Here is a 230,686-nt window from a genome sequence, read left to right as displayed (position 1 = left end):
CTGGTGATTCATTCGGCAGGGTACGGAATACTGCTGCGTGAAGCCGATGGCGGGGTGATCACGGACAATAAGATAAGCTGGTTCATCCCCAAAGGAGAAGCACCGGGAACGAGAGGCAACGGGATCGATCTCTATAGCTCTCACGGCGCTGTGATCCGTGGCAACGACATCGCTTATCTGCGGGATGGCATCTATCTGGAGAACAGCCGCAATACAGTGGTGGATCAGAACAAGCTCGCCTATCTGCGGTACGGGGTCCATTGCATGTACATTAACGGCTCGAAGGTCACTAACAACACCGGGGAATACAACATTACCGGCGCGATGGTGATGGGTGTAACGGATGTGGTCGTGTCCGGGAACTCCTTCCGCAAGCAGAGCCGGAATGTGCATTCACAGGGAATTCTGCTCTACGATGTGCAGAATTCAGAGATTATGAACAACCGGGTGGAAGGTAACCGGGTGGGGATTTACATGCAGCAGTCCTCGGATAACAAGCTGCAGCAGAACCTGGTGCTCCGCAACTATATCGGCGTGCAGTTCGAGAATGCAGAGGGCAACCGCTTTGAGCGTAACGGGTTTGTTGCGAATGTCATTGAGGCCCAGGCCACAGGCAGCAGGGACAATGAGATGAACGGGAATTACTGGGATGCCTTTGGCGGGCTGGATCTCACGGGGGATGGGGTCAGCGACCTGAAATATGCGATCAACCCCTTCTATCAGCAATTGGTTGCGGGCAATGCAGCGTATCAGTTGTTTTTCCAGTCACCGGGGATGACCTTCCTGAGCGATATGTACACCGGCGGATCGGCAGGGTGGTCCACGGATTCAGCGCCGCTCATGCAGCTTGCGGCAGGTACAGTTAGCCCGGATCAGGCGGCAGGCGGACAAGGCACGGTCATGGTAGCAGGCTCGCTGCTGCTGTTTCTGTCCGTCATTACAATAATATACTTGGGGGTATTGCGGTTATGAAACGATGGAGCCTGGTCTTGATAGTAGCAATGAGTCTGGTGATTCTAGCGGCCTGCGGGCAGAAGAAGTACGAGCCGGTAGCGGTCAATGAAGACGTCGATATCTGCGTGGTCTGCAATATGCAGGTGAAGGATGATGCCTTCGCTACTCAGCTAACGACCAAGGACGGCAAGAATTACAAGTTCGACGATATCGGCTGCATGAATGAGTGGAAGAAGAGTAACGGCACGGAGCAGATCGGTATGGATTATGTCCGCGACTATAACGACAAGAGCTGGATTGAATTCAGCAAAGCGAGCTATGTGTATGACGCTTCTCTACGTACACCCATGGCTTATGGAGTGATCAGCTTCAAGGACAAGGCGGCAGCAGAAGCGTTCGTGAAGGAGCAGGGGGTAGGCGCTGTGCTGACCGCCGGAGAGCTGGCCTCCCATGAATGGAAGCAGAACAAGGATATGATGAACATGAGCATGCAGAGCGGGGAAGGTCATATGGAGGAGCATAGCTCAGAGGAAGGCACGCATTCCGAAGAGACGGATATGTGAGTATGGCTGACATCCTGCATATTGCCCGCAGAGAGCTTAAGATGGGCTTCCGCAACCCGTGGGCCTATTCTTTCCTGGTCTTATTCTGCACCTTCAGTCTCGGGCTGCTGCTGATCCATGCGAATAACGTAGTCGAAGGCTATACTGCGGTTACGGGCTCCATGCTGAGCCTGATTCTGTATCTTTTGCCGCTGATGACGTTATTTCTGGGCTCCTTCTCACTGACCTCGGAACGGGAAGATGGAAGCTGGCAGCTCTTATCCACCTATCCCATTGGAACCTTATCCTTTGTTCTGGGAAAATACACCGGTCTAGCCGCTGTCCTGCTGACGATTGTAGCGTTTGGTTACGGGCTGATGGGGCTGGTCAGCGGCCTGCTCGGGATGGCTTTTGCGGCGGATACTTACTTCCTGTTCCTGGCCTTCTCGGCAGGTCTGGTCTTGCTGTTCCTGACGCTTGCCCTCTTCATCGGCTCGTTATCCCGCAACCGCTGGCAGGCCTTGACGATCTCGGTAGCGGTCTGGTTCTTCGCCGTAATCGGCTGGCCGACGTTCCTGATCGCAGGCCTCGGGCTGCTCCCGTATCTCTGGATCAAGCCTGCTCTGATAGTGCTGACGATTCTTAATCCGGCTGAGCTGGTGCGCCTGTTCGTGGTGGTGAAGCTGGGCGGAGGGTCCGTCCTGGGACCGGAATATTATCAGTGGGTGGAATGGATTAGCCGCCCGGGCGGCAGCCTCTTGTTCCTCGGGGTCTGCGCGGCCTGGGTGCTGCTGTCCATCTTAGCGGTATATTGGATCTGGGAGAGGGGGCGTTCCCGTGGATAACCCGTTGTTGCAGGTGAAGCAAATCTCCAAGGTCATAGGGCGGCAAACACTGGTTGAAGAGATCAGCTTCCAGGTTCCCGGCGGCAGTATACTTGCCCTGTGCGGCGGGAATGGAGCCGGCAAAAGCACGGTGCTGCGGATGGTAGCCGGCATTCTACAGCCGACTTCCGGCGAAATTACGGTAAACGGGCTGAAGTGGAAGCAATCGCGCAAGCGCTTTTCCATGCAAATCGGCTATATGCCGGATGATTATCAATTCAGCCACGGATTGTCTGCGGAAGAGCTGCTGAATTTCTGGGCGGCATTGCGCCGGATTCCCAGACGCAAACAGAGAGTAGAGGAAGTACTGGCTCTAGTCGGGCTTGCGGATAAGCGCAACAGCCTGGTGACTACCTTTTCCAAGGGGATGCGCCAGCGTGTGCTGTTCGCGCAAGCGCTGCTGGCGAAGCCGCCGCTCCTGATTATGGATGAGCCGACCAACGGGCTGGACCCGTTCTGGATGAACGAATTCGTGAAGCTGCTGCAGGACATCCGGGAAGAGGGGCATACCGTCCTCTTTTCCACCCATCAGCTGGAGATTGCGGACCGGGTGGCCGATCAGATTGTCTTCTTGAATCAGGGCAAACATGTGGGGGCAGGTACGACCGCAGAGATCCGGGCAGAATTCGGTTCGCTGTACGCCGCCTTTCACCACAGTCTGGGGCTGGGATGAAGCTGCGCCGGATCGTTACTCTGGTGATTATTGCCGCTGCCTTTGCTGCCGGAATCTGGGTGTACCTTCAGCAGTCCAGCCAGCCTCCGGCCGGGAGAATGACTGCAGGTGCTTCAGCTCCGGCGTTCGAAACGGTAACCTTGCAGGGGGAGAATGTGAGTCTCAGTGAATACAAGGGCCGGGTCGTGCTGCTTAACTTCTGGGCTACCTGGTGTAAGCCTTGTATGCGGGAAATGCCGCTCTTAAATGAACTAAGCCAATCCGCAGAGCTTCCAGTCGAGACCTTGTTCGTGAACGCTGGAGAATCTAAGGGGACGGTATCGGAGTATATGGCGGAGCAGCAATTCTCTTTTCCCGTAATTATCGATGTTACCGGAAGGATATCTGCCTCGTATAGCGTCAATGCACTGCCGACAACTTATATCATCAATAAGGCGGGCGGGATAAGCAAAATCGTGGCCGGAGAGATCGGAGATCTCGATACGCTCAAGCAATGGCTGGCTGAGGCTGGAGCTGAATAATTATATTCTATACAAAGTATAAAAACGGTAAGCTCTCCCAAAGTCATGAAATACAGATAATTATTATCTTTCAAAAAAAGCGAAACAGACGATTTAACTGTTTCGCTTTTTTTATCTCAGAAGAAAATTCCCAGAAGGGATTTTTTACTTTTTAGCAATTCTGCCCAACTTTTCAAAGCGGGTGTTGTTCTTCAGGGGCATTTGGCTTGGCGTAACGGACTGAGGTGCTCTTATCCGGGAAGAAAGTCGTCACTTGGGCGATTAACGGACTCCACAGGCCTTATCCTTTGCGCGTCAGCTCCAAAACGACTCGTAGAAGGACGATAAGGTCGCCTGAGTCCGTTACACTGCAAAAAGTGGCATTTTCGCGGGGATAAGATCTCTCCGGTCCGTTAGATTTTGGGTGGATAGGGTTTAACAAGCTTATCCATTCTTTTTAAATCTGATTTTAGAACTCAAAAAAAGAAAAATTATTTCTTTTTTTAATTTATTTTAGGAAAAATACTTCATTTAATTAAAATTTCTGCTATACTCATTGCAAAGAGGGAGCAATAAGTCAGGAATCCTGACGCGGGAAGGGCGCTCGCCTTACACTTAATCTGAGGGGGAATGTGGTGTGGGAACTAACAGAAAGGGCTTCACAGTATCGCTGCTGCTGACCATGTCTATGCTGCTTGCGGCTTGTGGAGGAAATGGCAATACCAAGGGGACACCGGATGCCGGAAGCACCGGAGCACCCGGCACGGGCGCTGAAGCTACGGCTGCGGCAGAGCCGGTGAAGCTTGAATTCTGGACGATTGCACTTCAGCCTACGTTCAATGATTACTTCAATAATCTGATCACCCAGTATGAGAGCAGTCACCCCGGGGTGACGGTGGAGTGGAAGGACTATCCCTATGATGCAATCTCACAGCGGCTGTTGACTAGTACAGCGAGCGGCAAGAGTCCCGATGTCGTGAATCTGAACACCGAATTCGCCAGCCAGTTAGGCAGTAAGGGAGCGCTGCTGAATCTGAACGAGTACCTGACGGATGAGCAGGCGAAGAGTTATTTTGAGGGGATTTATAATTCTACGGTATTGGGCGGCCAGGCTTACGCGCTTCCCTGGTACACAGGCACAGAGGTGCTGTTCATGAACAAAAAGCTGGTAGAGAAGGCCGGCCTCGACCCTGCCAGTCCGCCGCAGACCCGTGAGGAGCTGGTGGAGTGGGCCCGCCAGGTTCATGAGAAGACCGGGGCTGCGGGATATGCGCAGCAGCTGGTCTCCAAGCTGTTCCCGATTGACGGCATCCCGATTCTGAACGAGGACAAGACGGCCGCAGCCTTCAATACGCCGGAAGCCGAGGCCATGATCACCCAGATGCGCGATCTGATGAAGGAAGGCGTGGTACTCAAGGAGGATGCGGACTTCAGCAAGCAAATCCAGTATTTCTCCGGTGAGCAGGTGGCCTTCCAGCTATCCGGCCCGACGTTCATTAACTTCATTAAGACCTCCGCGCCGGATGTCTACAAGAACACCATCGCTGTCCCGCTGCCGACAGGCAAAGCGAATCTGCGTCTCTCCAACTCCATGAACCTGGTGGTGCCGCAAAAGTCGAAGAACCCGCAGCAGGCTGTCGAATTCGCCGCCTTCATTACGAACGCCGAGAACCAGACAGCCTTCTCCAAGGTCGCCAACACACTGCCGTCAAGCAAGGCGTCGATTCAAGATCCGTTCTTCACCGACTCTGACGGTTCACTCGAAGCTGAAGCGAAGGTGGCTTCCTCGCAGAGTCTCGACAAGGCTACCGATTATATGGTCGGCGTCCCAAGCGCCGCAGATATTAACTCTGCACTGGCACGGGGCCTGCAGGAGATTCTGATGAACGGCGCAGACATCAAGGAGACGCTGAACAAGGTAGAGAAGGAAGTCAATAATATTATCAGTCAGGGTTCCTAAGTTGCTGAAGCATAGCTGATAAGGGGGAGTTTCTCCCCCGATTCATATCAATTGAGGGTATTTGAAGGAGTGGGAGGTGTAGCGGGTGTACAAGGGGTTTCGGTCTGAATCTTTTACTGCATGGGCGTTTATGGCGCCGGGGCTGCTGTTTCTGGCGGTGTTTACCTTTTGGCCGATTATATACGGAGTACCGCTCTCATTGACAAATTATTCGGTCATTGCCGAGACGAATTATGTAGGTCTGGATAACTTCACCCGGGCCTTTCAGGATCATAATTTCCTGATTTCACTGTGGAATTCACTGGTATATGTGCTGATTGTGCCGGTGATTCAGATCATTTCGATCTTAATGGCGATTCTGGTCAACAGCCGGATTCCTGGAGTCAAAATGTTCCGGGCCGCCTACTATATACCTGTCGTGACCTCGATGGTTGCGGTAGCGCTGATCTGGAGCTGGCTGCTCGGCAATAACGGAGTTGTCAATTACCTGCTGCTGAAGGCAGGGATGATCAGTGAACAGGTCTCCTGGTTGTCCACGAGCAGCACGGCGCTGTATGTTCTAATGTTCATTACGATGTGGAAGGGTCTCGGCTATTATATGATGCTCTATCTGGCTGGGCTTCAGGGCATTCCGGCAGATCTGTATGAGGCTGCCAGGGTGGATGGTGCAGGGCCGCTGCGGCTGATTGTACATGTAACGCTGCCGCTGCTGCGACCGCATATTCTGTTCTGTACACTAATCTCGGTGATGGGCGCGATCCGGGTGTTCGATGAGGTCTACATTCTGACCAAGGGCGGGCCGGGAACGTCCACGCTGACCTCAAGCGTCTATATTTTTCAAAAAGGGCTGGAGCAGTTCAACTTCGGCTATGCCTCGGCGCTCGGGCTGATCGTCAGTGTGATGGTGGGAGCGCTTAGTGTACTTGTATTCAGACTGAACCGGAAAGGCGGGGTGAATTCCTATTGATGCCGCGTAGCTTACGTTATTTCATAACATACCTGCTGCTGATCCTGCTTGCCCTGTTCATGATGGGTCCGTTCCTGTGGCTGCTCAGCGTCTCGCTGATGCCGGGGCGCAACGTGTTTGCGAACCCGCCGGCGATTCTGCCCACCTTCATTGCGTTCGACAACTATGTGCAGGTGTGGAACTTCATGAATTTCCCGCGTTACATTCTGAATACGGTCATCATCACGCTGCTGGGAGTCGTGTTCAACATTATACTGTCCTGTCTGACAGCGTATCCGCTGGCAGCCTTCCGGTTCAAGGGCCGAAATCTGGTCTTCACACTGCTGATCTCGACCATGATTATTCCGTCGGCAACCGCCATGATTGTGCATTATCTGACGATTCAGGCTTTTCAGCTGGGCAATACATTCTTCGGTGTTGTTCTTCCGGCTGCGGTATCCGTGTTCAATATCTTCCTGATGCGGCAGACATTCCTGGGTATTCCGGCAGACATCCGGGATTCGGGTAAAATGGACGGAGCCTCCGAGCTGCGGATCTTCATCCAACTGGTGATGCCGCTCGTCAAGCCGGGAATTGCCGTCATCGGGCTGCTGGAGGTCATGGCCTTCTGGAACAACTTCCTGTGGCCGATTGTCGTATTGGACGACCCGGAGAAGTATCCGCTCGCGGCGGCCCTGACGTATCTGAACGGGCAATTCTCCTATAACTTCGGCTGGATTGCCGCCGGAACCATGATCTCGGTGCTGCCGATCATCCTCGTGTTCCTATTCACGCAGAAGTATTATATGGAAGGGATTGCCGGAGCTATAAAAGGCTAACTAAGGAGGCACAACTCAATGGGAATTTCGTTACGGGACTGCCAGTATCTGTTCCGCGATTATTATACGCAAGGGAAAGAGCTGGTATTAGAGGGCCCGCAGCTGCGCTGTGAATTGGCCTCGCGGTATGCCATGAATCAGGATGTCCACGGTCTGATGGAAGAAGGCGGAGACATCGTAATTCTGGAACCGGCGGGACCGGGCGTAGCCACCGCCGATAAAGGCAATGCGCAGCTGATGCTGGAGTATGACGCCGGGCTGGCTGCGGACGGATACCGCCTGGTGATTGGAGAGGACGCGAAGCTGGTCATTGCTGCGTCTAACCGGCGGGGGCTAAAATACGGGCTGGATGCGCTGACAATGCTCCTCACCGTGGAGGAGGATTGCTGCCGCCTGCCGGAGGTTACGGTGGAGGATGAGCCTTCTTTTCCGGTGCGGGGCATTATTGAAGGCTTTTATGGCGTGCCCTGGAGCTTCGCCGACCGGATGGATTCGGTCAGATATATGAGCGGGCACCGGATGAACGCCTTCATGTACGCGCCGAAGGATGATCCTTATCACCGGAAGCTGTGGCGTGAGCCCTACCCGGATGAAGTGTTTGCCAAGATTCATGACTTGAAGCGGGAATGCGACAAGCATCTGGTGGATTTCTACTATTGTATCAGCCCGGGCAATGATCTGGAATTCCGCAGCAGTGCGGATTTCTTGAAGCTGGAGGAGAAGCTTGCGGCCATGATTGCGATTGGAGTGCGGCATTTCGCACTATTAATGGATGACATAGATTATGTGCTCCAAGGTGACAACAAGCAGTTCCTGGAGCGCTCCGGGACCGCCCATGCTTATGTGACGAACCGGGTCTATGATTACTTAGCCGAATGTCTGCCGCACTTCACCCTGGCGATGTGTCCTTCGGAATACTGGTCGTATTGGAACACGGAGTACAAGAAGGATATCCTTGAGCAGCTTCATCCCGCTGTCAAGGTGTTCTGGACCGGATATTTCGTCTTCGCCCCGGAGATCGGCCGGCGGCATGCGGAGGATAACCATGGCTTTTACGGGCATGAGCTGTGGCTGTGGGACAATATTCCGGTGAATGACTGTGACAAGGACCGGCTGTTCCTCGATCCGGTGCGCGGGCGCAGCTCCCGGCTCGGCAGGTACGGGCATACAGCGGTCGTCGCCAATCCAATGAATCAGTGGGAATGCTCCAAGATCACGCTTAATACGATGGCCCACTATATGTGGAACAGCGAGCGTTACATGCCGGAGCTGTCCTGGGAGCTGTCCGTGCGTGAATTCGCCGGAGAGCTTGCGGAGGACATGATGTTCTTCTGCCGCCAAAATCTGAACAGCCGCCTGTATTCCGGCAGCTACCCGGACCTGGATGATGCGCTGGCGGAGCGCGATCTGGAGCGGCTGGACGCCTATTTCAGCCGGCTGGAGCAGACTGCCGTGCGGCTTGGCGGCTTAGAGAACGCCAAGTTCATAGAAGAAGCTGGGCCATGGCTGCGCCGGGCGATCGCGGATGCAGTGCTGTGGCGGGCTGTCCGCAGGCAACTGGAGGACCCGCTGAACCCGCAGGCACAGGCGGAAGTTTACCAGCGCCTGGAGACCTGCCGCAGCTACGGTGTACGCCTCGGCAGTGATCCGGCTGTACGTGCGGCTGAGGCGCTGGGGATCGAGCTGCCGGAGATGGAAGAGGAGATCCAGACGGAGTTGAACGAAGAGACAGAGGAGGGGGACAGACATGACTAAGCTTCATACACTGGTCTTAGTTCCGCTGGATGAGCGGCCCTGCAATTATGAATTCCCTTATCTGCTGGCTCAGGGAACAGATTATAGGGTAGAGCGTCCGCCAGCCGGGATTATGGGCCTGAAGAAACGTCCGGGTGATGTTGAACAGCTATGGTCCTGGTTCGAGGCTGCCTGTGAAGGAGCGGACGGTGCGGTGGTTGCGCTGGATACGCTGCTCTACGGAGGCATTATTCCCTCGCGGCTGCACCAGCTGGAGCTTGAAGTGCTGGCTGCGCGTCTGGAGCGGCTGCGGGAGATCCGGCGGCGTTATCCGCAGCTGAAGCTGTATGCATTCCAGCTGATTATGCGTTGTCCGCAGTATTCACTATCGGACGAGGAGCCGGATTATTATGCTGACTGGGGCCGGGAGATCTTCCGTAAGGGCTTCATAGGCCACAGGCTGGAGCTCGGGATTGCCACGGATGAGGAGATCCGTGAGCTGGCCGATATCGATCTCCGGCTCCCGGCAGAGGTGCTGCAGGATTATCTTGGCCGCAGAGCAATGAATATTGAAGCGAACAAGCAGGCGCTGGAGCTGGTGCGGGACGGGGTGATTGACTTCATGATTGTTCCGCAGGATGATTCGGCGCCGTATGGGCATACCGCCAAGGATCAGGAGAAAATGCGGGCACGGATCACGGCACTTGATCTGGAGCTTAAGGTATATATGTATCCGGGAGCAGATGAGGTAGGCTGCACGTTGCTTGCCCGGATGTTGAATATGGCCGAAGGGCGGAGGCGAATGATCTACCCGCGTTTGTCCGCTGTGCAGGGGGCGTTTGTGACGCCGCTGTTCGAGGATCGTTTTTTCTATGAGACACTGAAGTATCAGATTCTGGCCGCAGGCGGATTAATTGCATCCAGCGCTGCGGAGGCGGATCTGGTTCTGTTGGTCAGTACACCGGGCGAGACAATGGCGGAAGCGGTGTCGCAGCATCATGCTTACTTCAGCTATGATATCTACCGGAATCTGATGGAGCTGGTGGAGTATGGGGAGTATCTGCTTCGTGACCGGAAGATACCGGTGGCTGTAGCAGATGTCGGGTATGCCAATGGCGGTGACCAGAAGCTGGTTAAGATGCTGCGGCAGAAGAACCTCTTGTTCGATCTGGCCGGATACGCCGCCTGGAATACCAGCTCCAACTCGCTGGGAACCGTAATTTCGCAGGCGATGATCTATCTGATCTACGGACGTACAACAGGCCATCTGGATTTCCTGGCGCTCCGCTATGCCGAAGATGTATGCTATTGTTCAGGAGTGCGCGGAGAGCTTAGTGATGGCCCTGTGCAGGAGATGGGCTATGGCAAATATGAGCTGGACGGACCGCGCGGGCGCGTAGCTGCCCGAGTACAGGAACGGCTGAGTGAGGAGCTGGCTGTACGGATTGATAGTCCATCGGGGAGCGTGAAGATTACCGATTGCTATATGCCTTGGAACCGGATGTTTGAGGTGGGCTTATCTGCAGAGTATGTCCCCTCGTGAGGGCAAGTTGGCTCTATCCATTTTCAATGGAAGCAAACATTCAGAGATAGGTGTATTCCCAAATGGGCCAAAACACAGGCACTGCAGGCATTTTAAATGTACAAAATAAATTCTGATGTTGTACTTGTTCAATGGATATAGAATACAAGAGAGAGGGTGGGGACCCTGAGCAAAAATATACTGGAAAGCCTTCATCTGGGGCTGATTGTCTCCTGCCAGGCACTGCCGGATGAGCCGCTGCACGGGCCGGAGATTATGGCCCGGATGGCGGTGGCGGCAGCACAGGGCGGGGCCGCAGCCATCCGGGCGAACGGAGCAGCAGATGTGCGGGCGATCAAGCAGGCGGTTGCGCTGCCGGTGATCGGCATCGTGAAGCGCAATTACCCGGATTCGGACGTCTATATTACCCCTACGCTTAGAGAGATTGAGGAGCTCCTGGAAGCAGGGGCGGATATTATAGCTTTTGACGGGACCCGGCAGACCCGGCCGGAGCATTGTACGCTGGAGCAGATCATAGACCTGCTGAAGGCAAGCCCGGCCGCTTCCATGGCGGATATCTCCACACTGGAGGAAGCGTTATATGCCGAGTCGCTTGGGGTCAGCTGTGTCTCGACTACTCTGTCGGGATATACACCGTATTCCCGCCAGCAGGAAGGGCCGAATCTGGAGCTGCTGGAGCAGGCTGCACGGCAGCTGAAGATTCCGGTCATCGCCGAAGGCAGGATCAGCCAGCCCGCCCAAGTGGAGGCAGCGCTGGAGCTCGGAGCCTACGCGGTGGTGGTAGGCTCCGCAATTACCCGGCCGCAGCTGATCACCCGGCCGTTCGCAGCAGCGGCGAGAAAAGTGAGGATGAACCATAATGGAAATGAATGACCGGATTAACACGTATTACCCGTCCATGACTAAGTCAGAGCAAAAGGTAGCCCGGTGTGTGCTAGAGCACCCGGATAATCTGATCTATCTGTCTGTGACCGAGCTGGCCGATTTTGCCGGAACGGGCGAGACTACGGTGATGCGCTTCTGCCGCAAAATCGGCTTCAAGGGCTACCAGGACTTTAAGCTGATGCTGGCCCAGGGGCTGCCGAAGCGGCAGACTCTGGCGGACGGCGAACAGGGGGCTGGCGAGGGGGATTACGCTGACCATCTGTATGCCCTGATGGTTGGTGTGCTGCAATCCAGCCTGGGCATGCTGGACCGGGAGCAGCTACAGCGGGCAGTTGAGGCTCTGGATCAGGCCCGGTATATCCAGTTCTTCGGCGTAGGATCTTCAGGAATCACGGCGCTGGACGCCAAGAACCGCTTCCTGCGGATCGGGCGGCGGGTCGAGGCCAATTCCGACAGCCACATTCAGTCGATGATGGCGGTGACGATGGGGGCGGGCGATGTGGCTTTTGGCATCAGTGTATCAGGAAGCACACTGGATACGAATGACATGCTGATGAAGGCCAAGCAGAACGGGGCCAAGGTCATTGCCATGACTAACTATGCCAAGTCCCCGATTGCTTCCATTGCAGACATTGTGCTGCTGACGGCCGGGAAGGAGTCGCCGCTGGAGGGCGGCTCTGTAGGTGCCAAGGTCTCACAGCTGTTCATTATCGACCTGCTCTGCCAGGGGCTGGAGCAGCTTCATGCCGAAGAGACCAAGCGGATGAAGGAGCTGACCGCCCGGGCGGTCATTGACCGGATTTATTAGGGTGCGGGGGAAATGAAGTGGTAGGGAGAAATGAAACGACTGGGAGAAAAGAAGAAATAGTGAATGATGCATTACATTCCGGTTGAGGGAACAGCGTTGGTAGTATAGGGGGCGTTGAGCTCGTCTGTCGAGGTAGGGTATGACAAAAAGGCGTGTAGACGGAAAACCGAACACATTAGGGACGGGGGCGGCGCGTTGGCCAGATGTAGGCGGAAAACCGAACACAATGGAGCCTGGGCGGCGTGTTGCTGGATGTAATCGGATAACCGATTACAATGCGCTCGCGAGAGGGCAGATGGCCAGATGTAATCGGAAAACCGATTACAACGCGCTCGCGAGAGAGCGGATGGCTGGATGTAATCGGAAAACCGATTACAATGCGCTCGCAAGAGGGCAGATGGCCAGATGTAATCGGAAAACCGATTACAAGTGTATTGTTACTCAGGGATCATGCTCTATGCCGTCAGACAGCAGGCGAATGGAGATATATGAGGTTGTCACTTATGAGCTGAAACTTAAGCCCTAAAACGGTACCTAACCTACAAGGATGGCAGCGCCGTTTCCGTGTGGTACAGAATCAGTAGTGGAGGTGGTGCGAATGCGGCAAGTCATAGGTGTGGATATCGGGGGGACGGGCATCAAGGGGCTTGTGACCGATGAAGCGGGGGCGGTTCTGGCGGAAGCCAGGCGCGACACGGAGGCCCGGCTAGGCCGTGAGGTTATTCTCGGCCAGGTCCATAGTCTGATAGAGAAACTGCTGGCGGAGCATCCTGCCGTGGAAGCGCTGGGGATTGGTTCTGCGGGCAGGGTGAATGCGGATACGGGCGAGGTGATCTATGCCACCGATAATCTCCCCGGCTGGCAGGGCATGCAGCTTACGCAGTGGGCAGAAGCTGCCTTCGGGCGGCCTGCGGCGGCCGATAACGATGCCAACGCGGCGCTGCTCGGCGAGGCCTGGCTGGGCGCGGGACGCGGCAGGACGAGCTTGGTCATGCTGACCCTGGGCACCGGGGTCGGCGGGGCGAATCTGGCGGAAGGCCGGCTGCTGCGCGGAGCCGCCTGGAGCGGTGGCGACTGGGGGCACAGCGTGCTGGTGCCGGGAGGTCGCCCCTGTAATTGCGGCAAGCGCGGCTGCGCGGAGCAATATGTGTCCGGCCAGGCGCTGCTGCGGCTGGCACTGGAGGAGACCGGCCGGGCGTATACGCACGGGCGGGAGATTATGGCGGCGGCGGAGCAGGGCGATACGGCAGCGCTCGCGGTGCTTGGGCGCTTCACAGCGGACCTGGCGCTGGTGACAGCTAACATCGGGGCGGCGGTAGACCCCGAGCTGATTATTATCGGCGGCGGCGTCATCCAGAGCCGTGCCGTCTGGTGGCCGCTGCTTGCCGGGCAGGCGGGCGGCAGTTTGGCCGCCCGGATCGTGCCGGCGGCGCTGGGCAACCGTGCCGGCTGCTTCGGCGCGGCCCGGCTGGCTCTGGAACGGCTGCGCCAGGACGAAGGCGATGGACAGATCTAACTGCTGCGGCAGAGAGGAGATGGAGAGATGACTGGCGAACAGGAGAAGCGTTCGGATGTTGTAATTATTGGCGGCGGCCTTGGAGGAACGGCGGCGGCACTGGCTGCAGCCAAGGCGGGGCTGCGGGTACTTATGACGGAGGAGACGGACTGGCTGGGCGGGCAATTGACCTCGCAGGCGGTACCGCCGGATGAGCACCGCTGGATTGAGCAATCCGGCAGCACTGCCTCGTACCGTGAATTCCGCAGCAGGGTCAGAGACTATTACAGGCGGAATTATCCGCTTACGGAAGCTGCGAAGAGCGACCCGATACTGAATCCCGGCAACGGCTGGGTTAGCCGATTAGCACATGAGCCTAAGGTGGCACTGACTGTTCTTCAGGAGATGCTGGCTCCATATGTGAACACCGGACGGATTGAGGTGCTCTATCATACGGTGCCGGTTGCGGCCGATACTGAAGGGGATTACGTGACTGGAGTGACTGTCCGGCAGGGACCGGGCGGTGACCTTATCAGGCTGAGCGGCGACTATTATCTGGACGCCACGGAATGCGGCGATCTGCTGCCGCTGGCCGGAGTCGAGCATGTCAGCGGCGCTGAAGCCCGCAGCGAGACCGGGGAGCCGCACGCACTAGAACTCGCAGACCCGCTCGACATGCAATCGATTACCCATGTGGCGGCGGTGGACTATGTGCCGGATGGAGACTATACAATACCGCGTCCAAGAGATTATGATTACTGGCGCGAATATGTCCCATCGTTCTCACAGTATCCGATCTTAAGCTGGTACGCTTCAGATGCTGACGATACGACCAAGCTGAAGCAGTTCACGATGTTCCCGAATGAGCAAGGAATTGTCTCCCTGTGGGATTACCGGCGGATCGTAGACCCGGCCATCTGGACGGAGCCCCTGAATGACGGCGAAGTCACTCTGCTAAACTGGGCGCTGAACGATTACTATGCCGGGCCAATTATCGGCGTATCGCCGGAGGAACGGGAGCGGCATCTGGAGGGAGCACGGCAGCTCACCCTCTCACTCGTGTACTGGCTTCAGACCGAAGCGCCCCGCCTGGACGGCGGGAAGGGCTACCCGGGTGTAAGGCTGCGCGGGGATGTGCTCGGCACGGATGACGGGCTGGCCAAGGCCCCGTATATCCGGGAATCCCGGCGCATTCGCGGGCTGTACACTATTGCGGAACAGGATGTAAGCAAGGAGCTGCGCGGGCCGTCCGGGCCTAAGTGCTATGAGGACAGCGTTGGGGTAGGCAGCTATCATCTGGATCTTCATCCCACGACAGTGAGCCAGCGTACCTTTTATATCCCGAATCATCCTTATGAGATTCCTCTTGGATCATTGATCCCGGTAAGGGTTAAGAACCTGATCCCGGCCTGCAAAAACATATCCATGACCCAGATTGCGAACGGCTGCTACCGCCTGCATCCTACAGAATGGAATATCGGCGAGGCGGCAGGCACCCTCGCGGCCTATGCCATCAGACAACAGGTCGAACCATCGGCGGTCAGGGGAAATGCGGAGCATCTGGAGGCCTATCAGCAGCAATTGATTGCGCTCGGCGTCCAGCTGCACTGGACCACAGAGGAGTTGGAGGCCTAAGCGCACATGCTCCTGCAATCCAACCTAACTTAACTGGCTATAGTCACATATCCAAGGTAAGGTGCCCCGTCAGCGGGGTGCCTTTTTGGTATGGTCTACTTAGTAGATGTTACCTGGCAGCAAGCAATTGGAAAAACGTATCTTGTTTTATTGGTTTTAGCAGAAACGGAGGAAGCAAGTGGAAATTGTACAACTAAATAGCTTCAGTCACGCTCCTTAGCAGGAAATATGCAAAATTAAGTGCCTTTTTTCCAACTTCTATCGTACTATGGCCTAATCGTCCATCAGGAAGTGTAGAAATCCAACTAATTCCCTTATCCCAAAAAACAAGTTCTAATCTGGAAAACAAAGTATTAGACTTACATTGCATCTTGGAGCTAAGGGGCAGGTTAATGGATGTTGATCTAGAATTCTTTAATTAAACATACTATTTGCAGTGGGGAATGGATAACATGCAATTACTTATTGATTGGCTAAACCGCAATCGAATATGTAAATGTGAAACCTGTAAAACTGAGCTTAATGTTTATGCATATGTCTCTGATAAATCGCTGATTTTGTACTGTGTTGCATGTAATGAGTTTTTTTTCAGAGCAGATCCTAGCTCACCTGTAAATAAGTATGATGTTCCTGAAGGACTTTTAAAGCTATGGGGAATGGACCCTTATAATATTTATTATAAAGGACTTCCAATTAGCCAAGCATACGAGCCCAAGTGGATTAGATTTCTCCGGAAATTCTTAAGATAACGCTAAACGTTAGTCCAATAACAGCGGCAGTCTGAGACTTTTTGTCAAGTCTTATTCTGCCGTTGTTTTATGTTAAATTTTAAATATAAATTTATATATAAAAGTTCAGGCCTGTTATATACTCAATCTAGCTTTCCCAAGCAGCGTACACCATGAGATGAGGAGAACTGAGAGAACATGCCAATTCTGAACAGATTCAAAGGAAACACACACGCAGGTGCGCCGCCCCAAACAGACCATCAGCTGATCGGCCTATTAAGAAACTATGTGGATCGGGCTGAACGCAAGGAAGAAGAACAAGCCGATACCTATTCTGCCGCAGTCCCTGATGAACTGCAAGCATTGTTAACGCGACTAACGTCCGTGATACATAAACGCGAGGACTACTACAAGGTCAGATTAAATATGATCACCGAAGCGATAGAGATATCCCTCTGGGAAATGGATGTTTACGAGGGAGATCCGGTGAATCCGCTCAACGAGTTCAGGTGGACCGATGAGCTGCGCCGGATGATCGGCTATACGGATGAGCATGATTTCCCGAATGTACTGGAGAGTTGGTCCAACTGCCTTCACCCCGAGGATAAAGAGGGCGTACTGCAGCTGTTCGCGGATCATATGCTGGACCGGACGGGCACGATCAAATACGACATAGAGTATCGGCTGAAGACGAAAGCAGGTGAGTACAAATGGTTCCAGGCGACAGGCACAACCGTACGTGCGGCTGACGGATCGCCTATTATGGTAGCCGGAGCATTGCTGGATATTCATGACAAAAAAATCAAGCAGGATGAGCTGGGCGCACTGGTAGTCCGCTACGATCTGGTGAACCGCGCCTTGGTGGAAGCACCTTGGGATATGGTGGTTATCGCAGGCGATCCGGTCAACCCGGATAATGAGTTCTGGTGGTCAGAGCAGTTCCGCAGAACGATTGGTTTTGAAGGCGAGCATGATTTCCCGAACCTGTTAAGCAGCTGGAGCAACCAGCTACACCCCGAGGACCTTCAGCCCACGCTGGACGCCTTCGCCAATCATCTGAATGATTACACCGGGCAGACAGACTATAAAGTGAACTACCGGCTGCGCTCTAAAAATGGCGAGTACCGCTGGTACCACGCAGGCGGCGAAACTGTTCGCGATGAGCAGGGCATCCCTCTGAGAGTTGCCGGTACGATCCGGGATGTTACCCACGAAGTCACCAAAGAGGAAATTGTACGGCAGGTCAATGTACAGATGGAGGGCTTGCTCGCAGCGATTAATGAGATCGTCCGCGGCATTGTGTCGGTTACCGAGCAGGCTCAGGACATGGCTGAGGTCCAGGAACAATCGCACAAGGCAGCCATGGAAGTCAAGGTCAAGACAGGGGAGACCAAGGAGATCACCCAATTCATCAGCGAGATCTCGAACCAGACAGGCCTGCTTGGGCTGAATGCTGCAATTGAAGCTGCCCATGCGGGCGAATACGGCCGGGGATTCTCCATTGTGGCTGGTGAAGTGAGGAAGCTCGCGGAGCACAGCAAGACGGCATCGGGCAACATTGAAACCACCATGCAGCAGATGAATGAGAAGGTTGATGACATCATTACACGGATTAACAGCATGTCCAGCCTCACCGAAGCCCAGGCTGCTCTGACTCAAGAGGTCAATGCGTCGATTGAAGATGTGAGCCGGATGTCGGAGGAGTTGTTAAATATTCTGCGAACTTTGTAAGGGCTAACTGGAATGAAACACTTTAGTTGAGATCAAAGAGCGAAACGAAGCTTCAAGCGTTTCGCTTTTTTGTGTTGCAAATTTCGGAACGCGATTGGACCTTCAGGGACATTACTATCAGATGTTTAAGGTACAAGCGGATGCTTATTGACAAAGTGTTAGAATCCGGCTATATTGGGTTTCGTTAAATTATATTTCACGCAATTAATAGGAGGAGCATACTGATGTCCGAATCCAATCATGCTTTTGGTCAAGCGCTGGTGAAATCTCTGGTAGGGGAACGCGGACATATTCCGATCGCCCGGGCTTTACCGGATCTGACGCTGGAGCTTGCAGGTTATACAATAGAGGGAATTCCCTACTCCATCTACCAGTTGTTGAAGCATATGGGCTACTGGCAGGATTTCATGCTGACCCACCTGGAGGGCGGCCAGCCTCAGCGGCCTGCAAGCATACAGGAGAGCTGGCCTGCGGAGAAAGCTCCGGCAGATGAGTCCCAGCTTCAAGAGGCGATTATGCATCTGCTGGAAGGGGTAGATAAGGCGGTTGCCATTGCCCAGACCGCCCAGCTTGACGAGCCGTTGGCCCATTTTCCAGGGGAGACCAAGGGCGGGCTTTTGCGCAACATTGCTTCTCATAACTCCTATCATCTGGGGGAGATTGTTCTGCTCCGCCGTCTGCAGGGAGCGTGGCCGCCGCCGGGGGGCGGGTATCCGGCTTAAGGCTCAAAAGACCCGAATCCATTCGACATATTTTGCAAAATAAATGAAATATATGTTTTTCTATGGAAAAGTCTGCGATGTTAGGTTGCAGGCTTTTTAATTATTTCAATTCTGTGAAATTTAGCAGATTTAAGAATAAAACAGCAGGAATTTATTAAAAAAAAGTAACAAATTTAATAGTAACACTATATTATTGGCTATATCCTATTAACAAGTATAAAGTCCTATAAATGTTAATTGCATGAATTAGTATTTTGGGGTGTATGCGGCCGTGCTTTTCTGTTAAATGAGATGGACGAGAGGACGATCTGATGAAAGCTCTAATGATGGGTAATGAGGCAATTGCCAGAGGCGCTTATGAAGCAAATTGTAAAATCATTTCATCGTACCCCGGAACACCGAGCACAGAGATTGTCGAGAGCATAAGTGTCTATGAAGGCGTATATGCCGAGTGGGCACCCAACGAGAAGGTGGCGCTGGAAGTGGCGGCAGGCGCATGTATCGCCGGTATCCGCAGTCTGACTACCATGAAGCACGTAGGGGTCAACGTGGCGGCAGATCCGCTGTTCAATATGACCTATGAGGGTGTGAATGCGGGCCTAGTCATTGTCTCGGCAGATGATCCGGGCATCCATTCCTCCCAGAACGAGCAGGACAACCGTATCTATGCAAGTCATGCCAAGATGCCGTTAATAGAACCCTCCAGCTCCCAGGAATGCAAAGATATGATGCTTGAAGCCTATGAGATCAGTGAGCGCTTCAATACACCGGTCCTGTTCAGGACAACTACCCGGGTCTCCCATTCCAAAGGAATAGTAGAATTCCAGGAAGGGCTGGCGGTGGAAGAGAGGTATAAGACCTATAAGAAGAACAAACTGGACCGGCTGCTGCTTCCGGCCATCTCCAGACGACGTCATCTCGAAATTGAAGCAAATCTCCTGGATATTCAGGCCTATTCCAACTCCTCCCCTCTAAATGTACTGGAATATAGCTCCCCGGATATCGGCATTGTCACCAGCGGTATATCCTATCAATATGTCAAGGAAGTATTCGGAGATACGGTATCTGTGCTGAAGCTGGGTATGAGCTACCCGTTCCCGGATGAGAAGGCCCGCGCATTCGCTGCACAGGTCAACAGGATCTATGTAGTCGAGGAAGGCGAACCATTCATCGAGACCTCGCTAAGGGCCATGGGCATTGCCTGCACCGGCAAGGAGATCATTCCCGTCTGTGGTGAGCTGAATCCGGAGATTATCCGGAAAGCCATCACCCGCGAAGAAATGGACTGTTACGAAGCAGTCCAGGTGCCACCAAGACCACCGAGACTGTGTGCAGGCTGCGGATATCTGGGACTGTACAGCGCGGTCAAGCAGCACAGGGATATTCTAGCCGCCGGGGATATTGGCTGTTACACCTTAGGTGGAACGGAGCCGATCAAAGCCCTGGACACGGTGCTCTGTATGGGAGCATCCATCTCCATGGCCACAGGCATGCAGCGGACCCAGGATTTCAAGCCGCTGGGCAAGAAGGTATTTGCCTTCATCGGGGACTCCACCTTTTTTCACTCAGGCATGACCGGGCTGCTGAACGCCGTCTACAACAAGACCCCTATCGTCGTCTGCATTCTGGACAACCGCTCCACCTCCATGACCGGCAATCAAGAGAATCCGGGCACCGGACGCACGCTGCAAGGCAGCACATCGGAGCCTATACGGATTGAAGATATTGTGCTCGCACTGGGCATCAAACCGGATAACCTCATCATACTTGACCCCACTAACCTCCAAGAAACGCAGCAGTGTGTGGAGACCGCCAAGCTCAGCACTGAACCATTCGTCATCATCTCCAGACATCCTTGCGAACTTCTCAAAAATAAGACCGAAACCAAAAGAAAATATGTTATTGACAACATCAGCTGTGTAAACTGCAAAAAATGTACGATGCTGGGCTGCTCAGCGATCAAAATTGTGGACCGCCAAATCATCATTGATCCGCTCGAATGCAAGGGCTGCAGCATCTGCCAGCAGATATGTCCCTATGACAGCATTAAGGAGGCTTAAGCGACCGATGAACGCAGCTACAAGCATTATTTTGGCCGGTGTAGGCGGAAAAGGTGTCATTACTGTAACCAATGTGTTGTCACAGGGACTGGTGGCACTCGGGTATGACGTTAAGGTCTCCGAGGTGCACGGCATGTCGCAAAGAGGCGGAAGCGTGCATGCACAGGTCCGGTTCGGCGACAAAATATATTCCCCGCTGATTGAGATGGGTACTGCGGACTATATCGTCGGCTTCGACCAGATTGAAGCCCTGCGCTGGGGAAGCTTCCTGAAGCAGGACGGACGGATGCTCGTGAATCTTGCGGAGCTGAATGAGGATATTTACAAGGGGAAATACGATGACAGCTTCAGCCGCTACCAGCATGTCTCTTTTGTTGAAGGACGGGCCATCGCCAAGGAAACGGGTAATGTGCGGAATGAGAATTTTGTCATGCTGGGCGCGCTGCTGCAGCTGCTCGGATTCGAATTCGCCGCCTGGAAGAGCACGATGGAGAAGTATATCAAGAAGCAATACCAGGAGGACAGCATTCTCGCTCTGCTGAGAGGGATGAGGGATCAGGCTGCCGTGGAAGTAAAGGAGACTGTGTATGAGCTCTAAGGCTTCGGCAAGCAGGCTTAAGCCCCTCGGAGGGGCAGCGGTACCGGATGTGGCTATCGTCGGCATCGGCTGCAGGTTTCCGGATGCCGATCACTACACCCGTTACTGGGACAACATGGTGAACCATGTGAATTCTATCCGCCCCATCAGTCTTGAACGCTGGGAGAACGGAAGATACGGGTTGAAGAAGGGGGCGGAGCTAGGCTGGGACAATGAGCAATTCGTGAAATTCAGTGCTCCGCTGCAGGGTATAGATAAGTTCGATCATACCTTTTTTAACCTGTCGCCCAGAGAGGTAACCAGCATGGACCCACAGCAGCGCATTCTGCTGGAGGAGACCTGGCACTGCCTTGAAGATTCGGGCATTCCGCTGGAGTCGCTTCAGCAGGAAGGGACCTCGGTCTATGTCGGCGTAACCGGCAATGATTATGCGCTTCTCGCCCTGTCCGGAGGCGAACAGGTGGATCATTACGCAGGTCTGGGCAACTTCGAGTGCATTGCGGCGAACCGCATCTCCCATTATCTGGGTCTAACCGGAGAGAGCCTCTCCCTGGATACCGCCTGCTCCTCCTCATTGGTTGCGGTCCATAAGGCAAGACAGAACCTCCAGTTAGGCGAAGCGAAATACGCCATCGCAGCTGGAGTGTGCCTCGCTTACCATCCTTGGCGTTATGTGAGCTTCTCCAAGTCGAATATGATGAGCCGGGACGGGCAATGCAAGGCTTTTGACGAGAATGCGGACGGATTCGTGCAGGGGGAGGGCGTTGGTGTTCTGCTGCTGCAGAAGCTGGAGGATGCGATCCGGGACGGCAACCATATCTATGGTGTCATCCGGGGCAGTGCCGTGAACCACTGTGGTCCGTCGCAGACGATCGCCGCCCCAAGCATGACCGCACAGAAGCAAGTGATTGAAGCCGCCCTGCGTCAATCCGGAGTCGATGCTTCAACAGTCAATTATATCGAAGCACATGGTACCGGAACCGCTCTTGGCGATCCAATTGAGGTTGAAGCGCTGACACAGGTATTCAGACAGTACACCGAACAGAATCAGTTCTGCACCATCGGCTCTGTCAAGACGAATATCGGCCATCTGGCAAGTGCCGCCGGGATGGCCGGAATCATCCGGGTGCTGCTGATGATGAAGCATAAGACGATTCCGAAGCTGCTTAATCTGACCCGGCTGAATCCGCTGCTGGACTGGGAGCATACTCCGTTTAAGGTGGCCACGGATAATACCGGCTGGGTGCAAGTAGATGCACAGACTCCGCTGCGGGCAGGCATAAGCGGTTTTGGCTTCGGGGGAGTCAATGCCCATGTCATTCTGGAAGCCTATGAGCCGCCGAAGCCCGCCAGGGTAAGCAAGGAACCGGCTCCGGGGCCGCAGATCTTCGCCCTGTCTGCCTTGAATTCCGGCAGTCTGAACGAGGGGATCTCCGCCTGGAAGTCGTACTTGAACGCTGCGGAGATCAACGGGTCTGCCATCGGCGGTCTATGCAGAACGCTGCTGGCAGGCAGACGGCATTGCCGGGAATTCAGAATCGGTGCGGTTGTAAGGAACAAGGAGGAGCTGGCAGAATTCCTTGAGGGGGCTGCAACCAGCGCTGAACGGTTAGAGCCGGGCTGCAAGGCATGGTCGGTTCAATTCACCAATGTGATTTATAAAGGGTACTCGGAGATTAAGAGCATCCTGCAAGAACCGTATATCCGCCGGACTTTTGAAGAGGTTATCGCTGAGATTGCGCTGCCTGAAGGGCAGTCTTCTGTCCCCAGCGGCATCACGGTTGCCAAATGGAGCAAGGAGAAGCTGCCTGCATACTCCTTCATAGTGAATTATACACTCGCTAAGGTGCTGACCGGCCTCGGGGCCGAGATTGCTGCCGTGAGCGGCGAACAGCAAGGAACGCTGCTCGCTATGGCCGTCTGCGGCATGATAACACCCGCTCAGGCATACAGCATTCTTAGCGGCAGGACCACGTTTGAAGAGACTGTCCTGAGAAGCCCGGAACTGACGTTCATTGATCCGGTTCATCATGTGAAGCTTCAGCCCGTGAACATCAGCGCTTCATATATTGCTGACCTGCGCAGTATGCGTATCGGCGAAGCTGATGCGGCAGCGTTCAAGCACTATGTGGAGAAGGCCCGGATTCTGAGCCGGACCCAGTTCACTTACAAGAAGTACTTACGGGATTGGGATCAGGTGCCGGCCCTACAAGAGGCGGGGCTGACTGTAGACTCCATACTCAATCAGGAAGAGCTGCTGGTTGCCGGAAATGATAACCCGGATGCGGGGTGGCAGTGCGTTCTGCTGCTGTTGATCACCTACGGCTCGCTGCTGAAGCTGAATCAGAAATGGGACTTGTCGGAGCGGATCACTCTAAGGGATGAACGTCTGAATGAATGGGTTCAGCTTGTTCTGGGAGAGGTGATTTCCAAGGAAATGGCAGTGCGGCTGTTAGCTTCTCCCGAAGCGGAAGCGGCCGGGGTCATTGAAGCGGTGCGGGAACAACTGAATACACGGAACAGTCAATTAAGCTTGAACAGAGCTTACACACATCTGCATGATGCGAACTCTCTGCTGCCGGAAATTGCTGACATGGCAGGCTGGAAGCATCAGCTGCAGGAACACAGCGCCGGACAGAGTATTCTGCAGACGGAGATGATCCGGCTGTCAGCGTCAGACAAGGACTCCGAAGTATATTCACTGTCGATCCAGAATGACGGAATCCCCGGGTTCCAAGAGATCCTGCTTCAGTTATGGCTGGCCGGGACAGATCTGGACTGGAGCCGGTTGTATCCCGGGGGAAGCTTCAGGAAGCAGCCGTTGCCCGGATATGCTTTTAACCGTTCGAGACACTGGATGCCTGCTCCGCCGCCCGCTGCGGTTCCTGGCCATCCGATGCTTGATCTGGCGAAGTCCAGTCCAAGGCAGCTGCTGTTCGTAAAGACACTTCAGGTGAGCGATTTCTACGTTGGTGAGCATGTTGTCGGTGGACGGGTGATTCTGCCGGGAGTAGCTTATCTGGAGATGGTCAGAGCCGCTGGTGAGCTGGCCTTCGGGGATCAGGTGCATGCCATTAAGGATGTACTGTGGGTGAAACGGCTGGAAGTGGCCGATAAGCGGGATGTCTCCATTCAGCTTACCCGGGATTCAGGGTATTTGAGGTTCCGGGTGTATACCGGGGATATGGACCATCCGGTGATTCATTGTACGGGTAAGCTCTATGCGGGCAAACCAGAGCAGGCGGTACCGCGCAGATTCATGCTTGACGAGATACGGGCAAGAGGCGGAGCCATTGTAGGGAAGGATTTCTGTTACAACGAAGTATTCGCCGGATTCATCGGCTTTCAGTACGGGCCAAGCTTTCAGGCAACGGCTGAAGCGCTGTGCGGTGACGCGGAATCCCTGGAAAAGCTTGAACTGCCGCCGCATCTGCAGCCCGGCTTCAACGATTACCTGCTGCACCCGTCTCTCTTAGATGCCGCGCTGCGGGCCGTAACCTGGATCGGCGGAGCTGAGGCTTACAAACAGCTCAAACTACATATTCCTTTTGCGCTAGGGGAAGTGATCATTCACGGCAGGCTCACACCAAGCTGCTATTCCTATGCAGAGATTGTTCCTGAGACAGCGGATAAGGCAGCAGGCATGAAGCGGTTCAATATCTATATTCTGAATGCGCTGGGGGAAGTGCAGGTGGAAGCCAGAGACTTCACGATCCGGGCTATTCCGGGCAACTCTCCGCTGAATCCGGCAAGCCGCATTCAATTGTATACCGAACGATGGCAGAATGCTGAGTTCCCCGCTCATTCCGGGCATTCTCCTGTGATGACAAATGTGCTCTATCTGACCCGTGACCACGGGAGGAGGCATCTGCTCACAGACGCCTTCAACCGCGGGCAAGCGGTGCCGGACCACATCATCAGCGTGACTCAGGGGACAGATTACAGCACTTCGGACGAGACGTTAGAGTTCACCATCCGGCCCGGATGTGAAGCGGATATTCACAAGCTGCTGGGCGGGCTGCTGTCGAGGGGCATAAGAATTGACGCAGTTATAGATGAATGGAACGGGGCACAGACAGGGCTCCTTACCGGTTACTACACGGTTCTGAACCTGTTCAAGACGGTTACACTGCTCTACAGAGACCATCCGGTCCGCTATCTGCTGGGTGCAGTCTGCGGAGGCCAGCCGGAAGCGGGGATGCTGCAAGGGTTGTCCAAAGCATTACAGTCCATTAACCGCACCTTCATTCCGTCCGTGATGTACTGCAGTACCGTTGAAGAAATTCCATTCTATGCGGCGCAGGAGCTGCTCTATCCGCAGCGGTCTTCTTATATAGAAGTCGCCTATACTGGCGGTGCCCGGACCAGTCTTGCTATTCTGCCGCTGGCATCCTTACCGGAGGCCGCATTCAGCGGGTTCCGCAGACATGGAACTTACCTCATTACCGGCGGCATGGGCAAGCTGGGGCTTGCGGTGGCCGAATATGCCCTCCGGCATTACGAGGCTAATCTGGTGCTGACCGGAAGAGCCGGGCTGGATGCTTCAAGAAGCGCTGAGCTGCAGCGGCTGCAGCAGTGTCCGGGGCAGGTCATCTATCTGCCCGGCGATATCGCGCAGCGGGATACTGCCATACAGATTGTTGCTCAGGCCAAAGAGATGTTTCATTCTATGGATGGCATCGTTCACTGTGCCGGAGTACTTGGCGAACTGCCGCTGATGGACGCCACTCCGGAACAGATGGCGGAGGTACTCCTGCCCAAGATTCAGGGAGCCTTGAATCTGGATGAAGCTACACGACAGGAGAAGCTGGATTTCTTCGTACTGTTCTCCTCTCTTTCATCCATTATCGGTGATTTCGGCAGGGGAACCTATGCCGCAGCCAACAGCTATCTGGACCGGTTCGCCGTGCTGCGGGCGGAGCAGGTTAAGGCAGGATATCGCTCGGGAGCTTCACTGTCGGTCAATTGGCCTGTATGGAATGACGGCGCGATGCAGTTAACCGGAGAAGAAGCTGTGCAGTACAGCCGCCAGACCGGAATGGGTCAGCTGGACACCCGGGCAGGTCTTGAGCTGCTGGAGCAGCTGATCCGCACAGGGGAATCACGCATCATCGTAGCCTGCGGGGAAGCACAGCAATTGAACCGGGTGCTGGGCACAGCGGCTGAGAAGGCATGGAAGGAGCAGGTGCTGAGTGCTTCCGCTAAGGCTGCCGGGAAGCGTCCGCAGCTTCAACCTGGTGCCGCCGGGACTGTGCTGGTGAAGGAAGCGGTTCAGCAATATTTGAAAAAAGTCGTGTCCCAGGCAACCGGAGTTCCGGCAGTGCAGATTGAGGCGGACGGCAATTTCTCCAAGTACGGTATCGATTCCATCATGATTATGGAGCTGAATGGAATTCTCGATAAGGACTTCTCTGATCTGCCCAGCACATTGTTCTTTGAATACAGCTCGATCGCGGGCCTGACCGCCTTCTTCATGGAGCATCATGCCGGATTCTTTCAGCAGTCAGCGGGAGAAGCGGAACGGGAGAAGGCTACGGAAGATCGAGAGCTATTGACTGGGCCAGCACCGCAGATCATTGCAGATCAAGCGGGAAGTGAAGTGTTCCATGCACCCCTGCATGCAGCACATTCCGCTGATCCCCGGTTCCAGGCTGCGGAAGCAGCTGGCGGTGACATTGCGATTATCGGCTTAAGCGGACAGTATCCGATGGCGGAGACGCTGGAGGAATTCTGGGAGGTGCTGTGCCGGGGACAAGACTGTGTCACTGAGATTCCGCCGGAGCGCTGGGATTACCGCAAGGATTACCATCCCGAGAAGGGGAAGCAAGGCAAGGTCTATACCAAATGGGGAGCGTTCATGAAGGATGTGGAAATGTTCGATGCCAGATTCTTCCATATCTCCCCGAGGGAAGCGGAGCTGATGGACCCGCAGGAGCGGCTTATGCTCCAGACCGCGTACCACACGCTGGAGGATGCCGGAGCGGCGCCGGATACACTCTCCGGGAAGAAGGTTGGCGTATTCATTGGCGTGATGAACTCCCATTATCAGCTCCTTGGCGCGGAAGCATACACTAACGGCCGGCTGGTGGATGTACGTTCATCGTTCGCGTCCATTGCCAACCGGATCTCCTATCATTTCAACTTCAAGGGACCGAGTCTGGCGGTGGATACGATGTGCTCCTCAGCACTGGTAGCCCTGCATATGGCCTGCGAGAGTATCCGGCACGGCGAGAGCGAGCTGGCGGTAGCCGGGAGTGTCAATACCATTGTGCATCCGGCAAAATACATCTTCCTGGCCGATCAGCGCTTCGGCTCCACGGAAGGCAAGTGCAGAGCATTCGGCCAGGGTGGAGACGGTTATGTTCCCGGCGAGGGCGTAGGCGCAGTCCTGCTGAAGCCGCTTGCGGCGGCACTCAGGGACGGGGACTCGATCTATGGCCTGATCAAAGGAACGGCGGTCAATCACGGCGGCAAGGTCAGCTCATATACAGTGCCTAACCCGAACGCCCAAGCCGAGCTTATCGAAGAGGCACTGATGAAGTCGGGCGTGCATCCCAGACAGATCAGTTATATTGAAGCCCATGGCACCGGTACGGCGCTGGGAGATCCTATTGAGGTGGCCGGCTTAACGAAGGCCTTCAAGAAATCCACTTCGGATACCCAGTTCTGCGCCCTTGGTTCCGTCAAGAGTAATATCGGCCATCTGGAGTCGGCTGCCGGTATGGCTTCCTTGACCAAGGTACTGCTGCAAATGAAGTATAAACAGTTGGTTCCTTCTATTCTGGCCGAGCAGCTTAACGAGAATATCGATTTCGCAAGAACGCCGTTCTTCGTGCAGCGCTCGCTTGAGCGGTGGGAACCGCTGGCGGAGGAGACGCCGGAAGGAATCAAGATCCAGCCGCTAAGGGCTGGCATCAGCTCCTTCGGGGCAGGCGGCACGAACGCTCATATGATCATCGAGCAATATGTGCCGGAAGTCATTCCTGCTGCGCAGCAGGGAGAGCAGTTAATTCTGCTGTCCGCCAAGAGCAGGGAGAAGCTGCGGGCACAGGCCAGACAGCTTGCGGCATTCATTGCCCGGCAGCGGAAGGGCGGCTGTGTTACTTCGGGCACCGGAGAACACATTGCCGCCAGAGTGCAGGCCGTTCAGGAGCATTGTCTGAATACGGTGGCTGAGGTGCTTGGCATGAATCCCGGGCAGATCGACTTCGATGAAGACTTGGCCGGACTGTGTACAGATGCTGTGCATCAGGTCAGATTAGCCGGTGCAATTAAGGATTTACTTCATGATGCTGCCGCTCAGCCCGCACCGTGGACCAACTGGTCCCTGCGGGAGCTGACGACCGAGATAAGCCGGAGCCTCAGCGGCGAATTATCCGGCGGACGGGCGGATACGGGTGAGTATACACTGCGGCTGGAGGATGTCGCCTATACGCTGCAAGCGGGACGGGAAGCTTTTGACGAGCGGGTGGCTATTGTAGTGCGTAATCTCAGTGAGCTTGAGGGCCTATTGAGCCGCTTCGCTGACGGAGAGCATAATCTGACGGATGTATACACAGCCAGCCTGGACCCTCAGCGTGATATCGCGGCTATCCTGTTCCAGAACGGGCCCGGACACGAGTTCATCCGCAGCGCCATTACCCATAGACAATTGCCGCAGCTTGCCCAGCTCTGGCTGCTGAAGGCGGAAATTGACTGGAAGCTCCTGCATGATGAGCCGAGCTGTGCAAGGATGATTCCGCTGCCTCATTATATTTTTGACAAGCAAAGATACTGGATCGGCAATAGCTTCTCAGCAGCCCAAGCCGCAGGCCATTCCGAAGCCAGCCGCTTCGTCATTGAACCGCCGAAGATCTCTGGTGATCCCCGCCGGATGAACCGCTCCCGTCCAGTGTCACTGGTAGCATCGGCTGAAGCTGAACAGCCCAGTGCCTCTAGTGCTCATGAGGTGAAGCAATGTCTGGAACAGACACTGGAGGAAGTCATTTATAGGGAAGCGGGGACTATCAACCCCGACCTTCCGTTCTCGGAGCTGGGTGTGAACTCTGTGCTGACGCTGGAGCTGGTGGACAAGCTGAATGACAGACTTGGCCTGAGCCTGCACTCCAATGATCTGTTCAACTACAATACGCTGCGGCTGCTGACTGCCCATATTCTTAATATGTCAGGTCACACGGCAGTCCTGTCCGGGGATGCTGAACCGGCGGCGGATGATCCGGTTGATCTGAATGAACTTGAACTTTTACTGGAGGGAAGATAAGCGCCTATGTTGAGCAGAACGTATACAGCTGACCCTTCGCCAAGTCAAGGGAATGTTCGCCGGGAGGACATCGCCATTATCGGAATCTCCGGCAGATTCTCCGGCGCGGAGAATGTAGAGGAGTATTGGAACAACCTGATTGCGGAATCGGACTGCGTGCAGGAAGCGCCTGCTGAACGCAGGGAGCTCTCCAAGCTAAGCCCGGAGCAGAAGACGCATATCCGTTACGGAGGATTCATCCCCGGAGCGGATCAGTTCGATCCGTTGTTCTTCCGCCTCTCGCCGAAGGAGGCAGAGCATATGGACCCCAGGCAGCGGTTATTCCTGGAGGAATCCTGGAAGGCCATTGAAGACGCGGGATATTCGCTGGAGGAGATGTCAGGAAGCAAATGCGGCATATTCGTTGGCCTTCAGCAGGGGGAGTACCTGGAACGGTTCGCCGGTCAGCTGAACGAGTATGTTCCTACCGGCAACAGCCTGTCGGTCATTCCGGCGAGAATATCCTATCTGCTGAATCTGAAGGGGCCAAGCATCGCCCTTGATACCGCCTGCTCTTCTTCTCTGGTGGCATTGTCGCTTGCTTGCGACAGCCTGCACAGCGGCGGGAGCGATCTGGCCATTGCCGGAGGCGTGCAGATTATGCTCGAACCCTGGATCTATATGTCACTGGGCAAGCTGGGGATGCTGAACACCGACGGTATCTGTAAGCCGTTCGCCGAGGAGGCAGACGGCATTGGACTGGGCGAAGGCGCCGGCGCAGTGCTGCTCAAGAAGTATGCAGATGCCAGGCGGGACGGAGACCATATCTATGGCATTATCGCAGGTATCGGAGTGAATCAGGACGGTAAAACCAATGGCATCACCGCTCCGAACGGCCTCGCACAGACAGCCTTGGAACGGGAGATTTACGGGAAATACCAAATCAATCCTGAGCATATCACCTACGTGGAGGCGCATGGTACAGGTACCCGCCTGGGTGATCCGATTGAAGTCGCCGCCCTTACCGAGAGCTTCCGTGCCTTCACGGACCGAAAGCAGTACTGTCATCTGGGTTCAGTCAAAGGCAACATAGGACATACCTTGTCCGCTTCAGGGATCGCAGGGCTGATCAAGGTGCTGCTGAGCCTGAAGCACGGAAGAATCCCTGCCACTCTCCATACTGGCACGGAGAACAAGCTGATCGATTTCCAAAACAGCCCGTTCTACGTAGGCAAGCAGTCAGAGGAGTGGCGCAGGGAAGAAGGGCGCCCGAGGATGGCGGCGGTCAGCTCTTTTGGAATGAGCGGCACCAATGCCCATGTGGTTATTGCCGAGTATATCGAAGACATCCTTAGCGGGCCAGACGGAGAGCAGGACGGCAACATTCTTCTGTTCCCCTTGTCTGCCCAAAGTGACCGTGCGCTGGAGGCCAAGGCCCGGGATCTGCTGGACGCTCTGCGTAACGATCCAGGCTTGACGGAACTGGCCAACGTATCTTATACGCTGCTGGCAGGCAGAGATCATTACGCATACCGCAGCATGTTCGTTGCCTCAAGCAGAGAGGAGCTTGTCCGGGAGCTGGAAACGTACCTGCTCAGGGAACCTGGCTCCGGCTGGTACAGCGGCGGCGGATCGGGCAGCAGCACAGAGGTGAATCCTGCGCTCAAGGCCAAGATGGAGCGGTTGCTGGCACAGTTTCATCAGGACCGGTTCCCTCCGCAGGAGCGGGCAAAGGCAGCTCAATTAATTGCTAATTATTACATTAAAGGCTATGCCATTAGCTTCATTAGCCTGCCCCTGCCAAGGAGCTTCCGCAGAGTATCGCTGCCAGGCTATCCCTTCGACTATATGCGCTGCTGGATTGATGCAGGGGAGGAGAAAGCAAGGACTCTCCAGAGTGGAGGTGCCGCAAGCCCCATTACTGTGGATATGGGACTGCTTCATCCGCTGGTACACCGCAATATATCCACAGTTCAGGGAATCTGCTTCATCAGTGAGCCGGGGGCAGCCAGGCAAGCCATGCCCGGCAAGAAGGTATACGGGATGGCAGTCTTCAGCGAAGCTGTACTGCTCGCTATGGGCGTGCAGGCTGCTGTTCTTGGAGGCGGCGCATCGGGGATTACGGCTCTGGAGCGGGTGCAATTCTCCCATCCGGTTGCCGGCAAGCAGCCGGGGAAGCTGCATATCCGGCTCCAGGACGAAGACGGCTCCCTCAGGTTTGCTGTTCAGTGTGAAGGAGCAGAGCAGAATGTTCTGGCAGCAGGCACAGCCAGAACAGACCTGATCTCTTCGCTGGAGGAACGGGCAGTCGCGGACATCCGCAAGCTCCAGCAGGAAGCGGCGCAGGTGCGGACCGGGGAGGAAGTCTACCGTATATTGGAGAACCAGGGCATGGCTTATGAAGAACATGCCCTGGTCATTACCGGGATGTACAGCAGCTTAAGCGGACAGCTGGTAGAGATCTCCCAAGCGGTGTCCGGGCAGGCGGACGACATGCTGTCAGCCCGGTTGACCGAAGCTGTTCTGCAAAGTCTGAACGCGGACATGATCGCTTGCGGCGGCACGGCCGCAGCCGTCTATGAGATCGGTAAAATCCGGCTGGTGTCACCGGCCGCCTCAGCCAGATTTCTCTATTTTCAATCTGGAAGAATCGGCAACAGTCACAATAACAGCGGGCTTCATTATGACGTTCATGTGCTGAATGAGTGCGGTGAAGAAGTGTTGGTCTATAAGGACATTCACATGGTTCCGCTCCGGACTGACGGGCTTATCTCCGGCGGGCAATATGGACTGCTGAAGAAGGATTGGGTCAAGTCGGAGCAGACACAGCAGCAAAAACGGCTGGACGGTCAATATCTTGTGATCATCAACGAAGAGATGGACGAAGCCGCACTGGCAGCGGTGAAGGCTGCACTTGATCCGCCGCTGATCCTGTGTGACGGAATACGGCAGCAAGCCCGTGATTCTGTACTGGATGTTGATTTCACTGATACCGCAGGCAGTCAGCCATTTATTGATGCTCTGCTTGGCAAGAAGCTGACACTTCACGGAATCATCGATTTCTCAGATCTTCATGTCCAGCCGAAGTCTTGCTCCAAGCAGAGCTACGGCAAAATCATGCTGTTGCAGACCCTAGTCAAGCAGGCGGGCAAGAATTTCCGGATCATTCATTTAACCGGGGGTGTTCAGGGCCCCGGAGGAACGCATACACTGGCGGGTGCTGATGTTGCCGGTCTAATCCGCACCATCGGTGCCGAGTACAGACAGATTACCGCCCGTACGGTGGATATCGGAGCCGGGGCCATGGATATTCAGGCTCAGCTTCAAATGGTGCAGGCAGAATTATGCCAGGAATCTGCAGCAGCGGAGGCAGCTTACAAGGACGGCTGCCGCCATGAGCCGGTACTAACCGTCCTGAAGCAGGAGAATAAATGGAACAACCGAAGACCGGACAACAGGCTATCGCTGGACCCGGAGAAGGTCTATGTCATTACCGGGGGGACACGGGGAATCGGAGCCGAGTTGGCCCGACTGCTGGTCAGAAGAGGGGCGCGGAAGCTGGTGCTAATGGGAATCCAGGCATATCCTGCACGGGCAGAGTGGTCCGGAATCTTGTCTGATGCGGGCCAGAGCCCCGGGAATCAGGCGCGGATCAAGCGGATCATGGAGCTGGAAGCCTACGGTGCCTGCATTGACATCTTCTCCGGATCGTTGACCGATACCGCGCGGCTCCAGTCCTTTATCGGGAATATCCGTCAGCAACGGGGCGAAATAGGCGGCGTGATCCACTGCGCAGGCTCAAGTCTGAATAAGCATCCGGCTTTTGTTCATAAAAGCATCAGCGAGATTAAGCAGGTATTCGAGCCAAAGGTGGAAGCGATGTCTTCCCTCCAGCAGGTGTTCGCTGGGGATGAACTGGAATTCTTCGTTCTATTCTCTTCCATTTCAGCCTTGGCCCCACTGCTGGCTGCGGGTCTTAGTGATTACAGTGCCGCCAACTATTATCTGGACCTGTATGCACAGTGCCAGCACACCCTGGGCAACACGCATTATCAGTCGATTCTCTGGCCGAGCTGGTCGGAGGTAGGGATGCTGGCGGATTCAGGGTTCCTGCTCAGCCCGCTCTATACAGAAACCGGCCTCACCGCGCACAGCCTGGCCGACGGTCTCTCCATGCTGGAGGATATCCTCTGCGGCAAGGAGGAGCCCAGCGTCATTCCGGCCATTCTCAACATGGACCTGTATAGCCCGGAATTATGGCTCAGGACGAGCGCGGAGCGGTCCAGGGCGGGAGCTTCGCCGAAGACATCCCAGCCGGATCAGACGGGCAGCTCCGGCACTGCGGCTCCAGGAATCCCGGATATAGCGGTTCCCTTAGCGGAACTGCAGCAGGCATCCAATCTGATACTTGATCTGTTCTGCACAGAGCTGAAGCTGCCGAGGGAACGTATACGTGAGGATGTTCCTTTTGCCGAGATTGGTGTGGATTCCATTCTGTTGATTGAAGTCATTAAGCAGCTGGACATCGCCTTTAAGACCCGTATAGATCCTGCGCTGTTCTTCGAGCTTAGGGATATACGTGCACTGGCGGAGCATCTCTGTTCGAACCGTGCTGAGCTTGCGGAGAAACCGGAACAGCTTGATCACGGCGAACAACCGGAACGCGAAGAGCAGCACTTACAGACTGGTAATGAGATTAGATTCGCCGGGCAGTACAGCCGGGTGCCGGAATTCCAAACCGCCCGCAGCCATGAAGGCAAGGCGACAATACAGAGCACGCACCAGGTGCCGGACGATATGCACGCTTCCCCGGGTAATGCGGATGAGCGGATTGCCGTCATCGGCATGGGCTGTCATTTTCCGGGAGCGGGCGGCAAGGAGGCCTTCTGGAATAACCTGCGGGAAGGGATAGACAGTATTACCGAGGTTCCGGCCAGCCGCTGGGACAAGGATAAATGGTATGCCCCGCAGCATGCCGCCGGAAAAAGTATCAGCAAATGGGGAGGCTTCCTGGAGGATATCGAGAGCTTTGACGGCGGATATTTCGGGATTACGGAGAATATGGAGCAGATCAGCCCGCTGATGCGGCAGTGTCTGGAGGTTACGGCAGAGACCCTGCTGGATGCAGGGTATGAGCAGGCGGAAATCAGCGGGAAAAAGGTCGGTGTATTCATCGGTGCCCATCCCGGCTCCTATCCCGGCTGGGTGCAGGAGATCAATAAGAATACGATCATCGGCATCGGGCAGAACTTCATCGCGGCCTACGCCTCGCATTTCTTCAATCTCAAAGGTCCCAGCTTCACAGTGGACAGCGCCTGCTCTTCCTCGCTCCTGAGTCTGCATCTGGCCTGCCAGAGCATCCGGTTGGGTGAATCGGAGATGGCGGTAGCGGGAGGGGTGGACCTGCTGCTCGATGAGCGCCCTCACCTCGTGTTCAGTGCCTCCAGAGCGATGTCGCCGGACGGCAAATGCCATACCTTCGATGAGGAGGCGAACGGCATTGTGCCCGGAGAAGGCTGCGGGATGGTACTGCTCAAGCCGCTTACCCGGGCCCTTGCCGACGGGGACAGCATCTATGCGGTAATCGAAGCTTCGGCCGCAGGCAATGACGGACGGACCATGGGCGTAACTACTCCAAGCATGCAGGGACAGGAGGAGGTTATCGCTGAAGCCATCCAGCGTGCCGGGATCGACCCGGGGACGATTGGTTATGTGGAGACCCATGGCACAGGGACGATGATTGGCGATCCGATTGAGCTGAAGGCCCTGACTTCCGTATTTAAAAAATACACCGCCGCCACCGGCTTTTGCGGTGTAGGCAGCGTGAAGACCAATATCGGCCATTGCCTCAGTGCGGCGGGCATAGCCAGCTTCATCAAGACCGTGCTCTGTATACATCACAAGACGCTTGTACCCACGCTGAATTGCAGCCGGCCGAATCCGCGCTTTGACTTTGCGCATTCGCCTTTTTATCCGGTGCTTGCAGCTTCAGCCTGGGACAATCACGGAGAGCAACGCCGGGCAGCCGTCAGCTCCTTCGGCTTCGGCGGCACCAATGTGCACATGATTATCGGGGAATGCGGGGAGGCTGCACGAAGTGACTATATCCCCCGCAGGCGGCCGCTGCCGGAGGCGGTGTTCAACAAGCATCGGGCTTGGGTGGACCGCAGGCAACAGGCACGGGGGCAGACTCAGGAGGAGCTGGACCAGCTGTCCTTCCTGCAATTCATTGAAGAGTGAGCTTGAATACGGGAGAGCGGAGAGGTGCGGGGATGGACACTTTACACGGCACAAGGTTCAGTACAGTAATCACCAACAGCAATTACATTGTCAGAGATCATCGGGTCCATGGTGTGCGGATGATGCCGGGAGTCACACTGCTGGACATGATCTGCCGATTCCTGCAGACCAAGGGCGTGAATCTGCGTGACATTGAGCTGCGCAAGGTCCTGTTCAGCGAGCCGGTCACAACCAGTGATCAGTACGATAAGAAGATCCGGATCACTTTCACAAGGGCAGCAGACGGGTACGGGATTGTGGCACAGTCCCGGAAGGTCAAGGGGCACCGCGAGCTGGACAGTGTCTGGGATGAGAATCTGCGCTGCGAGCTGCATTTGTCTCCTCCGCGCAGCGGCGAACGGAAATCGATTGACATCGGGCAGATCAAAAGCCAGAGCCGGCGTGTGGAAGACCTGGACCATGCCTACAGCTATGTACGGCGAATTGATATCCGCCACCTTGAATTCATGAAGGGTCTGGGGAAGCTGTATTATGGCGACCAGCGGATTCTCGCGGAGATTAGTCTGGGAGAACTGGCCAGGGAGTATATGGATCACTTCTGCATGCATCCTTGTTATCTGGATGCGGCCACGCTGGTGCAGGGCTTCGTCGTCCTGCAGGAGCTGGATTTCTCCCGCGGAATTCAAGCCTCCATTCCGATGTTCATCGAATCCTTCCATGCGTATGAACCAATGAAGGAGCAGATCTACGTCTACATTAAGGATGAGGGTTACCCGGATGGCGACATCCGTGACCTGATGTATTTCGATATTGAGGTATATAACGCACAGGGGGAAGAGATAGCCTGCTTCAAGCGCTGGGGCCTCAAAAAGATCCGCTCCAAGGAGCTGATCCGCAATCCCCGGAAGCTCCTGAATCCGGTTGATCCGGCAGCGGAGACGGAGCCGGGGACGGGGACGAATACGGTACAGACTAATCCTAGCGTGCCGCTGAACCTGGCGGGGAATCCGGCTGGAGAACGTGCACGCCAGGACGCGGTTACCTCTTATCTGAAGCATCTGGTAAGCGATTTGTCCGGAAGGGACGAGGCCGGGCTTCAGACAGAGGAGGGCTTTTATAGTCTGGGGCTCAATTCACAGCATCTGCTGGACATCGTGAAGCGGCTGGAGGAGAGGCTGGGATGCCCATTGTATCCGACGCTGCTCTTCGAATATGCCACACTGGATGAGCTGAGCCGCTATATTCTCCGGGAGCACGCAGAGTCGTTCTTTCGTTCCGGTACGGTTGTGCACGCCTATACCCCAGCTTGGACAGAACGTCCGTTAAGACATCCGGGAGGGCTGGGATATCCGAGGCAACAGGAGCAGGTGCTGGTCTTATGCCGGGAACGGGATACGCTGCCGGATCTGACTGAAGCTGCGGCTGGCAACCGGTACACCTTCGTACATCCGGGAGAAGAATTCGCTGTAGAAGGGCCGGGCTTGTACCGCATCAATCTGGCCCGTGAACAGGATTACAAGCAGCTCGCGGATGCATTATCCGCGTCAAGACAGTTGCCAACGGTTCTAATCAACAGCCTGAACTGCAGCGGGGAGAGCCGGATTGATCTGACGGAGCCGTCCGGGCAGCGGGTAATGCCCATGTTCTGCATTCTTAGAGAGCTGCTGCGCAGCAGAATAGAATCGGCTGTAAAAGTATTGTATCTGTACAATCGGACAGGCTCTGCGGCTCATCCGGGTGATTCAGCCATGGAAGGATTTCTGGCCTGTCTTCAATCGGAGACAGATAAAGTAACTTATAAATGCATCGGACTAGACGCGGAGAACACACAACACTTACATACCCTTGTCCGTAACGAGCTTCATGAGGGCTGGGAAGATGGCCGAAGCATCGAATATACACAGGGGACACGTAGAATCCGGACTTACCGCAAGGCCGGTCAAACCGCTGGCGGTGAAGCGGCAGCGATCCGCAGACATCATATTTATTTAATTACCGGCGGGGCCGGCGGGATTGGACAGCAGCTGGCGGCGTATGTTCTGAAGCAAGGCGGGACAGCTCTCCTCTGCGGCAGAGCAGCGAAGCTGCCGGAACAAAACCTGGCTGCGTTAGGCGCGCATCCGCAGCTGGACTATATGGCTTGCGATGTAACCGACAGGTCATCGGTGGAGCGGCTGCATGCTTATGTGAAGGAGAAGTACGGCAGGCTGGACGGGATTTTTCACGGTGCGGGAATGACCCGGGATTCGCTGCTGGTTCATAAGGACAGTGCAGATTTCCTTGACGTACTGCGGGCGAAGACAGAAGGGACGGCGAATCTGGATGAAGTATTTCAGGAGGAGCCGCTGGCGTTCTTCGCCGGGTTCTCTTCTGTCGCGGGGGTCCTGGGCAATCCGGCTCAAAGCGATTATGCGTATGCGAACTTGTACATGGACGGCTATATGCAGCATAGGGAAATATGGAGAACGCAGGGACGGAGGAGCGGTAAATCCCTGTCTGTTAACTGGCCGCTCTGGTGCGACGGGGGGATGAAGGGCGGCGAGCACACAGAGCTTGCGCTAAAAAATAAATTCGGCATTGCGGTGTTGGATACCTCCGCAGCAATCGCGGCGCTGGAGTGGGCCTTGCAGCGCGAAGAAGCCGTACTGCTCATGGCTCCGGGGGAAGAACTCCGAATCGATGAATTCCTGATTAGAGAAGGAAGTCCAGCAAGTGAGCCTGCGGTTGCTCCGCAGCCCGAGTTCATCCAGAGCCCGTCCAGAGCCGCCGGAAGCGAAGACGGGGATCTCGCAATTATCGGCATCAGCGGAAGATTCCCGGGGGCGGACAATCTGGAAGAATATTGGGAGCTGCTCAAGTCAGGCCGGGATGCGGTAACTGAGATCGATCCGCAGCGGTGGAACCATGAAGAACAGCAGCTTACGGCACAGGAGAGCTGGGGCAAGGATAGCTCCAGATGGGGCGGCTTCCTGCGCGATGTGGACAAGTTCGATTCCCTCCTGTTCAATGTCGCCCCTTATCAAGCCGCGCTGATGGACCCGCATGAGCGGATATTCCTGGAGCTGGCCTGGGAGACATTCGAGGATGGGGGATATAACCGCTCAGCACTAAAAGGCAAGAAGGTGGGCGTATTCACTGGAGCGATGTGGATGCAATACCAGCTTTACAATACCGGCCGGCAGGTTTCCACTTCTACGATCTCCTCCATTGCTAACCGGGTATCCTACTATTTTGGACTGACCGGACCTTCTCTGGGCATTGACACGATGTGCTCTTCCTCCATGACGGCACTGCATCTGGCCTGCCAGAGCGTGAAGAATCAGGATTGTGCCATGGCGCTGGTCGGAGGCGTTAACCTCTCCGTACACCCGGATAAATATCTTCTGTTGTCCCAGGGCAACTTCGCTTCTTCAGACGGCAGATGCCGCAGCTTCGGTGAAGGCGGGGATGGGTATGTACCGGCAGAGGCGGCGGGGGCCATCCTGATTAAGCCGCTGCGGCAGGCAGAGCGGGATCATGACCGCATTTATGCAATCATCAAAGGCAGCGCCATCAACCATGGCGGCGAAGCCAGCGGATTCACCGTACCTAATCAGCGTGCACAGGAAGAAGCGGTAACGGAAGCGATCACCAGAAGCGGTGTGGATGCAGGCACGATCAATTATATTGAAGCACACGGGACAGGTACCCCACTTGGTGATCCTGTTGAGATGCAGGCGCTAATGAATGCTTTTGCCCCCTATAGGAATGCTGGCTTCAGCTGTGCCATAGGCTCGGTCAAATCCAATATCGGCCATGCTGAAGCGGCAGCCGGAATATCAGCCATCGCGAAGGTCATCCTTCAGATGCAGCATGGGCAGCTCGTACCTTCATTACATTCGGAGCCCCTTAACCCGCATCTGCGGCTTGAGGATTCGGGCTTCTATATTCAGCGGAAGCTTGAGACATGGTTACCTGTCACACGTAGGGGCCAGGAACGGACAACCGTATACCCTAGACGCGCTGGCATCAGTGCCTTCGGTGCAGGCGGTTCCAACGCTCATGTCATTCTGGAGCAATATACAGGCAGTCTAGAGGACAGCAATCAGGAACAGGAAGAGACGGATACACACGGACCTTATGTCTTTGTGTTGTCCGCCCAGACTCCTGAGCGGCTGCAAGCCTATGTCCGGCGGATGAGGGACTTCATCGGACATGAGCAGGCTGAGGACTGGGGCCATATGAAGGAAGTGCTCTCATATCTGAAGCAGCAGATGGCTCAGATGCTGGATCTTAAGATTACCGGGATTACGGAGGATCACACCCTCTCTGAGCTGGGCCTTGGTCCTGTCGAAACGATCCGGTTAAAGGAGATGCTCGCGGCAGAATTCGGCCTTGCGGCTGATGCTATCGCTGTTAGCGGTGACTTGACGCTGCTGGAGCTGGGCAATCGGCTTATACCCGGAAGAGCAAGTACGGAATTACGCGGGGCTGGCGATGAAGCGAAGACTGGTGCTGTACACGAGCTATCTCTAATGGGGCTAAGCTATACCCTTCAGGTTGCCAGAGAACCTATGAAGCACCGGGTAGCCATCGTATACAGCACTCGAAACGAGCTTCTAGCTTTGCTTACGGATTACTTGGATGAGCGGGCTTCTGGCCAGTGCTTCGCTTCACAGGTACATGGCCAATCATTACCGGAGGTCCCGGCATACAAGCTGCATGAAGCCGGAAGCCTGGCCCGGGCCTGGGCGCAAGGCGCTGCGATAGACTGGCGGGCGCTGTACGGGAATTCAACACCTGAGCTTGTATCGCTGCCGCATTACCCTTTTGCCCGCAAAAGCTATTGGATAGAGGCTGCGAATTCCTTACATCCAACGACAAGTACACAAGAGCCTGTAAAAACGGCACAGGCTTCGGAACCCGCAGTGCCCATTGCAGCCGGGACGGCGTATACCGGAGACGAAGTTGTGCTTGAACGGCTGGAAGGCGGCGTAGCATTGATCCGCATGCAGGATATCAGACATAACAACACATTCACCCATGAGGTCATACAGGGACTAACCCATTGCTTCAACCTTGCACAGCAGGACGAACAGATCAAGGCAATTGTCGTTGCCGGGGATGAGCGGATCTTCTCCATGGGCGGCACCCAGGAGCAGCTGTTGGATATTTCCGACTCGATGCTGAGCTTCACGGACGCCCCGATCCTCTATAGGGGGATGCTGGAATGCCCTATTCCGGTAATCTCCGCGATGGAAGGCCATGCTTCCGGAGGCGGTATGCTGTTCGGATTGTACGCGGATATCGTGGTGATGGCTGAAGAGAGCGTTTATTCTGCTGCTTTTGCCAAATATGGCTTCACCCCGGGAATGGGCGCCACCTTCATCCTGGAGGACAAGCTGGGCAAAAACCTCGCCATGGAAATGATGTTCACGGCCAGCATGTACACAGGAGAACAGCTCAAAGACAGAGCTGCACCGGTTCTCTTCAGGGCTAAGAATAAGGTATTGCAGGAAGCCGTGTCGATTGCCCGGCAAATTGCCGGGAAGCCCCGGACGACTGTTAGCGTGCTGAAGCAGGAGCTGTCCAGCCGGGTGCTGGAACCGCTGCTGCGCTGTGTAGAACGGGAGAATGAAATGCACCGGATTACGTTCACCACACCAGAGGTCAAGGCGAAGATCCGCCATTTATACCGGCCTCGGACGCCGGAAGCAGATGAACAGGAAAGCGGCAAGCGGGCAGCAGGCACAGCACCAGACGGAGCAGGGAATATGAAATACCCGGATACAAAGGAGAATGCGGCTGCTGATACAAATGCCGAAGCTGCGATGAGCATCAGGAGCGAACTCACCCGGATCGTTGCCGGGCGGATTCAACTGGATGAAGAGAAGCTGGATGCGGAGATGAGTTTCAAGGAGATGGGGGTGGATTCCATCAGCGGTGTGGAGATTGTCCGCGATCTGAACGAGTGCTTCGGACTCCGGCTGGATACCATCGATATTTATGATTACTACTCCATTAACCTGCTTGCAGAGCACATCGGACGTATACAGGGTGTATTGCTGGAACCCAAGGCTGCCGAGGTATCAGTGCAAGCCGTTGACGCTCCGCTTAACCCGGAGGATCACGACCTGCTGGAGCTTTTGTCCAGACTGGACGGGGATGAGCTGGATGTGGATGAGGTTGCCCAGTTCTTGGAGGTGTACTATGAGTAACGGCGGGATGATCAGAGATATTCTGCAGCAGATCAAGGAGCATAGGTTGGAGGCCCGTGAAGGCCTGAGACGTATCAATGAACTGAAGAAGCTGGACCGGACAGCCGCTGCCGCGCAGCAGGAGCATACTCAAGAATCGGTGGAGGAGCTGGTCAAGGATGTGCTGTGCCGGGTGGTCAAGCTTCAGCCGGAGGAGATAAGCGATGAGCTGTCTTTTAAGGAGATGGGAATTGATTCGATCAGCAGTGTGGAGATTGTCCGCGACCTGAATGAAGCGCTGCGGCTCCAGCTCGACGGAATTCTGCTCTATGACTATCCGACGATTCCGGAGCTGGCCCGGTATATGGTTCACGAGGTTCAGAAGAATAGTATTCCTAATATTCCGGGTCCGCTCCATAGAGAGCAGGCGGCTGCGGAGAAGGTACCGGAGAGCAGCTCTGAAGCCGAAGCGGCACGTTCTCTGCGGCTGAACCACAGATATGAATATATGAACGATCTGATCGACCAGTTCTCCCAGCACAAACCGGAAGCCGCACCATCCGCACCGATTGCAGTGACTCCAGTCAAGCAAGACGCTGGACCATCTCGTGAACCGGTAAAAGCACCGGCGGTGCAGGCTTCTCTGTCCGCAATACCGCCAGTCTCCGGGGCGCCCAAGCTTCTGCTTCAGACCGGCGCGAATTCAGTGGCACCCGCAGCTCCTGCTGCGGAAGCGGAACCAGCCGGCAAAATCAAGCTTGGCTTCTCCACCGCCGCTCGCAATGCGAAAGAACCGGCCGCAGCTGCGCCAAAAGCTGCATTCAGCAGTCCGCCGGCAGCCGCACCCGCCACAGCATCCGCCGCTGTGCCGGAAGGCATTGCCATCGTCGGATTATCAGGCCGGTTTCCCGGCGCAGCTACGGCAAGAGAGCTGTGGCGTAACCTGCGGGACGGCGTCTCCAGCACAGGTGAGGTTCCCGGCAGCAGGTTCGATATCCGTGCCTGGTATGACAAAGACCACAAGGCCGACCAGAAGACCTACTGTACCGTTGCCGGTCTGCTTGAGCAGGTGGATGAATTTGATCCGTTATTCTTCAATATCTCACCTAAAGAGGCGGAGATTATGGACCCGCAGCAGCGGATTTTTCTGCAGGAGGCCTGGAACGCGCTGGAGGATGCCGGATATTCCGACCAGGCGGTGCAGAACACCCGCTGCGGCGTATTTGTCGGATGTGCTCCAAGCGACTATACCAAGCATCTGGAAGCGAATCACTTGAGCAATACCTCAGAGGCTTTTACAGGAACCTCTTCCTCTATCCTGGCCGCCCGGATTTCGTATTTCCTGAACCTGAAGGGACCGAGTATTTCGCTGGATACCGCCTGCTCCTCCTCGCTGGTAGCTGTACATCAGGCGTGTGCCAGCCTCTGGAATGGGGAATGCGATATGGCGCTTGCCGGAGGCATCCGGCTGATGATTACGCCTGACAGTATGGTGCAGAGCAGCCAGATGGAGATTTTGTCGGCAGAGGGGGTATGCAGACCCTTCGATCAGGCCGCAGACGGGACCTTGCTGAGTGAGGGGGCCGGGGTTGTGGTCCTGAAGCCGCTTAAGCAGGCGATTGAGAACAGGGACCATATCTACGGAGTGATCCGGGGAAGCGGCGTGAATCAGGACGGCCGGACCAACGGCATTACGGCGCCGAGTGTGAATTCGCAGATTCAGCTGGAGAGAACGGTCTATGAGAGATTCGGGATCGATCCGGCTGAGATCAATTATGTGGAAGCGCATGGAACGGGCACCTCACTCGGTGATCCGATTGAAGTCAAGGCGCTGACAGAGGCCTTCCGGTCTTTTACACAGGACAGCCAGTACTGCGCGCTCGGTTCCGTCAAGGCCAATATCGGACATGCCACGATGGCCGCCGGAGTCGCCGGAATGATTAAGATTCTGCTGTCTCTGAAGCACAGGCAGATTCCGCCGCTGATCCACTATACCCGGCTTAACGAGAAGATCCGGCTGGAGGGAAGCCCTTTCTATATCAACCGTGAGCTGGTGGACTGGCCGGAGAACAAACGCGGCTCCCGGATGGCTGCCATCAGCGGCTTCGGCTTCAGCGGAACGAACTGCCATCTTGTCATTGAAGAATACCGCAACAGCGGCTGGAAGTCCAAATAAGCATTCATTAGGAAGAGAAGTGGAGGCTACACGGATGAGCAATAATGCCATACCCGGCGGCGAACGCCCATTATATCTGTTTCTCTTGTCAGCCAAGACCCGTGAGGGTCTGATGAGGAAGCTCACGGAGCTGCAAGTGTGGATCAGGGAAGAACCGGACATCCGGACGGATGCCGGGAATATCGCGTATACATTATCCATCGGCAGAAGCCATTTCAGCCGGCGGGCGGCGCTGATTGCCGCCGATCTGCAGGAGCTGGAGACGGAGCTGCTGCTCACCCTGGAGAAGCTCACCTTGAAGAGTGGCGAGGCCTCCCGCGAGCTGCTGCGTAAGCAGACTGCCCGGGAGGATCAAATCAGGCTGGACGCCATCGCTCTACCCGGGTCTGCTCAAGGGAATACCCCTGCATTATTCTCCCGGCAGACCCTGGAGCAATGTGCAGAGCTGTATCTGGAGGGCGGTGTATGCGATTGGAAGAGCCTCTACACCAACCGTCCTTACTTCAAAATACCTCTGCCCGCCTACCCGTTCGAGAAGCAAAGATATTGGCTTGAGCTGAACACAGGCCGGACATCCCCGTCTCCGGCACCGGGACAAGCTCAGATACACGCGATAGGTCCGGTGCTGGACTGCAACCGGTCTACGGTGCATGAGCAGTGCTTCGAGAAGAGGCTGACGGGCGAAGAATTCTATCTGAAGGATCATATCGTGTCCGGCCGTAAGCTGCTGCCGGGTGTGGTTCAGCTGGAGATGGCTTTGTCCGCTGCTGCTGCTTCACTGCCGGGAGCTTCAATACGCAGCATCACAGATGTGGTCTGGGCTTATCCGGTTCAACTGAGTGACGGCGAAGAGTCCAAGCTGGTGCAGGTACGTCTGTATCCGGGCGGGAGCCAGGACGAGCTGGATTATGAGATTGTCAGCCAATCTGACGGCGCTGAGGTTGTTCACAGCCAGGGAAGTATCGGATATACACAGGAAGCACCATACGGACCCCCGGAATCGATGGATATTGCCCGGCTATGCCAGGGAAAGACGGACGTCAGCGGAAGCCGGATCTATGACAGATTCAGAGAACATCAGCTGGAGCTAGGGCCGTCCTTTCAGTCGATTACCCGAATGTCCGCCGGAGCGGCAGACGCGGTAGCCTTCATTGAGTTGCCTGCCCATTTGCATGAGGGCTTCGGGGCATTTACGCTGCATCCTACGGTGACTGACGGAGTGCTGGAAGCTGTCATCGGGCTGATCAGCGGCCACGGGGAACTGGAGGGCGCGGTGGCGCTGCCGTATTCTTTTGACAAGCTGGAGATCTTCGGAAGCCTGCCGCCTAACTGCGTCTCTTACGTGACAAGGCTTGCTACCGGGGCAGATGACGGGGATCTGGCCTTCGATGTGGCGGTCTCCGACGTTCAGGGCCGGGTGCTGCTGAAGTTCACCAGATTTGTACTGAGAGTATTCCAGCAGGGAAGAACGCAGACCATGGAAGAGATGAGCTTTGTGTATGAGTGGAAGGAGCGGGAGGCGCTTCTTCCCGCACCTGACAGTGTGTCTGGCGATATCGTATGGTTCGCCGCTGAGCCGGAACTGATCAAGTCGCTTCCCCAAGACAGTGACGGGACAGCCTTTCATCCAGGCGCGTTATATATAGTAGAAGCTGCTGCGGAATATCAACAGGCAGGGGAAGCACATTACCGGATGAACCCGGAGCGCCCGGAGGATTATGTTCGCTTGCTTCGTGATCTGGCAAATAGAGGCTGCAGTCTGGAGACACTCGTCTATGAGCAGCAAGAGCACTCAGAAGAGACAGCCCCAAATGCTGCTGAAGGAGTGTATCTGCACCAGCTGTATCTGGCCCAGGCGCTGATGGCTGTCCGGGAGAACCGCCATAGCCGGGTGATTCAGCTATGCAGAAGCGGGGAGGAATTCGCTGTGCCTCCCGGACAGGGGGCCTTAAGAGGCTTCAACAAAACGCTGAAGCTGGAGTATTCCAAGCTGCATTTCAGCATGCTGTACACAGGATCTGCGGGCAGGGATGGCATCTACCGGATGATTGCGGCTGAGATCCGCTCTACGGACGATGAAGTGCTATACCGGCAGGGTACAAGATATGTTCATGCCCTGAAGGAAATCGCTTCCCCCGCGAAGGAAGCCGCTGAAGCCACTAAAAATATCCTCCGTCCACACGGCGTGTATCTCTTAACAGGCGGACTGGGCAAGCTCGGGCTGATAGTGGCCGGGCATCTGGCCCGCCACTATCAGGCTAAGCTTGCGCTGGTTGGTAGGTCGGCACTCCTGCCGGAGCAGGAACGGGAAATCGCCCGGCTTCAGAAGCTGGGTGCAGAAGTAGTGTATGTGCAGGCGGATCTGTCGCAGGCGGAGGCAGCGGCAGCAGCCGTGGCCGATGCGCGGAGCAGGCTGGGCAGCCTGAACGGCATTATTCATGCGGCAGGAGTTACCCGTGACGCGCTTATCCAGGTGAAGGATGCGGGTCAGGCAAGCGGGGTACTAGGAGTCAAAATCCAAGGGCTGACGCAGCTTGACCAGGCTACCCGAGAAGATAAGCTTGATTTCATAGCGGCCTTCTCCTCGATTGCGGCGGTCACAGGCAATGTCGGGCAGAGCGATTATGCCTATGCCAATGCCTGGATGGATGAATATCTGCTGCACCGGAAGACCCTGGTCCAGTCGGGGCACAGACATGGCAGATCCATCTCCATTAACTGGCCGTTCTGGCAGGAAGGCGGGCTGTCGGTAGAGGAGCAGACCCTGCTGTTCTTCAGGAATACCGTAGGGCTGAAGCCGCTGGAGACCTCCGCAGGACTAAGACTTCTGGAGGCGATTCTTAACGGGTCTGAAGTGCAGATCCTGCCCCTCTTGGCGAACCGCAGGAAAATATGCGGCATTCTGGGGCTGGAATCGGCAGCTTCAGGCACAACAACAACCATCATCCAACCTGGAACCGGTGCCGAGCCTGCCGAGAGCCGGTCTGCCGGTCTGCTGGAGCCAGTACAGCAGATCCTCACTGGTGCAATCAGCCGTCTGATGAAGCTGGATGCCGCCGCCATTCATCCTGATCAGGATTTGGGCGAATACGGCATGAGCTCTTTAACGTTCACTGATGCCGCAAATGCGGTCAATGCTGCCTTCCAGGTACGGATGACACCGGCAGTGTTCTTTGAATATCCTACAATTCGTGCATTAGCAGCCTATCTGTTAGAGAGCTATGCGGACGAGTTGGTTACATATTTCAGCCGTGGAGTTGCACAAGCACCGGAAGCCGCCGTTGATTACGGCTCCGTTCAAGCGTCCGCTTCCGGCCAGAAGGCCCGCCAGAGCTGGAAGCCCCTCCAGCCGGAGACTGCCGGGGCCGGTAAGCCGGAGCCGGTGGCAATTATCGGCATCAGCGGAGCGATGCCGCAATCAGAGAACCTGGATGCCTTCTGGGAGCATCTGCGGGACCAGCAGGATCTGATCACGGAGATTCCTGCAGACCGCTGGGATGCGAAAGAGCTGAACCGGCTGAAGGGCGGCGTGATGGATAAGCCCGTCTCCGGCTGGGGCGGCTTCATGCAATCTGCCGATAAGTTCGATCCAGGTTTCTTCAACATTAATCCGCGAGAAGCGGATCTGATGGACCCGCAGCAGCGGATATTCCTGGAGACTGTGTGGTCTACACTAGAGAACGCCGGGTACAAGGCCTCTGAGCTGTCAGGCCGGAAGGTCGGGCTGTTCGTCGGCGTCTCGACGAATGATTACAGCACGCTTTTACAGGATAACGACATTGAGATTGAAGCCTATTCTTCCACAGGCAGTTCCCACTGCGTGTTAGCCAACCGGATCTCTTATCTGCTCAATTTCCGCGGCCCCAGTGAACCGGTGGATACCGCCTGCTCCAGTTCACTGGTAGCTGTACACCGGGCAGTGGAGAGTATCCGCAGCGGGGACTGCGAGCAGGCGATTGCAGGGGGAGTGAATGTGATTGCCGCGCCGACCCTGCATATCTCTTTCAGCCGGGCTGGGATGCTGTCGCCGGACGGACGCTGCAAGACCTTCGATCAAAGTGCGGACGGTTATGTGCGCGGAGAAGGTACGGGGGCCGTTCTGCTCAAGCCGTTAAGCCAGGCGGAGGCAGACGGGGATTATATCTATGCAGTGATCCGGGGAACCGCGGTCAACCACGGCGGCAAGGTCAGCTCGCTGACGGTGCCGAATCCGAAGGCGCAGGCCGAGGTGCTGGTCGAAGCCTATGAGAAGGCGGACATCCCGCCCGATACCATTAGTTATATCGAAGCCCACGGCACAGGCACCTCCCTGGGGGACCCGGTGGAGATCAACGCGCTCAAAAATGCTTTTAAAGAGCTGCATCACCGGCGGGGGATACCGCTGACCCGGGAGCAGTACTGCGGAATCGGTGCGGTGAAGTCCAATATCGGCCATCTGGAGGCCGCCGCAGGCATTGCCGGCATTCTCAAGGTGGTGCTGGCGATGAAGAACAGGACCTTACCGGGGAATGTTCATTTCAAGCAGCTGAATCCTTATATTGAGCTTGCTAAGTCGCCCTTTTATATCGTGGAGCAGACGCAGGAATGGACGCCGCCTGACGGCCTGCCAAGACGGGCAGGGATCAGCTCCTTCGGCTTCGGCGGGGTGAATGCACATGTGGTCATGGAGGATTATCCATCCCGTGACACCGTTAGCTCCGTGACCCGTTCCATGCTGTCCGGGCAGGGCAACGTAATCGTCCTGTCTGCCAAATCTGCAGACCGGCTGCAGGAAAAAGCGCGGCAGCTTCTAAATTACTTGACGCTTCATGCAGCTGACGAAGAGCTTACGCTACATAACATTGCGTATACGCTCCAGACCGGACGGGAGGAGATGGCGGAGCGGATAGCTTTTACCGCTGTCAGTAAAGAGGAGTTAATAGATATTCTGCGCAGCTATGCTGCCATGCCGGAACAAGCCCATAAGGTACATTATGGACGGGTACCCGTGCAGCTTCCGGCACCTTCTTCTTCCACCGCCAATTCCGGGAAGCCGGTTGGCACTCTGAAGCTAACGGAGCTATCTGAGCTGGCGGAGCAGTGGACCGCCGGGAAGGCAGTCGATTGGAGCCGTCTGTATGCGGACAGGGAGTGCAGACGCATTCCGTTGCCTGCGTACCCTTTTGCCAGAGAGACCTGCTGGGTCCATAAAAATTCACGCCGTATCGCTCCCAAGCTGTCTTCTTCGGCAGAAGCTTCTGCGGTGCTGCATCCGATGGTTGACAGCAATGTCTCCACCATGGAAGAGGAGAAATTCCGTACTGTGCTGCGGCCGGAACAGTTCTATGTCAAGGATCATGTGGTTGGCGGCAAGGTGTTGCTGCCCGGCGTAGCCTATCTGGAGCTGGTAAGGGCCGCTGCCGTCCTGGCCGGAATCAACCCGGTAACGGGACTGAGGAATGTCAAATGGATCAAGGCAGTTGAAATGGAAGAGAAGCAGAAGGAGATCTTCACCACATTCGCGCATGTGGATCAAGGCGAAGTGGAGTACAAGGTGTTCAGTGAAGCAGAGGGACAGCGCACTCTGCATTCAACGGGGAGAATTATGCAAAAGACGCCTGCACCTGCACAGACGCTTGAGATTGCGAAGATCAAGGAGCGAAGCACCTCCAGCCTCACTCAGGCAGAGTGCTACGATCATATATTCAAGGAGGTCGGCTTCGACTATGGACCCGCTTTCCGGGTGACGAAGACAGCGTATTGCTCGCTAGAGGAGGGTTTATCCGAAATCTCCTTGCCAGAGCATCTTGACGAGAAGTATGCGGAGTATGTGCTCCATCCCTCGATCATTGACGGTGCGGTCAGATCGCTATCGTGGACGGGAAACCGCAGTGAAGAGGACTTGACGCTCAGGGTGCCTTACGCCCTGGACCGGATAGAGCTGATCGGCAAGGTTCCGCCGCAATGCTATGCCTACGCGAAGCCTGCAGAGGGAGCTTCCGGCACAGATGATGAGGGAACAAGGAAGTACGATATCCATATTACGGACCGGCAAGGTCTGGAGGCGGCACGGCTGTTCGGCTTCTCTATTAAGCAGTATGCTGCGGCCGCAGTCACTGCTTCCGCACTAACCCTGTATTCGCCAGAATGGATCGAGACAGAACTGCCGCAGGTGACCGCGCCATTGTCATCTATTGTAGTGTTCGGCTCGGCTGCCCTGGCGGAGGCTGTCCGCAGGCAAGCGGTGCAGCATGAGCTGGCAGCAGAATGCTGCATTCAGGTTGAGGCCGGAGCAGAGTATGCCCGGCTGAGCCAGGCAGCTTATGTGATTCGGCCGGAGCAGGCGGCAGATTACCTCCGGCTGCTGGAATCCCTAAGGGATCAAGGCGTGCAATTGCAGCATATCGTGCACGGCTGGAACTGGAAGGAGCAGGCCGGAGCGGAAGGACCGGATCTGGAGGAGCAGCAGGAAAGCCTGGGGAAGCAGATGGATCAGGGGCTATACTCGCTGCTGTACCTCTTGCAAGCGGCAGCTGCGGTGAAGCCCCGCTCAAGGATCAGATGCTTATATGCTTACAGCAGAGCTGCGGACATGCTGGAGCCGCTGCATGAGATGAATGCCGGATTCGCGCATTCACTGGCTGCCGATCATCCGCTGTTCCAGTTGAGTCTTGTGAACTTAGAGTCTTCGCCGCCCGTACAGGCCGCCGGGAGGCTGATCCGGGAGTTACTGCCGCCGCAGCTGGCGGGCGGAACTGAAATCAGGTATGCCGGTGATGTCCGTTCTGTGCGGAAGCTTCTTCCGCAGCCGCTGCTGCATCAGGCCGAGGCTTCGAGGTTCACCCAGGGCGGGGTGTATGTACTCACTGGCGGGACTGGAGCGCTGGGCATGCGGGTGGCGGCAGAGCTGGCCTCAGCTTGGCAGGCAAGACTGGTGCTTGCCGGAAGGCAGGCTCAGGATTCGGCCATTCAGGCGAAGCTGGAGCAGTTGACGGGGCTTGGCGCGGAAGCGGTCTATGTACAGGCTGATGTCGCTGACCCGGAAGACGCGGCAAGGATCATCGGAGCAGCCAAATCGCACTTCGGCAGAATCAACGGCATTCTTCATTGCGCCGGAACCGGAACGGTAACGAAGGCCGCCGGGAGCAGTAAAGCGGACTTTGCCGGAATCCTTGCCCCGAAGGTGGACGGGACGCTCAATCTGGACCATGCCAGCAAGAATGAGGCATTGGACCTGTTCATTCTCTTCTCGTCCACCTCTGCGCAGATCGGCGATATGGGTGCAGGCAGTTACGCTGCCGCCAATGCCTTTATGGACCGCTATGCCGTATACCGTGACTGGCTCGCGGTGCAGGGCCGGCGCCAGGGTAAGACAGTATCCGTTAACTGGCCGCTATGGAAGGACGGAAGCTACCTGCTTCCGGCAGCCCAGCAGCAGGTGCTGGCCGGGTATTACGGCATGCAACCGCTGGACAGCAGAACAGGCCTCCATATCCTGGAGACGGTGCTGAAGGAGGATGCGGTGCAAGCCTTCGTCGGTTACGGAGATTCGCGTAAGATCAGCCGGGCACTTGGTGTGGCGGAAGCCCCACTGGCAAATCAGGAAGGCGAAGCCTTACAGCCTACAGGCATCAGCGCCAATAACATGGATAGCAGGGCGCTGCTGGAGGGGACACAGACTTATCTTGTCAGCCTGCTGGCCAGAACATTGGGCGTTGCGAGAGAGCGGATCGGTCCAACTTCACCGCTGGATGCCTTTGGCCTGGATTCGATTATGATTCTGGAGCTGAATGAGTCGCTGGAGCGTGAATTCAGCGGGTTGCCGACGACACTTTTCTACGAATATAACACGGTTGAAGCACTTGCCGGTTATTTCACCGGTCATTACGGTGCACAGCTTGTAACGTTATTGAAGCTGGAGCAGCCGCATGGTAACGATGCGCCGATTGCGGCAGTGCAGATGCCGGGTGATCCGCAAGAGGCAGATCTTACAGCATCACAGAGCAGACGGTTCATCCCGAAGGCAGGGGAGGATGTGTCCTCTGTAAAGAATGCCGGGAATCCCGGTGTGATGGATATTGCTGTAATCGGCATGGATGGCCGGTTCCCGATGGCCGGCAATATTGCAGAGCTGTGGGACAACCTCAAGGAAGGCAAGGACTGCATTACCGAGATTCCAGAGAACCGCTGGGACTACACGCGCGACTACGATGCAGAGAAAGGCAAGAAGGGCAAAATCTATACCAAATACGGCGGCTTCATTGATGATGTGGACAAATTCGATCCGTTATTCTTCCAAATGACGCCGCGGGATGCCCAACTGACAGACCCGCAGGAGCGGCTGTTTCTGGAATGCGCCTATCATACCGTGGAGGATGCCGGATATACCCGCGAGCGGCTGGCACGCTCCAAAGTCGGTGTTTTTGTCGGCGTCATGTACGGTCATTACCAGCTTCTCGGAACGGAAGGCTACACTTCCGGACAACTGGCAGCGCCGAATTCTTCGTTCGCGTCCATTGCCAACAGGGTATCCTGGCTGTTCAACTTTCAGGGGCCGAGCATGGCAGTAGATACGATGTGTTCGTCTTCACTGACGGCGATTCATCTGGCCTGTGAGAGTATCCGCAGCGGAGAGAGTGAGGCCGCACTTGCCGGGGGGGTTAACGTGACGATCCACCGCAACAAATATGTGTTCCTGTGCAGTCAGCGCTTCGCCTCCAGTGAGGGCAAATGCCGGGCCTTCGGCGAGGGCGGAGACGGGTATGTTGCCAGTGAAGGCGTAGGCGCAGTGCTGCTCAAGCCGCTCAGCAAGGCCATTGAGGACGGAGATCATATTTATGGGGTTATCAAAGGCACTGCGGTGAACTCCGGCGGCAAAACCAGCGGCTACACTGTGCCGAATCCGGGTGCCCAGGCTGCTGCAATTGCCGAAGCCCTCCGTAAGTCGGGCGTTCATCCCAGAACCATCACCAGTCTTGAAGCCCATGGCACCGGCACCCCGTTAGGTGATCCGATCGAAATTGCCGGGTTGTCCAGAGCCTTCAGCCAGTACACGGACGACAAACAGTTCTGCTCGATCAGCTCGGTTAAATCCAATATCGGACACCTGGAATCGGCCGCCGGAATTGCCTCGCTGGCCAAGGTCATGCTCCAGATGAAGCACCGGATGCTGGTGCCGTCCATCCATACGGAGGAGCTGAACAGCGGCATTACATTCGAGGATACGCCATTCTATGTACAGCGCAGCCTGGAGCACTGGGAGCATGACTCCGGCAGCAGAAGCATGCGCCGGGCAGGCGTCAGCTCCTTCGGGGCAGGCGGGTCCAATGTGCATCTGATCGCCGAGGAATATGTACCGGTGCGAGCTGCCGCGGAATCCGCCGGGCGCAGGCTAATCGTATTATCCGCGAAGAACCGGGACCGGCTGAGCGGCAAAATCAGTGAACTGCACCGCTTCCTTGATATGCCGCTTGCCACAGAATATACGCTGGCGAATATCGCCTACACGCTGAGTACAGGCAGGGAAGAAATGGAGGAACGGCTGGCCGTTGCCGTCCAGACGGTCGATGAACTGAAGCAGGTCATGAAGTCCCTGGCAACGGGTGCAGTATGCGAAGGGATATACCGGGGCAATACAACCGCTGCCGCAGAGAACGGCACGGCCATTCTCGGGAATGATCCCGAGGATACCGCATATATCGCTGCGCTGGCCCGCAGGAATCAACTTGACCGGATCGGGAAGCTGTGGGTCCTTGGAACAGCGGTGGATTGGAATCTGCTCTTCGCAGATACTCAGCTGCAGAAGGTGTCCCTGCCTCTGTATCCTTTTGCCAGAGAGAGCTATTGGCTGGAGAACACAGGCGGCGGATTCTTTGGAGGGTCCGGGCACAAGGAGACGTCAGGAACAGCACACGGATTGGGACCTGCGGCGGCGGGCGGGCGACTGCCCGGAACGATTAATTCACTCCAGCCTCTGCATCCGCTGGTGGATATCAATATTTCCACACTGCGTGAGCAGCGGTTCCGCAAGCGGCTGTCTGTCGACCAGTTCTATCTGCGGGATCACATTGTTGCGGACCAGATCCTGCTGCCCGGAGTCGCTTACATTGAGATGGCCAGAGCAGCGGGTGAGATTGCCGGAGAAGCCGGGGTCCGGGCAGTGCGTAATGTGGTATGGCTGAAGCCAGTAGTGATGACAGAGGAATTCAAGGAACTTGATATCGTGCTGGAGCCTGAAGGCGAGGCCGTCCATTATGAGATCTTCAGTCAGATCATGAGCGAGCGGGTTGTACATTCGCGGGGGATTCTGGAGTTCGCGGAAGGACCTGCGGCGGCGGTAAGCCTGAACTTCGACCTCAAGGAAATCCGGAACCGGTGCCCCGGCCGCAAAGATAAACAGGAATGCTATCAGCAGATATTCAAAGCCATCGGCTTCAGTTATGGTCCGTCCTTCCAGGTGACGGAAGAAGTGCTGAGCGGGAAGGAAGAGACCTTGGCCCGTTTATCCCTGAATGAAGCCTATCGATCCGGATTGCCGGAATACGTTCTTCACCCGGCTCTACTGGACGGAGCGGTACGCTCGGTGGCAGCAGGCAGAGAGGAAGAAGGACGGGCTACGCATATTCCATTCTCACTCGGGAGTATCGAGATCTTCGCGCCTATTCCTGCGGACTGCTATGTGTATACCCGGGTGAAGGAGCAGCCTGGAGAGAACAATCTGGGGCTGAATATATTTGATATTTCCATTCTTGACCTGCACGGGCAGGAAGTGGTCCGGATTGGGGATTTCATCGTCCGGCCTTATACCGTTAAGCCGGAAGGCAATCCGGCGGCGGAGCTTCACTACTATACTCCGGTCTATGAGCACGAGGCGCTGGTCCCGGTAAGGGGAGCAGCGCAGCGGAAGGTGCTGATCCTGGGGTACGGCGGGATGAACAGCGGCCGGAATACCGCAGCTTCACCGTCCGGCAGCCTGCCGGGCGGAGCCGGTGCCTGTATCTGGATTAGGCCGGATACGGAGTACCGGTCAGGCCCGGGAGATCAAATATCCATCCATCCGCACAGGGAAGCAGATTATGTGCGGCTGCTGGAGAAATTGCGGGAGAGGGACTTCCATCCCACCCATGTTCTGCATCAGTGGGCAGGAACAGCAGAGCCGCTGTCACTGGCCGCACTGCAAGCGGAGAGGGTCCAGCCAATACTGACGCAGATGCTGGAGGACGGCATTTTCTCTGTTATCTCCCTGTTCAAGGCCTTCGTCCATGTGTTCGGACAGCAGCCGTTGAAGCTGTTGTTCGCTTACCCGCAGGAGCAGGGAGGGTTCTCGGTTCCTCATGAGCTGCTGGCCAGCTTCGCCAAATCCATTGTAACCCTGCATCACAAGTTCCAGATTACCAGCGTGGCAGCGGATTACAGCGCGATTCATGCTGCGGATTATCAGGAGAGGCTGTATCAGGAATTGTTCTCCCAGCAGAATCCGGGCCATTTGGATGTCCGCTATGCCGGAGAACTGAGAACGGTGCGGAGAATCCGGCCGCTTACGCCTGGAGAAGGTAACACAGCGGCATCCGCACCTCTGGTTATCAAAGAGAAAGGCATCTACCTGATTCCAGGCGGCACCGGCGCACTGGGAATGATTGTGGGCGGATACTTGGCACGCACCTGCGGAGCAACGCTGATCTGTACCGGCCGGCAGCCTGCAAGTGAGCGGACAGACGCTTGCATGGCCGAGCTAAGACGGCTTGGCGGAGATGGACGTTATCTTCAGGGCGATATCGCAATCGCCGGGGATGTGCTGCGGATGATGGACAGCATCAGAAACGAATTCGGCCTGCTTAACGGGATTATTCACTGTGCCGGCCAGGGAAGCACCCTGCCTGTTACTGAATCCGCTGGGATCTCCGGCCGCGAGCTGATGAGTTCCAAGGTCGAAGGTCTGATCTATCTTGATCTGTTCAGCACTGCTTTTGAGCTGGATTTCCTGATGCTCTTCTCTTCCATTGCTGTGGAGCTGGGAGATCTGGGGGTTGGGTATTATGCCATGGCCAACAGCTTCATGGACCGTTATGCCAGGCTGAGGAATGAAGCCGTAACGCTCGGGCAGCGCAAAGGCCGGACGATTTCGGTCAACTGGCCGCTATGGAAGGACGGGGGCTTCGGCATTCCCGAGAGTGAGGCGGTGTACTATTCCACTTATCTGGGCATGAGCATGTTGGAGGAAGAGAGCGGTATCCGGGCGCTGGAGGCCATTTTCCAGGCGGACTGCGGCAATATCATTGTAGCGGCGGGGAACAAGTCCAAGATTGATCAGGCGCTTAAGCTGAACCACAGCATTCCGGTTCAAGAAGTACCGCTAGAAGATAAGGAAGCCATTGTTGACCTGCTGACCCGGCTGCAGACCGGTGAGATGAGTGAAGCAGAAGTGAAGCAGTGGATGGGAGGCCTATGATGAGTGACGCCAATCTGGAGATGGGCAGGATTCTGGAGCAGATTAAGCGGGGAGCGCTGGACCCGGAGCAGGGCTACACGCTGATCAAGCAGTTGAAGAGCCAGGCCGCAGAAGAAGCAAATACCGGCACCAGACAGACAGGTGAAGGAGCGGGGCCCGGCTCAGGCGGAGACAGGAGTCTCCAGGACTACACTGTCCAGTATTTGAAAGGGCTGCTCTCACAGGTCACCGGCCTTGAGGCCGAGCGGATCAATGCGGGTCAGAGTCTGGAGGAGTACGGAGTAGACTCGGTTGCGATTATGGAGATTAACGGTCTGCTGGACAAGGATTTCCCGAATCTTCCGAAGACGCTTATGTTTGAATACGGCAATCTGGCTGAGCTGGCCGGGTATTTCGTTCAGCATCAGCGCGGGCTGCTGGAGGCGCATGCCGGATACCGGCATATTAGACAGTACCTGGAGCAGACGGAGAAGCCCGCTGTTCCCACAGCAGCTTCTGCGAGAGTACAGGACAAGCCTGTAGAGACAGTGGCGCCGAAGAAATACAGATCCTTCTCCGCACCCAGCAAGGACCGGAATAACGATGAGAAGCGAATACCTTCGCGTATCGAGCCGCAGGCCGTTCAGCAGGAACATCCGGCTAAGGACGGGGGGATTGCGGTCATCGGCATCAGCGGCGCTTTTCCCGGGGCCCGGAATCTGGATGAATTCTGGAGTAACCTGAAGCACGGGGTGGACAGCATCTCCGAGATTCCGCCGCAACGGTGGGATCACAGCCGTTATTACGACCCCGAGAGGGGCAAGAAAGGCAAGGTGTACAGTAAGTGGGGCGGGTTCATTGACGAATACAATTGCTTTGATCCGCTGTTCTTCCAATTAACGCCAAGAGATGCGGAGCAGCTTGACCCGCAGGAGCGTCTCTTCCTGGAGTGTGCACACAGCGCGATTGAAGATGGCGGATATACCCGCCAATCCTTGTGGAACAGCAAGACCGGTGTCTTCGTGGGTGTCATGTACGGCCATTATCAAATGTACGGAGCGGAGGAGACCGTCAAAGGCAATACGCTGGCACTCAGCTCGTCGTATGCGTCCATCGCCAACCGGGTGTCCTATTTCTTCAACTGGAGCGGTCCCAGTATTGCACTGGATACAATGTGCTCCTCGTCGCTGACTGCGCTGCATCTTGCCTGTGAGAGCATTTACCGGGGGGATAGCGAGATTGCGGTTGCGGGCGGAGTGAACGTAACCATTCACCCGGATAAATACCTGTTCCTGTGCAATCAGCGGTTCGCTTCGAGCGAGGGGAAATGCCGGGCCTTCGGCAGCGGCGGAGACGGCTATGTGCCGGGCGAAGGTGTCGGTGCGCTGCTGCTGAAGCCGCTGGCCAAGGCGGTGGAGGACGGAGACCATATCTACGGAGTGATCCGGGCGAGCTCCATCAATCATGGCGGCAAAACGAACGGTTATACGGTTCCGAATCCGAATGCACAGTCGGATATTATTGCCGAAGCGCTGCACAAATCAGGCATCCATCCACGGGCGATCAGCTATATAGAAGCCCATGGAACAGGTACTGCACTCGGCGATCCGATTGAAATCAGCGGCCTTACGAAGGCCTTCCGCTTACAGACAACAGAGAACCAGTACTGTGCCATCGGCTCGGTCAAAAGCAATGTCGGCCATCTGGAGTCCGCAGCCGGAGTGGTATCCATCATTAAGGTGCTGCTGCAAATGAAGCATAAACAGCTGGTACCCTCGCTCCATTCCGAGGTGCTGAATCCGAATATTAACTTTGAAGAGACCCCTTTCTATGTTCAGCGGAGCCTGGGAGAGTGGAAGCCTACAGTGTTGGAAGAGGAGGGCCAGACCAGAGAATATCCGCGTTATGCTGCGGTCAGCTCATTCGGCGCAGGCGGCACGAACGTGCATGTGATCCTGGAGGAACACCGGAAGCAGGGAAGCCTTGTATCCGCGCATTACAGTGATAACACTGGCGGGCCGCACATTTTTATTCTATCCGCCAAAAGCAAAGACCGGCTGAAAGCATACGCCAAGCACATCCTGGATTACCTGGACCGTACGATCCGGCCGGAGAGTGTGCCGGAAGAAGCAGGCAGCAGCACGCTGAAGCGATACGTAGTCGCTGATATCACCGCCGCTCTCCTGCAATCGGCCCTGCTGCCCGCACATATCAGCGCCCAGGAGGCCATTGATGAATACGGCCTGTCCAAAGAAGAGCTGATGACGGCCGCGGACACACTGTATGAAGCCTATCCGGTCCGGCTCCCAATCAGCCTCTGGACAGGCAGCACCACCATTGATGAGATTGCCGCTTATCTGCTGGAGCAGCTAGGCTCATCCGCCATTGCAGCCAGACACGGACGGAGCGCGGATTCTTCAGAAGCGCCTGAGCCTGCAGGAGGAATAATCAGCGCTGACGGTGCTGCCTCAGCCGATGGCTTCCGCCTGGAGGATCTGATCTACACGCTCCAGACCGGCCGAGTGAGCATGGAGGAACGGCTTGCAATCGTGGTATCCGGTACGCAGGAGCTGCGGGAGAAGCTGGGCCGGTTCCTGGCCGGCGACCGTAAAGTCTCCGGGGTCTATGCAGGCAACGTCAGCTCCGGCAGTGAGATCCAGGATGTCTTCACAAAGAGCGAGGAAGGAGAAGCATTCCTGGTGTCCCTGGTGCAGTCCGGCAGACTGAGCCAGCTCAGCAGATTGTGGACAAGCGGGGTGAACTTCAACTGGCAGCTGCTGTATCCGCAGAGCAAGCCTTGCAGAATCTCCTTACCCACCTATCCGTTTGACCGGACGCGCTATTGGTACAGCTCTGCGCAAGACGCAACCGCTGTATACAACAGCAGCAAGCCTGCTGTCTTGGCTGCGGTGATTGACTCCAATGAATCCGTCTTTGAGGAGCAATGCTACAAAAAAAGCTTAAGCGCAGCCGACGCCTATCTGCACGATCATGTAATCCAGGGCCGGATGGTTCTGCCGGGGGTAGTCTATCTCGAAATGGCCTGGAGAGCCGGGCTGCTCGCCAGCCGGGAGTGGCGGGTGCAGTCATTAACAGATGTGAAATGGCGCAGAAGACTGGAGCTGCCGGAGAATGCAGCCAGCTTGGACGTCTATGTCGGGCTGGCAGCTCAGGAAGAGGCAATCGAAGCCAGCATCTATTCCCTGAACGGGAACGGGCTTAGAGTACTGTATTGCACCTGTACTGTGAATTATTCAGAGCTTGAACCGGCTGAACCGTTTACCCCGGATACGGAAGCGGAAACAGCGGATATCGCACGTATGGTCCAGACTTCCAGCCGTACCACAGAAGGCGAAGACTGTTACGCGTTGTTCGCAGACCATGGAATGAACTACGGCATGAATCTGCGGCCGATTGAAGCCGTGTATACCGGAGTGTATGGTACCCTGGCGAAGCTGGTGCTGCCCGCAAGTACGCAAATGCCGCTCCATGAATATATTCTTCATCCGGCGTTTGCCGACGGAGCGATGCAGACCGCGCTGTATTCGGTGATTAGCGGCCAGCAACAGACGGGGACCTTCGTTCCTTCGGCCTTGCAGGCTGTAGAGGTCTACAGGCCACTGACCCCTGTAAGCTATTGTCTGGCAGCGCCAGCACCAGCTTCTGGGCAGGAGCAGGGGATGCAGTTCGATCTGCTGCTGCTGAACAGCTCGGGCCTGCCGGCGGTGCGCTTCTCCTGCCTTTCGGGCCGGGATTTGACCCCGGGGATGCAGAGCAATATCGCAGCTCCGGCTGAAATAACCTCTTCAGCGGCAAGTGTGCTGCTGGACGAGCTGCTGAATAAGCTGCTGGCCGGGGAAGCCGGAATAGATGAAGTTGAGAGAATACTGGAGGGAAGCTAAATGAGATCAATTATTGAAAGGATCGCCAGCGGAGCCGTCTCCAAGGAGGAAGGCCTCCGGCAGATCGCCGCGCTGAAGCATTCGGATAAGCAAGTGCTCCTGACCTACACTAAAAGCTTGGCGGAACAGCCGCTTTCAGCCGGATCAGGTGATTCTTCCGGGCATCTGCTGGTGCTGGCGGCTGACGCAAGCCTGGAACCCATGCTGTGCAGCCAGTTAGCTTCCCGCTTCCAGTCGCTTACTTTTGCCGTGGCGGAGGAAGCAGGCGGGACCGAAAACACTGGACAAGAGCGGTATTCACTGAGCACTCAGGAGGATTACACGCGCCTGTTGTCCGGGCTGGAGCAGCAGGGGCGTTATCCCGGCAGCATTCTTCATCTTCTGTCGCAGGAGGAAGGGAGCGGGACGGAAGCAGCCATGGAGAGCGGCATCTATTCAATGTTCGCACTCACCAGGTCACTGCTTACCTTCAAGAAACGTACCGGTATCAAGATCCTGTTCCAGTACAGACAATCGGATAATGATGCAGTACATGCCGCGCTGGACGGCTTCGTGAGAAGTGTCATGATCGAGAACCCCGGCCTGCTGTTCAAGACGGTGTCTACCGATCTGTGCCGTGCGGACTTTGCCCCGTTCATGCTGGAGCAGCTGCGGCTGGAGCTGGGTTCCATGTCGAACGATCACCGTGAGATCCACTACCGGGAATCCCGCCGTTATGTGCCTCACTTTGAGCAGTATACAGCTCCGGCCGTTCCCTTCATTGAGCATATGCCTGCAGACTCCCCGGTCTACATCATCACAGGGGGGCTGGGGGCAATCGGCTATACACTGGCCCGGCATTTAGCGGATACCCGGTCCGCCAGTCTGCTGATCACCGGGCGAACGGCGCTAAACCGTACACTCGAAGACAAGCTGAAAACGCTGAGCAGTAACGGTAATAAGGTGATGTATATCCAGTCTGACGTTGCCAGCTCTGCGGACGTGCAGCGGCTGCATGCCACAGCCAGAGCAAGCTTCCCCAGGGTGAACGGAATCCTGCACTGTGCCGGAATGACCAGTGATTCCTTCCTCCTGCTTAAGGAGAGGGAACAACTGGAGCAGGTGCTGGCTGCCAAAGTGTATGGAACGCAGCATTTATATGAAGCATTCGGCCATGAGCAGCTGGACTTCATGCTGCTGTTCTCTTCCATCTCTGCCGTAACCGGCAATCTGGGGCAGAGCGATTATGCCTACGCCAACAGCTTCATGGACCGTTATGCCAATAGCAAAAGCACATCGGATGGCACCAACATCCTCTCGGTCAACTGGCCATTGTGGCAAGAGGGCGGGATGACAACGACGGCGGACAGTCTGGACTTCATGCGCAAGAATCTGGGCCTCTCTGTCCTGCCTACGGCTGAAGGATTGAAGGCCTTCGATAGAATCTGCCGCGATAGGCCGGGAAATGCCTTGGTGCTCTATGGGGACGCTGCGCGGATCGGGCAGACGGTGGAGTCGATCAATGACCCTCAGCGCGGGAACCGGCACAAGCCAGTCCAGGCAGGAGCAAACAGCGAAGCAGCACCCTTGCCGGAAGAAGCAACTCCTGAAGTAGTTGATACGGAGGTGCTGAAGCTAGGCGCGGAGCGGCTTTTAAAGGATATTTTCATCAAAGTAACCAAGATTCCGCCGCATGCCCTGGGCCTGGACGACTCCTTCGAGAAAATCGGCTTCGATTCCATCATGGCGATGAGCATCAATGAGGAGCTGGAGGCAAGCTTCGGCGGGCTGTCCAAGACGCTGCTGTTTGAATACCAGACGCTGCGGGAGTTAAGTGAATATTTCACCGGACAGCATAGCGGTGTGCTGGCACGGCTCATTGAGCCTCAGATCAGTCCAGTCCCTCCGAAGGCGGCGGTGCCGCAGCTTCATCGTCCTGCTGTGCGCCATCAGCCTTCCGGCAAAAGCCCCGTCACACCAAAAGCGGGCCGGCCTTCCGCTACTGCCGGGCAAGGGCAGAACAACCCTGGACGCAGCCGGGGCACGGAGGATATTGCCATCGTCGGAGTCAGCGGGAAGTTCCCGATGTCTCCGGATCTGGAGTCCTTCTGGCAGAATCTGCTTCAGGCACAGGACTGCATTACAGAGATTCCCGCAGACCGCTGGAGCATTGACGAATTCTATACCACAGACAAGAACCAGCTTGGCAAAATGTACTGCAAATGGGGCGGCTTCCTGGATGATGTCGACCGGTTTGACGCCTTATTCTTCAATATCTCCCCCCGCGAAGCGGAGATTATGGACCCGCAGGAGCGGCTGTTCCTGGAGTGCGCCTACAGCGCCATTGAGGATGCCGGATATACACGCGATACGCTCGGCAGCCGCAAGGTCGGTGTCTTCGCAGGTGTCATGTACGGGCAATATCAGCTCCTGGACGCGGAGGTGGACGGCAGCAAAATCGCCTTATCCTCGGTCTACGCGTCCATTGCCAACCGGGTATCCTATCATCTCAATCTGAACGGACCCAGCATTGCCCTGGATACGATGTGCTCCTCATCGCTTACTTCCATCCATCTGGCCTGTGACAGCATCCGGCGGGGGGAGAGTGACCTCGCGATTGCAGGGGGGGTGAATGTGTCGATTCATCCCGATAAATACATATTCTTAAGCCAGCAGAAGTTCGCGGCCAGCGATGGACGATGCAGAAGCTTCGGCGAGGGCGGTGACGGATATGTGCCCGGGGAGGGCGTAGGTGCCCTGCTGCTGAAATCGGTGGACCGGGCGGTTCAGGATGGAGACCATATCTATGCTGTTATCAAGGCCAGCTCCATCAACCATGGCGGGAAAACAACCGGCTATACGGTGCCAAATCCGTCTATGCAAGGCGCAGCGATTCAGGAAGCCATGCAGGCTGCGGGCATACACCCGCGTACAGTCAATTACATCGAAGCCCATGGTACAGGCACCTCACTCGGTGATCCGATTGAAGTCAGCGGACTGGTCAAAGCCTTCAAGGACGGGACAGCCGACAAGCAGTTCTGTGCCATCGGCTCGGTGAAATCCAACATCGGGCACTGTGAATCGGCAGCGGGGATCGCAGCCATCACCAAAGTGCTGCTGCAAATGAAATACGGTGTGTTAGTGCCTTCGCTGCATGCGGAGGAGCTGAACAGCCACATTCATTTCGAGGATACGCCGTTTGTGGTTCAGCGGCAGGCGGGCCCGTGGGATCGTGTAACGTTGCCGGAAGGCGAAGGACAGAAGGAATATCCGCGCCGTGCGGGAGTCAGCTCCTTCGGGGCAGGCGGAGCCAACGCGCATATTATTCTGGAGGAATACATTCCGGCAGAGCGCGGGGGGAAGGACGGAGACGGCAAAGAAGGCGGTAATATCCACGGAGCTAATATCCACGGAGAACCGTATATCATCGTCTTATCCGCCAGAACAGAGGACCGGCTGAAGACCTATGCGCTGAAGCTTGCGCACTACCTGGAGCTCCCGGAGGCTGAGACAGCCAGTCTTAGGGACATAGCCTACACTCTCCAGCTGGGACGGGAAGCCTTCGCAGAACGGATGGCGATCACAGCCGGTTCTGTCCCGGAGCTTAAGGGGCTGCTGGACGAATTCAATCAGGGCAGACTGCCGGATGGCAAGGTGTTCCGGGGGAATATCAAAGGCTTCAAGGATTACATTGAGCTGTTCAATGCCGAACAGACGGGAATCTCTTATGTCGACCTGCTGCTGGGCGGTGGAAATACCAGTACCATTGCCCGGCTATGGTCCCTCGGACTGGATGTGGACTGGCAGAAGCTATACGAAGCAGGGCATTGCAGGCGTGTGCCGCTGCCTACGTATCCCTTCGCCAGGAACCGCTACTGGATCAATGAGGTGAAACGGCGGGATAACCGCTTATCGGCAGCCGTTCCTGAGCATACCGGACTTGGAGAGCTGGTGGAGTACAATCTCTCAACGATTGGCGGCTTCCGGTTCTCCTCCCGGCCGGCGGTAATCAGCGGATTCTATGAACCGGTAAGCTGGCAGGGACAGGAGTATATGAACGGGTTCGGACTGCTCGCATTCGCGCGGGAGGCTCTGAAGCTGGCCGGATATGCCCGGGAGGAGCTGAGGCTGGAGAATATGAAGTGGTCGGGTCTTCTGAACCGGCAGCAGCTCCATCCGGCGCTGGATATTCATATCTTCCCGGATCTTGAACCCGCTGCAGCAGAGATCAGGGCCGGGGAGCAGGTTGTCTTTCAGTGTACCCTGGCGGTTAAGGCTGACTGGACCGGGCCAGCCAGTTTAACAGCCGAAGAAATCCAGCCGGCAGGACAAGGGGGACTGCTCCTCAAGCAGACCCGGGAGCTGCTCCGTTCGCTATATGGTATGGAGTCCGCACTGAGGCATGTCACAGGCTTACACCAAGAGCAGAACAGCCTGCTGGCCTTCGTGGATCTCGGTGAAGCCGCGCCTGCGGATTCTCTCAGCGCCGCAGCAGTGAATTCAGCCGTGCATACACTGCTGGCCCTTTCAGCGCTGGAGCAGCCGCTGTGTCCAATGGTGCTGCATTCCATCCGGCAAATGTCTTACTCACATAAGCATTTGCAGCAATTTGCAGTTCAGGCCCGGCGTACTGCCGGTGATGAATATACACTGGCAGTGTTCACCGGGGATGGAGCAGCAGTCTGGGAGCTGCAAGGCGTGCATCTTGCCGGACTTCAGACGGAGAAACGGGAAGCCGCCCTGTATTACACCACAGAATGGACTCCCAGCCCGGTGGAAGCGGCCGGGGCACTGACCGGTGATGTGGTGCTGTTCCTGGACGATCTGGAGGCTCTGCCCCAGTTCAAACGCAGCTTCCCAGCAGGGGCAAGGCTGATCTTCGTCACTGCGGCGGAGCAATTCGCCCAGACCGGCGATAATCATTACAGCTTGCGCTTCGATGACAAGCAGCAGCTTCAGACGCTTCTGGATTCCCTGCGGGCAAGACGCGTAAGCCTTACGCAGCTGATCTATGCCGCATCGCCTGCTGCAATGGAGCCGCAGGACAAGCTGAACCACAGCATATATCCGCTGCTGCTGCTGACCCAGGCGCTGATGCAGAGCAAGGCTGCGGCTGATATCCGTCTGGTCTATGCCTTCAAGGACACAGAAGACATGGGAAGTGTGCTGGACGCCTCGCTGGGCGGGTTCATCAAGACGCTGCGCCTGGAGAATCCGGGGTATTGCTTTAAGACCGTCTCCCTGTCCGCATCGTTGCGGCAGGAGGAGCTCCCAGCGATTCTCGGACAGGAGCTGCAGCTTCGCCCTGAGGAGCAAGAGGTGCAGTACCGCGCCGCAGGCCGGTTCGTCAAGCGGCTCGTTCCAGTCCGAGATGAAGTTGAGGCTGGCACTCCGGTCAGTATTAGAACAAACGGCGTGTATATCATCACCGGGGGACTTGGCGGTCTGGGGCGTGTATTCGCCGCTTATCTGGCAGGCACGGCACAGGCGCAGCTCATCCTGACCGGCCGTTCCCGGCTTGATCAGAATAAAGAGGCGCACCTGGCAACCATTCGGGCGTATGGAGGCTCGGCAGAATACCTGGTCTCAGATGCTTCAGACAGTCAGGCTGCGCAGGAGCTGATCCGGTATGCGAAGCAGAAATACGGCAGAATTGACGGTATCCTGCATTGTGCAGGGACACACAGTGATGCCTATATTCTGAACAAGGACCGCTCTGACCTGGACGGAATCATCTCCTCGAAGATGATCAGCACACTGAATCTGGATCAGGCTGCGCAGGAGGAGAGCCTGGACTTCATCCTGCTGTTCTCTTCCATTACAGCAGAGACAGGGAATCCCGGACAAGCGGATTATGCTTACGCGAACAGCTTCATGAACGAATTCGCCCTGTACCGTGAACGGCTGGTTGCAGCAGGCAGACGCACCGGGCGCACCTTCTCGGCGGGTTGGCCGCTATGGGAAGCGGACGGCATGCAGCTGACCCCCGGGCAGCGAAGAATTCTTGAGCTTCAGACAGGGCTGACGCCGCTTCCGGTAGAGCAGGGGATCGAAGCCTTTGAATGGCTGCTCCGGCAGAGCAGTCATCCTGCGCTGCTTGTCGGATATGGACAGCCGGAGCGTGTGAGCAGCCTGCTGGACCGGATGAACCGCATGGAACAGGCAGAGCGGAAGAATATCCGTGAGGAAGCGGAGGAGGAGGCTGTGCCGGGCACTGCCCTGCTGGACAGTACTCTGCAATACCTGACAGGACTGTTCAGCGGGCTGCTTAAGCTGCAGCCGGAAGAGATTGATATCACTGCGGAATTCGAAGAGTACGGCATCGAATCGGTCATGGTCGGTTACTTCAACGGCAAGCTGGAAGAGGACCTGGGCGAGCTGTCCAAAACCCTGCTGTTTGAATACCAGACCCTGGAGAGTCTAGCTGCCCATATGGTCAGCCAATATTCCGGTCCGCTGAACAAGCTGTTCCATAGTAACGGAACAGGGAAGAAGCTTCCTGAGCATGCGCAGACCGGGAGGAAGATAGACCTGCAATCAGAGAAGGAGCCCCGGCTGCCGGAACATGAAGCCGGAGCTGCGGGATGGCCGGAGCTTATATCCTTTGCAGAACAAAGCGGACATGGAAGCAGCACCAGCAGTGCGAACGGAGGCAATGACGAGATCGCAATCATCGGGCTCAGCGGCAAATATCCGCTGGCCGCAGATCTTGATGAATTCTGGGACAATATCGCAGCCGGAAGAGACTGTATCTCCGAGATTCCGGCAGACCGCTGGGATTACAAGAAATTCCTGGGCGGAAGCTTCGAGCAGGTACAGGAAGGTAAGATGTACAGCCGCTGGGGCGGCTTCCTTGAGGATGTGGACAAGTTCGATCCGGCATTCTTCCATATTGCGCCGCGCGAGGCGGTAATCATGGACCCGCAGGAACGGATGTTTGCCGAGACGGTCTGGTCTGCGCTGGAGGATGCAGGCTATACCAAGCAGAAGCTCCAGCGCCCCGGGGAAGAGCATGGCGCGAATGTCGGTGTATTCGCAGGGACAACTACCTATTCGTATCAGCTATGGGGCCCGGAGGAATGGGCACGGGGCAATCTGGCTGCCATGCCCAATGTGTCGCCTTGGTCCATCGCCAACCGGATCTCTTATCTGTTCAACTTCAGCGGCCCGAGCCTTGCGGTGGACACCGCCTGCTCCTCATCGCTTGCGGCCATTCATGCTGCATGTGAGAGCCTGAAGAACAAAGAATGCCGCCTTGCGGTAGCGGGCGGAGTGAACCTGTATCTGCATCCTTACAAATATGTGCTGATGTGCCAGACCAAAATGCTGTCGCCGACCGGCAAATGCCACAGCTTCGGCGAAGCAGCCGACGGGTTCGTTCCGGGCGAAGGAGTAGGGGCGGTTCTGCTCAAGCCTCTGTCCGAAGCGATTCGGGATCACGACCATATCTATGGCGTGATTAAGGGGACCGGCATCAACCACGGCGGCAAGGTCAGCGGCTACACCGTTCCCAATCCCGCTGCCCAGGCCAGTCTGATCTCCAGGGTGTTGAAGCAGGCGGGAGTGCCTGCGGACAGCATCTCCTATGTTGAAGCGCACGGCACAGGAACCAAGCTGGGCGATCCCATTGAGCTCAATGCGCTGAATCAGGTGTTCAGCGAAGCGAATCCGCCCAAGCAATCCTGCGCCATCGGATCGGTGAAGTCCAACATCGGCCATCTGGAAGCGGCGGCAGGCATCGCCTCCCTTACGAAGGTGCTGCTGCAGATGAAGCACCGCCGGCTTGCCCCTTCTCTTCATGCAGAGAAGACCAACAGCAATATTGATTTTGCGAATTCATATTTCCGTGTGCAGCGTGAGGAGGGGCCTTGGACGGTTGATGGACCGGCAGGTTCAGCTGTCCGCCGGGCCGGTATCAGCTCCTTCGGGGCCGGTGGCACCAATGCCTATGTGCTGGTTGAGGAATACAATGCTGAAGTTCAGCAGGGAGCAGCGGCGGGGCAGTCTATCTCTGGAAACAGCGGCATAACCGGCAATGATGGCAGCAATAAGGAGCAGGTCATCGTGCTATCCGCCAAAACTCCCTATTCCCTGAAGCAAATGGCAGTAAAGCTGCATGCTTTCCTGGGCAAGAACCGGGATGTCAGACTTGCAGATGCCGCCTACACCCTGCAGACCGGGCGGGAAGAAATGGCCTGCCGCCTGGCCTTCGCCTGCTCCAGTCTCCAGCAATTGCTGGAGCAACTGAACAATTACATCGCCGGAGCGGGCTTGGAAGAGCACTATTCCGGTGTAGTATCCAAGCGGTCCAGAAGGGAACTATCAACGGCTGGAGAGGCTTCACAGCTGGCAGCGGAATGGGTGCAGGGGGCTGGAATCGACTGGCCGAAGCTGCATTGGGGTGAGCAGGTGCGGATTGTGCCGCTGCCGACCTATGCTTTTGAAAGAGTGCGTTATTGGATTACACGAACCGAAGCTGCCGTTCCCGCTAATCACGGGGGAGAGGAGAAGCTGCATCCGCTGGTGGACCGCAACCGTTCCAGCTTCAGCAAGCAGCAGTACGAGACGGTCCTTAAGGAATCAGAACCGGATTGCGGCTTGCCTCCTTCCGGATTCATTGAGCTGTTCCGTATCACCGCTGAGCTGTCGCTGGAAGCATCCTGCCGGGTGATTGAAGATGTGGTCTGGGGACAACAGCCGCAGCCCGGAGCTGCGGACAGCATGCTGACTTCTCTATACGAAGCAGGGACGCATGTTGAATGTGAGAGCGGCTACCAGAGCGGACAAGACGGATATGTCATCTGCGCCCAAGGCAAGGTGGCCGTCCCTGCTGGAAGTCAGTCCGCTGATCCGGTACCGCTGCGTATGAGCAGGCTGGGTGCGCCGATTCTTTTGCCGGAGGCTGATTCTGCTCTATACCGTCATCTGGAGACCATTCAAGAGCTGCACACCGGCACTGGTCAGGCACTGATCCGGCTCCGCCTTAAGGAAGCACAGGAGCCTGCGCAGCATCAGAATCAGGCACTATTCCATTATGCGGCGGTTGATGACATGCTGAATTCCCTGGTGCGGCTGACTGCAAAGGCAACCCGGCTTGAATACCGCAGGCTGGGCAGATGTACAGTGCATCATCCTTTGACCCGGGATGTCCAGCTACTCGCTAAGTGGAGTACGGGAACTGACGGGCTGACAACCTATGACCTCTGTATCTTGGACACGCAGCAGCGGGTACTGGTGAGTATGGAGAAGCTGATACTGAAGCTCAGTGAAGTATGCACCCCGCAAACGGTCAATTCAGGAATGCACGCACCGGTCTGACCGGTCAGATACCGGAACTCAGTATATCAAACATAGGTTGGTGGTCAGCACAATGGGCATGGATAACTTGGATGAACGCAAAGAATTGATCTATTTCCGGGAGCGGTGGACGGAATCCGTCCCTGCTCCAGAGCCTTCAGCTGCCCCCTCCGGGGCAGAGGCTCTGCTGGTGTACATGGCAGCAGGGGACATAGAGGCCCGTGAGGCTGCAAGAGAATTAAGCCGTAATTTCACTGTGATAAGCGTTGCAGCAGGCGGTTCCTTCCACAAACAGGCAGAACATGATTACATGATTAATCCCGAGGCTGAGCAGGACTATACCGCTGTGCTGACAGATGTGAAAGGAGCGAAGCTGAACGTTACCCATGCTGTGATGCTTTGGAGGAAATCCTCATCCACAGAGGGGCCGCTTACACCAGATACTGGCGCGATGCTCACCGTATTCCACTGGATTCAAGCCTTCCATACCCTGAAGCTGCGGTTGAACCTCCGCTGGTTATCCATAGCCAGAAGCGGTGCTGAAGCAGACCCGGCTACGGAAGCCCTGGGAGCGTACGGCAGCTCGTTACAGCGGGTATATCCGCGCCTGCGTTTCACTCACATCCGGCTTGCCGACGGGGAGTACAATCTGGCAGAGCTTATCCGCCAGGAGAGTCTGCTGGACCGTTTTGCTTTTACACATGAGGCGGAATACAGGCAGGGCCGCAGATTAGAGCGGGAGTTCAGCGAGCTTGACTTGAAGGCAGGCGGCGGACCCGTTCAGCTGAAGCAAGGCGGTGTGTATATCATCTCCGGCGGAGCCGGGGCGCTGGGCAAGATCCTGAGTACACATCTCGCACAGAAACGGCAGACGAAGCTGATTCTGCTGGGCAGGCGTCCGCTTACTGCTTCCTTAAATCATCAGCTTGACGCATTGCGCACCTTAGGCGGAGAAGCGCTGTACCTGGCCTGCGATATTGCAAATCCTGCGGAGGTGCATGCGGCAGTCCGGGAGGCGAAGCAGCGGTATGGAGCGGTTAACGGTGTGATCCATGCGGCGGGACAGGTGAGCGGACAGCTTGTTTTTCAGAAAAACACCGCCGCCTTCGCAGAGGTTCTCCGGCCGAAAATCGCCGGAATCGCCGCCCTCGATGAAGCCACGCGGCACGAGCCGCTGGATTTCTTCGCCGCCTTCTCCTCAACGTCTTCCTTGCTGGGGGATTTCGGTCAATGCGACTACGCGGTGGCGAACCGGTTCATGGACCGGTATTTGCAGCTCAGGCATCAATGGATGGAGCAGGGCAGGCGGCAGGGCAAGAGCCTAAGCGTGAATTGGCCGCTGTGGGAAGCGGGAGGCATGCACCTGGACCCGCAGGGGGAACAGCTCTATTTGCAGACCTCCGGGATGGGATATTTATCCGCTGAGCTGGGAATCAGCGCTTTTGAACAACTATTGGCAAGTGAGACCCGGCAAGCCGCAGTAGTATACGGGGAACGGGCACGGCTGGAGATGCAGCTGAAGCTGAAGCCGGAGCAGGTCGCACAGGTCAAGGGAGGAAGTGTGAGGTTGGAGGAGCATACGGAGATCAACACCGGATCATTGGAACAACAGGCGATGCAGGATGTGCTGAACCTGGCGGCGCAGATTTTGCAGACACAGCCCGGGAAGCTGAACGTGGAGGAGAACATGGGCGATTTCGGCTTTGATTCGCTGTCATTGAAGGAATTCGCCGACGAATTAAGCGGAATGTATGATATTGAACTGTCACCGGCGGTCTTCTTTGCCAAAACTACACTGGAGGAGCTGCTCGCATTCCTGCTGGAGGAGTTCGGCCAGGAGCTTCAGGCGCACTATTCCGCTGTGACTCTGGCGGCTGCGCCAGCTGCTTCACCTGAACGGGCAGAGCCGCTGCTTAAGTTCCCGGCTGCGTCCGCATTGCCTCCCGTGGGGGCTGACGCTGATCCTTATCGCTTCGCAGCAGCATCCACAGACGAAGCACAGCCGCCGGAGCTGCTGCCGCTGGCCCGCAAATTCCTGGGCCGCAGCAAGACCAGCCGCACTATCGCCGCTCCGAAACAGGCAGCGCTGCGGGATGTGGCGGTGACCGGCATGAGCTTCAAGCTGCCGGGCGCCGATACGGCAGAGGAGCTCTGGCGGATTCTGGAGAACCAGGGGAACCAGATCCGGGAGATACCGGCAGACCGCTGGGATTGGAAGGCGTACTACAGTACGGACCCGCAGGCGGAGAACCGGACGAATTCCCGCTGGGGCGGCTTTATCAGCGGCCATGATACATTTGATGCGAAGTTCTTCCAGATCTCACCACGTGAAGCAGAGCTGATGGACCCGCAGCAGAGATTGTTCATTCAGGCCGTCTGGAAGGCTGTAGAGGACAGCGGGTACCGGATGTCCGCGCTTGCCGGGCAGCCGGTGGGTGTCTTCTCAGGCGTACAATTCAATGATTATCAGCAGCTTTTGTCTGCGAACATGGATAAGATTCAGGCCCAGTCCAGCATTGGCAATGCAACTGCTCTGCTCAGCAACCGGGTATCCTATCTGTTCAATTTCAAAGGGCCGAGCGAATCCATTGACACCGCCTGCTCCAGCAGTCTCGTCGCCTTGCACCGGGCGGTGAAGTCTATCCAGCAGGGAGAGAGCAGCCTTGCTCTGGCCGGCGGGGTCAGCCTGATGCTTGATCCCAATACCTATGTAGGAGCAGGAGTAATGGGCGTATTCTCCCCGGAAGGACAATGCAGAACCTTCGACCGCAGTGCGGACGGCTACGTTAAGGGTGAAGGTGTTGGAGTCATAGTGCTGAAGCCGCTGGAGCAGGCCGTAGCAGATGGAGATCACATCTACGGCGTAATCAAGGGCACTGCCGTGAATCACGGGGGGCGTGGGCATTCGCTGACTGCCCCGAGCCCGGATGCTCAGGCGGAGCTGGTGGTGCAGGCCTTCACTGAGGCGGGTGTCGATCCGTCAGCCGTATCTTACATTGAGACGCATGGAACGGGCACAGAGCTGGGGGACCCGGTGGAGATCAACGGGCTGAAGAAGGCCTTCACTGAACTGTACCGCCGCCGGGATACCCTTCCGGGTCCCGGACCGCGGATTGGTCTTGGCGCATTCAAATCGAATATCGGCCATCTGGAGCCTGCATCCGGGATTGCCGGGGTGATTAAGGTATTGCTGTCTCTCTCCAGAGGCAAGCTGCCTGGAAACCTTCATTTCAAGGAGCTCAATCCGTATATTCAGCTGGAAGGCACCCCGTTCTATGTACTGGAGCACACGAAGAACTGGGAGGCAGGGGTGAACAGAGACGGACAGCCGCTTCCGCGCTGCGCAGGTGTCAGCTCCTTCGGCTTCGGCGGCACGAACGCCCACGCCGTTATTGAAGAGTATTTGCAGCCAGTACAACCCATACGGGCTGTGCATGAACCCGCCGTATTTCTCCTGTCGGCTAAGAATTCTGAACGGCTGTGCGAGTATGCGGCTCTCCTTCAGAGCGCACTTACCGGAGCGGCGGATATACACAGGATGGCTTATACCCTCCAGACCGGACGGGAAGAGCTGGAGGAACGGCTGGCTGTCATTGGCTCGACACCGGAGGAGCTGCGGGAGGCACTGGCCGCTTATTGCGGCGGGTATCCGTCGGATTCGCTCTTCACAGGCAGTGTCCGTAAATCACGCATAGCAGCCCAAACAGCGGACAATTCCCCTGCGGGAATCGCCGGTGCCTTATCCGCTAGGAATCATGTTTTCCTCGCCAAGGCATGGACAGAGGGCAGCACCATAGATTGGACTGTGCTATACGGCAACCGGCATCCGGTAAGAATGCCCTTGCCGGGGTACCCTTTTGCACAGACCCGTTATTGGATGCCGCTGAAGGAGTCAGGCGGTGTTCCCGCCAAGACTGAAGTTCCCGTCAATGCGCTGCATGCGCTGATTGACCGGAACAGGTCCACGCTGTATGAGCAGGTGTTCGAGAAAACCTTTGCAGGTAATGAATTCTATCTGGCCGACCATGGGCATGTCCTGCCGGGCGTTGTCTATCTGGAGATGATCCGGGCAGCCGGTGCACTGGCCGCTCCCGGGCAGACCGTTACCGGAATCCGCAATGTAGTCTGGTCAAGTCCGGTTCTGGTGGACAAGCAAGCGCTGGAGGTTAGGGCTGTATTGCAGCCTGGTGCCCAAGGAATCGGTTTTCAGATCTATTCCGGACAGGACGGACAGCGGGTGGAACACGCCCAAGGCAAGCTGGTGCTTGCTTCTTCCGCAGACAGACTGCCGGAGAGCCTGGATGTCAGTCTCCTGACCGGCCGATGCAGCGGAGGGGAGCAAGAGGCGCGCTCCTACTATGAGCTGCTGCGTAGTCTGGGTGCTGAGCTGGGCCACCGCTTCTCAGGGATACAGGCCTTGTATTTCAATCCGGCAGAGGCCATCTCCAGGCTGGCCGTGCCGGAAGATCTCCGGCCGACACTGGACAGTTACCAGCTGCATCCGACTTTAACGGACGGAGGCTTGCAGTCAGCAGTGGCTTTTGCCTACCGGACAGGACTGATCGACCGGCAGGTGCTGTTCGTGCCGTTCGTGCTGGGACAGCTCGACATTATCGATGCTTCCAGTCAGCCCGCATACGCTTATGTTAAGCGCTCGCCGGGCCAGGGACTGAAATTCGATATTGCGTTCCTGACGGAAGCCGGAAATGTGGTCTCAAGAATGAAGGAGCTTACGCTCCGCCCGTTCCAGGTGAACCCGCATGCAGAAGCTTCATCTTCCTTGCCGGAGCCGAAGTCCAGTGCAGGTGAACTGGTCTATCTGACCCCAAGCTGGGTGGAGAGTGCTATAGAACCGCTGGCAGAACCCTCCGCTTCAGGAGTCACCCTCCTGGTCATGGGGGCTCCCGTTGAACAAGAGGCCCAGCCAGGCGCTGAATTTCCTGCCGATGCCATACAGGTAAAATCCGCTTCAATCTACTGCAAGCTGACCGCAGATCAGGTTCAGCTGAATCCGTCCGATCCGCAGAGCTATGCAAGACTGGCAGAGGATTACAGCATCGCTGAGGATACGCGACTGCAGATTATCTATCTGCTTGGCAGTCCGGGCTGCCGGACAGTCAAGGAACGTGTGGACAAGGATATCTATCCCGTGTTCCACCTGTGTAAATGGCTGGCCTCCATCCGCTTCCGGCATCCGGTCCGTCTGGTCTGCATCTACCGTAATAGGCAGACAGTCGCCGAGTATAGCGCACTGTCCGGCTTCTTCCGCTCAGCCGCACTGGAGAATCCGAAGCTTCAGGGCAGCCTGATCCAGCTCAAGGATCACAGCAGATTGAAGGATGTACTGGAGCAGGAGCTTTCAGACAGCAGACCTGAATATGAGGTCAAGTATGAAGACGGCACCAGATATAGCCGGCGCTTAATTCCCTCACTGCCGCTTGCGGGCAGCACAGGCAAGCTGAAGACCGGCGGTGCTTATATGATTGTCGGCGGGCTGGGCGGGCTGGGCTACAAGGTGGCCGAGCATTTGGCGGCAAAGTATCAGGCCCGGCTGATCCTCTGCGGCAGAAGCATAAGCGCCGACCCCGCCAAGCTGGAGCGGCTGAGGGTTCTTGGCGGTGATGCAGCCTATCTCCCGCTGGATTTAGCAGACGAGAAGACCGTAGAGCTGGCGGTAACAGCAACCAAAGAAATCTATAACCGGCTGGATGGAGTCATCCACTCCGCAGGTGTCATTAAGGATTCGCTGCTGGCCAAAAAGAACATGGCGGATATAGCCGAGGTGCTGAGTGCCAAGGTATACGGAACAGTTCATCTATACCGGGCGCTGTCCCGCGACAATCCGGAGCTGCTGTTCCTGCCGTTCTCTTCATCCACCGCGCTGATCGGCAATATCGGACAGAGTGACTATGCTTATGCCAACAGCTTCTTGGATCATTATGTGGCACTTATGAATGAGAAGCGGGGCAGAAGGGATACCGCAGTGAACTGGTCCTTGTGGGACAAGGGCGGCATGCAGGTGGACAGCGGGACAAGGGAGCTATTGTGGACGAGATTCGGGATGCTGCCGCTATCCGATCAATCAGGACTGCTCGCCCTGGAAGAGAGCCTGTCCTCACCGGAAGCCCAGGTGATGGTGGTCTCCGGCGACAAGGAGAGAATTATTCAGGCATTCACCGGGACAGCGGGACAGCCGAAGCGCCAGCTAAGACAGCCGGAAGGCTGCGATAGCGCCGCGCATGCGGTTACCGGACGGAGCCGTCAACTGGAGGAGGCACTCATCGGGATTATGGCAGAGATCCTTAAGAGCGACCGGAATGAGATTCACCGGGAGTCCGACCTTGCTGAGCTCGGATTCGATTCCATCTCGTTCACCGAGCTGTCGAATGCCGTTAACCGCACGCTTGGGGTGGAAATCACACCTACGCTGTTCTTTGAGCAGTCTACACCAGCTGCAATTGCGGAAGCGGTCTACGGGGAGTTCCGGTCCGCGGTAGACCGGTATTTTGCGCCGGAGGAGGAGCTTAAGACCGGTCATCTGACGGTTCAAGCGAAGCAATCAGAGTCTGAGCAATCCGCCCTTAAGGCTCAGGCTGCCTTCAGACTGATGCACCCTGAACCGGGTACTGGGGCAGCCCAGGCTCTGCAATCAGCGAGTTCAGCCGCACAGCCGGGACAGACTACGGGTGTTCTGCCCGGTGCCAGAGAGCCTATCGCCATCGTGGGCATGAGCGGGATGATGCCCGGAGCAGACGACCTGGAGCAGTTCTGGTCCAATCTGGCGGCACAGAAGGATATGGTCACTACCATTCCCGAAGACCGCTGGAGCTGGCAGGAACGGTACGGTGATCCGCGCCGGGAGGCCGGGAGAACAGATGTTAAATACGGTGCATTCCTGAAGCGCATTGATACGTTTGATCCGTTATTCTTCGGTATTTCACCAGTGGAGGCGGAGAAAATGGACCCGCAGGAGAGACATATGCTTCAGACCGTATGGCATACGCTGGAGAATGCGGGCTACAAGCCGGAGACGCTGTCGGGTACCCGGACCTCGGTGTTCATCGGGGTATCGAACGGGGATTATCAGGAACTGCTTCTTAAGGAGGAGATAGCCACTACACTGACCCGCACGATGCTGACCAACCGTATCTCCTATTTCTTCAATTGGAGCGGACCGAGCGAGCCGGTGGATACAGCCTGCTCCAGCTCACTGGTGGCAATCCACCGTGCGGTGGAGTCCATCTGGAATGAAGGCTGCCCTTATGCGGTAGCAGGCGGAATCAACCTGATTGCCAGCCCGAACCTATTCATTGCGGGTGGAAGTCTGGGGATGCTCAGTAAGGACGGGAAATGCAAGACCTTCGACAAAGACGCCGACGGGTATGTACGGGGCGAAGGTGCGGGTGCGCTGCTGCTGAAGCCGTTGTCCGCCGCCGTCAGGGATAAGGACTATATTCACGGGGTGATCCGGGGAACTGCGGTCAATCACGGAGGGAAGTCGAATTCAATCACTTCGCCGCATGCCAAAGCCCAGGCTGAGGTAATTATCCGCGCCCATGCAGCGGCAGGGATAGACCCTTCCACGGTTACTTACATCGAGACACACGGTACAGGCACCAGCCTGGGCGATCCGATTGAGGTCGAAGGATTGAAGAAAGCCTTCAAAGCCCTTTACCAGCATTGGGGCAAGCCTGAATCCGAGCTGCCGCAATGTGTAATCGGTTCGGTTAAAACGGCGATTGGCCATCTGGAATCAGCGGCGGGCATCGCGGGTGTCAGCAAAGTGCTGCTGTCGATGAAGCACGGGAGCATTCCGGGAAACATCCATTTTGAGGAGCTGAACCCCTATATCAAGCTGGAGGGCAGCGGGCTTAGCATTGCGGAGCACACGGTTCCATGGAAGCCGCTTACCGGCAGCCGGGACAGCGTCATTCCGCGCAGGGCAGGTGTCAGCGCATTCGGCGTAGGCGGGAGCAATGCCCATATCGTGCTGGAGGAATACCGCAACCCGCCGGCGGAGGTCCCTGAACAGGGCCGCAACCCGCACATCATTATTCTCTCTGCCAAAAGCGGGACCAGCCTCAGGGAAAACAGCCGCAGGTTACAGGCCTACATTGCCCGCATGTTGACAGCTGAAGCGCCCAGTCCTGCGCTGAATAACAATATCCACAGCATCGAGACATGCCTGCTGCGGGACGTCACCGCCTTATTCAGAGAAGTGATGGCGCTTGACGGGGAGGAAATTGATCCGGGAGCGGAGCTTGAGGAATACGGGCTGGATGCGGTCAAGACACTGCAGCTTCTGGAGCTGCTGAGGGACAAATTCGGACTTGAGTTCAAGGATGCCGTCTACGGCTTCTCTTCACTTGGCAGTCTGGTGATGTTCCTGATGCAGCACGATCCTTCGGGGATCAGCAACTATTATGAGCTGCGGTACCATACAGTTCTCCCTGAAGAAAAGGTCTGCCTGCATGACAGTCTGACTCTGGAGCAGCTGGCCTACAATCTTCAGACCGGACGCGCCGAGATGACGGAGCGGCTGGCTATTGTGGCGGACAGTCTGAGCATGCTGCACGGGAAGCTGGAGGCCTACCTGTCCGGGCGTCAAGGCCAGTCCGGCATCTACGAAGGGCAGAGCAGCCAGCGCTCGGCGCTCAGCCAGCTGTTCGACGGCGAGGAGAGCCGCCTGTTCCTAAGTGAGCTGCTGCTTGCCCGGAGACTGGATAAGCTGGCGGAGCTCTGGGTGCAGGGAGTATCCATCGACTGGAGCAGCTGGTACCCGCAGCCTATGCGCAAGACACCGCTGCCCGAATATGCTTTTGACGAAGAACGTTATTGGCTGCCAAGTCCGGTGAAAGCTCCTGAAGGAGAAGCGCCTGTCCTGCCCGCCTTCACTGAAGAAGCATCCGAAGTCTTGGACGATAACCAGCTGCTGATGTGGCTGAACAAGCTGCATAACAGGGAAATAAGCGCCGAGAATCTAAATCTGTTAGTGGGGGATCTCCTGGAATGAGCACCTATTCGAGAATGCAGCTGTTGAAGCTGGTAGAGAATCAGCAAATGTCACCGGAGGAAGCGTTGAAAATCATTAGAGAGAGCAGCACGCGGCCTTCCGGTATGCCGGTACAGCCGCCGCAGAAGATGCAGGAGGAGCCGCTATATGGAGCAGCCTCGCCCCCTGCGCCAGCGGAGCGGCTGAGTTCGGCCGGATCATTGAATAAGCTGCTGGCAGAGGGGGTATCTGCGCTGCTGAAGGTACCGGCAGACAAAATCCGCCCGGATGACGACTGGAAGAGCTTCGGGTTCGATTCTATCAGCTTCACGGGCTTTCACAGCTTTTTGACCGAACGCCTGGGGTTCAGCTTTCCGCTGGACAGTTTCTTTGAATACAGCACGATCAACAGCTTAAGCGGATATTTGCTCGCTTCCTTTCCCGAAGCAGCAGTTCAGGGCCTCAGCGGAACAACCAATGTACAGGACAAGGAGCAAGTTAGCTCTCCAAATTACCAGCCTGAAGAGAGCCCGCGGGCCCCGCAGGATTCCCTGTGGCTGGTCAACAGCGCGGACCGCTTTTTCCTTGACTTCTGGAGCAAGCTTGACGGCTCTTCCGCAGCCTCGGCCAAGACAGGTTATCAAACGCTGTCTGTATCCGAGCTGGATCGTGTGCCGCACAAATATATACAAGTATTGGTCAATACCTCCGCCGGACAGAAAATAGAAGCGGTGATCTCGGGGAAGGGCAAGCCGCTGGTGATTGTCGGCGGGGTGGGGATGGCCTCGCCGATGATTCTGCATCAGCTTGATTATTTCTCCAGCCGCTGCCGGGTCATTAGCATTCATAATCCGGGCTGCGGTCTCAGTGAGGCTATTGATAATTACTCGTTGGAGCATAGGGTCCAGGTGATTGCCGAAGTATTGGACCGGCTGGGAGTGACGGAAGCGGCGGATGTGATCGGCATATCCTGGGGAGGGCTGATCGGACAAACGTTCAGTGTCATGTACCCGCAGCGGGTCTCCAGTCTTATTCTGGTCAGCTCCATCTATGAAATCGTCAATGAGAATCCGCAGATGAACGCCGACTCGGCCATGCGCAAGGATTTGGAAGCCGTCGACCACGGGCTCGATTCACTGGAACTGATGGAATACGGGAAGAGCATCGACAAGCAGATTTTCACGAAGTATATGGAATATTATCTGCCCGACAATCACCGCAGCTACTCTACTGCCGGACTGCTCGGCCGTATCCGGGTGCCGGTACTGATCGTCTGCGGCAGGAAAGACACCATTATCAATACCCGGCAATCTGCAGAAATGGCAGCTGCCATCCCTGGTGCCCATAGTCTGGAGCTGGCGGATGCTGCCCATTTCCTGTTCATGACGCATCATGGCGAACTTAACCGGGCTGTGGAAGAGTTCATCTTCCCGGCGGAACCCGCTCCCTTCCGTCTGCAGGACAACAGCGCGCTCCTGAAGGACAAGGAGGAACTGCACCTGTCGGAGCTGGATATAAAAGGAATTGAAGGCTATGCCGGTCTGGAGGATCGCCTGAATGAATTGTGCATGAGCTATGCCTACAGGTATATCAGTCAATGCGGCTTCGATACTTCGCCTGGGGCAGTCCATGACCGGACCGTCTGGGTGAAGCAGTTGAAGCTTCTCCCGGCGTATAGCCGGCTGCTGGATTGTATGATCGGCATGCTGGCAGAGGATGGGGTGGTCAGACTGCTCGGCAGCCGTCTGCAATTCATCAAGCCCGAAGCGGAGATTCCTGAACCGCAGAAGTTATACGAGGCTTGTCTGGAGGATTATCCCGAATTCCGGGGAATGCTCCGGTTCCTGGATTATTGCTGCGCCAATTATAAGGAGGCCCTCAGCGGGGCCATCCCGCCGGTCAGTGTACTTTTTCCCAAAGGCAGCGCGGATGCACTGGAGCAGAGCAACCGGGATACGGCAGAGCATGGAAGGGAGCGGGTCTATGCCAGGGTAACACATGATATTCTTGCTTCCTTAATCTCTAAAGCCCGCAGCGGCAAGCCGGTTCATATCCTCGAGATTGGCGGCGGGACCGGCTTGTTGACCCGTCAGCTGCTCGATCTGGCCGCACTGCCGAATGTGAATTACTGCTTCACGGATATAGGGGAATATTTCATTACCAAAGCGAAGGATAATCCCGACTTCCACGCGCTGCATTTCAGCACCTTCGATATCAGCAGCAATCCGGCAGATCAGGGCCTTGCACTGCACAGCTTTGATGCTGTGGTTGGGCTGAATGTAGTCCATGCAACAAGAGATATAGGCGTGACACTGGAGCACCTCCGGCAGGTGCTTGTACCGGGTGGTCTGCTGATGCTGATCGAGGCCTGCCAGCGGCGGCGCTGGGTGGATATGGTCTGGGGGCTTGCCGAAGGCTGGTGGCTGTTCGAGGACCGGAAGCTGCGCGATAGCTCTCCGATCATAGACCCGTATGCCTGGGAGCAGGCATTCGCAGATGCGGGCTACAGGGACATTCATCTCCTGCCGGGAGACGATGAACGGCGCTTTATGGCGGACTGTATTCTCATCGCGGGACACAGACGGTAAATATACTATAAATTGAAACAAAAATTAACATTATACAGCATAAACATTCATTGACAGTCAGAGAACGAGTAGATGATAATTTAGTAGATTAGTAGTGAAAATTCTGGAAAATATGACACAGCAAATCTTCAAGGAGGCGGGCATGGAAGCGACCTATGATCTGTTTACGCTTAAAACGCAGTGCATGACTTTTTTTAACTACGCTTATCTCGGTATTGACAAGACCTCCCGCAAAGCTTTTGTGGTTGATCCGTCCTGGGATGTATCGCAGATGATCCGTATTTTGGAGTCACATGACGCCTCGCTTGAGGCTGTGCTGCTGACCCACTCTCATTTTGACCACACCAATATGGTAAAGAAGCTCGAAAGGCTCTACCGTCCCACCGTCTATATCTCCAAAACAGAGGCGGACTACTATAAATACCGCTGCAACCGGCTCAGAACCGTTGAAGACATGGACCGGATTCACATTGGAGATTCAGCAATCACCTGTCTAGTGACCCCCGGGCACACCCCGGGCAGCGTCTGTTACTGGGGCGAAGACCATCTGTTCTCCGGCGATACGGTATTTATCGAAGGCTGCGGCTTATGCGACAGCGACGGCGGTTCGGCAGAGGATATGTTCTACAGCATCCACCGGCTGATCCGGCTGATTCCGCCAAGCGCACAGGTATTCCCGGGTCATTCCTTCGGTGATCCGCCGGGCAAAGAGATGAGCTATCTTTACAAGAAGAATCTGTATTTTCAGATCGATGATATCAATCATTTTGTGAAATACAGGAACCGCAAGAATAATGCCAGAGTGTTTGATTTCAAATAAGCCGCTCCACATTCGGGAGGTACGGAAAATGCACAGCGAAATGGTGTTTATGTTCTCCGGGCAAGGCTCACAGTACCACAAGATGGGGTATGAATTGTTCGAAAAGCAGCCGGTATTCCGTCAATCAATGGAGCGTCTGGACCGGATCTTTCATGAGCTGACCGGCAAAAGTGTGATTACAGAGCTGTATCTGGGCACAAAGCGCAAAGGCTCCAAGTTCGAAGATATTGTCTATTCCCATCCCGCAATCTTCATGGTTCAGTTTGCGCTGGCAGAAACATTGGCGGCAGAGGGCATCACCCCGCGCTATACACTGGGTGTCAGTCTTGGAGAGTATGTTGCGCTGGCAGTAGCTAAAGTGCTGACGCCGCAGCAGGCACTGGAGCTGATCGTGAAGCAAGTAGAGCTGCTCCGCGCAACCTGCACTACTGGTGCGATGATTGCCGTACTGGATCATGAACAGCTCTATCACGGGAACGCAGAGCTGAATACCCGCTCAGAGCTGATTGCGGTGAATTTCGACCAGCATTTCACCATTGCCTGCAGACGCGAGCAGGTTAAGGAAGTCCAGAAGTTCATCAAAGAGCGCGGCGTAGCCAGTCTGAAGCTGCCTGTGAACTATGCCTTTCACTCCTCATCCATCGACGGACTGGAGGAGCCTTACCGTACATATTTACAGAAGATAGAGTATAAGACTCCGGCCGGGGAAGTCACTTTGGTATCCTCTATGGCCGGAGGAATCGTGCAGAAGGTGGATGAATCGTTCCTGTGGGATGTGCTGAGGAAGCCGATGAACTTCCGGGGGGCACTTGAAAGTCTGGCTGCCGGAGGAGAGCGGTTCTTTCTTGATCTGGGTCCTTCCGGTACCCTGGAGAATTTCAGCAAATACATTCTGGGGAAAAAGCAGGCAGGGCAAGTCCGGTCCGTAATTACGCCGATGGGCAGTGAATGGAAGAAGCTGAATGAGCTCGTGGCTGATTGTACGCAAATGAACCTTGAGAAGGAGGCGGAGGAGCCGCTGATGAGCAAGAAAGCCTATTTATTTCCGGGGCAGGGTGCACAGTTCGTTGGCATGGGAGGCAGTCTGTTCCAAGAGTATCCCGAATATACAGCGATTGCGGACCGGGTGCTCGGTTATTCCATTGAAGAGCTGTGCCTTAGGAACAGCACTAAGCTGCTGGATACTACTGCTTATACGCAGCCTGCGCTCTATGTCGTTAATGTGCTGTCCTATCTTAAGGAATTACAGAAGGGAAGCGGAACACCGGATTTCGTAGCCGGGCATAGCCTGGGTGAGTACAGTGCGCTCTATGCGGCGGGTGTGTTCGATTTCGAGACTGGACTGAGAATTGTGCAGCAACGGGGCGCACTGATGAATTCAGCCACCGGCGGCGGCATGGCCGCAGTCATCGGGCTAACGGAGGAAGAGGTCCTGCGGATTCTAGCACAGAACAGTCTCGACCAGCTGGATGTGGCTAATCTTAATACACCTACGCAGATTGCTGTCTCCGGTCTGAAGGAGGATGTCGAAGCCGCCAAAGAAATCTTCGAGAAGAGCGGTGCTTCCGCTTATGTGATTCTGAATGTCAGCGGTGCTTTTCATTCCCGGTATATGCGCCCTTCAGCGATGCAATTCCGGGAATTCCTCAGCCAGTTCGAGTTCGCGCCGCCGTCTATTCCGGTCATTGCCAACCTGACAGCCCGGCCGTACTCGGCAGACGGCGCTCTGCACTTTATGACCGAGCAGATGATCAGCAGTGTGAAATGGTCCGAATCTGTCCGTTATCTCATGGGCAGGCACCCGGACATGGAGCTGACCCAGATCGGCCCGGGACATGTAATCGCAGGACTGGTCAGCAAAATTCAGCGCGAAGCCGGAGCGCTCATCGTCGATGATGCCGCCGAAGCGGCACTGGCCATCGCGGAAGCAGCCGCGACCGCCGAAGCAGATACGCTGCCGGATACGGATGACAAGGCTGCGGTTCCAGCCGTGGCTGTAACGCCGGAAGCTGACGAGGCTGCGGAAATCTTGGAGGCTGCAGAAGCCGTGACGCAAGAGCAGCCAGCCCTTGGAGGAGCTCTCACCGGGACCGGGCTGGGAAGCCCGGTATTCAAACACCGGTACGGATTGGACTATGCATATCTGATGGGAGGCATGAATGACGGAATATCTTCACAGGAGCTGGTTGTGCAAGCCGGGAGAGCCGGCTGTCTCGCCTTTCTGGGAGCCGGCGGCATGAAGGCAGCGGAGCTTGGGAATGCAATCCGCCATATCCGCAGGGAACTCGGGGACAGCAAGCTTCTTGGGGTGTCAGTCACCTATCACGCGATCTATCCGCAGCAGGAGGAGCAGCTGATCGATCTCCTGCTCCAGGAGAAGATCAGGCTGGTTGAAGCATCCTCTTACCTCACCTTGACGCCAGCACTGATTAAATACCGTCTGCTGGGCCTTACACGGGCGGAGGATGGTACTGTGCAGAGCAGCCACAAGATCATCGCCAAGGTCTCGCGGCCCGACATTGCCTCCATGTTCATGTCGCCCGCTCCGGCCCGCATCGTGGACAAGCTGCTGGCACAGCGGCAGATTACGGCGGAGCAGGCGGAGCTGGCCCGGCTGGTTCCAGTTGCCGATGATCTCTGCGCGGCCGGAGATTCGGCCGGGCCGACGGATCAGGCCAACCTTCTGAGCCTGCTGCCGACGCTTATCCGGCTGAAGAAAGAGCTGGCGGTCACCTTCGCTCCGGTGAGCAGGATGCATATCGGCGCTGCCGGAGGCATCGGAACACCGGAAGCCGCCGCAGGACTGTTCCTGATGGGTGCGGATTTCATCCTGACCGGGTCGATTAATCAGTGTACGGTGGAGAGCGGCACCAGCCCGGAGGTCAAGGAGCTGCTGGCGCAGGTGAGTGTGTACGACATGGCATATGTGCCTTCCCGGGAGCTGTTCGAGCTGGGCGGCAAGGCCCAGGTGGTCAAGAAAGGGCTGTTCTTCCCGGCTAGAGCCAACAAATTATATGAGCTGTACCGCAGCACCGCCTCTATTCAGCAACTGGACAGCAAGACGAAGTCCCAGCTCGAAGACAAATACTTCGGCCGGCCTTTGGCGGATGTTCTGGAGTCCAGCCGCCAGGCGATGCCTCCAGAAGAACAGGCTGCTGTCCAGGCAGATCCGAAGCAGCAGCTTGCCGCCGTCTTCAAATGGTATATGACCCGGGCAAGAACATCCGCGATCTCCGGGGATTCGGGCAACAAGGTCAATTACAGCATCATGTGCGGCCCTGCTATGGGAGCCTTCAACCAATGGGTGAAGGGAAGCCCGCTGGAAGTCTGGAGAAACCGCCGGGCCGGCGATATAGCGGTCAGGATAATGGACGGGGCAGCCCGGATTCTAAGAGGAGAGGGATACGAATGAGCAAAGATCAGGTACTGGAGATTATGAAGCTGAAGATGATCGATATCCTGCCGGACTTAACGCCCGGGCAGATCCGCAGAGAAGTGAGCATGAAAGACCTGGGGGCGAACTCCATTGACCGGTTCGATATTATCTCCGACACCATGCACGAATTGAAGCTCAGAATACCGCTGCTCCAGTTCGGAAGTTTGAAGAATATCGGAGAGGTCGTAGATTTCCTGCATGAGAATCTCTGAGCGCACCCCCGGCTACCGGTATGCTGATTACCGCCCGGTATACGTTACCGGGATGGGGATTGTCAGCGCGGCTGCAAACGGCACCGAAGCCTTCAGCCGGGCGCTGCGGCACGGACGCAGCGGAATAGGCTATCTTGAAGGGTTAACCTATGCGGACGGGCAACCGCTGATCGGCGCAGCCCTGCCGGAGGAAGGGCTTGAGCCAGCCTTCCTCTGTTACAAAGGGGATTTATCGCGGAATGCCGGCCGGTTGTTCCGTATCTCCGGCAAATCGGTTAAGGCCTCAGCACTGGCCGCTGCCCAGGCCTGGCAGCAGGCGAAGCTGAATGTAACCAAGCCTGAGGCGGAGCGGATTGGACTGATCGTAGCCGGAAGCAATATTTCACCGGCAATCAGCTATGCAGCCATGACGGAATACGGGGGGCAGCCGGAGCTGCTCCATCCCCGTTATGCTCTGAATTACATGGATACCTGCCAGCTCGGGGTACTAAGCGAAATGTTCGGCATCCGCGGAGAAGGGGCCACGGTTGGCGGGGCTTCAGCTAGCGGCAATGCGGCAGTGCTTAGAGCAGCGCAGATGATTCAGCTTGGCATAGCCGATGTCTGTATGGTTATTGGTCCCCTGGCCGATCTGTCCCCGCTGGAGCTGCAAAGCTTCCTTAATATAGGAGCCTACGGCGGCCGGAGCTTCCATTCGGCCCCTGCTCATGCCTGCCGTCCGTTCGACAGCCGGCATGAGGGCTTCATCTTCGGGCAGGCCGCCGCCTGCCTGATCCTGGAGGGAGCAGACAGCGCGGAGGCCCGGGAAGCAGAGGTACTGGCCACCATTGCGGGGGGCGCAGCTTCGCTGGATGCCCATAGCCTGTCCGATCCGAATGAGGACGGACAGGTGCGGACCATGGAGCTGGCGTTGCGTACCGCCGGACTTGGCCCCTCAGCGGTAGATTATATCAATGCGCATGGCACCTCAACACCGCTGGGGGATGTGACAGAGCTGAGATCCATCGCCCGGGTATTCGGCAGCCACACGCCTGGCCTGTGGCTGAATTCGACCAAAACACTGACCGGACATTGTCTGTATGCGGCCGGAGTAGTTGAAGCCGTGGCGACGATTCTCCAGATGCAGGGGGAATATCTTCATCCGATGCCCTGGCTGGAGGAGCCGGTTAGCCCGAATTACCGGTTCGCCGCGAGGCAGGCGGAGCCTGCAAGCATTACCTGCGGACTCAGCAATTCCTACGGCTTCGGGGGAATCAACACCGGGATTATTATCAGAAAAGGAGCAAGCTGAATGCGTGTGGGGATTGAGAGCATCAATTTTTACGGAGGACCGGCGGTAATTCCGGCCCGGACGATCTTCGAGGGCCGGGGGCTGGACCTCAGCCGGTTCGACAACCTGATGATGGACCGCAAGTCGGTGGGCGTAGCCTGCGAGGATGCTGTAACCGGCGGGGTCAATGCGGCGAAGCCGATTATTGACGCTCTGAGCGAAGCGGACAGAAACCGGATTGAGCTGGTCATTACAGCCAGCGAGTCGGGCGTCGATTTCGGTAAATCACTCAGCACCTATATCCATGACTATCTGGGCCTCGGCCGTCATTGCCGCTTATTCGAGCTGAAGCAGGCCTGCTACGGCGGCACCGCCGGACTGCATATGGCTGCGTGCTTTATCGCCTCGGGGGCGTCTCCGGGAGCCAAGGCACTAGTCATTGCTACCGATGTTGCCAGGGCGGCTGCCAAAAGCACCTATGGGGAGCCGACCCAGGCTGTCGGAGCCGTAGCGATGCTGATCAGTGCCAATCCTGAGATTCTGGAGCTGGATTTCGGCGCTACCGGCCATTACAGCTATGAGGTAATGGACACCTGCCGTCCGCTGCCGGAGATCGAGACCGGTAACCCGGATTTGTCGCTGCTGTCCTATCTGGACTGCCTGGAGAACGCCTACAAGAATTATAAGGACAAGGTGGACGGTGTCGATTTCCGTGAGACCTTCGATTACCTGGCCTTCCATACGCCGTTCGGCGGTATGGTCAAGGGCGCGCACCGCAAGCTGATCCATGATGAGCTGAAGCTGAGGGGCTCTGCGGTCCAGCAGGATTTTGAGCAGAGAGTGGCCCCGTCCCTGACCTACGGCATGCAGGTGGGGAATGTCTATTCCGCCGCCTTGTACCTCAGTCTGTGCAGCTTGATTGACCAGGCGGATATTCAGGATTACCGCAGAGTCGGGTTGTTCTCCTATGGCTCTGGCTGTTCATCTGAATTCTACAGCGGGGTAATTACACCGGAATCCGTCAGGAAGCTAAGTGCAATGAACATACAGGGGCATCTGGACAGCCGCTACGAACTGACCTTTGAGGAATACGACGATATTCTGGATCAGAACGTGGAGTGGCTGTTCGGAATCCGCGATAAGAAGGTGGATTTCTCCAGATTCAGCGGGATTTATGATCACTTCTTCAAGGGCAAGGGTTACCTTGTGCTGACAGAGGTCGATGACTTTCACCGCAAGTATGCGTGGAGTTGACCCATGGTTATGGACTATCAAGCCATTGCCGTTAGCCACCTGGGCGATGGACTGTACAGCATCCGGCTGAGCCGTCCCGGGTCCAGGAATAGCCTGTCTGCCGTTCTTGTGTCCGAGCTGCTGGCTGCCTTGGGAAGACTTGAAGGGCTGGACGGCTGCAAAGCTATTGTTCTGGAAGGCACCGGCGGTTATTTCTGCACAGGGATGAACTTCCAGGCATTCGTGGATGGGGAGGCTGCCGGAGGAAGCGCTGATTCCGATGCCCCACACTCCGCAGACTTTATGCAGCTCTTGAAGAGGCTAGGCAATCTGTCCAGGATGGTGATTGCCAAAATTGACGGGCAGGTGCTTGCCGGCGGCATCGGACTTATGGCCGCCTGCGATTATGTCATCGCCACACCGCGCTCCACCTTCGCTCTGCCGGAGGCTATCTGGGGCCTCGTTCCCGCACTGGTGAGCCCTTATCTGATCCGCCGGACAGGCTACTGGCAGGCGTATAAGATGACGCTAACCACACTGCCATTGTCTGCGGAAGAAGCGCTGGGGTGCAGACTGGCTGATGAGGTGACCGATACCCCGGATGCTGCCGTCCAGCGGCTGTACCGGAGAATCAGCCGGATCTCGCCGCAGACGGTCCGGGAAATTAAGGGTTATTTCCGGGAGATGTGGATCATCAACGAGCGGATGGAGAAGGCTGCCGTGGCGGAGATCGACAAGCTGACCGCATCACCGGAGGTGAGGGAGAACATTCAGAATTATGTACGTTATCAAAGATTTCCTTGGGAGAAAGAATAGGGGTGCAGACAGGTGCAATATACAGCGTTCGCAAGGCAATATGAACAATTTCTCTCCGAGACGGTGAGAAGATGCCATCTGAAGCTGGAAGGACCGGAGGGAAGCTACGGGCTGAAGCTCAGCGTGGTCTCCTTGCCGCCGGAGGACGGTCCGCTGGACTATCTGAATACGGCGGATTACCATTACCCATTGCGATAAGCTGGGGGCCGCGGTGGATTACGATCCGCGTCTCATGGCGGGCGTCGATATCGAGCTGGTGGACGAGAAGGCCGTGGAGGGAATCAGAAGAATTACCAGTAAGCAGGAGGAGGAGCTGATCAAGGAATCCGGGCCTCTGCTTGCCCTCCCGAACTTTTTGACTCTGCTCTGGACGGCCAAGGAAGCGATGTCCAAGGTCATCCAGACCGGCTTCACCGTTCCCACTGAGCTGTTTGAAGTCAAATCATGCAGCCGCAGCGGACGGGGAGCCATCAGCCAGTTCAAGAATTTCACGCAATTCAAGGCAATATCTGTTCTGCGGGAGGAATATGTTTTTACCATTGTGCTGCCGGCCAAGGCGATGACTGATTCCTCGGAGGCCTTGCTGCTGCAATCCCTGCAGGAGCTGCTGCCGGACTAACCGGCAGACCATAACATTTACATTTTCAGGAGGTGCTGTATGAAAAGTCTTGTCCTTTACACGAGTGTCTATGGAAGCACGAAGCAATATGCGCAGTGGATCGCGGAGGAGCTTGGAGCCGATCTGGCAGACATCGGGAGCTTCGACATGAAGCAGGCAGACCGGTATGACACAGTGATCATAGGCACGTATGTCCGGGTCCAGAAGCTGGTCATCGCCGATTATCTGAAGAAGGTGTGGAATCAGCTGCAGGATAAGAAGGTCATCCTCTTCTCCGTCTCCAAGACGCCTGTACAGAGCGAAGCCACTGTCAAAAATTATACCAAAAGCATTCCTGAGAAAATCCGTGCCGGCCTTACGTATTTCCCGCTGGAAGGACGCTTTAACTTCGAAACGCTTGCCGATAAGGATAAAACCATGATGAAAGTCGGCCAGAAAATGACCCGGCTGTTCATGGGCAAGGAAATGGCGGAAGAAATGGTCCGGAACTGCGACGATGTGCGCAAAGAGAATATTTCGCCGATTCTCCGGGAATTGCGCCAGCCTTCATGAGCAGCGGAGCAGCCTTCCAAGCTACAGATAGATGGCATATCGCCGTCTGCGTCAAGCAGGTACAGACCGCAGGCTCCGGACTGGCGCTGAATCCGGCGGACGTCTTTGCCCTCGAAGAGGCCCTCCGGATCAGACAGCGCCTGGGCGGGAGCGTGACCGCGGTCAGCATGGGTGCGGAATCCGCAGCCAAGACCCTGCGGAGCTGTATCGCACTTGGAGCGGATCGGGGCGTGCTCCTGACCGACAAGCTGTTCGCGGGCGGAGATACACTGGCAACAGCGATTGTCCTCGCCCGGGGACTTCAGCTGCTGGGCCAGCCGGATCTGGTCCTGTGCGGCACGCACTCCATTGACGGGGAGACGGGTCAGGTCGGCCCCGCGCTGGCGGAGAAGCTGGGAGTGGCCCACACCACGCATGTGCAAGAGATTCTTGCACTGGAGGAACGCTTCATCATCTGCAAGCGGATGACGGAGAATGGTTCTGAAATCGTACAATTGGCACTCCCGGCCCTGATTACGGTGCACCAGGGCATCAACCAGCCGCGAATGGCTACCGTGAAGGGCATTCTGCAAGCGGGCCGCTCTGAAATTACAAGGCTGTCCGCCGCAGAGCTTAGTCTGGACAAGGCAGCCTGCGGGCTTGCAGGTTCCCCAACCCGGGTATTAGCTGTGCGTAATGCCGTTGAAGGGCTGGTGCAGCACACCGTCAGCGGCAAGAGCCTTCAGGAGCAGATCCAGGAGGTCGCCCGGCTCGTCCTTGGCTAAGGATGCTCTAGTCGCGGAACCCCGCTGTATATCTTCGCTACATTCATTAGGATAGGAGGCAGCCATGCCGAATCAGTGCCTGCGGGCCAGAGAATACGAAGGCATCATGATTGCCTGTGAATACAATGACGGAATACTCCATCCGGCCGCTTACGAGCTGCTGGGCTGCGCCCGTGAGCTGGCTGCGAAGCTGCAGACAGATATTGCCGTGGTGCTAACCGGCAGCGGAGCCGAAGCAGATGCAGACTCCTGTATCCGCCATGGCGCAGATACCGTCTATATACTGGATCAGACCGTCCTAAGTCCGGTTAATGAGGAGCTTCATACTGCTCTGCTGTATCAGCTGGTGATGGACAGGAAGCCGGAAATTCTGTTATTCTCCTCCACCATACATAGTAAATCCATCGCGGCCACACTGGCCTCCAGATTGAACACCGGCTTAACCGCAGACTGCACCGGGCTGGATATTGATCCGGCCCAGCGCATGCTGCTGCAGATCCGTCCCGCCCGGGAAGGGACGCTGATGGCCACCATCTACTGTCCGGAGGCCAGACCGCAAATGGCTACCATCCGCCCTGGAGCCATGCTTCCCGCGCCGCCGGGTCCGCACCGGACGGGCCAGATCATCCGTCCGCAGCTCAAGCTTCCGCAGGCGCTCCGCACCTCCGTCCTTGAGGTAATCAGCAGCCGTGAAGCTGCTGATTCCTCCTCTGCTCCGGGTATCATCGTTGCCGCCGGGCGCGGCGTGTGCAGCAAGGAGGGCGTGGAGCTGGTCCGGGAACTCGCCGCATGTCTGGGTGCAGAGCTTGGTGCTACCCGGCCCGTAATTGACCAAGGCTGGCTGGACTATTCCCGGCAGATCGGCTTAACCGGCCGGAATGTCAGCGGACGGATCTATCTCGCTGTCGGCATATCAGGAGCCGTTCAGCACACCGTGGGCATCCGCAGAATGGACACGGTCATTGCCATCAACAAGGACCGGAACGCGCCGATTCTGGGACTGGCTGCCCACGGTATTGTGGCCGATCTGTTCGAGGCCGTCCCTCTCCTGATTGACCAGGTTAGACACAATATGACAACAGGCAGGTGAGCATATGCAAGAGCGGATAAGCTTTACACAGTTTCAGCAGATTTTCGCCGGGTATTTGGGAATTGAGTCCTCCAGACTGACCCCGGAGGTCAATCTGCTGCTGGAGCTGGGGATCGATTCTTTATCCTTAGTGAACGCGATGCTAAGACTCGAGAGAGAGTATCAGGTCATGTTCAATCCCGAAGACCGCGTGATGACCCGCACACTGGGCGAAGCTTACGATCGTTTCAATTACTATAGAAGCCTGGGCGGGGACCTGCAGACCGGCAGTCTATCATCTTAATGGAGAGGAATATGACCATGTTGAATCTGTCTATACGCGCCTTATCCTATTACATCCCTAAGGGGCGCATGAACAACGGGGAGATTGTAGAATGGTTCGCGGAGAATTATTGTCAGGAGCTGGCCAAGGATGATCTGGAGCAGCTCGTGTACGGCAGTAAGCGCAAGCTTGATTTCCTGGAGATCGAGACCCGCTCCTGCTCTGTGGACTACAGGGAAGACGGCTCGGTGCAGATGGCCGTGAAGGTTGCACAGGAAGCGATCGGCAAAGCGGGAATCCCGGCAAGCGAAGTGGACTTACTGCTGTTCGTGGGTGTCTGCAATCCGTTCCGTGAGCCGTCGTATGCCATGATTCTCGCACATGAGCTGGGGATGAGCCGGAGCAATTATTATGACATCAACGATACCTGTAACGGATTCCTCAAAGCGATGGAGCTGTCCAGTCTATACATATCTTCCGGCAAATACCGCAATATTCTCGTGGTGACCAGTGAGAATCCGCTGGAGCTGCTGGAGGCTTCCAATTACGCAGGCAAGGTCAGCAGCCTTGCAGACGCGGATTACAAAATGAATCTGCTGTTCGCCGGGGCAGGCGCCGCCGCGATGCTGCTGGGTGCCGATCATGGCGAACGATCCATCCGGTATTACGGGGAGCAGCGGAATCATGAGGATTGGGATCTGTCCCTCTATGTGTCGCCCAAAATCCATATGCCCGTACCAAGCTTCGCGGAGATGGATTTCATGAGCCGGTCGGACGGCCGCGGGATTGCCGCCAAGGTCATCCGCGATATGCCGGGCTTCGTTGAAGAATTCCTGGACGGGCACGGGCTGAGTAAGGACAGCATCGATTATATCTTCTCCCACCAGCTGGGCCGCAATATTACCAATTCACTGCTGAATAAGCTGGAGGTGCGGTCAGATAAGGTTTTCCCCGTCAATACGTTTCCCCTGAACGGCAACATGGGCAGCACTAATATCCCTGCGGGCCTGGCTATAGGCGAAGAGCAGGGGCTGCTGCATAAGGGAGATTCCATTCTGCTGTTGGGCAGTGCATGCGGCTTAACGTATGCAGCGGCGTATCTCACATGGTAAGGGAGGGTGGAGAACGATGAAGACTGCGAATTTCCCCGTCCCTAAGCTGATTGTAAGAGAACCGCTCGACCTGGAGATTATCCGCAAAAGAGTTGCTTACGGCAACTATTCCTGCACGGATAAGCTTGTGCCCATGATCCGGGCGCGGGGTACGAATCTCCAGAGGCAGGAGGACGGGAATCTGCGTATCATCGGCTGGCAGCGGGATATTACCCGTATGCGTAAGCAGGATGTCTCCCTGTCGTTCATGATCCATCTGACGGTAAGCCCGGAAGGGCTGATTCTGGAAGCGGCGGTGGACGAGCTTTTTAACGGCGGGAAGGGTGTATTGTGTTCCAGAGAGTATCTGGAGCGGAAGCTGAAGGCAGAGCTGGAAGGGGAGCGGTTCGACAGGAAGCTCGCCGCCAGGCTGAGGTTTGACCGGTTTAAGTGCTTTCATATTTTTGAGATTATGAGCGGGATTTACAGCTCCTACTTCATGTATAGGCAGCAGATGGAGGAAGGAGGCTCCGGTGCATTATTTTACGAAGAGGATATTGTGGATATTTATGCTGCGGACGGCAATCTGTACTTAACCGGGCTTCAGGCATTCAGCGGAAAAGAGGAGCTGTCGTACACGGTGGTCCTATATGATGTGTTCAATCATATCACCTTCGACCAGGAGGGGTATATGAAGCTGAAATCACCGGTTCTGGCCGAATTCTATCTGAATGGAGAGCTGATCCACACGGATGAGATCTATCAGAAGGAGAATGACTATATTTTCATCCGTATGCAGAAGTTCCTGTTCGTCTGTGTGGAGAAATTGAAGGCGGAGCTGTTCCCGGACTACGCGGACAAGATGATGAATACCAACCTCGCCCCCGGCGCGTTCATCGGGATTATCATGCAGGCCATCGGCATCCGTTCATTCTCGAACAATTTCAATTATATCCAGTATATTATGACGGCTATGCAGCGACCCCGCAAACGGCCGGGCTGTATCGGCGCCATTCTGAACGAGGAAGAGGCCGCGCAGCATTTCGAAGGCTTTGATCTATCCTATCTGGACTGATAAAGGAGACAGGTACACCAATGATCCATTATGAACGTTTAACCATTGATTGCGTACTGGACACGTTGCAGCGGGATTACCCCGGCAAGCCTGCCGTGGTGTTCGAGCAGGAGACTGTAACCTTCGCGCAGTTGTATGATTATGCCGCCACGATCGCCGGCAATTTGCTGGACCTCGGCATCCGGAAGAATGACAAGGTAGCCGTACTGCTGCCTAACAGTCTGGAATATCTGTATCTCTACTTCGCCCTGTTCCGGATCGGCGCATGGATCGTTCCCGTCAGCACGCGTTATGAGCCGGATGAGATCAGGCGGATTCTGGAGGATTCCGATGCGGAGACGATCATTTATCAGGACCGGCTGGGCATTTTTAATTATGAAGAGATTCTGTTGAAGGAGCTTCGTCCCCGGCTGCCGGCTATCCGCAATTATATTGTGCTGGGCGATGAGCCTCAGGCAGGCAGTCTGCCGTTCTCCGAACTGCTGAGCCCGCTGACCGTTCCGCTGAATAATAGGCCGCTTGAACCTGTTGAGCCTGACGATATTGCGATTCTGGGATACACCTCAGGAACCACCGGCCACCCCAAGGGTGTGATGATCACTCACCGCAATCTGGTGGCTACCTCTTATTACGGCGGACAATTGCTGGATATCCGGGAGGATATCGGCTTTTCGATTGCTCCCCTCTATGCGGCACAGGGCTTCAATGCCGTGCTGGTCTACTTCGTCTCCTGTATTACGATGAAATGGATCACCAACTTCAACCCCAATGATATTCTGAGCCATGTCGCCAAAAACGGAATTAACCTCTTTCACACCCAGCCGACGATGTGGAGCCTGATTCTGGCCATGCCCTACTGCAAGCCGGGGCTGTTCCGCGAGCTGCGCAAGGTCGTGGTCTCCGGTTCGTTGTGCACCCCTTATCTGGCCCGCTCCATCGAGGAGACCACCCAATGTACGCTGATTAATGCCTACGGCATTATTGAAGCTACCGGTCTGGTCACCATGACGCGCCTGGATGATCCGCCGGATGTCCGGCTGCACACCGTGGGCAGGCCGATTGAAGGCTTCGAGGCCAAGATTGTGGACCGGGACCGCAAGGAGCTGCCGAAGGGTGAGATCGGCGAGCTGGCCATCCGGGGCTATCTGATGAAGGGCTACTATAAGAATGAGGCTAAGACACGTGAGGTGATCGATGAGGAAGGATGGCTGTACACCGGGGATCTGGCTTGTTATTACAAGGATGGCGTCAACCTTTGTATTGCCGGACGGATCAAAGATATGGTCATCCGCGGCGGCTTCAATGTCTATCCGGTAGATATTGAAGAATGTGTACTGCACATGGACAAGGTGGAGGATGTGTCGGTAGTCGGGGAGCCGGATGAGATTCTGGGCGAGGCGCTTGCTGCTTTTGTCATCCCGAGGCCCGGAGTCCTGCTGACCGAAGGCGAAGTCAAGGCCTACTGCCGCGGCAAAATCGCCAACTACAAGGTACCCGACCGGGTGCACCTCGTCTCCCAGCTGCCGGTGCTGGAATCCGGCAAGGTGCAGAAGAATGTCCTCAGAAGGTGGGCCGTGGAGGGAATTCCGGCGGAAAGCCAATTTCTGCTGAATGACGTCATCGTCAGAGGCATGGGTGGAGAGAACCTGTAACATTACCTTGTATTCATTGTATGTTCATAAATCTCAGGGTTGAGGGGCGCTTAATGTGGATTTCAGCTATACCGAGGAGCAGCGGCAGATCTGCAGTCTGATGGAGGAATGCAGCGGGCGATATTTGAACGACGGAGTATATGAGGATGATGAGCATGGCACCTTCCGCAGGGATAAATGGTCCAGAATCGCCGATACCGGCTTGCTTGGACTTCCCTTCCCGGAGCGTTACGGCGGCGCAGAGCAGGGGATGCTGACTACGGCACTGGCGGTGTACTCACTGGCGCGGCACTGCCATGACGAAGGCCTGGTGTTCTCGGTATGCGCCCAGATGTCGGCGGCACAGGTGCCGCTCTGGGTGTATGGTAATGGGGAACAGCAGACAAGCTATCTGGCCCCGCTGATCGGCGGCAGATTCATCGGCAGCAGCGTCATTACAGAGCCGGGGGCCGGGTCCGACTCTTCTGCCATGACCACCTCGGTCGAGAAGCTTGCGGACGGGTATCTGCTGAATGGCGTCAAGACCTTTGCCACACTGGCCCCGGAAGCCGATATTCTGCTGGTGTACGGCAAGCATGCGAACGGATTGCCCATGCTGGATGTGTCTGCTTTTATTCTGGAGGCACAGCAGGAGGAATACAGGATAGGACAAGTCTTCGGCAAAATGGGTCTGCGGACCAGTCCGATGAGTGAGGTTCTGCTGAACCACACCCGCATTCCGGCTGACAGACTGCTGGGACGGGAGCGTCAGGGGATGGGCATCTTCTTCAAGGCAATGCTGTGGGAGCGGATTATCGTCAGTGCTTATCATGCCGGAGCCATGGAACAGCAGTATGAACAGACGTATCATTATGCAAGCAAGAGGAAGCAGTTCGGACAAGCTATTCTCTCCTTCGAAGGGGTCTATGACAAGCTGGTCCAGATGCGGCTCCGGCTGGAAACGGGCAGGCTAATGCTGTACAAGGTATGCGCCGACTTCGATCAGGGACGCTGCGGGATGCACAGTGCTTCTATGCTGAAGCTGCATACCTCCGAATCCAAGGTGCAGAACAGCCTGGCGGCTGTACAGATTTGGGGGGCTTACGGATATGTGAAGGAGAGTGCCCCGGAGAAGCAGATGCGGGATTCACTGGCCTCCAAGCTGTACTCCGGGACGAGTGAGATGCAGAAGAGAATCATGCTGGAAGGTCTGGGGGAAGGGTATGAGTGATTTCCTGCTTCAGCATTACCTGATCTGCAGCGCCGAACGCTGCCCGGAGCGGACGGCATTGTATCATGAAGGCCGGGAGCTGACCTATGGCGGTCTCTACCGTCGCAGTCTGCAGATTTCCGATGCACTGATCTCCGCGGGTATGCTGCCGGGGGAGACTGCTGCAATCTGTCTGGACAAGTCTCCGCAGGCGATATGTGCCATGTTCGGCGTGCTGTTCACCGCAGGAGCATATATTCCGCTGGATACGACCTATTCTCCTGTTCAGCGGATGCTGGCCATCCTGGAGAGCAGCGGGACACAGTACCTGATTACGGAGCGCACGAATCTGAAAAAGCTGTTGAAGGAGGCAGACTCCGGGCAAGCAGAACATTTAAGATCGCTGCATGTGCTGCTCCTGGATGAGAAGAAGGCAGAGTCAGAGGATGACAATGAAGATGGAGCGTATGACTGCAAAGCCGTTCATGTGGAGACAGGGCAGCCGCTGCGTGACCTGCAGAGCGGCAGAAGGCCGCCGATCAGCGAGGATCTGGCCTATATTCTATACACTTCAGGCTCCACTGGAGTGCCTAAGGGAGTGATGATTACCCATCTCAATGCCAGAACATTCATTGACTGGTGCTGCAGCTACTTCAAGCCGGAAGAGCAAGACCGCTTCTCAGCGGTAGCGCCTTTTCATTTCGACCTGGCGGTCTTCGATATCTTCGTGCCGGTTGCCGTGGGGGCGACTCTGATCCTGCTGGGCACTGAGGTCATTCAGCATCCGTCACGCTTCCTTGCCGCAGTCAGGCAAGAGCGGATTAGCTGGATCTACACCGTACCTTCCCTGTGGAATGCCGTAGTCAAATATGCCCGGTTCCCCGAAGGCGGTCTGCCTTCGCTGCGCGGCGTACTGTTCGCGGGAGAGGTTCTTCAGCCGAAGCTGCTGCTGCGGATGATGGAGCTGCTGCCGCGTGCAGATTTCTACAATTTATACGGACTAATAGAGACCAATGTCTGTACCTGTTATCCGCTGACGGCTCAACAGATTATACGGGATGCCCCGGTGCCGATTGGTTATCCCTGCGGGAATACCGGTGTGGTGGTAATCACCGCTGACGGCCGCCTTGCAAGCAGCGGTGAAGAGGGGGAGATCTGTGTCAGAGGCTCCATCGTTATGAAGGGATACTATCGTAATCCACAGCTTACAGAGCAGAGCTTCCGCCGGGTTCCCCCGGAGTGGGGGCTTGGGGACAGGCTCTATTGTACCGGGGATATGGCTACAGTGGACGAAGACGGCGCACTGGTCCTGATTGGACGCCGGGACGCTATGATCAAGCGCTCAGGCTTCCGGGTTGAGCTGCCGGAGATTGAGCGCGTGCTGCATGAGCTGGAGATGATCCTTCATGCCATAGTTGTTGATATCCCCGACAGCGAAGGCTATCCGCTGATCTGTGCCGCAGTGATCGTGCAGGATGCAGGCAGCTTCACTGTTCTCGGGCTGAAGCAGGCGGTCGGCAAGCGGCTGCCGGGCTATATGGTTCCCGATCTGGTTCATGTATATGACTGCTTCCCGGCCGGGGGCAGCGGCAAGGTGGACCGGCAGCAATTGAAGCTTGAATTCAGCAGGCGGCTGTGATGGACGAAGAGAGAGGAGAAGATGCAGATGCAGAACATGCTGTATGAGATTATCGCTGGCGTATGCTATTTCGATCAGGAGGAGCTGCATCCGGGCTTATCGATTGCCGACGATCTGGCCATTACCTCGGTGATGATCGTGGAGTACATCGCCATAGTAGAGAGAAGGCTTGGCATTAATCTGGAGAAGCATGTGGACGAGCTGCTGGGCTGCGAGACGCTGGGCGGACTGACCGGGCTTACGGAAGAGCTGGGCCGGGAGCAGTCTGCGCCGGACACAATGCACACGGGGAGGTAATCGTGATGACGGAATCCCGCTGCGGCCGTTCTTCTGCTAATGCTGCCACACTGCATGAATGCTTCGAGCTTCAGGCAGCCCGGCAGCCGGGACAGACTGCCATCGTTACAGCAGGAGAGTCTATGAGTTACGGGGAGCTGAACCGGCAGGCCAACCGCCTGGCGCATAATCTGATTGCCCGGGGTATCCGGCCGAATGACCATGTCGGGGTTATTGTGAACCGGAATAAGCATCTGATTGTGGCCCTCTTGGCTGTGCTAAAAAGCGGGGCCGCATATGTACCGTTAGATCCCCGTTACCCGGACAGCCGCAAAAATTATATTTTGCAGCACTCGGGGGCGGTTGCCGCGATCTGTGAAAACGGAGAACCGCTGGATGTGCCCGTTCAATTCACCCTGGGAGCTGCTGACCTTACGGCAGATTCGGCAGATTCCCCCTCTTCCGATGATAATCCCGGTCTCCCGGTTCAGGGAAGGGATCTGGCCTATATCATGTACACCTCCGGATCGACCGGTATGCCTAAGGGTGTGATGATTGAGCACCGTTCTGCCGTTAACCTGATTGGCTGGGTGAACCGTGAGCTCCATATGTCCAGCAGGGACAAGGGATTATGTGTAACCTCGGTATGCTTCGATCTGTCCGTATATGATATCTTCGGCCTCCTGGCCGCTGGCGGCATGATTGTCCTGTGTGCGGAGTCGGAAATTACCAGTCCTGCCGACCTTATCCGCATCCTGCTGGAACAGGGAATTACGTTCTGGAACTCTGTGCCTGCGACCCTGCAATATCTGATCAGGCATGCGTCGGAGCAGCTGCCGGATTTCACCCAAATGCAGCTGCAGCATATCTTCCTGAGCGGAGACTGGATTCCCCTGGAGCTGGCACGGAGCTATTCCCGTTACTTCCCCCGGGCCAAGCTGACCGCACTCGGCGGAGCTACGGAGGCTGCGGTCTGGTCCATCTATCATCATGTTGCTGAGGTCTGCGGGAACTGGACGAGCATTCCCTACGGCCTGCCGGTTGAGCAGAATGTCTGGTACATTCTCGATGATTCCGGGCAGCCGGTGGACGCGGGCGAGACCGGGGAGCTATACATCGGAGGGATCGGGGTGGCGCGCGGTTACATCAATGACCCGGACAAAAGCGCACGGGCCTTCCTGCCCGATCCCTTCGGCAACCCTGGAGCGGACCGGATATACAGGACAGGCGATCTGGGCCGGATGAGAGAAGATGGGATGATCGAATTCCTCGGCCGCCGTGACGATCAGGTGAAGATTCGCGGTTACCGCGTCGAGACGAAGGAGGTGGAGAAGCGGCTGCTGGACTATCCGGGAATCCGGGATGCAATCGTTACGGCCAGGAGCCAGGGTTCGGGGGAGAAACATCTATGCGCCTATCTGACTGCAAGCCAGCCAGACATTCAAGTCACTGCGCTCAAGCAGCATTTGGCTGAGCACCTGCCCGTCTACATGATTCCGTCCATATTCGTCCGGGTGGAGCAGCTCCCGTTGAATGCCAACGGCAAGGTGGATAAAAAACAACTGCCCGAGGTCACCCTGAATGCTATGCTCACGGACAGTGTATACATTCCCTGTACCACTCCGCTGCAGCAGTCCATCCGCCAGGCCTGGGAGACGGTGCTGGAGCTGAAGGAGCCTGGCCTGCACCATGATTTCTTCGAAATCGGCGGCAACTCGGTTGAAGCTGTCGCGCTGCACAGCGAGCTTGCTGCAAGAGGCATAACTCTTGCGTATGAAGATCTGCTGAGCAGCTCTACTATCGGAGCGCAGGCTATGCTTGTTGAGGGGGGACTTGCCGTGTATACCACGGCTGCTGCAAGCCTTAGGAGTGACGCTTACCGTAAAGAGGCAGCGGCTGGCGCCAGCTTCCCGGAGCAGAGCAACGTCCCGGGAAGCCCGATAATACCGGCACCCTCCATCCAGGTATGCCGCGCTGCCCAGCCGCAGCCTTTTAACGACCTATATTACAAAAGCTGTCTCTATAACTCACTGTTCCCTGTGCTGAACGTCTTCGGCAGAAACCTGAATACATTTCTGTGCAGCGATATATATGTATATCGCCTGGAGGGTTCTGAGGCCGGACCGTCGTCCATCTCTGCGGTCTGTCTTGAATCCGCCACACCCGAGGCGCTGCTGGAGCAGTTGCAGCTTACCGTCAGGTACGAGACCCCGCTGGAAGGGAAGGCGCTGAAGCAGAGGCTTATTGCGGGACTTGAGCGGCAGAGCCTGTTCATTCTGTGGGTGGACAGCTTCTATGAGCCGGCCCGCAGGGACACCTACCGGAAGAAGCATCTTGCCCATACGCTGCTGGTCTATGGCTTCAAAGAGTTGCAGGATCAGTTCCTTGTGCTGGAGCACAGCCATAAGGATGCGTTGAACTACAGGGAACGGATGCTTACAGCAGGCGATCTGCTGAATGGTTGCCAAGGCTATCTCCAGCATCTCATGCTGCCGGAGCAGACATACACGCAGATGGAATTCCCGCGTGACCAGCAGCCTTATCTTTATTATAAGCAGCCCGATATCTGTAAACTCCGCAGCCTGTACCGCACCTGCCAGGATGACTTAGCCGGAGGTATCGCGGCCTTGTCTGTCTTCCTTGCAGATTATGCCGCTCTACCGGGGAATCCCGAAGAGCCGCATACCCGGCGGCTGATCGCCGGTCTGAATACCATCATTGATTTCAAGCGGGCGGAGCAGTACCGGCTGGAGCGTCTGTTCACAGATCAACCCGCCGTTGTCTCCATAGCGGGCGGGATTATCCGCGCATGGCTGGATATCCGCAGCGATCTCATCCGCTGGAGTAAGGGTATTCAACTGCCGGAAGACTGGCGGATTGCCCATGAACAGCTGCTGAAGGATATCATGCACAAGGAAGAGGAGCTTATAGTGAGACTGTGCAGCCCGGCAAGAACGGGCAAGGAGGGAGCTTAGAACGTGAAATTGGCCACTGAGCATCAACTGCATTATCTGTCACAGAAGTACAACGAATATAATCTGCCGATGTATCTGAGCTATCCCGTGGACAGCCACTGGCGCCAGCCTGCGGATGAATCCGCCATCGCCCTTACCCTTAATGAACTGGAGGAGGCACAGGTCTATGTACATATCCCGTTCTGCAAATCCATCTGCTATTATTGCTGCTGTGACCGGGTGCTGGGCGGCAGAGAGGAAGATCAGGATCTCTATATCGGTGCGTTGGAGCAGGAGCTGGAACTTAAGCTGGCAGGCCGCAGCCGGAAGCTGAAGTCCGGCAATATCCACTGGGGCGGCGGAACACCGGCTTATCTGAATGAACGGCAGATCGAACGGCTGTACGGGAGTCTGAACCGGTATGTGGAGCCGCTGGAGAACGCCAGAGTGAAGCTGGAGGCCTACCCGGACAAGCAGATTGTAAGTGAAGGGAAGCTGCGGCTGCTGAAGGCGCTGGGCTTCAATTATATCAGCTTCGGTGTTCAGGATTTCGACACCCGGGTCCTGAATGCCATTCACCGGGAATGCGATCTGGAAGAGACACGGGAGATTATAGGAATTGCCCGCAGCAAGGGCTTCACGGTGAATGTGGATCTGTGCTACGGCTTGCCCTATCAGGGTCTTGGAGAGTTCGAGCGCACACTGCGGGAGATTGTCAAGATCGCTCCGGACAAAATTGTGGCCTTCCCGTACGCCCATTATCCGGCCATCTATCCGCTGCAGCGCAAAATCCCGCTGCTCAGCCTGCCCAATCCTTACATGGTAGCCCGTCTTTTCGAGCTGGCCCGGGAGGCGCTGTCGCCGGATTATACCATGATGGGCAGCGATACCTTCATCCGCAATACCGGAAGAGAACGGCATCCGGGACCGCAGGTGGTCAGGGATTTCATGGGTTCCTCGGAGATTGGCAGCCCGGAGCTGCTGGGACTGGGCAAGTCGGCCGTCAGCAAGACCGGCAGACTCTATTATAAGAACACCACGGCTATGGACCGTTACCGCTCAGCGCTGGATCAGGGCAGACTCCCTGTAGAGACCGGCAGAACCCATCAGATGTCGGAGGATGACCTGGTTCGTGCTGAGCTTATCCTGCAGCGGCTCCTCGGCGGCATGTCCATCGACAAAGAGGCGTTCACTTCCAGCTGCGGCGCGGATTTCGACACTTACTTCCAGCAGGAAATTATTCAGCTTCGTGCCATGGAGCGGGACGGGCTTCTGGAAGGGGTAGATTCTCCGCTGATTCAGGTCACACCAAGCGGTACCTATTTCATCCGGGCGATTGCCCATGTTTTTGATCCCTATTACAAATCCCCCAGTATTGGAGAAAACAGTATATGAAAATCACAGAACAAGTTACAATGATCGTAGCGGGTCTGACCCGCGTTCCTGCTGTGGAGCTGCGCCCGGACACTGATATCTTCGAGTCCCGGCTGCTGAGCTCTCTGGGTCTGCTTGACCTGGTGGACAGACTGGAGCGCGAATTCAAGATCATTATTCTGCCCGAGGAACTGATACATGAACACTTCGCAAGCATCGGCACGATCATCGGGTTTGTCGGCCATAAGCTCGCGGAGGCTTCATAACAGGGAATGATCCAGGAAACTGCGGGCTGCGGAGAGGTGAGCGAATTGTTCAAGATCATGATCGTCGAGGATGATATCAAAATCCGTACGCTGATGACTGATATCCTGCGCAAGTACAGCTATGAGGTGGTGGAGGTTGCAGATTTCCAGGCGGTGGAGAAAATCTTCGAGCAGGAAGCGCCGCAGCTGGTGCTGCTTGACCTGAACCTGCCCTACTATGACGGCTTCTATTATTGCCGCGTCTTCAGAAGAAAGACTACCGTGCCGATCATTATCATCTCCGCCAGGGATGAAGAGTCCAGCCAGGTGCTCAGCATGGAGCTGGGCGCCGATGACTACATCGTCAAGCCGCTGAATATTCAGGTGCTGCTGGCGAAGATTATGGCCATTTTGCGCCGCAATTACGGGGAGTACGCGGGCAAGTCCGAGCCGCTGCCGGAGCCGCTCCCCATTCATCTGGATGACCGCAATTTCAGCATCTCCTGCAAGGGCGCGGTGGAGGAGCTGAGCAAGAACGAATATAAGCTGCTGAAGAAGCTGATGGAGCAAAAGGATACCATCGTCACCCGGGAAGAGCTCCTGGAGGAGCTGTGGGACGATGTGCATTTCGTGGTGGACAATACGCTGACGGTCAATGTAACCCGGGTCAAGAGCAAGCTTGCGAGTCTCGGCTTTCAGGATGTCATCAGGGTCAAACGGGGCGTGGGTTATATTTTTGACACGTCGGTGATGGGAGGGACGCGTAAGTGAGTATCAGGCTGTTCCGGTCCTTTGCGCGCGACCATCTGTCCTTTACCCTTGTCTATTTCACGAGCCATGTGCTGGTCAGCGTCTACTGCTGTTTTTATGTCAGCAACAGCATTCAGCTTCTGTATCTGCTCAGCATTTATCTGTATATTTTCATCCTGTTCATGGGCTTCCGGTTCTTCCGCTACGTCTCCACCCACCGGGAGCTCCAGCGCTTGTCCGAGAATATCGAGATTGATGAGAAGGGCTTCTCGGCCGAACAGCAGTCTGCCATCCGGCTTATTCACCAGCTTCACCACAGCTATCAGGACCAGATCTATGAGGTCAAGGCACGGGCCGACAACACCCATAAGTTCATCTCCCAGTGGATACATAATCTCAAAACACCCTTGTCGGTCATCGACCTCATTCTCCAGAATTACAAAATGAATCCCACCGGCCATGCCCTGGCCCTCCAGCATATAGAAGAGGAGAAGGACAAAATTCTCAGCATGCTGAACCAGATGCTGAAGTTCTTCCGTCTGGAGCATTTCACCCGCGATTATAACCCGGGACCGGTCAAGCTGCTGGAATCGCTCCGTCATCTGATCAACAGCAAGCGGAACCAGTATATCTATAACAATGTGTACCCGGTGATTGAATGTGAGGACGAGCAGATCACGGTCATGACAGACAGCAAATGGAATACGGCGATGCTTGATCAGATTATCTCGAATGCGATCAAATACTCTGACTCCAGGGGAGAGGCCAAATCCATCTATTTCCGTCTTCAGCAGCAGGGCGAGCAGGTGGTACTGTCCATCCGGGATGAGGGGATCGGGATTGAGCCTGTAGATTTGCAGCGGGTCTTCCAGCCCTTTTTTACCGGGAAAAACGGACGTACCCATCATCAGGCTACCGGCATCGGCCTCTACGTCTGCTCGGAAATTGCCCGCAAGCTGGGCCACCGGCTCACGATTACCTCTGAAGTAGGTCAAGGCACCGAGGTGCAGATTTCGTATCTTTCAAAAATGAAAGACAATATAACTTAAATGGATGGATGTGGAAGCCCCGATTTCCTACAATAGAGCTACCGGAAAGAAATACGATGAATAGATGATTAATGGGAGATGAAGCTGTGAGCGTAGTACTGGAAGTCAAAGAGGTTAAGAAAGTATATGGTGTGCAAAACGGTGAGCATTCGACAGTGGCACTGGATTCCGTAAGCTTCAACGTAGAGAAGGGGGACTTCATCGGGATTATGGGACCCTCCGGGAGCGGCAAAACCACCTTGCTGAACATCCTCAGCGGAATCGGTAAGCCGAGCTATGGCGAGGTTCTGATCGGGGGCAAGAACATTACCTCCATGGATAAGAACCAGATGGCCCTCTTCCGCAGACAGCATCTGGGCTTCGTCTTCCAGGAATTCAACCTCATGGACAGCCTGACGCTGAAGGAAAATGTGATGCTGCCGATGATTCTCGACAAGCGCGATAAAGAGCATATGGAGTCTAAGAGCGAAGAAATCATGAAGCTGCTGGGCATCGATGAGATTGCCGGCAAATACCCTTACAACATCTCCGGCGGACAGCAGCAGAGAGTGGCGGTGAGCCGCGCGCTGATTAATGATCCGGACATTATTTTCGCTGATGAGCCTACAGGCAACCTGGATTCCAAGTCGTCGAATGCCGTGATGAAATGTATCGAGAAGATGAACCAGGAACGGGACAGCACCATTCTGATGGTTACGCATGATGCCTTCGCGGCCAGCTTCTGCAAGAAGATTATCTTCATTAAAGACGGTACGATCAGCATGGAGATTGTCAGCAGCGGGGTCCGCAAGGAGTTCTTCGATCAGATTCTCGACTGTCTGGCCATCATTGGAGGGGAAAGCAATGACCTTTAGAGACGTTACGATTAAAAATTTCAAGCGCAATGTCCGCAACTTCTTCTCCTACTTCATCTGCAGCGCCTTTGCGATCACGATTTTTTTCCTCTATGCTGCGCTCTTGTTCAATAAAAGCATCCGTGAAGGAGCGACGGAGGATGTCATCCAGATTGTCCTGATGCTAAGTCTGGTTGCGCTGACGCTCTTCTCCGTATTCTTCATCAACTATGCGCATTCCTCATTCATCAAGGCGCGAAGCAAGGAATTCGCCATCTTCATGTCACTCGGGATGCATAAAAATGATCTGCAGAAGATCATCCTGCTGGAGAATCTGATCATCAGCGTGTCCTCGCTTATCGCCGGAATCATCACGGGTGCGATCTTCTCCAGGCTGTTCCAGAACGTAGCGATCAATCTGCTGGATCTGCAAGGCGTAGCGTATTCACTCAGTGCAGCAAGCTTCATTGTTACTGCGGTTGTCTTTACGGTAATCTTCGCTGCCTCGCAGCTGATCTCAAGCGTCAAGGTCGGCAAGCTCGATATCGCAGACCTGATGAAGGATTCCCGCAAGCAGGATAATCAGGCGAAGGCAAGTGATGCCAAGCTTGGGCTGCTGGGGGTAGGGCTGGTTATAGCATCCATTCTCTTCCTGATCTTCATCTCGAACGCTGAGAGCCTGAATACCAACCCCTTCATGATTATCACCTATGTTCTGATGAGCTTCATCGGGATCTACATGGTGATCTCCCATCTCGGGAATACACTCATTACCTTCCTCAAGAACAAGAAATTCTACTACCGGCACATCCTGTCGATCACAGAAATCAGTCACAAATTCAATCAGAACAAACGGATCATGTTCATCCTGAGCATTCTTAGCGGAATGACGATCTTCCTCGTCGCATCCCCGTTCTCCTTACTGCAATTGTCAGAGAGCATCGCCGAGCGGAATAAATATGATGTGGAGTATATATCCGTTGCCGGTGTACATGTGCTGGAGAAAGAACAGCTGGAGCAGGTGCTGAAGACATCCGCTGAGCCGCTGAAGTCAATCCAGGAGACCCACTTCCTGAATCTGCGGATGAATCTGGAAGGCGATAAATACGATATCCTGAAGACGAAGCCGATCATCTCGCAGGAGATGTATAACAAGCTGACCGGGGAGAAGGTATCGGTGGGCGCAGGTGAGGCTCTTAACATTGTGACAGCCTGGGAGCCGGGTACCCACGGTATCGGAGAAGGAGAGAAGATCCAGTTCACCGACGGCAAGCAGACCTTCGATTACAAGGTGAAGGCCTCTTATCACGGCAACTGGTTTGCAACAGCCAGCTCGTATCCGACCAGCTCAGGAATCGTAGTGAGCAACGAGGATTACAAGAATATGGAGTCCAAGGTAGGTGCGGCGGCAACCGGAACTCATTATGGAATTGATTTTGCTGCCTGGAAGGGGACGGACGGGGTTATTCAAAAGCTTAAGGATACCCTGGATGCTACAGACAAGGACGGAAGCGGCAAGATGTTTGCCGTTGCATCCAAGGTGGATGCCTACAAAGCGCTGAAGAAGAACTATTCGCTCTTTGTATTCGTCACCTCATTGATCGGGGTATTATTCTTTGTTGCTGGCGGAATGGTGCTGTACTTCAAGCAGTATACCGAAATCGGGAACGCCACCATCTTTTTCAGGAAACTCTACAAAATCGGGATCAGCGACAAGGAGATCCGCTCGGTCGTCTCGGCAGAGCTGCTCATCACCTTCTTTGTCCCGCTGCTGCTTGGCAGCATCCTGGGCTATTCGGTCATCTATCTGATCACCCATGTGATGAGCGGATCGGACATCGCCCTCGAGTTCATGAAGAATACCACCATTGTTGTGGCGGTCTATATCGTGTTCCAGCTCAGCTTCTTCTTCATCACCAAACGCAAGTACAGCCAGGAGGTTGTCCGCAAGCTGACCCGTTCGGCTTAAATCCATTCGTTCGAATAGACAACTCAAAACAGCAGGCATTCCCCCCGTCATTGGAGAATACCTGCTGTTTCTTATGAAACAGAGGGATAAATCCCTTTTATCCCCTCTTCCAGCTGACTTCACGCGGAGGGGAGCTCAAGCTGTCATTCCATAGCTTTGGGGACAGCGGCTTTTCTGTTGTTGTAATTTGTGTATAATACATGTACAACCATACATGTAACGGAGGGAACGATGAAGCGGTTCATGCGATATCCATCCCTCTTGAAGAGGCTAAGGGCGGATCTGCCCTTTCTGTTCAGCGGCAGTATGCCGCTGCGGCGGAAAATTCTGCTAAGCAACCTCCTGATTGTCCTGCTGGCACTGGTGATTTTCATGGTCAGCATTCAGCGGATTGTCTTCAATCAGACCCTGGAGAGAACCACGGCAAGCTCACAGCAGGAAGTGAGACTGGTCAAGCAGTCGATGGAGACGGTGTTCCAGTCGGTCCAGAATTTCACGAAGTTCGTGCTGATCAATCAGGACACCCAGAAGCTGCTCAGCAGAGATACCGGTGACGGCAATGATGTGGCTGCACTGAAGTCGATCTACAATACACTGGCTGCAATGCTGGTGACCGAACCGAATATTGATTCTGTTATTATTGAATCCTTGAACGGCAACCTTTATTACACCTCCAATCTGACCGGAGTGACCCGGGAGAGTCTTGGAATCTATCCCCGGGCGGAGATTGATGCAGCCAGAGGCGGGGCGGTCTGGGCGGATTCGCTTACGCCTGCCTTTCTGTCCGGGATGAAGCACAAGAATATGATCAGTGTGGGCAGGGTCATTAAGAGCATGGAGAAGGGGACCCCGCTGGGCTATATCTATGTCAACATTGACGAGCGGACACTTGCCCGCCTCTATCATAATGAACAGAACCCGGAGAGCGCTACGCTGGTCATTAACCGGAACGGAAGAATCATCTCTGCGAATGAAGCCTTAAGGGTGAACCAGCCGGTCGCGGAGGCATCCCTTACGGATTGGGTCAAGTCAGTCTCACAAGGGACCCGGACCCAGGAGGTCGCCGGAGACCGTTATTTAGTATCCATGCAGAGTCTCGCTCCCTATGACTGGAAGATCGTCCAGCTGGTGACGATATCAGAGCTAACCTACGGGTACTGGAAAATAGCCCTGCTGCTGGCCGGGTTCGGCCTGATCAGCATCCTGTCAGCAGTGCTTCTGTCTATTCTGTTCGCCCGCCGGCTGACCCGGCCGCTCAGCCAGCTTAGCGAGGTGATAGTCGAGGTGGGCAGCGGGAATCTGGAGCGGCGCGCGGCCGCCGATTCCGAGGACGAGGTCGGCCGGCTGGGAGCTACCTTCAATGAAATGGTGGAGCGCATCCAGCGCCTGATGGTCCAGGTGGAGACGGAAGAGCAGACCAAAAGAATGCTGGAGCTGCGGCTGCTCTATTCGCAGATCAAGCCTCATTTCCTGTACAATACACTGGACACGATCCGTGCGATGGCAGTGATGTCGGGGGCGAAGGACATCAGCAAGATGCTGAAGGCGCTGGGTGAGTTCTACCGGATCTCGCTTAGCAACGGTCAGGAGCTGATAACGGTGGCCCAGGAGCAGAAGCATCTGGAGAGCTACCTCTATATTCAGCAGATCCGATTCCCTAAGCTGAACTACCGGATATCGTTCGGGCCTGGACTGGAGTCCTGCCTGGTGCCGACCATGCTGCTTCAGCCGCTGGTCGAGAATGCGATACACCATGGCATTAGAGGAATGGCGGACGGCGGCTGGTGTGAAATTACCTGCGCAACGGAAAGCACAGACGGACAGAATCTGCTGTGCTTCACCGTCCGTGACAACGGCAAAGGCATGAGCGAAGAACAGCAGCGGCTGATCTGGTCGGAGCATGACAGCGCGGAGAGATACAGCTTCGGACTCCGGAATATTCAGGACCGTATCCGCCTGCGGTTCGGAGCGGCTTATGGAATCCTGCTGTCTTCTGAGCCGGGCCGGGGCGTAGAAGTGAAGCTGCGCTTGCCGCTGCTTAAGCAGACGAACGAACAGGAAGAGGGGACAGTCAGACTATGAACACAGCACCGGTAGCCCGCGTCCTGATTGTGGATGACGAGTATTATTTCAGGCAGCTGCTGATCCGTCTGGTGGATTGGGAAGCCGCCGGGTTTGAGGTGGCCGCAGAAGCCGATGACGGCTCGGCCGCCTTGCAGATCATCGGGGAGCAGCATATCGATCTCATCATTACGGATATTGAGATGCCAAATATGAACGGGCTTGAATTCATCGGGGAAGTCCGTAAGCTGAATTCGGCGGCCAAGCTGATTTTCATCACCAGCTACGATAATTTCTCTTATGCACAGCAGGCCATCTCGCTTGGAGCGGACCATTATCTGCTGAAGCCCGTCGATGAGGATGCTGTCGAACAGGCTCTCCGCACGATCCGGACACAGCTGACGGAGAAATGGGAGGCAGAGCGCTATATCAACCGTCTCAGAATCAAGGCAGGTGATGTGCAGGAGTCACAGGCAGTTGATGCCCGTGCTCAGAGACGGCAGAGCAGCGGCACTGCCTTAATCAGCAAGACCATCGCCTATGTGACGGCACATTATGCCGAGGATACGTTGTCACTCCAGAGTACGGCCAGCGCCCTGTTTGTGAATCCGAGCTATTTAAGCCATGCGTTTAAGAAGGAGACCGGCGAGTCGTTTGTGGAATATGTGACGAACGTCCGTCTTGGCGAAGCCATGAAGCTGCTCAGCCAGGGGGCCTTCGAGGAAGAAGCTCCCGCACCCAAGATTGCGACGATAGCCCGGCAGGTGGGCTACAAGGACCCGTTTTATTTCAGCAAATGTTTCAAGAAACGTTACGGAATGACCCCGAATACCGTGTATAGCGGTAGCTATTCGGATACATAAAGAATAGCTATAGGCAGGGCCCGGTGTTTTACAGCCGGGCTTTTCTATGTTAAGAAATTATGATTTACCCGTCTGCGAATAGGTTTGTACGCGAATGTAATCAAAAAACCGAACACAATGGGTGCTGCTACGCCTGGAGGTGGTCCTCATTCTTCACAGCCAGTAACATTTATAGAGAAATGCTGCAAGAAGTGCAACAATGCTGCTCCTTACAAGCGGCCGAAGAGAGAAGGCACCCGCATCCTTCACCCGCTGGGTAATTTTGTTCCTGATTGCTTTTCTGTCGGTTAAAGTTAACCCTGTGTAAAGCTGCCGTTAACATGGGAACGCCCCGTAAATTGAGTGTAAACTTACCTGACACACCTAAAAATTTTACTGTTAAAACCAACATATCTCCATTCGTACACGGCGGTTCACTTGTTAAGATGATACCTGTAAGTCAAATCCCGAAATATTGAAAGGTGGTCCAACACAAATGTTCGGAAAAAAGCTTGGGGTAGTTGCAGCATCCATCGCGCTTAGCAGTGTAGTGCTTAGTGCTTGCGGAGGAGCCAACGGTAACGAAGGGGCAACTCAGAATCAGGATGCGAAAGCGGCGGAAGGCAAGGAATCTGTCTCCTTATGGATGTTCGATGCAGATCCGATGTATCAGGCTGCTGCCGAGGCTACCGCAGCGGAAGTCGGCGTGGATTTGAATTATGAGTACATACAGGACGAGACCTACAAGACCAAAATCAGTGTTGCACTGGCTGCCAATGAGCTTCCGGATGTATTCCAGCAGCATGCCGGGAAGTCCTACCGGACACCTGTACTGCAATCGAAAACGGTAGCCCCGCTGAATGATACCCTGGATTCTACAGGGCTTGGCGCGAAATTTCTGGACAACCAGCTGGTGAAAGAAGAAGACGGCAATATCTATTCCGTTCCTTCCAATATCAGCACAACCCTGGTCTTCTACTATAACAAAAAGCTGATGAGCGATCTGGGCGCTACGCCTCCTGCAACCTGGGACGATCTTCAGGCGCTGGTATCCAAAGCCGATGATAAAGGGATCATCCCTATCGCCCTCGGCGGCAAGGAAAGATGGCAGGGTGATCTGCTGTACAACCTGCTTGTAGCACGTCAGGACGTTAACGCCTTCGACAATGCGATTAAAGGCGATGCGAAGTTTACAGATGCTCCATTTGTAGATGCGGCGAAGCAGGTAGCCACCCTGGTAAGCAGCAATGCCTTCCAGAAAGGCTTCCTCGGCTCGGCTTACCTGGATGCCCAGGAGCTGTTCAAGAATGATAAGGCGCTGATCTGGATTGACGGCAGCTTCAACTTCGGCGCGCTGTCGAAGGCCATGGGCGATAATCTCGGATATATCGCTTTCCCGAAGACTGGTGCAGAGGATGTCTACAGTGCAACGATCGGCTTCCAGAACTCGGCGGCTCCTTACTCCTTGTTCGTGAACAACAGCTCCAAGCATCTCGACAAAGCCAAGGAATTCGCGATTAAGCTGTCCCTTAAGCTCAATGATGAGTTCGTACGCAAAGGCCTGCCGGGCTATGCGGCCAGCGAAGTGAAGTCGGAGTCGCAGAATGAGCAGCTCTCCGCTTATGCTACGGATATCAGCAAAACAGCCAAAACCCAGGCGATGTGGTTTGGCCTGCTGTCGGCAGATACAGGCCAGGAATACCGCGATATGACGCAGCAGCTCTATGGCGGCAATCTGACGCCTGAGGAATACACCGCCCAGCTGGAAACATTGCTTCGTTCGGCAGAGTAAGACGCGCTTTACAAATATAATAGGGGAAAGGCGATGCAGTCTCTTGGACCGCATCGCTTTTCTGCACTCTGATAGGTGGATAGTGATGGAAAGAGCGCTCTCGGATAAGAAATTAATCGCTTTGTTTCTAGTGCCAGGTTTAACCGTATTTCTGATCTTCTATTTCGTGCCAATTCTCATGACGGCGTATTACAGCTTCCAGGAGTGGGACGGAATTAACCCTATGGCCTTCGTGGGCCTGGACAATTACACCAAGATGTTCACCGCAGATAAAAGCTTCTGGAAGGCGGTATGGAACAGTGTGGCCTTCCTGTTGACAGGCGTATTCGTCCAGCTTCCGCTCTCGTTCGGCCTTGCCCTGCTGGTCTCCCGTAAAATGAAGGGACGCAAATGGTTCCGCAATATTTACTTTTTCCCGGTGGTCATGTCAACGACGATGGTCAGTCTACTGTGGGTCAAAATCTACGATCCGAACATCGGGATGCTGAACACACTGCTGGAAGCCGCCCACCTCGGCAGCTGGGCGCAGGCCTGGCTTGGAGATACCAAGACGGCTCTCTTGTCAGTCCTGATCGTAACAACCTGGCATTATGTAGGCTATAACATGCTGATCCTGTTTGCCGGTATCCAGGGCATCTCGGAGCAGTACTATGAGGCCGCGAAGCTGGACGGTGCTGTCGGCTGGAAGGCAGTCCGTTATATCACGCTTCCGCTGCTGTCTGATGTGCTGCGGATCTGTGTCGTGCTGAACGTGATTTACGCGCTCAAGACCTTTGAAAGTGTGTATGTCATGACGAACGGCGGACCGCTGCATTCCACGACAATGATTGCCCTGAAAATGTTCCAGGAAGCGTTCCTGAAGCAGAACTTCGGCTACGGCAGTGCGCTTGCCGTGTTCATGGTGCTGGAGTGTCTGATCATTGCCTGGGTACTCAATAAAGTGCTGACCCGTGAAAAAATTGAATATTAAGGAGGACCGGACATGCTGAAGACTACCAAAAACACAGGCCTCTATCTGCTGATGGGCCTCATTGCCGTCCTCCAGTTGTTCCCGCTCTACTGGCTTGTGGTAAGTGCATTTAAGGATAATTCGGAGATTATCGGCGGAGTGGTCTGGGCGCTCCCCACAGAATGGCGGTTTAGCAATTTCTCGGAGGCCTGGGTAAGCGCCAAGGTGAATCAATACTTTTTCAACAGTGTATCAGTTACGCTGATTACCCTCTTGTGCGTGCTGCTGTTCGCTTCGATGATGGCTTACGCGCTGACACGGATGAGATTCAAATATAACGGACTGATTCTGTTCATTCTGCTCATGGGAGTCATGGTGCCGATTCATGCTACGCTGATTCCGCTGTTCATGATCCTGAAGAATCTCGGTCTTCTCAGCTCGCGGCTGTCGATTATCCTGCCGTACATCGCTGTGAATCTGCCGATAGGCGTCTATATGCTGTCCGCGTTCCTGCGGAGCATGCCTAAGGAGCTGGAGGAGGCTGCATTCATCGACGGCTGCGGGGTGGTGAAATCCTTCTTCAAGGTCGTGCTGCCGCTGCTGAAGCCGCCGCTTGCCTCGGTTGCCATCTTCGTGTTCCTCGCCGTATGGAATGAGCTGCTGATGGCAGCAACCTTCATCCAGAAGGAATCGCTGCGTACGCTGCCGCTCGGGCTAATGAACTTCAGCGGCCAGTACAGCATTAGCTGGGGACCGCTGGCCGCGGCAATGGTAATCTCCACGCTGCCGATTCTGCTCGCTTATGTACTGTTCAGCGACCAGATGGAGAAGAGCTTCACCGCAGGCGCAATTCTGAAATGAAGAGACGGAAGAAGGGTGAACGAGATGATGGAACCGGCAGCAAGCCGTAACCAACGCAAGATCGTGATTATTGCTACCTCGGATGTTCATGGCAATCTGTGGGGCTACCGTTACGAAGACGGACTCGCTACCGTAAATGACGGGCTCGCCAGAGTAGCCGCTTATGTCCGGGAGCTTAGAGAGAGCGGGACGGAGATTCTGCTGATCGATAACGGTGACGTCTTCCAGGGAAATATGCTGACTGACGATGTCTACAATAAGCGGCCGGAGGACAAGCATCCAGTCGCGTTAGCACTTAATGCCATGGGCTATGCTGCGCTGACCTTGGGCAACCATGAGTTTAACTTCGGCCTTGGCCTGATTGAACGAATCAAGCAGGAGCTGAGCTTCCCGGTGCTCGCTGCGAATGTCTGGGACGCAGAAGGCAGACCCTTCGCAGAGCCATATGTGATCCTTGAGCAGCGAGGTATCCGGATTGCGGTCATCGGCCTGACGAATCCCAACGTTCCGCGCTGGGATGGAAATAAGGTTGAGGGCCTGAAGTTCGGCCATATGGCCGAGACCGCACAGGCGATAGCTGCCTCCCTACGGTCGGAAGGGAAGGCGGACCTGATTGTGATCAGCGCCCATGCGGGCATGGTTGCAGAATTCGATGAAGAGGGCGGCTCGGATGCCGCCGGACGGATTGCGGAGCTTGTTCCTGAAGCAGATGTGCTGCTGGTGGGCCATATGCATATTACCGTGAACCAGCGTATAGGCAATACCGTCATTGGAGGGCCGCGGGACCGGGGGAGGGAAGTCGTTCGCTTCGACCTGACGGTTGAGATGGACGGCGGACAGCCCAAGGTCGTGAACCGGGAGATCACGGTGGTGGATATGAGCGGCTGGGAGCCGGACCCGGAACTCTGCAGTCTGGTTGCCGGGGCGCATGAAGAGACTCTCCAGTTCATCGCCGAAGGCGGTGGTGGCTCTTCCATAGAAGGGGAGGACGGCATTCTGGGGTATGCAGCGGCCGATTTCCAGCCTGAAGAGACTGCCGGGCTGCCCGCCGGACGGGTGCAGGATACGGCGGTCATTACCCTGATCCAGCGCGCCATGCTGGAGGCCAGCGGGGCGGATGTTGCCGCTACAAGCCTATTCAACGACAACGCAGATCTGAAGCAGGGACCGCTGACGTATGCATATGTCTACCGCATTTATCCTTTTGACAATGTGCTGTATGTTGTTACCATCACCGGCAAGGAGCTGAAGGCTTATATGGAAGCCTCGGCGGCCCATTTCCGGCAGTGGCAGCCCGGGGACACGAATATCACTGCCGATCCTGAGGTGCCGAGCTACCTCTACGATATGTTCGCCGGGGTCAATTATCGGATCGACATCTCGCAGCCGGTAGGCAGGCGGATCATCCACCTGGCCTACCGGGGCAAACCGCTTGCCGATACGGACGAGCTGCAGCTTGCCGTCAACAATTACCGTTACAGCAGTCTATTGAAGGCCTCGGGACTGGTCAGCGCCGTGAAACACTGGGAGTCGGACTGCAGTGTCCGCGAGTTGCTGGTTCGCTACATCCGGGAGCGCCAGACGATTATACCGGAGGTAGATCATAACTGGTCTATTGTGGGGACGGATTAAAATAGTAAGTAGATCAGAGAGTCTGCAAGCAGGATTGCAGGCTTCTTTGTTTTCTTATAAAACAACCTTATTATCAACTTTATACAGCCTAAACATTCATTGACAGTTCATGAGCAGGTAGACGATAATTTAGTAGATTCATAGTATAAATTATGGAAGAAGCTTTAATTTCAAATAGGATAGAGCTTAGAAGGAGGCGGAGAGGATGAAGGCTTATCTATTTCCCGGGCAGGGTGCGCAGTTCGTCGGTATGGGCGGCATGCTGTTCCAGGAGTTCCCTGAATACACCGCAATTGCCGACCGGGTGCTTGGCTATTCGATTGAAGAATTGTGTCTGAGAGACAGCAGCAAGCAACTGGATAATACCGCCTATACACAGCCAGCCCTATATGTGGTCAATGTATTGTCCTGCCTGAAGGAGCTTCAGCAATCCGGGACAGCCCCTGATTTCGTAGCCGGACACAGCTTGGGTGAATACAGTGCACTGTATGCGGCGGGGGTGTTCGATTTCGAGACCGGACTAAGGATTGTTCATAAAAGAGGCGCGCTGATGAGCATGGCAACCGGCGGCGGCATGGCCGCTGTCATTGGTCTGCGGGAGGAAGACATCCTGCGGATTCTCGCGGAGCACCGCCTGGACAAGCTGGATGTAGCAAACCTGAATACGCCTACGCAGATTGCCCTGTCGGGACTTGCAGAGGATGTGGAGGCTGCCCAGGCGGCCTTTGAGCAGAACGGGGCTCTGGGTTATGTCATTCTGAATGTCAGCGGAGCCTTCCATTCGCGCTATATGCGCGCTTCGGCGTCACAATTCCGCGAGTTCCTGAGCCAGTTCCGGTTCGCGCCGCCGTCCATTCCGGTCATTGCCAATACGACTGCCCGGCCTTATCCGGTGGACAATGCCATTGATTATATGACCGAGCAGATGACCAGCAGTGTGAAGTGGACCGACTCCGTCCGCTACCTCATGGGCAGACATCCCGAAATAGAGCTGACCCAGATTGGCCCGGGACATGTCATCGAGCGCCTAGTCAGCAAAATCAAACGGGAAGCAGAGCCCCTGGACGCAGCCTGGATCATAGATGGGAAGTGAGTTGACAACGATGCAACATCCAGTCTTTGCAAGTCAATACGGAGCCTCACTCCAGCAGACAGTAAGAACAATGAGCCTGGAGCTGGAGAGCCCGGAGGCACCCTACCGGCTGAAGCTGAGCGTAGTCTCGCTGCCGCCGGAGGGCGATCCGCTGGAGTATCTGAACCAGGAAGAGAAGGACACGTATTTCGGCTTCCAGTATGCAAGGAGACGGAACAGTTACTTGCTTGGGAAGCTGGCAGCCAAGACCGCTGTGGCAGAGGAAGGCGAGGCGCTGTCCGGGATTCAGATTGAACACGGCATTCTATGCCAGCCGCTTGTGGCCGGAAGGAATCGGAAGATTACGATTACCCATTGCGATTCGCTGGGGGCGGCGGTCGGTTATGACCCGCGCCTGCTCGCGGGCGTGGACATGGAGCTGGTGGATGAGAAGGCGGCGGAGGCGATCCGGAGAATCACCAGCAGAGAGGAAGAGGCGCTGTTGCCGGAGCTGGCTGCTGCGACTGCGCTGACGCTGCTCTGGACGGCTAAGGAAGCGATGTCGAAGGTGATTCAGACGGGCTTCACCGTCCCCACCGAGCTGTTCGAGCTTAAGGCATGTACCTGCAGCGGCAGCGTAGTGATCAGCCAGTTCAAGAATTTCCCGCAATTTCAGGCGGTCTCTATCCTGCGGAAGGAATATGTATATACACTTGTCCTGCCTGCCAAGGTCCTGGCCGGTTCATCGGAAACCCGGCTGATCGAGGGGCTGGAGGGGCTGCTGCCGGATGGGGTGGGGTGAATTTTATTCACCCCATATTGGTGTGCCCAAAGATTCCAGGGTTTCTACAGCTTCATGAACCGGGAGATTGGTCATGCCGAATTCATTGTGCACAATATCCTGAATCTCCTGTATGGAATGCAGCTTCATTTGCTCTTGGCGCTCCTGATACCGGATGGTGAATGTATCATTTACAAGAGACAGCGAGCGTTGCCGGTCCGGCTGCCACAGATAGACCCGCAGGATGGTGGTGAACAAACGCTGCGGCTCATTACTCCAATGAATAAGCCGGTGAACTTCCGGCAAGTCTGCGCGCTCATAGGGACGAAATATCCAGTGATGCTGTTCTTTGCCTGTAATACCGTGCACCAGATGGAATTTAAGCTTGTTGCCCGGGTCAGGATACCCCATAACTCGGGAGTGGTGAATCGTAAGCTCATGCGGCTGGGAGATGTCCAGCGGATAATAGGTGGGATGTCCCAGTGCCACATCCGTATAATAGAGCCGGTCTGCGAGCTTCACGATGGTTGCCAGATGCGAAGCATATTTAATAGGATAAGCATCGTAGCCAAGCTCCTGCAGCAGCTTGCAGAAATAATAATTGCCCGTGTGGCACACGCCGGAGTAATCGAATCTGTACATATGATCCATGTAGACTTCCTGCGGAGGAAGGTAGAACTGCTGTTCCTCAAAGGTCTTAAGATAATGCAGCTTGGAGATATTCTCAAACGCTAGACGCGTCATCCGCGACCTGACTAAGCGCTGCAGATAATCCAGGCTGGGAGGCTCCACAACCATGCCGATCCGCTTCAAGTACAACATAGCCCATGCTGAAGGAGTTGCCATTTGTTTATCCTCGCTTATATTTAGCAATGACCAGAGACGCATTCTGTCCGCCCATGCCGAATGAATTGGTGAGGGCCATCTCTATGTCCGCAGGTTTCGATATATTCGGCGTATAGTTCAGGTCACACTGGGGATCAGGGGTTCTGTGATTGATCGTGGGCGGAATGAACCCGTTGCCCAGGCTAAGAATCGTTACCAGAGTCTCCATGGCCCCGGCGGCTGTCATCAGATGGCCATGCATCGATTTGGTGGAGCTGATGTCCAGTTGCCCGGCGAGGGCGCCGAAGACTGCCTTAATCGCTTCAGTCTCATGCTTATCGTTCTTGGGTGTCCCTGTACCATGCGCGTTAATGTAGTTGATGGCCTTCAGCGGCACTCCGGCATCCTCAATAGCCCGCTCCATGGACAGGATCATTCCCAGGGAAGACTCATGCGGGTCTGTGATGGAATAACCGTCCAGCGAGCTGCCATACCCCCGTATCTCCGCATAGATCGGCGCATGCCGGCGGAGTGCATCCTCTTCCCGCTCGAGCAGGAATAGAACCGAACCCTCCCCGATCGTGAAGCCGTTCCTGTTCAGGTCAAACGGGGAGCAATTCTCAGTGCAATCGTCCTTCGTGGGCTCAAGCGCACCGAGCCGGCAGAGGCGGGCCAGCGACATCGGGTCCAGCTTGGACGAGACTCCCCCGGTTATCACCGCATCGGCATCCCCGGATCTCAGCATAAGCATGGCGTCGCCAATCGCCTGCGCGGATGCAGCGCAAGTGCCGAAATTCGCTATACTTGGACCTCCTATACCAAAATCCCGGGCAGCATGATAGAACATATAAGATGGATGATTAGCGAGCAGTGTCTCAAGCTCCATCGGCTCTGATGGGGGCTGCTCTGCATTACCATAAGCGTACAGATACTGGAGATCCTCAGGAGAGGAGGTATTGGGGTCTGTGCCTACGATTAAGCTGATGCGTTCGGGAGCATAGAACCTTCCCGGACCGCCGGTTTCCAGAAGCTCCTTCACACAGGAGTAGAATAGCTTGAATATAATATTGCCGGCAACAGGGTACTGTACCCGGTCCAACGCCGAATCGTCAATCATAGCTGCATGTTTAACAGGCAGGCTTCCCACCTGATACCGTTCAATCGGCCTGATTCCTGAATGACCCGCTTTAAGATGGGTGACTATGGATTCCAGTTGGTTGCCCAGAGGGGTAATCGCGCTTATTCCGGTTACTACAATTTTACTTCTCATCGCGTGTGATTGCCCCCTTTCCCAAGAATGATAGCACTGTAAGCCCCGCCCGGTCCTGCACTGTTCACGACAGTCCGTTCAATATCCATGGCTGCTTTCTCCGCGCGGACCCATTCCAAGCGGCTGTCAGAGGGCGCAGATGTGTGGTTCAACGGCACAGCGGTTTGGCTGATCATCGATTGCACCGCCAGGATCACGTCGAGCAGACCGGATACGGGACCGAGATACCCAAGATAGCCCTTCAACGCAGCAGCGCTTACGCTTGAGCCATTCCACACGGCAGAGATACCCTCAAGCTCAGCATCATCCCAAGCGGCAACAGACGGTGCGTTGCACATCATCAGATCAATGTCATCCGGGACAAGCTTGGCACGCTCCAGCGCCAGATTCAGGGTGTTGGTGAAGCCTGTCCCCGACAATCCAAAGTAAGTCTCACCAGGAATGGTCAGGCTGGACCCGCCTTGGATTCTGGCAAGTATAGGGCGGCCATTGCTTAGGGCAACTTCTTCCCTTTCCAGAAAAATAGCGCCCGCGCCCTCACTCATTAGCGTGCCGGAAGAATTCGGACTGAAGGGGGTGACCAGCTCTTCAGGATTCTCCCGTGCGGCCGTGCTTCTGACGAATCCAGTCTCCAGCCACCACCTGAATTCATGGGCGCTGAAGGGACTGAAGGAGGCGGAGACCATGGCTTGGTCAATCCGCCCGGTCTCAATGGCCCTAGCCGCAGACAGGAGGGCCGTTACGCCTCCGCAATCGCTATTACAATACAAGTTGCCGGGTCCGTGCGCTCCGGTGGTTTTGGCAATGAAGTGCGAGGGGACCGTGGTTAATTGCTTCACGCCGCTTAAGGGAGGAATCCGGTGCAAGTTATCCCCCAGCTGTGAAAAATCCATGGCTCCAGCCCCGCCGCTGCTGCAGATCGAACGAATGATCTGCAGCGTCTCAGGGTCCAGATTTACCGGATGATTGGCCACATAGACCGCACAATTCATAGCGTTATTCTCCAGACTTGCGATCAGTCCATAGTCATTCAGCATCTGATAGGCGGCCTTCATCTGCAGCTTGTTGTATCTCAGCATCATGTTAGAGCCGGAAATGCCCAGGTCTCTGATACTGAAATCCGGAATTTCACCTCCGATGGTGCATCTGCAGGCGGATGCATCGAATAAGCTAATGGCGCTGTAGGCTGTTTTGCCTTGGAGCATGGCTTCATGGATATCCCCGGGCGTATGGCCCAGTGGAGTAACACAGCCCATGCCGGTTATAACAACGGATGATTTCATGGGATTATACAACTCCTGTCGTTGCTGTATGGGCTTCGGGTAGCCAGTACCGTTCATACCAGTCTACGGTTTGGCGGATTCCTTCCTCCAGCGGAGTCTCTGCTGACCACTGAAGAATCATCTTGGCCCGCTCAGGGGAGAGATGCTGGTGCAGAATTTCCCTGCCGTTCTGAACTTCATAGTGCGGTTCAATATGCTCCAGATTCATCGTGCGCTGAATAAGGGAGGTAACCTTCTGGATCTCCCACAGCTTGCCGGTCCCGAAGTTAAATACATGCTCTCCGTCCTGATCTGCTTCATAATGGTACATGGCCATATAAGCCTGGACCAAATCCTTGATGTAGAGGAAATCCCGCATATAGGTTCCGTATGAAGAGATTCGGATGACAGGCTGAAGCTTGCCGTATAGCCGCTGTATAGTCCCGGGAATAAGCCTGCGGAAGTTCAGATCGCCTCCTCCATAAATATTGCCGAAGCGCCCGACCACAATAGGCAGGCTGAAGCTGTGTCTGTAGCTCTGGGAGATCAGATCGGAACAGGATTTCGAGGCGTCGTAAGGATTCCTGCCCTGAATGGGCATCGCTTCGTCATAAGGGAGAATGGGGCTGTCACCGTATACTTTATCACTGGAGGCAATGATGATTTTGGAGATCTGGTCCTTGTGAATCCGGCAGACCTCCAGCAGATTGTAAGTACCCTTCACATTAGTCTCGAACGTCTGCCAGGGGATCTGGTATGCCAAATCCTGCATGGATACGGCGGCCAGATGAAAGACGGTGTTAATTCTTTCGTCCGTGATAGCGCGTTCAATTAGGTGGTAGTCGGTAATTGAACCATAGTAACAGCGAATTTCCTTGTCCAGCCCCATTTGGGCAAACGGGCTTCGCGGGTTGAGCTCACTCAGGATAGAGGTTAGTTCAGCACCTTGTTCAAGCAAATGTTGAGTGAGCCATGTCCCTACGAATCCTGATGCACCTGTAACCAGCGCACGGCAGTCCGATAAAGCGCTCTTCATTGACATAACCTCCTACAAATCGACTGATAGATTACTAGGATAAAACATCCATTTTTGCCGATAATAACTCACTATGAAAATAATTTCAATAGTAAATAACACTATCTTTAACTCTTTTATCGCCAAAAAAATCATTGCTATTAATAGAAAATTATGTATACAATAACAAAGAAATCTATTCTTCGCGGAGGTGCGTTATGGATCAAACCATTTACAGCAAAGTGAAAAAATTGTTGCAGGATGTCCTTGATCTGCCAGAGGCTCAAATCATGCCGAATACTTATCTTTACAGAGATTTAAATCTGGAAAGTGCAGAGACGCTGGAGCTAACGTTCATGCTTGAACAGGAATTTGGCATCAAGATCGACAGCCAGGAATTCTGGAATTTGCCCAATGTGATTGCCAACCGGGGAATGTTCAGCGATGGCCGGCTGTCTCCGGAAGCCGTCTCTTCTGTACGGCAATATTTCACTGTATCGGATGAGGACCTCTCGGCGCTTGCCAGTCCCTATGATCTGTTCCATTATCTGACGGTGGAGAATATGGTAGATTTCGTATCCGCCAAGTTAGAGAAATCGGAGAATAGGGTGTGACCGGCCGTGAAGATTGATTTCTCGGGCAAAGTAGTCATTATTACCGGAGGAAGCAGAGGCATCGGGCGGGGACTGGTTACGCATTTCGCACGGGCTAACGCGACCGTATACTTCACCTATTTATCCAGTGAAGATCAGGCAGCAGCAGTTGTACAAGAGTGCAGGGAGCAATACGGGGCGGATGTCACCGGCCTGAGAGTGGACGGGAGATCTAAGCCTGATGTGGAGAGCTTTATGGATACGGTCTGGAAGAATCATAAGCGCATAGATGTTGTAGTTAATAATGCTGCCTGGATTCCAAGAGGCCTGTTCCTGCAAATGAGCGAGCAGGATTGGAGCGAGGGAATCAGCGCCAACCTGAATTCTGTCATTGCCTTCTGCTCTTCGGCTATCAAATATATGATTCTGAATAAATCGGGATCGATCATCAATATTTCATCCCGCTCGGCACTGCAGCCCGGGCGGGGCCAAGCAGTATACACAGCAACCAAAGGTGCAGTTGAATCGCTAACCAAGGTACTGGCACTGGAATACGGTTCGTATAACATCCGTGTTAACACTATTGCGCCCGGACTAATCGAAACCGATGTCGTAAATACGATGCAAACCGGGGTCAAGAAGAAGATTATGGAACGCACGCCCCTTGGAAGAATGGGCACCGTAGACGATGTCAGTCATGCGGCGCTGTTCCTGGCCAGTGATTATGCCTCATACATTACAGGCACCCAATTGCCGGTGACCGGAGGAAGACATTTGGATTAACTTTGGCGGGTAAGGGATGTGAAGCTGCTTGCGGTATATGCAATTGGTATCTTTTACAAGAGTGGGCCCCATGGAGGCAGAGTCCTGCCAGGTTCTACAGCCCCGTGAGGATGTCTTTGAAGCGGAATGCGATACAGGATTGACGGTGCCATTCTATGTTCTGCTTGAGTCCGTATTCCAGACTGCAGGCAGGCTTGCGCGTGAAGTCACCCATAACCGGCATGGGGCCGGAATTGTTAGCTTCAGTAATTTTGTGTTTAACCGGCCTGTGTTTCAGGATGAGCAAGTGACCTATTATGCCAAGCTATTATCGGTCAATGAGGAGAAGCGCAGCTTTTTCTTCCGGATTACGATTTCCGCAGAGGGGCAGTTGATTGTGCCTGACGGGAGATTAATCACGAAGCAGGAGGATGTGATCTCTACTCATAGCTTGAATAACAACATAAGGCTGAATGCAGAAGACGGAATGAACCTGCTCAGATGGAAGAGGGGGGACGAACGTGTGGATCTGGATTTTTAATATTGTGATGATGTCATTATTTCTGGTGCCGGGATTTCTTGCTGTTTATTTTATACTGGAGAGGCAGCGCTCCCGCCGGACAATAGCGGCCAAACCGCCTTATCATCCTAAGGTTACCGTGCTGCTTCCCTTTCGCGGGCTGGACTATAACTTTGAATCGACCTTGCGTAGTCTTGCCAGCCAGCAGTATGCCGGGAACTATGAAGTGCTCGCAGTTACTTCGGAGGAGAACGGAGGAGGGGAGGAGCTGGTTCATCAATATGCGGCGCAGTCACCACGGATTCATCTGGTGAAGGCATCTCATTCCGAGGTCTCCCGGCACCGGAGCGATAAGGTGAATAATCTGTTAACTGGCATAGCGCATGCATCCAAGGATACCGAGGTCTATGTGTTTATTGATTCGGATATCGTGCCCCAGAGTACCTGGATTGAACAGATGGTACAGCCGCTGCAGTCCGCTCATGTCGGCCTCACCACCGGCAGCGCATGGATCGTATCCAAGAGCAAGAGTGTGCTGGCCCTGGCGGCAAGATACTGGGATTTCCTGGCGACCACTATGATCACGTTTCCCGTGACCCGTTTTGCCAGAGGTTTTTCTTTTGGGATACGTAAAAATGTGTTTGAACAGATCGGGATGAAATCCATCTGGTCAGAGGCCTTTCATGATAACTTCACCATTTCAGATGTAGTAAGGAGAGCGGGATTCCGCATCCAATACGTTCCCGATTGCTTAGTACCGGAGCATTTCGATATCCAAGGCTTCGCTTGGGTGAAATGGGTGAAGCGCCAGGCCCTGAACACGAAGGTAAATTACAAGCGGTTATGGGCGTTTGGCTTCTTCCTAGTGACGATGCCGCGGTTATTGGGAGCGATCCTGTTCCTGGTTGCCCTCGGGTTCAGAATAGCAGGCAATGTCCCTTCCTTGCTGTACATCTTCTTGTATTGGCCGTTGTTGCATATAGCAGGGGCCACTCTTGTTGTGGCCGCCGTATCCCGGGACGCTTCGCAGATTCCAGATTATCGCCCGTCGTTTATCCGTATAGCCGTGCTGGTGCTCGCTTCATTCGTATCTGTGGTGTATTGCATAAGCTCGCTGTGGGCCGTGATTTCCAACAAAATGGAATGGAGAAACCTCGTCTATCATCAAAAAACACCATTTACTACCGTCGTAACGGGAGAAAAGGGGAGGAAGCAGGATGCTGGACAATGAGGCCTATTCGGTGATCCATCGACGGATATATTTCAAGAACACCGACGCCGGCGGGGTGGTCTATTTCGGTAACGCCTGTGAGTTTATTGAGGCCGGCTGTACCGAATGGTTCCGGACACATGCCCTTTCCCTGAAAGAGATGCTTGACCAATACCGCATTTTTTTTGTGATGAAAAAAGTTGAAATTGATTTTCTGCACCCGGTCTACTATGACGAGTTCATAGAGATCCGAACGTCCGTGAAGCGAATCATGCATTATTGGATTGATTTTCACACCGAAATCTGGGTGGATCAGGATAAGCGTTATACTGCGGAGAACCGGATGGTTCCGGTCGATCTGTTGAGCAAAGCACCTGCGCTCATTCCTGAGGAAGTATACTCCGCTGCTAAAGGAGCCTGCAGAATATGAGATATATTTTTATGGATGAAATCACTGCTCTGACGGCTGACTCTATTTCCGGGAAGAAGTATGTCTCTTTGAATGAAGATATCTTCCGGGATCATTTTCCCGAACAGCCTGTGCTGCCTGCGGCGCTGATTACGGAGTCTATCATTCAATTATCGAGGTTGTTCACGTGGATCAACAGCGATTACCGCTGTTCGCTGATCCCCATAAGCTTTGAACGGCTTAAGTTTTTGCGGATGGTGTCGCCGCCGGACATTCTTGGGGTGGAGCTTACCTTTGAGAATACCGGCAGCGAGGGGGACATGAAGGCGCGGGCAAGAGTAATGTGTAAGGAGTCAGAGCTTGTCTGTGAAGGCTCCGTTCTTTTCCGGGAGGTCCCGCTGGATGCGCTTCACCGGGAGGAGCGCTGCCGGTCCCTTACCGGAATTCTAACCCGGAATCTCAGTTCAGGTGTGAGCCGCCCGTAACCAGCAGATCTGCTCCGGTGATGAAGCTTGCCGCTTCGCTCCCCAGAAAAGCAGCAGCATGACACACATCTGCAGCGTAACCTGCCCGTTGTAACGGTATCTTGCGGACATCTTCCTCGGTGACCCGTTTCGGCTTCTCGGTGACAATCAGACCGGGAGAGATGGTGTTGGCCCGGATGCCAAAGGCTCCATATTCAAGGCAGAGCGATTTGGTCAGGGAATCGACGGCTTGCTTAGTGGAGGAATAGGCAGCTTGTCCCCGGACCGGGTGACCGGCGCAGACTGTCGATATATTGATGATGCTGCCTGATTTTTGCCTGATCATATAGGGGAGTGCGGAGGTACAGTGATGCACCACACCCATCAGATTGGTCTGAAGCGAGGTATTCCATAGCTCGGTGGTGGTGTTGCCGAAATCGGCTCTCCATATGAACGCGGCATTGTTAATCAGAAGATCAATCGCCTGATGCTGCTGCCAGACATCCGAAGTAAATGCCGCAACCTGTTGGTCTGACCCCGCATCGACCTGTACCCCAACCGGTTGCGGCCCTTCGGCTGAATCGGCAATGACAGGCTGGAACCGTTCAGCAGAGAGATAAGTATAGTACACCTTAGCTTTCATCGCACTAAATGACTGCACAAGCTGACGGCCGATGCCCCGTGAACCGCCTGTAATCAGAACGATCTTACCGGTATAATCGAAATCCATAATGAACGCCTCCCTGTCTGATCTGTTATTATCATATGTAATTAGTGGATATATTGCAATATAATACTATATTATATATTAAAAGGAATTGATGATGTTATGCCCTCTCTAACAAATACTAGAATTGTAATGTGCCAGCGGCCTCAGGGCATCCCGCAGCAAGAACATTTTCGGCTGGAGACGGTTGAAGTTCCGGCCCTGTCGGAGGGAGAGGTACTTGTGAAGAGCGCCTATCTGTCGGTTGACCCGTACATGCGGGGCCTGATGCGCCGCAGCAAATCCTATATGGATTCCTATCAGATCGGGGAGATTTTTGGCGGGGCGGGTATTGGCGAGGTAGTGGAGAGCCGGTCATCCGGTCTTCAGACAGGAGAGAGGGTATGGGGCATCCTGGGCTGGCAGGAATATAGCGTACATAGGGCCGGACAATTATTGAAGATGGACCCGGACATCCAGCCGGCTACAGCTTACTTGAGCATTCTGGGTACCCCTGGACTGATCGCGTATTTCGGTCTTGCGGACGTATGTAAGCCCCGCGAAGGCGAGACCCTTGTAGTATCCAGCGGGGCAGGGGCCGTCGGCGCAGCCGTTGGCCAAATCGCCAAAAACATCTATGGCTGCCATGTCGTTGGCATTACCGGCTCGAATGAGAAGGTTCGCTATTTGAAAGAGGAATTGGGCTTCGATGAAGCGGTCAATTATCGCTTGGATCACAATCTGCGTATCGAATTGATGAAGGCATGTCCTCATGGAATTGATATGTACTTCGATAATGTCGGGGGAGATATCTCCGATGCCGTTTTCGGTCATATCAATGATTACGCCCGGATCGCGGTCTGCGGCCAAATTGCGCTCTATAATCTCGTCAGACCAGAGGCAGGCTCCCGGATTTTGCCGGCAGTTCTTCTTCACAGGGCGATGGTTAAGGGTATACTGATTGCCGATTATGAAGACCGTCTTACGGAAGCCAGGCTGGAACTGGGGAGATGGCTTAGGGAAGGGCAGTTGAAATGCCCAGAGACCATCACTGAGGGGCTGGAGAACACTATCGGTGCCTTCATTAATTTGTTCAGCGGCACGAATCCGGGCAAACAACTAGTACGGATCTAATCTGAAAAAAGGAAAATAAATCCTATGACAAACATAAACTCTGTAACAGGGACTGTTGACAGCTCGCAGCTTGGGCCCGCTCTTATCCATGAGCATATGCGGGTCAGATCCGTCGAAGTCGCGACCCAATTCCCACATCTATACAACCGCAATGAAGAGCTTCAGCTGGCGAAGGAGCAGGTTCTGGCCGCCAGGAATGCCGGGATACAGACCATCTGTGATCCCACCGTCATGGGTCAGGACCGGGATGTTGCCTTCATAAGGGAGGTGTCCGAATGCACAGGCGTAACCATTATTGCAGCGACCGGAATGTATACTTGTCAGGACCTACCTGAGCCGCTAAGGAGAAAGAATATCGATTATCTCGCGGAGTTATTCATCAGGGATATTGAAGTGGGGATTCAGAATACGGAAATCAAGGCCGGCTTCATTAAATGTGCAACAGATGTTCAGGGCGTTACGCCGGATGTGGAGAAAATTATCCGGGCGGCTGCCCGCGCGCATAAGCGAACCGGGGTTCCCATTATGACCCATACCCACGCGGCGTCTAAGAATGGGCTGGACCAATTGGATCTGCTTGAGCAAGAAGGCGTCTCCGCCAGGGCAGTGATTATTGGGCATTCAGGGGACACCCATGACATGGCCTACTTATCTCAATTGCTGAACCGGGAAGCTCTGCTTGGCTTAGACCGGTTTGGTCTGTCAATCGGGATGTCATCCCGTGAACGTCCTGACCTGCTGCTGAAGCTGATACAGAGCGGTTATCACAAGCAGTTGCTGGTCTCTCATGATTATTGCGGGTCCATTGATTGGTGGGAGAGGGAAGAGGTGCTTTCTTTTGCCCCCGATTGGTCCATGACCCATCTGACCCGTGATGTCTGTCCGTATATCATACATCAAGGGGTGGACCAGGATATTCTAAGCGAGATCATGGTTAACAATGTACGGGAATGGTTTGAACATGCAGCAAAAGGTACCTACTAAATCATAACTGGAGACAGAACGATGAGAATGAATTCCGGTTTTCTCAAAGATATTATCAAAATGCCTAGTTTCGTAGCCCTGGTCTTTACCATAACCATGCTGGGACTCAGTGTATCGGCAACCAATCCCTTTTTATCGCTGTATTGTATTCAGGAGGCGGGCATGACTCCTTTGTCGTATGGCATACTGATGTCCATCACCATGGTCTTCGGCCTGTTCATCAGCACGTTCCTTGGCAAAGCCTCCGATACCCGATTCAGCAGAAAAACAATCATTATCTTCACCCTGCTCTCGACATCAGCCGCCTATGTGCTATTCGCCCTGTTCACCAACTATTATGTGCTGCTGGCCGTGTCGGCCCTATTCTTCGGAATATCGTTCGCTTCGTTCCCGCAGGTCTTTGCTTATGCCAGAGACTCCATCTCGAGGTCCAATATCAGTGCCATTAATCAGCCGCTGGCGATGAATATTCTAAGAATGTTATACTCCCTGGGCTGGATTGCCGGGCCGTCGATCGGTTCGGTTCTGGTTAATCAATATAACTTTTTTTACCTTTTTTTGATTGTAGCCGCTACATACATCTTCGTAAGCCTGATCGCCTTCATTCTGTTCCGCAGCCATCCTGTAACCCTAGCTGTTCAGGAAGACAAGCAGCCTGTACAGCTGGGACAATTCATTAAGCAGCCGCAAATTTCCTCTATACTGGGTACATTTATACTGCTCAGTATTGCTTCTTCGATGAGTACCCTTGTGCTGCCGCTGTTCTTCTCTACCACGATGCATGGGAATTATCAGCAGTTAGGCTGGCTCTATAGCATTACGGCGATTGTCGAGCTTCCCTTGATGGTTGTTGTCGGAGTGATGTCCAGAAAAATGGGCAAAACCGCAATCATCCTGATCGGTATCATCTCCAATGTCCTGTATTTCCTGGTGTTTGCCCTGGCTCACTCCATTATCCTGCTCTATTTCGCGCAGGTGCTCAGTGCCATTTCAGTGTCCATTATCATGGGCTACGGCATCAGTTATTTTCAGGAGCTGCTGCCGGAGGAGCCGGGAACCGCGACCACCCTCTACAGCAACACTTCCAGAATCGGCTCCTCCCTGGGAGGCGTGGTCTCGGGAGCCATATCAGGAATGTTCGGCTACCGTTCCGTATTCGTGGCCTGTATGTCTATATCGCTGGCGGCGCTGTCCATCTTCGGGCTGGTTAACACATCGAACCGGAGAACCATCCATAAGGAGGCCGGGAAAATATGAAGATAAGTATACTTGTATTGGCGTACAATATTAAAAATCTGGTAGCCGAATGCCTGTTATCGCTTAACCGCCAGGTTCAGGTGCCGGAAGGATGCTTCGAGGTCATTTTCGTTGACGACGGTTCAGATGACGGAACACAAGAGCGGATTACCGCGCTCGACCTTGATTATTCCTTGAAATACGTTTACAAAACGCCGGATGCTGCAAAGTGCAGATCAGCGGCCAGGAATCTGGGCGTGTCGCAGGCGGGCGGCGACATTTTATTGTTTTTGGACGGTGATCAGGTCGTAGAGCGGGACTTCATCTATCAGCATTGGAAGGTGCATCAGCTCTGCGGTGAGCCTGTAGTCGTGATGGGCCTGAGAGACTTTCTGGCTGAGGACAACCGGCTGCCGTTCAGCCAGGTGGAAGACAGTAACCGTTCGTCCTTAATTCTGGAACGCAGAGATCCGCGCCTGCCGGTCATCCAGCGGTTCTCGGAGAACGCGGGGAATATTGAGAACATCTGGGCTTTGCTCTATAGCTGCAACTTCTCAGCCCCCCGTCTAAACTACGAAGAAGCCGGAGGGTTCGATGAGGATTTTATTGAGTGGGGACTGGAAGATTGTGAGCTTGGCTACCGTTTATATCAGCAAGGTGCCAAATTCATCTTAAACACACAATGTATAGTCTTGCACCAGTATCATCCCACCACTTACGACGAGAAGAAATACCAGGGATGGTTCACGAATCTTGAATTATTCAAACACAAGCATCCCACGCTGGAGGTTGAGCTTCAGAGCATTCTCGGGGATTGGTTCGACCCGGCCCGCCGCAAGCCCTGGAAGGATGCTTTTATCCGGTATGAACTGGCGGTCCGGTCTGTAAAAGGCTTATACAATCAGATGAACAGCTTGTACAAAGTGGCAGTGATTCACGACGGCTCCGTTCCTGCGGAAGAGTGGCTCGCGAGAATCACCCGTGCGCTGGAATCACACAACGTCCTGGTGCTTGATTATTCCCGTTCGGACCTCCATCTGCTGATTCAGCTTGTTCCGCGGTCCTATGATCTGCTCTATTACAGACAGCCGTCTGCAGAAAGAGTGATTGAGGTTATGCAGTCTGTTGCTGTAAATCTATCCGTGCTGTAGCCGAGCCGCAGAGCGTCTGCCTGTTCATACTCCGTTCATATTCCCGTCATGAAGAGGACATCTTAAGCAAGTACACTCTTCATATACCGCTAAGGCGGATCAACAGAGATATAGACAGGAGAAGATGGATATGGCAGAGATGGCCGGAAAGAATAACGCTGAGACTAAGGGCCGCAAGAAGCGGCATTTATGGTTGAAAATAATCGGGGGCATTGTCGCAGCACTGGTATTGTTCATAGGCATCACGTATGTTGTCAATGCGATCAGCAACGGGAGCGAGAAGAAGAAGATTGAAACCTATGGCCAGTACGTCGAGGTAGACGGGAAAAAGATGAATGTGTCTATTCAAGGCAGCGGCAGGCAGACCATTGTCCTGCTGCCGGGGCAAGGAACTCCGTCGCCTGTGCTTGACTTTAAGCTGCTGATAGACCAATTGACCCCCTCCTACAAGGTGGTGGCCATCGAGCCTTTCGGTTACGGTCTTAGTGATGGAACGGATAAAGAAAGAACAACAGAGAATATCATCACTGAAATTCATGAGGCTGTGCAGCAGCTCGGGCTGAAGCGTTACATTCTGATGGGTCATTCCATTACAGGACTCTATGCCGTGTCATATGTGAATGCTTATCCGGATGAAGTGCAAGCCTTCGTAGGGATTGACAGCAGTGTTCCCAACCAGCCTGGCATGGATGTCAAATTGCCGCTGAAGGCGATGAAGTTTGCTAAAGATTCAGGTGTGATGCGGCTGCTAACAAAGTTGGGCGGAGATTCGTTTAAATCGCTTGACTATGATGAACGCACCAAAGAACAGATGAAATTCATCTCTGCCGTGCACGGCAATAATTCAACGCTGATGAATGAGCTTAGCCACCTCGGTTCCAATTTCAAAAACGGCTCAAAGCTGACATACCCGCAGGACCTGCCAATTCTGCTGTTCGCGCAATCCAATAACGAGCACAACAAGCAGTGGATTCCGCTGCATGAGGAGCAGGCGAAGCAGTCTGCACAGGGTAAATTGATCCCTATGGTAGGCTCCCATTACCTGCACCATACGAAGTACAAAGAAATCGCCGAAGAATTCAAGGAATACATGAAGACCGTTCAATTGAAGCAAGTCCAGTAAAGAGAATAGAATATTGCTATGCGGTACCCCACGGGGTGCCGCATTTTTATGTTTACCCAATTATAAATGTTCAATTCCGCAACCAATTCCATTTATTGGAGTCTAATTTAAGAATCAGCAATTCTACTATCAGATGAAATGGATGAGATGCACGCATGAAAAAATGTAGTTGGTTCCTCCTGCTGGCAGCGCTATTCTTGTGCTTCCCGCTCAGCGGACAGGCCAAAGCCGCTGCGAAGACAAGCCCCACGATTGTATTGGACGGTCAAGCCATCCCGATGCAAAAGAAAGACAAGGTTGAAATTGTTAACGGCAGTGTAATGGTTCCCCTGCGAATCATTGCAGAGAATATGGGAATGGGGGTCATCTGGAATCAACAGGTTGGAACCGTAACCATTCCGAAGGAATCCGGCAGCGTTGAACTAACCATTGGCCGCAAGGAGGCTTTAATCGATGGAACCTCCCATTCGCTGTCCACAGCGCCCCGCAACCTTAACGGAACCACGCTTGTCCCGTTAAGATTCATCAGCGAAGCCATGGGCGTCCAGGTGAGCTGGGACAACAGTCGCAAGGTGGTAGGCTTAACTTCAGCGGGAACTCCAGCAGCGCAGACGGATTCCGGGCCGGCTACAGATCCGGCCGTGATTGCTGCCCCATCAAATCCTGAAGGCACAGCTCCTCCGGCGGCCCTGCCCGTCATCGCAACAGGGACTTCAACGCTGAGCGGTCTCAGCTTCAGCGATAACCGCCTGATGCTTGCTTTTACCGGCGATGTCCAGCCGTCCGTACATACCGGAAACGAACCACTGCAGATCGTGGTGGAGCTTCCCTTAACGTCATTCTCCGCAGATTTCTTACAAACCGTCTTGTGGGATAGCAATACTCGGTCAGGGGAGCAGGCCATTACTGGAGTCCCGGGTGTCAGCAGGATGGCTTACGAGCTGTCAGGGACAGACGCTTCCACGGTACGGGTCACCCTGTTTTTGTCTGCTGTTATGCGTTACACCACTTATATAGAGGAGGACGCAGCCTACAGACTCCTGGTCGTTGACTTGAACCCCCTTTCACCGGAGCCTCTTCCTGTACAGCCGGTAACGCCGGTTCAACCTGGCAATGGCAAGAAAACTATTGTTATTGATGCCGGACATGGTGCTGCGGACCCCGGTACGATCGGAATCACCAAGACGCTGGAGAAGGACTTTAATCTGAGCGTGGCGCTCAAGGTGGAAGCCCTGCTGCTGCAGGATCCGGCCTTCCAGGTGGTAATGACACGCCGTGATGATACCTATCCCGCCAATAAAAGACGCGCAGAGATGGCCAATGAGCTTCAGGCGGATGCCTTTGTATCCATCCATGCCAATTCGGTCGAAGGACGGCCTGAGGTGCGCGGCACCGAATCCTATTATTACAGTCAAGAGAGCAGGGCTTTTGCTGATATCATGCACAAGCACCTGCAGGGGGCAACCGGCTTCACAGACCGCAAGGTTAAATACAACAAATTTATCGTATTGAAATATTCCAACATGCCAGCTACGCTGCTTGAGGTAGGCTTCTTGTCCAATGCTGCCGAAGAAGCCGCCCTGTTCTCCGATGATTTCCAGAACCGGGTAGCGGCTGCTATCGTAGCGGGACTGAAGGAATATTTCGGGGTGAATTGATCCACTCGGTCCCCGCATTTATAGCTTTAAAGATCGCGGTCCGCTCCGTATAATATAGACAGTGAAAGGAGAAACCAGCCTTAAGCAGCTGAGCGTATTCTATGGATAAATAGGAGGTTGAGAAGATTGAATCCGCATGAACATAGCGCGAATACGCCTGGCTTGTTCCGTAATCGCTTCCTGCAGACAATTTTATTATCGAGCGTGCTGCTGCAGATCGGGATCTGGGTGCGTAATTTTGCAATTCTGCTTTATGTTGCAGAGAGGACCAACAATGATCCCTACGCCATTTCGCTGATCAGCGTTGCTGAATTTGCGCCTATCTTTGTATTTTCCTTCATAGGAGGGACCTTTGCCGACCGCTGGAGGCCGAAGCGGACGATGATCTGGTGTGATTCCCTGTCTGCGGTATCGGTATTCGCCGTTCTGCTCAGCATTCACTTCGGTTCCTGGGAATCGGTGTATCTGGTCGCGTTCATCTCGGCTATTCTGTCGCAGTTCTCACAGCCTTCAAGCATGCGGTTATTTAAATTCCATGTGCCGGAGGAACAACTGCAGCAGGGGATGGCACTCTTCCAATCGCTGATGGCCATCTTCATGGTCCTTGGACCAATGTTAGGCACTTTCGTATACAGCACCTTCGGCCTTGAGATCTCCATCGCTGTAATGGGCGTGGCTTTTCTGCTGTCGGCACTTGTGCTTATTCGTCTGCCGGAGGATCATATGGAAGCCGGAACAGTTGCCGCGAAGGGGCAATTCCGTAAGGACTTCACCGAAGGCTTCCGGTATGTCTGGCAGAGTCAGGTACTGCGGATGCTCGGACTTGCGTTTGTACTGGCGGGACTTGCTGTAGGCGCATCCCAGGCATTGAATCTGTTCATCGTCACAGAGCGGCTGGGCAAGAGCGAAGAGTTCCTGCAATACATGCTTATGGTTAATGGTGCAGCCATGCTGATCGGGGGAGGGATCGTAGCCGCCTTCGCCAAAAAAGTTCCGCCCCAGCTGCTGCTCGCCATGGGGATGCTGGCAGGTGCCGTATGCACCACTATCGTCGGGTTCTCAACAAGTGTTCCGCTCACGCTCACGATCCAGTTCCTGAACGGGCTGATGTTCCCTTGCATTCATATCGGGATCAGCACAATGATTCTGAGATGGTCTAATAGCTCGATTGTCGGCCGGGTCAACGGGGTGCTGAATCCGATGTTCGTCGGGATGATGGTGGTATCCATGTCGCTGGCGGGTGCGCTCAAGAGTGCCTTTCCGCTCAGTACCATCTACAGCGGAGCCGGAATTCTGTTCCTCCTGGGCGCATTGATGATGTTGCCGATTATGAAACATAAGGCACCGGAGCAGGCACAGCCTGCACAATGAATAGGAAGCAGACAAGTGGAAACGGCTTAAGAGACCTGTCTAATGTCTAGGGATTAGTTCAGGTCTCTTTGTATTGCACCGGGAAATCTGCAACTATCTCCCATTTCTGCCGTCCAATAATTATAGAAGAAAGAAGGAGGTTTCAATGTGATAAAGCGAAAACTTCTAGTCCCGGCAGCAGCTATTTCTTTTATTCTGGCGCTGGCCGGCTGTACTGGCGAAGATAACAAAGAGAAAGCTCTTAACAGTAAGAGCTCTGCGCATCCTATTTCCAGCCCCAAAGACGACGTTAGTACGCAGACTATAACATCAAGCCTGGAAGATCTCATGTTCAGAGCGGAGAGGAACTCTGCCGGAGATCTTGTGGCCAGGCCGATAGGTCTGCCGGAAAACAACTATTCGCTAAGCGGAGGACCGGCCGTTGAATTGCAGGGGAAAAAATATCACACCATACATCTCTTTTTCGGAGACCATAACGCAATCAACGCATTAATATCCCATGATCCTGCTACGGATGAAGTACATGTAAGATGGAGTGATACATTGAACTCATCAGACAATCGCTGGAATAATTCATTTATGAGCAGTTACAATATGCTGTTTCCAATGGATGAAGACCGTCTGTTGTTTCTGGAATCGGAGTTGACGGAGAAAGCAGGGCAATACCACTTGTCCGCTTACAATATAAACACGGGAGCTATTGAACGGCTCCGCGAAGACTTTTGGCCGCTTACACCTGATTACGATTATATTTATAAGCAAGAATGGAGAGCAGATGAGCAAAAGCTTTTCCTGCAAAGCTACCTTGGAAATGTATGGATCTTTGATCTGAAGACAGGCAAGGATGATGTGCATCTATTGAAATATCCTGTCATTCCTCATTCGACGAGTGGAGCGCCTTCTCTCTTTCTTGCTCCAACGCTGGAGCGGTTTGTCCATGATGATGAGAGCGGACAATTGACATTCTACAATAATAAAGGCGTTGCGTTACGCAAGATAGCATTGCCCGCGAATCAATATGTGCCATCTGAGAAAATAAAGTGGAACCCGGCGGGGACCATTGCCTGGATGGATCAATCCTTGAATGACCGCAAGCGAATCCTGGATATCGATATTGATTATTTAAAAATAGCTCCGCAGGTCATACACTTCTACGATAAGGACGGGCTTCCGATTGCTTCCATTCAAGCGGAAGACAGCAATGAGGATTCGGCAGTGGAGGTTGCAGGATGGAGGGATGCTAATACTGCAGTGATGAAATCCTATACGTTAGTGCCTTCGCCCACGGGCTATTCAGCGCCGAAGGCGAAGGATACTTCTTACTTTCTCTATGATGTAAAAAACAACAAGAAGAAGGGAAGCTCTTCTAATTCTATACCGCCTGATACAACGGTTATTTCAGATCGTGAAGCCGTGGGCACAGGGAATAACGGAAACATTATTGTTAGTTATACGGAGATAACTTATAAAGACAGGAATTGAGATTCTCCCTCCTCATTCCTCCCCCGAAGCCGGAGCCTGGCCCGGCAGATCCCCGGCAGCCCGCTTGCGGTACTCACCAGGCGTTAAGCCGGAGGCACGCTTGAACATACGGATGAACGAGTTCACATTCTGGTAGCCGACCTGAAACGCGATATCTTGGATGCGCAGGTCGATGTTCATCAGAAGAGCCTTGGCCCGCTCGATGCGTAAGTTGTTAAGATATTCGCTGAAGTTGATACCGGTCTTCTCCTTGAAGATGCTCGACAGATAGCCGGAGGTCAGATTCAGCTTGTCAGCTACGATGTTCAGAGTGATGTCTTCCCCGTAATGCTTATCCAGGTACTCCAGCACGAAGCTGATGACCGGATCCCGGGTCTCCGAGCCGCTGCGGACCACCGCAAGCACCGGAGTCACAATCTCCCGGAGCCATTCACTATACTGCTGTGTGGAATAGAAGGCGGCCAACGGCTCACCGGACAGGGCCGCAAGCAGCCCGATTTCAAGCTCCGGCAAATTGAGCTTCTGGATTGTTTTGCCTGCCTGCTCTGCAACCCCCACAGCAAAAGCCCGGAAATCCTCCGCAGCGGCATCCTTATTCGACAGTTGCTCCAGCTGACGGTCTATCCAGCCGATGACCGCCTCTTCGCTGCCGGACTGCAGCAGATTATGCAGCTCTTCCCCGTGTGTGACCTTCAGATGAAAGGCCTTGGCCGACGAGGCACGCGGCTCTACAATAATCTGTGTCTCCCCGTTCAGTCTGCGTTCCTTTAGCAGCTCGGACAAGTTATGGTAAACATCCGTAAACGGTGTTTCCCCTGAATATACCGGGCTGACCGCTATCGTAAGGTAGAGGGAAGGCTCCTCTGCCAGCAGCTCCTGCAGCGTGCCCAGTACTTGAAGAATGCTGCTCTGCGGACCGGGATCGAAGAGCAGCAGCAAGAGCAGATCCTGTTCGGGCTGCAAGGCGACGGTCTCGGATTCCTCCCCGGTGAACAGGCGCTGAATCAACTGCCATAGGGCCAGCGTATGCTGCTCCGGCTCCTCCGGCAGGCGGGTGAAGCTGAGCTTGAACAGGATGGAGGCATACGGCCGTTCGGAATGCAGCGCATCCTCCAGCTCGCTCAGGCTTGCGCCCAGCGGAATGTTTTTCACCTTATGGGTATACGCATACTGGCGGACCAGCGAATTCTTGTGCGCCAGATCGTTCTGGATGAACCGGTTGTTCTCCAGGATCGAGCTCAGGCGGTCGCCGATAATGGCGAACTCCTTAACGCTGCTCACCTTGCCGGGAGCTCCGCCGGATTTGCGGTCGAACGTGGCGATCAGGCGCTGGAGCGGCTGGTTCAGCCGGTAGCTGAACAGGAGGGAGAACAGGAGGCTGACCAGTACCGCAGCAGCGAGCAGAACGGCGAGCAGCAGCCGCATGCCGCGCAGCCCGCTCGCAATGGCGGCAACCTCGGTGACCCGGACGTAGGTGAAGCCGGTCTGTGCCCCTTTTTGATAGAAATAATAGTTATCCCCGATCCGCTCATGTGAGTTTGCAGTAACGGCATACTCTAGAGCTGGCAGCTCCGTCTCTGTGGTGGAGAAGAGCAGACGGTCCTGCGCATCCATTATATAGAAGGGATTCTTCCCGGCATCACCATACGCCTGCTCCAGCCGCTGCGGATTCAGCATCACAATGCCGTAGACCTCTTCGTAAGGAATAGCCTTGATCATGACCGGCATCAGCCGTCCGAGCGGACGCGAGGAGTTCATCGTAGTCTCTGTGAAGGAGGCGGCAGGGAGGACCTTCAGATATTGGTTGTCCATGGACTGGCGGCTCCAGAAGTCCGCCGGATATTCCCCGCTGTAATAATACTTGCCGAACATATCAGCCGCGGTACTCAGCCCCTCTTTCTCAAGCACATAGTCCTCCGCCTTGAAGTACAGAATGAAATTCTCAATATGCAGAAAAGGATTTCCGTACAGCGTCATCAGATCCGACTTGACCTCATTTAGAATATCATAACGCCGGTTCTCCTTCAGATGGCTGAGAATGCCCAGGTTGGCCGTCCACGTATCCGACTGGGTCAGCGCCAGAATCATATTCTGGGTCAGCCGGAAGTGATTCTCGTATCCCTCCACCGTCTGCTTCAGACTCTGCTCGTTCTGCCGGACTACCTCCTGATAGACCTTCCCGCTAAGATATAGATGAGAGAACAGATTGAATGAAGCCAGCAGCAGGATAACGCTCAAGAAGCTGAGCATGAGCTTAACGAACAGGCCGCTAAGGGCAAATTGGCTGGTAAGCGGTCTCTTCATAGGTATTCCCCCTTCAGTTACAGCCGCTTGGTTGTCGTTTTATCCTATCATAGCGGCCCAAAGCTGACACGCACAATATGCACTTTTACCGATTTATACACCTTAACCGGGAAATATGCAGATCGGAAGAAAAGTTATATAACATGCTGATAGCGCTTCCCAAAGCAATGCCGCTATAATTCGGAGACAAACCCCGGAAGCAGAGGGGAAGTTAGCTGACATTAAGTGAGCTGCATCATTAAGAACAAGAGGGGAATGCCTATGGCTCAAACGAGTGTAGTACCTGACAATTTGCGAGAGGAATTGAAAGATCCTTACCGGCGTCAAGGGCGTCTGCTGCGGACCTGGAACCATAACAAAACACTATGGCTGCTGTTCCTGCCGTGCCTGCTGTACTATCTGATTTTCCGCTATGCACCGATGTTCGGCCTCGTCATTACGTTTAAGGATTATAATCTGTTTAAAGGAATCTGGGCCAGTGACTGGGTGGGGTTCAAGTATTACCGGATGTTTTTTGAGAATCCTGACTTTTGGCCGCTGATGAAGAATACTCTGCTCCTGGGCCTATACAAGCTGGTGTTCGGTTTCCCGGCTCCGGTGATCCTGGCGATTCTGCTGAATGAAGTCCGTAAGGCCGCGTTCAAAAAATTCGTGCAGACCGTCAGCTATCTGCCGCATTTCATCTCAAATGTCATTGTGGCGAGCATGGTTATTATGTTCCTGTCACCGACCGGCGGCCTGATTAACAATCTGCTGGGCACCTTCGGGATTGGACCGGTTAACTTCATGAATGAGCCGGGAATGTTCCGGGGTATCTATGTCCTGTCGGAGATCTGGCAGCATATCGGCTGGGAGACCATCATCTATCTGGCGGCATTGACGGCAATCGATCCGCAGCTCTATGAAGCAGCCGACATGGACGGGGCCAGCCGGATGCGCAAAATATGGCATGTCACACTGCCCGGCATCTCACCGGCGATTGTCATCACGCTGATTCTGAATATCGGCAAGGTGCTGGAGATTGGCTTCGAGAAGGTGTTCCTCATGCAAAACCCGGCGATCTACGATACGGCCGACATCATCAGCACGTATGTGTACCGGGTCGGGATGGAGCAGGGGAACTTCAGCTACGGTGCCTCCATTGACCTGTTCATGGGCATTATCAGCCTGATCTTCATCTATAGCGCCAATTACATCAGCCGCCGTGTCAGTGAGACAAGTCTATGGTAGAGGAGGGGTGTGGTGATGAGATCACCGAGAATTTCCTGGTTTAATGTGATCAGCACGTTCTTTCTGCTGGTGGTTGTGATAATTACGCTCTACCCGTTCCTGCACATGCTTGCGGTGTCTCTGAGCAGCGATGTCAATGTCATCAAGAACACGGTTTCGTTCTGGCCCAAGGGCTTCAATGTGAAGATGTACGAGCTGGTGCTGGGAGACCCGAAGATCTGGACGGCCTATAAAAACACGCTGATCTACACCGTGCTCGGCACGCTGATCTCGCTGGTGGTTACGTCTACCGGAGCCTATGCGCTCTCCCGCCGGGATATGGCGCTGCGCAGGACCTTCACCATGCTGATCGTCGTCACGATGTTCTTCAGCGGCGGGATGATCCCGACCTTCCTTGTGGTCCGCTCCCTGGATATGGTGGATACTGTGTGGGGCATGGTGCTGCCGGGCGCGGTCAGCACCTGGAATCTGATTCTGATGCGGACCTTCTTCTCCGGCATTCCCAAGGAGCTGGAGGAATCCGGGCGAATGGACGGATTGAATGATATCGGGATATTCATGCGTATTATCATTCCGCTGTCGAAGGCTTCCTTCGCTACTATTGCTTTATTTTATGCGGTGGGCATGTGGAATAACTTCATTTATCCGCTCCTGTATCTGCGCACCCCGGACCTGTTCCCGCTTCAGGTGCTGCTCCGAAATCTGGTGCTGGCAGGAAGCGCAAGCTCCGGGGATGTAACCGGCATCGGAGGAGACAATCAGGTGGTTGAAGAGTCGCTTAAATATGCAACGATTATGGTCTCTACGCTGCCGATCCTCACGGTATATCCGTTTGTTCAGAAGTATTTTGTCAAAGGCGCCATGATCGGTGCAGTGAAGGGCTGATCCGGCCCTGAACCATAACTACTACTTAAGGGAGAGATGAAGAATGAACAAATGGAAGTCTGTAATGCTGCCCCTCGCGGCAGCGGCAATACTGGTGAGCGGCTGCAGCGGGGGCAATAACAATAATGCCTCACCTGCTGCCACGGCTGCACCGGGCGGAGAAGCTGGGGCCGCCACTGCGGGAGCGAAGCAGGCACATACCTTCACCGCACTCCTGGACAACAACCCAACCTTTCCGTATTTCAAGGACTGGCCGGTGTGGGGCTGGATCAAGGACCAGACCGGCGCCACCCTGGAGGTGCAGACCCCATCCGGGAAGCTGGCTGAAGCGCTGAACCTGGCGGTGGCCTCCAATGCGCTGCCGGATCTGATGTATATGCCCAACCGCAAGGAATCGAACAAGTTCGGCCAGCAGGGGGCACTCGTAGACCTGATGGAGTACATGGACAAGCTGCCGAATCTGACCGCCTGGATGAAGCAATACCCGGATGAGGCGAAAGCCGCACTCTCCGCTGACGGCAAAATGTACATGTTCCCGAACCAGGGCTTCGGAGAGACGAACCGGATGATCTGGATGTACCGCCAGGATGTTTTTGACAAAGAAGGGATTAAGGCTCCCGCTACCTATGATGAGCTGCATACGGCTCTGAAGACGCTCAAGGCGAAATACCCGGACAGTTACCCGCTGTCGGTCCGTTACGGCCAGATCCCGGATGAGATGAATGCGAATATGACGGTTAACTATAGGACAGGCGAAGGGGCTTACTACGATTTCGATGCAAAAGAATGGCGCTATGGGCCGACAGAGGACAGCTACAAGGAAATGGTCGGCATGTGGAAGCAGTTCTATGACGAAGGGCTGATTCCGCCGGACTTCCTCTCGCTGCAAACCAAGCAGTGGCAGGACATGGTGTCCACCGGCAAATCTTTTGTAACCGTGGATTATATCAGCCGGGTGGACTTCTTCAATAATGCGATGCGCAAGGAGAATCCGGAATTCAATATGCAGTTCATGGCTCCTCCCGCAGGGCTTGAAGGCGGCAAGCAGCTGAACCCTTACTTCCATTACATGGAGGGTGGCCTGACGGTAGCTTCAACCTCCAAGAATATCGAAGATATCATGAGTTATATGGACTTTTTCTATTCGGAAGAAGGCCGGACGCTCAGCAGCTGGGGTGTGGAAGGCGAGACGTATGTGAAGGAAGGCGAGACGATCAAGTTCAAGCCGGAATTCACCGATGTGATTGAAATGCGGAAGCAGACGGGACTTCAGACCAGCGGAACGTATACGTGGATTGACTTCAATGCCCATCTGTCCCTGTTCTCGGCTGACCTGAAGCATGCTTATGAAGAGGCTGTCAAGTATGATCCGGCCAACATGCAGCCGCGTCCGGCCTTCACCGAGAAGGAGAATGAAGTCATCTCGATCACCGGACAGGCGATCAAGAAGCACCGCGATGAGAGCTTCGCCAAGTTCGTGACCGGCTCCCGCAAGCTGGCGGACTGGGATAAATATGTTGAGGAGATCAATAATCTGGGCGTCGACAAGCTGCTCTCGACTTACAAGGAGGCGTATGACCGCGTTCAGAATATTCAATTAAGCAGCAAGTAATTGCAGGACAGAACCGCTGAAGCACAGGCAAGGCATTCAGGGTATTCGCTTGACCATTATAAGGAGGCGCCGCTTATGAAGCAATGGCTGCAGGGCTCTGGTAACCCGTTTGGATGGATTCTATCGGTGTTAGGTCTGATTGTTGTACTCTCAGCAGTGGCGGTCCCGGGCACAGCCCGGGCCGCAGGCACCATTACACTGGATGAACCGCCTGGGGGATACGCTTCCTCCGGCGGGCCGGTTGAAGTCAGCGGCACCTATACCGGACTGTATGATGTCCGGCTGTATGCGAACGGGACGGCACAGTTCGAGGCGCTGCTGGATGACCCGGACGGGGATGACAGCGGCAGCTGGTCTTATACGCTCGACACCTCCCGGTATAACGGTCCGGTGGAGCTGGTGGCCCGCGGGCTGGATACCACCACCCGCTACGGGGTGTGGAGTCCGTCTGTCACCCTTGAGGTGAACAACCCAGCAAGCGTTGCACCAGTGGTGACGATTACGGGTCCGGATGAAGGGATTGCTGTGACCGGATTGGTGACGGTCACCGTTCAGGCAGAATCGGCTACGCCGGTCTCCGCCGTGCAGGTCCGGGTGAACCGGGGCCCTTGGCAACAGGCTGCGTATAACGGCACGGAATATGTATATGCCTGGAATACGGCGGGCATCGGCGACCGCACGGTCAGCCTGGAGGCCCGGGCCGCGAATGCGCCGGGACGTTACGGCTACAGTCCGACCGTCTATGCGCAGGTCGGTGCCGGTACCCACGATCCGGCAATTCCCCTGCCGGATCAGGACCGGGCGATGTGGATCTGGGAGCCGGAGAGCTATAAGCTGCTGCTGAATCCAGGCTCGCGCGAAGTACTGGAGTCCTTCGTTACGGATACCACGACCTTCGGTTCAGAGCCGGTCACGACCCTGTATCTGGCCGTGGGCAACTACGCCGGCTACCGGGCGCTGGAGGAGCAGGAGGATGAGCTGCGATCCTTCATGCGCTGGGCGCATGAGCGGAACTTAAATGTTCATGCCCTTGTGGCGGGCGGAACCTCCCCGGCTTATATGGGCGCATACGAGCGCTATCATAGTCATGCCATCCGTGAGATCGAGCAGATTATCAACTACAATCTTGCAGCGGCCGAAGATGAGAAGTTCGATGGAATCAATGTGGACATCGAGCCGTATATATCCCCGGACTTCAAAGATCCAAGCAAATTTCTGCAAAAGGAATACCTGGATGGCCTGCGTAAAATGATTGACCGCCGGGATACAGCCGGTATCCGGCTGCCCTTTGGCCCGGCTGTGCCTAAATGGTATGACTCCTCTGAGCAGGGGGCGAATATCCAGTGGAACGGCACAACGAAATGGCTGTCCGAGCATATCCAGGATATCTCTGATTATATCTCCATCATGGATTACCGGGATTCCGCAGACGGAACGGCCGGTATCATTGCCGGAGCTGCCGGTGAGCTGGCCTATGCCGAAGCCATCGGCAAGCCGAATTCTGTAGTCATTGGAGTGGAGACGCTGGATATTGCCAACAGCGGCGACCCGGAGACGATCACCTTCCTGGAAGAAGGGCTCACGCATATGGAAGCCGAGCTGGACAAGGTCTATGCCGCTTCCGGGCTGAGCAGCGCCTTCGGCGGAATCGCTGTCCATCACTATGATTCCTACCGGGCCCTGCCTTCGTATTGGGGACCGGGCGGCGTTTTCTGGACAGCACCGGAAGATCATGAAGCCCCGTCCGCCCCTGCGGGTACGCCAACCGCTGTTGCCAGTGACTATCAGAGCATAAGACTGAATTACGGAATGGCTACTGACAATTTAGAGGTAGACCGCTACGTTATCTACCGCAGTACGGTCCCCGGCTTCACGCCAACCTCGGCGGATATCGCCGGACTTGCCCGGAGCCTGAATTATCAGGACAAGGGACTGCTCCCGGACACCACCTACTATTACCGGGTGGCTGCCCGCGATCTGGCGGGCAATATCGGCCCGTTATCCGGTGAAGTGTCTGCTGTCACCGGCAGTACGGCGCTTAAGCCGTTGATTGTGACGGATATGCAGCTCTCCTACACTGGTACCGCTGCGGCAGCTTCGATGAAGGTGCGCGATTATGCCACAGGGGAAGTGCTTACAGGAGCTGCAATAGAAGGCCGCTTCACGTATTCGGCGGGCCGTTATGCAGCGGCAGTTACGGGCGCGGATGGACGGGCAGCCTTCACCTCGGAGGCGATTCCGACCGGCCGTCAAGCCGGGTTCGAGCCGAGAAGAGTTCAGGCTCCCGGTTATTACTACGCCAGCGCCCATGACCTGCCGCACACCACGGCGCTGCTGCCGCATGGCGGGCTTAGCGGATTAACGTTATCGGCAGGAGTGTGGGACAAGCCTTTCGCGGCGGGTGACAAGGCCTATACCGTAACAGTCAACAGCAATGTATCTTCGTTACAGATCACCCCGGTTACCGCCAAGGCATCGGATGCAGTACGGATTAACGGGATGACTGTGGCATCGGGAACGGCCGCGTCCGTTACGATCGGGTCAGAGCCTGCTGATGTGCCGGTCTTAGTCTATCACAAGGATGGAACCGTGGATCTGTATCTGCTGCGTATCGAGAAAAGTGCTCTGGCAGATCCGGTGGTTCCGGTGACCATGGATGCTTATGTCCATGAGCATCAGCCCTCCGTTAATTTCGGGCAGGAGCCTGTGCTGGAGATTGCCGATCTGCCGAATGCACAGGGCGGAGGGGACCGCATCGCCTTCATGAAGGCTGAACTGAATCTCTCCGGGACAGCGGTGCAGACCGTAACTATGAACGTGTATGTCACTGCTGCCCCGGCTTCTCCGGTTACCCTTGCACTGAAAGGGTACACTGGAGCGCAGTGGACCGAGAACGGCATTACGTGGAATAACCGTCCCGTCAGCGGCGGAACTAACCTCGGAACGGTCCGGGTCACCGGGGCTGGGTTGTACAGTGCGGATGTAACTTCTTATGTGCTTACGGCAACGGCAGCGGGGCTTACACCAACCTTCCAGTGGAGTGATCCTAATACATCGGGAATCGTTGTAACGCTGGCCAGTTCAGAGAATTCGGATAACAAGCCTTATTTGTTGGTTAATAGCGGAATGTAAAAGAGAGGGGGCGGTCTTTCCGCCCCCATAAGGAGGAGGGCTCATCATGGAAGAGAGGTTCATTCCGGCAGAGGAGCATTTAGTAGAGCGTATTCGTGTTCTCGTCTATAACGAGCGCAGCCAGATGGGAGCAGCGGCCGCAGGAGCGGTCGGGCGTAGCATCAGAGACTTGCAGAAGCAGTCCACGACTCCGGTCCGTATCGTATTTGCAGCGGCTCCGTCACAGAATGAGTTGTATGAAGGGCTGGTGAAGGAACAGGGGATTGACTGGTCCCGGGTACACGCTTTTCATATGGATGAATATATCGGCCTGCCGGAAGACGCCCCCCAGCGCTTCGGCAACTACCTGCTGGAACGGTTGTTCAGCAGAGTTAATCCCGGACGGATCGAGCTGCTAGGCCGGTCGGGCAATATTGAAGAGGAGTGCCAGAGATACGCAGCGCTGCTGAATGAAGCGCCTATTGATATCGTCTGTCTCGGCATCGGGGAGAACGGGCATATTGCGTTCAATGATCCGCCTGTAGCCGATTTCGCCGATCCGCTTGTTGTTAAGGCGGTCGAATTAGACGAAGCCTGCCGGACACAGCAGGTAAATGACGGCTGCTTCGCCAGCCTGGACGATGTACCTACCCATGCGCTGACGCTGACCGTGCCTGCCCTGATGGCAGGCCGCCATCTGTTCGCCATTGTTCCCGGCTTGGCTAAGAGGGCCGCGCTTCAGGCTGCGCTTCATGGTCCGATAAGTACCGCGTGTCCGGCGAGCGTACTGCGGACACATCCCGCCATTACGCTGTTCACGGACCGGGATGCCTTCAGCTCATGAACGGTGTGATTTCGGGAAGACATTACAGAACCGGCCTGCCGCTTGAGGTCCACGTTAACGGTGGAGTTATTGAAGCGGTTCATACGCTGGCCGAGAACCCGCATATGGCAGATTGGCCCTGGCTTGCGCCGGGGCTGGTCGATTTGCAGGTGAACGGCGGCTGGGGCCTGGACTTCAATACGCTGCCGCTTGTACCGGAGACTGTAGCCGGACTCTCACGCCGCCTGCTGGCCCGGGGAGTCACCTCGTATTGCCCGACCCTTATAACCAATGGGCCGGACCAGCTTACCCTGGCGGCGTCCGCGATTGCTGAAACCGTGCGGACACAGCCGGATATCGCCGGGCTGATCGCAGGCATCCATCTGGAGGGGCCTTTCCTGTCGCCGGAGGATGGTCCGCGCGGGGCGCATCCCCTGGAGCATATCTGCCCGCCTGACTGGGAAGCCTTCTGCCGCTGGCAGGAAGCGGCGGAGGGGCTGATCCGGATTATCACTGTGTCACCCGAATGGCCGGGGGCCGCAGCCTTCATCTCCCAGTGCAGCGCCACCGGCGTCCGGGTATCCATTGGGCACACGGCCGCGTCGCCGGAGCAGATCCGGGAAGCGGTGGCTGCAGGCGCGGTGATGTCCACTCATCTGGGCAACGGAACACACCTTACACTCCCGCGCCATCCCCACTATCTGTGGGAGCAGTTGGCTGCCGATGAGCTGTACGGCTGCATAATTGCCGACGGCTGCCACCTGCCGGATGCGCTGCTGAAGGTGATTCTGCGGGTCAAGCAGAGCCGGGCGATTCTCGTCAGCGATGCCGTCTCGCTGAGCGGCATGGCACCGGGGGCTTACCGGCTGCATATCGGCGGCGACGTGGTGCTGACGCCGGAAGGGCGGCTGCATCTGGCCGGCCATCCGCGGCTGCTGGCCGGTTCGGCCATGATGCTGGCGGACCAGGTGGCCTACCTGGCCCGGGCCGGGCTGGTGCCGCTTGCGGACGCGCTCGATTGCGCCTCGCTTCATCCGGCCCGGCTGCTGGGCCTTCCGCAGGCTGCCGGACTTACCGCAGGCAGGCCTGCGGATCTGATCGGCTTCCGCAAGGGCGGCGGTGGAGACCTGGAGATCCAAGCGGTATGGAAGAACGGCCGGCTTGCAGCGGCCGAGAAGCATTAGGCGGCGCGGTAGCCCATTGTAATCGGAAAACCGATTACAATCAGACTGTGAGCAGCGCGTAGGCCCAATGTAATCGGAAAACCGATTACAATCAGACCGTGGGCGGCGCATAGGCCGATTGTAATCGAAAAACCGATTACATTCGGACTGTGAGCGACGCGTAGGCCCAATGTAATCGAAAAACCGACTACATTCGGACTGTGAGCGACGCGGTAGCTTCGCCTTATTGATCCGATCCATAAATTTAACCAGACGAGGTACTAGGAGGAGAGAGAGCGATGCTTAGCTTAATACCCGAGCCGAAGCAGATAAGGATGACAGAGAAGGAACCATGGCGGGCAGGCGGGGAAGTCCGTCTGCGGCTGGTCATGGAAGTGGATGACCCCCGGCTGATGCTTCATTGCCGGCGGGCTTTTCCCGGCCGGGAAGTTACCGAAGCCGTCTCGGGAGCAGGTGAGGGATACTCGCTGCTGATTGAGGAGTTTGCGGAAAGTAAGGAAACTGAGAGCATTGGGAGTACTGAGAGTACTGAGAGCACTGGGATCACTTCGGCGCACACTGAACCCGGAGCTTCCGGGCAGGATGCCGCATGGGCAGCGCCTGGAGAAGCCGGATGGAATAACGTCAGGACTTCAGCTCCTGATCTTAATGAGGCGGACCTGTCTGCGCTGAAGGGCCGGACGGAAGGCTACTGGCTGGAGGTTAGCGCAAGCGGTGTGATCATCCGCGCACTGGACGCTCCAGGGCTCTATTACGGCTTGCAGACGCTGCTGCAATTGCAGAGCCTGCACGGTGATAGCGATATTCCGGCGGTGTCCATTACGGATTGGCCCGATACGGAGCTTAGGGTGATGAATTTCGATCTGCGACAGACCTTCTCGAAGCCGGAGCGGCTGACCCTATATCTGGCTGAGTTCTCACGCTATAAGATAAATGCGGTGCTCATTGAATACGAGGACAAGTTCCCCTTCAACACACATCGCGAATTCGCCCATCCGCAGCATGCGCTTAGCCGGGAACAGCTGGAGGCGCTCCAGGCTGCGGCCCATGAGCATTATATCGAGATTATCCCGCTGCAGCAGAGCTTCGGCCATCTGGAGTATGTGCTCCGCCATGACGCCTGGAAGCATCTGCGGGAGACTGAAGAGTCTACAGGCGAGATCTGCCCATCCCATCCGCAGACATATGAGCTGATTACCGGCCTGCTTGCGGAGATGATGGACGCCCATCCCGGATCGCGTTACATCCATCTCGGCTGTGACGAGGTGTACAGCCTGTGTGAATGTGAAGTGTGCAGCAAGGAGTTCGGCGGTGTGCGGGAGCGTGCCTTCATCTCCTTCCTGAATCGTCTGATCGAATTCACGGCCAGCCGGGGACGGCAGCCGATCTTCTGGCATGACATGCTGGACAAATGCCCGCCCGCAGAGCTGGCGAAGCTTGATCCGCGCAGCGCAACGATGATCTGGATCTATAACGGCCGCAACATCAAACATGAAGTCACTTCCCTGACCCATAAGTTCAGAGCGCTGGGCATTGAGGTGATGGGTGCTCCTGCGGTCCGCAGCTTCGACTGGGCGGAGCATCAGAACTACCCGGTGATTGATAACCGGACCGACAATCTGCTGCAGTGGGCAGAGACCGCAGAGCAATTGGATATCCGCTGTATGGTGGCAACGAACTGGACGGGTCCCTTCAGCCTTGGCGTTCCTTATGGCGTGTTCGAGACCACCTGGTACCCGATGCTCCTTCATGCCGATCTCGCCTGGAACCGGCGTGCGGATGCCGATACGTTCATCGACCGCTTCCTGGAGCTGTTCCATGGTATCTCACCCGAGACAGGCCATGCACAGCTTGGCAATTACCTGTTGGAGGATTACTACGATATCATCTGGAAGCTGCTTGATAATGTCCAGAGGAATAAGGATTACGCCGAGCTAATCGCAATTATGCATGATTTTGAGGTGGCGACCGACCGTTCCAGGGCAATCCACAAGTATGCCTACCGCTGGGAGCTGTACCCCGGCGACAGCGCGGAATGGCGCTCTCTGCTGAACAATTACACACGTAACCATAACGGACGCGAAGACGTCCGGCCCCGGATGCTGGAGGCACTTATGCAATACCAGCCCCCGGATATGGCTGAGCATTTCGTCACATCGCGTTTCTATCTGCATGATTATCTGGAGCGGACACTCTATCAGGAGCTGGGACTTGTCCACAGCGAGGGTTAGCCAACAAACCGACAGGAGGATGGAGCAGTTATGCAGCTGAATAAAGTGAATACCCCGCAAGATCCGGCAGCCATGAATCTGGAGGACAAAATATCCCTGATGTGTGTGGTCGGAACCCCCTCCACAGCAGCGGAGCCGGAATTCCGTGAACGGATGTCCGGGAACCGCTTCGGCGGGATCGGCCTGTTCCCTCATAATGTTAAGGATGAGCAGCAGACGCTGAAGCTGATGGCGGAGGTTCAGTCCATTACCGGAGACTCGGGCCTTCCGCAGCCTTATTATGTATCAATCGATGAGGAGGGAGGTACGCTCTCCAAGTTCAAGACCTTTTATCCGTACATCCCTGGTAACCGTGCCGCCGGATTAAGCCCGGATGCCGAGACCGCTTATCTCCAGGGTAAAATCATCGGCAGCCAGCTCCACGCGCTCGGCATCCCGATGAACTGGGCACCGGTGCTGGATGTGAATACGAACATAGACAATCCAGTTGTAGGGGTGCGTTCCTTCGGCGAAGACCCTGAAGTAGTAGCCGCCTTCGGCAAGGCATATATCCGAGGAATGCATGAGGCAGGTGTAGCAGTCACGGCCAAGCATTTCCCCGGCCATGGACAAGTCAGCGGGGATTCCCACGTTGTCCTGCCAGAGTGCGAACTCACAATAGAGGAATTAATGAATGGACCGCTGCTGCCATTCATCGCTGCCATCGAAGCCGGGGCCGATTCAATCATGATGGGTCATCTGGTCTTTCCGGCTATTCCCGAGTCGCAAGGACTGCCTGCTTCACTCAGCCCGTTCTTCGCCGGAGAGCTGCTGCGCATGCGTCTGGGCTTCGAGGGTGTCATCTGCACGGATGACATTGAGATGGGCGCGATCAAGAAGAATTTCAACCCGGAAGATGTGGGAGTACTGGCTGTGCTGGCCGGCAACGATATGATTCTGATGTGTCATACGCCGGAATTCCAGGAGCGGGTCATCGCTGGCATCCGACAAGCTGTTCTGGACGGCGTCATCGCCGAGTCCAGAATTGACGAATCGGTCAACCGTATCCTCCGCCTCTATGCGAAATTCCAGCAATATCAAGCGGCAGCACAGCCCATTCCGCGCGGGAGCTGGAAAGAGGCGGCCCTACAATACGCGCGACGCACGGTCAAGATCAGCCGTGACCCGCAGCAATTACTGCCGCTGTCTGCAGAACGCTCCTATCTGCTGATCTTGCCGCGGCAGGAGCAGCTCACCATCGCCGACAACTCCGGCGGCCAGACCATCGGCTTGGCCTCACTGCTGGAAGCGCAGGGCTTGCCCGTGCAGGTAGAATATTGCAGCATGAAGCCTGAAGCTGCTGAGATTGCGGGCTTATGCGCCAAGGCTGCCGGACATATCGTGATTCAGGGGACGCTGAATGCCCATCTGTTCCAGGGACAACTCGAACTTGCCGCGCAGCTAGCAGCGACGGGGCCCCTGCTGAACCTGGTGCTGCGCAACCCGTATGACGATGCTTACCTGCCGCAGAACGCCGGAAGCATCCTGCTGTGCTCAACCTCTGATTATTCGCTTCAGGCGCTGGCGGAAGTATTGAGCGGCTGAGCGTCCAAATGTTCACCGCAGTGACGATTACGCTTCAAGTTCGGATTTTATCCTATATAATTCTATCCAGAGCAGACTCTCATCATGAATGAGGTCTGCTCTCATTTGTGTTGATAGAGAAAAAAATAGTACTATGGTTAAAACATAGAATCCCAATTCCTGGAGGGAATACAACACGACACTGAAGGAGGAGACACAGGATGAATAGGAAACGCACTATCTCGATATTAAATCTTTTTTTTCTAATCCCAGTCATCATTCTAAGCTTCTACACCTGGAAAGACTACAGAAATTATCTAGCGAATGTGAAGGACTACTTCCCCGCCATGGAACAGATCTTTCTGCTGGATGGGGGCAAGCAAATGCTAGGCCTGTCCAAGGAAGAAACATTTGATGAGAAATACGACGTATATCTATGGGACACCGCAACCGCAGCGCTGATCCGGCAGACCACCATCCCCACCAGCTTCCAGAGCGAGCCGGGACCAGTCACCTATCAGCAGGATGGTATTCTCATCCCGATCTATACCAAAACCTCTGGACTGATGCTGAATCTCATCCGGCCCACAGGCGAGATCGAGGAGCTGTCGCAAGGTACGCTCCATATTCCGTTCTCCTTGAGTTCGAATGCGTTCTCCTGGCGGGGCAGATTGATTGCCGCCGGGAATGTCACGGACTCCGAATGGGTGATTGCCCAGGTGAAGGACGGCAAGCTGGAACGGGTGATCCTGGATAAGCAGAAGCTTCTCCCGGCCAGACCGGTCCGGATGTCTGAGTTGATAGGCAGCTTCCAGAATGAACTGTCGGTCCCATTATTCTCGGTCAGCTTGAAGGATAACCGTTCAGCCTTGGTCAGCGGAATTCTGGACAAGTCAGGCCAGCCTGCCGTGCTGGTGGGGCAGGAGGATGAAGCCTCATTCGCTCTGCAGGACCAGGCCAGCGCACAGTTCGCTAAGGTCTTTGGCTTCAATAACGCCAAGCTGGTCCGGGTGCATGACGATTATCCGGGCATTGCTGCCTTCTACAACAGAAACGAGAAGGAATGGGGAGCCGCTGTTCCAGTGCCGAATCCGGTCTATCAAGCCCGTGTCTTCCTGCTGAATGACGATGAGTTGCTAATTGCCGGATCTACGGCAGAGGATGAAGTCGAAGGGCAGGTTACCGGATATATTTTCAATGAACGGACCGGACAGTTTCAGGATGCCTCATCACTTCTGAAGCAGTTATCGTATGACCATATCAAGGATACGGACACCCGGTTCTATAAGCAATCAGGCAGCAGCACGCTATATTATAGCAGCGGCAAACTGGAAGTAGGGGTGGCCGATCTGGAGATCGGGAAGTCCAAGGTATACACCAATCAGGAGGTGGAAGGCTGGCTCATAACTGACAGCGATACCCGGGTCTCCCTGATAAGCTTCTGGAATTATGCCAAGCAGGGCGGAGGACTTATCATCAACTGGGCAGTATGGGTCGTGATTACCCTGGCTATGCTGCTGGGCTTTGCCATTATTCCACGGAAGCTGATGAATGCCAGAAGCAAACAGATCCAGTCAGGCCAGATCGTTCAGGGCCACATTAAGAGTATGCAGGAGACAGGTCTCTATGTTAACGAACAGCCGATGGTCCGCTTCGTGGTAGAGTTCGTGGATGAAGGCCGGCTCAAGGAGGTTGAGATTAAGCAAGTCATCTCCTTCCTAAGTCCGCTTAAGGTAGGTGATCCTGTCCGCATCAGCTACAACCGCAGGAAGCATAAAGCCGTGTTCATCACCGAAGAGGATCTGAGGCAGCAATGATTTTTCGCCCGAAGCGAACTTGACGCAATTAAGCTGTATGGATCAACTTTATATTCGTATCCATCATTGGATTAAAAGGCAGGCTTCTTTATAATTTCATTGTGCAATCAACGTCATTCCATTAAGGAGCTGCAGCAATGAGAGAATTGAAAGGCAAACAGGTCATTCTTCAAGATCATGATTTAAAACGCAGGGAAGAGGCCAACCGCCGGTATCTGATGAAACTGACAAATGACAATCTCTTGTTCAACTATAAAGTAGAAGCAGGAAGATATGACGGCAGGGATATTCCAGCGGATGCACACGGGGGGTGGGAGACGCCTGTCTGCCAGATCCGCGGACATTTCCTGGGACACTGGCTGTCTGCGGCAGCGATCCGGTATCATGAGACCGGGGATCTGGAAATCAAGGTGAAGGCTGACCTTATCCTGGACGAGCTGGCAGAATGCCAGAAGGACAACGGCGGACAATGGGCTGCACCGATTCCCGAGAAATATCTGCACTGGGTAGCTCAAGGCAAGGCAATTTGGGCGCCGCAATATAACATTCATAAGTTATTCATGGGACTTGTGGACATGCACCAGTTCACTAGCAGCGGCAAGGCGCTTGACATCGCCAATCGTTTTGCCGACTGGTTCGTCGACTGGAGCAGTACCTTCACCAGAGAGAAGTTCGATGACATCCTGGATATGGAGACAGGCGGTATGCTGGAGGCTTGGGCGGACCTGCTTCAGATTACAGGAGATACCAAGTATACGACCTTGCTTGAACGTTATTACCGCAGCAGATTGTTCCGTCCGTTATTGGAAAATAAGGACCCGCTGACTAACATGCATGCCAACACGACCATTCCTGAAGTACTTGGCTGTGCCAGAGCTTACGAGGTCACCGGCGAGCAACGCTGGATGGATATCGTTACGGCCTACTGGAAATGTGCGGTCACTGAGCGGGGAATGCTGGCTACCGGCGGCAATACAGCGGGTGAAGTGTGGATGCCGAAGATGAAGCTGAAGGCCCGTCTTGGAGACAAGAATCAGGAGCATTGTACCGTGTATAACATGATTCGTCTGGCTGAGTTCCTGTTCCGGCACACCTCGAATCCGGCTTACGCGCAGTATATCGAATATAATATGTACAACGGGATTATGGCGCAAGCTTATTACCAGGAGTATCATCTGACCGGCAATAAGCACAGCGACCCCGCAACCGGACTGCTCACCTACTTCTTGCCGATGAAGGCCGGGCTGCGTAAGGATTGGAGTACGGAGACGGATAGTTTCTTCTGCTGCCACGGAACGATGGTCCAGGCCAATGCGGCGCTGAACAGAGGCATCTATTATCAGGAGCAGGACGACCTTTATGTCTGCCAGTATTTCCGTTCGGAGCTGACCACCGAGATCCACGGAGAGAGCGTGCGGATTCAGCAATCCCAGGACCATATGAGCGGAAGCATGCTGAACTCCTCGAACACGGCAGGACAGCAGGAATTGAATGAGATTACTGCACTTCATGAGAACATGCCGGATTACAGAAAATATGACTTCACCGTTCATACCGGCTCTGCCAGCGAGTTTGCCGTCCATCTGCGGATTCCAGACTGGATCATGTCAGAAGCTGTGATCTATGTGAACGGCGAGCTGCACGGGAAGTCTGCGGATCACTCCGCCTTCTATACAATACTGCGGAACTGGCAGGACGGCGACCGGATCAGCATCATTCTGCCCGTAGGCATCCGCTTCATTCCTCTGCCCGACGATGAGCAGACCGGCGCGTTCCGCTATGGCCCGGAAGTGCTGGCCGGTATTACGGAGAATGAGCGGATTCTATACACTCCGTTAGCCGATGCAGCCGGTGAGATTATCATGGAGAACGAGCGGGAGTGGGGGAGCTGGCGTTACTTCTTCAAGACCACCCGTCAGGACCCGGGCATCCAGCTCAGAAGAATCCGTGATATCGGGTATGAGCCTTATCAGGTGTATTTCCCGGTGAGAAACGAATAGAGGTTAGAATGGCCACCTGCATCCTTGCAGGTGGTTATTTTATGCGCAAATATATTTTTAAACGATCGGTCGTTAAATTATTGACAGGTCATTAGACTATTCCTTATAATGACATTAATTCAATCGAAGGGAGCCTGAGCGTTATCAAGAAAAAAGAGATTACATCCAGTTACATCATCCAGGCCGCATTTGAGCTTTTTGCTGAGTGTGGCATAGAGAAAACGAGTTTGGGCTTGATTGCCAAAAAAGTGGGAATCACCAAATCCTCTATTTATTATCATTTTGCGACGAAAGAAGAGCTGATCAGCCGGACCTTTGAGCATATTTTCCGGGACCATCATTTTACGGCGTACTTTGACACCGAATCCGCGAATAAAGACAATTTTGCAGAAATCCTAATCAACGGTGGTTTAAACATGCTGCCTAGCGGCGAAGAAGAATATCGTTCCACTTTAAGGGTGCTCAGTGAGTTTGCGATGCTGGCTGAGCGGGATGAACAATTTAGAGCTCCATTCCTGAGCATCCAACAAGATTTTGTAACCGGTTTTGAGCAACTTCTGGCGAAGGGCGCTGAATTGGATCTTATTGCTTCTTTAACCATCGGGGTTAACGCAGCCATACTTGCCCTGCTTATAGATAATTTATCCAGATGTAAGATGATGAAGATGGACCTCGAGTATCAGATGATTTGGGAAGAGGCTGTCCGAAAAATAATTCTTCGTGAAGATAACCAGTAACTTACAGGGGGCAGATACACTTGAAACATATTATTATTACAGGAACATCCAGAGGAATCGGCGAATCCCTCGCTAATCAATTAATCAACCCGGCCCATCATCTGATATGCATATCCAGAACGGCTAACGAAGGACTTCTGGCGCGTGCGAAGGAACTGGATTGTCACCTGGATTATTTCAATTATGATTTAACGGATATCCGTGGTATCGAGCAGCTTTGTGAAGAAATATTCAGCAGAATTGAGCTTCGTTCAAACGATGAAGCCGTCTATCTGATCAATAATGCCGCTATGCTGACTCCTGTAAGCCCGATTGATCAGTTAGAGACAGAGCAAATCATAGAGAACCTCCACTTGAATCTGTTAGCACCGATGGTGATTACCTCCAACTTTTTACGGCTTACTAAGCATATGAATGTGGATAAAAGAATCCTGAATATTTCCTCAGCTTCTGCAAAGTACATACTACCCTCACAGAGCGCCTACAGTACTGCGAAAGCGGGTTTAGACTCTTTTACCAAATGTATAGACATAGAACAGAAGCTGGCTACCTATCCGGTAAAAGCAGCAGCAGTGTATCCCGGTATGATCGACACAAGCTTGCAATCGGAAATACGGTCCGTTCCTGCTGATCTGTTCCCCTATGTTAATGAATTCATTCAGCTATCAGAGGAAGGGAGACTGCAATCGCCGGAATACACAGCATCTAAATTAATTGAGATTCTTGTCAGTGAAGAGTTCGGAAAGAATGTTATTATTGAAACCATAGATTAATGTTGAGAGAGGTGATGAGCATCAGTCCCTCCAGAAAAGTAAGCAGCTTCAGCCAGCTTGACGATTTCATGCGATCCGGCGGGTATATGGAAATCCCGGAGAATCGTGTACGGACGCTTCAGGAGCTTATACTTGACTGTCAAGCCAGCTACAGAAGTGAGCACGGCCTCAGCTTGGAATTTGAGTTCCGGCAATGCAGTTTAACTTTAATCTGCACTACTAAAGGCTATTTCGGTTCGCAGCTTGACTTCAACCGCAGAGGACGGAAAGTTACGGGGGTTGACATGCACCTGTGGCAGAACTTCCCGAAATACCTGGCAGAGCTGGGGCTGACCACCGTCAACTGCACGCAGACCAGCAGGAGTATTAGAGCGCAGTTAAGCAACGGATTGACGGTCATTTTCAAACACTCTGCGGAACATAACGATTATCTGCTAGATCGGATCAGTAGCCGTTATAGCAATCAGAGACAACTGAACCGCATCATCGCTGAGCCAATGATCCTGAAGATGGAGAGCATGGGCTGTACGGTCAGCGAATACCTGAAGCAAGGCGGATTCTTCAAGCTGCCGGGGCAGAAGGAACACCCGTTCACGGAACTGCTCACGCTGTGCACCACCAAAGAAAGCCACAGCAGTATCACGGGCACTATATTGGGATTTCAGTTTAAGTGTTGGCTGCTGGAGATTTTTTATGATGAGGAGTTGCAGTTGACAGGCGAGAATATGAAATTCATCGGGGAACACGAAGGGGATGCGAAAGAGGAAGGGCAGCAGGATAACGAATTCCGCACGTGGGGGGATTTCCAGACGTTTGCCCGGCATAACGGCATTCAGATCATAGAGCAATGCCGCAGCCTCGATGTCATGATCGTGTTCCTGGATACGGGGGCCAACGTACATTTTAATTATTCCGAAGAGCTCGGGGATTATGTTGTCACTGTGTTAGAGGGTGACGGAGCGCGCTTACGCGACAGCTATAGGAGAGTCTATAAGGATTAATGCGTTGTATTGATAAAAGGTAAGTGGAAACGGCTTTGCCGTCCTTTTAAGGACGGTACCGTTTCAGCGAGAAATAGAAGGATAATTTATCATGTGAAACATATAAATTCTTATATTTTAAAGAAAAACCACCGTTGAAGGGCAATCCCTTATCCGGTGGTTTTTTGCAGACTGCCATGGAAATTCAATTGCCATTTTTTTGCGCATCTGCACGTTGATTTGAGTATTTCCATTCATCTACTTCACGGGGATCAACGCCAAACAAATGACTGATTAGAAGCGCCAATGTAACATTCGGGAGGACCACACCGTACTCAATATTCTGGTAGTTGCGCAAGGTGCATTTCATGGTGTCATTAATCTGATGTACGATGGATTCTTGGGTATACCCTGCGGCTTTACGTGCATCCTTTATCCTCAAAATGCAATATCTCCCTCAACTTTTCGGTATGTTTTTATGATAGGGGAGGAGACCTGTTAATTTAACGCTTTATAATACACGAAATATATTGCGTATATTGTTTTTAGGTATATAATAATAGATGTAAACGGATGAAATAGTAAAATATCCCTTTATACTGACCGCCGTTGATTCAGCCTTAGTATCAACTATACGTATGCTTTTAATCCTATTTTATGGAAGGAGGTATATTGGTTTGGGATCGGTAAATTCTATCCGCGAAGAACTGCTCGCGTATATGAATAGCAATCAAATGATACATTCCCATTTTGCGGAGCTATCGGGCCTCAATTCAGGTACGCTCAGCCGGATCTTAAAAGGTAAACATCCAATCTCCATGGCACAGCTTGCGGCGATTACTGCTGGAATGAAGCTGCCGGAGGACTATTTTTTTGAAGACTACATAGAGGAATGCTTTTCTTTTGTAGTCTCCATGCGGCGGATACGGCCCTTTATTTTCCGCTCAGCTGAATTAGATCGTCTGGATTGCCTTGAACAGGTTGTGAACCGTCTGCTGGAGGATTTGTCTTATGCCTCTTTACTGTTTGAATTCGCTGAACTTTTGAATAGAGACAATAAACACCAAGCTGCAAAGATTCTGTATCGGGGTGTGAGCGAAGCCGAGAAGTACCAGCATTCCGAACGGTTAGCGTTATGCCAGTACCGGATATTTCGGATTGAAATAGAAGAACAGCACGATCTGGAGGAGAAATTACGCGCAGCTGCTCAATTTGAGTTGTACGTAAACCGCTTAGACGCAGCCGATCAGCTCGATGCAATGCAACAGCTTATGCATATTTATGGTCTGGTACACAAGTGGAAGAGAGTGGACGAACTCGCTAAGGAAATGCACCGGGTTGCATCCGCTCAATATGAACTGGAAAACCGCCGTACAGACACTATAGAAGAAGGGTTGAAGCGTCCTGAGCGTCCTTTCTACTATTATATCCTGTATGCATACTTAGGCAGAGCTACAGCCAGCGAAGCGTGCGGTGATTTCGGGCGGGCCTTATCCTTTGTACAGCTGTATGCAAATGCCGGGCGCTGGGTACAGGAGAACGATGATCAGTCCCGGCAGATCATTGCACAATTTACGGAATGGGCCGTTGCGAACACCTATCTGTACCGGTTAATGTCCGGAGAATTGGAAGTAATACATGAGTATGCAGACTTTATAGCGCTTCAAGAGAATGAAATATTTGTGGCAGTGCGTTATATCGTTCAAGCGGCGAATGTATTCAAGCTTAATGTCGACAGCATCTTAGAGAGGTTCGCGCCATACATACACTATCCATCCAACAAGACAGAGTCCGGCGGTTACAAGCAGGCCATTCTGCAAGAGAGCTATGCGCAATTCCTCATCGAGCTGGCCATCTATCTTTTCAATCACAACAAGAGTAAGGAGCAGGCATTGAACACTATATTGAATGGCTTGGAAATATCTATTGCCATGAACAGCAGCCGAAATATGCTTGCTTGTATGACACTTTTTGAGGAATATAGGGATTTCGCAGATCAGGAACTGCAGGAAAGGTTCAAAAATCTATCAAGTGAGGTGTATCAGCTCCATGCGAAAAAAGATCTTATTCATCTTGACGCTCTGTAGTGTTTCGATTGTTATTTCGACGACGTTAACCTTGGTGACTACGATGGGACATGGCTGGGGAACTTAATCATTTTCACAAAAATATACAAGGGTGCTCCTGACATCTCGGGGGCGCCTTTTTTATATGTTCCGGGGTCCCCGCAAAGTATCTGATTCTACATCGGGGCAAGCTCCACTTTGTGGGGTTGTTTTATATGTTCCGGGGTCCCCGCAAAGTATCTGATTGACCATCGAAGCTAAAGCCTCACTTTGTGGGGTTATTTGTGCAATCAAATAGATATCCTATTATCTGTCATAAAAGCCTAAGATAGCATAAAGGGAGGTTTCTATAGTGAACAGAAATATGCTCGTGCAGGTCCGTATTGAACGCGCCCGGAACCGGCTTCATATTCTGGCGGAGAAACATCATGATCTTCAGCATCCTGCGGTCCTTAAGCAATCCATGGTATTGGATGAATTGATTAACCAGTATAATATGAAGGGAGAGCAGCAGAGATTAATAGAGAGCAGGAAATCACTTGAGAACAAGCATACTTTATATTGAAGATAATGAGAAGATCGGCACTTGGGTAAAAGAGGAGCTGGAGCAGCGGGGATATTCGGTCCAGTGGCTGCTATCTGGTGAAGGTGCCGAGGCTGAGGTCACACAGGTTGATGTCGTTATTCTGGATATCATGTTACCAGGGTTAGATGGATTCACGATAGGCAAAAGGTTAAAAAAAGCGGCACCTGCCATCCCTGTACTGCTGTTGACCGCCCGGACCTCTGTCGACGATAAGGTGGAGGGCTTACAATTCGCGGATGACTATGTCACTAAGCCCTTCCATACCGATGAATTGGTGGCCAGGCTGGAGGTGCTAATCCGCCGGAGCGGCGGAGTCTCCCCGGACCGTATTACACTGGGCACTCATATTGAAGTGGATATGAAGCTCCAGACTCTGTATGACAAGCGCACAGGAGAAGAGATTATATTGACAGGGAAGCAGCATCAGATCCTGATGTATTTCCTGCGCCATCCGAATCAGGTTCTGCCGAAGGAACAGCTCTATGAAGCTGTCTGGGAGGAAGCCTATATTCCTGGCGACAAGACCTTACTGGTACATCTCCACCGGCTTCGGCAGAAGCTGGAGCGTGACCCGGAGACCCCGGAGATTATTGAGACGCTGAAGGGAATCGGCTACCGGGTGAAGCTATGAAGCAGCCCCGTTCCTTGTTCCGGCATTTTCTGAAGCTGCACTTTCTGTTCATCCTTCTTCCGCCCCTAGTGCTGATTGTCTTATCATCGTTCTTCGGGACTTCCGGGCCAGAAGCAAGGTTCAATACGCTGAATCTGTTTTACATTACATTACTTATGTTCACTGGTATCATTGTGGCGTTCGTTGTTCTATCCTGGCTGTTCTTCTGGAGACTCCGCAAACGTCTGACCCGCTTACAGGAAGCTATGTCCGCTACTCCCGCTGCTACCGATTCATGGCCTGAGCCTGTCCTGATTCAAAAGGACCGTATGGATGAAATAGACCAGTTAGGCGGTTCCTTCAACCGGATGATCCGGCAGCTGGAAGACAGCCGCAGGCGGGAGCAGGAAGAGGCCGGGCTGCGGCAACGCCTCATTGCCAACATGTCCCATGATATACGGACACCGCTGACCATCATGAGGGGACATGTCACCCGGCTGAACAATGAACCTATGAGTCCAGAAGGACAGAGCTCCTTAGCCGAGATCGACCAGACTATTACCCGGACCGGCGAGCTGATGGATGATTTGCTCTCGTACACCTTGCTTACCTCTGGAAAATTCCCCTTCGAGCCTGCACCCACAGATATGGGCCGTCTGGTAAGAGCCTCGGTTGCTGCATGGTATCCGGTATTTGAAGAACATGGCATTGAGGTTGATGTTGATCTGCCCGCAGAAGAAAGCTTCCACTGGACAGCAGATCCCAAATGGATGACCCGGGTGCTCGATAATCTGTTTCAGAATATCATTCGCCATGCAGCGGACGGGAAATATGCTTACATCGGCGTGGATGTGCAGCAGGAACGGATTCTTGTCGCTGATCGAGGCTTAGGGATGGATCACTCCGCATACGGTGGCGGGGCAGGAATAGGGCTGTCAACTGTACAATACATGCTGAATACAATGAATCTGAAGGCTGAATTCAACTCAAGCGGGCAGGGGACAAGGGTAGTCATTAGCAGAATGTAACCTGAAGTTAACCCGGAAGTAAACGGCCTGCCCACCGGGGTGTAACCTTGCATCTGTATACTTAGCACCATAACGAAAGGATGTGTTATGGTTGCTTACCATCAATAACTTAGTCAAACGCCGCGGTAAGAAGGAAATTCTGTCCGGGATCACCTTCGAAGCCAGACCTGGAAGAGTCACAGGATTCCTCGGGCCGAATGGGGCCGGCAAAAGCTCTACACTCCGTATCCTGCTCGGACTGGATCATGCCACCTCCGGCAGCGCCTTGATTCATGGCAAGCCCTTCGCAGAATTACAGTATCCGCTGCGAACCGTAGGTGCTGCACTGGACGGATCTGGAGCCCATCCGATGCGGACAGGACGGGCACACCTGCGCTGGATTGCTTCCGCCGCCGGACTCCCCCGCTCCCGTGTCGAGGAGGTGCTGGATATCGTTGGTCTTACTAAGGCAGCCGGCACTAGAGTCAAGCGATATTCTCTCGGCATGGGGAGAAGACTGGGGATTGCCGCAGCGCTGCTTGCAGACCCGGAGATTCTGATTCTGGATGAGCCTGTGAACGGACTCGACCCGGAAGGTATCCGCTGGATTCGGACATTTCTGCGGCAACGGGCTGAGGCCGGGAATACGGTGCTGCTCTCCAGTCATCTTATGGGCGAGCTGGCCGAGACGGTAGACGATGTGGTGATCATTAAGCAGGGGAGAATCGTTGCGGATGGCACACTCGAAGCGGTGACCGGCAGGTACTCCACGCTGGAGCAGGCTTTCTTCGCCCTGACCTCGGGACAAGCGGGTGAGCTGCGATGAGGGCCGTTCATGCGGAATTGTCCAAGCTGTTCTCCCTGCCGGGCATCTGGCTGGCCTTTCTTATAGGAGTCTTGGGACCTGCCGCCTTTGCCGCTCTGGACTGTATCGCGCAGAAGGAGGATATTCTAGCTGGTATTACCACACGGCTGCCGGAAGTAGGGTTTCTTGGATTAGGCTTCGGGGTACAAGGCGTCATTCTTCTGGGGGTGCTGGCGGTCAGCAGTGAGTATGCGACAGAGAGTAGTGAGACCGGACACGGGCAGCAGATCATAACAAGCTTAACGGCGGTTTCCTCCAGGCTTCAAGTGCTCTTGGCAAAAGCCGCAGCGGTGAGCCTAATCACCCTCCTGCTGTGCATCATGGCTATAGCGGCTATTGTGCCGGTAACGCGTCTGATTCTCGGAGAATTCGCCCCGGCCATGGAGTGGACCAGACTGGCCGGAGCCATGGGTTACTGGATGTTCACTGCGCTGATCGCCTTCAGCTTCACGGTTCTGACGAAGAACGGCATGATCCCGCTCACAGTGCTTATGATCAATTCATCGCTGGTATCCTTCAGTGTCCTGCTTGCCAAGGTGACGAAGCTGGCTTATTACTTACCGGACAGGGCGGGCATTGACATGTTCATGTCTATGAGCGATGCCTATCACACCCCGCTGGCAGGCGGTCTGGTGATGCTGGCCTGGGCAGCCGTTCTTTTCGCTATTGCAGCAATTGTCTTCCACAGGAGGGATGCCCGAGCATGAATATCCCGGCTGGCAGGAAGTTCACAAGAATCCTTGGTGCAGAATGGGGGAAGTTAGTCACCCTGCCTGCAGTATGGCTCATTCTGGCAGGGACATTCGTCGCTCAGTGCGTAGTGACTGCGGCTTATACTTCTGTGGCTCTGCAGGAAGGACCAGGAATGTATACGATCCTGAATGCAGGACTGGCTTCCATGAGGTATCTGCAAGCAGGCTTCATGATGTTTGGAATAACAGCCACAGCTTCAGAGTATACAGGGGGACAGATAAGGACAACGCTCACTACGCTCCCCTGGCGCGGGCTGCAATTGTCAGTGAAGCATCTGGCATTGGCCATGATCGTGGTACCTGCGGCCTTCCTTATGGCTGGATCTGGTGTACTGTATGCCTTAACGATGCTCAGAGACACTTCCGCAGACATTGAACCAAACCTGATGGCCGCGAGCTTGGCAGGGGCCACGGGTTATTTAACCTTAACCGCTCTGCTGGGTGCAGCGGCAGGCGCTATTTTGAGAAGAACCGCTCCCGCCCTGGTCATCCTGCTTGGTTATTATTTCATTGTCAGTCCATTGGCTGGAGCGGTTCTGCCTGACTATCTTCCAGATGCCGCTGGCTATTACATGTATGCGCCGCCTTCCCCCGATCCCCACAATACTCTTACACGAATGCAAGGGACAGGCATATCCATATTATGGACAATGCTCTTCATAACAGCAGCGGTTGTGCTACACCGTAAGCGGGATGCTTAGGTTAAGAACTCATCTTTGGATGATGTCTACAATTTGCTTCAAGGCCTTCTTGGCTTCAGGAATAGGGAACACTGGAAACACATGATTCATCTTCGGATACTCGTAATAATGGATGTTAACGGATTTCAGGGAGGCCAGCTCTCTGAATTTCCGGGCATCCGGCAGGAAGAATTCATGCGTCCCGATGAACAGCGTAATGGTTCCCAGATTCGTAAGCTTTCCATAGATGGGACTAACCAGATAGTGTGTCCCCGGAAGATCCCCTGCGTATCTTTTCCCCGCTTCCACTAACGTTTCCCAGTCCAGCATGGGTTCTGCGTCCAGCATATTTGCGATTTCAGGATTGCTCAGGGTAATGTCAAGCCATGGAGACAATAGAATGATGTTGCCCGGCTGCGGCAAGCCTTGTTCAGACAGATATTGAGCGAAGGCCAGGGACAGCCCGCCGCCGGCGGAATCGCCCATAATCACGATATTCTCAGGCTTCCCGTTCTCCAGCAGATGCTTATAGACACTCAGAACACTCAGGACTGCATCCATGACCTGATAGTTCGGAGCCTTCGGATATACCGGTACATAGACCTTACTATTTAACTGCTGAGTGAGCTTGTGCAAAGAATGCCAGTGCCATACCAACGGCTGTTCAACATATCCTCCGCCATGGATAAAGAGAATCTGCTTGGCGTCCGCCTGGGAAGCGGATTTCAGGATATAGGTGTCTACCGGAAAACGGTTGTCCTGGCTGATCTTATATTTGGACTGGAGCTTCACGGGCAATTCATAGGGTTGACTGTTTATCACTCGGCGCTGCTCCATGTACTCTCCGGCGTTAATTTTCTTTTTATTCAGGAATAGCAGCCGCTCTACCAAGAAGCTTCGTATACTGCGCATGTTATCGACCTCCTTCCTTTAGAATACAGGATGATTATGATAAAATATATTTAAATATATTTTAGTTATCTAAACAAAAAATTAAGGATGGGACCGATTGCATGAACATTTCACAGCTGCAATATTTGATGTCGGCGGCAAGTCTGGGCTCATTTACCAAAGCGGCCAGCGTGCATCATCTGACAGTGCCGACCATCAGCCAGTCCATTAAGCAACTCGAGGATGAGATGGATACCGTTATTTTTCACCGCACCAAAAAGGGAGTGGCCCCCACCAAAGAAGGTCTGCTCATCCTGCAGCATGCGGCAGCTATCCTTAAAAATATTGAATCGATGCACACCGAATTATCCGGTCTTAAAGAAGAACATGTAGAGAGCATCACCATATCGGCCATTCCCGGCCTGGTTCACCAGGTGGTTCAGGCCACGCTGGAGCTGATGATCAAGTCTCCGTTCCTGAAGGTACAGATGATCGAAGGGGATACTGAAAGCGTCATGAAGCATGTGCAGGAAGGGGAGGCGAATATGGGAATACTCTCATACAGCCGCGCCCAGCAGAATGCTGTATTTGATTGGCTGCCCCTTGTAGAGGGCACTGCAGTGTTAATCGTGAATGCCGCTTCTCCATTGCGCTACTATACAACTATCACCCCGGAGGATTTGAAGAATGAAGTGTTTGTACTCTACAAGGATGAGCATATCGGGAAGATCGCCCGCCATTTGATGTCTGCACATGCGTCGAACCGCATTGCGCTGGTAACCAACAATACAGATGCCTTATGCCAAATGGTCGTTAAAGCGAACGCGATTACCATCGCCCCGGACTTTATAGTAAATGCTTTATCTTCAGTCTACCATGAACACTTGGTTACTATTCCGTTACAGCAGCTTGCGCTGGATCAGGCCATTCTGGGAAGAATCACCCGGGCCGGAGAACCGGTTTCAGCGAGGGTTGAAGAATTTACAGCTAAGCTAATAGGTTTTGTGGACCCTGGTTTGCCTGCTCCTTAACATCCTGAATTACAAAAAAACTCTGACTGCATACATGCAGATCAGAGTTTTCTTTGTTCTCCATTCATATCCTTAGAAGGTTTGGGCAAGATCTTGTGCACGGCGGATGGCAGCTGCTTTAATCTCCTGAGCCTCAGCCGGAACTTGATTATGACCTTCAACGAACAAGCCTTCGAAGGAAGGGACGCCGAAGAAGTTCATCATCACCCCGAGATGGCGGTGGCCCATTTCAAGCTCTGCTGCAGGTGCTTCAGAGTAGAACCCGCCGCGTGCCTGGATGTGTAGTGCTTTTTTGTCTGTCAACAGCCCTACAGGCCCTTGTTCCGTATACTGGAACGATTTCCCTGCCACCGAGACTGCATCAATATAAGCTTTCATGACAGGCGGGTAGGAGAAGTTCCAGAAAGGCGTTACAAATACATATTTATCAGCCTGGATAAATTGATCCGACAATTCAGCGAGGCGTGTAACCTTAGCCTGCTCCTCAGTGGACAATTCGCTGAATTCTGTGCCTGAACGGAGTTTGCCCCATCCGCTGAATATGTCTGCATCGATATGAGGAATATGCTCTTTATACAAATCAACAGCAATGACTTCGTCCTGCGGATGTGCTTGCTTGTAGGCTTCAATGAACGAGTTGCCGACAGCCATGCTGTAGGACTGCGTTTCATCATGCGGGTGAGCGGTGATGTATAATACTTTTGCCATAATTAGTACCATCCTTTGTAATGTAATTTTTATCTTGTAACCATGTCTGTTACATGTGATTATAATAGTTACATGTCGTACATTTGTCAATACGAAATTATATATTTACCTTAAGGCAGTCCATTGATGCGAAGGAACATATTCCACTATGAGCAGCTGCTGGCCGATAATGTTCACATAGTAAAATTTACCGGATATGCTAAGATGGGAGGGTGTGACATTACATAGCTAAGGGGAAATTCAGATGAGAAAAGTTTGGTTAGCCACGCTGGTTATTCTGCTAACGGTGCTGGGGAGTGTGCCAGGTAGCAGTGTATCCGCAGCGGCAGAGAAGCAGGTGCTGCGGATTGGTATGGATGAATTGCCGATTCTGCTGGACCCGCCAAGCATTGAGGCCGGAGACCAGGATAAGACAAGCGTCATTAAGGCATTGTATGAGGGGCTGGTCCGGCTGGACAAGAACGGCAAACCCGTTCCCGGTGCAGCCCAATCCTGGACGGTAGGAACGGATGGTAAGACCTACACGTTCAAGCTACGGACGAATGCCAAATGGAGCAATGGCAAGAAGCTGAAGGCCGCCGATTTCGTCTATGCCTGGAAGCTGGCGCTTACGCCGGGGCGGGAAGCTGGATATCTGTACAAAATGTACTATGTAGCCGGGGCAGAGAACTATCATACCGGCAAGATGAAGGATTTTGCCAAGGTTGGGGTGAAGGCCATCAATGACAATACCCTCCAGGTGACACTTAAAGGCAAGTACGCTTATTTCCCTACACTTCTGGCCGAGCCGGTCTACTTCCCGGTGTCGCAAGAGGCAAAGCAAGTTGCAGGTATCACCAATGGACCTTTTCAGTTACAATCACGGAGTATTACGGAGATCAAGCTGGTTAAGAATCCTCATTACTACGATGCCTCATCTATCCGTCTCAGCGAGGTAGTTCTGCTGTCCCCGTTGGGTCAGAAATGGAAGAATTCGACCGAAGCCTTCGTCAAAGGACAGGTGGATTGGGTGGGGGGCGGAAATACCCCGGTTGATTTTGCATACGAAGCTCAGATAAATGAGGATGACTACACATACGCTCCTTATGCTTCTACCTACTATTATCAATTCAATCTGGGGCAAAAGCCCTTCAGTAACATAAATATCCGCAAGGCGCTGACCTTGGCTATAGACCAGGACGAGATGCCGATGCCCATACCAGCCTATGGCTTCGTTCCTTGGACCCTTTTCGGTTCTAAAGCACAGTACCGTGCAGAGGTCAGCGATACTGCGTTTGACCGGTCTAATGTGAACAAGGCCAAGGAGCTGTTAGCCAAGGGGCTTAAGCAGGAGGGGCTGACCGCGCTTCCGCCGTTCACTATTAATGTCAATGAAGGTGAAGCTCATGCGGCAGTGGCAACAATGGTTATACAGCAATGGAAAGAAAAACTGGGCGTAACCGCCACGATAGAATCGCAGAAGTGGGGGAGCTACCTGGCTAAGCGGTTAAGCGGGAGCTACCAGGTTACCCGCGCCGGCTGGTCCGCAGATTATAATGATCCGGCTTCATTCCTGAATTTCTTCCGTTCGGACAGTGCTGACAACGATTCGGGCTGGTCGAACAAAACGTATGATCAATTCGTAAAACAGGCAGAGCAGACCTTCGATTCAGCGAAGCGAATCCAGCTGTATGCCAAGGCTGAGCAATTGCTGATGAAAGAAGCAGTGATCATTCCGGTGTATAACTATGTAGCCGATATTCTGCGCAATCCCCGGATTGCCGGTGTGTACATCGATTATGACGGCTCCATCGCCTTCAGCCGGGGGTATTGGAAGTAGGCTCCCTTAATCATTCATAATAGTCAGAAGCCAGCGATTCCTAGCGGACGCTGGCCTATTTGGTTGTTTAGGAAATCCTGCCAAAAGTGCAACAATCCTGCTCCTTACAAGCGGCCGGTGAGAGAAGACACCCGCATCCTTCACCCGCAGGGTGATTTTATTCCGTTTTAATGATCCTATAATTTGACAGGTGATTACCTATTATTAGACAGGTTAACTTCATTTTCCCTGTCCGGTATGCTTACATAAGCTGCGCTCTTTGAAGGAGGTTTTGCGGCTTATGAATCCGACCCGTACGTTGATTAAGGAGATATTGTCTAATAGTAAGGGAATCCTTGTTATGATTCTATTCTTCAATATAGTAGCCGCATTTGTCTCGACGCTTCAGCCCCGCCTGTTCAAAGATCTGTTCGATGACATTCTGCCAGGCAAGCAGATCGGTACGGCTGCATTCTCCATGCTTTTGCTAATTCTTATTCCCGTGGTTTACGCCGCCTTGAACAGCGTCACCACTTACTACAATAATGAGCTGGGCAACCATTTATCCAAGAATCTGCGCCTGCGGCTGTTCACTGACATACTCCAGACCCGGCCAAGAAACATGGACAGTATCGGCAAGGGGGAAATCATTAACCGGATCACCTTACAGGTGGGGATGCTGTGTGAAATTTTCGTGGTGGATACCCTGATGTCCATCGTCTCGAATACGATCCTGCTGATCGCTACCCTATGGATCATGTTCTCAATGAGTACGGAGCTTACGCTCGCGGCCATCCTCTCGTTTCCTCTATGTATGTATGGCTTCAGACGTTTCAGGAGTAAAACAGAGCGGCTGGATAAGGAATACTATTGCCTTTTGGAGAAGGGCATCCATTATTTGAATGATTTCTTCACGAATCTGAAGGCGGTCCACCGATGTAACGGACATCAGGCGGAGCAGCAGCGGTGGAGCGACTGGAATGACGAGATGTGGAAGAACTCCAGACGGTCCAGGCTATTTCATCATGTGGTGTTGAACCTGGTCGCGGATACGGTCATTTCCATCATTACGGGTATCATATACGGCTATAGTCTGTTCCTGATTCTGAAAGGGCGCATCTCACCAGGCACATTGCTGGCCTTCATTATAATCCTTCCAAGGCTTTATAGCATTTTCAAGTCGCTGTTTACGCTGAACATCGATAGGAACCGCATGAGGGTCATTATTAATAACCTGAATGACATCCTTGAACTGGAGAAAATCTCATCAGGAGCTACCGCTCCCGGCTATCACCGTGTCCCTCTCCTGGAGATGAGGAATGTCTCCTACCGGTATGCTCCGGCAGATTCTTTTGGGATCACCGGCTTTAATCTGGACATTCAGCCTGGAACCTTCGTGGGGATTGTTGGATTAAGCGGCTCAGGGAAATCTACGATATTCGAGCTGATTCACAGGTTCATAGAGCCGGATGAAGGGGAGATCTGCCTGGACGGGGTTCCGATCCAAGAACTGGACATCCATGAACTAAGAAGATATGTTGGCTATTCCCCGCAGAAGGGAGTGTTATGGAACAAGTCCATTGTGGACAACATCATTTATCCTCTGCAAAAGGAAGACATGAACGAAGAAACATGGCGCAAATTCAGCACTGCTGTTGAGCTTGCCCAAGTGAATTCATTCGTACAAGCCATGCCAGAAGGGTATGACAAGCAGGTGGAGAACCATGGAGACAATCTCTCCGGCGGCGAGGTCCAGCGGATTCTATTAGCACGGGCATTCATGAGTGAACCCCGTATCCTCATGCTGGATGAGTACACTTCGGCCCTGGACGCCTTGACGGAAAGTGACCTGAACGATACCTTGCTGAGCCTGAAGGGGAAGCAGACGATTCTGGTGATCGCACACCGGCTGTCCACTGTGAAGAATGCAGATGTTATTCTGGTCGTGGATAAGGGCCTCATTGTTGAGCAGGGCAGTCCGGCAGAATTACTGTCCCAGCAGGGAGTGTATTATAGGATGGTGGAGAAGCAGAAGATTTAGCGCTTCAGCAGATTAACCTAGCCTTAGACCGACTCAATTATCACCTTTTGGTGACTATATCACAAAAAAGTGGGTACTGTTTTTCTTGTAACTTTTCCCCCATACTAGCGTTCATAGGAACTACAAACCATAAAAGGAGTGTATAATAGTATGGGCAGATTTGACGGGAAGGTAGCAGTTGTAACCGGAGGGACAAGCGGCATCGGGCTGGCGGCGGCACAACAGTTCGTACAAGAAGGGGCTTACGTGTATATTACAGGACGCAGACAACGTGAGCTGGATGAAGCCGTTCAGCAGATTGGCAAGAATGTTACAGGCGTTCAAGGGGACGTCTCAAAGCTGGAAGATCTGGATACCTTATTCGACACCGTAAAGCGGGAAAAGGGGCACCTGGACATTCTTTTTGCCAATGCGGGACTAGGGTCATTCCTGCCGTTAGGCGAAATTACGGAAGCCCACTACTACAAGACTTTTGATGTCAACGTCAAGGGAACTATTTTCACCGTACAAAAGGCATTACCCTTATTCCCTAACCAAAAAGGTTCCATTATCCTGACAGGCTCTACGGCCGGCTCGTCTGGGGTCCCGGCGTTCAGTATCTACGGTGCCTCCAAAGCAGCGATCAGACAGCTCGTCCGCAACTGGATTCTGGATATGAAAGGGACGGAGATTCGGATGAACGTCCTTAGTCCGGGTTCAGTCGTCACACCGGCGTACGATGAATTGTTTGGCTCCGAACTTGAGAATTACCTCGAACAGGCCAAAGTTGATATCCCGCTCGGCAGAGTTGGGCAGGTAGAAGAGATCGCAAATGCTGTCATGTTCCTGGCCTCTACGGAGAGCAGCTATTTGAATGGCATTGAATTATTCGTAGACGGCGGAGTGGCTCAAATCTAAATCAGCTTAACGTGTGTGTATCAACCCGGGAGATGATGGATTGTTATGAAAATCTTTCACTGTGAACTGGAAGTAACGCTAGAGGTGATCGGAGGGAAGTGGAAGGGGCTTGTTCTGTATTATTTAATCAAAGGACCCAAGCGGACAGGGGAGCTTAAACGGCTTGTTCATAATATCTCGCAAAAGATGCTAATCCAAACGCTCCGGGAACTGGAGACAGACGGGTTAATCCGCAGAACCATGTACAATCAAGTACCGCCTAAGGTGGTATACTCAACGACAGAGCTGGGGCAATCCCTCGAACCCGTTCTGAGATTACTCTGTAACTGGGGAGAGAATTACGCCGAACAATCCTATGCTCCGGGTGAGATTGAGATTTTGAATTTGGAATAAGTGTTGTCTTTTTTATCCGGACATTGTTAAAGTGGCTGTGTAAGCTGTCACGGCGCGCAATCCGGCATTACAGTATAATATAGGTAACCGGAAGAGCCTGCTGTCAGCAGGCTCTTTTTGACTCGCGGCACAAAAATCATGGATTTTATAAGTTCATACTGTTAGCATAATAGCTATGTCAAAAAAATGAAAAGAAGGTCTGTGCATTGAATCAGCATTCGATCCGCAAACAGCTGGATACTTGGTTTGATTTCAAATTCCGGCTTCTGGCAGGCGGCATAGCCGTAGGCATACTATCAGGTACGGTGGTTGTTATGTTCCGTTTTGTGCTGGAGGAGTCACTTAAGCAATCTTTAATTTTTTATCAGTATCAGAGAAACCATCTATGGGCGGTCCCATTCTGGCTGGCGGTTCTGGTTCTGGCTGGCTGGTGTACAGGAATGCTTGTTAAGAAGCAGCCCGGCATTTCGGGAAGCGGCATTCCCCAGGTAAAGGCCGTGCTTCAGCACCGGCTCCAGCTTAACTGGTGGAAGGCGGTCACCGCCAAATTCGTTGGCGGTGCGGTCAGCATCGGAGCCGGTCTCTCCCTGGGACGGGAAGGACCATCGATTCAGATCGGCGCTCTGATCGCCGAAGGATTCAGCCGTGTGTTCCGCAAATCGAAGACAGAGGCGCACATCCTGATTACATGCGGGGCCAGCGCGGGACTTGCAGCCGCCTTCAATGCGCCTATCGCGGGTGTTATTTTCGCCCTGGAAGAGGTGCACATGAATTTCTCCCCGCTGATTATGATCTCCGCCTTGACCTCGTCGCTGGTGGCTGATTTTATATCCAAAGAGTTCTTCGGACTCGCCCCCGTGTTCAACTTCTCTGGGATGGGATCGCTGCCGCTGTCCAGTTATTATCATCTGGTGCTGCTGGGGATGCTGGTTGGCATATCAGGCATCGGCTTTAATAAGGGCTTATACTTCTTTCAGGATCTGTACGCCAGAGCGAAGTGGATGCCGGCACAAGCCCGGCCGGTGATTCCTTTCGTGCTGGCTGGTGTGCTTGGACTGACATTCCCGGCAGTTCTAGGAGGAGGAAACGGCTTAATCAACGATTTGGTCGCAAGCCCCTATCCTATAAAGGTATTGCTGCTTCTGCTGGTAGTGAAATTCCTGTTCACCCTCGTCAGTTACGGTTCATCTGCACCCGGCGGGATCTTCCTGCCAATGCTTGTTCTCGGAGGGCTTATCGGTACCCTATACTGTCAAATTGCCAACGGCCTGCTGGGAGGCCATACGCTGGATGAAGGTTATTTGCTGATTGCCGCCATGGCCGGCCTGCTGACAGCAAGCTTGAAGGCTCCGATCACCGGCATCATTCTGATTACGGAAATGACCGGCTCCTTTACGAACCTGCTTCCGATCGGTATTGTATGTCTTACCGCTTATATGACGGCTGAATGGTTCCGTTCCTTGCCCGTCTATGAAGTGCTGTTGGAGAGATTCCTGCACGGGAAAGACGCTGTGGATCATACAGATGTAAATAAAATCCTTCTGGAGATCCCTGTGCATCAAGGCTCGATGCTGGATGGAACCGGCATAGGCCAATACCAATGGCCGGACCATTGCCTGATCGTATCCGTCAAAAGAGGAACTGACGAAATCATTCCTACCGGAAGCCTCGTGCTTCAGGCAGGGGATACCCTGGTCATTCTGACCAACGACAGCCATTCCCCGATTATTCTGGATACCGTTCGGCAAGTGGCCCATGTCAGTTCCCTGGTATAGCCCTAGTAGCAACTTCGATAATCATCCGGCTGATCGGTCTGGGAAATTTAGGATGCCAAATGGAACGAGGCCTAGTATAATAGGAGCAGACGGATTCCAAGGAGGGGGTGGTTGTATGAGTGCAGGCGATATTAGCGACATTAGCGGCATTACTCCGATGTTCCAATTGAATATGAAAAGGAGAGGCTTTCATGAGCTACAACCCCGAAATCCCGAGAACCCGGTATGACAACTATGGTGACCGTGAATGGACACGGCTTACGAAGGATGGTCCCGGCGAGCTTTTGTATCAGGTGCATCTGGATATTCTTCAGCGTTACATCCATCCTACAGATACAGTGCTGGAGATTGGCGCAGGTTCAGGCAGGTATACCAAGGACATCGTGACCATGTGTTCTGAGTTGACCGTCGCTGATCTGTCGGGCCATCAGATTGAATTCAACAAGTCCAAAATGCAAGAGCTGTCCCTGGCGGACAGAATCAAGGCATACCATGTACTAGATGTGCTGGATATGAGCGTGTTTGAAGAGGGTACGTTCGACACTGTGGTATGTATCGGCGGTGTCATTAACTATCTCTTGGACAAAGAGTCAGATGGTATCCGGGAGCTCCTGAGAGTACTGAAGCCGGGCGGGATACTGATCCTGGGATCGATGAGCTTCATCGGTGCTTCCATGTATTATCTGGAGGGCATCCGCTATGAGAAAGACCAGTTCGGGATTGATGCTACAAGATGGATCATGAACACAGGAATTCAAGATGAAGAGCATTATCCCGTTCCGAGCAAGCATTACATCCACATGATGAGAAGCTGTGAATTAGATGCTTTATTAGCCCGGTTTCCGGTTAATATTCTGGAGAGAAGCTCTGCCGGACTATATACGCAAGCTGGAGACGCTGCCTTAGAGAACGCCCGGGCTGACCAGGAATTCTGGAAGCTGATTGTCGAACAGGAAATTGCGTTCACCAAACTGCCGGGCACGCTAGATAGTGGAATGAATCTCATTTATGTGGCACGCAAGTTATAAGGCTGCCGCTCAATAAGTATGGCTAAGTCAAAATCCCGTCTGCCACAAACAGGCGGGACTTTTTATATCCGAAGGAATGGGGGATCACGGGAATGGGAGTATGGACTAGCTCAATGAATGGTGCACCTTGGACAAGAGGTAAAATGGATCAGGCGGTGAAGGAGCTCAGACAGCGGGCGCTTATTTCGTATGTCATCGATGTGGACAAGCCTCAGGATCTGCTGGACTTAGATCAGCATGTATTTGCCGAGCGCCCGGATCTGGTCTTGTCGATTAGCCAAGCGGACAAGAAAGTGCGCTATCCGGAGGAATTGCTACAGACTCTAGCGGAACTACGGCACATAACAGCCATAGAGTTGAATCTGTTTCATACTGTGGATCTGAGTGTGCTTGGCAAGTTGGCGCGGCTGCAGTTTTTATCCATTACGGCCAAAAAACCTATAGACCTAAGCTTCCTCGCAAGCTTCAAGCAGCTGCAATATCTCTCGGTCCATGGGCAATTTCAGGACTTAACGCCGATAGGCGATGCTTCCAGCCTGGATACCTTAGTCTTGCGGACTACGATTCATGAGCTGGAGTTTCTCCGCCGGTTACCGAAGCTGCTGTGCCTCTTCATTCATGACTCCATCTTGAAAGGGTCACTGGATACGCTTGCAGATTCTACAGTCCCCATGCTGAGTCTGGCGGCTATCCGTAACTTAACGGAGCTAGATGCCCTGGAGTCCATGAGCAATCTTACATACCTGCACTTATCTTTGCCGAAGGTCGAGGCTTTGTGTGACTTCTCTAATATGCCGGGGCTTATACAGCTTGAACTCGATAACATGAAATCTCTGGAGGATATTGACCCTTTATGGACCGCAACGCAGCTTGAAATGTTACAGCTAAGAGAGATTTCTGCAGCCGTGACTGCGAAGGAGTTAGAGCCTTTGACCGCAATGAAGCATCTGAAGCAGGTGGACTTCCAGTACCTTGATCTCAAAAAAGGAAGGATTGCAGCCTTACGTGAGTCGTTTGCCCAGGCCGGCAAGAGCCAACTATTGTATGAGAATATCACCGAAGCCCAGCGGATCAAGCCCATGTCGCTAGTGCATTTGCGCAAGCATATAGGATAAGTTCAATAAGTTAGTTCAATAAGACAGAAGATAGGGGTGGATACAATGATTGATTTACTACAACTTCAAAAGAGAGTGTATCAGAACAAGCTGGAGAAGGGGTTCAATGTTACTGATATTTATCAGGAATTCTGCCTGACCCACGGCGAACTGTCAGAAGCCTGCGATGCTTACCGGAAGAAGAAAGACGACCTCGGCGAAGAATTGGCGGATGTTGCCATCTACCTGATTGGACTGGCGGAGATTCTGGGGATTAACCTGGAAGAAGAGATCATGAACAAAATCGTCAAAAATGAAAAGAGGAGCTATGAGAATAAAGATGGCGTGCTGTTAAAAGTGACGGAATAATCAATCTTTTGTTCCTCCTTAAGTCCTAATGCAAAGTAATTCATGTTAAAATCATTAAAGTGTGAAAACAATCCAAGTGGTATATTCACTACAAAAAGGAGGATAACAGCTTGATCAGTCCATCCCAGTTCATCCACAATAGCCCTCCTAAGTCTCTGTCGGCCCGCAAGGGCTATCACTGGCTTGTCGTTTCAACCGTATGCATCGGCGCATTCATGGCGGCGCTTGACGCAAGCATCATCAATCTGGCTCTGCCGTCCCTGGTTGCGCAGTTGAATGTATCCATGGCAACGGTGGAGTGGATCAGCCTCGTATATCTGCTCACACTAGCATCGCTTGTCATTCCCTTCGGCCGGTTAGCAGATATGCTGGGCCGCAAATGGATGTACACCGGCGGATTCACAGTATTCCTGATCAGTTCATTACTCTGCGGGCTGGCGCCAACCTTTGGCGTTCTTTTGCTTGCCCGGGTGTTGCAGGCTGTAGGCGCAGCGATGCTCCAGGCGAACAGCGTAGCGATCATTACGGCCGCGACCCCGCCGCAGCATCGGGGCAAAGCGATCGGAATCCAGGCCAGTGCACAGGGCATCGGTCTCAGTCTGGGGCCGGTTATCGGCGGCGGACTTTTGGCCATGGGAGATTGGCGCTGGCTATTCTACATTAACATTCCTATCGGGATCATCGGGACGATTCTCGGGATTCTGCTGCTTCCGCAAGATAATGCCAAGAAGAGGGAATCGTTCGATCTTTGGGGGATGATATTCCTCATTCCGTTTCTGGTTTTTCTGGTCTATATCCTTAATAACGGAACCGCTCTCGGCTGGGCTTCACCGGTTATATTAATCGGGTCATTCAGTGCATTGCTGGCCTTGACCTCGTTCATCCGGGAAGAGCAGCATGCGCCCGTTCCGCTGATGGACCTGGCGTTGTTCCGCAGCAGCATCTTTATCCGTGGAAATCTGACAGGGTTCTTAGCCTTTACCGTCATGTATAGCGTGCTGCTGCTCAGTCCGTTTCTGATGGAGGCTGTCTTCCATGCCAATTCTATCCGTGCGGGACTGTATCTGTCGTTTGTTCCGATCGGGATGACGCTAATGACGCCGGTCTCGGGCTATCTCGCGGACCGGTTCGGCATCCGGCTGCCCGCTATTACCGGTATTGTTGCGCTACTGATAGGCTGTGCCGCTCTGGCGTCGATTCGCAGTGATGGCGACATTGCCCGGCTCCTGCTCGGTTTGGGGCTGGTGGGCGGAGGCATGGGCCTGTTTACGCCGCCCAACAACAGTAATGTCATGGGCAACGTACCGGCGGCACGGCTTGGCGTGGCTGGAGCAACGCTTAATATGAGCCGGACCATCGGCATGGGCATGGGCGTCACGCTGGGCGGGACACTTTACCGTCTGGCCCAGAATATTTTCCCGGAGGCAGGACTACTTACCGCGTTTCGGGCGTCGTTCGCCTGTATAAGCGTTATGGGACTCGCAGCATTGGCCGTTACCTGTATTCCGCAGCCCAATCCGACGAAGTACGATGAAGCCCATATCGAATATTATATTTGACGGCCGGCCTTGTGCTTTACCCGAACACTTGAAGGAGTGAGAGCCTGCAATGAGCGGGCTCTTTCTTACTGGGTCTTCCTGATTCCTTATTGCTTCATAGGGTTAATGAATAATTGGAAAGATCCGGGGTCTAAGTTTTCGGAGAATTTCGTGCATAAGCACAGGGGTATAATGCAAAAACTTATATAGTGCAAATATACAAGAAGATTTGATTTCTCAGGAGGTTGGCACAATGACAACTCAGGACCCTAAGGAGCTTTTGAAGCTGAAGCATGAGCAGGATGAGGAAAAGAGACAGTTCAGTAACTTTGCCCGGGCTGTATCCGAAGGCGGGGAAGTAGAAGCAGGTCAGGAATTCAGCAATGACCGGGTGCCTGACGACCAGAACCGGATGAAATCGGTGGAGAACAGACAGAACTGAGCAGGACCCTGAAGGAAAAGACAATGGATAGACCCTCAGGAAGCCTCTAATGCGTTCTGAGGGTTTTCGTTCTGCCCATTATACATATATAATCACTGGAGGTTCATTTATGGTTTTTATCATCTCAATTACCATTGTAGCGATTTTTGCAATATGGGGAGCTGTAGCGCCTGATCAGATGGCAGCTGCAGCTAATGCTGCGTACAATTTCTCCATTCATAATTTCGGCTGGTTCTATTTGCTGGCGACTTTATTTTTCTTAATCTTTACTTTCTACTTAGCCTTCAGCAGGTTTGGGGGGATTCGTCTGGGAGACGACGATGATGAACCGGAATATTCCACGATATCCTGGCTGTCGATGTTATTCAGCGCAGGGATGGGGATCGGGCTTGTCTACTGGGGAGTGGCTGAACCGTTGTCCCATTACTTATCTCCGCCGGAGGGCGTAGCGGGAGGGACGACAGAAGCAGCTCGGATCTCCATGCGGTATTCTTTTTTCCACTGGGGACTGCATCCATGGGCCATCTATGCCGTCATCGGACTGACGCTTGCCTATTTCCAATTCCGCAAAGGGTATAAAGGCTTGATCAGCTCCGCCTTCATCCCTTTACTGGGGGAGAAGCTAGTTTCCGGCTGGCTGGGCAAAACAATCGATATTTTAGCGGTGATTGCCACTATTTTTGGAGTAGCGACCTCTCTTGGCCTCGGGGCTCTACAGATTAATGGAGGGTTGCACTATTTATTCGGGCTTCCGAACACGGTAGGCGCTCAGATTGCAATTATTGCTGTAGTGACCGTGCTGTTCCTCATCTCAGCTACCAGTGGTCTGGACAAGGGGATCAAGATCCTCAGTAACACCAACTTAGTCATCGCCGTTCTGTTGATGCTGTTCGTATGGATCACAGGTCCGACCTCATTTATTTTTGATACATTTACAACCACATTAGGCAGCTATCTGCAAAATATCGTCAATATGAGCTTGAGACTAACGCCTTTTTCCAAAGGGACCTGGGTCGGGGCCTGGACCTTATTCTATTGGGCCTGGTGGATTGCCTGGGCACCCTTTGTCGGAACGTTCATTGCGAGGGTATCCAGGGGAAGAACCATTAAGGAGTTTGTCATTTGCGTGCTGATTATACCGAGTCTGTTCGGCTTCCTCTGGTTTTCGGTATTTGGCGGAACCGGCATGCAAATGGAGTTGTTCGACGCTGTCCAACTGGCCGAAGCCGTCAAAGGAGATACTACGACAGCCCTCTTCGTCATGCTGGAGCAACTGCCCTTAGGCACCATAGTATCGTTCATAGCTACGATCCTGATTATGATCTTCTTCATTACATCAGCCGATTCGGCTACCTTTGTACTGGGCATGCTGACCTCAGACGGCAAGCTTAACCCAAGTGCAAGAGTCAAATTGACCTGGGGGATTCTGCAATCCTCCATCGCTGTAGTTCTGCTGATTAGCGGCGGATTAAGCGGTCTTCAGACCGCTTCCATTGTAGCAGCGCTGCCTTTTGCCATTGTCCTGATCGGCATGTGCTTCTCCCTGCTTAAGGCACTCAAGGAGGAGGACAAAGAACGCCGTCAACGGGAAAAACGCCAACGCCAGAAGCTGAAGCAGCTGCTGGAGGAACATGAAGCAAGTGATATCAAGGAGCTACTACAGTAGTAACGCTTAATTAAAAAAAATTTCTACAGGCCCTGCCCCATGAACAGGTGGTGTGTGTTAAAGATTACAACAGATAACCTGATACAGGAACCTACAGGGTTGCAGCTGGTTGTAGAGTACTTAACCAAAGGCTTTGGCGATAAGCCTGTATTGACTAGTGCAGGCAGCGATTGCAGACCGGGGCGACGATATAGACGCGCTGTTCGACTTAATGTCTATAGAAGAGAGTGACCGTCACAAGCTGATTAAGCATTATTCGCACGTCGGTACATCATTTACTGCTGTATTACCTCCTCCAGCCTTATATCCCGGATATGACAACGAGTAACCCTTTGTTTACTTGGCTGAATAGCCTGGGTTCGATTGGTTTCCTTGTAGCCTTCTTGCTGCGTCCGGACCCCTGGAGCTTAGCTGTCGTCATTGCCTTACTGGCTGTAGTGTATTTCATTAGTGTAATTCCGCTTGTCTCACGGTACTCAGGCAGCCGGTTTAGCCTGAAATAATATATATTGGATGAACCCTCAGAAACGCTAACCTAGCGTCCAGAGGGTTTTTTCGTAATCAGCCTTCATTCAAAATTCAGATTAATATCTTATAAGAAATTCTTGAAATCACAGAAATTCATCCATACAGGGGGATGCTATTATACCCATATAAACAAAGACGAGGTGATGAGATGCAAGCAAAATTGGCAGCGGACGCCATTCCCCTCCCCAAACAGCGGAATTCATGGATAAGGACGATAAAAAAATATAAAGTGATGTACGCGCTCTTGTTCCCGGCACTAGTATACTTTGCCGTATTCAAATACATTCCTATGGCGGGAATCGTGATTGCGTTTAAAAACTATAACCTTGCTTTGGGCCTATGGGATAGCCCGTGGGTGGGATTTAGAAATTTCACGGATTTTATGAACGGCGTTTATTTCTGGGACATCATGAGAAATACGATTATCATCTCGTTGTATAAGCTATTGTTCGGCTTCACTGCTCCTGTCCTGCTTGCTTTGCTGCTCAATGAAGTGTATACCCAATGGTTTAAGAAAATCGTACAAACGATTACTTATTTGCCCCATTTTCTGTCGTGGGTCATTGTGTATGGAATGATGGTGGCATTATTAGCCCCAGGTGATGGTCTGATTAACATGATTATGAAGGATTTCGGTGTTGAACCCATCTCCTTTCTAACGGAGCCTGCCTGGGGCAGACTGCTGATCATTTTATCTGAAATATGGAAGGATATTGGCTGGGGAGCGATATTGTACCTTGCCGCATTAGCAGGAATCGATCCTAGCTTATATGAAGCGGCCCGGATGGACGGCGCCTCCAAGCTGAGACAGTTATGGCATGTCACACTTCCCGGTATTCGCGGAGTCATGATCCTGATGCTGATCCTTAAGTTAAGCCATATTCTGGATGCAGGCTTTGACCAGATATTTATGTTCGCCAACACCTTTAATCAGGAGAAGATCGACATTATCGACACCTGGGTATACCGTGAAGGGCTTGAGCGGCTTAAGATCGGGCTCGCTACCGCTGTGGGATTGTTCAAAGCTGTCATCGGATTTGGTCTAGTGTTGGCAGCGAATAAGCTTGCAAAAAAATTCGACGGGCAAATTTGGTGAGGTGGTATTCAATATGATTCATATGACAACCGGGGAAAAAGTCTGGCAAGCTATCGTTTATTGTCTTCTTATTTTGCTATCCTTACTTTGCTTACTTCCCTTTCTGTATGTGGTTGCTGTGTCTATGACGCCAGAATCGGAAGTGTTAAGAAGAGGCATTGTTATTATTCCAGAGACCTTTACCTTTCTAGCCTATAAAGAAGTATTCATATCTCATGGGATCGGGCAGGCGTATAAAATCACCTTGTTCCGAACGATTGTCGGCACCCTGCTGAATGTGGTTTTTACGGTAATAGCGGCTTATCCGTTATCCAAAAAATATTTACCGGGGCGAAGCCCATTTTTACTATTCATTGTCTTTACGATGATGTTTGGGGGAGGTTTAATTCCGACCTATTTATTAATCCGCTCGCTGGGACTGCTAAACAGTCCGTGGGTATTGATTATTCCGCAGCTCATCAGTGCATTTAATCTGGTGATCATCAAAGGCTTCTTCGAGCAATTGCCTGCTGAAATCGAGGAATCCGCGAGGGTAGACGGTGCAAGTGAGCTTCAGTCGCTATGGCGGATCATTTTACCCTTGTCCATGCCCGTTCTCTCCACCATTTCCTTATTCTACGCAGTCGGTCACTGGAACAGTTATTTCGACGCTATTGTATATATCAATGATTCCAGTTTAATGCCGCTGCAAGTGATCTTGCGCAACATCCTGCTTAATGTCGCCACCCAAAGCGCTGATTCGCTTGCCAATTCCGGGGCGGTTAGTACGTTCGCTGTGCAGATGGCCGCCGTTGTTGTGACGACGATTCCAATTTTGATCGTGTACCCATTTATGCAAAAACACTTTACAAAAGGTGTGCTCTTGGGATCAGTTAAAGGGTAAAAGGCAATCCAACCTGAGTTGTTACGGGGAAACCGTGATAATATAGAAGCAAAGGAGAGGTCATTATGAAGCGTAGAGTCATTACATCTGCTATTCTGACAGCAATCGTGGGGGTGGGAACGGTATTGTCTGGATGCGGGGAACAAAAAGAAGTGAAATCGACAGCCGAGAGTAATTCGCAAGACGAGTCGAATCCCTATGGAACCAAATTAAAAATCTCGATGTTTAACCAAGGCACCTTCAACGCGGCTGCTCCGATTCCTCCCCGTGATGAAGATATCCAGCGCCAAATGCTGGAAAAAGCAGTGAATATCGACCTCGAAATGATGATTCCGCAATCCGGGCAAGCAACGACTAAATTAAATACGCTGATTGCCGGAGGAGATATTCCAGATTTGATCTTCTTAAAAAGCCGGGCTGATCTCGCGCAATATTATGATCAAGGCGTTCTTGCCGATTTGACACCGTATCTGGATCAATTTCCGGCACTACAGAAACGATTCAGCGACGACTCCTGGGAAGCGATGTCCTATCAAGGCAAAACCATCGGCGTTCCAGGTTATGATAATGTAAATGGGATCAGCCGCAGCTTCTTTATCCGCAATGATTGGCTTAAAAAGCTGAACATGGAAGTGCCAACGACCCCTGACGAGTTATTTGAAGTTATGAAAGCCTTTACAGAGAAGGACCCGGATGGTAATGGCAAGAACGATACGTACGGCTTCATCGGCGGTATGAATAAAGAAGGCAATCTGCAAACCTATGGCTTCGATAGCCTGATGTGGATGTTCGGCGTCAATCCTCCTTCGGCCATTGATGTGAAGGACAACCAGCCGGTGTTCCTGTTTACCGATCCCAAAATGAAAGAAGCGCTCGCTTATATTTATAAAATGATGGAGGCCAAAGTGGTAGATCCGGACTGGGTGACGATGAATACTCCCGAATTGCTGGACCAAAAGTTATTTAAGGGCAAAGTCGGCTTCATGATCAGAGATGCCCGCAGGCTGGAGCCGGATTATCAGCAGAAAATGAAAGAAATCAGCGGAGAAGTCCCGGAATGGATCGTCATTCCTCCAATGACAGGTCCTTATGGTGATCAGATTGTAGAGAGAAAATCGTTCCAGGGTAATTCATGGGCCATCTCCAAAAAAGCGGATGAGGACAAAATCATACGGATCTTGGCCATGCTGAATTATCTCTTTACGGACGAGGAAGCCTATCCGAACTTCGCCTACGGAATTAAAGGGATTCACTGGGATGTGATAGATGGTAAGATCAAGAATAAAACCTCCGAATTATCGAAGGAAATGAAAGAAAAATATCTATGGGTTGATCATTACAGAATGCCGCGTCATGGCGATGATGCTGAGTACTTCAGCTTCCAAAATCCTAAGACGGCTGAAGCTTTTAAGAACAATCAGCAATACGTAGCGCCTACGTTACCCGGGAATTTATTGACCGAGGACCCGAACGATACATTGGCAACAGACCGTCAACGTTTTATTAATGAAAGCCTGGTTAAATTTATGACCGGCAAAGATCCGCTGGAAAACTGGGATGATTTTCTCAATACGCTGGAGACCAAGTTTGACATGCAGAAATATAAGGACACAGTCATCAAGCAATTTACTGAAGCGGGCTTAATCAAGTAGAATGCACGAAGCATATACATTCTTATCTTTTAATAAGAGAGCGGCTATCCTTAGCCCCTCTCTTTATTGTCATAGGCTATGATTTCTTTAATCCGGATTTCAAAGGAAGAGGACCGATGCGAAGAAGAATCAGCTTGCCCTTAAAATTATTTTTACTCGTGTTTGCTTTTGTATTAAGCTGCATTATCCTGATCAGCCAATTGTCTTACCGCTATGTCCAAAAGGAAATAAGAACCTCTGACCTGTATTACACCAACCAAATACTTGACAAGGTAGATCAGTATTTCACCGTTAATTTTTCCTCCTTCCAGACCATACTGTTCTCAGTCGAGTCATCGGTGAAAGCCAATATTGGCAATCTGGATGTGATCAAAAAGCAATTAAGAGAGCTGTATGAACTCAACAGTAATTACGTCAGTAATATTTATCTGATCAAAAGCGATTTATCCATTCTAGGCGGAAGTGCGCCTACCCGGATATTCGATGAATCTTTAGCGGAAAGAGAGCCATTGTTTGACGCGGCTGACAAGAATAGAAGGATTACCTTTGTCAGTGATCCTTACAAATCTAAATATTCCGGCTGGACCGTTACGATGGTCCGTTATCTGAACAACGCTCCGTTTCCTATGGCCATTGCGGTAGATCTGGATCTCAATGCCATTGAAGAAACCTTGTTCAAGATTAATACTCAAGAACAAATGAATCTGGCTCTGCTCACCGCATCGGGAAAAATCATTGCCGGATTTTCAGAAAATAAAGGACCCGTAAATATTCAAGATCATACTTTTTCAATCGGTGATACATCAGCGGAGCAAATTCTGGATACTGCAGAAACCAGCCTTCAACTGCATACCAAGGAGGGCCTGCCCGTCTCTCTGCTGAAAAAACCGACGGAGAAATTCAACTGGACACTGATCTCGATCAACGATGAATCCCGCTTGAAAGCTGCGTTGTCCCGATTGGAGACCTATTATATCGGGCTTCTGGCTGCAGGCTTTGTGTTAAGTCTGTTCATCTCTTTGTTGATAGCCAAGTATATAAGAACCCCTCTCCATGCGCTCAAAACAAAAATGAAGCGGGTGGAGCAAGGTATCCTTACAACTCCAATCCCAATTAACCGGAACGATGAGTTTGGAGATCTCTCCCGGGCATTCGATCGTATGCTGCAGCAGATTGTAGAGCTGATCCGGGGAGCAGAGCTTCATCATGAACTGGAGCGGAAGCTGGAAATTCAAGTGCTTCAGTCGCAAATAAACCCTCATTTTCTGTATAACACTCTGGGTTCGATCAGCAATGTCATCCGGCTCGGACGAATAGAGAAAGTAGATGTGGTCATCGAGTCGCTCATTTCAATATTGGAATATGGGATCGCCGATGCTGCGGAGAAGGTCTCCCTGCGTCAGGAATTGCAGAATGTAGCGGACTATATCGCGATCCAGAACATCCGCTATAACCGAAGCTTTCACTTGATTGAAGATATCGAAGCAGGATTAATGGGTTTCCCTGTTTTCCGGATGTTGCTGCAGCCCCTTGTGGAGAATAGTATCTTCCATGGTTATAACGGAGGGGGGATCGAAGGCCCTATTACTATTCATGCCTTCAGGGAGGGCAGCACCGTCATCATAGAAGTCATTGATCAAGGCGAGGGAATTTCAACCGGTATCCTGGAGCATATTCTGGTTTCAGAACCGGGTGATGTGGAAGTAAGAAGGAAAAGAATCGGATTAAACAATATTCATGACCGGATACGGCTTCACTACGGAGAACAGTTCGGGCTCCAAATCATAAGCATACCGAAGCAAATCACCCGTGTTCGCGCCGTATTCCCGGCAGGCTTGTGTAAAGGAGATGCATGATGGTGAGAGACTACACCTGCTTCATTGTTGACGATGAGGATTTAATCATTCAGAGATTGGAATTGTTTTTTGAGGAGCTCTCTCATAGGGATAGACGATTCCGGTTAGTAGGAAAAGCGAATAATGGGGTGGAGGGGTTAGAGGAGATCGTAAAGCTTAAGCCGGATATCGTGATCTCTGATATCGTTATGCCGCGAATGGATGGAATTTCTATGATTGAGCAGCTAAAGCCAAAGCTTTCCCATACCCAGTACATTCTTTTGACTGCCTATTCATCCTTTGAATACGCGCAGCGGGCCATTCAAGCCAACGTATTGGAGTACATTGTTAAGGTTCCGCTAAGGGAAGCGGATTTGGATCGCGCTTTAGCTAAGGCAGCCGGGATTCTAAATGAGGTGAAGACCAAAGAAGCGGAATTTCAATCGTTACACATATCCGTGCTGGAAAATAAATATAGAGTCCGCAAGCAGTTTTTTAATGAGCTGATCCGCGGGGAAATTCCTACTCACCGGGCATCGGATTTTGCCAATCGTATGCAATTCCATTTCTTTCAAGCAAGCTATTGCTGCTTCATTGTGGAAATGAACCGGTATGAGAGCTTCCGGAACGATTATTCAGCTTCAGATCAGAACATCTTGAAATATGCAATTACGAATATCATCGAAGAAACGGTGGTGAGTGGGGGCCGAGGCGTAGCTGCGGATCTATCCGATAATCGTTTTATCGGCTTTCTGTCCTGGGAGAATCATCGCAGCGAGATGGACACAGAATATGCTTGCCATGCATTGGGAAGTCAAATCATCTCCCATTTACAGCAATATATGAATCAAAGGGTATCTGTCGCTTTTGGAGGCCCTCACCGGGGCTGGGAATCCATCAAACAAGCTTACATGGAAGCTAATAGCGTGAGTGAGGATTTCTATTATCATGAAGAGAAGACCGTCACAACACCCATGCATCGCTTACATTATCATAATGACAAACAAGAGGATTTTCAGCAGAAACTGGATGGTTTCCTCCAATGGGTGCAACGAAAAGTATCCAAGGAAGAGCTGGAGAAAGAACTCTCTGATCTGAACCAATGGGTGACGAACTATAAACTTCATAAGTCCATCATGGCGCCTATGCTCCAAAGCTTGTACAGAGATATTACAGCGAAATTCAAATCCCGGAATGCGGTGACTACGGATGTATCAGAGCTTCCGATAAAATTCATGACCTTTCAGGAGCAGCTTGCCTATATTGGCGACTTCACCTTCGAATATGTGCATGCTGGCCAACTTTTACACCGTATAGAAATTATGAGTGCTTTGCGGTATATAGAGCAAAACCTGAAACAGAGAATAACGCTGGAGGCCATTGCCGAGGAAGTGAATTTAGCCCCATCGTATTTCAGCAGCTTGTTCAAAAAAACAATGAATGAGGGCGTGATCAGCTACATCAACCGTAAAAAAATCCAATTAGCTCTAGAGCTGTTAAATATTCAGGATTATTCTTTATTGGAATTGTGTGAGGAAGTAGGAATCGTGAACGAAGGCTATTTTTGTAAATTATTCAAAGATTACACGGGCGTTACCCCTAAGCAATACCGGATCAAAATGACACGGTATGAATCCAAATAAACCTGTAAATTTCTCGCGAAATCCTATAAAAAAAAGGGCAGCTAATGGCTTACCATGATAGCAGGATCTAATCATGGAGGTTATCAAAATGGAGCTAATTAATGCAGATGTAACCGTCGTAGGCGGAGGTATTGCCGGGGTATGCGCGGCCATTGCTGCCGCACGCCAAGGGCTGCAGGTCTCACTTATTAATGACCGGCCGGTGCTTGGAGGAAATGCTAGCAGCGAGGTCAGGGTTCATATCAACGGGTCGGCATATCTCGGAAACAGTCCATCCTATTATGCACGCGAGGGCGGATTAGTGGAAGAGCTCAAGCTGAAGATTTTTCACTACAATCCGTTATACAACAAGAAGCTGATGCTTTCGCTTTCAGACATGGTCTTGCTCGACATGGTTTATGCGGAGCCTAACCTTTCTCTATTTCTAAATACATGCGTGCATGATACGGGCATGGAGAACGGCAGAATTAAATGGGTGGAGGGCCTGCAATTGGCTTCCGAGAGAAAATTCCGGTTCGCAAGCCGAACCTTCATCGATTGCTCCGGTGATGGAGTGGTCGGATATCAGGCAGGTGCGGATTTCCGCCGGGGGAGAGAAGCGAAGCATGAATACAAGGAAGAATTGGCTCCTGAAGCGGCGGATCATTACACCATGGGCGATACGATCCTCTTTCAAGCCCGTGATGTAGAATATTACGTTCCATACACAAGGCCTGACTTTGCCTATGACATTACGAAGCTGGCCTTTTTCGACAGTATCAGACAAGGTTTAAACCACCGGGCAGTACCCAGAAAAATCAATGGACTTGGCGGATTGTGGTGGCTGGAATACGGCGGACAACTGGATACGGTCAAGAATAATGAGGACATCGCATTGGAACTGCGGAAATTGGTGTATGGGATTTGGGATTATATCAAAAACAGCGGCGAATTCGACGATGTAGACAATCTCATCTTGGATTATGTATGCCCGATTCCGGGAAAGCGGGAGTCTAGGCGGTTCATAGGGGACCACATGTTGTCCCAGAACGATCTTACAGCCAAGCCGCATTTCGAAGATGCTGTCTCCGTCGGTGGATGGTATATGGATTTACATGCAAATAAGGGAGTCTACGATGAGGGGCCGGCTACAGCATGGAATTTCGTGCCTGGCTTATACAATATCCCTTTCCGCAGTTTATATTCAAGCAATATTCCTAATCTCATGTTTGCCGGCCGCAATATAAGCGCTACCCATGTGGCTTTCGGATCTACAAGGGTCATGGCCACCTGCGGTTGTATGGGGCAGGCAGTTGGAACGGCTGCTTCGTTATGCGTGAAATATGAGGCAGACCCTGCGGTCATCGCCGAAGCTCATATGGAGGAGCTGCAGGCGCTGCTGCTTCGGGACGGCCAAACGATTGTAGGGCTTCAAGAGGAGTTGAGTCCCTACTTCGCTGACGGATTAACAATTCGTGCCTCGTCTCAGCGCAGTTATGACAATCCTCAGCCAACCGAAGAGCTCTCCCTGGAGAACGGATTATGTTTGGTCTTGCCGATTCAGACATCCGTTGCGGAAAGTGTACGGGTCAAAATTAAAAACAGGTCCGGGCATCCGGAAACCTTGCATGTGAAGCTGTTTGGCGGAGAACGCAAGGAGAACTACATTCCCGCCAGCGGGTTGAACGATTACCGCTTGGAGATTGCAGCCGGTCATGACGACTGGATTACACTGGGCCTGGACTGCAAGAAATCGGCTGACGACAAAATCTACATTGTCTTAGAGGGCTCGGCTAGTCTTGCCGTATACGGCAATGAAGAGAAACTGACCGGAGCGGTCAGCTTCCATTATCGGCCGGAAGAGCCGTCCAGGCTGAAAAAAATCAATAAGAGCATTTGCTTCAAGGACCTGCTCCCGGCTCAGAGTATGTATGCTCCCGAGAATGTTGTCAACGGCTTCTCCAGACCTTATGGCCTGCCGAATGGCTGGATTTCGGAGCGTACGGAAGGACAGGAATGGCTGGAATTCTGTTTTGCAGGACCCAAAAATATAGAGGAAATCCATCTTGTGTTCAATTCACAGCTCGATTTAGAGCATTTCAACGACCCGATCGAGTCCCTTGTGCAAGATTATGAGTTGATCCTGACTCTAGAAGATGGAGCCGAGAGGACCATCCTAACACGCGGGAATTATCTCACATTGAATAAACATCAGGTGGACGCGGAACGTGTAACCCGCGTTCGGATGAATTTCAGCAGAACGTATGGTTCGCCTTATTTTGAAGTGTTTGCAGTAAAATGGTTTGCTCCGAAAATCGATAAATGAGGCAAGGTGATGTCACGATGAAGGAACTATACCCTCGTAGAGGGCTCCCCAATATCATTCAGAAACTGGAAAATGGCGATACCGTAACCCTCGTTTATTTCGGCGGCAGCAATACCCGTTCGGAAGGCTACAGAGTCATGACGGCGGATTGGCTTCGTGAGCAATACCCCCAGGCGGATATCCGTACGGTGAATGCAGGCATTAACGGGACCGGCTCGGATCTGGGCTGTGCCCGTCTGGAGACCGATGTACTGCGTCATCATCCCGATCTGGTATTCGTTGAATTTGTCGGTAACGATGGCGGAGATCCCGAATCCAAGGCGCGGATCGAAGGAATTGTCCGCCAGATCCGCAAGCGGAGCCGGTTTACCGATATCCTGTTTGTGTATACGGTGAAGGAGCGGGATGTGGCCGGATTTCAGTTCGGAGAATACCAGAAAGGGGCTATCATGCAAGAGGAAGTGGCTGACTATTATGGTATTCCTTCCATTCACCTGGGCGTAGAGGTCTGCCGCCTGGTTACTGAGGGGAAACTCGTGTTCACCTCAAGGGAAGAGCTATCCATTCCCGGAGCTGTTATTTTTACGCATGATTCGATCCATCCGACCATTCCCGAAGGACACCAGATATATACGGATACGATCACCCGGTCCTTTGAGATCATACGCGAACTCAGAAGTCACCCGGGAAGGCTGGTACATCACTTGCCTCGAAACCCTTTGGTTCCGGCTAATCCTTGGGAGTATGCGACCATGCTGTCACTGGATAGTCTTCCTAATACTCATTTCACTACAGGTTGGTCTTACCTGACGCCCGAGGAATCTGCTGTAGTGCGTGAGTACAATTGGCTGTTCCCGGGCCTATGGCAGGCAGCCGATCCTGGAGAGGCGGTCACGGTTCAGTTCGAGGGGACCCGTATCGGGTTATTCGATATCGGGGGGCCGGATTCCGGCAGATTGAAGGTGTCGGTGGATGGCGGGGACCCCCTTATTATCGATCGGTTCACCCATTACAACGATCATAATCGTAATCAGTATGTATTCTTGCCGGAGCTCCCGAACGGGAAACATACGGTTCGCTTTGAAATCGATCCTGAGAAGACAGACAAAGCAGCCGTGTTCGAGGCAGCCGGCAATGAACGAAGTATGGAGCATATTCGGCAGCATCCAGAGTGGTATGATCAAACAGTGATCCGGCTTGGGAAGCTGTTACTGGTGCAGCCACCCTTATAATGGATGATTAGACATTGGACAATGGAAGAACCCTCAGGAACGCGACCCTAGCGTGCTGAGGGTTTTAGCTTTGGATTCATTTCTTTTGTCCGTTCATATTCAGTTCATATTGACGTCACGGGGAGTACACCTTCATTGGTTAAGCTTACATTTTACCAGAAGAAGTAGTAGTAGAAAGAGAGGGAGTAAGATGAGATTATTTGAGGTACTTTTAGTTCTATCCTGTTTCGCACTGCTTGCAGATCTATTGTTTATCAGAAGAGGTGCAAAGACAACAGGACTGGTTTTGGGGATAGGAAGCAGCGTTATATTGGCAGTTCAATTATGGGTAGAGGGATACAGATGGCAATTGCTTGTAGTATATATCATGACGGCACTGCTCATACTCATCGTTATCATCAGGCATTTAGGTAAGATGAGGAATATACAGAATATAAAAGCAGGGAAGCTGTTGAAATATAGTTCGTCTTCCATCATCGTCATTCTGCTTGTTGTTTCTACCGCCCTGTCTGTATACTTGCCAGTCTTTCATTTGCCGAAGCTTAAAGGTCCGGAGAAGGTGGGGACTCAAACCTTTCATTTTACGGATCAGAACAGAGATGAAGTCTTGACTGAAGATCCAAGCGATAAGCGGGAACTAATGGTTCAAGTGTGGTACCCTACAGCAAATAACAGCAACAAGAAGAGTGAAGCTCTTTTTCCAAAAGATAAAGCAATGTTCAAAAAGTATATCCAGACCTATTCTAATTCATTAAACCTTCCAGACTTTGTCTTCGATTACTGGAAATATAGTAAAACCAACTCTTATGACAATGTAGAACTATTGCCTTCTACAAGCCCTTATCCGGTGGTGCTGCTATCGCATGGTATGGGAACCAGCAGAGTTCTACACGCCTCACAGGCCGAGAATCTGGCTAGCTATGGGTTTATCGTGGTCACCATCGATCATACGTATAGCACCTTTGCTACTATTTTTCCGGATGGCCGGGTAACGGACTATACCACCAAGATGACTACCGTAGAAGATCGCAGAAGAATCGCTACTATATGGACGAAAGATGTGGAGTTTGTAATTAACGAAATTGAAAGGCTAAATTCAGGTGCAATCGACAGTCAATTTAAAGGAAAAATCGATCTAAACCATCTAGGCGTAATGGGGCATTCCTTCGGGGGGGCCACAGCGTTTAATACAGCATATTTAGATCCTAGAATCAAGGCCGGAGTCAATATGGACGGGTCACTGATTGAAGTGGACAATAGAGAGGATCTAAACAAGCCGTTTATGTTCATAAGATCGGGTGCGTTTAAAGGCTGGTTAACCGATTTTAAGAAGGATACCCATCCGGATAACGAAGTCACTAAACAACTTGAAGAAGAGCTGCACATTATTAAAAATGTGATCAATCAGGGAGGGCCTGCGATTTATATAGAGGGTACCCAACACTTCAATTTCACAGACCTTCAGTTCTATTCTGAGCTGATTAAACTGACTGGAATCACAGGAGATATAGAGGGTAAAAGAGGATCAGACCTCGTAAATCAATATGTCCTCGATTTCTTTAATAAGGAATTGAAAGGAGAAGGGGGACAACTGCTTAAGGGTCCAAACGACAGCTATCCAGAGGTGAAATTCATAAAGCCGGAAGACCTTTAAGATGATATATATACGATTTTGACATAATTACAAACGATTTCGGGAGCAGCCTCCCCTTCTTTATACTATTCTGAGAATAGAAATAAGAAGGGGGGCTGCTTATGATACTTCAGGTTGCGATAGGAATTCTGTTGCTTCCATTTCTGTTTTTCGGTATACGGGCTATAGTGCATTCTAAATGGTGTGACAAACTAGCCAGTCAGCAGGATGAACGGTTCACTCATTATATCAGTCAAGAATACGTTGACGGCAAGGAGTGCGGCCGTTAAGTACCGTTGCCCGCAGCAGCAGATTGCTTGCGGAAGTCTTGCGGAATTTGTCCTAATTGTTTACCGAAGACATAAGAAAAATAACTTGCCGTTTGAAATCCGCAGGCCATGGCGATCTCTCCCACAGGCATCGTTGTCTCTTTCAGCATCTCACAGCTTTTTTGAAGACGATAGCGGGTTAAATAATTATTAGGTGTCCAGCCAACATGCTTTTTGAATAGCTCACAACATCTGCTTCTGCATACTGAACCGACAGCGGCAATCTCATCAATGGTTAGTTTAGCGTCATAATGCTGGTGAATATACCCGGTCATTTTACGGATCGTCATCCATACCTGTTCATCATTCGGATTGCCCGGTGCTTGCTGTATATGATCAGCTATACCCGCACATATGGACACAACCTGGGATACTAACCGGAGCAGTTTCCCTTCATGGCTGTGCACTTCATTATACAACTCAGTTAGTGCGAGCAGTATCTCATGCTGCCAAGACGTTTGAGAAGATAACAGTAAAAAATCATCGGTTCCGGAACCGAATTTTTCTTCAAGATATGCTTTTCCCGCAAGCGTATTTTCGCCTAGAAGTGCAGGATGAATGACGATGACCAGAAAAGTACAATCGCTCTCCCTAGTAGAGAAGCCATAGTGGAGGCGTTTACTGTTAACAAAAATTCCGTTCCCTTTACCGAGCTGGACCGTTTGTCCGTTCACATAGTAATCCATTGTCCCGTCCAGCACCAAAATAAACTCCAGATCCGGGTGCCAATGATAAGCGGCCGCGAAGCGGTCGAATTGATGCAGTGCTCCTTTTTTAGCATACAGCGGGAAACCCGGCAGATTATAATTCAGTCTTTCAGATAAATCAGAGAATACCTCGAGAGCGAATTTTTCCATCGCTACACCTCATTCATGGATTATACGATTTTGATACAATAATAACTGATTGAAGAGGGGAAAACAAAAAAATGTCATAAGGAGCCGAGCTTACTTAGATTAAAATAGGGCATTGGAAGAGACTACGAGCTAACGTATCTCTAACTCAAAAACAAGGGGTGTCTTATAAGCCATGAAATGGCTTATAAGACACCCCTTTTATTCTAAGAAAACCGCACAGCCAATAACGAACATCATTCTTGACGAACACTGTTCGTTATGTTATAAATGTATCAGCTTAACTAATTCATACGCTTATGTAAGGAAAGGAGGAGAGCGTGTATGTCAGATACAAATAGCAGCCAAAGTGTGCAAGCAGCCTTTTCCTTAAAGCAGATTTTGCCCATACTTCTAGCTGTTGCTTCAGGAATGTTCCTGGTGATCTTAGACAGCACCATCATGAATGTGGCCGTACCGAAATTAGTGAATGCCTTCGATACCAATCTCAGTACGATTCAGTGGGTCATTACGGCGTATACCTTATCTTTATCGGCAGTCATTCCGTTAGCCGGCTGGTTCTCTGACCGGTTCTCACCCAAACGGATGTTTATGATTAGCATTGTGTTATTTGTTCTCGCTTCTGTACTGTGTGCAATAGCAACCACTCCTGGTCAGCTTATCGTTTTCCGCATCATTCAAGGTTTGGGCGGAGGCATGGTGGCTCCGATCGGAATCGCCACGGTATTCATGGTCGCTCCACCTGACAAAAGAGGATCTGTCATGGGCATCCTCGGTATCCCGATGCTGCTTGCTCCCATTCTTGGTCCCTTATTATCGGGCTGGCTGATCGAGTACATCAATTGGCACTGGATCTTTTTCATCAATGTACCGGTTGGCATCTTGGCTTTATTCATGGCCTGGAGATACTTGCCTGCATCGGGTGCAAAAGCTAACAACAAGCTGGATGTGACAGGCGCGCTTTTGGCTCCGGTTGCCTTTACTTCAATTGTATTTGCCGTACATCAGGCAGGAGAGAAGGGGTGGTCCAATCTATGGACGTTGGCTCCTCTGGCTTGGGGCCTGGTTACACTGGCCATCTTTATCTGGAATGAGCTGCGGCACAAGCATCCGCTATTGGAGCTGCGAGTATTTCGTTCGCGCACTTTTGTGCATGGCATTTCTGTCGCCTGGCTGAATCAAATCGCTTTATTCGGAAGTATTCTGTTATTCCCTCTGTATTTACAGCAAGTAAGGGGGCTAACCCCTCTTGAGGCTGGGTTATATGTGATCCCGCAAGCCCTGTTATCTACGGTCGGCATTAATGCTGGCGGCCGGTTGTTTGACCGTTTCGGTGTTCGCCCGGTAGCCATCATGGGTATTCTGTCACTTTGCGGGTCCTTACTTGCTCTGACGCAGATTGATGCCCATACCAGTACGTTATACATCATTTGCAGCTTTGCTTTTGCCGGGCTTGGGCAAGGATTAACGATGATGCAGATCAATACACATGTCCTCAGATCAGCTCCCAAGGAATTAATCAGCCGTGTTACACCCATAACCACTTCAGCCCAGCAGATTATGTCCTCCTTCGGCGTTACCATCACGATGGCTTTTCTGGCCAAACAAATCAGGGGACTTCCCGCACAGCATTCACCCGATCAATTAGGTCATGCCTTCGGCTCAACATTCTGGATTACTTTAGGTTTTGCAGTTAGTGCATTGGTTTTATCTTTGTTTTTTGCAAGCAAGAAGCACGATTCCTGAGAAAATAATTTTCAACCAAAAGGAGATGTTTGTACATGACAACAAATAATTCTACAGAACAACGCCAGATCGCAATTATTGGAGGTGGACCAGGGGGTCTAACGCTTGCCCTGATTCTGCAGCAGCATGGTATTTCCTCGACGATTTACGAACGTGAGCACGAGGACCTGAGCCATGAACGCGGAGGCTCGTTAGATATCCATGAAGAATCCGGGCAGCTAGCGTTGAAGGAAGCCGGATTATATGAAGCTTTTCTGCAGGCAGCACGGTTTGAGGGCGAAGACTTCCGGCTCATGGATAAGATGGGGAACATATACCTGGATGAAGTGGCCGACGATGAGAGCGCGGAAGGGCAGAGACGCCCGGAGATTGACCGCGGTGTGCTTTGTGACTTGCTGTTAAACAAATTAGATCCGTCTACCATACAGTATGGTTATAAACTGGAGAAGGCTGTATCCCTTGGGGAGGGTAAAACGGAGCTTCATTTTGAGAATGGACATACCGCTGTGGCTGATCTTGTCATTGGTGCAGACGGTGCCTTTTCCCGCGTTCGTCCTCTGCTTACGGATACAGATGTGGAATATTCAGGTCTGACTATGCTGGAGCTTAACGTTATTGCCGCCGATCACCCGGATCTGGCCGCCTTCAATGCACGCGGCAAAATGTTCGCACTGGACGATCATAAAGGGATTCTGGGCCAGTTGAACGGCAACGGACGGATCAAAGTATATGCGAGCTTCAAGGTAGAGCGGGACTGGTTAGACGAAATTCGAAATGATAAGCCACAGGAGATAAAGGCAAAGCTGCTTGAGCTGTTTCACGATTGGAGTGAACCGCTCAAGAATTATATCCGGTATGCAGAAGATGCGGTTGTGCCCAGACGGATCTACATGCTGCCAGTCGGATTTCGCTGGGAACGCAGCGCTGGTGTCACGTTGATTGGAGATGCAGCGCATGTAATGTCTCCTTTTGCCGGAGAAGGGGTGAATCTTGCCATGCTGGATGCGCTGGAGCTGGCTCTGGCCATAGTAAGGAACAAGGAAATATCTGTGGCGATTGAAGAATATGAGGAGAAAATGTTCCAGTATGCCTCAGAGAAAGCAGATGTGTCTAACGAAAATCTCATCCTCAGCTTCTCAGAGAATGCGGCTCCCAAGTTTGCAGCTCTCATGCAATCTTATCAAGACCTGTACGAGCAGCAAGGCTGATGTTATCTTCCGCGGGTGTATTTACTATTGGCTTCCGGCATGTTATAAGAAAAGTATGATGAAACCTAAACGTGAAATTGTGAGCCGCCGCAACCGGCCAGCCAAAGAACCCCTCAGTCATGAAATTATTATCAAGACCGCGTATCAGCTGCTGAAGCAGGAAGGGACCTCCGGCATGAGTATGAGGAAGGTTGCGAAGCAACTGGACACCGGACCTTCCTCCCTGTATGTGTATGTTAAAAATCTGCAGGAATTGAGTTCTTATGTGCTTGACCTGGGTCTCGGTGAGTTGAACCTGCCGGAGCTTACGGACGATAACTGGAAGGAGCAGTTATTTCAAGCACTCCATGCTTATGCAGAGCTGCTTATCGGGCAGCCCGGATTAGCTGAGCTGTCACTACAGACGATTCCTATTGGGAATAATGCTTTTCGTCTGAATGAGTATTTACTTACCGTCCTGCAGAAGGGCGGAATCACCTCTACGGCCGCTGCCTGGGGAACGGACCTGTTGCTCCTGTATGTGTCTTCTATTGCGTTGGAGAAGGCGAAGAGAGCAAGTGAGTTGATGGAAACCGCCCAAAGTTACTATAATGAAGCAGATCCGGTTCGTTTTCCGTTGATGAATAGTCTGAAGACCGATTTATTCTCGGGGGATACCGCCTCCAAGGAGAGGTTCTTCTGGGCCATTGAGGTGATACTCCAGGGGATATTGCATAAGCAGTTGGGAGACAATGGTAAGTAACCGAGCGACGAAGATCATGAGAGAGGTGTCTATTGAAATGGAAGAGAACCAACCGACGAAAGTAACCGTACAAACCGTGGTACAAGCCCCTATCGAGAAGGTATGGCGGTACTGGACCGAGCCGGAGCACATCACGAAGTGGAATCAGGCGTCCGAGGACTGGCATGCGCCAAGAGCCGAGAACAATCTGCGGCCTGGCGGTACCTTTCTGACACGGATGGAAGCGAAGGATGGCAGCATGGGCTTTGATTTTGGCGGCGTATACGATGTCGTGAATCAGCATGAGGTGATCAGCTATACCATAGAAGACGGAAGAAGAGTGGAGATTACGTTCGTCGATCAAGGAAATGAGACAAAGGTCATTGAAACGTTCGATGCGGAAAACGCCAATCCCGTTGAGCTCCAGCAAGCAGGCTGGCAAGCGATCATGGACAATTTCAAAGCCTATACAGAGCACAACTAACTACCAAAGAAGACGCCGGGGAAGATGCCCGGCGTCTTTTTTTTGAAATCCGAGTACGAGTATACTCTTTGTTACCCTCAACCCTGTGCCGCATCCATGTTCATATAGTTAACCGCCCACAGATGGCCGTCCAAATCCACAAAGCCCCAATGATACATGAACCCATGATCTTCAGGTTCAGCGTGCAACTTCCCGCCTAAGGAGAGTGCGGTGTTCACGATTTCATCGACCTTGCCCCGGCTCTCGAATTCCAAAGCAATTGTCATCTGCGCATACTTACTCGTATCAACAGCTTCCTTCTCCGTGAGAGTATGAAAGAAGGCTTGATCGATCAGCATGACCTGCAGGTTGTCGCCGATCAAGAGGGCTACCGAAGTCTCATTATCTGGATATTGCGGATTGAACTCAAATCCAAGTCCGGTGAAGAACGCTTTCGATTGTGCTACGTTTTTTACAGGCAGGTTGAGGCTCGTGAATGCGGACGTTAATGCCATTAGCAAAACACCTCTTTGTCAAATATTTTCAAATATTTCTCATGATTATACCACATCAAAGTTCATCTAAAAGAAGAAGAACAGGCACATTAAAATATGTCATTAGATGTCATGATTAAGTTTTATAATGATATTAGATTAGAGAGAGGAGCAATAAATCATGAGCAGAAGAATCATATTAGACTTGGCAGTAACCTTGAATGATTTCTCCTCCGGACTTGATCAGCTTATATACCATTGGGATGGTGAGCTTGGTGCACGCTAATGATATTGTCATTAAAGGCGCGAGAGAGAATAATCTGAAAAACGTGAATGTCCGTATCCCGAAACGAAAAATCACGATCTTCACTGGCGTCTCAGGTTCAGGCAAATCTTCGCTGGTCTTCGACACCATCAGTGTCGAAGCTCAGCGGCAGCTTAATGAGACGTTCTCCGCATACATCCGCAACCGGATGCCCAGGTATAGTCAGCCAGACGCCGATCTCATTGAGAACTTGTCTACAGCCGTTGTCATCGATCAGAAAAGACTCGGTGGCAACTCCCGTTCAACGGTTGGCACGATCACGGATATCTATGCGATGCTCCGGCTGCTGTTCTCCAGAATCGGCAAACCGCAGATCGGCAATTCGCATGTATTCTCCTTTAACGACCCGGCCGGTATGTGCTTGGAGTGCTCCGGAGTGGGACAAGTGGTGCAGTTCGATGTAGAGAACCTGCTTGACAGGTCCAAGTCGCTGAATGATGGCGCGATCCTGTTCCCCGCTTTCAAAGTGGGGGGCTGGTTGTGGAATACCTATGCCCAATCCGGACTGTTCGACAACGATAAGCAGCTCGCTGACTACACACAGGAAGAAATGGATATCCTCCTGCATGGCAGAGAGAGCAAGATCGTCTACAACACCAAAGGCGGAGCCATCGAATCGGATTACGAAGGCCTGCTGTCCAAGCTCACACGCCTGTATCTGAAGCGGGACAGCAGCGAGCTGTCCGAAGCCAAACGTGAATCCATTGACCGGTTCTTGTCCTACAGTGAATGCAGCCTGTGTAAGGGCAGCCGGCTTAATCAGGAAGCCTTAGGCTGCCGGATTAACGGATACAACATCGCAGAGTGTGCGGAAATGGAGATTGGCGGGCTTATTCGTATAGTCGAAGCCGTTCAGGACCCCGTTGCCGGTCCCATGAAGGAGGGAATCCTGACCCGGTTGAATCATCTGGTCTCGATCGGGCTGGAGTATCTCAGTCTGGACCGGCAGACCTCAACGTTGTCGGGCGGGGAGTCGCAACGTATTAAGATGGTACGCCATCTAAGCAGCAGTCTTACCGACATGATCTATATTTTTGACGAGCCAAGCGTCGGGCTGCATCCGCGGGATGTTCATCGTCTGAACGGCATGCTGCGCCAGCTCCGGGACAAAGGGAATACGGTACTTGTTGTTGAACATGACCGCGAGGTGATGGAAATCGCCGATTATATTATTGATGTAGGACCTCATGCAGGTGCCCGTGGGGGTACAATCGTCTATGATGGTGACTTTGCAGGCTTACTCCGTGCGGATACGTTAACAGGACGGTACTTGAAGCAAAGTCTGCCCTTAAAGACATCTGTCAGAGTGCCAAAGGGACAAATGAGCATAGCCTGCACCAGCCTGCACAATCTGAATGAGATAAGCGTTGATATCCCTGTTGGAGTACTGACTGTGGTAACGGGAGTTGCCGGCTCAGGCAAAAGTACGCTGATAAACGGAGCCTTCCTGCCCTCACATCCGGAAGCCATCGTCATTGATCAGTCGGCTGCGGGCACATCCATCCGCTCTAATCCGGCTACCTACACGGGAATAATGGACGATATCCGCCGGCTGTTCGCGACCGCCAACAAGGTAAGCGCTTCCCTGTTCAGCTTCAATTCCAAGGGAGCCTGTGCCAACTGTCAGGGTCTAGGCATGATCTACACAGATCTAGCGTTTCTTGAGCCCATACGGACGACTTGTGAAGTGTGTGCGGGCAGACGGTTCAGTGATGAAGTATTGGCATACAAGCTGAATGGACAATCTATCAGCGACGTCCTTGCAATGACGGTACGGGAAGCTTCGGAGTTCTTCAGCAAGAAGGAGCTGCTCCGCAAGCTGCAGACGCTGGAGGATGTAGGGCTTGGATACGTAACGTTAGGCCAGCCCTTGAGCACCTTGTCGGGCGGTGAATGCCAACGTATCAAGCTGGCTGAGGAGCTTCACAAGGAGGGCAGCCTCTATGTTATGGACGAGCCGACAACCGGACTGCATATGTCCGATATCTCTGGTCTGATGGACATCATGAATCGCCTGGTCGACGGGGGCAACTCCGTGGTGGTCATCGAACATAATCTGGATGTAATCAAGAGTGCAGACTGGATTATTGACATGGGTCCCGAGGGCGGACACCGGGGTGGGCACATCGTATTCGAGGGCACACCTGCCCAGCTTGCCGCTGCTGAACATTCTATAACGGGAACGTATCTGCGGAAGGCTTTCCATTCTGATTTATTCTGATAATGATCTCAGGAATAACTAGCAGCAGCGCTATTGAGCCATACACACCGATGGTGTAGCTAATAGGGTAACCGTACCCGATTCCCTGATGAAACAGGGAGGTAATGAGATGGATCAACATGTTCGTGAAGCAAAAAGCGTAACTGCGAATCATCCAGTGGCGGTGTTGGCTGATTCTTTTCCTCTTAATTTGAACGAGCGCCGTAATGGTGATCACCAGCCAGAGCAGATTCAGCAAATTGAATCCTATACTGCTTATTCTGCCGCCTGTTGCGTAAGGGGCCATATATCCGGAAGTTAGCACGACCAGCAGAACGGAGATGATGTATACATAGCCGTTGATGCGATGCAGCCTGCGGCTTTTTTTAAATATCCGATTCGAAAAGTTAATCAACCCCGATGCCATAGCCACACAAGCGAATGCAACATGAACATACATGACATTCAGCCAAACCGGGAGATTGAGTTCGCGCTTCAGCCCGGTCTTATGGCTTAAAAATCCCGAAGCCCCTGGATCGATCCAATAGTTTTTCACCAAGGTGTGTAGTATAAATAGAATGCTGACACAAGCCAGCAATAGATATAACGATTTGCTTTTCTTCATCCGTTCGCAACTCCCTAAGCTAGGAAATTCGCTTTCCTGTTAATTTGGATGCAGGCAGAAGACCCGCTTTTGCAATACCAAGGATTTGATTTCCATTAACACCAACTTCAAATTTGAGATTCAAGCGCATCGGTTTGGTAATTCGCAGTGACCAGCTCAGCTTGTTATCTTGGAGCACCGGGTTCATAAACTCGCTGGTCTCATCTCCTTGCGTCGCCGTGCCGTAGATCTTATTGTTTCTTGTGGAGATGGAGAGCTTGACCCCCAGCTTCCCGATGGGCGTAGCGAGCGTAGTATCCCAATTTCCATCAAAAAGCGATGCCCGCGTGTTATTGCTTTGTAGCGTGCCGGACGCGGGGTTCATCGCTGTTTTGTTCACCGTGGTGCTTAGTTCATCGCTTGCCGGTGAGTTATTTACGCTTGGATTTATGCCGGTATCCTTCCAAACTGTGCCTCTACGTTCATACTCGAATAATTGTTCAACCGCGTGCGCGATACGGGGCCCAAGCTCCCGCTCCACCAGATATAGTGCTACATCCAGTCCTGAAGTTACGCCGCCGCCGGTCACCAGATTGCCGTCGTCCACAACGCGAGCCGGGACGGGAACTGCACCCGTTGCACCAAGTAAGTCCATGCCCAGATGATTCGTTACCGCCGGTCTGCCTTCCAGAAGGCCGCCCATGGCAAGCACCAGTGAACCGCCGCAGACGGTAGCGATTATCCTGTCGTCGTGCTGGAGAGCCTGCCCGATCATGCCGGTCAATTCGGTCTCCATGGCCCGGCGCAGAAGAACCGGAACCGAATCGGGCCCATCCCCCTCGGCATCCCCGGACGCGCCAGGTACGAGAATGATGCCCGCCCGTTCCGGGTCCAGTCTGCTGCTGGCTTCAATCCTCAACCCGTTAATGCCGCTAGGCACAGATCTCGGTCCCTCGGCGGTGACCAATTCTACATGTAACGAATTCTCAGCATACATAGCGGCAGCACAGAAGACCTCGTAAGGGGCTATCGCATCCAGAAGGTCGAAGCCGTCAAACAGCACAATTTGAACATTAAGCATCTATAAATCCTCCTTGACTATAATTTCACTATTGGCCATAGCAGAAGCATACCAAACGAATATCTCAAACAAAGCTGCAAAAAGGTCACAAAAGTATAAACAAATCATCACAATCCATAAGCACACGTTAGTTCCTGCCAAAAAAATGATAAACTATGAAAGCAAAGGTGGGATAAACGTGAGCGGATCAAAGACGATTCTGGTGGTAGACGATGACCCGGATATTGTTGAATTATTAAGAGACTTTCTGGAGAATGACAACTTTCAAGTGATAACCGCTTGCGGAACCGATCAGGCGTGGGACATTTTTAAGGAAAACCCGGTGCATGGTATCGTTCTTGACATTATGATGCCGGGACAAAACGGCTTTGAGTTTTGCCGCCGGATTCGCGGGGAGAGCCAGGTTCCGATCCTCTTCTTGAGTGCCCGCAGCGATGATGTGGATAAGATTCGTGGTCTGACGCTCGGAGGCGATGATTACATCGTCAAAACGGCTTCGCCGGGAGAGATCGTAGCCAGAGTGAAAGCCGTATTACGGCGTTCCGCTTCCCCGCAGCCAATGGACGACAGAGTCCTGGATTACGGGCGCATCCGGTTAAACCTGTCCACAAGAGAAGTAGAAGTGGATGGAAATATTGTCGCGCTCACACCCAAGGAATATGAATTACTGCGATTTTTTGCCGAACACCCGAGACATGTATTTTCCTATGAACAATTACTGGCGAATTTCTGGAACGGGGTCGGCGACCGGCATACCATTCGGGTCCATCTTAGCCGGCTGCGTGAGAAAATCGAAGCGGATCCGAACCAGCCCCTATTCCTGGTCAACGTATGGGGCGTAGGGTATCGCTTTGAGGGAGGGTAATATGAGGTCAATCCGCATTCGTACGTTTACTATGCTGTGCTTCTGTTTTATCCTCATGTTGCCGTGGATCTTCTATGTGATTGCCCACTTTATGGAAACCAAGACACTCAGCTTCGAGCAAGGCCGGCTGCCGAGCGAGACCCTGCAGCGCAATATATCGGAAATAACGCAGCGAATTGAACAGGGCACAGACCGGTGGACCGACCCGGCTTGGCAAAACCAATTGTTTTCCGCGCTGGATGAAGCAAACATCGATGTGCTTATTCAATCCGCAGCAGGACAGGACATTTATCGTTCCAATCCCGAGCGGCATGGCTCCAAGCGGTCAACCGAGCGTTTCTCCGTCATCGAGGAGGGTCAATTGCTGGGAAGGGTTATTCTGTACTACCCTCAATCCAATCCAATTCAAGTGATGGCGGCTTTTGCCGGACTGCTGCTTGCGCTCTTTGTTGTCGGAATGGAAATGAGGCTTGAGCGTGTTTTTGAACCCCTATACCGCGGGGAAGCATCCAGAAGCCGTTCAACCGGCGGCAGCGGATTAGGCTTAACCATTTCACAAAGGATTATCAGGCAGCACGGAGGCGGACTTGCCGCAAGCAATCATCCGGAAGGCGGAGCAATGCTTGAAGGATGGTTACCTGCAGCAGCGTTCAAGCAACAATAATCGTTAACACAGGCCTTACACTTCGCAATGCAACAGTCTGTATAATGGGTGATATGAAATCTCTAGGCAGTTGTATGAATCATCCGTACCGACCTTGCTAAGGAGTGAAATCGCATGAGCGCAAGAATTAAAGATGTAGCTGAACGGGCCGGTGTATCTGTTACTAGTGTGTCCCGGGTTCTGAATAGTGAGAAATATATTAGCCAGAAGATTCTGGATAAGGTGAATCAGGCGATCAAGGAATTGAACTACACCCCAAGCCAGATTGCCCGCAGTTTAAAAAAGCAGAAAACGGATACCATTGGTGTCATCGTTCCCGATCTGACAAATTATTTCTGCTCAACAATATTAAGCATTATTGAAGAGAGTGCCAGTGAGTATGGCTATAATCTGATCGTCTGCAATATTGCCGAGAATCTGGATAAGGAATTGAAGTATCTGCACGCCCTGCAGGAGATGAGGGTAGACGGGATCATCATCATGCACCAAAAGGTTGACGAACGGATCCTGTCTTTTATAGAATGTGCCGCTATGCCAATCTTATTTTCTTGTGTCCGCTCTCCGCTGCAGGGCAGGTTCTCAGTGCTAATTAATGACTATCAGGCGGCGCTGGATGCCACGGAATATCTCATCGGATTAGGCCATCGCCGGATTGCCTTCCTGGGCGGAGATCTGGAGGATATAACGGCTGGCTACAGCCGGTATCAAGGATATTTGGATGCGCTGAGCAAATCCGCTATTCCGCTTAATCCCGATTTTATCAGGTTCGGCAACTATAAGCAGGAGAGCGGACGATTAATGATGCAGGAACTGTTAGAGCAGCAAGAGCGGCCTACTGTTGTTTTTGCCGTCAGTGACGATATGGCAGTAGGCGCGATGAACTGTATCCTTGATTACGGGCTTCGCATTCCTGAAGATATCTCTGTCATGGGATTTGACGACAGTCTCTTCGCCGAAGCCGTGAGGCCCATGCTTACTTCAATGCAGCAGCCTGTCCGGGAGCTCGGAAGAACTTCACTTGAATATCTGCACAATTTAATTCAAAACGGGAGTCAAAATGGCTGTAAAGAAGTATACCTGCCGCACCGGATCATGGAGCGGGCCAGTTGCCGCAGAATATAATCTGAAACCAATGTATAAGCTCATCGAAGCTAAAGCCCCACTTTGTGGGGTTATTTTTTTTGTAAATTATCAATTAAGCCCCCAACTTACTTTTAATATAAATAGGCTGGAAAGAAGGATTTCTATTAACAAGCAGTGAGTATGCTAGTGAAAGATTAATTTCAGGTATCGATACCATATAGGTGATTAAAGGGGAAAGAGGTACAGGCTATGCATAAAGATATCATTTGGGTTCAGGGAAAAATCACGCCGAGCAGCTCTAAAACGCATATTGTATACCAGTTTCATTTGGAGCATTCTATGACTTCCTTGGAGATTGACTTCGGTTATGCCCCCAAACAATTCTTGGATCGGGAAGCATCGAAGCCGTTGATATTAGAGGCGATTGAGAGATACTCCGAACCGGCTTCGGCCGAACTGCATAAGAGACAGTGGGAGAATTACTACCCCTTGCAGAATCTGCTGACCTTATCGCTGGACAGCCCCTCGGGCTTCCGCGGTTCTGCACACCGGCATGCTCCAGAGCAGAAGCATATCATCTGTCCGGATTGGAGCAAGACTTCTCCCGGCTTCATCGCCGGAGATGTTCCCGCTGGCGTATGGAAGGTAACCATCAGTGTACATTGTGTGGTTACACCGGATTGCAGCTATGAATTAACCGTGAGGGGGACCGGCAGATGAGATGGCTTCCATTCGAGCTTCACACCCACACGCCGCACAGTGACGGGACACATTCTCTGCTGGAGATGTGCCGGACAGCCTCAGAGCTGGGAATTGCAGGTATTGCGCTTACAGATCATAACACTGTATCGGGACTGGCCGATGCCGAAGCCGTTAGCAGGCAGACAGGCATCACGATCATTCCCGGCATGGAATGGACGACGTTCTACGGCCATATGCTGACCCTTGGGGCTCCGTACTGTGAATGGAGAGATCTCGGCCCGCACGATATTCATAAGGGCATATCGCGTGTTCATGAGCAGGGAGGCATCGTGGGCATTGCCCATCCCTACAGCTTAGGCAGTCCGATCTGTACAGGCTGCCACTGGGATTACACAATAAGTGACTGGAATCAGATTGATTATATCGAGGTATGGCATGAGATGATGCCTTCTATGAAAAATCATAATGTACCGGCATTTAAACAATGGACCGGTTTGTTAAACGAAGGCTACAGGATATCCGCTACTGCCGGCCGGGATTGGCACAGATCTGAGCCTGAGGACAAGCTGGCAGCATATACGTATATTGGTCTTCCTGATAGACCTATGCAACGATCAATTGCTGACATTATTGCGGCAATCAGGCAGGGGCAGCTCTGTCTGAGCATGGGTCCGTTACTGGAGGTCAGCCTCTCTCTTGGAAATGAGCGATACGGGCTTGGAGATCAAGTTCCCCTCGCTACCGTTGATACCTCTGCCATTGCCGGATTAACTGTACAGATTACACGTTCAACCCAGCCGGAGCGTCCTTGGGGAGCAGAGGAGGGGAACTGGATCATCGTAGATTCCAATCAGGGGGAACTCGCCAGATTACCAGCCTCTGAACATAACGGACGGCCTATTATGCTGCCTACAGAAGGGTTAATGTGGCTGCGGGTACGGCTTTTTGGCATCATCGACGGTGTTCTGACAACAATAGCCTGCACCAATCCGATTTATTTCTCAAACGGACTTCTGGAGGAAGAATAATACAAAAGGAGGGAATGCTGTGCAATACCCGAAACTGATTGCCCATACAGGCTGCGAGAGTACAAGCTACAATTCGCTTGCCTCCTGCGAAGCCGGGATAAAGGCGGGGGCATCGATTATAGAAGTGGATGTGCGTGTAACCAAAGATCATGTTGCTGTTCTCCTGCATGATGATCAGCCCCCTGTCAGCCGCTTGAACTATGAGCAGCTATTAGGGTCAGGCGAGGAGCCGGAGACACTGAACCGGATACTGACAAGGTTCAGTCAGCTTCCTGCCGCTTTTAATCTGGATCTTAAAACAGAACAGGCGGCGCAAGCCGCCATAGCCGAAGTAACAGCCACCTCTACCTGGAGTAAGGTATGGTTCACCGGAGCTACAAGACTGATAGCAGAATCCGGTTATCCGGGACATGTAATCTGGAATTTGCCTGATGAGCTCTCTGAGCTGGATGAAGCAACCTACCGGGAGCAAGCGGAAGAGCTGTGCCGGCGGGCAGCTGAAGCGAAGTTCGGGGGGATAAATGTTCAATATGAAGGCTGCCGGCCTCATATGGTGCAGCAGGCCCATCTTCACGGGCTGCAGGTTTGGATATATACCTTACCCTATGATCTGGAATTGTTCTATACCTATGTGAATATGGGGGTAGATGCCATTACTGTTTATGAGGTCACCAAGTATGTTCATGCAGGGAGGGATAAGTACCCTTGTCCGACCATATGACAAAAGCTACGACACTAGGAGTCTTAGACCGGAAACTTCTGCGTAACCGCAACAAAATAATCCGGAGGCAGCCTACACTGGCCTGGTACCTGTTTCTCCTGCCCACCTTGATTGGCATTGCGGTGTTTATGATCTACCCGCTGGCAGAGTCACTACGGCTTAGTTTTACCAAGGGGGCTGACGAGCATTACGTTGGACTTGAGAATTACGCCAGTGTACTAGAGTCAGGCACCTTTTGGTATTCCGTATATAACACGCTCTACATTACCGTCTTCCAGCTTCTGATTGCCATACCGGTTGGTTTCATCATTGCTTGTCTGATCAACAATTTACGCCGTGGCGCCAACTTCTTTAAAGTATTGTTTTATCTGCCCAATGTCACTTCTATTGTCGCAGCAGCCACCGTTTTTCTGGCCGTTCTTCATCCGGATGGGCCGCTCAACTATGTGCTGCAATTGCTGGGATTCGAGAAGATAGTCTGGCTGTCACAGCCTCTCTCTGCCAAGTGGGGCGCGATCATCCTTTCAGTCTGGCATTGGTTAGGCTTTGTTATCATCATTAATCTGGCTAATCTGCAGGCCATATCAAGCGATTACTATGAAGCAGCCTCCATAGACGGGGCTTCGCGATTCAGACAATGGCAGTATATCACCCTGCCGAATATGCTTGGAAGTCTGACTGTTCTGTTCATTATTGGCTGGATCGGCGGCCTTCAGCGGTTCTCTGACGCTTATATGCTCGGCGGACTGCAGGGTAGTCCGGCCCGGTCGCTGCATACTGTAGTCGGTTTTATCTTCGAGCGGGGGTTCGGCGGTAACGAATATGGCCTGGCCTCGGCTGCGTCCTATATTTTGTTTTTCTTTATTCTTGTGTTCACTTACATCAATACCAAGGTCACGAAAATGAAAATATAGGAGGGAAACCTGTGACATGTTGAGCGCAACAGGAAAAAACAAACTGTTGAGTGGACTGCTGTTCCTGCTCCTGCTTGGATTGGGTGCGTTGATGTTGTATCCCTTTCTATGGATGGTAAGCGTCAGCCTGGAAAGAAGCAGCAATATTGCCGTCCCGTTTCCTCCCCGGTTAATTCCAGAGCAGTTCTCCCTATTCAACTATAAGCTGGTATTCGAGAATGGGGTTCTGTTCAAGACCTATGCCAACTCTGCAATGATTGCATTGTTTAGCGTCATCCTCAGCGTGTCTTCTGCCTTGCTGGCCGGTTACGCCTTTTCCAGAGGGGAATTCAGAGGGAAAAAGCTTTTATATTTCGCAGTGCTGGCTACCATGATGATTCCATTTGAAGCCAGACTGATTCCAATGTTCACGATGTTCAATGATCTTGGAATGATCAATACGAAATACCCCCTGATCTTCCCGGCAATCATTAATGCGCTTGGCATCGTGCTGGTGAAGCAGTATTTTGACCGTCTCCCTGAAGGGCTGCGCGAATCTGCAAAGATTGATGGAGCCAATGAATTCACCATTTTTGTGCGGATATTTGCTCCCCTTACGGGACCGATTACAGCGACATTGGCCATTTTGGCCTTCCAGGATAGCTGGAATTCCTTTCTTTGGCCGCTTGTTGTTATCAACGATCAGGACATGAAGACCGTACCCTTGTTTCTATCCAGCTTTTCTTCCGAAAATGGCAGCAGGCTGGTAGGCGTTACGATGGCTACTGCAGCCATGAGTATCCTGCCGATCGTACTGGTGTTTCTATTTTTACAAAAATACATCATTCGCAGCATTGCCCTCAGCGGCTTAAAGGGGGAGTGATCACCGGAACAAGCAAGGTCCAGTGTAATAAATTTATAAAAAAAATGGAGTAGAGGGAGCTAACCATGTCTAATAAATCAACCTTGAAGATGACAGGAACGCTGCTGCTGGCGTCCACTATGATTTTGAGTGCATGTAATAACGGGAATTCGAATCAGACAGTGAAGGCAAACACTGAACCGGCTGCAACAGAAGGCGCAAGCAATGCAGTGCCTGCTGCTGAGAAACCAACAGGAACACTGAAGGTGCAGCTCGTAGGCGATTTCTCGTTGGAGGACAAGACCGATCCAATCTCCGGCAAAACCTCTAAAGGTGTAAAAGTGCTTAAAGAGGAGTTCGAGAAGCAGTATCCTGATACATCCGTCGAGTTTGTACTTATGGGTTGGGATAACTATAACGAGAAAACTCAGACGATGCTTCAGTCTGGAGCAGCAGATGTATATCAAGTCCCGGGGATTACCACTTTTGTGGAACAGGGGTTGCTGGAGCCGCTGCAGCCGTATATTGATAAGGACAGCTATGATCTAGGGAAATACTTGAATGGACAGGTGGAAGGCTGGAAGGTAATGGGACCCGATGATCAGGAGCCGCAGATTTATGGCCTTCCGTTTATCGGCGATGCCCGGGTAATTGTATATGACCGTCAACTGTTTGACGATTGGGGAGTGGACTATCTGTCCGAGTCGCCGACCATCGAGGAAGTCCTGGACAAGGCCTCCAAGATGACAGGCAAGAATCCCAAAACAGGAGAGCAGAACTATGGTCTGACCTTTAAGGGGAGCGATGCTGCCGATTCGGTAATGAACATCAATGAATCGCTCGGCGGGCAATGGGGCACAGGTTTTCTGTGGAAGGATATGAAGCTGGAATTCAATAGTGCTACTATGGTGCAGGCCCTTGATTTAATGAAGGATGCGATAAAGTATGCACCCGAGGGTGTAATGGCCGGACAAGGTGCCGAAAATTTCCTGACTGAAAAAAACAATATTGCGATCAATCTGCGTGAATCCCCGGGGTTTATTAATAACCTGGCTAACCTTGGGCTGGAGGACCGTTACGAGGCTGCCTTGTTATTCAAAAATCAGAAAACTGGAATGGGTGGTATGTTCGCGGGAAGTCCGTTTGCCATTGGAGCCTCCAGCAGTAATAAGGACCTGGCTTGGGAATGGCTGAAATTCAGCGGAAGTGAATTCTTCCAGCAATATATGTGGGAGGAACAGCGTTCACAGAGTATGCCTGTTATTAAGGCGGCAGAGAACTGGTCTTCTGTGCAGGAGATTAGACAGATGGACACCATTGTGAAGCAAATGGGCCAGTTATGGACACCACGTTATCCATACCGGTCCGGTCAGCCGCGCTATATTCTATCTGAGAATGTGGAGCGTGTCCTGTTAGGTGAGCTGAGTTCAGCCGATGCGCTGAAGAAAGCACAGGAGGAAGCCACTAAGTGGCTGGCAGGTCAGCAGTAATCAGCTAATCATCAAAGAAGACGCCTGGGCAGATGCCCGGCGTCTTTCTTTTGAAACCTTGATGGCTGTCCAAGTCTCCTGATTATATCACCCTCGAACGGGCATCCCATATCAAACGTATTTCCGTTCCCTCTTCGGGACTGGAGCGAACCTCAATTCGCCCTTGCATCGCCTCGATCAGCCCTTTGGTTACCGCCATGCCCAGGCCTGAGCCGACATCGGGTGCCGCTGTATCTGTGCCGCGATAGTATCGTTCGAACAGCTTCCACACCGTCTCCTGATCCATCCCGCGTCCATTATCGGCAAATTTAACGATGAACTCGCCCGCCCCTGTGCCTACCTGCACACTTACGATCAGCTGCGCGTCCGGCGGATTATGGAGCAGGGCGTTGGCGGTCAGATTATCAACGATCCGTTCAAAGGAGGGAATGTGTACATGTCCCAGTACCTCCGCCGGGGCAGGCTGGAACGTAATGCGGCCCTCTCCATAAGCCGGGTTACGTTCAGCACGCTGTACCAAATCCTGAAGCAGGGCATTGATATCCGTTAACTCAATAGGGGGCTGGTACCCGCCACTGCGCAGACGATAGGTCATGGCCAGGTCGCTTACCAGCCTGTCCATGTACATCGATTTGTCCAGCATAATGCCAGCGAATTCGCGTACTTCATTAGAAGCCCACTCGTATTTCTCTGCTTCCAGCATATGTGCATAACCCTGGAGAGAGGATAGGGGTGTTTTTAAATCATGGGTGATTCCAGCAATCCATTCCTCCCGCAGAGAGTCGGTCTGTTTGCGGAGTTCCTTATCCTGTTTCAGGGTATCGGATAACGTCTGTATAGAATGTAACACTTCCGTATATACCCGATAGTTCCGCCGCCATTTCCCGTTTTTCTTCCGGCTAAGCGGCCTGCCGCGGGGGCCGGCCGGCTCCTCATATTGTCCGCGTTCAAGCCGCTGCAGCCATTGGAGCATATGGAGCATGGGATAACCGAACAGGTTGGCATACCAGACAGCAAGCAGGATCAGCAAGCCGATAATGGATACCAGAAGTGCAATCATGGCAGGTCCAAAAATAAACCCGAAGGGGTTCACGTTGCTCCCCGCCGGATTGCCCGCAAGAGGAACACTCAGCATCCAGGTGGAATGGTTCTGCTCATCATAGCTGGTCACTGTAGTCATTCCATACCGGGAGGGGTAGCGTGTACGCAGAATCAGGTCCTGGATGCTGTAGCTGTCCGGGATGCCGCTTGCGGGTTTGTTGAAAGAAGCCATCTCCTGTCCTTGTTCGTCCAAAATCTGAAGATAGGCATCCGCCGCGCGGATGATGTCCTGCTGTCCGGACGCCAGTTCAAGCTTGTTATTGGCATAACGTCCCCCGTTATATGCTTGATCCAGCATGGTTACGGCCTGGTTGTTCTCTCCGTACAGCAGGGTGAAATTGATCCCTTGTCGTTCCCGGATAAGCAGATATAGCTCGTAGGGAAAGGGCTTTTTTCCTTGCCAATAGGATATAAGCTCTCCAGATTTATAGTGATCCGGCACATCGGGAGGGGTATGGAAAGCATCCAGCACACGGCCCTGCTCATCGAGAATCTGAAGCCAGCCGTTGTTCTCTTCGATTCGCTTCAGCAGTTCGGGATCATACTTAACACTGCCGTCCGGCAAAATATCGGCTGTACTGATTAGCTGGTCGAGCCCGACAGTGGCAAAATCTTCAACCAGGTTAGCCTCATTCAACTGCTGAATGACCCAGTAAGCTATACTTCCGCCGATAACCAGGATCAGGACCACTGTACCCGCAAGCAAGCCAATGAACCTCGTCATCAATCTGCGTCTTACACTCATCGCCCAGGCACCATGCCGGACTGAATGAGCTTATACCCTAGCCCGCGAACGTTCACCAATCGTTCAGGGTTGGACGGATCAGCCTCAATACGCTCGCGAATCCGGTGAATATGTACCATGACGGTGTTGTCATCCGAAATGGCCTCCGATCCCCATACCCGCTCATACAATTCCGCCTTGGTGAAGATACGATTAGGATGTTTGCAAAAGAATAGCAGTAACTGGTATACCAGAGCAGGGCAATACACCAGTTGACCTTCTACTCTGAGTTCACCGGCTGGCTCAATGACCTGAAAGCGTCCAAAATCATAGATTCCTTCCTGTGGCAGTCTTTCTGCTTCTGTCTGTCTGGGCAAATATCGTCTCAGCAGGGATTTGATCCGTGCAACTACTTCCAGCGGGTTAAAGGGTTTAACGACATAATCGTCTCCGCCAACCGCGAAGCCGGTCAGCTTGTCGTAATCGGTTGTTTTTGCAGTCAGAAAGAGAATAGGGGCATCGGTCATTTGACGCAGGAAAGGGCAGATTTCCAGCCCGCTTCGGCCTGGAAGCATCACGTCCAGCACGATGCAGTGATAGGTTTTCTTTTTACATGCAGCAATCGCATCTTCACCGCTAGTGACCGTATCGATATCCAGGAATTGCTCTTTGAGCAATACCGTTCGGAGCATATGCAGAATCGCCTGTTCATCATCAACAAGCAGGATTGATACTTCATCCATGACGAAATAGAACCTCCCAGCTTTTTATATAGGTATCATACCATTCTGCAGCACTGTGCTGCGTGCCGGCAACCTTAACGGATGCTTAATTTTGGAGAACCAGCACGCCGCAAAGTTAAGATAGACGTAAGAGTAGGTTAGACGGCAGGTAAGATTGATTTCGTACACTGAACTAGAAAAATACCGTTCTGGCAAAGGAGTGCAGGGAAATGACTAGAGTATATTCGAAAAGCTGGAAGGGGCTTGCTGCAGCGCTTGGTACGTGTGTGATGTTGTCTGCCTGCGGCACCTCGAAATCAGCTGAACCGCAAGAACAATTACCAGTTACACAAACAGCCACTGCTGCCCCATCAGAGGAAGCTGCGAAGGGAGCCGGGGAGGCCGCAAAGATTACACCTGACAATTTCATGGATACCTTAATGAATGGACCGAAGGAGGACATTTACAAGCAGATGAGTCCGGAGCTACAGAAAATCATAACGCTTGACGAATTCAAGACGACTGCCGATAGCTTTATGGAAGGCGTTACTTCATGGAACAAGGTTACGGAAGTTAAACTGAACAAGCTGGTTGATCGTTCGTGGAAGGATCAGAGTGGGACTAAGGGGATTCAGGCCTCTTTTGCTGAAGATCACCAAATTGTGGGGCTCCTTATTCAGCCGCTTGAAACACATGAAGCAACGGATAAGGCGTTGACCAAAACTGAATTCCAGTTTCCGCTGAAGGGCGAATGGTTTGTGTTCTGGGGCGGGAATGATGTGTTATCCAACTATCATTATGCTCATGAAACCCAGCGTTACGCTCTCGACATTATCCGCACTCAGAATGAGGCAAGCTATCAAGGAGAGGGAAAGGACAACGAGGACTATTATGCTTTTGGTGAACCGCTCTATGCAGCAGCAGATGGCAAGGTGGTTGAAGTCAAAAATAACATCCCGGATAACACGCCGGGCGTGATGAACGCTGAAGAACCGGAAGGGAATGTTGTGGTCATTGATCATGGAAACGGGGAGCACAGCATCACAGCACATCTCAAGAAAGGCAGTGTAGCCGTCAAAAAAGGGGATACCGTTAAGCAGGGAGATCTCGTCGGACATCTCGGTAATTCAGGGAATTCCAGCGAAGCACACTTGCATTTTCAGGTATCGGACGGGCCAGACATCTTCACCTCCCGTTCGGTTCAGATCCGTTGGTCCGATCAGAGTCAGAAGCTGACACGGGGGAATACTTTTCAGGGACTGCCCGATTAATTGCGTCAGTTTTTGCCGTTCCAAGTAACGTGCATGTGCTTCGGCCTTCCCAAGCGCAAACTGCGCGCTGTCGTGGTCAAAGTAAATAGGTGCTGCTGCGCCGAGGGATGGGTCCCATGCTTCACTGCCAGTACATTTATAAAAAATCCTGCAAATGTGCAACATTGCTACTCCTTACAAGTGGCCGGTTATAGATGGCACCAGCATCCTTCACCCGCAGGTGAGTGACTATAGATCATGGACAATTTTATAGCCTATACCGAGCACAATTAACAATCAAAAGAAAGACGCCCGGGAAGATGGAAGATACCCGGCGTTTTTCTTTCAAGAGTGAAAATAGTGTTGACTTGCGGCTTCCTTTAAGGAATATAATATACCTACTTATAGGAAAGGAAGATGAAGGAATGTCCATGTCTCGGCCGAATACCGGAATTAAAGCAATAGAGCTTCGAATGGGATCTTTTATTGTATATCCGACATTGTTGTGGGATGAACGGAATCTTGTACTTGTGGATACTGGCATTCCCGGGCAATTGGATAAGATTCGAATGTTGCTTGAAAGGGAAGGCTTTGGACTAGATCAGCTGACGCATATCATCATTACGCATCAAGACAGCGATCACATTGGCAGTCTGCCGGAGCTAGTTCAGGCCAGGGGGAACGAGTTGACGGTGCTCGCACATGAGGAGACTGTACCCTATTTGACGGGAGCCATTCCGCTTGTTAGAGGTAGAACTTTTGCACCGTCCGTGCACGTTCATACGGCACTTAAGGATCGAGACATTCTGCCCCTGGCCGGTGGCATTCAAGCCGTTTTCACCCCAGGACACACGCCAGATCATATGTCGCTCTATCATATCCCGACGCAAACGTTAATTGCCGGCGATGCATTAAACTCAAAGGATGATAAGCTCCTGCCCTTCGACAACTATTACACGTTGGATCATTCTACTGCGCTGAAGTCGATTGCCAAGCTGCTAGAGCTGGATATTAAAAAAGTGATCACCTATCATGGTAACGAAGCTACTCATCGAATTAAGGAAAGTCTCCAGGAAATAGTAAATACAACAGGCCAATGATCTTGAGGATCATTGGCCTGTTATTCTGTTCTTAGTAGACGCCTACCGCATTGTAAGCTTTAGTTACAGCAGTTACTTGAGCCGAGCCTGCTCCAAACAATTCAGTAGCCGATTGAATGATTGCTGTACGTGCAGCAGAGAAATTAGATGAGGTTGTAAGGTAATATACAAGTGCATTGTAATAGATTTGAACAGCATCCTCACGGCCGATACCTGTGACCGTTACACCGTTAAACGTACCGCCCTGAGCAGCCAGATAGAAGGCTTTGTTATTGATGCCGCTGTTCGTATGCACACCGCCTTCGTCAGCGGTGCCGGTATAACGGTCGCTGTATTTGTCAGGCTGGCCGTACAATGGCGGATTAGCCAGTGAGCGTAGTGCGTCCCCCGCTATGCCCGGTGTATAGATTTTATCACCAATCAGCCAGTTCGCACCTTCAATTGAATTTCCGATGATGTCGGAGAAGGACTCATTGAGTGCCCCTGGTTCTCCGTAGTATTCAAGATTGGATGTTTTCTCAGTCACGCCATGCGTCAACTCATGGCCTATCACATCCAAATCACCGGACAGCAGAGTAAAGGTAGACCCATCCCCATCACCGAAAACAATCTGCGCACCATTCCAAAAAGCGTTGTTATAGGAAGTGTAGTAATGGACGGTTGAACGGATCTGCAGTCCGTTGTTGTCCAGGCTGTTGCGGCCGAAATGCTGGAGATAATAATCATAGGTTCTCTCAGCATAGGTGTGGGCATCTACAGGGGCTTTGTCTGTCCAGATATTGTTAGTGCTGGTTAAGAGCGTCCCCGGAAGAGAGGTCTTGTTCTTGGCGGTATAGGTCACAATGCCCTTGCCGCGGGTGCTGTCGTAGAGCTGGTAGGTTGAACCCGAGAGACGTGTCTCGAACGTTTTGGTATCTCCAAATACTCCAGTACCCGTACCCGTCAGGTTCTCTAAGATATTATATTTGAACACTACGCTGCCATTCTCTGCAGAAATGAAGTACCGTATCCGCAAAGGCTCGGGTTCCAGAACGTTCACTTCTGTTTTATAGACTAATTGAGGTTCTCCGTCAACGATAAAATAATACAAATCCGCTGTAGGAGTAACTTGGGGCTCACCAAGCGGTCCATGCTCCAGCGTAGCATCCTGACCGGCTGCCAGGATGGCATCTGCTCCGGATATGGTTTGGAGTTGAATCAGCGGCTGCGGAATGGTCTGGTAGACATCTTCAACTACACTTCCCAGCAGGGAGGTAACATTGCCGGCTTTGTCGATATGCAGGGTCTGATCGGCTCCATATACCGGAATCCCCGAGATATACTGGCTTAACCGGTAATGCTGGCTGCCTGTTTTGCTGTTTGTTTCTTGCTCTGTGATTTTAAATTTCCCCCGAATGTCCCCCTTAGCCGAAAGATGCAGGTTCACTTTAACACTTTCAAGATATCCCCATACCTTGTCCTCAGAAGCGGAGTCTGCTGGGGTTTTCCAGGCTTGGTCCGTAATTGAAATAGGAGAAGAGCCTGAGAAGAGCTCTACAGGATTACTCTCATTGTTTTCAGCGGCACTGCCCATCGAGGCAAAGGACCCAAGCGCTACAACCCCTGCAAAAAGTGTAACTACAGTCTTTTTCATAATCATTACTCCTCCGATCAAATTGGTTGGTTTAAAGTTGTGCCTGTGCACTTACTCAAGCTGCGATCTGAGGTGCAAGGACTACGGCGGCAAACAACCCTAATGTACGGAGGGAAAGTGTGGAGACGGCAAGACCCCTTTCATGAAATTTACAACTACATCCTTGTTCACAGAGCCTCAATTTGGATATTTATGTTAAGAATGTAATTACAGTGTTTTCAGTATATTCAGGTTTTTGCATATCAACTATGATCAGAATCACAATTAATGCAATAAAATGAGTGAACAATAATTGCGCAACAAGCAGTTATACATGCAAAGTAAATTTTACTTAGGGAATCAAGAGATTGGAGAGCGGTTGTTCAGCCAGGGGAATTTTCACAGCCATGCCGGTCATCAGGTGCTTACACGTTACATTGCCAAGACGGAATTTCTGCTCGGCCTGAGTATAGTCTGGACAAATACAAGGCGATGATTGATGAATTTCTGCACCGTGGGGAAACCCGCTGATTCTATAGCCGTGACTCATTCTTGCAAGCCGCCTTTGGCGGTTTTTTTGTTAGTTAAAAACCCTTTATGTTATTCATACTTTTTAAACATTAACCTTTACAAAGTAGAAAGGGTATTGTATATTTAGATCATAAAAAGGGTATTTTTACCATTACACTTAACTATTATGGAGGTGTAGGAGACAAACAACAATCAGATTGGGATTTTTGACAGGCAGCACAGGGCGTTGACGATTGGTATTATGCTGGTTCTAACCACCGTAGCTTTCGAGGGGCTGGCTATTACGACAATTGCTGCGAGAATGGCACAAAGCTTGCAGGGTATTCATTCATACGGTTGGATTTTCAGCGCATTTTTGTTATCTCAGCTGATTGGAACCTTGGTTATCGGTCAAATGGTTGACAAGCGCGGCGTTTTCACCTCGTTGCTCGTGTCGTTTAGTATTTTTGTGCTTGGAACTGTGGTTGCGGCTGTTTCTTTTGATATGCACATGCTTATTGCAGGAAGAGCCCTTCAAGGTTTTGGGGCGGGAGCTCTGATCACATGCATTTATACCTGTGTAACGTTGCATTATTCGGATGCTCTGCGCACTCAGATTTTAGCGGCATTCTCCATGGCATTTGTCCTGCCTTCCTTAATAGGACCTTACCTGGCAGGCCTTATTGCCTCCTATATGTCATGGCGATTTGTTTTCTGGATGGTTGTACCCCTGATTGGATTGGCATTGAGTCTCACCTTCCGCTCTTTCCGTGAACTGCAACTTCGGCAAGTACTGACGGGTCCAGCCCCAAAGGCAGACTCGAAGACTCTTCATGCAATCCTGCTTACCATTGGAACGGGGCTACTACTCACAGGACTCGGTATGATAACCGATTGGACAGGAATTGTACTCACTCTAGGTGGTTTAATCGTCATGATCCCACCCATGCGGATACTGCTGCCTAAGGGCTCTTTTGCGGTAAAAAAAGGATTGCCTGCTACATTGGTTTCCAGGGGGCTGTATGTGGCTTGTTATTTTACAACGGAGAGTTTTGTGATTTTGGCGCTAACCGAAGTAAAGGGCTTATCAGCAGATCTTGCCGGCCTCATTGTCGCAGCAGGTTCCTTGAGTTGGTCCGCCGCAGCGTGGTTGCAGGCGAAGCTTGATGTACGAGATCAAGGTTATGGCCGAAAACGCAGAGTTATGGTAGGTATCGGGATTATGATCGCTGGGACTGTACTTGTGATCCTGGCCCTTATGCTGTCGGAAGGTGGAATCATACTCGTCTTACTCTCGCAAATGATTACCGGCTTCGGTGTTGGATTGGCTAATCCTACGACCGCAGCCATTGCTCTACAACATGCGGCGCCCGGGAAAGAGGGAGAAATGTCTTCGAATCTGCAGTTTGTGGATTCCTTTTATATGGGCGTAAGCATAGGAGTGGGCGGCGCTCTAATCGCCTTATCCGATACTTTACAGTGGGGCATATCGACAGGAGTGGTGATAGTGTTAACACTCCAATTACTATGGGTCTTATTAAGTTTCTTGGCATCTCTACGTATTACCGAACTCGTTCATCAAGAACATCATCCGATCAGCCAGTCGAAAGAGAACCTTCCCATGTAAAGGATGACCATCGCGTAGCTACATACATCACGAAGAACGGAGGAAAAATTGCATTGGGAGGGAGATAGAATGGCACGTGTATTAGTGGTCATTACTCCGGCTGAAGGCCATGTGAATCCGTCGTTAGGATTAGTTACCCAGTTGATTGACAGTGGAGAAGAGGTTGTCTATGTGTGCGTGGAGGAGTATCGTTCCCGAATTGAACAAACCGGAGCCTTGCTCATAACCTATCCATTTCCGCAAGATGCCTTTTCTCATGATCCCGTGTTGAAACCGCAGGAGTACATTCATCCTTATCAATTCATTTATATGATGGTAGGCGGTATCATTCAGAGGATTATACCCGAGGTGTTTCGAGTGATCGGCAATCAAAAGTTCGATTATTTGATTTTTGATTCACTGATGGGCTGGGGAGGGACTATTCTTGCAGAAAAACTAGGGATTCCCGCCGTATGTACGATTGCTTCCTTTGCTTTCGTTGATCCGTTGGGGACTGGCGAAGGCATGAATGAGCAGGAGATGGATACGAATACGATGGAGCTGTATGAGGCTACGATGAAGATAACACGGGAGTTAGCGCAAGAGTATCAAGTGAGTCTTCCCGCCATGGAAGAAATCCCGGCACATACAGGCCGGTTAAAGCTTGTGTATACAAGCCGTTATTTTCAGCCGCATGCAGAAAAACTGGACAATCGTTTTATTTTCACAGGTCCTTCGATCATACCGCGTCAAGATGCTGAGACTTTCCCGTTTGAGCTGCTTCGTGAACGTTACCCGCATACCGTGTACATTGCTATGGGTACTATTTTAAATAAAAACTTGGATTTCTATCAACTTTGCTTTGAAGCATTTGGGGATATGCCGGTGAATGTGGTTCTATCTTCAGGGAGATATACGGATATGGAGCCGCTGGCTGATCAAATTCCCCCTAATTTTATCGTCGTGCCCTATATTGCACAGCTCGATATGCTACAGCATACGGATGTTTTCATCACACATGCCGGAATGAATAGTACGAGTGAGGCGCTATATTACAACGTTCCGTTAGTAATGATTCCATTAACGTCGGATCAGCCTCTTGTAGCCAATCGGGTACAGGAGTTAGGGGCGGGTATCTCTTTAAATAAACTCAACCTCAGTGCAACGGATATGAGAGAGGCATTGTCAGAAGTCCTAAGCAATCCATTCTATAAACAGCAGGCTTGCCTCATCGGTGAATCTTTACGGCAATCCGGCGGTTATAAGCGGGCCGCCGAAATAATTATGAGTCACATGGCTGTGATTACTACTATTTGACCTGCATTGGACACGCTCTATATAATGAAGAGACGAGAGTGACAGGGGGGCATCGAATGGGAGCATGGGGAATCAAAGCATTGGAAAGTGATGAAGGGCTGGATCTGGTGGCGGCGATCGAGGACTTGCTTCCTCGTGACACATTGGATTTGGGTGAGTTGATGGCGAAGTTTGGTGAGGATGACTTCCTTTATGACGGAACAGTGCTCGCCCTCGCGGAGCTGTATATCGAGTTTCAAGAGAATGGCAGTTTGGATTACGATCATGAGGAGGAAGAACGCACCTGGACGCAAGTACGGGCGTTCACGGCCGATCATTCCGCGCTGGGGACTTTGCTGGAGCATTTGAACGTGATTTGGACTGACATTGAGGGGGAGTGCGAGGGCGATTTGGCGGAACTGTGGCGGGAATCGTCAAGCTGGGACGAATGGCGGGCACATGTACAGCAGCTCATTTCCAAGTTGGAGGCGCGGCTTGCCAAATATTAGTAGTAGGATGATTGAATGTAAACAAAAGCGCTGCAATCCGAATGATAGGGTTGCGGCGCTTTTGTTTAGTTGATTTTCCGATTCGCGGCTGATTTGCTTCTGATACTGTTTTTGTTTGTTATAGCCTCCGTTGGGCCTGTTCTGCGGCCTCCTTGACAATTTCGCCTAACGTTGGATGCGGGTGGATGGTCATGGCTATATCTTCTACGGTTGCCCCCATCTCAATCGCAAGGGAAAGCTCCGATATAAGCGTAGATGCTTCAGCGCCTACAATCTGTGCACCTAATACAAGTCCAGACGCAGCATGAGCAACAATTTTGACAAATCCTTCGGTTTCCTTCAGAGCCAGCGCACGGCCGTTAATAGAGAAGATAGATTTTCCAACGATAACAGGAATGGATTTGTGTTTACAATCCGTTTCGCTAAGACCAACGCTCGTAATCTCCGGGTGAGAAAACACAACCAGCGGAAGAGCTTTGTAGTCGATGACAGAGGGTTTACCCGCAATCGCTTCTGCTGCAATTTTTGCTTCATATGAAGCTTTATGGGCCAAGGCAGGGCCTTGAACAATATCTCCAATGGCATAGATATTCGGAATGGATGTTCTGCACTGCTTGTCAATCTCGATCAAGCCTTGCGGAGTAGGGGACAAACCAATCTTTTCAAGACCCAAGGTTCCATCTGTATTCGGTTTTCTGCCAACCGTAATTAATGCATATTCAGCTTGAACAACATGGTGTTGATCCTGACGCATATATTGTAGATCAATGTGACTCGTATATGGGTCTGCTCCTGTAACCTTAGCTTCCGTTAGGATTGTTATCCCGTCCTTCTTCAGTTGACGAACGACAGGTGCAACAAGCTCTGCTTCAAATCCGGGTAAAATCTGTCTACCCCCCTCGAGTATCGTAACTGCGGTTCCAAATCTCGCAAACATCTGCCCCAGTTCCACACCAATATAACCGCCGCCAACTACAACGAGGCTCTTAGGAATGTCGGCCAGCGATAGCACCTCCGTGGATGAAAGAATCCGTCCGCCGAAAGGAAGCGCGCTGATTTCAATCGGACGGGAACCGGTTGCCAGGATGAGATGCTTAAAGCCCATTCGGCGCTCAATCTGTTCATTGTGATGAATTTCAACGGTATTCGCATCTATCAAGCTGGCTTCTCCTTCAATAACAGTCACACCTGCCGATTTAAGTAAAAACCGAACCCCTCCAGACTGCTTATCCACCACAGCTTGCTTAAACAACTGCGCCTCCTGAAAAGAAGAAGCTTCGTCAACAGCGTACCAGTGTCTGCGCAAATGAATACGCTCCGCTTCAGCAATCAGCGCTTTGGAAGGAATACAGCCTACATGCGTGCATACCCCTCCGATCTGGTGGCGCTCCACAAGGACTGTTGTCATGCCCAGTTGTGACGAACGTAATGCAGCCACATAACCGCCAGGTCCCGATCCAATAACCAGGGTATCTACAGCTTCTAATGAGTTCATGATGGGTACCTCCAAGTTATAATATGTTAATCATAATATATTATAGTCATCATATTTTAGAAGAGTCAACACTCCATTACCAATTGACATTAAATAATATGATAAATATAATATTTCAAAAGACATTCATAGATACAGACTTATACAAAGGGGAGGGAGCAGGATGCCTTATCCGAAAGGGCACAAGCTCAAAGTTCGGAACCATATCATTACCAGCGCAGCCAAAGCATTTCGCACCCACGGCGTGCGGAATATCAGTCTTCCGCATATTATGAAAGGTGCTGGACTGACGCACGGAGGATTTTACTCCCATTTTGAAAATAAAGATCAGCTTGTGATGGAGACCTGTCATTTCGCCATTAGTGACACCATTGAAATGCTGCAGAGAATTGCAGACCATAACAAAAACGAAGATCAGACGCCGCCGATTGAGGCCGTCATTGATTTTTACTTAAGCCCCCTGCATCGGGATCAGACGGAAGCCGGTTGTATCTTACCTGCTTTATCGGGGGAAATTTCCCAGCTATCGGCAGATATCAGGCAAGCCTACACACAAGAGCTTCAACGTTTCATCGCATTTATTACAAATATGGCTGGGATCGATCCCTCAAATGGTTATGCATTGGTAAGCAGTATGGTGGGTACCGTTGCACTGGCACGGGCAGTTAGTGATACGCAGCTCAGTGATGCTTTGTTACAGGCCAGTCGTATGCAGGCTAAGCAGATGGTAAACGCCGGCTCCAGGTAACTCATTAATTGACGAAGCAAGCGGATTGTGCTAGCATTGCTTTAACTTAAAACGAAAAGGCTATGATGAGAAATAGTAACTATTAAGGATCTCACAGAGAGAAGATGGTTGATGCGAATCTTCATTGATCTAATAGTGAAGCAGTCTCGGAGCTGTGGACCGAACAGAGGAATCTTAGTAGGCTTCAACGGAGTTCCACCGTTATTCAGGAAACAGTATCGGAGTAATCCCGTACTGATAGAGCGCAGAGCAATCTGAAGTTAGGTGGTAACACGGACATAATCGTTCGCCCTAAGTTGACAAGTAATATGTCAGCTTAGGGCTTTTTTGTTTTAAGCATAAATAATATTGGATGGAGGTATTAGAATGACGCCAGATGAATTGAGACAATCCTATGTTGATTTTATGAAAGGAATAGGGGCTAGCCAAGTGCCTTCTTCTAGCTTGTTACCGGAAAATGATCCCTCGACCTTGTTTACAGGAAGCGGCATGCAGCCGATGGTTCCCTTTTTATTGGGGGAAAAGCATCCGGCCGGTAATGAGATTGCTAATATTCAGAAGTGCTTGAGAACAGTGGATATTGAGGAAGTAGGCGATACGTCGCATCTGACATTTTTCGAAATGATCGGCCGGTGGGAGTTCAAAGCAAATGAACATAACTATAAGCAAAAACAAATCGATGCCATTTGGAATTGGCAGATCATCGAATTAGGAATGGATCCTGCCAGGCTGTATATCAGCGCTTTCGCAGGAAGTGATGAACTGAATATACCGAAAGATACGGAAGCCATTGAGCTCTGGTCAGCAAAATTCAAATCCGTCGGGATAGACCCTATCATTGAAGAGGATCCCTGGCAATACGGGGCATCTAGAGGCGGGAAGATTTTCTTATACGATGAACAAGAAAACTGGTGGAGCCGGGCCGGAAGTCCGCTTCAGATGCCGGTTGGTGAACCGGGTGGGCCTGATAGTGAAATGTTCTATGATCTTGAACCGGACGGTGATTCACTGGACCATCCTGCTTCTGAAAGCGACAGATTCCTGGAAATTGGGAACAACGTATTTATGTGTTACACCAAAGGAGACACAGGATTTGTTAAAATGCAAAATCCCAATCTGGATTATGGAGGCGGATTAGAAAGGGTGGCTACAGCCCTTAATGGGGACAAGGATATATATAATACAGCTTTCTTCCATAACCCCAAGAAAAAATTGATGGAGCTAAGCGGTAAATCCTATACGGACGACTTAAAGTCCTTTAGAATCATACTGGATCATGTGAGAGCAGCTACTTTTCTCATTAATGACGGTGCGGAGCCAGCTAATAGTGATGCAGGATATATAACAAGAAGGCTATTAAGAAGGGCAATTCGTGCAGGTAAAAAAATAGGGATACAAGGAAGCTTTGCGGGTCAGTTGTCTGAAGTTTATATAGATGAAGCTACAGCTTATGAAGATTTAATCCGCAATAAAAAGAAAGTCATCGAAATCGTAAATAAGGAAGAGAATCTTTTCTATAGAACGTTACAGCAGGGAGAATTTGAAATACAGAAACATCTGAAGAATAAGGGTAACGTTACGGGTGCAGATGCATTTTATTTTTACGAAACCTATGGATTCCCCTTGGAGTTGACGGAAGAGTACCTAACAGAAAGTGGATATGGCATGGAAGACAAGGCGTCTTATACTGAGGCAGCAAAAAAACATGCTGAAATGAGCAGAACTGCTTCTGCGGGTAAATTTAAAGGTGGCTTAGCTGAACATTCCACAGAAACAACCGCGCTGCACACGGTATCTCATTTGTTGCTTGCTGGTTTAAGGGAAGTGCTAGGTGATCATGTCCATCAACAAGGAAGTAATATTACTTCCGAACGATTACGGTTTGACTTCAACCACGATGATAAACTTACACCCGGGCAAATAGCTGAGGTGGAGAAGTATGTGAATGATGCGATTGCATCGAAAGCAGTTACCTCTATTGCAGAGCTGCCTAAGCTTGAAGCGAAAGAAAGTAATGTGGAGGGTAACTTTTGGGATAAATACCCGGATATCGTTAAGGTATATACTATCCAAGATCACGAAGGGAAGGTGTGGAGCCGGGAAGTATGCGGAGGACCTCATGTAGAAGATACCACAAACTTAGGAACGTTCCGTATTACAAAAGAACAATCTTCTGCTGCTGGAGTCAGAAGGATTAAAGGAGTCATTGTCAGTAGACAATAACATAGTGCGGCCTATGCTGAAATCCTGCACGAAATGCAACAAATCCAGCGCTAACTGGCTCTCTGCAACGGAATTTGTGCAAATAATGCAACATTGTACCGCAGCCAGCAACAGTTATAAAGAAATCCTGCAAAATGTGCAACAATACTCTCCGCTACCCTGCGGTTGTCTGAGTATTGTCCGCTAAAGAGCTTACTCAAGTCGTTGAAATAGATGAAAAAAAGTAAATGTTTGAACATGGACAATGTACTGCTTTTAACACCACCACATATTTTACAGAAACTGTATTAGTCAATTTGGCTAAACCGTTGAATGTTCATGAATGGGGTGGTGGGCCATGGCAGTTAAGAGCGGCAAGGAATATATCGAGCGTATCGACCGCCAGCAGATCAAAATATGGTATCAGGGTAAAACCATCCAAAGGGCTTTATCCAGCCATCCCGCCTTCAACGGATTAATGAAGACCCAAGCTGAAATGTATGATATGCAGCATCAGCAGAAAACCATCGAACAAATGACCTTTCAAACCGGGACGGACGGGGAGCGCTACGGACTTTCCCTCCTGGCCCCGAGAAGCAAGGAAGACCTGGTCCGCCGGAGGATCATGATGGAATTGTGGGCCGGGAAGCACCACGGGTTTTTAGGGAGATCACCCGATTATATGAACACGACGCTGATGTCTTTATATACCGCTGCGCATCTGTTACAAGAATACAATCCGGAATATGAAGATAATCTTAAAAAGTACTATGAGTACTGCCGCAGCCAGGACATTACCTTATCCCACGCATTTATTCAGCCGTTTGCCAGCCGGTTGTCCGAAGTGGTGGACGAGGTGGAGGATTCCATTACAGCTAAAGTTGTCGAGCACAAGGAGAACGGAATTGTGGTAAACGGTGCTTTTATGATGGCTACGCAGGCAGCAACCTGTGATGAAATACTGGTGATCCCTTCACCTCTCCCTTCCATGCTGGAACAGGATAATCCATATGCCTTTGCTTTTGCCGTTCCCAATGATCTGGAAGGGATGACCTTCATTTGCCGTGAGAGTTACTCAGGCTCATCTCCATATGATCATCCGCTGAGCAGCAGATTTGAAGAAATGGACGCCATGGTGATCTTCGATCACGTCTTCATCCCACGCAACCGTATCTTTTACTTAGGGAATCAAGAGATTGGAGAGCGGCTATTCAACGAAGGGAATTTTCACAGCCATGCCGGCCATCAGGTGCTTACACGCTACATTGCCAAGACGGAATTTCTGCTCGGCCTGATCTCTAAATTGTCAGATGAACAGAATATCGCTCTCGAAGCGGTAACGATGGAGCGGATATCCCGGATTTTGACCATGCTTGAGAATTTAAAAGCTCTTCGCCTGGCTTCCGAAATGATGGCAGAACCGGATGCCAAGGGTTATTATGTGCCGGCCCACAAGCCGCTGATTGCGGCTACGATGCAGTATTCCTCTTTTTATCAGGAGATGCTGGGTATGCTCCAGGACATCAGCTCCAGCAATCTGGTGATGCTTCCTTCCGAGACAGACCTGGGATCTGATGCCGGCGGCTTTATCCGTCTCTATCTTAAAGGACAGGAGTCATCCGCTCGCGACCGGATTTCTCTTTTCCGGCTGACCTGGGAACTGGCGGTCAGTCCTTTCGGCGGCAGACAGAAACAGTTTGAACGCTTTTTCTTCGGAAACACCCGCGCCCTTACTTCCCGGATGTATAACGTGTACAGTCTTGATAAATACAAGGCGATGATTGATGAATTTCTGCAGCGTGGAGAAACCCGGGTCTTTTAAAGACTCTGGGTTTCTTTTGTATTCCGAAAGAAGCTACTGCTTAAGGGTGGTCAGCATACTTTGAATATGGCTTTCCATTAGCTGCCGTGCTGTTTCGCTTTGCCGTTCCTCGATGGCAATGGCGATCAGAACATGGTAATTGGAGGCCTTGGTCCGCATATTGGGCAGCGTATTGGTTTGCTTGCGCCCTTCAGCCAGCAAGGGGAGAATCGAATTCAGCATCCGCGCCACCACCGGATTGGCTGCCCCTTCGGCGATTAACTGATGAAAGGCGAGGTCGGTCTCGAAGAAGGAGCCACCTTCCTCCATTTGCCGCACCATTCGATCTGCCAGTACCCGTAGGCGCCGGATCTGATCCTCATCGGCCCGCTGCGCGGCTAAAGCGGCAAGCTCAGGCTCAATGAGCAGTCTGGCTTCCAATAGGTCCACAATCGAAATGTTATCTAATTCCTCTAAAGCAACCGCCGGATCATCGAGCAAGAGCGGATCGTTTCGTACATACATCCCGCGCCCGTGCTCAATGCTGACATTCCCCTGACTCTCTAATATCCGCAGCGCCTCACGTATTGTAGTGACACTCACAGAGAAATCAACGGCTAGCTGCTGCAGCGTAGGGAGCCGATCCCCTGGAGCCCATTCCCCATCGAGAATTTTCTGCTTCATAATCTCTATTGTTGCTTGAAACGCGGTTTGTTTATTCTGTTTCATGTTTAGCCGTCCCTTTGACTTAGAATACATTCATTCTAGCATAAGAGCTTCGTGACGATAAACAGATACGTCTGAGTCTTGATTTAGTATTGACTAGCGAAGAACAAGATAATATGATCATACCGTAAAGATCATATCTATTTCAAAAAAATGATAATAAAGATATGATCTTTGTGAAGAAACACTATCAGCGTAGAATCCAAAGGAGGAGGGGCAATGGAGGTCGTAACCTTTGGGGAAACCATGGTACTTCTGGCACCGGACCGGATGGTTCCCCTGGAGTACGTGAACGGTTTTCACAAGCATGTAGCAGGAGCCGAGACCAATGTAGCCATTGGGCTTGCCCGTATGGGGCATAGCGCAGGCTGGTTCAGCAAGCTCGGAAATGATCCATTTGGACGCTATATTAAGCAATTCGTAAGAGGACATGGCGTTGATACTTCCGAAGTCAAGGTTACTGCTGATGCGCCGACGGGAGTGTTCTTCAAAGAACAAATATCCCCGGACAAAATACAGGTGTACTACTATCGCAAGCATTCCGCTGCCAGCCTGATGCAAGCGGATGAACTTAATGAGGCATATGTGGGAGGTGCCCGCATTCTGCATGTTACGGGCATCACACCGGCGCTTAGCCCCGAGTGCAGGAAATTAACCTTTCGCGCCCTCGAAGCAGCCAAAAAACACGGTACGGCCATTGTGTTTGATCCCAATATCCGTTGGAAGCTGTGGAACAGAGAAGAGGCTTATCGTGTTCTTAACGAAATCGCGGCGCTTGCTGACTACGTAATGCCCGGCATCGATGAGGGGCAGTTTCTGACAGGATGCAGTGCGCCTGCAGAGATCGCAGACCGGTTGCTGGAATCCGGGGCCGGTGCTGCCGTAATCAAACTGGGCGCGGACGGTGCTTATTACAGTAACGGACACAGCTCTGGAAATGAGCCAGGGTTCCCCGTGAAAAGACTCATTGATCCGATGGGTGCCGGTGACGGTTTTGCCGCAGGCTTTATAAGCGGCTTGCTCCAGGGGGAGGACCTGCCTTCTGCCGTGCGGCGCGGTAACGCTGTAGGTTCCATTGTTGTCGGGGTAA

The 230,686-nt window shown here is 52.9% G+C and carries 156 protein-coding genes and 1 other annotated feature (2 of these 157 only partly in view); of the genes, 137 read left to right on the top strand and 19 right to left on the bottom strand.

Translation table 11 applies throughout. The features are described from left to right. The 60 genes from NST04_RS20375 to NST04_RS20080 form a co-directional block, all read left to right on the top strand. Positions 1–972: the 3' portion of a right-handed parallel beta-helix repeat-containing protein gene (locus NST04_RS20375; protein WP_341185869.1), read on the top strand. It extends 399 nt beyond the left edge of the window; the window shows 972 of its 1,371 coding nt (coding positions 400–1,371); its start codon lies off the left edge, out of view; it ends in the stop codon at positions 970–972. Continuing rightward, entirely contained in the window at positions 969–1,517 is a 549-nt protein-coding gene (locus tag NST04_RS20370) for a nitrous oxide reductase accessory protein NosL (protein ID WP_341185868.1), read from the top strand. Before NST04_RS20375 ends, NST04_RS20370 begins: the two co-directional genes overlap by 4 nt. A 2-nt stretch (positions 1,518–1,519) precedes the next feature. Continuing rightward, positions 1,520–2,341, top strand: a complete 822-nt coding sequence (locus NST04_RS20365) for an ABC transporter permease (RefSeq protein ID WP_341185867.1) — start codon at positions 1,520–1,522, stop codon at positions 2,339–2,341. Beyond that, entirely contained in the window at positions 2,334–3,053 is a 720-nt protein-coding gene (locus tag NST04_RS20360) for an ABC transporter ATP-binding protein (RefSeq protein ID WP_341185866.1), read from the top strand. The genes NST04_RS20365 and NST04_RS20360 overlap by 8 nt, the downstream gene beginning before the upstream one ends. Next, positions 3,050–3,574 (top strand): TlpA family protein disulfide reductase, encoded by a 525-nt coding sequence (locus tag NST04_RS20355; RefSeq protein ID WP_341185865.1) that lies wholly within the window; start codon positions 3,050–3,052, stop codon positions 3,572–3,574. The genes NST04_RS20360 and NST04_RS20355 overlap by 4 nt, the downstream gene beginning before the upstream one ends. 616 nt (positions 3,575–4,190) lie before the next feature. Next, the gene (locus NST04_RS20350; protein ID WP_341185864.1) at positions 4,191–5,513 is read left to right on the top strand and encodes an ABC transporter substrate-binding protein; all 1,323 of its coding nucleotides are present in this window, start codon (positions 4,191–4,193) and stop codon (positions 5,511–5,513) included. A gap of 85 nt (positions 5,514–5,598) precedes the next feature. Further along, positions 5,599–6,480 carry a carbohydrate ABC transporter permease gene (locus tag NST04_RS20345; protein ID WP_341185863.1) on the top strand — a complete coding sequence of 294 codons (882 nt, stop codon included), beginning with the start codon at positions 5,599–5,601 and terminating at the stop codon, positions 6,478–6,480. Then, positions 6,480–7,298 carry a carbohydrate ABC transporter permease gene (locus tag NST04_RS20340; RefSeq protein ID WP_341185862.1) on the top strand — a complete coding sequence of 273 codons (819 nt, stop codon included), beginning with the start codon at positions 6,480–6,482 and terminating at the stop codon, positions 7,296–7,298. The genes NST04_RS20345 and NST04_RS20340 overlap by 1 nt, the downstream gene beginning before the upstream one ends. Before the next feature lie 18 nt (positions 7,299–7,316). Further along, positions 7,317–9,053: a protein O-GlcNAcase gene (locus NST04_RS20335; protein WP_341185861.1), complete on the top strand. Its 1,737-nt coding sequence runs from the start codon at positions 7,317–7,319 to the stop codon at positions 9,051–9,053. Further along, positions 9,046–10,575 (top strand): DUF4127 family protein, encoded by a 1,530-nt coding sequence (locus tag NST04_RS20330; RefSeq protein WP_341185860.1) that lies wholly within the window; start codon positions 9,046–9,048, stop codon positions 10,573–10,575. Before NST04_RS20335 ends, NST04_RS20330 begins: the two co-directional genes overlap by 8 nt. Positions 10,576–10,740: 165 nt before the next feature. After that, complete coding sequence (locus tag NST04_RS20325) at positions 10,741–11,448, top strand: N-acetylmannosamine-6-phosphate 2-epimerase (protein ID WP_341186807.1); 708 nt, start codon at positions 10,741–10,743, stop codon at positions 11,446–11,448. Continuing rightward, the gene (locus tag NST04_RS20320; RefSeq protein ID WP_341185859.1) at positions 11,435–12,268 is read left to right on the top strand and encodes a MurR/RpiR family transcriptional regulator; all 834 of its coding nucleotides are present in this window, start codon (positions 11,435–11,437) and stop codon (positions 12,266–12,268) included. Before NST04_RS20325 ends, NST04_RS20320 begins: the two co-directional genes overlap by 14 nt. A 598-nt stretch (positions 12,269–12,866) precedes the next feature. After that, positions 12,867–13,784 (top strand): ROK family protein, encoded by a 918-nt coding sequence (locus NST04_RS20315; protein WP_341185858.1) that lies wholly within the window; start codon positions 12,867–12,869, stop codon positions 13,782–13,784. 27 nt (positions 13,785–13,811) lie between these two features. Then, entirely contained in the window at positions 13,812–15,398 is a 1,587-nt protein-coding gene (locus NST04_RS20310; RefSeq protein WP_341185857.1) for an FAD-dependent oxidoreductase, read from the top strand. A 926-nt stretch (positions 15,399–16,324) separates the two neighbouring features. After that, entirely contained in the window at positions 16,325–17,857 is a 1,533-nt protein-coding gene (locus NST04_RS20305) for a methyl-accepting chemotaxis protein (RefSeq protein WP_341185856.1), read from the top strand. A gap of 224 nt (positions 17,858–18,081) precedes the next feature. After that, positions 18,082–18,579 (top strand): DinB family protein, encoded by a 498-nt coding sequence (locus NST04_RS20300; protein WP_341185855.1) that lies wholly within the window; start codon positions 18,082–18,084, stop codon positions 18,577–18,579. 311 nt (positions 18,580–18,890) lie between these two features. After that, entirely contained in the window at positions 18,891–20,639 is a 1,749-nt protein-coding gene (gene iorA / locus NST04_RS20295; RefSeq protein WP_341185854.1) for an indolepyruvate ferredoxin oxidoreductase subunit alpha, read from the top strand. A 7-nt stretch (positions 20,640–20,646) separates the two neighbouring features. After that, positions 20,647–21,237, top strand: a complete 591-nt coding sequence (locus tag NST04_RS20290) for an indolepyruvate oxidoreductase subunit beta (protein WP_341185853.1) — start codon at positions 20,647–20,649, stop codon at positions 21,235–21,237. Continuing rightward, entirely contained in the window at positions 21,227–29,497 is an 8,271-nt protein-coding gene (locus NST04_RS20285; RefSeq protein WP_341185852.1) for an SDR family NAD(P)-dependent oxidoreductase, read from the top strand. The genes NST04_RS20290 and NST04_RS20285 overlap by 11 nt, the downstream gene beginning before the upstream one ends. Before the next feature lie 6 nt (positions 29,498–29,503). Continuing rightward, positions 29,504–35,716: a beta-ketoacyl synthase N-terminal-like domain-containing protein gene (locus NST04_RS20280; protein WP_341185851.1), complete on the top strand. Its 6,213-nt coding sequence runs from the start codon at positions 29,504–29,506 to the stop codon at positions 35,714–35,716. Between the two features lie 32 nt (positions 35,717–35,748). Further along, entirely contained in the window at positions 35,749–41,913 is a 6,165-nt protein-coding gene (locus NST04_RS20275; RefSeq protein WP_341185850.1) for an SDR family NAD(P)-dependent oxidoreductase, read from the top strand. Continuing rightward, entirely contained in the window at positions 41,906–44,068 is a 2,163-nt protein-coding gene (locus tag NST04_RS20270) for a type I polyketide synthase (RefSeq protein ID WP_341185849.1), read from the top strand. The genes NST04_RS20275 and NST04_RS20270 overlap by 8 nt, the downstream gene beginning before the upstream one ends. 34 nt (positions 44,069–44,102) lie before the next feature. Continuing rightward, complete coding sequence (locus tag NST04_RS20265) at positions 44,103–56,495, top strand: SDR family NAD(P)-dependent oxidoreductase (RefSeq protein ID WP_341185848.1); 12,393 nt, start codon at positions 44,103–44,105, stop codon at positions 56,493–56,495. Continuing rightward, on the top strand, positions 56,495–60,376 hold the full coding sequence (locus NST04_RS20260; protein ID WP_341185847.1) for a beta-ketoacyl synthase N-terminal-like domain-containing protein: 3,882 nt from the start codon (positions 56,495–56,497) through the stop codon (positions 60,374–60,376). The genes NST04_RS20265 and NST04_RS20260 overlap by 1 nt, the downstream gene beginning before the upstream one ends. Next, on the top strand, positions 60,377–69,673 hold the full coding sequence (locus tag NST04_RS20255; RefSeq protein ID WP_341185846.1) for an SDR family NAD(P)-dependent oxidoreductase: 9,297 nt from the start codon (positions 60,377–60,379) through the stop codon (positions 69,671–69,673). Positions 69,674–69,725: 52 nt separating this feature from the next. Beyond that, positions 69,726–78,665 carry an SDR family NAD(P)-dependent oxidoreductase gene (locus tag NST04_RS20250; RefSeq protein WP_341185845.1) on the top strand — a complete coding sequence of 2,980 codons (8,940 nt, stop codon included), beginning with the start codon at positions 69,726–69,728 and terminating at the stop codon, positions 78,663–78,665. Beyond that, positions 78,662–81,232 carry an alpha/beta fold hydrolase gene (locus NST04_RS20245; RefSeq protein ID WP_341185844.1) on the top strand — a complete coding sequence of 857 codons (2,571 nt, stop codon included), beginning with the start codon at positions 78,662–78,664 and terminating at the stop codon, positions 81,230–81,232. The genes NST04_RS20250 and NST04_RS20245 overlap by 4 nt, the downstream gene beginning before the upstream one ends. A 94-nt stretch (positions 81,233–81,326) precedes the next feature. After that, on the top strand, positions 81,327–82,052 hold the full coding sequence (locus tag NST04_RS20240) for an MBL fold metallo-hydrolase (RefSeq protein WP_341185843.1): 726 nt from the start codon (positions 81,327–81,329) through the stop codon (positions 82,050–82,052). A 28-nt stretch (positions 82,053–82,080) separates the two neighbouring features. Continuing rightward, the gene (gene fabD, locus NST04_RS20235; protein WP_341185842.1) at positions 82,081–85,464 is read left to right on the top strand and encodes an ACP S-malonyltransferase; all 3,384 of its coding nucleotides are present in this window, start codon (positions 82,081–82,083) and stop codon (positions 85,462–85,464) included. After that, complete coding sequence (locus NST04_RS20230) at positions 85,461–85,700, top strand: phosphopantetheine-binding protein (protein ID WP_341185841.1); 240 nt, start codon at positions 85,461–85,463, stop codon at positions 85,698–85,700. The genes fabD (NST04_RS20235) and NST04_RS20230 overlap by 4 nt, the downstream gene beginning before the upstream one ends. After that, positions 85,687–86,991 (top strand): beta-ketoacyl synthase N-terminal-like domain-containing protein, encoded by a 1,305-nt coding sequence (locus NST04_RS20225; RefSeq protein WP_341185840.1) that lies wholly within the window; start codon positions 85,687–85,689, stop codon positions 86,989–86,991. The genes NST04_RS20230 and NST04_RS20225 overlap by 14 nt, the downstream gene beginning before the upstream one ends. Next, positions 86,992–88,224, top strand: a complete 1,233-nt coding sequence (locus NST04_RS20220; protein WP_341021945.1) for a hydroxymethylglutaryl-CoA synthase family protein — start codon at positions 86,992–86,994, stop codon at positions 88,222–88,224. Positions 88,225–88,227: 3 nt separating this feature from the next. Continuing rightward, positions 88,228–89,019 carry an enoyl-CoA hydratase-related protein gene (locus tag NST04_RS20215; protein WP_341185839.1) on the top strand — a complete coding sequence of 264 codons (792 nt, stop codon included), beginning with the start codon at positions 88,228–88,230 and terminating at the stop codon, positions 89,017–89,019. Between the two features lie 12 nt (positions 89,020–89,031). Then, positions 89,032–89,217, top strand: a complete 186-nt coding sequence (locus tag NST04_RS20210) for a hypothetical protein (protein WP_341185838.1) — start codon at positions 89,032–89,034, stop codon at positions 89,215–89,217. 13 nt (positions 89,218–89,230) lie between these two features. Beyond that, positions 89,231–89,638, top strand: a complete 408-nt coding sequence (locus tag NST04_RS20205) for a 4'-phosphopantetheinyl transferase family protein (protein WP_341185837.1) — start codon at positions 89,231–89,233, stop codon at positions 89,636–89,638. 39 nt (positions 89,639–89,677) lie between these two features. Then, the gene (locus tag NST04_RS20200) at positions 89,678–90,190 is read left to right on the top strand and encodes a flavodoxin domain-containing protein (RefSeq protein WP_341185836.1); all 513 of its coding nucleotides are present in this window, start codon (positions 89,678–89,680) and stop codon (positions 90,188–90,190) included. Next, the gene (locus tag NST04_RS20195) at positions 90,187–90,954 is read left to right on the top strand and encodes an electron transfer flavoprotein subunit beta/FixA family protein (protein WP_341185835.1); all 768 of its coding nucleotides are present in this window, start codon (positions 90,187–90,189) and stop codon (positions 90,952–90,954) included. Before NST04_RS20200 ends, NST04_RS20195 begins: the two co-directional genes overlap by 4 nt. Positions 90,955–91,018: 64 nt before the next feature. Beyond that, on the top strand, positions 91,019–92,044 hold the full coding sequence (locus NST04_RS20190) for an electron transfer flavoprotein subunit alpha/FixB family protein (RefSeq protein ID WP_341185834.1): 1,026 nt from the start codon (positions 91,019–91,021) through the stop codon (positions 92,042–92,044). A 4-nt stretch (positions 92,045–92,048) separates the two neighbouring features. Further along, the gene (locus NST04_RS20185; RefSeq protein ID WP_341185833.1) at positions 92,049–92,327 is read left to right on the top strand and encodes an acyl carrier protein; all 279 of its coding nucleotides are present in this window, start codon (positions 92,049–92,051) and stop codon (positions 92,325–92,327) included. A gap of 11 nt (positions 92,328–92,338) precedes the next feature. Next, a complete protein-coding gene (locus tag NST04_RS20180; protein ID WP_341185832.1) occupies positions 92,339–93,418 on the top strand; it encodes a 3-oxoacyl-ACP synthase III family protein in 1,080 nt (359 codons plus the stop codon). A gap of 16 nt (positions 93,419–93,434) precedes the next feature. Continuing rightward, positions 93,435–94,472: a hypothetical protein gene (locus NST04_RS20175; protein WP_341185831.1), complete on the top strand. Its 1,038-nt coding sequence runs from the start codon at positions 93,435–93,437 to the stop codon at positions 94,470–94,472. Positions 94,473–94,492: 20 nt separating this feature from the next. Continuing rightward, on the top strand, positions 94,493–96,124 hold the full coding sequence (locus tag NST04_RS20170; RefSeq protein WP_341185830.1) for a class I adenylate-forming enzyme family protein: 1,632 nt from the start codon (positions 94,493–94,495) through the stop codon (positions 96,122–96,124). A 55-nt stretch (positions 96,125–96,179) separates the two neighbouring features. Then, positions 96,180–97,334, top strand: coding sequence for an acyl-CoA dehydrogenase family protein (locus NST04_RS20165; RefSeq protein WP_341185829.1), 1,155 nt, complete (start codon positions 96,180–96,182; stop codon positions 97,332–97,334). Further along, positions 97,327–98,952: an amino acid adenylation domain-containing protein gene (locus tag NST04_RS20160; RefSeq protein WP_341185828.1), complete on the top strand. Its 1,626-nt coding sequence runs from the start codon at positions 97,327–97,329 to the stop codon at positions 98,950–98,952. Before NST04_RS20165 ends, NST04_RS20160 begins: the two co-directional genes overlap by 8 nt. 27 nt (positions 98,953–98,979) lie before the next feature. Then, on the top strand, positions 98,980–99,249 hold the full coding sequence (locus NST04_RS20155; RefSeq protein ID WP_341185827.1) for an acyl carrier protein: 270 nt from the start codon (positions 98,980–98,982) through the stop codon (positions 99,247–99,249). Positions 99,250–99,254: 5 nt separating this feature from the next. Further along, positions 99,255–102,203, top strand: coding sequence for a non-ribosomal peptide synthetase (locus NST04_RS20150; RefSeq protein WP_341185826.1), 2,949 nt, complete (start codon positions 99,255–99,257; stop codon positions 102,201–102,203). Between the two features lie 3 nt (positions 102,204–102,206). Next, a complete protein-coding gene (locus tag NST04_RS20145) occupies positions 102,207–103,577 on the top strand; it encodes a coproporphyrinogen-III oxidase family protein (RefSeq protein ID WP_341185825.1) in 1,371 nt (456 codons plus the stop codon). Further along, positions 103,574–103,822 carry a phosphopantetheine-binding protein gene (locus NST04_RS20140; protein WP_341021966.1) on the top strand — a complete coding sequence of 83 codons (249 nt, stop codon included), beginning with the start codon at positions 103,574–103,576 and terminating at the stop codon, positions 103,820–103,822. The genes NST04_RS20145 and NST04_RS20140 overlap by 4 nt, the downstream gene beginning before the upstream one ends. Positions 103,823–103,828: 6 nt before the next feature. Further along, the gene (locus NST04_RS20135) at positions 103,829–104,572 is read left to right on the top strand and encodes a response regulator transcription factor (protein ID WP_341185824.1); all 744 of its coding nucleotides are present in this window, start codon (positions 103,829–103,831) and stop codon (positions 104,570–104,572) included. Beyond that, positions 104,569–105,600: a sensor histidine kinase gene (locus NST04_RS20130; RefSeq protein WP_341185823.1), complete on the top strand. Its 1,032-nt coding sequence runs from the start codon at positions 104,569–104,571 to the stop codon at positions 105,598–105,600. The genes NST04_RS20135 and NST04_RS20130 overlap by 4 nt, the downstream gene beginning before the upstream one ends. A gap of 71 nt (positions 105,601–105,671) precedes the next feature. Further along, a complete protein-coding gene (locus tag NST04_RS20125) occupies positions 105,672–106,454 on the top strand; it encodes an ABC transporter ATP-binding protein (RefSeq protein WP_445667934.1) in 783 nt (260 codons plus the stop codon). After that, on the top strand, positions 106,444–108,402 hold the full coding sequence (locus tag NST04_RS20120) for an ABC transporter permease (protein ID WP_341185821.1): 1,959 nt from the start codon (positions 106,444–106,446) through the stop codon (positions 108,400–108,402). The genes NST04_RS20125 and NST04_RS20120 overlap by 11 nt, the downstream gene beginning before the upstream one ends. A 261-nt stretch (positions 108,403–108,663) precedes the next feature. Beyond that, positions 108,664–110,484 carry a cache domain-containing sensor histidine kinase gene (locus tag NST04_RS20115; protein WP_341185820.1) on the top strand — a complete coding sequence of 607 codons (1,821 nt, stop codon included), beginning with the start codon at positions 108,664–108,666 and terminating at the stop codon, positions 110,482–110,484. Further along, on the top strand, positions 110,481–111,326 hold the full coding sequence (locus NST04_RS20110) for a response regulator transcription factor (RefSeq protein ID WP_341185819.1): 846 nt from the start codon (positions 110,481–110,483) through the stop codon (positions 111,324–111,326). The genes NST04_RS20115 and NST04_RS20110 overlap by 4 nt, the downstream gene beginning before the upstream one ends. A gap of 475 nt (positions 111,327–111,801) precedes the next feature. Continuing rightward, positions 111,802–113,097, top strand: a complete 1,296-nt coding sequence (locus NST04_RS20105) for an ABC transporter substrate-binding protein (RefSeq protein ID WP_341185818.1) — start codon at positions 111,802–111,804, stop codon at positions 113,095–113,097. Positions 113,098–113,182: 85 nt separating this feature from the next. Next, positions 113,183–114,067, top strand: coding sequence for a carbohydrate ABC transporter permease (locus NST04_RS20100; RefSeq protein ID WP_340992968.1), 885 nt, complete (start codon positions 113,183–113,185; stop codon positions 114,065–114,067). A 12-nt stretch (positions 114,068–114,079) separates the two neighbouring features. Next, positions 114,080–114,907, top strand: a complete 828-nt coding sequence (locus NST04_RS20095; RefSeq protein ID WP_341185817.1) for a carbohydrate ABC transporter permease — start codon at positions 114,080–114,082, stop codon at positions 114,905–114,907. A 24-nt stretch (positions 114,908–114,931) separates the two neighbouring features. Then, positions 114,932–116,539: a bifunctional metallophosphatase/5'-nucleotidase gene (locus NST04_RS20090; protein WP_341186806.1), complete on the top strand. Its 1,608-nt coding sequence runs from the start codon at positions 114,932–114,934 to the stop codon at positions 116,537–116,539. A 205-nt stretch (positions 116,540–116,744) separates the two neighbouring features. Then, a complete protein-coding gene (fabD, locus tag NST04_RS20085; RefSeq protein ID WP_341185816.1) occupies positions 116,745–117,632 on the top strand; it encodes an ACP S-malonyltransferase in 888 nt (295 codons plus the stop codon). After that, a complete protein-coding gene (locus NST04_RS20080) occupies positions 117,622–118,413 on the top strand; it encodes a 4'-phosphopantetheinyl transferase family protein (RefSeq protein WP_341185815.1) in 792 nt (263 codons plus the stop codon). The genes fabD (NST04_RS20085) and NST04_RS20080 overlap by 11 nt, the downstream gene beginning before the upstream one ends. A gap of 3 nt (positions 118,414–118,416) precedes the next feature. Here NST04_RS20080 and NST04_RS20075 read toward each other — a convergent pair whose 3' ends face one another. From NST04_RS20075 to NST04_RS20060, 4 genes are read right to left on the bottom strand one after another with little or no spacing between them, the layout of a single operon-like run. Next, positions 118,417–119,214 (bottom strand): arylamine N-acetyltransferase, encoded by a 798-nt coding sequence (locus NST04_RS20075; protein ID WP_341185814.1) that lies wholly within the window; start codon positions 119,212–119,214, stop codon positions 118,417–118,419. A 28-nt stretch (positions 119,215–119,242) separates the two neighbouring features. Beyond that, positions 119,243–120,487, bottom strand: a complete 1,245-nt coding sequence (locus NST04_RS20070) for a beta-ketoacyl-[acyl-carrier-protein] synthase family protein (RefSeq protein ID WP_341185813.1) — start codon at positions 120,485–120,487, stop codon at positions 119,243–119,245. Continuing rightward, positions 120,484–121,770 carry a beta-ketoacyl synthase N-terminal-like domain-containing protein gene (locus NST04_RS20065; RefSeq protein WP_341185812.1) on the bottom strand — a complete coding sequence of 429 codons (1,287 nt, stop codon included), beginning with the start codon at positions 121,768–121,770 and terminating at the stop codon, positions 120,484–120,486. The genes NST04_RS20070 and NST04_RS20065 overlap by 4 nt, the downstream gene beginning before the upstream one ends. Positions 121,771–121,774: 4 nt before the next feature. After that, positions 121,775–122,785 carry an NAD-dependent epimerase/dehydratase family protein gene (locus NST04_RS20060; protein ID WP_341185811.1) on the bottom strand — a complete coding sequence of 337 codons (1,011 nt, stop codon included), beginning with the start codon at positions 122,783–122,785 and terminating at the stop codon, positions 121,775–121,777. Between the two features lie 197 nt (positions 122,786–122,982). On the opposite strand from NST04_RS20060, the gene NST04_RS20055 reads away from it, so the two are divergent. The 6 genes from NST04_RS20055 to NST04_RS20030 all read left to right on the top strand — a co-directional run bounded on the left by NST04_RS20055 (position 122,983) and on the right by NST04_RS20030 (position 126,743). Beyond that, positions 122,983–123,378 carry an acyl carrier protein gene (locus tag NST04_RS20055; RefSeq protein ID WP_341185810.1) on the top strand — a complete coding sequence of 132 codons (396 nt, stop codon included), beginning with the start codon at positions 122,983–122,985 and terminating at the stop codon, positions 123,376–123,378. A 6-nt stretch (positions 123,379–123,384) separates the two neighbouring features. Further along, positions 123,385–124,140, top strand: a complete 756-nt coding sequence (locus NST04_RS20050; protein ID WP_341185809.1) for an SDR family NAD(P)-dependent oxidoreductase — start codon at positions 123,385–123,387, stop codon at positions 124,138–124,140. A 70-nt stretch (positions 124,141–124,210) separates the two neighbouring features. Continuing rightward, positions 124,211–124,660, top strand: coding sequence for a hypothetical protein (locus NST04_RS20045; RefSeq protein ID WP_341185808.1), 450 nt, complete (start codon positions 124,211–124,213; stop codon positions 124,658–124,660). Then, complete coding sequence (locus NST04_RS20040) at positions 124,641–125,870, top strand: glycosyltransferase (protein WP_341185807.1); 1,230 nt, start codon at positions 124,641–124,643, stop codon at positions 125,868–125,870. Before NST04_RS20045 ends, NST04_RS20040 begins: the two co-directional genes overlap by 20 nt. Continuing rightward, positions 125,857–126,279: a thioesterase family protein gene (locus NST04_RS20035; protein WP_341185806.1), complete on the top strand. Its 423-nt coding sequence runs from the start codon at positions 125,857–125,859 to the stop codon at positions 126,277–126,279. Before NST04_RS20040 ends, NST04_RS20035 begins: the two co-directional genes overlap by 14 nt. Then, positions 126,276–126,743, top strand: coding sequence for a hypothetical protein (locus tag NST04_RS20030; RefSeq protein WP_341185805.1), 468 nt, complete (start codon positions 126,276–126,278; stop codon positions 126,741–126,743). The genes NST04_RS20035 and NST04_RS20030 overlap by 4 nt, the downstream gene beginning before the upstream one ends. On the opposite strand, the gene NST04_RS20025 is transcribed toward NST04_RS20030, so the two are convergent. Further along, positions 126,718–127,452 (bottom strand): SDR family NAD(P)-dependent oxidoreductase, encoded by a 735-nt coding sequence (locus tag NST04_RS20025; protein ID WP_341185804.1) that lies wholly within the window; start codon positions 127,450–127,452, stop codon positions 126,718–126,720. The genes NST04_RS20030 and NST04_RS20025 overlap by 26 nt on opposite strands. A 99-nt stretch (positions 127,453–127,551) precedes the next feature. Between NST04_RS20025 and NST04_RS20020 the strand changes: the two genes are divergently transcribed. The 8 genes from NST04_RS20020 (at position 127,552) to NST04_RS19985 (ending at position 137,567) form a co-directional block, all read left to right on the top strand. Further along, positions 127,552–128,562, top strand: coding sequence for an NADP-dependent oxidoreductase (locus NST04_RS20020; RefSeq protein WP_341185803.1), 1,011 nt, complete (start codon positions 127,552–127,554; stop codon positions 128,560–128,562). A gap of 24 nt (positions 128,563–128,586) precedes the next feature. Further along, the gene (locus NST04_RS20015; protein WP_341185802.1) at positions 128,587–129,546 is read left to right on the top strand and encodes a phosphotriesterase family protein; all 960 of its coding nucleotides are present in this window, start codon (positions 128,587–128,589) and stop codon (positions 129,544–129,546) included. A 21-nt stretch (positions 129,547–129,567) separates the two neighbouring features. Then, entirely contained in the window at positions 129,568–130,803 is a 1,236-nt protein-coding gene (locus NST04_RS20010; protein WP_341185801.1) for a sugar efflux transporter, read from the top strand. After that, positions 130,800–131,933: a glycosyltransferase family 2 protein gene (locus NST04_RS20005; RefSeq protein ID WP_341185800.1), complete on the top strand. Its 1,134-nt coding sequence runs from the start codon at positions 130,800–130,802 to the stop codon at positions 131,931–131,933. The genes NST04_RS20010 and NST04_RS20005 overlap by 4 nt, the downstream gene beginning before the upstream one ends. A gap of 124 nt (positions 131,934–132,057) precedes the next feature. After that, the gene (locus tag NST04_RS20000) at positions 132,058–133,056 is read left to right on the top strand and encodes an alpha/beta fold hydrolase (protein WP_445667933.1); all 999 of its coding nucleotides are present in this window, start codon (positions 132,058–132,060) and stop codon (positions 133,054–133,056) included. 155 nt (positions 133,057–133,211) lie between these two features. Then, positions 133,212–134,714 (top strand): N-acetylmuramoyl-L-alanine amidase, encoded by a 1,503-nt coding sequence (locus NST04_RS19995; RefSeq protein ID WP_341185798.1) that lies wholly within the window; start codon positions 133,212–133,214, stop codon positions 134,712–134,714. A 126-nt stretch (positions 134,715–134,840) separates the two neighbouring features. Further along, positions 134,841–136,085: an MFS transporter gene (locus NST04_RS19990; RefSeq protein ID WP_341185797.1), complete on the top strand. Its 1,245-nt coding sequence runs from the start codon at positions 134,841–134,843 to the stop codon at positions 136,083–136,085. A 147-nt stretch (positions 136,086–136,232) separates the two neighbouring features. Beyond that, positions 136,233–137,567, top strand: coding sequence for a hypothetical protein (locus NST04_RS19985; protein ID WP_341185796.1), 1,335 nt, complete (start codon positions 136,233–136,235; stop codon positions 137,565–137,567). A 12-nt stretch (positions 137,568–137,579) separates the two neighbouring features. Here NST04_RS19985 and NST04_RS19980 read toward each other — a convergent pair whose 3' ends face one another. Next, positions 137,580–139,871, bottom strand: coding sequence for an AraC family transcriptional regulator (locus NST04_RS19980; protein ID WP_341185795.1), 2,292 nt, complete (start codon positions 139,869–139,871; stop codon positions 137,580–137,582). Positions 139,872–140,132: 261 nt separating this feature from the next. On the opposite strand from NST04_RS19980, the gene NST04_RS19975 reads away from it, so the two are divergent. The 13 genes from NST04_RS19975 (at position 140,133) to NST04_RS19915 (ending at position 158,838) form a co-directional block, all read left to right on the top strand. Then, complete coding sequence (locus NST04_RS19975) at positions 140,133–141,101, top strand: ABC transporter permease (RefSeq protein ID WP_341185794.1); 969 nt, start codon at positions 140,133–140,135, stop codon at positions 141,099–141,101. A gap of 15 nt (positions 141,102–141,116) precedes the next feature. Further along, on the top strand, positions 141,117–141,986 hold the full coding sequence (locus NST04_RS19970) for a carbohydrate ABC transporter permease (protein ID WP_341185793.1): 870 nt from the start codon (positions 141,117–141,119) through the stop codon (positions 141,984–141,986). 43 nt (positions 141,987–142,029) lie between these two features. Then, on the top strand, positions 142,030–143,598 hold the full coding sequence (locus NST04_RS19965; RefSeq protein ID WP_341185792.1) for an extracellular solute-binding protein: 1,569 nt from the start codon (positions 142,030–142,032) through the stop codon (positions 143,596–143,598). 75 nt (positions 143,599–143,673) lie between these two features. Continuing rightward, positions 143,674–146,730: a CBM96 family carbohydrate-binding protein gene (locus NST04_RS19960; protein ID WP_341185791.1), complete on the top strand. Its 3,057-nt coding sequence runs from the start codon at positions 143,674–143,676 to the stop codon at positions 146,728–146,730. Between the two features lie 46 nt (positions 146,731–146,776). Then, entirely contained in the window at positions 146,777–147,553 is a 777-nt protein-coding gene (locus tag NST04_RS19955) for a glucosamine-6-phosphate deaminase (RefSeq protein WP_341185790.1), read from the top strand. Continuing rightward, the gene (locus tag NST04_RS19950; protein WP_341185789.1) at positions 147,550–148,716 is read left to right on the top strand and encodes an N-acetylglucosamine-6-phosphate deacetylase; all 1,167 of its coding nucleotides are present in this window, start codon (positions 147,550–147,552) and stop codon (positions 148,714–148,716) included. Before NST04_RS19955 ends, NST04_RS19950 begins: the two co-directional genes overlap by 4 nt. Positions 148,717–148,994: 278 nt before the next feature. Further along, the gene (locus NST04_RS19945) at positions 148,995–150,947 is read left to right on the top strand and encodes a DUF4838 domain-containing protein (RefSeq protein ID WP_341185788.1); all 1,953 of its coding nucleotides are present in this window, start codon (positions 148,995–148,997) and stop codon (positions 150,945–150,947) included. 30 nt (positions 150,948–150,977) lie between these two features. Beyond that, positions 150,978–152,531 carry a glycoside hydrolase family 3 protein gene (locus NST04_RS19940; protein WP_341185787.1) on the top strand — a complete coding sequence of 518 codons (1,554 nt, stop codon included), beginning with the start codon at positions 150,978–150,980 and terminating at the stop codon, positions 152,529–152,531. Between the two features lie 200 nt (positions 152,532–152,731). Then, entirely contained in the window at positions 152,732–154,327 is a 1,596-nt protein-coding gene (locus NST04_RS19935; RefSeq protein WP_341185786.1) for a hypothetical protein, read from the top strand. Positions 154,328–154,464: 137 nt separating this feature from the next. Next, a complete protein-coding gene (locus tag NST04_RS19930) occupies positions 154,465–156,327 on the top strand; it encodes a beta-L-arabinofuranosidase domain-containing protein (RefSeq protein ID WP_341185785.1) in 1,863 nt (620 codons plus the stop codon). A gap of 98 nt (positions 156,328–156,425) precedes the next feature. Further along, complete coding sequence (locus tag NST04_RS19925; protein ID WP_341186805.1) at positions 156,426–157,064, top strand: TetR/AcrR family transcriptional regulator; 639 nt, start codon at positions 156,426–156,428, stop codon at positions 157,062–157,064. Positions 157,065–157,084: 20 nt separating this feature from the next. Next, the gene (locus NST04_RS19920) at positions 157,085–157,837 is read left to right on the top strand and encodes a (S)-benzoin forming benzil reductase (RefSeq protein WP_341185784.1); all 753 of its coding nucleotides are present in this window, start codon (positions 157,085–157,087) and stop codon (positions 157,835–157,837) included. Beyond that, positions 157,837–158,838 carry a hypothetical protein gene (locus NST04_RS19915; protein WP_341185783.1) on the top strand — a complete coding sequence of 334 codons (1,002 nt, stop codon included), beginning with the start codon at positions 157,837–157,839 and terminating at the stop codon, positions 158,836–158,838. The genes NST04_RS19920 and NST04_RS19915 overlap by 1 nt, the downstream gene beginning before the upstream one ends. A gap of 184 nt (positions 158,839–159,022) precedes the next feature. Here NST04_RS19915 and NST04_RS19910 read toward each other — a convergent pair whose 3' ends face one another. Beyond that, the gene (locus tag NST04_RS19910; protein WP_340753554.1) at positions 159,023–159,259 is read right to left on the bottom strand and encodes a helix-turn-helix transcriptional regulator; all 237 of its coding nucleotides are present in this window, start codon (positions 159,257–159,259) and stop codon (positions 159,023–159,025) included. 235 nt (positions 159,260–159,494) lie between these two features. On the opposite strand from NST04_RS19910, the gene NST04_RS19905 reads away from it, so the two are divergent. The 7 genes from NST04_RS19905 (at position 159,495) to NST04_RS19875 (ending at position 165,404) form a co-directional block, all read left to right on the top strand. Then, positions 159,495–160,904 (top strand): transcriptional regulator, encoded by a 1,410-nt coding sequence (locus NST04_RS19905; protein WP_341185782.1) that lies wholly within the window; start codon positions 159,495–159,497, stop codon positions 160,902–160,904. Between the two features lie 331 nt (positions 160,905–161,235). Continuing rightward, complete coding sequence (locus NST04_RS19900) at positions 161,236–161,448, top strand: aspartyl-phosphate phosphatase Spo0E family protein (RefSeq protein ID WP_341185781.1); 213 nt, start codon at positions 161,236–161,238, stop codon at positions 161,446–161,448. Then, positions 161,423–162,100, top strand: a complete 678-nt coding sequence (locus tag NST04_RS19895; protein ID WP_341185780.1) for a response regulator transcription factor — start codon at positions 161,423–161,425, stop codon at positions 162,098–162,100. The genes NST04_RS19900 and NST04_RS19895 overlap by 26 nt, the downstream gene beginning before the upstream one ends. Then, positions 162,097–163,107: a HAMP domain-containing sensor histidine kinase gene (locus tag NST04_RS19890; RefSeq protein ID WP_341185779.1), complete on the top strand. Its 1,011-nt coding sequence runs from the start codon at positions 162,097–162,099 to the stop codon at positions 163,105–163,107. Before NST04_RS19895 ends, NST04_RS19890 begins: the two co-directional genes overlap by 4 nt. 91 nt (positions 163,108–163,198) lie before the next feature. Beyond that, a complete protein-coding gene (locus NST04_RS19885) occupies positions 163,199–163,912 on the top strand; it encodes an ABC transporter ATP-binding protein (protein ID WP_341185778.1) in 714 nt (237 codons plus the stop codon). Further along, the gene (locus NST04_RS19880) at positions 163,909–164,658 is read left to right on the top strand and encodes an ABC transporter permease (RefSeq protein WP_341185777.1); all 750 of its coding nucleotides are present in this window, start codon (positions 163,909–163,911) and stop codon (positions 164,656–164,658) included. Before NST04_RS19885 ends, NST04_RS19880 begins: the two co-directional genes overlap by 4 nt. Next, positions 164,655–165,404 carry an ABC transporter permease gene (locus NST04_RS19875; protein ID WP_341185776.1) on the top strand — a complete coding sequence of 250 codons (750 nt, stop codon included), beginning with the start codon at positions 164,655–164,657 and terminating at the stop codon, positions 165,402–165,404. The genes NST04_RS19880 and NST04_RS19875 overlap by 4 nt, the downstream gene beginning before the upstream one ends. A 9-nt stretch (positions 165,405–165,413) precedes the next feature. Here NST04_RS19875 and NST04_RS19870 read toward each other — a convergent pair whose 3' ends face one another. After that, positions 165,414–166,295, bottom strand: a complete 882-nt coding sequence (locus NST04_RS19870; protein WP_341185775.1) for an alpha/beta hydrolase — start codon at positions 166,293–166,295, stop codon at positions 165,414–165,416. Between the two features lie 101 nt (positions 166,296–166,396). On the opposite strand from NST04_RS19870, the gene NST04_RS19865 reads away from it, so the two are divergent. After that, complete coding sequence (locus NST04_RS19865; RefSeq protein WP_341185774.1) at positions 166,397–167,305, top strand: LysR family transcriptional regulator; 909 nt, start codon at positions 166,397–166,399, stop codon at positions 167,303–167,305. A gap of 72 nt (positions 167,306–167,377) precedes the next feature. Here the strand turns inward: NST04_RS19865 and NST04_RS19860 are convergent, their stop codons facing one another. Continuing rightward, on the bottom strand, positions 167,378–168,013 hold the full coding sequence (locus tag NST04_RS19860; RefSeq protein WP_341185773.1) for an FMN-dependent NADH-azoreductase: 636 nt from the start codon (positions 168,011–168,013) through the stop codon (positions 167,378–167,380). 244 nt (positions 168,014–168,257) lie between these two features. On the opposite strand from NST04_RS19860, the gene NST04_RS19855 reads away from it, so the two are divergent. The 19 genes from NST04_RS19855 to NST04_RS19765 all read left to right on the top strand — a co-directional run bounded on the left by NST04_RS19855 (position 168,258) and on the right by NST04_RS19765 (position 193,882). Continuing rightward, positions 168,258–169,832 carry a peptide ABC transporter substrate-binding protein gene (locus tag NST04_RS19855; protein WP_341185772.1) on the top strand — a complete coding sequence of 525 codons (1,575 nt, stop codon included), beginning with the start codon at positions 168,258–168,260 and terminating at the stop codon, positions 169,830–169,832. A 280-nt stretch (positions 169,833–170,112) separates the two neighbouring features. Next, the gene (locus NST04_RS19850) at positions 170,113–171,852 is read left to right on the top strand and encodes an ABC transporter ATP-binding protein (protein ID WP_341185771.1); all 1,740 of its coding nucleotides are present in this window, start codon (positions 170,113–170,115) and stop codon (positions 171,850–171,852) included. A 150-nt stretch (positions 171,853–172,002) separates the two neighbouring features. Beyond that, positions 172,003–172,749, top strand: a complete 747-nt coding sequence (locus NST04_RS19845; RefSeq protein ID WP_341185770.1) for an SDR family NAD(P)-dependent oxidoreductase — start codon at positions 172,003–172,005, stop codon at positions 172,747–172,749. Between the two features lie 45 nt (positions 172,750–172,794). Next, positions 172,795–173,142, top strand: coding sequence for a winged helix-turn-helix transcriptional regulator (locus tag NST04_RS19840; RefSeq protein WP_341185769.1), 348 nt, complete (start codon positions 172,795–172,797; stop codon positions 173,140–173,142). Between the two features lie 206 nt (positions 173,143–173,348). Continuing rightward, positions 173,349–174,917, top strand: a complete 1,569-nt coding sequence (locus NST04_RS19835) for a ClC family H(+)/Cl(-) exchange transporter (protein WP_341185768.1) — start codon at positions 173,349–173,351, stop codon at positions 174,915–174,917. A 191-nt stretch (positions 174,918–175,108) separates the two neighbouring features. Beyond that, on the top strand, positions 175,109–175,945 hold the full coding sequence (locus NST04_RS19830; RefSeq protein WP_341185767.1) for a class I SAM-dependent methyltransferase: 837 nt from the start codon (positions 175,109–175,111) through the stop codon (positions 175,943–175,945). Positions 175,946–176,058: 113 nt separating this feature from the next. After that, positions 176,059–177,060, top strand: a complete 1,002-nt coding sequence (locus NST04_RS19825; protein WP_341185766.1) for a hypothetical protein — start codon at positions 176,059–176,061, stop codon at positions 177,058–177,060. A 45-nt stretch (positions 177,061–177,105) separates the two neighbouring features. Next, a complete protein-coding gene (locus tag NST04_RS19820; RefSeq protein WP_341025366.1) occupies positions 177,106–177,408 on the top strand; it encodes a MazG-like family protein in 303 nt (100 codons plus the stop codon). 110 nt (positions 177,409–177,518) lie between these two features. Continuing rightward, positions 177,519–178,967 (top strand): MFS transporter, encoded by a 1,449-nt coding sequence (locus NST04_RS19815; RefSeq protein WP_341185765.1) that lies wholly within the window; start codon positions 177,519–177,521, stop codon positions 178,965–178,967. Between the two features lie 232 nt (positions 178,968–179,199). After that, positions 179,200–179,388, top strand: a complete 189-nt coding sequence (locus NST04_RS19810) for a hypothetical protein (RefSeq protein WP_341185764.1) — start codon at positions 179,200–179,202, stop codon at positions 179,386–179,388. Positions 179,389–179,497: 109 nt separating this feature from the next. Further along, the gene (locus tag NST04_RS19805; RefSeq protein WP_341185763.1) at positions 179,498–181,054 is read left to right on the top strand and encodes a glycine betaine uptake BCCT transporter; all 1,557 of its coding nucleotides are present in this window, start codon (positions 179,498–179,500) and stop codon (positions 181,052–181,054) included. Positions 181,055–181,730: 676 nt separating this feature from the next. After that, on the top strand, positions 181,731–182,678 hold the full coding sequence (locus NST04_RS19800) for an ABC transporter permease (RefSeq protein WP_341186804.1): 948 nt from the start codon (positions 181,731–181,733) through the stop codon (positions 182,676–182,678). 13 nt (positions 182,679–182,691) lie between these two features. Further along, entirely contained in the window at positions 182,692–183,561 is an 870-nt protein-coding gene (locus NST04_RS19795; protein ID WP_341185762.1) for a carbohydrate ABC transporter permease, read from the top strand. 65 nt (positions 183,562–183,626) lie between these two features. Continuing rightward, positions 183,627–185,213, top strand: coding sequence for an extracellular solute-binding protein (locus NST04_RS19790; protein WP_341185761.1), 1,587 nt, complete (start codon positions 183,627–183,629; stop codon positions 185,211–185,213). A 158-nt stretch (positions 185,214–185,371) separates the two neighbouring features. Continuing rightward, complete coding sequence (locus NST04_RS19785) at positions 185,372–187,069, top strand: sensor histidine kinase (RefSeq protein ID WP_341185760.1); 1,698 nt, start codon at positions 185,372–185,374, stop codon at positions 187,067–187,069. After that, positions 187,069–188,691, top strand: coding sequence for an AraC family transcriptional regulator (locus NST04_RS19780; protein ID WP_341185759.1), 1,623 nt, complete (start codon positions 187,069–187,071; stop codon positions 188,689–188,691). The genes NST04_RS19785 and NST04_RS19780 overlap by 1 nt, the downstream gene beginning before the upstream one ends. Positions 188,692–188,764: 73 nt before the next feature. Further along, on the top strand, positions 188,765–190,996 hold the full coding sequence (locus NST04_RS19775) for an FAD-dependent oxidoreductase (RefSeq protein WP_341185758.1): 2,232 nt from the start codon (positions 188,765–188,767) through the stop codon (positions 190,994–190,996). Between the two features lie 17 nt (positions 190,997–191,013). Next, on the top strand, positions 191,014–192,228 hold the full coding sequence (locus NST04_RS19770; RefSeq protein ID WP_341185757.1) for a GDSL-type esterase/lipase family protein: 1,215 nt from the start codon (positions 191,014–191,016) through the stop codon (positions 192,226–192,228). Between the two features lie 190 nt (positions 192,229–192,418). After that, a complete protein-coding gene (locus NST04_RS19765; RefSeq protein ID WP_341185756.1) occupies positions 192,419–193,882 on the top strand; it encodes an alpha/beta hydrolase family protein in 1,464 nt (487 codons plus the stop codon). 265 nt (positions 193,883–194,147) lie between these two features. On the opposite strand, the gene NST04_RS19760 is transcribed toward NST04_RS19765, so the two are convergent. Next, positions 194,148–195,047, bottom strand: a complete 900-nt coding sequence (locus NST04_RS19760) for an AraC family transcriptional regulator (RefSeq protein WP_341185755.1) — start codon at positions 195,045–195,047, stop codon at positions 194,148–194,150. A 321-nt stretch (positions 195,048–195,368) separates the two neighbouring features. On the opposite strand from NST04_RS19760, the gene NST04_RS19755 reads away from it, so the two are divergent. From NST04_RS19755 to NST04_RS19740, 4 genes are read left to right on the top strand one after another with little or no spacing between them, the layout of a single operon-like run. Beyond that, positions 195,369–196,790 (top strand): MDR family MFS transporter, encoded by a 1,422-nt coding sequence (locus NST04_RS19755; RefSeq protein WP_341185754.1) that lies wholly within the window; start codon positions 195,369–195,371, stop codon positions 196,788–196,790. 35 nt (positions 196,791–196,825) lie between these two features. Continuing rightward, positions 196,826–197,998, top strand: coding sequence for an FAD-dependent oxidoreductase (locus NST04_RS19750; RefSeq protein WP_341185753.1), 1,173 nt, complete (start codon positions 196,826–196,828; stop codon positions 197,996–197,998). A 55-nt stretch (positions 197,999–198,053) separates the two neighbouring features. Next, positions 198,054–198,740 (top strand): TetR/AcrR family transcriptional regulator, encoded by a 687-nt coding sequence (locus NST04_RS19745; RefSeq protein ID WP_341185752.1) that lies wholly within the window; start codon positions 198,054–198,056, stop codon positions 198,738–198,740. Positions 198,741–198,777: 37 nt separating this feature from the next. Next, positions 198,778–199,203, top strand: a complete 426-nt coding sequence (locus NST04_RS19740) for an SRPBCC family protein (RefSeq protein ID WP_341186803.1) — start codon at positions 198,778–198,780, stop codon at positions 199,201–199,203. Between the two features lie 77 nt (positions 199,204–199,280). On the opposite strand, the gene NST04_RS19735 is transcribed toward NST04_RS19740, so the two are convergent. After that, positions 199,281–199,697: a VOC family protein gene (locus NST04_RS19735; protein ID WP_341185751.1), complete on the bottom strand. Its 417-nt coding sequence runs from the start codon at positions 199,695–199,697 to the stop codon at positions 199,281–199,283. A 242-nt stretch (positions 199,698–199,939) separates the two neighbouring features. Here NST04_RS19735 and NST04_RS19730 point away from each other — a divergent pair, with 242 nt between their 5' ends. Next, on the top strand, positions 199,940–202,222 hold the full coding sequence (locus NST04_RS19730; protein WP_341186802.1) for an excinuclease ABC subunit UvrA: 2,283 nt from the start codon (positions 199,940–199,942) through the stop codon (positions 202,220–202,222). On the opposite strand, the gene NST04_RS19725 is transcribed toward NST04_RS19730, so the two are convergent. Together NST04_RS19725 and NST04_RS19720 are read right to left on the bottom strand one after the other, a co-directional pair. Further along, positions 202,173–202,826 (bottom strand): DUF2306 domain-containing protein, encoded by a 654-nt coding sequence (locus tag NST04_RS19725; RefSeq protein WP_341185750.1) that lies wholly within the window; start codon positions 202,824–202,826, stop codon positions 202,173–202,175. The two genes, NST04_RS19730 and NST04_RS19725, sit on opposite strands and share 50 nt — an antisense overlap. Positions 202,827–202,845: 19 nt before the next feature. Beyond that, positions 202,846–203,886, bottom strand: coding sequence for a DJ-1/PfpI family protein (locus tag NST04_RS19720; protein ID WP_341185749.1), 1,041 nt, complete (start codon positions 203,884–203,886; stop codon positions 202,846–202,848). Between the two features lie 178 nt (positions 203,887–204,064). On the opposite strand from NST04_RS19720, the gene NST04_RS19715 reads away from it, so the two are divergent. From NST04_RS19715 to NST04_RS19675, 9 genes are all read left to right on the top strand, one after another. Next, positions 204,065–204,751, top strand: a complete 687-nt coding sequence (locus tag NST04_RS19715; RefSeq protein ID WP_341185748.1) for a response regulator transcription factor — start codon at positions 204,065–204,067, stop codon at positions 204,749–204,751. 1 nt (position 204,752) lies between these two features. Next, positions 204,753–205,415 carry an ATP-binding protein gene (locus NST04_RS19710; RefSeq protein WP_341185747.1) on the top strand — a complete coding sequence of 221 codons (663 nt, stop codon included), beginning with the start codon at positions 204,753–204,755 and terminating at the stop codon, positions 205,413–205,415. 114 nt (positions 205,416–205,529) lie between these two features. Then, complete coding sequence (locus NST04_RS19705) at positions 205,530–206,537, top strand: LacI family DNA-binding transcriptional regulator (RefSeq protein WP_341185746.1); 1,008 nt, start codon at positions 205,530–205,532, stop codon at positions 206,535–206,537. 300 nt (positions 206,538–206,837) lie between these two features. Beyond that, positions 206,838–207,218: a hypothetical protein gene (locus NST04_RS19700; RefSeq protein WP_341185745.1), complete on the top strand. Its 381-nt coding sequence runs from the start codon at positions 206,838–206,840 to the stop codon at positions 207,216–207,218. Further along, the gene (locus NST04_RS19695; protein WP_341185744.1) at positions 207,215–208,228 is read left to right on the top strand and encodes a CehA/McbA family metallohydrolase; all 1,014 of its coding nucleotides are present in this window, start codon (positions 207,215–207,217) and stop codon (positions 208,226–208,228) included. Before NST04_RS19700 ends, NST04_RS19695 begins: the two co-directional genes overlap by 4 nt. 19 nt (positions 208,229–208,247) lie before the next feature. Further along, a complete protein-coding gene (locus tag NST04_RS19690; RefSeq protein ID WP_341185743.1) occupies positions 208,248–208,949 on the top strand; it encodes a glycerophosphodiester phosphodiesterase in 702 nt (233 codons plus the stop codon). Then, positions 208,946–209,863, top strand: a complete 918-nt coding sequence (locus NST04_RS19685) for a carbohydrate ABC transporter permease (protein WP_341185742.1) — start codon at positions 208,946–208,948, stop codon at positions 209,861–209,863. The genes NST04_RS19690 and NST04_RS19685 overlap by 4 nt, the downstream gene beginning before the upstream one ends. A gap of 16 nt (positions 209,864–209,879) precedes the next feature. Further along, positions 209,880–210,725 (top strand): carbohydrate ABC transporter permease, encoded by an 846-nt coding sequence (locus NST04_RS19680; protein WP_341185741.1) that lies wholly within the window; start codon positions 209,880–209,882, stop codon positions 210,723–210,725. A gap of 65 nt (positions 210,726–210,790) precedes the next feature. After that, positions 210,791–212,194 (top strand): extracellular solute-binding protein, encoded by a 1,404-nt coding sequence (locus tag NST04_RS19675; protein ID WP_341185740.1) that lies wholly within the window; start codon positions 210,791–210,793, stop codon positions 212,192–212,194. An 82-nt stretch (positions 212,195–212,276) separates the two neighbouring features. Here the strand turns inward: NST04_RS19675 and NST04_RS19670 are convergent, their stop codons facing one another. Together NST04_RS19670 and NST04_RS19665 are read right to left on the bottom strand one after the other, a co-directional pair. Next, positions 212,277–214,019, bottom strand: coding sequence for a sensor histidine kinase (locus NST04_RS19670; RefSeq protein ID WP_341185739.1), 1,743 nt, complete (start codon positions 214,017–214,019; stop codon positions 212,277–212,279). Positions 214,020–214,036: 17 nt separating this feature from the next. Beyond that, complete coding sequence (locus tag NST04_RS19665) at positions 214,037–214,762, bottom strand: response regulator transcription factor (protein WP_341185738.1); 726 nt, start codon at positions 214,760–214,762, stop codon at positions 214,037–214,039. Positions 214,763–214,971: 209 nt separating this feature from the next. Here NST04_RS19665 and NST04_RS19660 point away from each other — a divergent pair, with 209 nt between their 5' ends. Together NST04_RS19660 and NST04_RS19655 are read left to right on the top strand one after the other, a co-directional pair. After that, the gene (locus NST04_RS19660) at positions 214,972–216,012 is read left to right on the top strand and encodes a M23 family metallopeptidase (RefSeq protein ID WP_341185737.1); all 1,041 of its coding nucleotides are present in this window, start codon (positions 214,972–214,974) and stop codon (positions 216,010–216,012) included. A 299-nt stretch (positions 216,013–216,311) separates the two neighbouring features. Beyond that, a complete protein-coding gene (locus NST04_RS19655) occupies positions 216,312–217,091 on the top strand; it encodes an MBL fold metallo-hydrolase (RefSeq protein WP_341185736.1) in 780 nt (259 codons plus the stop codon). Positions 217,092–217,122: 31 nt separating this feature from the next. Here the strand turns inward: NST04_RS19655 and NST04_RS19650 are convergent, their stop codons facing one another. After that, a complete protein-coding gene (locus NST04_RS19650; RefSeq protein WP_341185735.1) occupies positions 217,123–218,724 on the bottom strand; it encodes a M4 family metallopeptidase in 1,602 nt (533 codons plus the stop codon). A gap of 331 nt (positions 218,725–219,055) precedes the next feature. Beyond that, entirely contained in the window at positions 219,056–219,253 is a 198-nt protein-coding gene (locus NST04_RS19645) for a hypothetical protein (protein ID WP_341185734.1), read from the bottom strand. Between the two features lie 222 nt (positions 219,254–219,475). Between NST04_RS19645 and NST04_RS19640 the strand changes: the two genes are divergently transcribed. From NST04_RS19640 to NST04_RS19630, 3 genes are all read left to right on the top strand, one after another. Next, on the top strand, positions 219,476–220,840 hold the full coding sequence (locus tag NST04_RS19640; RefSeq protein WP_341186801.1) for an MFS transporter: 1,365 nt from the start codon (positions 219,476–219,478) through the stop codon (positions 220,838–220,840). Between the two features lie 69 nt (positions 220,841–220,909). Then, positions 220,910–222,136: a macrolide family glycosyltransferase gene (locus NST04_RS19635; protein WP_341185733.1), complete on the top strand. Its 1,227-nt coding sequence runs from the start codon at positions 220,910–220,912 to the stop codon at positions 222,134–222,136. A gap of 56 nt (positions 222,137–222,192) precedes the next feature. Next, complete coding sequence (locus NST04_RS19630; RefSeq protein WP_341185732.1) at positions 222,193–222,624, top strand: DUF4259 domain-containing protein; 432 nt, start codon at positions 222,193–222,195, stop codon at positions 222,622–222,624. Between the two features lie 118 nt (positions 222,625–222,742). Here the strand turns inward: NST04_RS19630 and lpdA are convergent, their stop codons facing one another. Next, the gene (lpdA, locus tag NST04_RS19625; RefSeq protein WP_341185731.1) at positions 222,743–224,119 is read right to left on the bottom strand and encodes a dihydrolipoyl dehydrogenase; all 1,377 of its coding nucleotides are present in this window, start codon (positions 224,117–224,119) and stop codon (positions 222,743–222,745) included. 163 nt (positions 224,120–224,282) lie between these two features. Between lpdA and NST04_RS19620 the strand changes: the two genes are divergently transcribed. The 3 genes from NST04_RS19620 to NST04_RS19610 all read left to right on the top strand — a co-directional run bounded on the left by NST04_RS19620 (position 224,283) and on the right by NST04_RS19610 (position 228,891). Beyond that, positions 224,283–224,867, top strand: a complete 585-nt coding sequence (locus NST04_RS19620) for a TetR/AcrR family transcriptional regulator (RefSeq protein WP_341185730.1) — start codon at positions 224,283–224,285, stop codon at positions 224,865–224,867. A 53-nt stretch (positions 224,868–224,920) separates the two neighbouring features. Beyond that, positions 224,921–225,164 (top strand) — a binding site (T-box leader). 69 nt (positions 225,165–225,233) lie between these two features. Further along, complete coding sequence (locus NST04_RS19615; protein ID WP_341185729.1) at positions 225,234–227,090, top strand: alanine--tRNA ligase; 1,857 nt, start codon at positions 225,234–225,236, stop codon at positions 227,088–227,090. Positions 227,091–227,427: 337 nt separating this feature from the next. Beyond that, a complete protein-coding gene (locus NST04_RS19610) occupies positions 227,428–228,891 on the top strand; it encodes a 4-hydroxyphenylacetate 3-hydroxylase family protein (protein WP_341185728.1) in 1,464 nt (487 codons plus the stop codon). Between the two features lie 33 nt (positions 228,892–228,924). Here the strand turns inward: NST04_RS19610 and NST04_RS19605 are convergent, their stop codons facing one another. Beyond that, on the bottom strand, positions 228,925–229,599 hold the full coding sequence (locus NST04_RS19605; RefSeq protein ID WP_341185727.1) for a FadR/GntR family transcriptional regulator: 675 nt from the start codon (positions 229,597–229,599) through the stop codon (positions 228,925–228,927). A gap of 216 nt (positions 229,600–229,815) precedes the next feature. Between NST04_RS19605 and NST04_RS19600 the strand changes: the two genes are divergently transcribed. Then, positions 229,816–230,686, top strand: partial view of a sugar kinase gene (locus NST04_RS19600; RefSeq protein ID WP_341185726.1) — the 5' portion only. It continues 86 nt past the right edge of the window; only the first 871 of its 957 coding nucleotides appear in the window; the start codon lies at positions 229,816–229,818; its stop codon lies off the right edge, out of view.

It is taken from the genome of Paenibacillus sp. FSL H7-0756 (assembly GCF_038006765.1).
Taxonomy (GTDB): Bacteria; Bacillota; Bacilli; order Paenibacillales; family Paenibacillaceae; genus Paenibacillus_AQ.
The sequence above is the reverse complement of the archived record's forward strand: the minus strand, read 5'-3'. Positions and strand labels throughout refer to the sequence as shown.

What these genes read in the sequence shown, in the direction of transcription:
- NST04_RS19725 (WP_341185750.1), bottom strand. Translation starts at nt 202,826, where the DNA reads ATGAAGAAAAGCAAATCGTTATATCTATTGCTGGCTTGTGTCAGCATT.
- NST04_RS19970 (WP_341185793.1), top strand. Translation starts at nt 141,117, where the DNA reads ATGAGATCACCGAGAATTTCCTGGTTTAATGTGATCAGCACGTTCTTT.
- NST04_RS19640 (WP_341186801.1), top strand. Translation starts at nt 219,476, where the DNA reads ATGCTGGTTCTAACCACCGTAGCTTTCGAGGGGCTGGCTATTACGACA.
- NST04_RS20230 (WP_341185841.1), top strand. Translation starts at nt 85,461, where the DNA reads ATGAGCAAAGATCAGGTACTGGAGATTATGAAGCTGAAGATGATCGAT.
- NST04_RS19645 (WP_341185734.1), bottom strand. Translation starts at nt 219,253, where the DNA reads ATGAGTCACGGCTATAGAATCAGCGGGTTTCCCCACGGTGCAGAAATT.
- NST04_RS19620 (WP_341185730.1), top strand. Translation starts at nt 224,283, where the DNA reads ATGCCTTATCCGAAAGGGCACAAGCTCAAAGTTCGGAACCATATCATT.
- NST04_RS19700 (WP_341185745.1), top strand. Translation starts at nt 206,838, where the DNA reads ATGACTTCCTTGGAGATTGACTTCGGTTATGCCCCCAAACAATTCTTG.
- NST04_RS19850 (WP_341185771.1), top strand. Translation starts at nt 170,113, where the DNA reads ATGAATCCGACCCGTACGTTGATTAAGGAGATATTGTCTAATAGTAAG.
- NST04_RS20135 (WP_341185824.1), top strand. Translation starts at nt 103,829, where the DNA reads ATGATCCAGGAAACTGCGGGCTGCGGAGAGGTGAGCGAATTGTTCAAG.
- NST04_RS20015 (WP_341185802.1), top strand. Translation starts at nt 128,587, where the DNA reads ATGACAAACATAAACTCTGTAACAGGGACTGTTGACAGCTCGCAGCTT.
- NST04_RS19685 (WP_341185742.1), top strand. Translation starts at nt 208,946, where the DNA reads ATGACAAAAGCTACGACACTAGGAGTCTTAGACCGGAAACTTCTGCGT.
- NST04_RS19845 (WP_341185770.1), top strand. Translation starts at nt 172,003, where the DNA reads ATGGGCAGATTTGACGGGAAGGTAGCAGTTGTAACCGGAGGGACAAGC.
- NST04_RS20245 (WP_341185844.1), top strand. Translation starts at nt 78,662, where the DNA reads ATGAGCACCTATTCGAGAATGCAGCTGTTGAAGCTGGTAGAGAATCAG.
- NST04_RS19880 (WP_341185777.1), top strand. Translation starts at nt 163,909, where the DNA reads ATGAGGGCCGTTCATGCGGAATTGTCCAAGCTGTTCTCCCTGCCGGGC.
- NST04_RS19955 (WP_341185790.1), top strand. Translation starts at nt 146,777, where the DNA reads ATGGAAGAGAGGTTCATTCCGGCAGAGGAGCATTTAGTAGAGCGTATT.
- NST04_RS19865 (WP_341185774.1), top strand. Translation starts at nt 166,397, where the DNA reads ATGAACATTTCACAGCTGCAATATTTGATGTCGGCGGCAAGTCTGGGC.
- NST04_RS19770 (WP_341185757.1), top strand. Translation starts at nt 191,014, where the DNA reads ATGAAGGAACTATACCCTCGTAGAGGGCTCCCCAATATCATTCAGAAA.
- NST04_RS20045 (WP_341185808.1), top strand. Translation starts at nt 124,211, where the DNA reads ATGGAGGCAGAGTCCTGCCAGGTTCTACAGCCCCGTGAGGATGTCTTT.
- NST04_RS19950 (WP_341185789.1), top strand. Translation starts at nt 147,550, where the DNA reads ATGAACGGTGTGATTTCGGGAAGACATTACAGAACCGGCCTGCCGCTT.
- NST04_RS19855 (WP_341185772.1), top strand. Translation starts at nt 168,258, where the DNA reads ATGAGAAAAGTTTGGTTAGCCACGCTGGTTATTCTGCTAACGGTGCTG.
- NST04_RS20175 (WP_341185831.1), top strand. Translation starts at nt 93,435, where the DNA reads ATGAAGACTGCGAATTTCCCCGTCCCTAAGCTGATTGTAAGAGAACCG.
- NST04_RS20090 (WP_341186806.1), top strand. Translation starts at nt 114,932, where the DNA reads ATGATGGAACCGGCAGCAAGCCGTAACCAACGCAAGATCGTGATTATT.
- NST04_RS20330 (WP_341185860.1), top strand. Translation starts at nt 9,046, where the DNA reads ATGACTAAGCTTCATACACTGGTCTTAGTTCCGCTGGATGAGCGGCCC.
- NST04_RS20185 (WP_341185833.1), top strand. Translation starts at nt 92,049, where the DNA reads ATGCAAGAGCGGATAAGCTTTACACAGTTTCAGCAGATTTTCGCCGGG.
- NST04_RS19750 (WP_341185753.1), top strand. Translation starts at nt 196,826, where the DNA reads ATGACAACAAATAATTCTACAGAACAACGCCAGATCGCAATTATTGGA.
- NST04_RS19780 (WP_341185759.1), top strand. Translation starts at nt 187,069, where the DNA reads ATGGTGAGAGACTACACCTGCTTCATTGTTGACGATGAGGATTTAATC.
- NST04_RS19935 (WP_341185786.1), top strand. Translation starts at nt 152,732, where the DNA reads ATGAATAGGAAACGCACTATCTCGATATTAAATCTTTTTTTTCTAATC.
- NST04_RS19650 (WP_341185735.1), bottom strand. Translation starts at nt 218,724, where the DNA reads ATGAAAAAGACTGTAGTTACACTTTTTGCAGGGGTTGTAGCGCTTGGG.
- NST04_RS20025 (WP_341185804.1), bottom strand. Translation starts at nt 127,452, where the DNA reads ATGGATTTCGATTATACCGGTAAGATCGTTCTGATTACAGGCGGTTCA.
- NST04_RS20265 (WP_341185848.1), top strand. Translation starts at nt 44,103, where the DNA reads ATGAGCAATAATGCCATACCCGGCGGCGAACGCCCATTATATCTGTTT.
- NST04_RS19720 (WP_341185749.1), bottom strand. Translation starts at nt 203,886, where the DNA reads ATGCTTAATGTTCAAATTGTGCTGTTTGACGGCTTCGACCTTCTGGAT.
- NST04_RS20250 (WP_341185845.1), top strand. Translation starts at nt 69,726, where the DNA reads ATGGGCATGGATAACTTGGATGAACGCAAAGAATTGATCTATTTCCGG.
- NST04_RS20365 (WP_341185867.1), top strand. Translation starts at nt 1,520, where the DNA reads ATGGCTGACATCCTGCATATTGCCCGCAGAGAGCTTAAGATGGGCTTC.
- NST04_RS19635 (WP_341185733.1), top strand. Translation starts at nt 220,910, where the DNA reads ATGGCACGTGTATTAGTGGTCATTACTCCGGCTGAAGGCCATGTGAAT.
- NST04_RS19790 (WP_341185761.1), top strand. Translation starts at nt 183,627, where the DNA reads ATGAAGCGTAGAGTCATTACATCTGCTATTCTGACAGCAATCGTGGGG.
- NST04_RS19965 (WP_341185792.1), top strand. Translation starts at nt 142,030, where the DNA reads ATGAACAAATGGAAGTCTGTAATGCTGCCCCTCGCGGCAGCGGCAATA.
- NST04_RS20100 (WP_340992968.1), top strand. Translation starts at nt 113,183, where the DNA reads ATGGAAAGAGCGCTCTCGGATAAGAAATTAATCGCTTTGTTTCTAGTG.
- NST04_RS19960 (WP_341185791.1), top strand. Translation starts at nt 143,674, where the DNA reads ATGAAGCAATGGCTGCAGGGCTCTGGTAACCCGTTTGGATGGATTCTA.
- NST04_RS19630 (WP_341185732.1), top strand. Translation starts at nt 222,193, where the DNA reads ATGGGAGCATGGGGAATCAAAGCATTGGAAAGTGATGAAGGGCTGGAT.
- NST04_RS19940 (WP_341185787.1), top strand. Translation starts at nt 150,978, where the DNA reads ATGCAGCTGAATAAAGTGAATACCCCGCAAGATCCGGCAGCCATGAAT.
- NST04_RS20110 (WP_341185819.1), top strand. Translation starts at nt 110,481, where the DNA reads ATGAACACAGCACCGGTAGCCCGCGTCCTGATTGTGGATGACGAGTAT.
- NST04_RS20290 (WP_341185853.1), top strand. Translation starts at nt 20,647, where the DNA reads ATGAACGCAGCTACAAGCATTATTTTGGCCGGTGTAGGCGGAAAAGGT.
- NST04_RS19830 (WP_341185767.1), top strand. Translation starts at nt 175,109, where the DNA reads ATGAGCTACAACCCCGAAATCCCGAGAACCCGGTATGACAACTATGGT.
- NST04_RS20220 (WP_341021945.1), top strand. Translation starts at nt 86,992, where the DNA reads ATGCGTGTGGGGATTGAGAGCATCAATTTTTACGGAGGACCGGCGGTA.
- NST04_RS19860 (WP_341185773.1), bottom strand. Translation starts at nt 168,013, where the DNA reads ATGGCAAAAGTATTATACATCACCGCTCACCCGCATGATGAAACGCAG.
- fabD (WP_341185816.1), top strand. Translation starts at nt 116,745, where the DNA reads ATGAAGGCTTATCTATTTCCCGGGCAGGGTGCGCAGTTCGTCGGTATG.
- NST04_RS20080 (WP_341185815.1), top strand. Translation starts at nt 117,622, where the DNA reads ATGGGAAGTGAGTTGACAACGATGCAACATCCAGTCTTTGCAAGTCAA.
- NST04_RS20195 (WP_341185835.1), top strand. Translation starts at nt 90,187, where the DNA reads ATGAGCAGCGGAGCAGCCTTCCAAGCTACAGATAGATGGCATATCGCC.
- NST04_RS19775 (WP_341185758.1), top strand. Translation starts at nt 188,765, where the DNA reads ATGGAGGTTATCAAAATGGAGCTAATTAATGCAGATGTAACCGTCGTA.
- NST04_RS19820 (WP_341025366.1), top strand. Translation starts at nt 177,106, where the DNA reads ATGATTGATTTACTACAACTTCAAAAGAGAGTGTATCAGAACAAGCTG.
- NST04_RS19915 (WP_341185783.1), top strand. Translation starts at nt 157,837, where the DNA reads ATGTTGAGAGAGGTGATGAGCATCAGTCCCTCCAGAAAAGTAAGCAGC.
- NST04_RS19740 (WP_341186803.1), top strand. Translation starts at nt 198,778, where the DNA reads ATGGAAGAGAACCAACCGACGAAAGTAACCGTACAAACCGTGGTACAA.
- NST04_RS19930 (WP_341185785.1), top strand. Translation starts at nt 154,465, where the DNA reads ATGAGAGAATTGAAAGGCAAACAGGTCATTCTTCAAGATCATGATTTA.
- NST04_RS20005 (WP_341185800.1), top strand. Translation starts at nt 130,800, where the DNA reads ATGAAGATAAGTATACTTGTATTGGCGTACAATATTAAAAATCTGGTA.
- NST04_RS20125 (WP_445667934.1), top strand. Translation starts at nt 105,672, where the DNA reads ATGGGAGATGAAGCTGTGAGCGTAGTACTGGAAGTCAAAGAGGTTAAG.
- NST04_RS20055 (WP_341185810.1), top strand. Translation starts at nt 122,983, where the DNA reads ATGGATCAAACCATTTACAGCAAAGTGAAAAAATTGTTGCAGGATGTC.
- NST04_RS19975 (WP_341185794.1), top strand. Translation starts at nt 140,133, where the DNA reads ATGGCTCAAACGAGTGTAGTACCTGACAATTTGCGAGAGGAATTGAAA.
- NST04_RS19670 (WP_341185739.1), bottom strand. Translation starts at nt 214,019, where the DNA reads ATGACGAGGTTCATTGGCTTGCTTGCGGGTACAGTGGTCCTGATCCTG.
- NST04_RS19710 (WP_341185747.1), top strand. Translation starts at nt 204,753, where the DNA reads ATGAGGTCAATCCGCATTCGTACGTTTACTATGCTGTGCTTCTGTTTT.
- NST04_RS20020 (WP_341185803.1), top strand. Translation starts at nt 127,552, where the DNA reads ATGCCCTCTCTAACAAATACTAGAATTGTAATGTGCCAGCGGCCTCAG.
- NST04_RS20010 (WP_341185801.1), top strand. Translation starts at nt 129,568, where the DNA reads ATGAGAATGAATTCCGGTTTTCTCAAAGATATTATCAAAATGCCTAGT.
- NST04_RS20300 (WP_341185855.1), top strand. Translation starts at nt 18,082, where the DNA reads ATGTCCGAATCCAATCATGCTTTTGGTCAAGCGCTGGTGAAATCTCTG.
- NST04_RS20120 (WP_341185821.1), top strand. Translation starts at nt 106,444, where the DNA reads ATGACCTTTAGAGACGTTACGATTAAAAATTTCAAGCGCAATGTCCGC.
- NST04_RS20200 (WP_341185836.1), top strand. Translation starts at nt 89,678, where the DNA reads ATGAAAAGTCTTGTCCTTTACACGAGTGTCTATGGAAGCACGAAGCAA.
- NST04_RS19615 (WP_341185729.1), top strand. Translation starts at nt 225,234, where the DNA reads ATGACGCCAGATGAATTGAGACAATCCTATGTTGATTTTATGAAAGGA.
- NST04_RS20190 (WP_341185834.1), top strand. Translation starts at nt 91,019, where the DNA reads ATGCCGAATCAGTGCCTGCGGGCCAGAGAATACGAAGGCATCATGATT.
- NST04_RS20285 (WP_341185852.1), top strand. Translation starts at nt 21,227, where the DNA reads ATGAGCTCTAAGGCTTCGGCAAGCAGGCTTAAGCCCCTCGGAGGGGCA.
- NST04_RS20070 (WP_341185813.1), bottom strand. Translation starts at nt 120,487, where the DNA reads ATGAGAAGTAAAATTGTAGTAACCGGAATAAGCGCGATTACCCCTCTG.
- NST04_RS20000 (WP_445667933.1), top strand. Translation starts at nt 132,058, where the DNA reads ATGGATATGGCAGAGATGGCCGGAAAGAATAACGCTGAGACTAAGGGC.
- NST04_RS20140 (WP_341021966.1), top strand. Translation starts at nt 103,574, where the DNA reads ATGAAAATCACAGAACAAGTTACAATGATCGTAGCGGGTCTGACCCGC.
- NST04_RS19825 (WP_341185766.1), top strand. Translation starts at nt 176,059, where the DNA reads ATGAATGGTGCACCTTGGACAAGAGGTAAAATGGATCAGGCGGTGAAG.
- NST04_RS20305 (WP_341185856.1), top strand. Translation starts at nt 16,325, where the DNA reads ATGCCAATTCTGAACAGATTCAAAGGAAACACACACGCAGGTGCGCCG.
- NST04_RS19945 (WP_341185788.1), top strand. Translation starts at nt 148,995, where the DNA reads ATGCTTAGCTTAATACCCGAGCCGAAGCAGATAAGGATGACAGAGAAG.
- NST04_RS19840 (WP_341185769.1), top strand. Translation starts at nt 172,795, where the DNA reads ATGAAAATCTTTCACTGTGAACTGGAAGTAACGCTAGAGGTGATCGGA.
- NST04_RS19745 (WP_341185752.1), top strand. Translation starts at nt 198,054, where the DNA reads ATGATGAAACCTAAACGTGAAATTGTGAGCCGCCGCAACCGGCCAGCC.
- NST04_RS20280 (WP_341185851.1), top strand. Translation starts at nt 29,504, where the DNA reads ATGTTGAGCAGAACGTATACAGCTGACCCTTCGCCAAGTCAAGGGAAT.
- lpdA (WP_341185731.1), bottom strand. Translation starts at nt 224,119, where the DNA reads ATGAACTCATTAGAAGCTGTAGATACCCTGGTTATTGGATCGGGACCT.
- NST04_RS20320 (WP_341185859.1), top strand. Translation starts at nt 11,435, where the DNA reads ATGGAAATGAATGACCGGATTAACACGTATTACCCGTCCATGACTAAG.
- NST04_RS19800 (WP_341186804.1), top strand. Translation starts at nt 181,731, where the DNA reads ATGCAAGCAAAATTGGCAGCGGACGCCATTCCCCTCCCCAAACAGCGG.
- NST04_RS20065 (WP_341185812.1), bottom strand. Translation starts at nt 121,770, where the DNA reads ATGAAATCATCCGTTGTTATAACCGGCATGGGCTGTGTTACTCCACTG.
- fabD (WP_341185842.1), top strand. Translation starts at nt 82,081, where the DNA reads ATGCACAGCGAAATGGTGTTTATGTTCTCCGGGCAAGGCTCACAGTAC.
- NST04_RS20335 (WP_341185861.1), top strand. Translation starts at nt 7,317, where the DNA reads ATGGGAATTTCGTTACGGGACTGCCAGTATCTGTTCCGCGATTATTAT.
- NST04_RS19705 (WP_341185746.1), top strand. Translation starts at nt 205,530, where the DNA reads ATGAGCGCAAGAATTAAAGATGTAGCTGAACGGGCCGGTGTATCTGTT.
- NST04_RS20255 (WP_341185846.1), top strand. Translation starts at nt 60,377, where the DNA reads ATGAGATCAATTATTGAAAGGATCGCCAGCGGAGCCGTCTCCAAGGAG.
- NST04_RS20155 (WP_341185827.1), top strand. Translation starts at nt 98,980, where the DNA reads ATGCAGAACATGCTGTATGAGATTATCGCTGGCGTATGCTATTTCGAT.
- NST04_RS19765 (WP_341185756.1), top strand. Translation starts at nt 192,419, where the DNA reads ATGAGATTATTTGAGGTACTTTTAGTTCTATCCTGTTTCGCACTGCTT.
- NST04_RS19610 (WP_341185728.1), top strand. Translation starts at nt 227,428, where the DNA reads ATGGCAGTTAAGAGCGGCAAGGAATATATCGAGCGTATCGACCGCCAG.
- NST04_RS19805 (WP_341185763.1), top strand. Translation starts at nt 179,498, where the DNA reads ATGGTTTTTATCATCTCAATTACCATTGTAGCGATTTTTGCAATATGG.
- NST04_RS19660 (WP_341185737.1), top strand. Translation starts at nt 214,972, where the DNA reads ATGACTAGAGTATATTCGAAAAGCTGGAAGGGGCTTGCTGCAGCGCTT.
- NST04_RS20225 (WP_341185840.1), top strand. Translation starts at nt 85,687, where the DNA reads ATGAGAATCTCTGAGCGCACCCCCGGCTACCGGTATGCTGATTACCGC.
- NST04_RS20310 (WP_341185857.1), top strand. Translation starts at nt 13,812, where the DNA reads ATGACTGGCGAACAGGAGAAGCGTTCGGATGTTGTAATTATTGGCGGC.
- NST04_RS19680 (WP_341185741.1), top strand. Translation starts at nt 209,880, where the DNA reads ATGTTGAGCGCAACAGGAAAAAACAAACTGTTGAGTGGACTGCTGTTC.
- NST04_RS20170 (WP_341185830.1), top strand. Translation starts at nt 94,493, where the DNA reads ATGATCCATTATGAACGTTTAACCATTGATTGCGTACTGGACACGTTG.
- NST04_RS19655 (WP_341185736.1), top strand. Translation starts at nt 216,312, where the DNA reads ATGGAAGATACCCGGCGTTTTTCTTTCAAGAGTGAAAATAGTGTTGAC.
- iorA (WP_341185854.1), top strand. Translation starts at nt 18,891, where the DNA reads ATGAAAGCTCTAATGATGGGTAATGAGGCAATTGCCAGAGGCGCTTAT.
- NST04_RS20030 (WP_341185805.1), top strand. Translation starts at nt 126,276, where the DNA reads ATGAGATATATTTTTATGGATGAAATCACTGCTCTGACGGCTGACTCT.
- NST04_RS19980 (WP_341185795.1), bottom strand. Translation starts at nt 139,871, where the DNA reads ATGAAGAGACCGCTTACCAGCCAATTTGCCCTTAGCGGCCTGTTCGTT.
- NST04_RS20105 (WP_341185818.1), top strand. Translation starts at nt 111,802, where the DNA reads ATGTTCGGAAAAAAGCTTGGGGTAGTTGCAGCATCCATCGCGCTTAGC.
- NST04_RS20340 (WP_341185862.1), top strand. Translation starts at nt 6,480, where the DNA reads ATGCCGCGTAGCTTACGTTATTTCATAACATACCTGCTGCTGATCCTG.
- NST04_RS19605 (WP_341185727.1), bottom strand. Translation starts at nt 229,599, where the DNA reads ATGAAACAGAATAAACAAACCGCGTTTCAAGCAACAATAGAGATTATG.
- NST04_RS19735 (WP_341185751.1), bottom strand. Translation starts at nt 199,697, where the DNA reads ATGGCATTAACGTCCGCATTCACGAGCCTCAACCTGCCTGTAAAAAAC.
- NST04_RS19890 (WP_341185779.1), top strand. Translation starts at nt 162,097, where the DNA reads ATGAAGCAGCCCCGTTCCTTGTTCCGGCATTTTCTGAAGCTGCACTTT.
- NST04_RS20150 (WP_341185826.1), top strand. Translation starts at nt 99,255, where the DNA reads ATGACGGAATCCCGCTGCGGCCGTTCTTCTGCTAATGCTGCCACACTG.
- NST04_RS20160 (WP_341185828.1), top strand. Translation starts at nt 97,327, where the DNA reads ATGAGTGATTTCCTGCTTCAGCATTACCTGATCTGCAGCGCCGAACGC.
- NST04_RS19870 (WP_341185775.1), bottom strand. Translation starts at nt 166,295, where the DNA reads ATGCGCAGTATACGAAGCTTCTTGGTAGAGCGGCTGCTATTCCTGAAT.
- NST04_RS20075 (WP_341185814.1), bottom strand. Translation starts at nt 119,214, where the DNA reads ATGTTGTACTTGAAGCGGATCGGCATGGTTGTGGAGCCTCCCAGCCTG.
- NST04_RS20060 (WP_341185811.1), bottom strand. Translation starts at nt 122,785, where the DNA reads ATGAAGAGCGCTTTATCGGACTGCCGTGCGCTGGTTACAGGTGCATCA.
- NST04_RS19755 (WP_341185754.1), top strand. Translation starts at nt 195,369, where the DNA reads ATGTCAGATACAAATAGCAGCCAAAGTGTGCAAGCAGCCTTTTCCTTA.
- NST04_RS19730 (WP_341186802.1), top strand. Translation starts at nt 199,940, where the DNA reads ATGGTGAGCTTGGTGCACGCTAATGATATTGTCATTAAAGGCGCGAGA.
- NST04_RS19795 (WP_341185762.1), top strand. Translation starts at nt 182,692, where the DNA reads ATGATTCATATGACAACCGGGGAAAAAGTCTGGCAAGCTATCGTTTAT.
- NST04_RS20275 (WP_341185850.1), top strand. Translation starts at nt 35,749, where the DNA reads ATGGACACTTTACACGGCACAAGGTTCAGTACAGTAATCACCAACAGC.
- NST04_RS20355 (WP_341185865.1), top strand. Translation starts at nt 3,050, where the DNA reads ATGAAGCTGCGCCGGATCGTTACTCTGGTGATTATTGCCGCTGCCTTT.
- NST04_RS19695 (WP_341185744.1), top strand. Translation starts at nt 207,215, where the DNA reads ATGAGATGGCTTCCATTCGAGCTTCACACCCACACGCCGCACAGTGAC.
- NST04_RS19875 (WP_341185776.1), top strand. Translation starts at nt 164,655, where the DNA reads ATGAATATCCCGGCTGGCAGGAAGTTCACAAGAATCCTTGGTGCAGAA.
- NST04_RS20315 (WP_341185858.1), top strand. Translation starts at nt 12,867, where the DNA reads ATGCGGCAAGTCATAGGTGTGGATATCGGGGGGACGGGCATCAAGGGG.
- NST04_RS20180 (WP_341185832.1), top strand. Translation starts at nt 92,339, where the DNA reads ATGACCATGTTGAATCTGTCTATACGCGCCTTATCCTATTACATCCCT.
- NST04_RS19760 (WP_341185755.1), bottom strand. Translation starts at nt 195,047, where the DNA reads ATGGAAAAATTCGCTCTCGAGGTATTCTCTGATTTATCTGAAAGACTG.
- NST04_RS20270 (WP_341185849.1), top strand. Translation starts at nt 41,906, where the DNA reads ATGAGTAACGGCGGGATGATCAGAGATATTCTGCAGCAGATCAAGGAG.
- NST04_RS19810 (WP_341185764.1), top strand. Translation starts at nt 179,200, where the DNA reads ATGACAACTCAGGACCCTAAGGAGCTTTTGAAGCTGAAGCATGAGCAG.
- NST04_RS20215 (WP_341185839.1), top strand. Translation starts at nt 88,228, where the DNA reads ATGGTTATGGACTATCAAGCCATTGCCGTTAGCCACCTGGGCGATGGA.
- NST04_RS19665 (WP_341185738.1), bottom strand. Translation starts at nt 214,762, where the DNA reads ATGGATGAAGTATCAATCCTGCTTGTTGATGATGAACAGGCGATTCTG.
- NST04_RS20260 (WP_341185847.1), top strand. Translation starts at nt 56,495, where the DNA reads ATGAGTGACGCCAATCTGGAGATGGGCAGGATTCTGGAGCAGATTAAG.
- NST04_RS19995 (WP_341185798.1), top strand. Translation starts at nt 133,212, where the DNA reads ATGAAAAAATGTAGTTGGTTCCTCCTGCTGGCAGCGCTATTCTTGTGC.
- NST04_RS19675 (WP_341185740.1), top strand. Translation starts at nt 210,791, where the DNA reads ATGTCTAATAAATCAACCTTGAAGATGACAGGAACGCTGCTGCTGGCG.
- NST04_RS20370 (WP_341185868.1), top strand. Translation starts at nt 969, where the DNA reads ATGAAACGATGGAGCCTGGTCTTGATAGTAGCAATGAGTCTGGTGATT.
- NST04_RS20035 (WP_341185806.1), top strand. Translation starts at nt 125,857, where the DNA reads ATGCTGGACAATGAGGCCTATTCGGTGATCCATCGACGGATATATTTC.
- NST04_RS20095 (WP_341185817.1), top strand. Translation starts at nt 114,080, where the DNA reads ATGCTGAAGACTACCAAAAACACAGGCCTCTATCTGCTGATGGGCCTC.